Source organism: Flavitalea plasmicola (assembly GCF_030546645.1).
GTDB lineage: Bacteria > Bacteroidota > Bacteroidia > Chitinophagales > Chitinophagaceae > Puia.
The window spans coordinates 807,249-1,037,934 of record NZ_JAUOTO010000002.1; the positions used below are offsets into that span (position 1 = coordinate 807,249).

Here is a 230,686-nt window from a genome sequence, read left to right on the forward strand (position 1 = left end):
ACGTTAAAATGGAGACAGCTGAATACAATGTGCATTTTTTCAGTATAAGTTTCAGTCACCATATCGTTGTGTTGAATAAATGTAAAAGCCTTGAAGAAAAAATGTTCTATATCTCCCAGGCTGCCTCGCAATGCTGGTCTGTAAGCATACTGGAACATTACATTGACTCAAATCTTTTCTTCCAGCAAGGAAAGCTACCGAACAATTTCGACAAAACGCTTCCTGAGAAATTAAAGTCCTCTGCATTAATGGTCTTCCAGGATGAATACCTGATAGATTTTATGACGCCGGGAGAGATAGAAGATGAACGTGTATTGGAAGAGAAAGTAGTTAGTGATATTAAACATTTTATCATGAAAATGGGCCAGGGCTTCTCCTTCATCGGCAACCAATACCGCCTGGAACTGGCCGGGGAAGAATTTTTCATAGACTTGCTGTTCTTCAACCGCCATCTGCACTGCCTGGTGGCCTTCGAGTTGAAAAGAGGAAAGTTCAAGCCCGAGTATGCCGGTCAACTGAACTTTTACCTGAATGTTCTGGATGAAAAGGTAAAGCTCACGGAAGAAAATCCTTCCATCGGGATCATCCTCTGTAAAGAGAAAAATAATACAGTGGTCGAGTTTGCGGTAAAGACCATTGACAAAGCGATGGGCGTCGCCACCTACAGGACATCGAAAGAAGTACCCAAAGAAATGAAAGGTATTATGCCTGATCCGGGAGAATTGGTAAAGCTGCTATAGAGCAAAATATGACTAAGGAGCCGGCGCCACTTTCACTGCCTGCCTCGCCAGCAACCGCCACTCTCCTTTCTGCTTCAGCCACACCAGCAGGATGGACAATTTCATCTGACCGGGTTTCCCTCCATCATTGGTAGTGCCCGACATGATATACCGTACCATGGCTGTCTTATCGATGACCCTGATGCTTTGCTCCGTGATATCGATGGTGACAAAATCGGATTTACCGCTGGTCAACGCTTCTTCAAACTCCGCCTGGTTTTGGACGACCCCGCTGGAATGGCCATAGCTCAGCTGCGGCATCGTCAATTTGTCCAGGGTGGCTTTGTCCGGGTCGATCATTGCTTTACGCAATGCTTCCACTGCGACCGATACTTCTTTCTCCTCCTTACCCAGCTCGACGGGCGTATTATTCTGGGCCGTCAGGCTGGCCTGCAATGTGCAAAACAACAGGATGGTCAATAATGATCTCATAGAATTATAATTTAAAAGATGATAAATCTTATGCAATACCCAGCTGTTTCTGAATTTCCTCCAATGTCTTTCCTTTAGTCTCCGGCAATACGCGCCAGACAAAGATCAGCTGTATGAACATCATAATGCTGTAAAATACAAACGAATGATACCCTCCATCCTTGCTGCCTTCCACGATCACAGGAAAGGTCCAGGAAATAATAGCTGCCATGATCCAGTGGGTGGAGCTGCCCAGCGAACCGCCCTGGCTGCGCACGGAGTTGGGGAATATCTCCGAGATGAATACCCAGATCACCGCACCCTGTGAGAAAGCGAAAAATGCGATAAACCCGATGAGGTAGAGCAGCACCATGCTTCCACCTGCCCCCTGGTTAAATGCATAAGCAGTCAACCCCAGGAATATGGTCATCCCGATCGAGCCGATCAACAACAATTTTTTTCTTCCGAATTTATCTATCACCGTCATGGCCAGTAAAGTAAAAAACAAGTTAGCCGCACCCACATAGACGGATTGCCTGAAGGAATCGTTCTTATCAAAGCCCGCCATTTCAAAGATGCGGGGAGCATAATAAAGAATGGCATTGATGCCGGACAGCTGGTTGAACATCGCCAGCAGGACTGCATAAAGAATAGGCTTGCTGTATCGCTGCTGAAACAACGGCTCCTTATGCTGCCCGGTGGTTCCGTCAACCTGTTCATGCAAGGACTTTTGGATCGCAACGATCGCACCCTGCGGGTCAGGCTCACCTAATCTCTTCATGACCGGCATAGCGCTATCGGCAAATCCATTGATCACCAGCCAGCGCGGGCTCTCGGGGATCGAGCGCAGCAATATCCAGAAAAGAACGGCCGGCACGAGCATAACACCAAACATCCAACGCCATGCGCTATCTCCCAGGTCTTTCAAAAGGAAATTGGTAAGAAAAGCTATCATGATCCCCAATACAATATTCACCTGGAAAGAACCGGCCAGGCGTCCCCGAAGCTTTGCCGGGGAGATCTCGGAGATATACATGGGCGCTACCACCGACGAAGCCCCTACTGCTATGCCACCGATGATGCGAAAAAAAATGAACAAAGCCCATGCCGAGACAGAGGCGCAGCCTATCGCCGCGATGACGAAAAAGACAGCGATGACCTGCAGGACCTTTTTCCGTCCATATTTTTTTGCCGGGGCAGCCGCCACCAGGGAACCAAAGATGGTGCCGAGCAGACTGGACGCCACGGTAAATCCCTGTGCAAAAGAGCTCAATGACCAGATATGTTCAAGTGTTTTCTCCGCGCCCGAGATAACCACCGTCTCGAATCCAAATAAAAAGCCACCCAGAGCGGCGATCAGCGCAATACGAACGGGATATGGCAGCATGCTAGACAATTTGTTGATTCACCGAAAATAACCTTTATTTTAATTCATCCATGAAGTTTGAAGCTATCACGATAAAAGACATTGCCATACGGGCCTCTTCGCAGCCTCCCCGGATCAGATGAACTTCCCGGAGTAACATACATCGGATCAATCCAGCTGCACCCTTGTCATCTTTGGCGCGAAGAAATGCATCACCACCCAGGCGACCAGGTAAGCCAATCCGCAGATGAGAAAAATGATATTATACCCCAGTGTTTTATTGCCGGCATGAGAGAAGTAATCCAGTATCTTGCCCACCAGCGGCTGGAAGATGATGCCTCCTACGGAGCCGGCCATCCCGCCAATACCTGTCACTGAGCTGACGGCTCTTTTGGGAAACATGTCGGAAGCCGTAGTAAAGATGTTGGCGCTCCAGGCCTGGTGCGCTGCCGCCGCCAGGCTGATCAGTGCGACGATGACCCACATGTCATTGAAATAACGGGCCGTGATGACGGGTAGTACACAGATGGCAAAGAACAGCATGGCCCTTTTCCGGGCTTTATAGACAGGATATCCTTTTTTGATCAGGTAGCCGGAAAGGTAACCGCCGCCGATGCTTCCCACTGTCGTACATGAGTATACGATCACCAACGGCCATCCCGGCTTCGAAAGATTCAGGTTGAAAGTGTCGCTGAAATAGCCCGGCAGCCAGAAAAGGAAGAACCACCAGATAGGGTCGGTGAGGAATTTCCCGAATACAAAGGCCCATGTTTGCCGTACTTTGAGCAGCTTGCCCCAGGAGACGGGTTTTGCACCGGCCACTGCCTGGTCTTCCACATCGCTGTGGATATGTTCGTATTCCTCCCTGGAAAGACCTTTTTTGCGGGATGGTATCTCGTATTTCCATAGCCAGAAGATCAGCCATATAAAGCCCAGCGAGCCCGTGATAAGAAAAGCCACGCGCCAGCCGTATGCCGCCAGTATCGGCACCAGGATGGGTGCGACAACGGCCCCGATGTTAGCGCCTGAATTAAAGATCCCCGTGGCAAAGGCCCTTTCTTTCTTAGGGAACCATTCCGCCACCGACTTAATAGCGGAGGGGAAGTTGCCGGCCTCTCCTACTCCCAGGCCCGACCGGGCGACGGTAAAACCGAAGGTGGACTTTGCCAGGGCATGGGCCATCGCGAAAAGGCTCCATATAATGATCGAGATCGTATAGCCCACTTTGGTCCCTACCCTGTCGACGATGCGGCCAAAAGCCAGCAGACCGAAAGCATAGAAGAACTGAAAGATCCCATTGATCGTTCCGAAAGTGGTCTCGTCCCATCCAAACTCTTTCGTGAGCGCGGGTTTTACAAGACCAATGACCTGCCTGTCGATGTAGTTGATACTGGTAGCGAAAAAAAGCAAGGCAACAACCGTCCAGCGAAACCTGCCGATAGAAGATGTAGGCATGTGAAACTGTTAATTAGCATTCAAGTTTGGTCCAAGATAATCATTTATCGCAGGTCTGCAATGTCCACCAGGTCCATATCGGTATAAGTATAGTTTTCGCCCGCCATTCCCCAGATGAATGAGTAGTTGGCGGTTCCGCAGCCGGAATGAATGGACCAGGGAGGAGAGACAGCGCCCTGGTGATTGGCGATCACCAAATGACGTGTCTCAGCGGGCATTCCCATAAAATGGAAAACACGTTGATTGGCCGGCACATCGAAGTAGAAATATGCTTCCATGCGACGGGTATGCGTATGGGCAGGCATGGTGTTCCATACGCTGCCGGTCTTCAGGATGGTAAGTCCCATGACGAGCTGGCAACTTTGGATGCCTTCCGCATGAATGTATTTGTAGATGGTCCGGGCATTGGATGACTCCGGCGAACCCATGTCGGTGGGCAATGCTTTTTCCTTCGGCAGGTACTGTATGGGGTGAGATGCATGCGCGGGCGCAGATAAGAGATAGAACAAGGCCGGGTCCTGCGTATCGGCGCTTTCAAAGCTTACTTCCTTCACGCCTTTGCCCAGGTAATAGGCATCCAGCTTGTTCAGCTCCCGGGACTGTCCGTCAGCCCATACTTTGCCTTTGCCTCCCACATTGATGATCCCCAGCTCACGCCGCTGAAGAAAATATTCCGCCTTCAGCTCCGGATGAGCGCCCAGGGCAAGTTTTTTTCCAACGGGCTTCGCGCCTCCCATGATCACCCGGTCGTAATGCGTATACAACAGCTGTATCGTGTCATCTTTCATAAGATTGTCCGTGAGGAATGCGCCGCGCAATTCTTCCGTATTCATGGCGCTGACTTCCTTTGGGCTGTGCTCAAACCTGATTTGCATATATAATAATTTTATCGGCCCATCCACCCACCATCCACCGTGAGTATGGTGCCATGTACATAGTCTGCCGCTGACGAAGCTAAAAAAACTGCGGGTCCTTTAAAATCCTCCGGGTTACCCCAACGACCTGCAGGTATCCTGTCCAGTATGGATTTGCTGCGCACAGGATCATTGCGCAGCGCTTCTGTATTGTCGGTGCTGATATAGCCCGGTGCGATGCCATTGACATTGACGCCCTGTGAAGCCCATTCATTGGCCAGTGCCTTTACCAGGCTGCCCAATGCGCCTTTGCTGGCTGCATAGCCGGGGACATTGATGCCACCCTGGAATGTCAGGAGGCTGCAGGTGAAGATGACCTTTCCGCTGCGACGTGCAAGCATATCGCGGCCAAACTCACGCGCAAGGATAAAGGCGGCATCGAGATTTATAGACAGGACTTTGTCCCAATATTCGTCCGAATGGCTGGCTGCCGGCTGACGAAGGATCATACCGGCGTTGTTCACCAGTATGTCTATCTGCTGGTGTTCCTGTTTCACCTTCCCGATAAATGCATATAAAGATGTACGGTCAGTGAGGTCGGCCTGGTAAGCCCGGAATGTCCGTCCCAGGGCCTGAATTTCTTTTTCGATGGCGCTGCCCCGGAGCTCCAGGGAGCCGGAGACGCCGATGATGTCCGCTCCTGCTTCAGCCAGCCCCAGAGCCATGGCGCGTCCGATACCTTTATTACATCCGGTGACCAGGGCTATTTTTCCTTTTAAATCAAAGAGATCGCTCATAAATGCTAACTTTATCCCCGCCAGGGGGATGAATCGGGGGCAAGTCTACATTGTTATTGAATAAGATAGGGATAAAGAGAAGTTTTTTTTTACGAAAACGATTGCGGGCAAAGAAGAATGAAATTCGAAGCTTTAACTATTAAGGATATCGCAAAAGCACTTGGTTTGTCTATCTCCACTGTTTCCAAGGCGCTCAGAGGCAGCCATGAGATCAGCGAGGAGACGAAGCAGGCGGTGCTCAGGTATGCCCGTGAGCATAATTACAAGCCCAACCCCATCGCACAAAGTCTTAAAAGAGGGCAAAGCAGGTCCATTGGGGTGATCGTATGTAATATCGACAATAATTTCTTCTCCCAGGTGATCAATGGCATCGAATCCATCGCGCAGAACAGGGGTTACAATGTCATCATCACCCAGAGCCAGGAAAGCTATGAAAAAGAGGTTTCCAACAGCGACCACCTTTCCTCGCGAAGCGTGGACGGGCTGATCATTTCGCTGTCAGCTGAAACACAGCATATGGACCATCTGGTAAAACTGCATGAGAAAGGGTTGCCGATCGTGTTCTTTGACAGGATTACCGATGAGATACGCACGCACCGGATCGTCGCCAACAACTATAAAGGAGCATATGAAGCGACAAAGCATCTGTTGCAGCAGGGCTGCAGGCGTATTGCGCATGTCACCAGCTCGGGCAGCCTTTCCATCACCCGCGAGCGCCTGGAAGGATATAAGCAGGCTTTAGCAGACGCCGGTGTGACGGCTGATGACCGGCTGATAAAATTTTGCCCGCATGGGGGTATGATCCGCGAAGAGACGCAACAGGCACTGACGGAGCTGCTGCAGCTGCCGGAAAGGCCCGATGCCATCTTTACGGCATCCGACAGATTGAGCACCACCACGCTGAGCCTGCTCCAGGCCATGCGAATACCGATTCCCTGCGAAATAGCGCTGGTGGGTTATACCAATTCCATCTCGGCGGAGATCTTCAATCCGTCCCTTACCTCGGTGGTACAACCTGCCCTGGAGATGGGAAAGCTGGCCACCGAAATGCTGTTATCGCTGATCGAAAGCCGGCGGCCTGTCACACACTTTGAAAAGCGCATCCTCGATACAGAGCTGCAGATCCGTGAATCCAGCCAGAAAAGCAGATGCTAATACGCTGCGGTAAATCGTTGCCGGATATGCCGGGGATTTTCCAGTTCATCGACGATGGCCACGGCCTGATCTTCCACGGAGATGATGCTTTTGCCATCCTTGTCAAACACAGGCTGATCGAGACCTGTACGATAGACGCCCCTGCGTTTGCCTGAAGTGCCGGCATTCATGAGGATGGCGGGACTAAAGAAAGTCCATTCCAGCTCCTGCTCTTTTTTCAATATGTTGAGGTAATCCCTTACTGCGGATGCGGCATCTTTGAATGCTGCGGGAAAATCCGGCTGGTCCACCAGCTGCCGGCCGGGCGCGATCTCCAGGCTGCCGCCGCCGCCGGAGACGATGAACCTTTTTACCCCGGACTTTTTCACGCCTGCCTGGATAGCCTGTGCGCCTGCAAGATAATCTTGGTAGATGTTGGGATCGGACCATCCCGGGTTATAGGCGCTGATCACGGCATCCTGCCCTTTTACCAGGGCTGCTATAAAGTTCTCGTCCATTACATCCCCTGCCTTCATCGAAAGACCCGGGTGCCGGAAACCCAGTTTTTCCGGATGACGTGCGATACCAATCACCATATGATCCCGATCCAATAATTCATGGAGGATGGCCTTGCCTACAAAGCCTGTGGCCCCGATTACAGCTACTTTCATAGAAATGTAATATAATGTAATGGTAGTGAAAAGTTATTATCGGCTTTACCAATCCCACCTCAATAAAGACACGGCATGGGCAGGCAGTGAAAAAGAAACGGAGGCCTCTCCCTTCTCCGGCACCCGCACCCGCTGCGGATCTCCCAATGCCGCAAGCGCTCCTGCCTTTTCCAGCCGCCTGCGGGCAGTCCCGTCAATGGATGAAGGGGACCCCATTTGCCGCCATACCTCATACGCATTGCTATGCGTTCCATCGATGCGAAAATGCCGGAAACGCGCCATTCCGGACGGCAGGTGAGTGACCAGCACATGCATGCCGACGCTATCGCCGGGTAGATCATCATCCGTATAGTTCCATACCATCACCGTCAATTGCCGCGCGCCCGCCACCGCAAGGGCATGAATGTCCGTCCGGCCTCCCTGTACGTTGCTTTTCATCATACTGTCCAGGGGGATGACTGAAGGATTGTCTACGGGGATCCGCCGGCCGGGCATCATCCCATACATGCGGAAAACATTCAACACCGGCTTATCGACCCCATTGGTAGCCAGGTCCCGGAAACCATCAAACCATCTCTGTCCTTCGAATTCGAACGACCAGCTCATGGCCCCCCTGAGGTTCACATGGTAACGTTCCGCCAGATCATAGATCCGTGCGAAGCTGGCGGCCGTATAGCTGGAGTACATCGTACCGTTGCGATAGGCATTCTCCGGGTTGGTGCTCATCCCGCAGGCTGCGCAACCTTCGGGGTCACATTCTGTAATATAGATAGGCAGTTCCTTAAAAATGCTGCTGCTGACGATGGAAAATCCCCTGGCGACGTCTCCCAGCTGAGGACTCATGTTCATACGCACGTGTCCGTCCACCAGCCGGGGACTGCCTTTGGCATGAAAGCTGATGAAATCCAGGGGCGCGCCTTTTTTGCCTGTGGCGTAGTTCGTTCCCCCCGTGCAGTGGGCCAGGAAATCCTGCAGCCAGCCGGCAGCTTTATCCCAGCCCGGGCCCGTGGTTGCCGGACCGCCGATGCGGGCAGAGGGCAAAGCCCTTTTGACGGCGTCGGCCGCAAAATCGTACAATGAAAAATAGTCTTCCCGGCTGCCTTTCCAATAGCCGATGTTGGGCTCGTTCCAAACTTCCCACAGCCAGGAGCCCACTTCCTTTTCTCCGTAACGTCGTACTGAATGAAGCACCCACTGATATACCAGCTCACCCCATTTCTTGTAGTCATTGGGCGGATAGGCCCAGCCGGTATACACGCTGTCATAAGGTACGCCCGGCTTCCAGTGATGACGATAGGGCTGCGGATGCGTGGACAAGGCTTCGGGCATAAAGCCTATTTCAGCCAGGGGCCGCATGCCTCGCCGGACATAGGTATCGAAGATGCTGTCCACGATATGCCAGTCATAGACCGGATGTCCCTGCCCATCTTCGGTGTATGCATTGGTAGAACCCCATTTCAGGGCGGGCGTGCCATCTCCCGTGGTCAGCAGGTTGTGACACCGTACATAGACAGGAACAGTGCTGAGGGCCGCCAGCTCGGACAGCAGTTTTTTTCCGTCGGGCTGGTACGTGTAGTTCGGCTCATCATAACCAAAATACGCCCAGACAGGAAGCAGGGAATCGCCCTGCCTGCGATAGTCGAGGGTAATCTGCCGCGGGGACTGGCCCCGGGCTGGCGACAGTGAAAGGAGCATCAGGCTCAACCAGTATAATGAGGTCCTCATGATCACAAGGTAGTAAGGAGTATTGGGATTTTTTGTTAACTTTGGCGGAGTATTATGCTGAAAAAGTGGATCTACATATTCACTGCCATTTGCCTCCTCAACATCATCTTCTGTTTTCACGCAGGCGATCTATTGTCAGGCGGGAATGGAAATCCCTGTCTGGAAGACGGTTATTCCTACGGAGGATCAGGCACCCTGCTGGGTTTTCTCGTCTCGCAAATCCAGGATGACGACGATCCCGACTCCGGCAACAAGACGCCGCTGAAGCTGAAATGCCGGCATGGTCATTTCTTTTCCAGGTTTTTCTCTGTCAGCATACAGGCGCCCATGCAGGCAGCCTATAGCGCTTTATTCACTCCCGGGAAGACAGCGGTCCAGTATGGCAATTACCAGCCCAGGAAAGCATTCCTTCCCTCTTATTATAATTTTCTCTTCCGGCTCAACCCATTCTGATACGTTGTAAGTTTCTCCCACTCATTAACGATTACACCAGGATTGCTTTGCTATTTTCTTAGTACGCCTCGCTATTTTTCAAATTTCTCATTCAACGTATTGGTTATTATGGCAAAACTTTTATTGTTGGGCTGGCTATTGGTCATTGTGACAAGCCTGACCCAGACAGGATGCAGCTCTTATGGAGCACAGGAAGTAAAGCAGGACACGCTACAGCTGCCTGTCGTGACCCTTTCCGGCAAAGACACTGTCCTGCAGACAGCTTACGTCGCCGATATACAGGCTGTAAAAAATATAGAAATAAGGGCCAGGGTGAAAGGGTTCCTGGAAGCTATCTACATGGACGAAGGCAAGGCAGTGAAGAAAGGCCAGCTGCTGTTCAAGATCAACGATGACGAGTACAAGACGGGGCTTTCGAAGGCCCGCGCCGCACTCCAGAATGCCGAAGCGGCGGCCCGCGCTACCCAGCTGGAGGTGGAACGGGTGCAATTACTGGTAGACCGTCACGTGGTGGTCCCTTCCGAGCTGGAAGTGGCAAAGGCCCGACTGGCGGCCGATAAAGCGAATATTGAAGAAGCACGCTCCGCCGTCACCAGCGCCGAAAATCATCTTTCCTATACTTCCGTCCGGGCTCCTTTCGACGGCATCATCGACCGGATCCCGCTGAAACCGGGCAGCCTCATCGATGAAGGAACGTTGCTCACCAGCCTCAGCGATATCAGCGCTATGTATGCCTATTTCAGTTTTCCCGAGAACGAATACCTGCAATACCAGCGCACCCGCGGACTGTCGGAACAAAAGAGCAGCGACGAGGTGAAGCTGGTGCTCTCCGATGGCAGCAACTATCCTTACAGCGGCAGGATCGAAACGGTGGAGGGAGAGATCGAACAGACCACTGGTTCCATCGACTTCAGGGCCCGATTCCCTAACCCCCAGCAGCTGCTGCGACATGGCGCCACGGCCAAATTGTATATCTCCACCCGGGCCGACAGCGTACTCCTTGTGCCACAGCGTTCGGTGTTCGACATCCAGGACAAAAGCTATGTCTACCTGGTGGGACCCGACAACAGGCTGCGCATGCAAAGCTTCGTGCCACTTACCCGGTTCTCTCATTATTACATTGTCAAACAAGGACTCCAGCCTTCGGACAAAATACTCTACGAAGGCGCCCAGAATGTGCGGGAAGGCATGATCATCAAGCCCAGGCCCGCTAATATCAACCTATAACGAAAACTCACATGTTCAATATATTTATTAAGCGGCCGGTGCTGTCGCTGGTGATCTCTTTGATCATAGTATTGCTGGGGATATTGGCGCTGGTGACCTTACCGGTGACACAATTCCCGGATATCGTACCTCCCTCCGTCACTGTGACAGCCAACTATACGGGCGCCAATGCCCAGGTATGCGCCAAAGCCGTCGCCATACCACTGGAAAGGGCCATCAACGGGGTGCCGGGCATGACCTATATGTCAACCGTGTGCAGCAATGACGGGCTCACCGTCATCAATATCTATTTCAATGTGGACGTGGACCCCGACCGGGCGGCTGTCAGCGTGCAGAACCGTGTCGCCACCGTCATCGACGAGCTGCCGGAAGAAGTGATCCGGGCCGGCGTAACGACGGAGAAGGAGGTCAACAGCATGCTGATGTACCTGAATATCATGAGCACCGACAGTACACTGGATGAAAAGTTCATTTATAATTTCACCGACATCAATATTCTCCAGGAGCTGAAAAGGATAGAAGGCGTGGGCCTCGTCGAGATCATGGGAGCCAAGGAATATTCCATGCGCGTGTGGCTGAAGCCCGACAGGATGGCATCTTATAAAATTTCCACGGATGAGGTGATCGAGGCCATCCGAAATCAGAACGTGGAAGCCGCGCCTGGCAAGACGGGACTGAGCTCCGACCGGAGTCCCCAGGCCCTCCAATATGTACTGCGCTATACCGGGAAGTTCTACGAGCCGGAGCAATATGAGAATATCGTAGTCAGGGCCGACCACAACGGATCGGTGCTCCGGCTGAAGGAGATCGCCGACGTGGAGTTCGGTTCGCTCACCTACAGCATGGTGTCCAATACGGACGGGAGACCTTCCGCATCCATCATGATCAAACAAAGGCCGGGATCCAATGCAAGGGAGGTCATCAGCAGCATCAAGGAAAAGATGGCTGAGCTGAAGAAGATCTCCTTTCCGGCCGGGATGAGCTATAACATCAACTACGACGTATCCCGGTTCCTGGACGCCTCCATCCATGAAGTGCTGCGCACCCTGGTGGAAGCATTCATCCTGGTCTTTATCGTCGTTTATATATTTCTGCAGGATTTCCGCAGCACACTGATCCCGGCGCTGGCGGTGCCGGTGGCCCTCATTGGGACCTTGTTCTTTATGCAGATGCTGGGGTTCTCCATCAACCTGCTGACCTTATTCGCGCTGGTGCTGGCCATCGGGATCGTGGTGGACAATGCCATCGTGGTGGTGGAAGCGGTGCATGTGAAGATGCAGGAAGAGCATATGAATGCAATGGACGCCACCGTCAGTGCTATGAAGGAGATCAGCGGCGCCATCGTAGCCATTACGCTCGTGATGTCGGCCGTTTTCGTACCCGTGGCATTCATGTCTGGCCCGGTGGGAGTTTTCTACCGGCAATTTTCCCTGACACTGGCTTTCGCCATCGTCATCTCTGGCATCAACGCCGTCACATTGACACCCGCGCTTTGCGCCATCCTGTTGAAGCATACGTCCAGCACGGGTAAAAAGAGCCTGCAACAAAGGCTCTTTATGGGATTCAACCGGCGCTATGAAGCTTTGTCCCGCCGTTATACCGGCCTCATCGGCAGGATTGCCGCCCGGCGCCTGGTAACCATCAGCCTCCTGCTGGCCTTCTTCGTCGCAGCCTGGGGTTTCAACGCCATTCTGCCTTCCGGATTCATTCCCACCGAGGATCAGGGACAAATACTTGTCAACGTCACGACCCCTCCGGGATCGACGGTGGAGAGGACAGAAGCCGTCCTCGCCGAAGTGCAGCGTCGCACGAAAAACATTTCCTCCATTGAATCCGTCTCCACTTTGTCAGGTTATTCACTGGTGACGGAGGTCGCAGGCGCCTCCTATGGCATGGCCATGATCAACCTGAAGGATTGGAGCGAGCGGAAAGAATCCCTGAAGGAGGTGATACACCAGCTTGAACGGAAGACCCATGATATCGCCGACGCCTCGATACAGTTCTTTCCACCTCCGACAGTGCCCGGATTCGGGAATGCCAGCGGCTTCGAGATCCAGCTGCTGGATCGCACAGGCGGAGAGAACCTGGACAGGACCGCCGGGATCGGCAATAAATTCATCAAAGACCTCAACCAATCTCCCGAGATCGAAGGCGCATTCTCCAGCTTCGACCCAACGTTTCCCCAATACATGATCTCAGTCGACCAGGCTGTCGCGGCACAAAAAGGAATCTCTATCTTCCGTGCGATGGAGACCCTTCAGTCCCTGGTGGGCAGCTACTATACTTCCAACTTCATCCGCTTTGGCCAGTTATATAAAGTGATGATCCAGGCATCGCCGGAATACCGGTCCAGGCCGGAAGATGTGCTGCGCATGCAGATAAAGAATGACAAGGGCGAGATGGTTCCTTTCGCCACGTTCATCAAAATGGACAGGATACAGGGCCCCGAACAGATCACCCGCTATAATATGTACACCGCGGCTATGATCACCGGGGATGCAGCCACCGGGTACAGCAGCGGTGACGCCATCAATTCCATCCGCCGCGCAGGTGAACAGCTGCCGAAAGGATATAGTTTCGCATGGTCGGGCATGACACGCGAACAGATCCTGTCCGGCAACCAGGCGATCTTCATCTTCCTCATCTGCCTGTTGTTCGTCTACCTGCTCCTGGCCGCCCAGTACGAGAGCTTTTTGCTGCCCATGCCCGTCATCCTTTCTCTCCCCACCGGCATCTTTGGCGCTTTTTTCTTTTTGAAGGTCACGGGTCTGGAGAATAATATCTATGCCCAGGTAGCGCTGGTAATGCTGATCGGGCTATTGGGCAAAAATGCCATTCTGATCGTGGAATTCGCCGTCCAACGCCAGAAACAAGGTATAGCCATCCTCATGGCCGCGGTGGAAGGGGCCCGGTCCAGGTTGCGCCCCATCCTGATGACCTCTTTCGCCTTCATTGCCGGCCTGATCCCCTTATGTATCGCCAGCGGAGCGGGCGCCATGGGCAACCGCAGCATCGGCACGGCAGCGGCAGGCGGCATGTTGTTCGGAACGATCTTTGGCCTCATCCTCATTCCCGGGCTGTATGTGATCTTCGCGACCATCGGCGCGCGGAAGAAGAAGCCGAAAGTTACCCCCGCGGTAGCATTGGTGTTACTGGCCGTGATGCTGGCGCCGGGATGTACGTCCTACAAAGCTGTCACGATCACGCCGAAACAGGACCTGCCGGCAACCTATGCGGGCGGCACGGATTCTACGGATATTGCGGCATTGACGCCGGCGAAGTTCTTTTCAGATCCCTACCTGCTCGATCTGATCGATACAGCCCTGGCGGCCAATCCAGACCTGCAATCGGCCCTGCAAAAGATAGAGGTGGCGGGGGCCAACCTGCAGAACAGCCGTTCCAGCCTGCTCCCCGCCCTCAATGCCGAGATCGGCGCCGCCCTGAGAAAATACAGTGACTACACTATGGACGGCGTGGGCAACTTCGATACGAATCTCTCCCCTGATATTAATAAGGACCAGCGTATTCCCAACCCTACCCCGGATTATTTCCTGGGATTCAGGAGCGCATGGGAAGTGGATCTCTGGGGCAGGCTGCGTAGCCGCAAAGCAGCGGCCCTGTCAAGGTTCCTGGCCAGCAGGGAAGGTTACAGGATGGTAGTCACCGAACTGGTGTCACAGGTGGCTACTTTATACTACAAGCTTCTGGCGCTGGACAGACAGCAGCGTATAGTCCGTAAGAATATCCAGCTGCAGGAAAATGCGTTGGAGATCGTCAAGGCCCAAAAGCTGGGAGGAAGGGCTACCGAGCTGGCCGTACAGCAATTCCAGGCGCAGCTGCTGCATACCCGCGGGCTGCTGTACACCACGTCACAGGAGATCACGGAGTCGGAGACCGGCCTCAATTTCCTGCTGGGAGGCTATACGCGGAAAATAGACAGGGACACCTCCATCGCCAGTCTACCGTTGCCTGCGACGCTCCCGGCGGGTATCCCTTCCCAGCTGCTGCTTCATCGCCCTGATGTCCGGGAAGCAGAGGCGCAGCTCCTGGCGGTGAATGCGGATATCCGCGCGGCCAGGGCAGCTTTCTTCCCTTCATTGAACCTCTCCGCGTATACGGGTTATAACGCTTTTAAAACAGCCCTGCTGTTCAATCCCGGGTCGATAGCCTACGGATTGACCGGAGGCCTCACGGCCCCTATATTCAACCGGAGGGCCATCAAGGCTGATTACACCCACAGCATCGCGGAAGGGCGTCAGGCGCTCTATGCTTATCAGAGAACGATCCTCACCAGTTTCAGGGAGGTGACCAATAGTTTAAAAGGTATAGAGAATTACAGCAGGTTCTATGAACTAAAACAGGGCGAAGTGGCATCCCTGAACAATGCGGTGTCGGTGGCCAATGACCTTTACCTGGTAGGCAGGGCATCCTACCTTGAAGTGATCACTGCCCAGCGAAATGTGCTGGACGCCGAGCTGGACATGACCAACGCCAAAGCCAGCGTTTTCCTGCATGCCGTCAATCTGTATCGTAGTGTTGGCGGGGGCTGGCGGTAGTACGCTGACCACGAAGGAAATAATACAATGGTATGCCCAGCAGCACAATGCCCAGGCCCGGCCAGGTATATTTCGGTTTGTAGATCAGCAACAGCAGGCAAACACAGCTGGCCAGCAGGATATAGATCATGGGCAGTACGGGATAACCGAATGCCTTGTAAGGTCTGGCCAGGTAGGGCTTGTTCTTCCGCAGCCGGAAAATACCGATGATGGTAAGGATGTAGAAGATCAGGACGACGAAGATGACATAGTCCAGCAACTCCCCGTATTTTCCGCTGAGACACAGCAGGGATGCCCAGAGACATTGCATCCACAGCGCTTTGGCGGGGACGGCATTCTTATTCAGCACCCCTGCCTGGCGGAAGAAAAGGCCGTCCTTTGCCATCGTGTAATACACGCGGGCGCCCGACAGGATCAGCCCGTTGTTGCATCCGAATGTGGAGATCATCAGGAGCACGGCGATCACCTTGGTGCCGCTGTCGCCGAAGATAAGCTGGGAGGCGGCAACGCCGACGCGGTCATTCTCCGCGGTAGCTATGGCCTGCATGGGCATGACGTAGACATACATCAGGTTCGTCGCCACATAAATAGTGGTGACGATGAGGGTGCCCAGGAACAGGCTGAGCCCGATGTTGCGTTCGGGCTTTTTGATCTCTCCCGCGATGAAAGTAACGTTGTTCCAGGAGTCGCTGCTGAACAGACTGCCGACCATGCTGCCGGCGATCGCCCCCAGGGCGGCCAGGCCGGTGTAAGGCAATATTTGACCCGCATCCAGCCGCCCCAGCTGAAAGCCAGTGCTCCAGTTGGCGGCAGCGATGTCACGATGGGCAGCCAGTAAAAAACCGAAGATCACCAATCCTGCCAGGGCGATGATCTTGGCAAGGGTGAACGTCGTCTGGATCCATTTCCCTTCTTTAACACCCCGGCTGTTGATCCACGTTAGCACGACGATCAGCAGGATAGCGGTCACCTGGGCAGCTGTGATCCTTAACGTCCCGAGCTCCAGCAGGACATGCTTTTCGCCCAGGGCGGGAAAAATATAAGCGGTGAACTTGGCAAAAGCCACTCCCACTGCCGCGATACTGCCCGCCTGGATGACGGCGAAAAAGCTCCAGCCGTAAAGGAAGCCGACCAGCGGATTGAAAGCTTCTTTGAGATAGACATACTGTCCGCCGGCCTTTGGATACATGCCGCTGAGCTCTCCATAGCTGAGGGCCGCCGTCAGGGTGAGCACTCCCGTCAGGATCCAGACGAGAATGAGCCAGCCAGCGGACCCAACGCTACGGGAGATGTCGGCGCTGACGATAAAAATGCCGGAGCCGATCATGGAACCCACGACGATCATCGTGGCATCCAGTAATCCCAGTGACCGTTTGAACTCATGTGCAGGAGCAGAAGACATTATGCAAAATTTTTCTCTGGTGAAATGGAAAGGTAATCCGGCAAAGCTGGCCGTGTGGCGACGCATTCGCCGATGATGCTGAGCACCCTCTCCCTTTCCTTACCCACCAGCGTCAAACGGGGCGCCCGTACGTATTCACTGCCGATGCCAGTCTGCACTTCAGCCAGCTTGATATATTGCACCAGTTTGGGGACGATGTCCAGCTCCAGCACGGGCATAAACCAGCGGTAGATGGCCAATGCCTCTTCGATCCTGCCTGCTTTCACCAGCCTGTAGATGGCTACCGTCTCGGCGGGGAACGCGCATACGAGCCCGGCTACCCACCCATCGGCGCCCAGCAGCATTTCTTCCATAGCCAGCGTGTCCACCCCGCACAGTATTTTCAGGCGGCCTCCGAAGCGATTGATCATCCTCGTGACATTGGTTACATCCCGGGTGGATTCTTTCACGGCCTGTATATTGCTGCATTCGAGTAGTTCCTCCCACATATCCAGGGTTACCAGCGTCTTATAATCCACGGGGTTATTATAGATCATGATGGGAAGGTCTGTGGAATCCGCCACCGTCTTAAAGTAAGTGACGGTCTCGCGGTCATCGGCGGCATACCGCATGGGGGGCAGCATCATCAGCCCTTCGGCGCCCCAGTTCTTCGCATCGGCCGCCAGCTGCAAGGCGTCCCGGGTAGCGCTTTCCGCAATATTCAGCACGATGGGCACAGCGCCCTCCACTTTCTCAATAGCGAATTTTACCAGTCTTTCTTTTTCAGCGTACGTAAGCACGCTGGCCTCACCCAGGCTGCCGCCTAATATAACCCCGTCGACACCGGACGCTATCTGCAGACGAAGGTTCTTTTCAAACAATGGGAGGTCCAGTTCATCTTTTGCTGTGAATTTCGTTGTGAGTGCGGGAAATACACCTTTCCAAACAATTGACATAATTTAAATTTTATAGACTTATAATTCATTGCTATTACGTAGGGGCGGATCGACACCCAGCAGGTGCTTCACAAAAAAGTCCCTCCTTTTCACCCGGCCATAAGGTCCCCCGTCCGTGTGATCGCTGCCGGGCAAAGGCAGGAAATCGAAGGTCTTGCCCGCTTTTATCAAGGCATCCGCCACCCTGTAGGTGGATTCCGGCGGCACATTGGTATCGGCCTCTCCCACCATGAGGAGCAGATCTCCTCTCAGTTTGGCAGCATTCGTCACATTCGACTGTTCATCGTAGTGTTTGCCTGCAGGATAGCCCATCCATTGCTCATTCCACCACTGCTTATCCACACGATTGTCGTGGCATCCGCAGGAGGAGACGGCGGCCTTGTAAAACTCACCATGGAATAACAGACCTCCCAGGGAGTTCTGCCCGCCTGCGGACGTTCCGTACAGTCCCACGCGGCCAGTGTCGACATACGGATATTTTGCCGCCAGGGCCTTGATCCATAGGATCCTGTCGGGGAAACCCGCATCGGCGAGGTTCTTCCAGCATACATCGTGAAATGCCTTGCTCCTGTTGGCAGTACCCATACCGTCGATCTGGACCACGATAAAACCCAGCTGTGCGATGCTCTGCATCTCTCCATAGCGGCTGGTGAAATCCTTTGGAACAAAGGAAGCCTGGGGACCTGCATAAATATTTTCCACCACCGGGTATTTTTTCGCCGGATCGAAGTCGGCAGGCCTGCATACGACACCCCAGATATCCGTGACACCATCCCGGCCTTTCGCATGAAAGGGCTCGGGGAACCGCATACCCGTTGCCAGGTAGGCCGATGCATCCGCCGACTCCAGGTCCATGACCTTTTTAGCATCCGCCGTACGGTGCAAGGTTATTTCCGTAGGTACGTTGATCTCGGAAGCAGCGTCGATGTAATATTTCTTATCGGGCGAGAAGCTGACGATATGATTGGCTTTGGATGGCGTCAGGCTTACCAGCCGCCGTCCGTCAAAACCGATGCGGTAATAGTGGATATAGTAAGGGTCTTCCTCCGGGTTCATGCCACTGGCGGAAAACCAGATCTCTCTTTTTTTGACATCGATGCTATCGATGTCCCGTACGATCCATGCGCCGCGGGTCACCTGTTGCTTTGTCAGCCCCGTCATGGCATCCAGCAGATAAAGATGCCGCCAGCCGTCCTTTTCGGAGGTCATCAGCATCTCGCCCGTTTCCGGAAGATAATGGGTGTAGAGCCGGGACTCATAAATAAAGGTAGGGGTCTGCTCGTCATACAGCGTCCGGGTAGCCGCCGTCTGCGCATCCACTTCGATGACCCGGAAACGCTGGTGCCCCCTGTCCACCTTTTCATACGTAAAATAGCGGCTGTCCTTTTGCCGCCAGTGCAGCTGGGGTGATCCGAAAAAATCTATCAGGGGCGTATTGACCTTTAGGGCTTTGCCGCCGGCAACGGGAAAAAGATACATTTCGTAGGTGGTAAAAGGATCGCCGGGTTGTTTGTAGGGATGCTGACGCAGCTGCCCCCTTGTTCCCCCCGCGGAAGACAGGACGTAGTATACGGCTGAATCCTTTACCGGGTGGATATGATACCCTACTACATATTTGCTGTCGGGAGACCATGCCAGCTCCCCGTAAGGTTTTTTCTCATCGCCGTCCGTGGTATAGGGGACAGGGTCGCCGCCTGCCGTGGGCCGGATGAATACATTACCGTCCTTTATATAAGCCACGAATTGTTTGTCCGGGGAAGTGCTGTCAGTGTGAAAATCCGCCCACCGGGACCAGTCCCGGTCGTAAAAGGGGCGCCGCCGGGCGCTATCCCTGCCCAGGCTGTCAGTAAATGCGCGGGTAACCTTGGTTTTCGTGCCTTTTTCGGCGTCTACGAAGAAATATTCCTGGACGGAATCCTTTAAGATATTACGGTACCAGAAACTTTTCCCTCCTGCCTGCCAATGGGCCTGGACGGATGCCTTGAAGATCGTGCGGGTAGCCAGGCTATCCAGCACTTTGGCCTTGCGGTATCGATCCATGATCTCAGCCCTGGACGGCTGGTAAGGCTGTTGCGCATCCGATGCAATAAATAAGGTCAGTACCTGAAAATATAACAGGCAGAATTTTCTCATGTTGGCTGTTTTATTATTTGGGTCGCTCCATTCTTTACCCGGATCTTTTACCCGAACCGTTCGACTGCAAAAGGCCGCAGGTCGATGCTTGTCGCCTGTTCACCGATCAGCTCGCTCACCAGCTTCCCCGTGCCGGCGCCCAGACTCAATCCCAGCATGGAATGGCCGGTGGCAATGACCACATTATCATAACTTTTTATCCGCCCGATATACGGCAGGCCGTCCGCCGAACAGGGACGATACCCATACCATATTTTCTCCTTCGGCGGCATCGGAACATCGAACTCCGGAAAGAACTGCCTCACTGCATTGAGGATGCCCTGCACGCGGCTATACCGTGGAGGGGTATCCGTAGACGTCACCTCCATCGTTCCTCCAAACCTTATCTTATTACCATCCATCGGCGTAATAGCAGCCCTTCCTTCCACCAGGATCGCCGGATAGTTGACATGGTAGGGCGAATCCTCCAGTGTGACGGAATAACCACGTCCCGGCATCAGCGGAAGACGCGTATCCAGCTGCGCCGCCAATTCCCTGCTCCAGGAACCAGTTGCCAGCACGACGGCGGAAGCCGTATATGCCTGCCGGGTGGTGATGACCCTCTTTACGGCCCCATTGGCCGTCTCGAAGCGAATGACTTCTTCGTCAGGCACCAGGGTCACGCCCCGCTCCCGCAGCACGGCGATCAGCGAATGCATCAGCCGGTCGGGATAAAGGTGCGCATCGCACTTAAAGAAAATAGCTCCCAATCCATTTATCCTGGTATGCGGCTCTTTTGCCTGCAGCGCTTCATAGGACAGCATCGTGGCATCCAATCCTATTTGCTGTGCCTTCTCCACCGTGTGGTGCGCATGCTCCGCGGCGGCCCGGGTCTGGAAAATTTCCAGCAGTCCCTTATGCTCGTACGCCACGTCAAATGCAGGAGTGGAAAACCAGTTCTTCTCATACTCCTGCTGGCTCAGCAGCGCTATGTCCCTAAGAGGAATAGCAGATCTTTCCACATGCTGTTTTGTGGCGCTTTTCATGAATTTCAGTCCCCATTCTATCAGTGATCTGCTGAGGCGGGGCTGCACATAAAAAGGGCTTTGAGCGTTCAGCATCCATTTCAGACCCTGTCGCACTATCCCGGGAGTAGCCAATGGGATAAAATGACTGGGACATACATACCCACAATTGCCGTATGAGCAGTTGTCAAGGAAATCGGATCTTTCCAATACAGTGACACTATATCCTGCCTGTTGTAAATAATACGCGGAGCTTAGTCCAATGATCCCGCCTCCGACGACGATGACATTTTCCATTCTCAAAATTACCACTCCCCGTCAAGGTTGGCTGCATAGGATTTGACCTCATGTAGCAGTATTTTAACCACTTTTTTCCTCATTTTGACCCATGGGTGATAATATCCGCAAAATTCGTATATTCGGAACATGAAAGTATTGCAATTCACCATTCCTGTTCCCCACGATAAGACTGTCATCGTGCAGAAGGATGTTTTGCCGCATTTCTATCCGCATCTTCACCGTCACCAGGAGATCCAGCTTACCTGGATCCAGCAGGGCGAGGGCACGCTGGTTGCAGAAAACAACATGCATGCTTTCCGGCCGAACGAGATCTATTGGCTGGGGGCCAACCTTCCCCATATCTTCAAAAGCGACCCCTCTTATTTTGCACCCAAGAGCCGCAAAAAAGTGCAGACCCTGAACATTTTCTTCAACACCAAGGGGCATCTCGATTCCTTTTTCGATCTTCCCGAAGTGAAGAATGTAAAAAATTTCCTGCAGAACCAACAGTCCGGATTTAAAGTACCCGCGGAGCATGTCGCGGAAATATCCAATAAGATGCTGGTGATCCAGAACAGCACCGGCGTCGACCAGCTGATCCATTTTATCGAACTACTGAAGGTTCTCAGCAATTTCCATGAGCTGCCGCCCCTCTCTTCCTGCTCCCAGCCGGCTGCATACAGTGAACATGAAGGAATCCGCATCGGCGCTATCTATAATTTTATTATGCAGCAATATGACAAGCCCATTACGCTGGAAGATGCTGCCAAGCAGGCCCATATGACGCCCCAGGCCTTCTGCCGTTATTTCAAAAAGCATACGATGCATACTTTTGTCTCTTTTCTCAATGAAGTACGCATCAATGAGGCCTGCAAGAAGCTCACGGACGGGAATTATGACAGCATCGCCACCGTGGCTTACAATTGCGGGTTCAACAGTATCACTAACTTCAACCGGGTATTTAAGAGCGTTACACGCAAATCGCCGAGTAATTATGTGGAGAGCTTCTTTCAGAATGTGGAGTGAGTTTTTGGATTCTCCGCCTGGTCGCCAGCCCTGACCGTTCCGTCGCTGTACTTTCCATCTCCGATCATTATTATTACTACTGTAAGCGACAACTATGGCCGGGCATCAACATATATCCCCTACCGTATGAAAGTAAGGCTCCTTCACGGTAGGGCATGGCTTAGTCCCCGTCTCCGCGCATTTGCCTATCATCTAAATGATCATACATAATTTTGTCCCGCGGCTCGCCCCCTCCGCGGGCCAGTCGGTCAGCCATAGCCTGGAGAAGCCTTACTTTCGGCTAGTGCATTCAGGCACTATCGCTAAATTGAAGAACCGCCCAGCCACGATCAAATGCCCAGTGGTGCCGAAAGTACAGCGCCGGAAGGGAACTTCGTCGGAGCTGCTTCGACACGCTCCTCCTCGCTCGTAACCTTCGCTTCGTTCGGTTATAGCTGCCGACAACGCAAAAAAGTGCAGCTCACTCCCTCACCATCCTGATCGTCCCGAACACCGGGCCCACAGCATTGCGCGGCGAAGAAGCCGCAAACTTCACTGTCACGGCCGTCTTGCCTTTCAGCAGCTCCTGTGGCACAGGATATTTTATCTCATAGAACTTACTCTCTTTAAAACCGTTGAGGTCCTGCGTAGCAATGGTCTGACCGTCCACCTGGATATTGAATATGCGGCCGCGGTGGTCGGAGCCCCAGTACGAGCAGATCAGGGTATTGCCTGCGGACGGGTCGACTTTCATGGTAAAGGAAAAGCTGCCCCCGTTCTCCGAGGAGCGCCATTTTTGTCCATGCTCTTCTCCAGTCTGCAATTCTTCCCCTGTAAAATTGTGGTCCCGCTCCGGCTGCATCTCTCCCAGGCGCAGCCTGTCGATGGTCCGGTCTTCCAGTTCCTGCCGCTTCCTTCTTTCCTCCTGGTATTGGTCCTGCCGCGCCGTCCAGCCATCAGGAGTAAAGCGGTCCCAGTAGACACTATAATATTCGTTCTTCGTCCTGTTGAATGGAATGAGCTCCACGTCACCGGGCTGCCCCACGTTGGCGGTCCGGAATACCAGGCCTTCCCTTTTTATCCATTTGTTGGGGTCCTTTTCGCCAGTGACGAGGACAGGAACGCCTTTCAGCGGATCGGGTTCTGTATTTCCAAACAGGCCGGCCAGCAGTACGGGACCATAGAACAAGGCAATACGGTCGGCATTGTCTGGCATCGACTCCGTGTAAAATGATTCCGGCAAGTGGATCGTGACCTTGTCATTATTGCTCCACTTACGATCGATGGCTATGTATCCGTCCGGTCCGGGTCGTATATTTTTGAAAGGGCTGCCATTAATGGTAACGCTGATGCCTTGTGTCGCCCATGCGGGCTTGCGGATGCGCAGGGTGAAAGGAGCAGCCTTCTTCGAGGTCGTAAAGATCAGCTGCACGCTGTCTCCGGCGGGCAGCTGGGTCCGCTGTTCGATGGTGAAGCCCTTTTCTTTCCAGCTGAGACGGGACGGAATGAAAAGATTGACATACAAGCTGCCATCCTTACCCCGGAAATAAATGCTTTCCCCATATTTGACATGGTTTTCCATTCCGGAGCCCACACAGCAGGTGAAAGTGTTGAAAGAGTCGCTGTACTCCTTGCGGGTGCCCATGCGCAGCGGAACAAAATAGCACATCATGCCCGTCTCATGGTTCTGGGAAGAAAGGATATGATTGTACAGCCCTTTTTCATAATAGTCCATCAGGGACGCATCCGGATGCCAGGAGAACAAATGCCGCGTCAGCTTCAGCATATTGTACGTATTGCAGGTCTCGGTCGTATTGTCCGTCAAATAATCGTTGAGCTTGCGGGCAGCGCCGAGGTATTCGTAGTTGCTGTTGCCGCCCGTGGCATAGGAATGGTCGTTCACCACCGTCCGCCAGAAAAATGCGGCAATGGTGCTGTCCTTATCATCTCCTGTCAGCTCATAACGCCGGGCGCAGCCGATGGCTTTGGGGATCTGTGTGTTGGAGTGCTTGCCGGGAAGATCGTCCAGCCCTTTGGAAAGGGAGTCCAATATGCGGCGGTCGTGGAATTTATAGGAAAGGTCAAGATATTTCTTTTCCCCGGTGATAGCGTAGGTATTGACGAGCACCTCATTCATGCCGCCATACTCGCAGGCCAGCATCTTCTGCACCAGCGAGTCGTTTAAATGACCGACAACGGACGCCGTCCAGTCGGCCATGCTTTTTTCCACCTGGAGAGCTTTGGCATTATCGCAATAGAGGAAGGCGTCCAGCAGGCCTGCCATAACTTTATGCACCGTGTACCAGGGAGACCAGGCGCCGTTGAGGTCGAAGCCCCTGCTGCGGATCTTACCCGCGGCCACTTCCATCCAGAGACTGTCTTCCCTGGGAATGGCGCCCACATAGCCCGACTTACGCGCCGTCTGGCAGATGGCCAGCTCGTCTACGATATAGTTCACCCGCTGCAGGTATTTTTCATCGCCGGTGGAAGCATATTCCATGGCACAGGCCGAGATATAATGACCGAGCGTATGGCCGGCCAGCCCGGAGGACTCCCATCCCCCATATTTCGTTCCCTTTGGCGCCAGCCCGGAATGTACCCTGAAATCCGACAGCAGCCTGTCAGGTTCCACCTGCAGCAGATAACGGGCGTCGGCCTCCATCGCTTCTTTAAAGGGGCCATCCAGCAATCGTACATCTCTGATATCAAACGGATAAGCTGCCATGGGCGTCACCGGCGTGACCTTCATGGCCTTTCCGCCATACTCCGGCACGTAGGATTGTGCGTAAGTACCCGAGGCAGAAAGGATCGCGAGGAAAAAGAGCGGTAAATAGTATTTGTTCATTTTACTTTATAGCTATGTAGTACATTTTGAGAATCGCTGTCTTGTCGAATAATGCGGCCTGTCCTTCCCTGAGCGCGCTGGTCTTCCATGTTTCGGAAGGGAAGATCTTTATATGGGCGTCGCCGTTGCGGAGGGCCAGGGGAAGGTCAAAGCCGGGCACACAGCCGACCCATCTGTAAGTTACTTGTTTTGCATCATCGCTGATGCGATATTCCAGCTCGGGCACCTGTGTGGTACGAAGGTATTGATCAAAGACCTTTCCATAATCGAACCCAGCCTGCTGTGAAAAGTAATGTTCTATCTGCCGGGTGGTGACCGTCTGATGATAAAAGGTACGGTTCATGCCCCGCAGGATCTGTCTGAACAGGGAGTCATTGTCCATGCTATGCCGGATGGCGTGCAGCATATTGCCGCCTTTGGGATACATATCTCCGCTGCCCTGGTCGTTGACATTGTATTGGGCGATGATGGGACGGTCATTACGTATACCTTTACGGATGCCTGCATTATACTCATTGGCGGCATCTTTCCCCCACATATAGTCGATGAACAGTGTTTCGCTGTAATTCGTATAGCCCTCGTGCACGTACATGTCGGCCAGGTCTTTCGTGGTGATGTTGTTACCGAACCATTCATGACCGCTCTCGTGGATGATGATGAAGTCCCATTTCAGTCCCCAGCCCGTGCCGGAGCCATCCCTGCCCCTGTACCCGAAGGCATAATGGTTCCCGTATGCCACGGCGCTCTGGTGTTCCATGCCCGTATGCTGAACGTCTATCAGCTTATATCCATCTTCGTAAAAAGGATAGGGGCCAAACCAGTGTTCCATGCTGTGCAGCATATTATGCACTTGTTCCGGCATATAAGCTTTTGCCTTCCCCAGGTTGTAATCCAACACCCAATAGTCAAGGTCAAGGTGCCCTTTCTCGCCCTGGAAGTCTTCGTGGAAGCTGACATATTTCCCGATGTAAGGTATGATGCAGTAGTTGCTGATGGGATTAATGACAGCCCATTTCCAGGAAGTGGTGCCGTCGCCGTTGCTCTTTGAAAACTGAAGCCTGCCATTGGCGACAGCCACCAGGCTATCCGGCGCTATCATGGTCAGGGAGGCGCCTTTATCCGGCTCGTCGCTCTGGTGATCCTTGCAGGGATACCACAATGAAGCGCCCAATCCCTGACATGTCACTGTCATCCAGGGACGCCCCAGAGAATCTTTGGCGAAGGTCCATCCCCCACTCCATGGCGGGCGGGTGCTTTCATGCGGCGTGCCTGAAAAAAACACTTCGACAACAGCAGTAGTTCCTTTTTTTTGATGCAGGGCCTGCACATGCCAGACATTCCCTTCCCTGGTAAAGCTCAGTCGCCGCCGGCCATTATAGATGACACTGTCGACATGCAACGGCTCCTGCAGGTCCAGCTGCATGGCCGGCTGTCGATCGCCCACCACTTTATAAGTGATGCAGTTGGTCCCCTGCGTGGATTTTGTAATAAAGTCCGGCCGGACGGTGATATCATATCGCAGCACATCCCACCAGGTCCGTTCGGCGTTGAGAGAGCCTCTCAGCGTATCTGCATGCGTAAAGACCTTTGTCTGCGGCAGACCTGCGAGAGGTACCCAGATGAAAAGTAACCATATACCGATCCTGTGCGTCAAAATGTAATTTCTTTCAAATGTAGAAGAACAGGCATTCCTGTCCTTCCTGATTATTGATCTGTTCTCACCGAAAATTATCAAAAAATAAGTAGAACCCTTAGTCCATGTCAGCGCATTCATTCAAAACGCGGAAAGTGATTTGGAACGGCTTCTACAACATGGTACCTTGCGTTTACAATCCGATCCCGATGAAAATTAAAGTACCCCTGGCCGTGTTGGTCCTGCTTGTTTGTGGCGGGGCAGCGACAGCGCAGTCCCCTGTCACCCAATTCTCGGGCAGCTACAGTTCAGTTGCCAGCAGCCTGGGCAGCTATACGGCCTTCCCTTCCGGCATTGGCACCTTCAGTGGCTGCTCCTCCACCCTCTATACCTACACATTCAGCAATGGCAGCTCCAATCAATATAAGCTATATAGTTTTAATGCCAATGGCAGCACCTATTTTGTAGCGCCCGGAGCGGCGGCGGCTGTAAAATTGCGGAGAGTGAATAATGCCAGGGTAACAGGTACGCGCAATATTGTATACATGGAATCCACTGCGTCGTCGGCAACAGCCTGCCCTTCTCCCGGTGTGCTGAATTTCAAACCACCTTATGTCGACGTAATGGAAAATGTGCTGACGGCCGGGATCCTGAATGAGGGAACGGATAATCTCTTTACCAATGCCTCCAATGGAGATGACAACAACAACAACATCGAAAGAGTGGACGTGATCTTCTCTTCGGGATTGAATACCGCATACCCGGAAAAAGCCGGCTTCACCATCCTGGACAGGGGCGCTAATTATAATCATGATCCTTTCCGGATCGCAGCCATCACCAGCCTGGATGCTTCCGGAAACCCGGCGAGTTTCGGCGCCGTCAGGATCTGCACCGGGGGAAATGGATCCACCAATGGCAGCTGGGGGCATCCGACCACGGCGAATGGCAACAAACAATTTGCCGCATATGTTTTGCGTAAGGATGCCAGCGATGCGCATTTGCGCGTTTCTTCCGTTGTCAACCAGGAGATAGGAGGCGTCTTCTTTTCCTTTGCCGACCTGGGTATTACGGCAGGGCAGACCCTGTATGGATATGCACTGCTGGGACCAGATGGGATCACTTCTCCCACTTCGGCGCAGCTCTTAAACCTCACCGATGCGACCGTCTATCCCACCAATACCACTGAGTCTGCAGGCGGCGGCCTGGATCTGGTGGCCGTCAACACTGTGTTCGCTACAGGATCGTTTGTAGTGCTGGCGCTCTCTGTCGACGACTTCACCGGCGCCATTCAGGACAATAAAGGATTGCTGCAATGGCGCCTGGGCAATGCTGACGAATTTTTTCAGCTGGTGGTACAACGGGGGGCAGATGGTACGAATTTTTACGACCTGCCTGCCGTCAGTCCCGGGATAAGGAGCGCCGATAATACTTTAGAAGGTAGTTACACAGATGTCACGCTGACTGGCGCCGGCGTCTATTATTACCGGCTGAAGATGGTCCTGTCCGGACAGCAGGTGCGATATAGCCGTGTGCTGGCGCTCCGCGGGGAAGATCCGGCGTCCACAGCCGGCTGGCGTATCTTTCCTACCCAGCCCGGGCAGGGACAGTCTTTGAAGCTGCAGGGATTGCGTGACGGCAACTACACGTTGTACTTTTACAGTGCGGGCGGCGCCTGCCGGAATATGCCAGTACAAGTGAACGGGGGCCAGGCGTCCGTACAGCCGCCCTCTGTTCCCGGTGTATACTGGGTACGTCTCAGCGCCGGGGATAAATATGTTGCCGGGAATGCGAAGATCCTGGTGGAATGATCTTACGGCAAGATCTCAAACTCTTTTTTCAGGCGTATGTCCGTTGAGCTGGCTCCTATCCGTACCTCAAATTTCCCCGGCTCTACCGTCCAGTTCATATTCTTATCCAGGATGGAAAGGTCTTCCGGGTGCAGGATGAAATGCAGTGTCTTTTTCTCACCCGGCGCCAGGGTTACGCGTTGGAACCCCCGCAGCTGCGACTCGTAGGTAGTCACGCTGCTTACCTCATCCTTCAGGTAAAGCTGTACCACTTCGTCGCCTTTTCGGTTACCTGTGTTCGTGATATCCACCGATACTTCGATATCGCCCTGCGGCGGCTGCTGTTCCGGCGTGACCAGGAGGTTGCTGTAGCTGAAAGTAGTGTAGCTCAAGCCATATCCAAAAGGATAAAGGGGGCCAAAGACACTCGTCTTTCCTACGCCGTCCTTTCCCTCCATCGGTTGTGAGCCGGGCTTATAAGGGAAGTTCAATTCAATCTGACCGGTGGTCTTCGGGAAAGTGACGGACAGCTTGCCTCCCGGATCATAATCGCCGAAAAGCGTTTCAGCGATAGCTTGTCCTCCCTGGGAGTTCGGGAACCAGGCTTCCAGGATGGAAGGGATATAGCGATTGGCCCAGTTGATCGTCAGGGGCTGGCCATTGATCAGCACCAGCACCACCGGCTTACCGGTAGCCCGGAGCGCTTCCAGCAGCTGTTCCTGTCGTCCGGGCAGGCCGAGACCCGTACGCGAAAGGCTTTCCCCTACCCTTTTCTCATCCTCCCCCAGCACGGCAATAATCAGATCTGAGGCGCCGGCTTTTGCCGTGGCCTCTTCCATCCCGCTTTTTTCTTCTGCGCTCAGCGGAGTGGGGATGATCTCGCTTTCAGGCCAGGCGCTGTCCGCCATCCCGCATCCTTTGGCATAGTCGATCCTGACCTTGTCACCCAAATAGGAACGCAGACCTTGCAATACGGAGATAGGGGAAATATGGGAGGGGCCATAGCGGCTGATGGCATAGGAGGTCTCCGCGGCCAGGGGGCCCGTCACCAGGATGTGCCGGAGCTTATTTTTATCCAGGGGCAGCAGGTTCCCGTCGTTCTTCAGGAGCACCAGCGATTCACGGGCCATTCGCAACATGAGGTCATGAGATTCGCTGCTTTTCATCAACGCATCCGATTGTTTGGGGTCTTTCACATAAGGCTGGTCGAACAGTCCCAAGCGGAATTTAACCCGCAGCACATCAGCCACCCGCTGATCCAATGTGTGCATGGATACACGGCCTTCCTTCACCAGCTCACGCAGCGGCTGGATAAAGATATGGGGAGGGGTAAAATTCGTCCTGACATTCAGGCCTGCCTCGATCGCCTGCCGAACGGCTTCCTTATAGGTATCGGCAACATGGTGTTTGGAGAAGAGGTATTCCACCGCCTCGCTGTCGGAGACCACATAGCCGTCGAAACCGAATTGCTGCCGCAGCAGCTGGGTAAGAAAATAGTAACTACCGGTGATAGGTACGCCGTCCCAATCGTTGTAGCTGCTCATTACGCCCATGACATGGGCCTCCCGGATCACGCGCCGGAAAGCGTACAGGTACATCTGGAAAAGCTCGCGGGGCGCCACATGCGGGTCCGTCCGGGCTGCTCCGTCACGCCCACCTTTCGGCATGCTGTAAACGGCATAATGTTTCAGGGTGGCGGCGACTCCCGCTCCCTGTATGCCCAGCGCCATTTCTTTACCCATTTCCGCCACCAAAAAGGGGTCTTCGCCATAACATTCCACCGTGCGTCCCCAGCGCGGGTCCCGTGCAAGGTCCAGGATGGGGGCATAGACGTTCGTGTATCCCAGGGCTTTGGCCTCCTTTCCCACGATGGCTCCGGCCTGGCGGACCAGCTCCTTATCCCAGGTGCTGCCGATGCCGATGGGGGCGGGCAGCGACGTCGCCCTGTCATGGTTGAGGCCATGGATACCTTCATTGGTAAAATCGACGGGGATGCCCAGGCGGGTCTGCTCTATGAACCAACGCTGCACTGTATTGATCGCTTCGGCATGCCGGCTGAAGGGATAGGACAGAGATGAAGCGGCTTTAGGGTTATATGCCAGGCTGTTCAGGTGCTCATCGATATTGGCAATGCCGTCCTTCCATATCTCATTTTGCCATCCGGGTGTGGGGAGGGAATCTTTTAACACACGGCCGTAACCGTATAAGGTAGCCGTTTGGCAGGTCTTTTCTTCCAACGTCATCCGGGACAGCAGATCGGTCACACGAAGATCCACCGGCTGAGCGGGGTCTTCGAAGATATCTTTGATACCATTCTTGTTGAAGTCTATCCACCCCTCATGATAGATGGATGTCCGCTGGGCGAAAGCGGTGGCGGTGATAAGGGCCAGTCCGGCAAGTAGAGCAGCATTTTTGAACATACCGGCAATATACGGCCTATCATCTTTCGCTCCTCTGAAAGGCCAGGATTAAAATTATACCGCTCAATATGCCTGAAAGAAAAATGAACTCCTGGCCGCCCATTTCCAGCACGCTGTTCATAAAGAGCAGCTGTGTCAGGATGAGAAAAATAGAGAAAGCCAGTAATACGATCTTACGGAGGGCCGTTTTCGTTTTGCATTTAAAGAGGCCGAAGATCGAGATGGAGGAAAAGAAAATTCCTACTAAGGTAGCCATAGGTTTAGTTTTTCATAGAATTGGATCAATCCCAAGATACAACGCGTCCTTTGTCCCTCCAATAGGAAAACTACTAGCCCGGATCCAGTGGTTGCATCAGCAGATCGGGGGATATTTTCAGTCCTCTCGACAAAGATACGACGGTGGTGAACAGGATATTTACCTCTCCTGCCTCTATACGTCGCAGTTGGGCAGGGGTCAGGCCCGAGGCGGCTGCCAGTTCCGGGATCGTCAGCATTCTTTCTTCCCGCAGGGCAGTCAGGTGGCTGCCGAATTTTTTTAATACTTCGTCCTTACGGTCCATGCAGATCATAGCTTTTGGGTAATTAAAAAGCATTGCAGACCGATGGCAGGTGGTCAGCAACATTTACTCCGATGGATAGTCCAGCAAGGATGAAGGATGTACTTCAAGGGCTACGGCAAGTTGTAAAAGCGTGGTCAGCGTAATATTGATCTGACCCTTTTCGATCTTTGCGATCTTACTGTTATCTATACTGCAAGCATACGACATTTCGCGGAGACTGAAGTCTTTCTCGTTCCGGAGCTTTCTCAGGTTTTCACCGAATTTCTTTAACGCTTTTTTGTCGCTGGGGGTAATCATTACATTTTTTTCTAAAGAACCCGTAAGGTGAAAGATTTTTTCAAAATTTTTGAGGCCTAAAAAGACCGCAAAATTAAATACCCTTTTGCTTGGAGGTTTTCCCCTAATTTTATCAAAAAGCTCCATGCCCGCGCCTCCTACTATCAAAGAAATTGCCAGGCGGCTGAATATCTCAGCCTCGACTGTATCGAGGGCGCTTCACGATCATCCCAGCATTGGTCTGCGAACGAAGATGCGGGTGCAGCAGCTGGCCGCGGAGCTGAATTATGAGCCCAACCAGACTGCCATCTTTTTCCAGCAGCGTAAGACCTTCACCATCGGGGTCATCCTGCCGGAGCTTTCCGAAGCTTTCTTTTCCGCCGCCATCAGCGGCATCGAGGACATGGCCGGCCGCCACCAATATTCCGTGCTGATGGGACAGTCGCATGACGAAGAGGAAAGGGAAAAACAGATCGTGAACACGATGAAAAAACATCGGGTGGATGGGTTGATCATATCTATTGCCAAGAATACGAAGGATTATACTCATTTCGTGTCGCTGCAGCAAGCCGGCATACCTGTGGTGTTCTTCGACAGGATACCCAATTTGGCTGATATTCACTATGTGGCCTGCGACATGGTGGCGGGTACCGTCCAAGCCGTGAAATACCTGTTAGGCAAGGGCCATCGCGTCATCGGCATGATCAATGGCCCGGACAAGCTGCTGGCCAGCCGGCAGCGGGAGGAAGGCTATATCAAGGCTATGCAGAAACACCGGTTGAAATACGATCCCACGCTGGTGGTGTCGTCCGACCTCACCCGGGAGGGGACGGACAAAGCTATGAGCAAGCTGTTATCCCTTAAAAGACACCCTACTGCCATCGTCGCCTTCAATGATTATGTCGCGATGGATGCCGTCCAGTATGCCGTAAAAAAGAAATACAAGATCAATGAGGACCTGACCTTTGTCAGCTATGCCAATCTGCCCATCAGCCATTATACCGCCTTTCCGCCCGTGGCGTCCGTTGAGCAATTTCCCTATGTACAGGGGCAGCGTGCTACGGAAGCGCTCCTGGAAATTCTTGCCGATCCCACCTCGCCATGGAAAAAGGTCACGTTGGAATCGAAGCTGGTGATCCATACTCCGTAAAATACGCAATCGTTTGACCTCCAAAATCAAAGAATATCTGATTATGTTTGGCCTATGTTCCCCAGCATCCTGGAGGCCTATGGCCTTCCCGAAGATCAATGTTCTGTCCGGCCCTTTGGCACCGGCCTTATCAACCATACGTGGAAAGTCAGCTGCGGCCCCGATGAGTATATCCTTCAGCGTATCAATGACGCCGTCTTCCATCGTCCACACCTGATCGCGGAAAATATGGATGCCCTGGCAGGCTATCTCCGGACCCATCATCCGGAATATCTTTTTGTCCAGCCTATCCGCACCCGCGATGGCAGGAGCCTCGTTCAGACGTCCGAAGGTTATTTCCGGCTGGCCCCCTTCATTGCAGGCTCCTATACTTATGACGTGGTGGCCGCCGCCGATCAGGCTTACCAGGCCGCGCGTCAGTTCGGGAAGTTCACCCGGCTGCTGTCAGGCTTTCCCATTGCGCGTCTGCATCTCACCCTGCCTGATTTCCATAATTTGTCGCTGCGCTACCGGCAGTTTGAAGAAGCCCTGCAGCAAGGCAATCCCACCCGCATTGCCGCGACGGGCGACTATATTGCAGCCATCCGGTCTTTCGGGGACATTCTCCACACCTTCGAGGACATCAGGCAACATTCGGGATTCCGGCTGCGCGTGACACACCATGATACGAAGATCAGCAATGTCCTGTTCGACGAGGCAGGCAAGGGCCTCTGCGTCATCGACCTGGACACCGTCATGCCGGGCTATTTCATCAGCGACCTCGGAGACATGATGCGCACCTATCTGTCTCCTGTCAGCGAAGAGGAAAAGGATACGGACCTCATCATCATCAGGGAAGAGTACTTTCGCGCCATTGTCCGGGGATATCTCTCCGAGATGAAGGAGGAGCTCAGCACGGCCGAGATGGAACATATCGTATATGCCGGCAAGTTCATGATCTATATGCAGGCCATCCGCTTCCTAACGGACCATCTTAACGACGACCGGTATTACGGGGCCAAATACGAAGGGCACAACCTTGTCAGGGCTGTCAACCAGCTGACCCTGCTACAACGTTTGACGGAGAAAGAGAAGACATTGAACGGGATGGTAGCCGAATTTTCGGAGCTGATCTGATCGTCATATACTATTTTTTCTCCACCGGGATAAGGCGGACATATTTAAGATTCATTACTCCCATGCCGGGCTTGGGTGCGCCGGCGACCAGCAGCCTGTTCACACCTTTAGACAAGTTGAGGATACCCGGGCTCCATTCCCTGAACGCATCCCACCCTCCCGTAGTGAGCACAGCGCCTGCTATGGCAGATGTCCGGCCATTGATGGGACCGGCAATGATACGTATAGTGGATCCGGCGGATTGATCGGTGCAGGCATAATTCAACACCAGCTTATACTTTCCATCAGCAGGAACATTGATCGTCCATTCTGCCGAGTCAGCGCCCATCCAGGTATTGATATAAGGTTCTTCCGTCAGTGACAGGACAAGCCGGTCGCCTTTCAAGGCGGCATCTCCTGCTACTAACCGGAAGGCACCATCCTTTTCCGGGAATGTGCCGAGGGCGGCGAGCGACCTGCCTTCAGCCTCCAGGACGATGACGGTGTTGTCATTGTCTTTGAATGCCTTATTGCTGATGTCGATATCGATGCCTTTTTCGCTGATCTCCAGCGGCAATTCCCTGCGGGAGCTGTCTGCCAGGAACCAGGCACGGGGGGAGCTGCCGCCGGCCGGCGCCAGGGGCACATGCAGGCGTCCGTCCGCCGGCCAGTTGAAAACATGCAGGTAGTACCGACCGGGCCGGGTGGTGATCCGTCCCCAGGCTACCCTTCCGATGGTATTGGAGCGGGTGCCATAAATAGACTCCCCGTTGATCCTCATCCACTGCCCGATGCTGTGCATCAGTTCCACGCTCCTGGCGGGTACCGTGCCGTCTCCTATTGGTCCTACATTCAGCAGGTAATTACCTCCTTTCGACACGATATCGGCCATATTGCGGATCAATTCCCTGGGCGTGCGCCAATTCTGGTTATTCCTGCTATATCCCCAGGTGCCATTCATCGTCATGCAGGATTCCCAGTCCATGCCTTTAAAGCCCGTCTCGGGGATATGCTGCTCGGGTGTGACAAGGTCGCCATTAGCGCGCGTAAACTGGCTGTTCTTTTCGAAAGCATACAGACGGTTGTTCATGATAATATTGGGTTGATGTGTCTTTACCATGGCCACGAGCTTGCGGGCGCCCCATTTCTCACCCTGGATCTCCTCCGAGCTGTAATCCCACCAGACCACATCGACAGGTCCGTAATTGGAGAACAGCTCTTCCGCCTGTTTATACATATATTCCACATACTTGCTATTGTCCCGGCCTTCATTCTTTACATTACCCGGAGCAGGCAGTCCATGTTCCACATAGGCATCGGGATGATGCCAGTCCAGCAGGGAAAAATAGATGCCCACGCGCAGCCCCTGTTCATGCAGGGCGTTGATGATCTCCCTGGCCAGGTCTCTACCGGTGACATCCATACCGTCGAAAGTAGTCGTCTTGCTGTCATGCAACGCAAAGCCTTCATGGTGACGGCTGGTAAAAATAACATACCGGCATCCGGCGTCTTTTGCCATGCGGGCCCATTCCCGTGCAAAATCTTTTTTCGGCCTGAACAGCGGGGTGAGGGTTTTGGCATACACATCCGCGGGTATATTGGCGGCATTTTGCAGCCATTCAGCGGCGCCGCCGTTGGTGGCGTAATCTTTCCCATTCCAGATGCCTTCGGCTACGCTGTAAAGCCCCCAATGGACGAACATGCCGAAATGAGCGTCCCGGAACCATTCCATCCGCGCATTCCGCAGATATTCCGGCTCCTGCGCATTAAACGTCAGGCCCGTGGTGTCCTGGGCGCAAACAGGGGAAAGACTCACCAAAGCTAATCCTATAAATATTCCTAATTTTTTCATCCTTGATTATTTAATGTTGCTGATGATCTCAGGTAAAATTTTAATGCAATCTTCTCCAGGCTTGCGGGAGCCGTTCATCGCCGCAGGCATGCCATGCCGTCGTGCCCAGGCCTTTTCCAGGCTGAAGAAATCCGGCCAGGCAACGGTCTCGCCTTTCAGGCGCTTTTCCGCATAGTCAAAAAACAGCAGCCACCGGGGCAGGTAAAAGTCATTTAAAAGGCCGCTCCATTCCTTGTTGGCATAGTCATGCACCAGGGAAGCGGGATTGCTGTCGGGTCCCCAGTAAGTGATCTGCGCTTTCGCGTTCCACTCCGCCAGGTCTTTATCCTTATCATCCGGCAGCATGCCGCGCGCCTGCTCCAGCCAGGTATCCAGCCGGAAAGCGCTATTCGTTGCCGTCCACCTGTCCTGCAACTTTAGCAGGCTTATGAACTGTTGTCCGGCGATCTTGAATGAAGGCAAGTCATGTGCGATCCACGCTTTCATTATCCCGGCATACAGCAGCCTTGCTTTCAGGGCTATCACCTGCCGGACGATGTCGACCAGGTCGTAACGATAGGTTTCGGAGGAGGTAAATCGCCCGGCAGCCCGGACAAAACGATCCGCAGCCCTTGAAAAGATCGCGGGGTCATAAGGCAGCTTTTTGGATCCCCAGGTTGAAACGCTGGTAATGAAATTGGTGTCGGGCCTCGCACAGAAGATAGACTCGTAGGCATCCGTCAACTCATTCGTATGCGATATATAAGCCGATTGCAGCAACAGCTGCCAGGCTTCATAAATATCCGCATCGTATTTCCCATAGCGTGAAATGATATATTTCTTCAGGAAGCTGTCTATGGCAGGCGGTTCTTTGGCCCAGGCTGATCTTAACAGGGAAGCATACATGATATCATTATTCGCGATGCCTTCAGGTACTATACCGACCCCTTTCATGGAGGAGCCGGCTGTTGTAGCCTTTGCCCGTCCCGGCTCCAGGAGTATGCGCAGCAGGCGACCTTCCATACCCACGGTACCACCTCCGTTCACCATCGAGCACCAGAGCCAGGGGTAGCCTGAATAGCCGCCTGTGCGTTCCCAGTTATTGTCTGCATCGCCCCGCAGATCGAGGATCAGCGTATGCTGCTTGTCAAGCCCCTTTAAAAAATCTTTTTTCGGGTTGTCCTGCCATGCCTGCAGTACCCAGGTGCTTCCCGGATGGTATTGCTGCATATTCGTCTGTATCAAAGCCGCCGTAGACGGGAGGTCTATACCGCCGGTGGCGCCACCTTCATGAAACAGGTCCCCTCCGAGGAATTTTACATCCCCGTACAATGTACGGTCGCCATAGGATTGATCCATGTAGTGGTAGTAGAGCGCCGCGATCCTCGGGAACAGCGTATCTCCCGGCAATAAGAAAACGGGACGGATGAGGCCTTCCCCCCAATTGCCCTGGTCCACCACGGCCGCATGGGGAAAATACTTTTTAATGGTAGAAGGGACCATGCCGCAAAAACCCTGTATCACCGGCTGAATGCCCAGCTCATGCATGCGTTCCAGCAGCTGTTGCTGGAGGAGGGTCCAACGGTGGATCATCGCATCGCTTACCGGGCCTCCCCATCCCTGTATATTCCCCATCAGCCACCACGCGTTGAAAGCGGGTCCGGGAATATATTTCCGGATGTCCTCGTCCGAATAACCTATATCCTGCAATACATGCTGCCATATTTCTTCCGTCCCCATCGGAGCCAGCATGAGGTTGACCCCATTGAAAGCCATCCAGTCCAGCTCATGCTCCCATTCTTTCCAGCCCCAGAAGCTCATGGTATAATTATAAGTGCAATAGTTCAGCGCATACCTGTACGTATGTTGGGCCGACACCGGTATCACGCCATTCGTTGCGGGCAGGGAGGAAGGAGGCGCCGATTGGTCTCCCGTGTGCGATAAGCTGATGCCGCAGTAAGTTCTCAAATAGTCGCCCAGCGCGTAAGTGGCGGAAATTGTCGACGATGCGTTGATGTATAGCCGTTGGTTGCGGGTAAAATAGGAGGCTGTATCCCCTGGTGTTGGCCCGATTGCATGAATAATGACCTTTTTGTGGAGGAATGGGACCCTTCTATCGACGAGCGCTTGTATTGCCTGGACATTTTGCCCATATGAAACAACGGCTGTGGACAACCATCCCAATAGCAGCATTGATAGTCTTTTTGTCATATTTCTCCTGTTATTATTGTATAGTAACCTTCCTTATATACCCGTTGCCCCGATCCAGCACATACATATTCCCGTCCTTGTCGAATACCACGCTGCTCGGCGTAGAGAATTGTGCCTCAGAAGCATCCCCATCCTTATAGCCGGCCGATCCAGTGCCGATGAAGGTAGTGGTGGTTCCGGCGGCATCGATCATCCGGATGTTATTGTTAAAATAATCTGAGATGTAGATGTTGTTCTGCTTATCGATGGTGATGCCTACCGGATTGTTGAAAGTCGCAGTGCCCGGGCCTCCATTGGCAGATCCGGTGGTGCCGGGGATACCGGCAATGGTCGTTGCCGTCCAGGCGCCTCCTGTAGGATCGAGCTTAACGATCGTGGACAGTCCCTGGTCGACGACCCACACATAGCCGGCTGTGTCTACTGCCACGTCGGAGGGATAGTTGAAACTCACGGGCAATGTATTGACGGTGCCATCGGGCAGTACCTGGTATACTTCGCCGTTGGAAGGACTGGCGACATAAATATTACCGGTGGCTTTATCCACGCCGATGCCGGCAGGATCTGCGATGGCGGCAAAGCTGGAGGCCGTGCCATCCGGGGCGATCTTTCTTACAAACCAGTTCCACCTGTCGGCTACATAGAGATTACCGTCCTTACCCATCTCCACATCAGTAGGAAGATTGAGCATCGCCGTGGAAGGCGGTCCGTCCGCATAACCTTCACCGTTGATATGACCGGCAAAGGTCGTTACAAAGCGGGACGTATTTATTTTTCGGACGATATGGTTGCCACAATCGGCTATATATAGATTTCCAGTGCCGTCGATGGTCAGGCCTGTCCGGTCGTAAAAGTAAAAAGAAGCTGCAGTTCCGGCGACCTGGTCGATGAAGCCCTGTGAGCCATTACCTGCCACTGTAGTCACTTTCTTCGCATAGATATAGCTGAATGCCGCGTCGCTGGACTTCGTTTCGCCGTCTATCGTGACAGCAAATTTGCCCGTACCCGCTTTCAACGGCACTTTTACCAGGACTTGCCCCTGGTTGACCCCTACGACCTCACAGGCCATTCCATTCAATGTAATGGAGATCTTGTCCCTGGCCGTCGTAAAATTATTCCCGTAGATCAGTACCTCCGTACCATAGCCGCCTTTGGAAGGGAGGAAGCTGTCCACTAAAATGGGCGCTGAAGGATTGTGCACAAACCCGTCATTCTTTTTACAGGCGGAGAGCGCCATCAGCAGGAGGATGGATACTCCTATGTTTTTATATATCAGGTTCATCATGCTGTTGTTTTTGTTAATGACATATTTTTTTCCGGGAGTACCTGGTGGCTATCACCATCCCGGGTTTTGTTCCATGGCCCGGTTGGAAGTCATTTCTGTCAGCGGGATCGGCCAGCGATTGTCCCTGGCGGGGTTAAACACCCTTTGTTCCACCACTATGTTCTTGCCTGTAGCCGGGTCTACGGCGCCCAGCGTGGGGCCACTTAAAACCTGGCTGCCTATGTTCCACCGGCGGATGTCGTAGAGGCGGGGCCCTTCAAAGGACAGCTCCACCATCCGTTCGCGGCGGACCAGCTCACGCAGCTTTTCCGGGGTGTTGTAGACGGTCTCATCCACGGAAGGCATGCCGGCCCGGTTACGGATGGCATTGAGGTATTTGACTACATCCGGGTCCTGGTATTGGCCCGTCTCGATCAGGGCCTCCACGTAGTCGAGAAGTATCTCCGCATAGCGGATGATCATAAAGTTCATAGAGCCCCCGTAAGTATTGCTCCGGTCCAGCGGGTCTACATATTTTTTTATCCAGTAGCCGGTGAAAGTGGACTGGGCCACCCCTATCTGGTCGGGGCTATTGACGGTGAAGGGGTCCAGGCGCGTGCCCATCCATACCTCACCGGGGATGGCGATGGAAGCCTTCAGGCGGGGGTCCCGGTTATTATTATACTCCGGGTTGGCATTGTAAATGGCAAAACTATCCGGCCCCAGCTCCTGGATGGTCTTTCCCTGGAGTGTCTCGTAAGTGTTGACCAGCGACTGGGTGGGGCTGTTGCATGCCTGACAGCCGAAACTCTTGGGCGCATTGCGAAAAAAGGCTTCCCGCTGTCCCCCCGGCTTATACAGGATCTCTTCCCCATTGCCGCCCCCTGCATATTGGAACAATTGGGTGTAATAGGGATGAAGGCTGTTGGCTCCCAGGCCGATGACCTTTCTGGCAGCCGCCACGGCGCTGGTATAATCACCGATGAACATATAGAGCTGGGTCTGCATCGAATAACAGGCGCCCTTGCTGATACGAAAAGTATTGGAGAGATCGTATATAGCGGGGAGGCCTGCGGCAGCGGAATCACATTCTGAGGAAATGAACTGCACTACTTCCTCCTGCGTACTCCGTTTTACGAATTGCTCATTGGCATTCAAAGAATGGGATACGATGGGTATGGGACCGTACAGCATGAAGAGCTGGAGATGATACCAGGCCCTTAACGCACGGGCCTCGGCGCCATAACGGCTTTTCTTGTCCGCATCCGCCACATAAGCCTTCTGGTAATGCTCTATAAAGCGGCAGGCGTTGCGTATATATCCGTAATATTTCATGTACGTCTGGTAGGCGGAGTATTCCTGCGTGGTGACGGCTCCTACGGGATAGTCCTGCCAATCGTCGAAATTGCCCCTGAAAACGCTCTCGTCAGTAGCTCCGCTGCGGTGCATCCAGACATTGTTGAGGAAATTATAATCATACACAGTTCCTGAAGGCAGTCCTTCATATACCGTGGCCAGCGCTGCCGTAAGATCCGTCTCTGTATTCCACCATTTCTCATCCGTGGTGGCGGTGGGATTATTGCGGCTTAAAAAATCTTTTTTGCAAGCTGCCAGGCAGAGCAGGACTCCTATCACTGGTAAACATATTTGTCGCTTCATATTCATTTGTATTGCAGAGATTAAAGGGAAAGGTTGACGCCGAATGTATACACACGCATGATAGGATAAGTGCCTTCGGCGCCCCGGCTTTCCGGGTCGATGGCTTTTACCCCAGAAAAGGTGAAGGGGTTTTGGGCGTTTACATACACGCGCAGCTTTTTGAGGGAAGAAGTGGGTCTCAGCTTAAAGGTGTAGCCCAGGGCCAGGTAGCGGATCCTGGCAAAAGCGCCATTCTTGATCCAAAAGCTGGAAGTGAGCCCGTTGTTGCCGGGGGTAGGCGTAAGCCGCGGCCGGCTGGCGCCCGTATGTTCCGGCGTCCAGTAGTCCAGCTGAAATTGCTGGGGCGTACCGCCATTGCCTGCCGTATTCAGCGGATTGGCTAAGCGGCTGGTATATTGCAACCCTACTCTGCCGACGCCGTTCACCAGTGTGGAGAGATCGAAATTGCCCAGGAAGATCGTCAGGTTCGTATAATAGTTCAGACGGGGGATACTGTTGCCCAGCGAGACCCTGTCCGAATCGGAGATCCTGGTATCTCCATTCCTGTCTGCATACCCGATGTCGCCCGCTACCTGACCTGCCAGCATGGGCACGCCCGCCGCAATATCTTTTTGCTGCAGCAATCCCGTGCTCCGGTAGCCGTAGAACTCTGCCATTTCCCCTCCTTCCCGGTAGATATAATCGCCGGAGACGAGCGGGTTGGCGGCGAGTTTCAGGATACGGGTCTTGTTATAGGAGACGCCACCACTTATATTGAACATGAAATGCTTTGTGATCGTGCCGCCATAGGAGGCGGCCATTTCCGCACCGCGGTTCTGCATGCTGCCCACGTTGGCTGGTCCGGAGATCAGGGCGGATTCCAGGCTGGGCTGGGGATAGAGGATCATCCGGGTGGTCTTCTTGTCATAATAGTCCAGTGTGATATCCAGCTTGCGGAAAAGGGTGATATTGGCGCCGATGTCCAGGATACCGACCCGTTCCCAGGTGATATCCGGGTTGGCGTTGGTAGCTTCCCTTCCATCGGCCGTGTTGATCGTGGATTGATAGAGATAAGGGCTGATGTTATTATTCCCCAGCATTCCGTAGGAGGCTCTCAGCTTCAGCTGGTTCAGAAAGGAAATATCCCTCATAAAGTCCTCTCCGGCGAGGTTCCATCCAATGGCGGCCGAGGGAAAGGTCCCCCATCTTTTCCCGGGTGCGAAGAGGGAAGAGCCGTCCCCGCGTATGCCCAATTCCATGAGGTATTTATTGCGGTAGCTGTAATATACTTTCCCAAAGACCGAACGCAGGGCTATCTCGGTCCAGGCGTCGGAGTTGGTCAGCTCCTGGGAATAGCCGGCCAGGGCATTGATGCGGTGCATGCCAAAGCTCCGGGTATAGTCCATGTTGGCCCCCAGGTAGTAATATCCTGCCCGGTTGGTGGGGCCCGCCGACTTGACATCCGAATAGGCCCGCCCGGTAGGCTGATCAGTGAAATAATCGTAAAAAATATAGGCATCCCTGTTCTGCTTGCTGACACCTGAAGTTACCTGGTAGCTGAACTGTCCTTTCAGATCCAGCCCCGGGATGATCGTCCATTTCGGGCGCAGGTTCAGCGCGGACTGGTCGTTGATAGACTGTGCAGTTCCGCCTCTTTCCAGCTGGGCGACGGGATTCCAGCTTTCCCCGTAGGTGCCGTAATAGGTATATCCGGGGCGGGCAGCTTTGTTGGGGTATTTTTTGATGACGGTGGGAGGGGCTGTATAGATCCAGCCCAACACCTGGCTTACTCCCGAGACGGCGCCGGAAGAGCCGGTGAGACCGGCCGAATAAGGAACTGTCTGCTGGGTACGGGTCACCAGCATGTCCATGAACACCACAATATTCTTACGCAGGTCTATACTCGTATTGGCCCTGATAGAAGCCCTGTTGAATTTGGTGTTCGTAAGCATGCCGTCCTGGGACGTGTAGTTGGCGGTCAATGCAAAGCGGGCCGCGCTGTTGCCTCCGGACACCGACAGGGACTGCTGGTGAATGGGCACTGTAGAGCGAAGGACATCGCTCCAGCGGGTATCGGGATAATTGATGGGGTCCAGGTGCGAGGCGGTGATGGCAATAGCGCTGGGGCTGTAAAGGGGATCTCCGCCTACATTCTGCTGCGCCTCGTTCAGCAAACGCATATAGGTCGGGGCATTTACGAAATGGGGCCGGTAGGTAGGCACCTGCTCGCCAACCCAGGAGTTGTACTGCACCACCGGCTTGCCGGCCACCCCTCTCTTGGTCGTAATAAGGATCACCCCATTACCTGCACGGGCGCCGTATATAGAGGCGGCTGCCGCATCTTTCAGGACAGTGATATTTTCCACGGTGGAATAGTCTATGAGGTTCATGTCCATGGGCATCCCATCCACGAGGACCAGCGGGTTGGTGCCCTGGAAGGACCCTATGCCGCGAATGGTTATGGAGGCCACATCGCTGCCCGGCAGGCCCGAGCTTTGATTGACATATACGCCCGTAGCGCCCCCCTGCAGCGCCTGGGAGAGTTGGGTCACGGGCTTGTTATTGGCATTATCGGTGCTGATCGTGCTGACCGAACTGGCAAGGTATTTGGCCTTTTGCTGGGAATAACCGGTGACAACGACCGTGTTCATGGCATTCGCGCTTTCTTCCAGCGAAATGATCATGCTGGCCTGGTTGGCCGTCACCACATATTCTTTCGTCTTATAGCCCACGGAGGAGAAAACCAGCTGATCACCTTCGCCCACGTTCATTTCAAAGTAGCCTTCCGCATCCGTGGTAGCACCCGAAGCAATGCCTTTTGTCGCCACGGATACACCGGCGATCGGCCCTGAAGGTTCTTTTGTGTCCAGTACCCTGCCTCTTAACAGGCGCTTGTCCCGGCCGCTGCTTTTTTGGGGCGCTTTAACCGGCGCGGCTGGAATGGTTTTGAGGTAATAGACGCTTTCTCCTGTCTTCTGCAGCTGCAGGTTGTATTTTTTCAGGAAGGCGGACAGCTTTGCAATATCCCAGTCACGGGTGGGGCCCGCCGAAGAAAGATCCACATATTTATTGTCAACATCGTCGGGATTATACAGCAGTTTCCAGCTCTTTTCCTTTGACAATTTGTCGATGAACTTTGACAATTCGATACTGTTCTTCCCGTTGTTGCCTGCCTGGGCTCCTGCGTAATGAGCGAGCCCTGTCAGGATCAGCAGCAATAGAATGCCCTTGCCCCATCGGGGGATGGAATGCATTGTACACATAAGCAATTGATTTGGTCTATTTATGAATGATCAGCGAATCCCCTGTCTGCCTTACATGCAGTCCCATGACCACCTGTAAAGACCTGATCAGCTCGCCGGAATCTGCGACATCGATGTTACCGGAAATCTTTTTGGATTGCAGCAGGGCATCGGCCCCTACCCTCACTTTCAGGTGATAATACCGTTGGATAAGGTCTACTATATCGATAAGGCTGGTGTGATCAAAATGGAACTTCCCTTCTTTCCAGGCACTGTACAGCTGCACATTCATTTCCTTCTTCGAGATCCCCTCATGGCTCACCCGGAGCACCTGGCCCGGGGCCAGGGCCACTCTTTCTTCCTTGCCGATGTGGGCAAGGATCTTACCACTGTTCAAGCTGGCGGTAAATCCGGAGCTGTCTGTCATTACATCGAAAGCGGTTGCCAGTACTTCGATATCGCCCCGGGGCGTATGCACGATGAAATTCGAAAAACCATTCCCGGCCGAATGATGCTTCCTGATCTCGAAAAAGGCTTCTCCCTTCAACCAGACCTCTCTTTTCGAGTCGGACCAGTTCCGGATATCGGTCTTTATTTCCGAGAACCTGTTCAGGAAGATCTCGGAGCTATCCGGCAACAGGAACTTTTTTTGCCCATTGCCCGTTGTAATGGTCTCCCACTCAACAGGCTTTGTTCCGAAAAATCCTCCTTTCGAAAAAAGGACGACCAGCAGAACAAGACCGCCCCCACCCAGCAGCACCGGCCAAAACCTCACCCGCAGCCCCCTTTTTACAGGTGGGTCCGGAGGCCTGTTCTGCAACAGGTCATTCCAGCTTTTTTCCTTCAGGCGTTCATCCCTTTCGGGTTTAATGAATTCAAAAGGAACGTCTTCCGGGAAGTGCTCGTTATCTTCGCTCATGGTTTAAAGGTTATCCTGTATATACAGTAGACACGCGAAAACTTAGTTTCAACTCATTTTTGGGGAAATATTTTTTCCTTGCTATGCAAGATGCGGCAGGAACAGGAAGAGGAGCAGGAATTCGGGATGATTTTTTAAGGCGGCCTTGACCCTGTTGAGGATCCTGTGGATAGTATTGATCAGAGATTGATAATTCATATCTACGACCTCGCTAATTTCCCTGTAGGAGAGACCTTCATAAAACCGGAGATATATAATATGCTTATGGACAGGAGGCAGCTGGTTGATCATTTTGGTCAAATTCCGGGCATTCAGCAATTCGGATTCTTCTTTTATCTTTATTTCTTCGGGAGAGAACTCGATATCCGGGACGGAAGATTGCAAGGAGATGTTCAGCTCATATAATTTCAGTGAGCGGAGCTTGTTCAGAATGGTTGTCCGGAGACTTCGGAGCAAATAAGCTTTTACAAATTGCACTTCCGGAAGCGAACTCCGCCGGATCCATAATTTCATGAAAAGATCCTGGATGGCATCATAAGCCAGGTCATGGTCCTGCAGGAGGCGCAATGCATAGTCATGCAGGAGATGGAAAAATCCATCATGCAGCAGGCGGAACTTCTCCTCATCCCCTTTTCTAAAGGCATTCCAGCAGTCAGACCAATATCGGTTGTCTTCCATTCAGATTGAAAATAATCAATATCCCGACATAAAATTACGCAAACGTTTGTTGTACTTATATTTACAAAAGAGTATGAAATTCATTCCCAGAACAATATTCACGGATTAATATATTAAACACCATGACTGCTTCAAGGAGAGAATTCGTTAAGAACATGACACTTGCCACTGCGGGCCTGGCTATGCTCCGCCCCGATCAACTGTTTGCCGCCGTCCCCGCCGACCGCAAGGTCCGCCTGGGCTTCATCGGAACGGGATTCAGAGGGACAGGCCACGTAGCCCTGGCATTGAGGCGGCCCGATACGGAGATAGTGGCCATCTGTGACGTGGATGAACGCATGTTGCAACGGACGGCAAACGTCTTCAAACAGGCTGGCAAGCCCATGCCGAAGGTTTTCACGGGCGACAACTATGCTTACCGCAAGCTGCTGGAGCTAAAAGACCTCGACGGGGTCATCATCGCCACCCCCTGGGAATGGCATGCTCCCATGATCCTGGATGCGCTGGCGGCCGGCATTAAATATATAGGTACTGAAGTGATCCTGGGCATTACCCTCCAGGACCACTGGCAGGTGGTAAAGGCAGCAGAGCAGGCAAAGGCGCATGTTATGATGCTGGAGAATGTGTGTTACCGGCGGGATGTGATGGCAGTACTGAACATGGTCCGGCAAAATGTCTTCGGAGAGATCATCCATGTGCAGGGAGGTTATCAGCATGACCTTCGCGGCATCAAATTCAATGATGGCAAGAACCCTCCTGGCGTAGGCGCGGAATTCGGGGAAAAAGGTTTTTCCGAAGCCCACTGGCGGACGGAACATTCCGTACATCGCAATGGCGACCTTTACCCCACACATGGCATTGGCCCCGTCGCCATGATGATCGATATCAATAGAGGCAACCGCTTCGTATCGCTGTGCTCATTTGCCAGCAAGAGCCGCGGACTGCATGAATATGCGCTTGCGAAAGGCGGTCCGGCCCATTCCAGCACAAAGGTCAATTTTGCCCTGGGCGATGTGGTGACCACCAATATCAAATGTGCCAACGGCGTGACCATCCTGCTGCAGCACGACACCAACCTTCCCCGTCCTTACTCCCTGGGCTTCCGGGTGCAGGGTACGAAAGGACTCTGGATGGATGTCAGCAGCACGATCTATGTGGAAGGCGTCAGCAAGGACGACGAATGGGATCAGGCGCAGACATGGTATGACAAATACGATCATCCGCTGTGGAAACGCTGGAGCAAGGATACACAGGGTGCGGGGCATGGAGGCATGGACTTTTTTGTATTGCATGGGTTCATCGAGGCGATCAAGCGGAATACGGCTACGCCGATGGATGTATATGATGCGGCGGCCTGGAGCGCTATTACTCCTTTGAGTGAAAGTTCTATCGAAATGGGGAATGAAAGAGTGGATTTTCCGGATTTCACCAGCGGGCAATGGATGTACAGGAAGAGTGATTTTGCCCGGGGGGATGAGTTTTAATATAACCGGGGTCGGGAGGAGAAGTGCGGGGAATTCAAAGTCTGATGGATAAATGCAATTTTCCTCCCAGCCCTGTTTCTACGATCTTTTGTAAAGTTGATATGCGAACGTCTTTCACGTCGTTTTCCACCCTGGATATATAGGCTTTGTTTGTCCCGCATTTTTCGGCGAGCTCTTCCTGGGTCATACCTTTTTCCAGACGGGCTTCCTGGATCAGGGCGCCAAGTTTGAATTCCTTGTAGTCCTTCTCCAATTTATCTCTTTTGGGTGTGCCCTTTCTTCCGTACTGCTCGTCGACGAATTGATCAAGACTTTTTAGGTTGTTTTTTTTCTTCATAATATTCTTTTTTTTTGGATCGCCCGGACTATTTCATTCCCGGGTGTCTTCTGCGTTTTTTTCTGAAATCCATTGATGAGAATGATCAACTTATCCTGGTCAAAAAAACAGAACACCCTGAAAATATCACTGCCGGACTGAATCCTTATCTCATAGAGGCCGTCTGTCCCTGACAAATGTTTAAGATAGGATTCAGGTATTTGGGGTAACTCTTCGATCAAGCGAAAGGTCCAGATTATTTTATCCTTTACTTTCTGCTTTTGTTGTACAAAGAAGTCCTCAAAGTATTTCTTATAGAAAGTAATAACCCCGATATTTATTAGTTTCCATCGGATGTACAAATTTATGAAAAGTTGTCCTATCGGACAACTTTTTCTTTTATAGAAATAGGTTATCAGGCGTAAAATTACTAATTTATTTAGCAAATAATTTTTACAATTGTTTTCATGTTCTACCTTTAGGCCCCATGTTGCCTTTCCAGACACTCATCATTATCAATCGGGCAGCGGCGATCCCCGTCTACCAGCAGATTGCCAACGGACTAATCCGGCTCATCAGGGACGGGATCATCCAGCCGGGGGCTGGCCTGCCCGGCAGCCGGCAAATGGCATCCCTGCTGGGTGTCCATCGCAAGACGGTGGAGTCGGCGTATCAGGAGCTGTTCATTCAGGATTGGATAGAAGTGATCCCCCGCAGAGGTCCGCAGGTGTCGCAACGTTTGCCGGAGATCAAACCCCAGGATTTTAAGGAGTTCGGGACGGCCGGAGCCTATAGCAATAATGCCTCCTTCCCTTTTTATGATTTTGGGCCGATGGTTCCGCTGCCGGCCAAAGGGGAAAAATTACGGCCCGTGATCAATGACGGCTTTCCCGATCCCAGGATCGCTCCTATCGATCAGTTGTTGCGGGAGTACAGGCGCCTGTTCAACCAGTCGTCTTATAAGCGATTTATCATGATGGGCGACCAGGCCGGATCTGTCAACCTGCGTACCGCCATTACACAATTCCTGTCGGAAACGAGAGGGCTAACCCTCACCACGGACAATATCCTGATCACCCGGGGGGCACAGATGGCCATTTTTATGGCAGCCAGGATGATCATCCGGCCCGGGTCGATGGTCCTGGTGGGACAACCCAATTATTTTATGGCGGACGCCATATTCCGGCAGTTCGGCGCCAGGCTGGTGCGGGTGCCGATGGATGAAAATGGCATGGACGTCGACTTCATCGAAACATTTTGCAGCCGGCAAAAGCCTGACCTGCTATATATCATCCCCCATCACCATCATCCCACCACGGTGACCCTCAGCGGAGAGAGAAGGATGCGGCTGCTGCGGCTGATCGAACAACATCGTTTTCCCGTCATAGAGGATGATTACGATTATGATTTCCATTATGCCGGCGGTCCTATCCTTCCGTTGGCCAGTGCTGCGCACAGGGGCAATGTCATCTACATCGGCTCGCTGACAAAATCGATAGCTCCACCCATCCGCATCGGCTATATGATCGCTCCCGCCAACTTCATCGAACAGGCGGCGCAATTGAGGAGAATGATCGATGTCCGTGGCGACAGCCTCCTGGAGGAAGCGCTGGCGTCCCTTTTCAAAGGCGGAGAGATGCAAAAGCACCTGAAGCGCTCCGTTAAATTATATCATCAGCGCAGGGACATCCTGTGCAGCCTGCTGGAACACGAGCTGGGCGACGTCGTCTCTTTTCAGAAACCACAGGGCGGGCTGGCACTATGGGCAAGGTTCCGGGAAGACTATCCCCTGCCGGCGATTGCTGCGGCCGCCGCCCGCAACGGCCTCATGATAAGCGATGGCCGCATGTATGATGCCGATGACCAACGTTACAACGCGCTGCGAATCGGGTTTGCCTCCATGAATGAAAAAGAATTAGAAGAAGCCGTAATTCTTCTTCGACAATCAATTCGTATATTGCCTCATAGGAACCTAAAACCATAAAGACCTTAAACCACTACAAACCTTAGCTATGAAGCAGACCTTCCTGGCGGCCCTTTGCGTCGCCTTGTCCTGGCTCACTGTGCGAGCACAGTCCGATGTCGTACATTTCGATGACAGCATTCCCGTCAACTGGACCGCCACCACCACTTCTGTTCTTTCGCTCAGCACGGATCACCTGAAAGGGGGTACGCATTCCCTGAAATGGACCGCAGCTGCCGGAGACACGTTGCGGGCTTCCAGCCTGGGCATCGGCACAGATATTGGCTCATCCTCGCATTTTTATATCTACAGCCCGTCGGCAGGACAGGATACGCTGATCGTCCAGTTCCTGGACAATACCAATACGGTGCAAAGGGAAGGGCATGTGCTCCTCAACTTCAGCGGATGGAGGGAATATCATCGCAATCTGCTGACCGATTATAACTATGGCGGAACCTTGTCGAGATTCAACCTGCAGGGAGCCAGGATCATCTACCGGCCGGGAACGCCCAATGCCTCCGGGAGCATTTGGCTGGATGAAGTGATGTTCGCCGGCTACGGTGAAGCAAGGACCCCTGGTCCGCATATGCTGCTGGACCACCAGCATTTCGCTATCAACCCGGAAGACGGTCCTGCCGGCAATCCGTTGGAAAGCTGGCTCATCCATCCGGATATCGTTGCGACATCGGCTACACCGACCGAACTGTCCGGACTGGATACGGTGCGGTCCGCCTGGCACCGTAACCCCAGTACAAACCTCAGCCTGCTCAGTGCTGCAAAGAGCTACGTCACAGGCTGCAATATCACCCGTAATGCCGACGGCAGCATCAACGGCAGGCCACAGACCAATATTACCATCTACCATCTCGATACGCTGACGCTCCTCGCCCGTTACTGCGGGGTCCTTGCCAATGCCTGGCTGATCAATAGCGACGCCGTGGCTAAATCGCAGCTGCTGTTGTTCACAGAATACCTGCTGGATCAGGGGCTGGCGGAAGGAGGAAGAAATGTGATCATGATGAGCGACTACCCGGAAATCGACAGTTTCGCCACCGGTTTCCTGCAAGCGCTGCCTGTATATGCAACCGCTATGCGCAGGGATGTCATCCGTATGCTGCGGTGGTCGCATGAATACAATAAGATCTATCAACCCACCGTGACGCCCGGCCTCAACGAGGATTATCTTTATAAGAAAACGCCTTACCTCTATGAGCTGGCCGCCGCGGATGACGCCGCCGACAGCGCCGTCCGGGACCTGAAATGCCTCAGCCGGTGGCTGGAGGAAAATACGCTTGCCGGACAAGGCGGCAGGGACGGTGTGAAGCCCGATGGTACGGCCTTCCATCACAACGCCCACCAGGTGACTTATCTGCATGCGTTCGCAAGCTGGATCAACTGCGCCTACAATGTGAGGAATACACCCTTCCACATCAGCCAGACGGCCTATGCGAATATCAGCAAGGTGGTCAAAAGCCTCTATCTCGAGACCTCAAAAGGTACCATCTTCGGCAACTCGGACTGCGGGCGCAATCCCTTCCCCACTTCTATCCCTCTCGCTGACAGCAATCTTCGCAAGCTGGTTGCTGCCGGAGGAGCGCTTTCGGGTGTTCCGGCGGATACTGCCATGGCAGCCTTCTACAACTATATCTACAATACCAGCTATTATACCGCGCCCGCCACCGACTTTGACGGCTATTACGCTTTCAACTATGCGCAGCTGGGGGTCTTCCGGAAGAATGGATGGACCGTTGCCATGCGGGGATTTACCGACAGGCTGTTCGGGGCGGAGATCTTCCCCACCGAGAACCGTTATGGCCGCTATCAAAGCTATGGCGCAGTAGAGCCGCTGTATCTTGGGCAGCTGACGAATACGGGCTACACCAATGACGGAGCGGGCTGGGATTGGAATGCGCCTCCGGGGGCCACCACCGTACGCCTGCCCTATCCCAGTCTTCAGGCGGTGCCTTCGAAGATGGAAGAGCATCAGCTGGGAAGCTTTGCCGGTGCATTATCGCTGGGGAAGAATGGCATCTTCGGCATGGACTTCAGACAGGATACTGTATCAGGGAATTACTCAACCAACAACCTTCGCTTCTACAAGTCGGTGTTTGCTTTCGATACGATCCTCGTTTGCCTGGGCACGGGTATCAATGCCTCATCGGGCGGCAACGAGGTCGTCACCAACCTTTATCAGAGCCTCATCAATGATTCGATCAACCTTGACAATATCACCACAAAAACCGCCGGCAGCAGCAGGCTAAAAGTCGACAGTCCTGGCCATTGGATCGTCAACACACCCGGAACGGGCTATTATATACCGAAAGGCAATGACAGCCTTGTCATCGTCCAGGGCTCGCAGACAACGCCCAGACAGTCAGATCTCACGGGCGACAGCACGTCTACCGCCAAAGCCAGCAAGGCCTGGCTTACGCATGGCAGCAGTCCCGTGAATGCCAAATATCAATTTGTCGTCGTGCCCGGCATAACGGCTACAAAAATGAAGGACCTTTCAGCCATCCTGGCACAGAACAACGTATACAAGGTGCTCAGTCAGACGGACACGGTGCATGCGGTACGTTATTTTTCCGCTAACCTGAATGCGTATGTATTTTTCAAGGCCAAAAGCAATGTCAATATCGGCTTTGTCAAAAGCATCTCGGGTAAGGCCTTGCTGGGCGCGAAGGAGAATGGCGACACGCTGACCCTGACCATCGCCAACCCCGACCTGACCGCAGTCAGCGACAGTATCAGCTACTGGCGGTCCACAGCCAACACCATTTCACTGACGGTGAAAGGTAGCTGGAATGTGCTGGAGAATGCCTCGAATGCGACGGTGGTTTCTGCCGGGGACAGCCTGACAGCAACTTTTACCTTGCAGGATGGATTTCCGGCAGCGTTGAAGCTGGTCAACCCCGCAGCCAACCCGTCGGCCCCGGGCGTATGGACCAACCAGTATCCTGTGGATTCGAGCTGGGTGTATAACATCGATACAGGGAGGCTGGGAAGCTATTCACAAATAGGGACCAATAAGATCAGCGCCTCTCCGGGCGCAGGAAGTAACGATGGGTTCTTAGCCGTACCGCCCACCGGCACCGTCCGGACAAGCTCCGGCGCCGGCAGTCCCCGCTTTGACCTCACCGGCACGCCCAAGAAACTGCAGATCACCGCCTCCAACGGTACCACCGCACAAAAATTCGCCGCATTTGGCATCGCACACGCCACTTCCGTAGCCAGCGCTTTCTTCACTTTTACCTTGAACGATGATCCATCCACCGATACGGTGGAATGGTCCTTTGCGATGGGCAAGAACAGCGCCTCCTCACCGTTCTTCAGCGGCAACACGGGTCTGCAAACGAACAATACCGCCTTCCCTGATATTTTCGGAGCTTTCAAATGGGCCGTCTCCTCATCGGTCGTAAATTTCTTCTGCAGGGAAAGGTTATCCAATAATACGATTACCAGCTTTACGCCGATCACTTCCTCCTTTTTCCATCGGGACAGCACGTATGCGATGGAAGTATATGCCAATGCCAGCACCAGGCAACAGACCTATGTCCGGGGTATCACTACCTATATGGTGCTGCCTCGCACCTATCATCTCTGGGCCAACAATACACAGCTGAACTATAAAGGCAGTGCTGGCTTCCCGGCTGACGAGATGCTGGGTGATACTACCATCTATGCCTTTATGATGGAAGGTAAGAATTGTGGTTCCATATCAGGAGGCGTAGTTTCTCCCAACAACACGGCCACGCTGACCATCGGCCACACGCTGCAGCTGAACTATGCCCAGGCGAATGGTCCCGCCGGATTGAAAGCCATGACTAATACCCTGACGGCAACCTCCCTGGCATTGGCGCCGGCCGCGGTGACGCCAGGTCTCCGGCTGATGCCCAACCCGGCGCACGACTATATCCAGCTGCTGTTTACCGCGCCCAGGGCAGGTAAGACCATGATCACTATTGTTTCAGTAAGTGGGAAGGTAGTTATGCGAAAAGAAGTGGCACTGGCCGCCGGAGAGAATTATATACCCGTGAATATATCGTCGCTGGCATCGGGCCTGTATTCGGTGAATGGCATATTACTCTTAAAAAAATAGGTCCCGTACGGGACCTATTTTTTCATTTTATTGCGACTGCGATCTTCGAGTCCGCCGTCCCATAATATAAGAACCATTTGCCTTTGAAGCGAGCCAGCCCTTCCAGGAAACAGACCTCATTCACCTGACCTGTGACCTCATAAGGCTTGTCCGGCTTCATGAAATAATTTTCCAGCCGTCGAACGATGCGGGTCGGCTCGTCCTTGTCCAGCAGCACCTGCGAAGCCGCGTACGTACCTTCAGGCAGCGCCGTATCTCCGATGGAGGGAATATTCCGGCTATTGAATATGAGCAGTATCCCCCGATCGGTCAGCATGGCGGGCGGGCCTGATTCCACCAGGTCGCAATCGAACTTCTTCTGCCGTGTGGGAACCACTATCTTCAGGTCGGGCATGGCCAGGGCCTGTCCCCGCAGCGCAATGGGGTCGGCTTCGCCGGAGGCTTTTTCCACGGGTGTCCAGTTGATCAGGTCGTCAGAAGTGGCGGCCCAGATGTTCTGGTCGCCCCAATACATCCAGTACCTGCCTTTTATGCGGGTGGCGATGATCCTGCCATTATCATCATACTTTGACACGATGGAACCTGACTTGGACCATTTGTCCAGGTATTTTCCATTGCAAGCCCTTGCAAATGCCGGCCCTTGTTTGGTCCAGTGATGCAGATCGTGTGAGACCGCCACCAGCAGCCGGGCTTTGTCGCCGTCATAGGAAGTATAAGTCATATAGTATTGTCCCTGATCGTCCTCCACGATGCGGGGATCTTCACAGCCGCCTTCCCATTCATATTTTTTGTATGCGTCATTATCCGGGTACAGCACGGGCGCGGGGCTGCGGGTGAAATGAAATCCATCTACGCTTTCGGCCAGACCTATACGGGAGGTACCGCCCGGCTTACCGATCTTATCCTGCGCGCGGTACAGCATATATATTTTGCCGTCCTTCACCACGATGGCGGGATTGAAGACATCTTTTTCCTCCCAGGCTATTTTCTTCTTTGAGATGGGGTCCGTAAATGTATTGGCGCCGGGCGTCAGCACCGGGTTTACGCTGTCCACTTTTACGAATGGCAGGAGCGCCCAGCTGGTGGAGTCGGGTGCAACAGTCCCTTTGGGTGCGGCGGCTGCCGGCTGATCAGGCGTGGAATTACAACCCCACGCGGCGCACATCGCCACAATATAGAACAATAGATATCTTTTCATCTACAGTGTTTTTTCATTGATATAGATAGAATGTACTTCCGCGTCTGTCAAGGTAGTCTTATAAAACCGTATATCGTCCATCGACCCTATGAAATAACTGGCGCCCCAGAAATAGTTGGGATTGGAATTGTCCGTGAGATTATAATACTGCTTCGGCATTTCATTGCCTATGGCCAGGTCTACCGGAGAAGCGAGGGTCAGCGCAGCTCCCGGCGTATTGGTCCAGGTCTTCAGCAGATCGCCGTTGACATAGAATTTCATAGTGCCGTCGGTATAGGAGACTGCCAGATGGGTCCAGGTATTAGCCGACACATTTCCCCCGCCGGCATCCCGGTCGTATATGGTATTGGAAACCGAGACAGTGAGAAAAGGCACCGCTGTCCCATTGAGGTTGAACTTAAACCCATTCCAGCGATCCAAAGAGAACATATAGCTATTGGCCGTATTGGCAGTCATATTCACCCACAAGCTGATGCTGAAGGACGGTGGGTTCAGCTCAGTTGCATAGGGCACCTGGATCATGGCGCCATTGTTGAAGCTATAGGCCATATCAGCCCTTCCAAACCTGTCGGTGGTCAATTGCGGCAATACGCCGCCATCCGCAGCCGTTGCGGCGCTGCTGCCTACATAACCGGTCTTCAGCATCCCGTCATGACCATGGCCGCTGGAATCCGCCGCATTCCCATTGAATTTCCAGTACGCTACCAGGTACTCCGCCGAGACCTCCTGGATCAGCTTAGTATTGAACTGCTGCGCAGCCAGGAGCAAATTATTATAGGCATTGTTCACTGACTCCTGGGTAAAGGGCTTGCTCTCCACCTGCGCAGCAAGGTCCAATGCAGCTTTAAGGGCTTCCCTGGCACCTTCGCTATAATTACCCGGCTTGTTTCCTTCCACGGCGTTGTCGTATACTTGTGTAAGCGAATCGGTGAGGTGTGTCAGCCTGCTTTTATCTGAATTATAATCGGGGGCCTGCTCATTCTTTTTGCAGGAAAAGAGCACCAGTAAAAAGAAGATATATCTTATAGTACGCATTGCAGTAAGATTTTTATTTACCTAATTTCTTGTTTGCATCCCTTTCACTTTGCGGAATGGGGAACCATTTATTTTTCTCGTAGTTGAAGTTGGCGGAATTCTTAGACAGCGCGCTGGTGGCGTAGGCGCTGCCATACCGGATGACGTCGAAGAACCGGTGGAACTCCAATGCCAGCTCCGCCCTTCTTTCATTCCGGATCGCAGTCCTCAGCTGTCCCTGGTCGGTGGTGGTGATCTCCGGCAGCAGGCCGGCCGGAATTGTTCCATAACCAGGCAGGGATGGATCATTGAGGTAGGATTCACGGGCTCTTTTCCTTACTTTCTCAAGAGGAGCCAATGCGGCCAGGCTGTTACCACTCTCGTTCAGCGCCTCTGCTTCCACCAGCAGGATATCCGCCAGGCGGATGGCTTCATAATTTACACTGCCATCATTTTTCCGGGAGGTGGGCACTTCCGATAATGGCTGCACCATTTTTTTGGTGATATAGCCGGTGGTGGTCCAGGAAGGATCGAAAGGTTTGTCAAAATAGGGATGTCCCTGCCTGGCCATCGTATAGTCCAGCCTGGGATCACCTGGCTCGTAATTATCCACCAGGTCCTGCGTGGGATAGAAAAACCCATAGCCACCCAGCGACCGGGGGGCAAACCATGCATTCAGCTCGTTCCCTAAGACGGGGCTGGACCCTGTGAGGTGATTGACGGAGAAAATAGCTTCTGAATTGATCTTTGTGCCGGCGCTGAAATTGTCCGTATAATTTTTGGTCAGTTCATAACCGGGTGTATTCTCCACCTGCTGGGCATATTGGGCTGCCAGCTGATAGTGATTGGCCAGCGTGGAATGAAAAAGATAGGTCTTGGCCAATAAGGCCAGGGCTGCACCTTTCGTTACCCTTCCCAGGTCATCGCCGGATACACTGGCAGGAAGGTCCGGCGCCGCCGCCAGGCAATCCTGCTCCACCTGTCTGTAGATGCTGTCCTGGGCAATCGCGGGACTTTGCAGCTCTTCCGGCGTCTCTACTTTCAGGTGCAGGGGTATGTCACCGTAGCAGTTGGCAAGATTGAAATAATAGTAGGCGCGAAGGAACCGCGCCTGGGCAATGACGGACTTTTTAACGGCATCCGAGACAGCTGTATTGGACGCCGGCAGTCCATCCAACACTACGTTACATTTGAACACCCCGTCATAGTATCTTTGCCACACGGCCTCTACGGCCGAGTTCGTGGGCAGGATATTAAATTGGTGAATGGCATCGAAATCGGCCTGATCTCCCGCCTGTCCGCCTTTCTCCGCATCGTCCGACGCCACATCTCCCAATACCCATATGGCATTGGAAGCCCCCGAAGTGAAGGACAGGGGAGCATAGGCAGCATTAACGGCCAATACGGCATTCGCGTCGGAGGTGAAATAATTGGTCGTAGTATAGTCGCCCAGCAGCTTCTTATCCAGGAATTTCCTGCAACCGCCACCAGCCAAAGCCGTGAGGATGAATAAGCAGATAAAAATATTTTTAGATCGCATATGATTAGTTTGAATATTAGAAGTTAAGGTTGACGCCCGCAGTGAAAGTGCGCGCTGAAGGATAGGTGCCCCAGTCGATGCCCACCGCCTTATCCCCATCGCCTGACGTCGCCGCATTGGCGCTGGTAGCCATTTCCGGATCAAGCCCTGTGTATTTGGTAATGGTGAATACATTCTGGACACTGACAAAAAACCGGACGGAGGATATCTTCCATCGTGATAATGTCTCCGACCCGAGGCGGTAACCCAGCTGCAGGTTCTTCAGCCGGAGATAGGACCCGTCTTCCAGGAACCTGGTAGATGCCTGCTTATTGTTCTGCGCCCCTGTCCAGCTCAGGCGTGGGAAAGTATTGGTAGAACCTTCTCCCGTCCAGCTTTTCGTAGCGACCCTTTCCGTGATGTTGAAGCTCCGGTAAAAGCCTTCTATGTCCGTGAGCACCTGGTTGTAGATCTTATTACCATTGACACCCTGAAAGAAGAGGGTCAGGTCGAAATTCCTATATCCAACATTTCCCGTGAACCCATAGGAGAATTTTGGAATAGGGCTGCCTGCATACACCCGGTCCTTCTGATCGACAACCCCATCGTGGTTGATATCCCTGAATTTCACATCGCCCGGCTTGATACCTGCCCCCTGGTAGGCATGCGTGAACACCTCCAGCGCATTTTGGAAGATGCCATCCATTTTTAATAAATAGAACTCACCGATGGGCTGACCCACGGTAGTAATAGTTCCATTGAGGTTATTGTCGATGCGTCCTGCCGTCAGCGGTTTGCCACCCGCCAGAGAAGTCACTTCATTATGGACGGTAGCCAGATTGGTGCTGAGCTCAAACCGCCAGTCCTTATTGATGGTCTTCCGGTAGTTGGCTTCGAACTCAAAGCCACTGTTGGTGATATTTGCCGCATTTTCGGTGGCGCTGGCAGCGCTGCCTGCGCTGCTGGGCTGCGGGGGAGACAGCAGCACATTCGATGTTTTTTTATTGTAATAGTCCACTGTAAAAAGCAGGGCATTATTGAAAAAACCCATGTCCAGCCCTATGTCCGTCTGGTTGCTCGTTTCCCACCGGACATTTGGGTTGCCTTTGGCGACGATCGTATAGGCGGGCGTTGCAGTCGTTCCGAAAGGATAATAGATGCTGCCGCCCCTGATGATGGTGGTATAAGGATGATTGCCGATCTCCTGGTTGCCGAGTTGTCCCCAACCGGCCCTCAGCTTCATCAGCGAGACGGCGCGGACATTCTCCATGAATTTTTCCTTATCCATGCGCCAGCCCACTGACCCCGAGAAAAAGTTTCCATACCGGTCGCTGGGATCCAGCCGGCTGCTGCCATCTCTTCTCACGCTGAAGGTGGCCAGGTATTTATCGTTGTAGGCGTAGCTCAGCCTGCTGAAAACCGAGAACAAGGCCCATTGGTCTTCGAGGCCGCCATTCAGCGGATTCTTAGTCCCGTTGTTCAGATATTGAAAAGAAGCGCCCTGGTCAATGAAGTCCTGTCTTGATGCAGAGAGCTGACGAATGTCGTTTGAGACGGCTTCCGCACCTGCAAGGACTTCCAGGGAATGATCGCCCATTTTCAAATTATAGGTGGCAGTATTCGTCCAGTTGTAGGTAAAATCATTCATGTAGGATTGCGCCAGCGAGTTGGGCGAATTCTGCAGACGCGCCGGGCTGCCCCAGGTGGGAAAGAATTGCTTGTATTCCGTCAGGATCAGGTTGGTGCCGATGTCGCTCCGGATACGCAGGTTCTTCACCGGCGTGACCTCCAGGTAGACGTCCCCCAAAATGGAGTAGTTATAGAAATTCCTGTCTGTATTGGCAGCAAGGCCGACGGGATTCAGTCCATCCCCGAAAAACTCCCTGGGGTCCGGAATATCCACAAAATTGCCGGCCTTATCATAAACGGGCGTAGCCGGCGTCCGGAATAAGGCATACCGGACCACACTGGGGCCAGGGTTCCCACTGCCATATCCATCACCAGAGCTGCCTACTTCCCGGTTCTTATTATATCCCAGGTTGAGATTCATTCCAAACTTAAATACCCTGGACAAGGTGGTCGTCAATGCGCTCCGGAGGCTCAGGCGGTCGAATGCCGAATTCTTTATCAGGCCCTGCTGGCCGAAATAATTGGCAGAGACAAAATATTGCGTATTGTCGCTGCCGCCACTGACCGACATCTGTACATTGGTCATATTAGCGGGCCGCAGCACTTCTTTCTGCCAGTTGACATCAGGCAGGGTATCCAGCATCGTGGCAGGGATCAATCCTCTTCCGTCATTGGTTGCGGCAACGTTGAAAGCATTTACATACTGGCGGGTATTGGCCATTTTGATATAGTGTCCGGGGGTTTGCACGCCCGTGTAGCCTGAAAAGCCGAACCGCGGCCGCCCCTGTCGTCCTTTTTTGGTCGTCACCAGCACAACGCCGCTGGCCGCCCTGGCGCCATAAATGGAGGCGGAAGCAGCATCTTTCAGGATGCTGATATCCTCGATATCATTGGGAGAAATGGCGGCGATACCGTCCTTGGTAGGGACGCCATCAATGATGTACAGCGGGTTATTGTCGTTGATCGTGCCGATGCCGCGGATGCGGACATTGATAGGGCTTCCCGGCGCGCCTGTGCCTTGTGTCACCGTGACGCCGGCCGCCTTGCCCTGCATGATCTGGTCGATGCCGCCTACGGGAAGATTGCTGATATCGGCCGATTTGATGGTGGATACTGCGCCGGTGTTGCTTTTCTTCCGGGTAGTGCCGTAGCCTATTACCACCACTTCATTGATATTGCCAGGCACGGTTTGCAGCACGATGGAGAATTGTGTCCGGCCCGACACCGGTACTTCCTGCTGCTGGTAACCTATGTACGAAACCACCAGCGTGGCTTCCTCGGGGACCGTCAGTGTGAAATTCCCGTTTGCGTCCGTGGATGTTCCGGCGGAGGTCCCTTTTACCTTCACGCTGGCCCCTGCCAGCGCGTCTCCGGCGGAGGAAGATACTTTACCCGTGATGCGGACATCACCGGCCTCCGCGATGCGGGCTGTGACAACCACGAGGTTGCCCGTCAGCACCTGGTAAGTCAGCGGCGAATTACGGAGGACATTCTCCAGGATCTGGGGGACGGTGCGATCGACAGCCGAAACATCGATCTTGTCCTGGCGAGGTAATACGTCGTCCTTGTAAACAAAAGTATAGCTGCTTTTCTTCTGCAACAGGTCGAAGAACTGGGCCCAGCTAATGCCCTTTTCAGTAAGCGTAATCTTGTCCTGGGAATGAACTTTTGCCGAAACATGGAGGAATGTCAGCAGCAGAAAAGCAATCGAGAGTTTCATACGCAGAAGGATTTCACTAACATTTTTTTTCATACATTTGAAATGTTGAGGTTAAATAATCAGAGACCTGAAATCCGGGCGGAGATTAGGTATCAGTACATGATTATACCCAACGCAGGGAGTGTGACAGCACTTCCTGTTTTTTTGGGCAAGCTTTTTATCGTTAGGAATATCTTACATATCCTTCGTTTTCAGTTTTGATATCTTTCACCAGATCCTTATGGTGTCTTTGTCGATGCGATAGTGAAAGCCCAGCGAGATCTGCAACGCATCCATCACATTCTTTATGGGCTGATCTTTAAAATAGCCGGTGAGCTTGTCCTGCATAAAGCGTTGATCCTCGAAGCTGAAATGGATATTATACCACCGTTCCAGCCGCATGGTGACGTCGGAAAAAGATTCATTCCGGAACACCAGCTTATCCTCTACCCAGGAGGTCTCGATCAGGGTGCGGTAGGTGGGATCGGGTGTTACCGTATGGCGAAGCACTTCGCTCTCCATGGTATGAACAGCCAGGGGTCTTTTCACCGGGATAACCACTTTTTCATTGGGTTGCAGCACGATGTTCGATTGCCGATCGTCCTTAAGATCGATCTCCACCTTGCCATTGATCAGGGTGGTCTCAATGGTGGAGTCGTTGGGATAGGCTTTTACATTGAAAGAGGTGCCCAGCACCTTTACATCGAGCTTGCCCGTGTGAATGATAAAAGGATGTTCCGGATCATGTTTTACATCGAAGAAGGCTTCGCCCGTGAGCGTCAGCTCCCGCCGGCCATTGGTAAAACCATCGGCGTATCTTACTTTGGAGCCTGCATTCAGCCATAGCTTTGAACCGTCGGGCAATTCCAGGAAGCTGCGGGTGCCGTATCGCGTTGTTATTTCTTTATCCTGTATGGGTGCGGGGGTGGTGGCCACACCGTGTTTATTGCGGGGATACAGCATGGCTCCGGCAACCCCCAGGACCAACACGGCTGCCGCAGCCATCCACCGGCGGGAAGACAGGCGTTTAACCTTTGTTTGTTCCTGGTACAGTGCATCGGGCATCAGGTCATTTTCACCGACGGGCTCTTTTGTGATACGCTGCAGGCCTCTTTCCATCGCTTCCTGCTCTTCTTTTGCGCTTCCGGCCGGAAGCTGCCGCATCCGCTGCAGCACCTGTAAAGTGACGCGCAGCGCGGGATTGGCGAGCATTGCCCACTCCAACTCCTCATTCTCCTCGGGCGACAATTCCCCTGCCAGGTATTTGGCCAATAAGACATCTGTTCTGTCCTGATCCATGGTATAAACGACTAGGTTATAGGAGAAGGACACGGCATCCTGAAAAAACCCTTAAGGGAGGATTAAAAAAAATTCTACCTTTATCCATAATGTCCGAAAAACGGGCGTCCGTCAGGTGTTGCCATGGATATTACCATAAACATACTGCATGATAAGGTGACTGAATTAAACGATGAGCAAGCCTTCGAAGAATGCTATAGACAGTATTTTGTGCGCTTGTATCGTTTTAGTTTATCCATCGTTCATCAAAAACAGCCGGCTGAAGAGATCGTCCATGATGTCTTTATGAACCTCTGGAAAAAGAGATCGGCATCCCCCACTATTCGCAACCTGGAAGTCTATCTGTATGTGTCGGTGAAAAATCTTTCCCTGAATTACCTGCGCGATAATTTTTCGTCCCGGACGGTGGACATTGCTGAGCGCAGCCATGAATATATCGAGTTCAACGCTGACCCCGAGACGCTGCTGGTACATTCCGAGACAGCGAAAAAGCTGGCTATCGCGATCGGGGAGCTGCCCCCGCGCTGCAAGCTGATATTTAAGCTCATCAAGGAAGACGGCTTAAAATATAAAGATGTTGCAACCCTGCTGGACCTGTCCATTAAGACAGTGGAAGCACAGCTGGCGATCGCTATGAAAAAAATACTTCGGGTAATGGAGGATTAACTTTTTGTTACTCGTACCAATCCTCTATCTGGCGCCTGAGCGGCTTGACGAGGATCGCACATTTTGGGGAATCAGTTTCCCATTCCTCACCTCTTTTTTTAATCAATCCACAATAAACATGGTCCAGGAAGACCTGAAAGGCAGTCGGCTTACGTTGTTGGGCCCCTGACAGGAGCGGCTTGATCTCGCCACTGTATTGCTTCCCGTCGAAGCTGAAGTGAATAGGGAATTTATTGAACATAGATGCGTTTTAGGATAGTGGATTAATTTTCATGCCAGACAGGGATCTTTTCTGAACAGGGGGCCTGCCAAAAAAGAAGTCGCCCCGTTAGAGACGACTCCTTTTCACCCCTAAGGACTTAGAGGCTATCTCTTCTGTATTGTTTTGTTTTTTCCTTTTCCTTGTGGTGCTTGCCACCCTTTGCAGCGATCTGTGCCTGGAGATCGGAATCATAAGGCGCTGAAGCCCCATGCTTGTTATCGGGTATGCCTGTAGTTGTCGCGGGTCCACCCTTGGCGCCCATATCCCTTTCCTGGTCTGCGTTGCTGGTGGAAAAACCAGCGCTATCTGTTTTTGGATTTGGCATAAAATAAAATTTAGCGTGATGTAATATATTAACCCACTAAAAAATTATGCCAGGACGGCGCCCTAATTATCAACGAGTTACCTGATCTGAGGGAAAGCCATGCCCGTTATTTTCCGGTAAAGGTCCACCGCATAGAGGTCTGTCATGCCGGCAATAAAGTCGACGACAGATTGCGTATCCTCGTACAGGCGGTCCGGCTGGCCCGTAATAACAAATTGCCGGGAGATCAGCTGCAGCAATTTCTCCGACTTGGCGCTGTGAGGGTTCAGCACGGCGCTGAAGAATTCCTTCAGCATCCCCCCGATGACATTATATCCCGCGATCTCGATCTCCACTACGGACCGATGGTTATAGATATGCTGGACGGAATAAGCGTCAATTTTTTTCACCAGGGACACCTGCCTGGCCGGCAGATAGTCGATCAGGGATCTTTCCAATTTCCCCTCCAGCAGCAGATCCTCGTTCTCTATGAATACGTCGCGTACCCGGTGGATCAGCAGGTTGATCAGCTTGGCCCGCAGGAATTGCACTTTCTGGTTGTCGTCATTGATCTGATGGAATACTTTTTCCACTCTATCGCGTGCGTCATAGCCTTCCTCTTCATCAAAAAAAGAAAGGAACAGGTCCTTGATGGTATCGATGGAGATAATATTCAGCCGATGGGCATCCTCGAAATCGATGATCCTGTAGCATATGTCGTCGGCGGCCTCTACCAGGTATACAAAGGGATGACGGGCATAGATATGTTTTTCCGGGTGCAGCCGGGGTATGCCCAGCTCGGCGGCTATGGCCTGGTAGGTATCGATCTCCGAATCGAAAAAACCTGATTTCTTGGTAGCCAGCTGTTGCTTGTTAAATCCATTCAGGCTATCGGCAGGATATTTTACGATGGAGGCCAATGTGACATATGTCAGCTTGAAACCGCCCGGGCTGTTCTCATTAAAATGATGGGTCAGTGTTCGGAATGCATTGGCATTGCCCTCAAAATACAGGAAGTCACGCTGCTGATTGGGGGTCAGCTCCTCCTTAAACCGGCGGCCCCCCTCGCCTTCCAGTCCCCGGAAAAAATTCCGGATGGCGTCTTCGCCGGAATGCCCGAAAGGCGGGTTGCCAATATCATGGGCCAGGCATCCGGCCGCAATGACGGAAGGCAGCTCGTATTTGTAAAACTCCCGGAATTCTTCGCCCAGTCCTGGATACCTGTCCGCCAGGGCATCTCCCACCACCTTCCCCAGGCTTCTTCCAACGGAGGCTACTTCCAGGCTGTGTGTCAACCGGTTGTGCACAAATACAGGTCCGGGTAAAGGGAATACCTGGGTCTTATTCTGCAGGCGTCGAAAGGCAGAGGAAAAGATGATGCGGTCATAGTCACGAAGAAAGGAGGTCCTTCTGTCTGCACCCGAACTGCTGCCAGGCGCACGGCTGGTCCGGGATGATCCGGTGCGAACGGGGCTGTACAGCTGTTGCCAATTCATTTTTTGCATGGACGCGAAGATAGCAACACTATTTCACGGGCTTATAAAGAATATAGTTTGTCAGCACCCCTACTCCGTCGATGGTGATGTCCACCCTATCTTTTTCCTGCAGGGTAAATTCGTTGGGAGGCACGAGGCAGGTGCCCGTCATCAGAAAGCAACCATTCACAAAATCGGTTTCACGGTATAGCCAATCGGCCAACTCCGTCAGGCTTCTTTTCATCTGGCTTACGGGTACTTCTCCTTCATACACCTGTTTTCCATCCCGGGTGATCGTCATATGTATGACCGCGCTCAGCGGGATGGGCTCTTTCGGCACATACAGGCAGGGGCCAAGCGCAGCGCTCCTTTCATAGACCTTCGCCTGCGGCAGGTACAGCGGGTTCTCCCCTTCAATATCCCTGGAGCTCATGTCATTGCCCACCGTATAACCCTGGATATCGCCTTTCGAGTTGATGAAGAGGGTAAGCTCCGGCTCCGGCACATTCCATTTAGAGTCCTTTCTTATATAAACATATTCGCCATGCGCCGCCACACGATGAGGGAGGGACTTGAAGAACAGCTCGGGTCGCTCCGCTTCATAGACCTTGTCGTAAAAAGTAGCGCCTCCCGAGTCCTGGGATTCTTCCATCCTGGCATTGCGGCTCCGCAGGTAGGTCACGCCCGCTGCCCACACTTCCTGTGATCCGATGGGAGGAAGGATCCCTTTGTCCAGCCAATCCTTATCCTTGCTGGCAGGCATTTCTTTTTTTGATCCTGCGGCTTTTTCCAGGTAATCATACAATCCATCCCTGTTCACCAGCTCGTCCCAGGGTTGGTCCATGTGGTAATACTTCCCTGCGGCTTCCAATACGTTGCCCTGTTTTGTCCGGAATAATTTCATCAGTTAATATTTTATTTTTCAATGGCCTGATGGAACCTCGCATTCGTAGTGCTCGGTTTCATATATAAAATCGTTTAGGAAAAGCCAAGATAGCGCATTTTTCTATTCCATCACCAGCAGCCACCCTTTTCCTTTAGGGACAGGAATGGGCTCGTCTTTGCCGAAGCTGCGAGCGGTCTGGAAGTTCTTTATCTCCGGGGCTTTTATCGTGACGTGCGCCGGATCGATGCCCAGCCGCATCCAGTCGATCTTAAGGTTGACGACGGTATCCTGCCGCGCCCAGCTGGCCAGCGCTACCATGGCTTTTCCTTTTTTGAGCCAGACGGTTGCCGGTATGTCAGCCGACCCCGTCGTCACAGGGCACCCTGGGCTCCAATAGCCGATCATGTCAGTGCCCTGCATTCCGAAATCGTCCCATGCCTTCCAGATAGGCCGGGGATCTGCATTCTCCGTCCAGGGCATTCTGTTGGTCATGCCATAGACCAGTCCCCGCCAAGGATTGCCGCCGCCTTCCAGCATCTCCCCCATCAGGCCGAAAGGAATGCCGCTGACCTCCGTGAGGAAAAAATCGGGGGCATTCTTTTCGTAGTCGAAATATTCTCCGAACCACAGCCTGTTGAGGTAAGGAAAATGCTCCATATACAGGTTGCCGCTGTTGTTAAATCCATCCCTGGGGTTGTATTGGTTCGCCGAATGCAGATCGATAATGCCCGGATGCCCGTCCTGTGTCAATACTCTCTTGATCCGCTTCATCGTCACACGATCGAAAGCCACATCGTCCAGGTAGATACCGTCTATGCCCACCTGTTTCGTCAGCCAGTTCATGCCCTCTACATAATAATTATGCCACCGGCTCATCCCGCTGTTGACAACAGCGGCATCTTTTATCTCCGGCACAAACCATGCGGGAATGTAGTCTTCTCCCATGTGCTCCTGCAGCCAGCTGAAGCCGCCGCCGGCTCCTTTGGAATAGATCTCATCGCCCAGGCTCCACAACGCGGGAAGCTCCCAGGCCCTGTCAGACAGCTCGCGTACGGTGTTGTAGATCTTGACCTTCAGTCCGCGGTTGTGCGCTGAATCGATGTAAGCTTTCATCTTCTTCCACTCAATGAAAGGATAGTTTATCCAGGGATTGATGGGGGTGGCATGGTGGATATTCACCACCGTAGCGCCGGTGGCCCTGATGGTGTCGAGGTTGTCGTATTTGTGATAGAACCGGGTAGCCCATTGGAAATCCGTATTCAGCTGGTGAAAAGGCGTGATAAGAAGATTAAAATTGTAATACAGGACCTCCCCTTTCTTCATATGACGGGGACCGCTGTAATTATTCGCCAGCATGGTTTTCCCCTTGATGCCCACGTTGATGCCACCCTTGCCTTCATTGCCCCAGGAAGTGGGCAGCAGCAGGGGCTTCTGCAGGTAGAAATTAGTATTCAGCGGACGAACGTAGTGCTCGTCCCGCAGGGAGTATTGCAAGCCGGCATTTACGGAACCGATCCAGGCTCCATCCTGGTTCTTATGGGCCACATCCCATTTCCATTGATACATGGTGTCGGGTCTGTAACCCCCTTTCAACCCCAGGCCCATCATGTACCGGGCTTTGTCAGGTGCGAAAGGAATATGCATGGTGATCTCTTTAAGGTCCAGGTCCTGCAGAGCTGTAACTTTGACACGGTAAGCAAGATAGCCGTCGAATTCCAGGGAAGCGCCCACCTCCATCTGCAGCTCGTCCGCGGTGCTCGTTGCAATCCATTCTATAGTACCGGGCTCTATCCGCATAAAATGCGGTCCCGTGCCCGCCAGCCGGATGTCTTTTCCGTCTGATTGACGCGTAAAATGGAAGTGGATGTTTTCGCCCAGTAAATTATTAGGTTTAGTGGAAGTTTGGGTCATTTCAGGCGTAAAGAAAGTGCTGATCTGTTCCGGGAAACCCTGTTTGTTGACCTGGACCTGTCTTCCCAGCAGATGGATCACCGAGTCCCCCTGCATAGACAGCGGGGTATAGGGAGCGATCACTTCATTGTTTTGCGCCAGGGTGGAATTCAGCCATTTGAGACGGGTCATTTTTTCCGGATGATCTTCATTCGATGGTGCGCCGGATATCCTGATAAGAACATTTATGGATTGGCGTTGGTCACCGGTCAGCAGGATCACCGTGCCCTTGTAGGTACCGGGGGACGCGTCCCGTGGTATATCCACGCCGCACCACAAAGCCTGCACCTGGCTCTTTGGTACATTGACCTTCTTAATGAAGGGAACACCGTCATAGCCTATCCCGTTGGCGTTGATGCAAGTGATGCGTTCACTGCCTATCATTTTTCCGTCCGCGCTTTTGAGATCGCCGAATTTTATCTGCAGGTTTGTTACATCCCTGAGCGCATATATGCCCAGTTGGAAAGTAAAATATTCTCCTTTGTCTGCCTGGCCTGAGACGGCTGTATTGTGTCCGGGCCTGATCCATCTATAGGGCAGGTGGCTACGCATACGGATACTGTATTGTCTGTCTTCCGGAAAGACGAGGAAGGCCTTGCCCGGGTTTTTCGCCGTCAGCGCAGCCGTCTCACGGGCCGTGGCGATCACCTCCATCGGGTAAAAACTGTTAAAGGCGTCGATGGACTGCATTTCCATGATAGTGCAGTTGGGTGTTGCGCCTTTGACGGCGGCCGACACCCGGCTCAACCATTCCTTTGACGCGGTGGTGTCGGGTTTGAGATAAATGCCTTGGGGGTAATTGCTCCGCCCCTCATTGTGATAGGGCATGTAGTAAATATAATAAGTACCTGGCCCTGACATCGGCTGGAAAAAGATCTCTCCGTATTCGCGGTTGATGGGGCCTACGGTCTTATTGAGGACCGGCATGCCTGTTACGGCGTCCTGGATAATGATCCTTTTGGATTCCGGCCGGGCGTCTCTTCTTCTCCAGGGGATATGCGCTTTTGCGATGGCGCCCGCGGCCCCTTCGTATTTGACTACTACGCGGTGATTGCCCAGGGAATCGGCGTTCCAGCACCCGGGGCAGTTGGAGTAATGCAGTTCCTGCGCCCGTAGCAATTGAAACGCGATCAACAGGATCGAAGAGAGTAACAGTTTTTGCATGGTTGAAGATAAGGCATCATCCCCAATTTTGGAGAGCTCCGCCTTCTACTTCACCGTATTATCCGACGACTTATACTGGTACACCGCCTGTTTTTTGCCGCCACCCGGCTCCGTGGTGCTGGCCCCGCCGAATTTTGACCCATGCACATCGTCCAGCACGATGGCGGGCCGGTAATCCTTCTTTTCACAGACGAGCTTTACATTCCGGAACTCGATCTTTTCAGCATGACGGATATACGCCCCCCAGGCCGGCAGCTCGCGGAACATGGAGAAATCCGGGTAGGCAGCAACCTTCTCCGGCACTTTGTCCAGCTCATTCAGGCCGATCTTTGCAAAGAGGGGGTTACCGCCGCCGGCAAATCTGACCTCGATATTTTCCAGGAGGACGTCCGAGATCTTCACGTCGGGCATGCCGGCGATAACGATTGCAGGTGTTACGTTCCGGGGCATGTCTTCGATGGGGCCTTCATATTCATACCCCGCATCGGGCTTGCCCGCAGGGACTTCCGCGTAAACGTTCCGGATCCGGATATTCTGCAGCCGGCCTTTAAAGCCTGTCCGGCGCTCGCCGATACGGAGATAGAGGAAATTACCCGTATTATAGGATTGCAGGCTATCCACCAGCACATTCTCCAAAAATCCGCCGTCCACCGCCTCCAGCGCGATGGCCGACCGGTAAGTATCGAATATACGGTTGTTGATCATCGTTACATTCCTGAACCCTCCCAACGAGGCCGTCCCGAATTTGATGGCGTTGGCGCTGCTGCGTATGGTATTGTTACGAATAAGGATGTTATTGCAGAATTTCGAAGGGTCGTGCGATTTCAGGCAGATGCCGTCATCGTCCGCATCGATATAGGAGTTAGTAACCGCGACGGTGTCGCAGTCGACGATATCGATGCCATCGTTGTTCCAGAAAGCCTTGCTGTCCACATAAATGCTGTCGAGGGTCAGGTGGGCGCACTGGTCATAGGTCTCTACCCAGCTGGCGGCGTTCCTGATAGTGACGCCCCTCAGCAGCACATTACGGCAGCCGTGGAAATAAATGATCATGGCCCTGCTATCCGCCTCGGGGCGGTCATTACGGAAAAGGTCATTCAGCAGCCCCTTGTGGATATTCGCCGTCACATTCGCAGCCAGCTGTCTGCCTTGTCCATCGATGACGCCCTTGCCCGTGATGGCAAAGTCATGAATGTCCTGTGCGAACAGCAGCGCCGTATTCTGATGCTTGTCATAATCGAAAGGGTTGAGCGATCCCACCAGCACAGCGCCCTCTTCCAGCTGTAAAGTAATGTTAGACTTCAGATGGATGGAGCCGGTGAGGTATCTTCCCACATGGAACACCAGTCGCCCCCCTCCCTGTTTGCTGATATAGTCGATGGCAAACTGGATGGATCGCGTGTTCAGCGTGATCCCGTCATTGCGTATGCCAAATAGGGATGCGGGATAATCTTTTGCCGCCAGCAGCATCGACTGCAGGGAAAATATCGCCCATACAATGTATTTCTTCATAATTAATAGATTGTCACCGGTCCGATCAACCCCATGGATTGGATCGGCTGGTCTTTTCTTTTTTCGTTGGTCCAATATTGGGCGATGGGATTGTCTTTCAGGGTCTTCATGTAATTGCCCATCGACGTGGTGATCTTTATTTCCAGGGTATTTTTGCCCGGCTGCCATGCATCTCCCACTGCAAAAATACGGCGGCCATACCACTGTGTGCCCAGGGTTTTACCATTGAGGGCCACTTCGCTTACACCCACTACTTTACCCAGGTTCAGCCAGGAGGGCTTGCCATTCCCGGGAGAAATTTCAGTACGATAGGTCACTGTGCCGGAGAAATTCACCCATTCGGGCATGTCCTTCAGGTCCTGCAACGCAGGCAGGCTGGCAGTCGCGACAGTGCCATTGATATGATGGAATTCGGCTGTCCACGCCCCTACTGCACCGGCAGGCGTTCCGGCAACGGGCGTGGGCTTCCAGGGCAGTCCTCTCTTCTCATGATCGAACACCAGCAGCCGTGCGTCGGCGGGCCCAAGGTCAAGGGAGATCTGCGACGCTCCCGACGCAATATGCCACCGTTCGCCTGTCACCGCATCCCATATCCAGGCCTGACGGCCGGCGGCGATATCTTTGTGCAGGGTGAGGTTGAGATGAAAATCCTTGTCAATGCTGGAGTTGATAAACAGCAGCATCTCCGACTTGCCGGCCTGGTAACGGACCTGGGTGACAAAAGTATCCGGCTTGTCTATATTGACATAGGGAGTTATTCCATATTTCTGTTGAATGTCGTGGTACCACAGCAGCCAGTTTTTTTCCGGCTTATTCAGCAGGATAAATCTTTCCGGGAAAGCCTTCATCTTACCTACCCAGGACTGCACTTCCGCATCCCTGCGAACATGATCATTCCAGCCCAGGCTCCTGTCGGGCGTCGTGTCGACGCAGAAGATCCGGCCTCCGGCAACGATGAAATCGTGCAGTTTCTTCACTGTGACAGGCTCCATCCTTTCTACGCGTACCAGGAAGATCGTATGGTATTTGCGGGGGCCGTAATGCATCCAGCCATCCTTCATCTCTGCATCCCGGATGACTTCTTCGGAGACATAATCACATGCATTCCCATTTTGGTGTATGGATTCCCAGATAAAGGTCACCCATGTGGGATACATCAGGCTGGGGAAAGGCTCGTTCTGGGCGCCGAAAAGGCTCCACATGTCGGCCACGGGAGGAAGGACCGCAATGTCGGCAAACATGTCACCCTGCTGCAACAGGGCGGACATCCGGGCCTTATAGTCGGTGAACCGGCGGAAATAGGGCCACCAGGTATTCTTTTCATTGAAATACGTGCCATAGCGGATCCATCCCGGGAAGGGCGCACTTGGGGGCGAATAGTTGAAGCCGTGGAATACAGGATGCGTCACCCCGGAGATAGTGCTCTGATCCCCGGCTAGCTTCAGGATCTCCAGCGTATCGTTGAAGACCACGTCGGTATTGGTAAGCTCTTCACAGCTGACGAGCCGTTTGCCTTTCAGGTGAGCGGCGGAAGATACGTATTTGTTGATCATCGTATAGGCCCTGCCCGTACGATAGTCGGAATCGCTCAGCTCTTTGCCCAGGCCGTATTTGATCCACGTCTCGCATTCGGGCAGGTCTACGTCAAAGCTGCCTTCCAGGGGAAAATAACCCCGGCCATAGGCCTGCACGCGGGACAGGACCTTATTTTCCTTGCACCAGCCGGTGAAGCTGCGGATGAATCTTTCACGGATCAGCTCCGATTTGGTGAGGTCGAAGTCATAGCGAACTCTCTCGACCCTGTCTTTCAGCTCGGGGCCGAACTCGGCGCCATAGTTGAAATCGAAGATATTGCCCATACCGCCTGTCTTGAACATGGTCAGCGGAAGGTAGGGCATGGGGTCATATCCTCTCCTTTTTTTAAATTCATCCATCATGTCGGCGCACCAGTTGGCGCCTTCCAGCTCCATGCTGTCCGTGAAAAAACTGCGGATCTGACCCGCCAGCGGTCCCATCCGTTGCTGGATGGAGTCAGACATGTGGTGAAGGTATTTCTTTACAGCAGCCTCATTATAGTGGTTGAGCACAGGCCCGTTGGCGCCGGGCGCGCCGTTGATGACTTCCATCGATCCGGTGACTTTCACCAGTCCATACAGTACGTATTTGCCTGCCGGTATGTCCACCTTGATCGTGCCCTTGGAAATCTGTGAGGAAAGGTCGACGATCTGGTCCATCCGTTCCAGGTGGGCAGGCATCAGCTGCGCTGACAGCAGCTCCATGGTCCTGCCGGGGAAAACGGAGGTTACGGCGGGATCGGCTTCTGCAAAAAGAGCAAAAGGAGAGACTTCGAAAAATTGGGGTCCTTCTATCTTCACGGCAGCGATCACCACTACTTGTGAGCGTTCTTCCCCCTCCAGGTATTCGGCGCCGAAAGGCCAGCCGGAGCCAACGATGAGGTCGCAGGTGAGACCGATGGCTGCCGCTTCCTTCAACGTGAACTGGAGGAGGTCAACCCATTCGGGACTGAGCCACTGGATGGCCGGCTTGCCCAAATCGTCCGTCCTTAAAGGGAATTTAATGGGATTGATCTCCACGCCGCCGATGCCGGCGTCCTTCATCAGCCGCAGCTCACGGGCCAATTCTGTCTTCTCTACCTTGTCGCCATTCCACCACCATCTTACAAAAGGACGGTGGATGGTGGCGGGATCTTTAAAAAGCCGGTACAGGTCAGGGTCCGGAGGGCTTAGGGGAAGCTTGTTTGCCTGCACCGGCAACATTTTCATCAGGGTGAGGCCGGTGGTCACCAGTGACCCCTGCCAGAGGAATGCTCTTCTCTTCATTGGATTGTTAATAGATCATTTGTGATAAATCAGCGGATTTTGCGCATTGTTGTTCAAAGGGTCCCCCATTTTCAGTAGTTGCACATAGGCGTCCGGAAGTACATTGGGCTGTCCATTGTACACATTGCCGTCAGGCATATAGGCACAGGTCATAGCCCGCCGGTGACCGTTGGACATATTCGCCCCTGCCCCATGGATGGTCAGGCCGTTGTGGAAGCTGCAGCTGCCTGCTTTCATGGGCGCCGCCACCGAAGATACTTTAGCCAGCTGAGGATACACGGAAAAAATTCCGTCCATGTTCTTTCCGATACCGCTGTTGTCAAAACGGGTGGTATGAAAGGAGCCCGGGATAAAATAAAGACAGCCGTTCTCCAGGGTGGCGTCATCCAGGGCGACCCAGATAGAAAGGGCCCGCCTGTCCGTAAAGGACCAGAACGGCGTATCCAGGTGCCAGGCAGTCGGATTGGCCCAGGGGCGTTTGAACAGCGCCTGGTCATGCCAGATACGGATGCCCTGGACGCCAGCCAACTGCGCCGCCATCTGCCCGATCCTGGGGTCCAGCATCAGCTTTTTAACGCCGTCATTCGTCTGCCAGAGATTGATCAACTGATCGAAGACCTTTCCAAAGTATTCCGTGTCGTCATTGATCCCGTCATCTTCTCCTGTCTTTAGTCCTTTGCCCGGCATTTTCAGACCGCCGCGTTCATTCACTGCCGCCATGACGACAGACCGCCAGTTCTCCAGCTCGTCGGGTGAAAGAAAATCTTCGATAACGATAAAGCCGTTCTGTTGGTAGCTGCTTACCTGTTCGGCGGTGAGTTCGTATTTCATATTTTGTCGATTGTAGAGGGTATGCCTTACTTACAGACTAATAACCGAGATTTTGGATAAGCCTGGTGTTGTAGGTCATTTCGTAATTGGGGATGGCATATACCAGCCTGTTGGCAGTCACGTTGTAGGCATTGGCGGAAATATATCCATATTTCTGTTTCTGCAATACCCCAAACGCAGTCATTACAGGAATAGCCTTATCTGTACGGACCAGGTCAAACCAGCGCTTGTTCTCAAAAGCCAGCTCTACCCTTCTCTCATGGGCTATGACATCACGGAGCGCATCTCTATTCGTTTCAGAAGACGCGGCCAGGCCGGCGCGTGCTCTCACCTTGTTGAGATAGGGCAGCGCGTCACCGGGTTTATTGTCCTCGTTCAAGGCCTCCGCCAGCAACAGCAGGACATCGGCATACCGGTAAACAGGCCAGTTCTGATCCGTATTGCGCAACGCATTGTAATAGGGAGGGTCCAGGTATTTCCTGATGAATATCCTGGAGACTGTCCCGGGCGTGCTGGGGCTGAGAATGCTGGATACACTGTCCGGAATATAGGTCCCCGTTGCATCCAAATGCCCTTTCACATATCCGATGCTAGCGTCCAGGCGTTGGTCGCCGGCCTCATACTGGCTTACCATATCATCGGTCGGCGTGTTGAAGCCCCCGGCCGAGTTGGCGAAATTGATGCCCAGATAGGCGCTCGTGCTTTTGGCCACCGGAGTGAAGTAGTAAATGAACATGCTGGACTGGCCATCCGTGCCAGACTTATATTGGATCTCGAAAATAGATTCCTTGCTGTTCTCCGTAGCCTGCTTGCACAAAGTTTTATAATCGGGCAGCAGGTCATAACCCATGGTAGTGACAGTGGAAAGGATGTCACTGGCCTTCGTCCATTCTTTCCGGGTCATGTACACCATACCCAGCTCCGTTGCTACCATGCCTTTGGTGATCCTTCCCACCTGTGGGAAAGAGGGAGGCTTCAGCTTGCTCAGCGCATCCGTCAGATCGGATATGATCTGTCCGTACACACTGTCCACATTACTGCGGCTCATCTGGCTGCCAGCCTGGTCCTTGACCTCATGCAGGTACAGGGGCAGCGCGCCAAATAACCTTACCAGCTCAAAATAGTAGTGTGCGCGCAATGCTTTTGCTTCTCCGATCACCTGGGACTTCACCGAATCAGTGATCCCCTTCGCGATCTCCAGCCTGTCCAGAATGACGTTGACACGCTGGATCCCCTGATAGTCCGCCCTCCATACCGTGCTGATCACGCCGTTGCCTTTATCATCCATGAAGTCTGCAAGCTGTTCGTATCCTGCACCACCCCTGTCCTGGGCATTGTAGAAATATTCTGTATTATCCGAGCGCATCTCTTCCATATAGAATGCCGCGTTGGCTGCATCGCGCAGGGGCACATACGCGCCTACCACGGCCTGCTGAAAATCCCGGTCCGTCTTATAAAATGTGCTCAGGTTGATCGCTCCGTCAGGGTACAGCACCAGGTAATCCTTCTTACAGGATGACACTGCCAGGGCAGCGATTGCAATCATCGTTAAATATATTCTCGGTTGCATATTATACTATTATACTGTAATGAATAGGTTTGGGTGACAGATCAAAAATTAACGTTTGCGCCGATCATGATCGTCCTTGGCAGCGGATAGGAACCATTGTCCAACCCTGCCGTCGTCTGACTGTCCTTGTTATCGTTGACTTCCGGGTTCTGATTGGGATACTTTGTGAAGACGAAAGCGTTCTGAACGCTGCCGTATACGCGTACGCTCTTAATGTACTTCAATGTATTTTGTTTGAAAGTATAACCCAATGCTATATTACGTATAGTCAGATAATCGCCGCTCTTTACCCAATTGGTATTCGTAAATCTATACAGCTCGGTGCCACTACCCTTCGTCCGGGGTACCAGGCCATTGCCCGGATTGGTGGGCGAACGCCACCTGTCAGCCATATTCCGGTTGATATTGAAGATACCGTCCAGGTTCTGCAGGTTCTGGTTGTTGATGTACATCAGCTTGTTGCCAGTCTGACCGGAAGCGATGATATTCAGGTCCCAGTCACCATAGGTGAGGTTATTGGAGATCCCGAAGATCATCCGGGGGCTCGTATTGCCGATGAAGGTCCTGTCACTGATGTTGATGACGCCATCAGGAGTAACGTCCTTGTATTTCACCGTCCCGATGTCGCTGCCGTTCTGTTTTGCGCTCTTGTCGAGATCCGCCTGGTCCTTGTACAATCCCTGGAATACATAGCCATACAGCTCCCCGATGCGATGGCCTTCCGCCGTACGGTTGTAATCGTTGTAAGTGCCGGTGCCTCCAATGGGCTTATGGTCCACCATATAGATCACCCTGTTGTCATTCAGGCTGATGTTGAAGTCGGTCGTCCAGGTGAGCTTGCCCGTCATATTCTTAGTGCTGACGGTAAACTCATGTCCCCACATCCGGAAAATGCCGATGTTCGCAGACAAAGAAGAATAGCCCGATCCGAAAGCCAGTGGCAGGGCAGCCAGCATGCCTTCCGTACGTTTGTTGTAATAGTCGTAGGAGAAAGTGATCCGGTTGTTCAGGAAGTTGGCTTCCAACCCAATGTCCGTTTGTTTTGAGGTCTCCCAGGTCAGTTGGGGATTGCCCAGCGTGGTGATGGACTCTCCTATGGTGGTGGTATTCCCGAAAACATAGGGAGTGGACGTTATATTGGAGATCGTCGTATAATTACCTACGTTGAAGTTGCCTGTCAATCCATATCCTCCCTTGATCTTCAGGTAGGAAAATGTGTTGGATTTTGGAAAGAACCCTTCATCGCTGAGGATCCAGCCGGCAGATACAGCAGGGAAAGTCCCGTATTTAGTGTATTGACCAAACCGGGAGCTGCCATCCCGGCGAATGCTACCGGAGATGAAATACTTTTTCTGGAAATCATAGTTCAAGCGGGCCAGCGCGGAAGCAACGGTCCAGGCGGCGCTATTGGTAGAACCGGAGGTGGTGGTGGCCCCGCTGACAACCGTCACGGCGTCATTGGCAAAACCCGTACCCTGGACATAGCGGCTGTGCTGATTAAACTTCTGAGAGGTATAGCCCACCAACGCTTCAAAGCTGTGATCACCGATCTGCTTGCTGTAGGTCACCGTATTCTCATTCAGCCAGGACATGGAATTGCTGCTGGTGCTGACGGCGGTGGAAGCGGCGGGATCCCTGTAAGGTACGGAGCCAAAGGCGCCATACCAGGTACCATAGTAAGTATTGAAGTCAAACATGACAAAGTCTCCGTTGATGGAGCTCCTGGCATGCAGCCCCTTGACGGGCTCGATGTCGATGTAAGCATTGCCCAGCACCTGCAGATTGTTTTGGTTATTATTCATCTTCTCCATCTGCATGAGATAGTTCGGCAGCGTGTACATATGGGGAGAGCTCGCAGAAAGATTGTAAGAGCCGTCGGCCTTATGCGGGGAGATCAGGGGTGAGCTGATCATGGCGCCGCTGAGGATCTGCCGGTTGCCGTTGATCGCCAGGGCCCCCTGGCGCGTATTGTGGTCCAGCTGATAGGTGGGGGCGATATTCAAACCGATCTTCACCATGTCAAAAGGTTTGTATTCGTTATTGCTCCGGAGAGAGTACCGCTTCATCCCCGTGTTTATCAATACGCCCTGCTGGTTGAAATAATTGAAGGTAGTACTGGAAACAAATTTTTCAGAGCCGCCGGAGACATTGATAGCGTAATTCTCGATGGGCGCCGTCCTTAACAGGGCGCCATACCAATCCGTCCCTTTGCCATATTGCTCGGGATTTTGGTATTCCACCGGGATGGTAGGCGGAGTAGCACTGGTATAATCGTGATACGTGATCATGTCCTCATAGTATCCTTTCATGAAAGTGGCGAACTCACGTGCATTCATCACGTCAGGCCTCCCTCTTTGGGGAACACTTTGCAGGCCATAATAGATATTGGCCGAGACGGAGGTCTTACCCACTTTGCCCGTCTTTGTAGTGATGAGGATAACGCCATTGGCGGCACGGCTGCCGTACAGCGCAGAGGCGGCGGCATCCTTCAATACCGTGAAGCTTTCGATCTGGTCGGGACTGAGCAGGTTGATGTCGCCGGCCCCGTTGGCGTCACTATTGATCGGCTGCCCGTCGACTACCACCAGCGGTTGATTGCCCGAATTCAGCGAAGCTGCCCCGCGAACACGGAAGGTCATGCCCTGGCCCGGCAAACCACTGGTCTGGTTGAGTTGCAGGCCAGCAACCTTACCCTGGAGCTTCTGTCCGAACTCGGCGGCAGGAACGTCCTGCACTGCCGCGGCATCTACCTTGGTCACCGAACCCGTAATATCCCGTTTGCGCTGGCGGCCATAGCTCACCGTCACCTGTTCCAGGGTATTGTCCGCCGTCTCCAGCGTGAGGGACAGATCGGACTGTCCGCTGGCCTTCACTTCCAGGGATCTGTAGCCGACATGGCTAAAGGTCAGGGTAGCGCCAGCCTTTACTGAAAGGGAAAAATGCCCTGTGGCATCCGTTGTAACGCCGCCCTTGGCGCCTTTCACCTGTACAGTAGTACCTGACAGGTCCGCGGATCCGGCGCCCAGGTTCACTTTTCCTGACACCGTCACAGTAGTCTGTGAAAAACCCGCCATCGTTAAGAAAAATAAGAAACAGCTAAGCAGAAATATGCTGCGAAGACCCGGCAGCAACGGGTTTGCGTGCTTGTTGACATTCATATAACAGCCGTTTTGGTTTGTTGAGAGTGAAAAATAGAGCCTTAACCGGCTCAAATATATCCCCAGAATACCCTGAGGCCTATGTAGATTTTTTTTTACTTTTTGTACTTTTTGATATTTTTCCGGAGAATCAACCCCTCACTGACCTATCAATGCACAACTATCATAAATACCTTGCCATCACCCCCCTGGAAGAATCCTGGGGCTTTTATGTAACGACCGTAGGCTATTCGCGCACCGATCCCAACCAGGTCTATCCGCACAACCAGGAGCATCCGCTGACCCATTCCTTCACCTGGAATAAGGGGCGTATCCTCAATGACTATTATATAATATTTATCTCCAAAGGCCAGGGCGTCTTCGAGTCGGCGCTCAGCCAGCCTACCCCGGTTACGGCCGGCACCTGTTTTTTTCTCTTTCCCGACATCTGGCACCGTTATAAGCCGGACGAAGGAACAGGATGGGAAGAATACTGGATAGGTTTCAGGGGCGGCTATCCGGACCAGTTGATGAATAAGGGTTTTTTCAGCGCTCAATTCCCCCTGGTCAGTCCGGGACTCAATGATGCGCTGTTGAGCCTCATGCAGAAAGTCCTGGAGAATGTCCGCTCCGGCACTCCTGGCTATCACCAGGTGATATCTGGCATTACCCTGCAGATCCTGGGGTTGATCCATGCGCTATCGACGCATAAGGAACTCGGCAGCGATGTGGACGAACAAGCAGTGGAGAAAGCAAAATTTTTCCTGCGGGAGAACCTGGAAGGTTCGCTGGATATGAAACAGCTGATCCGGGAATTGCCGATGAGCTATTCAAAGTTCAGGAAGATGTTCAAGCAGGCGACGGGAGAATCGCCCAATCAATATCATCTGAATATGCGGCTGGACAAGGCACGGGAGTTGCTGAACACCACGAACCTGAATGTAACGGAAGTGGCATATAGCCTGGGCTTCGATTCGGTGTTCTATTTTTCCAAGCTTTTTAAGAAGAAGAATGGCATCAGCCCAAAATCCTACCGGACCAAATAGCCATACCTTTGCCTGAGCAGATCCTTCATAAATACATTGATCTCGAACTGATCCGCCACCGGCTCGTTCTTAAAAGGTATCTTAGGCAGATAAGGAGGGGGGCCAAACTCCGTGGTAAAGGTCAGGAGCTTCGCCCCTGCCCGCCGGCGTTGCTCCACCATCCTGTCCCACCAGCCCAAAAAATGATCCAGCGCATATTTCCATTCCGGGGCCCGGGGATCGGGTATCTGCGGACCCTCTTCAAAACCCACGCGCGCATGGATATGGCGGGTACGGGCAATAGCCTGCTCCAGCGGTGACTGGAAATTCTCCAGGAAACTCTCGGAGACGCACACCCAGTGGGAGAGATCGGCAGTGATCATGAGGTCCTCCCGGGCGTCGAAATAATCCTGCATGACACCCGGATGGAAGCCTACCCGGCCACGATGCGTCTCATGCGCCACTACCAGTCCATTCTTACTGCTGAACTCGGCGGCGATGTCTATCAGCTCCAGATTTTGGCGGAGAGAAAAGTAATCCTTGCCCGTATGGCTATTGATAAGAATAGGTTCGCCCTGCGCGCTGAACTCTAAATAATGACGGAAAGACTCCTTGAAAGCGTCGAAGTCGACGCCATGTGCCTGGTGTTGATGGGACACCAGCACCAGCTCTTCCTTCTGTAAGGCGTCGAACAGCTGTCGCTGGACGGCGGGATTTTCAGGTATCCATGTATCAATACCGTCATAGCCGGCCTTCTTAATCTCGTGGCAAAAGACGGTAATATCTACGTGTTCGTGTCCCCACAGCGGAGCCAGTATTTTTATTTCCATGCGTAAATATACTCTCGCAGACCGGTTTGGGCGTAAAAAACACAAAAAAGAAACTGAAAAAAAATATGCCCTTATTGACATCCAGGATATTTTCCGCGAACGATACACAGGTGATGATGAGTAGAAAAGCCAGGAGGTAAAGGTCTCTTCGTCGCCAGGCTTCTTTAAATCCCAGGATCAATGTCCCCATGTACCACAGCATGCCGAACAGACCCGTCCTTAGCCAGAAGCTAAGGAATTGGTTATGCGCATTCAGGCTGTATGTATAGGATATCACCAGGTTATGGACTGCATATCTTTCCTTTAGCTTGTCTGTTTCCGCTCCTGTGCCATACCCTATCCAGGGGGATGCGCGTATCAGCTCCCAGGCACACTGCCAACGCGCCATCCGCGGCTCCGGATCCTCTACGGCGCCCGTGTCGGATCTGAGGTCCTGTTTCAGCTGCAGCATATAGCGGGAGTGGAGATGGTTGTTCCGTGATACGGCAAATACGGCCATCACGGTCAGCGTAAAGGTCGCAATAAAGAGACGCAGGCGGGCCCTGCCATTCGTCAGCAGAAAAGGAATAAGGATGTTGACAATGATGACAACTGCAATGCATACGGCCCTGGACGCGAGCTGCAGGATCGTAGCCAGGCAAACCAGGATGGCCACGCTATAAATGAGCTGTACGGGCTTCCTGTTATTTTCGCGCAGGGCCAGATCCGCCAGTACCACCAACGACAGCGCCAGGTAAGCGGAAAAATAAGTGGCATGCAGGTCGATCGGTTCCGTAAAGTGATGGTTCATATACGGCTTGGTATAAAACACCGTCAACGGCAGGTGAAGAGCATAAATGGTGTGAAAGGCCACACCATATAAATACACCGCGGTCAATACACAGGAGAAAGCAAAAGCTTTCATCAACTGCAGGCGGTAACGCTGCCAGTCCAGTCCCGAAAGCCAGGTGATCAGCGGAAAGAGGACCAGGGCCAATTGCTTTTCCCACTGCGGGAACGCCTGTGAAGGTTTGGGTGCATAGAGGGTCCCAGCCATGGTCAGTAAGAAGATGACCACTGTTAGCCAGCCTATCCACCTGAAAGACCATCTAATCGGCCGTTGCACATGGAACAGCGTATGGGCTCCCAGCCCGATGAGCGCCAGCTCGCTGTACAGCCTGTCGAAAGGCAGCATTACCAGAAACGCCAGCAAAAAATAGTAGCTGATCTTATTAGCTGGCGTATCATCTATATAGAATATTTCTCTCATGATTCCGAATGGATAAGCTGTAAAGGATAAAACGTTCGTATCGGGCAATGATCTCAGGCCAGGTAAAGTGTACCTGTATCTTCTCTCTGTTGCGTCGCTTTATGGTCCCGATCGCTCCGGAGGCAGGTCCGCGCTCAATGAGGTCAGTGATATCCTCTTTATTGGAGAAGTATAATGCATCTTCTCCCAACACCTGCCTGTTAAAGGCGTTGTCATGAGCGGCGATCAACGCTTCGCTGGCCATGGCCTCCAGGAGTGACGGGTTGGTGCCGCCTGTGCTATGGCCATGAAAATACAAATGGCAAAACGCCTTCAGGCAATGCGTCTTCCATTGGTCGTAAATCCCCCCGGTGAAACGGATGCGCTCGTCCTTTCCGAACTTTTTCCTCAGGTATTTGCCGAATCCGTTGACAGTATCCCCCACTACCAGGACCGGCATTACCGTTCTGCTCTTCATATATCCGTCAAGAATAGTTTCCAGGTTATTTTCCGGCTCCATGCGCGCCATCAGCAAAAAGTAATTTCCCGGCTCTATGTCGTATTCGTGCAGGACCGAGGGATCCGCCGGACCGAATAGCTCCGCGCCATAGGCGATATATTCTGTAAGGATGCTATACTTCTCCTGAAAATAATGTTGGATCACGGGAGAGTCGGCGATGTGAAGGTCACTATACTTCACAGCCAGCTTTTCCGCATATAGCAGGAACCGGCGGGTCATGGGGGAATACTTCGTACGCTGCCATTCCAGCCCATCGAGATTACAGATGACCATACTGTCTTTGGGATACAACATTCCCCAAATGGAGCTGCTGGTATATCCCAGCTGCAGGATGACATCGTATTTTCTCCTTCTTGCATCGATGAGGCAATTGAGATCATAGACAAACTGTCCCGCACTGCCAAGAAAATATTCCGCGTCATAGCAATGGCGGATGTGCACGCCTTTCCATGTCTTTTCCCGGTAGGGATGATGGTGTGAATTGTAGACGGTGACGTCATATCCAGCCTTCACAAGGCCGGGCGCGAGGTATTCGGACAGCTGCTCGAATCCGCCGTAATGGTTGGGAATACCTCTCGTCCCCAGGATCGCGATGCGCAAGCTCATATAGCCTCCATGATTTGATCGTAAGCACGGGCTATACAGGCTGCCGCACGGTCCCAGGTGTAATCCGTCAGGATCTTCTCCCGCAGGTCTGGTCGCAGGCGGGCGTGTGCCGCACGATCCACTGCATGATAAATGGATGCCGGACTGGAAGGATCACAATAAAAAGCATGGTCGCCATAGTATTCCCGGGTATAGCCCTTGTCCGTGATCACGATATTGCAGCCCATTGCGCCGGCTTCCAGCGACGATAGCCCGCAGGTCTCAAACCAACTGGGCAGGATATGTACTTTTGCTTTCTGGTAATATTGCACCAGCTCTTCCTGTGGGGTATAGTCTATGAACTGGATGTTGGTGGCGGCGATCTTCCGGCATTCCCGGTAATAGGCGGACTGTCCGGGCGCGTGGTCCCCGATGATCAGCAGCTTATATCGCGTATTATTAAGCGCCTTTATAAGATTAAGCTGGTTTTTGATACCTTCTATCCTTGCAACACAGATCACCAGGTTGTCTTCCTTTTCCTGGCTGTCATCGAAATTGAAGAGGGAAGCATCCGCGCCATTCGGTACAGGTATACATCCGATGGAACAGTGATACTGCTGCACCAGTCTTTTATACTCCATGACCGACCCGGAAAACACCAATGCCGCTCTATCCAGGATCTCCCGGACCGAACGCTGCTGCCCCTTCCATAGATATGCCTTGGACATGAGCTTGTCCCTCCCCTGCAGATAGCGACCCATGGTCTTCAGGTATTCGATGGCGTCGGCGGACAGCAGCCTGCATATGAACCCCGGAATTCCCTTCCTGTATTGCTTATCATACCCGCTGTAATCTATCAGTAAGGTGGAGACGACAAAGGGCTTGCCCGACCGCCGGATATGGTACAACATGTCGGCAGGCCGGATGATGTTGAAAAAATGCAGCAGATCATACCGGTCGTAATCGATCTTTTCATGCGTCAGCCGGATATCCACCCGTATACCGAGCTCCTCCAGGTGGCGCGCCGTTTGCAGTACCTGGAAAGTATCTCCACCCTTCACAGAATACAGGGTCGACCGAGCGATAAAAACTACCTCCATATCCCTATTTTTTGAGTGAAGAAAATGTGCGTCGTCCTCCGGAGAATACGGAGATCCATGAACAAACTTGCGTTTCGCACATAGAACGCATCCCATTGGTAGCGGGAAAAGATCGTCTGGAAATCTATCCCCATGTCGTGAAATCCTTTTACCTGTGACAACCCGGTGATGCCCGGCTTTACAAACTTCCGGAAGTCGTGCCCGGGCACTAAGGCGGAAAAACGGTGATCATCTTTCAACATATATGGTCTTGGCCCTACGAGGCTCATCGAGCCCAGCAGGACATTCAGGAATTGAGGCAGCTCATCCAGATGGGATACACGGAGAAATCTTCCGACGAATGTAATTCGTGTATCGTTCTCCGCGGCGGGATTTTCGTCGGCCTGACCGTTGACAACCATGGTGCGAAGTTTATAACAGGTAAAGACCTTTCCTCTCCTGCCGATCCTTTTCTGCAGGAAAAAGACCGGGCCGCGCGAATCCAGTTTGATCAGTACGGCCAAGACCGGCAGCAACCAGCTAAGTACCAGTCCAATTACCAGGATGGAACAAGTCAGGTCCAGTACTCTCTTCATCACCAGATACTTTTTTTCCAGGGTTTTCACCATCTTTTTAGAGTTCAGTAGCAATTAATAGTTCAAACGCAGCAGGAAAAGCGGCGGTTGCCCCCCCATCTCTTTTATTTACTAAGCAACCCATACCTGTTCAGGCCCGTTTTATCCACTATGCCGCTGCGTCCAAGCATATTGAAAGTAATCGCCTATTTCGACCTGTTCAGCTTTCCCATATCCCAGGAAGAGATCCGCCGCTTCCTGGACCGGGAAGTCCAGGAATCTCAGCTGGCGGCAACTTTAGAGGCCCTGGTAGCCGAAAGATGCCTGTTCAGGCTGGAGGGGTTCTACGCTCTCCGGGATGACATGAGCCGCCTGGTTGGACGGAGGATCAAAGGCGGGCGGCATGCGGACCAATTGCTCCTTATCGCGGACAAGATCTCCCGCCGCCTCTATCAATTCCCCTATGTCCGGGGCATCGGCATCTCCGGCTCTTTGTCAAAACATTATGCGGATGAGGACGCAGATATCGACTATTTCATTATCACCCGGAGGAATCGCCTCTGGATCGCCCGCACCCTGATGCACCTGTTCAAGAAATGGACCTATATAAGAGGGCGGCAGCACTGGTATTGTATGAATTATTTCGTAGACGAAGAAGCGCTGGAGATCGAGGAAAAAAATATCTTCACCGCCACTGAGATGATCACCCTATTGCCTGTCTGCGGAAATGGGGGCCTGGTGAGGTTCTTCGACGCCAACAATTGGGTGAGCTCCTTTATGCCTCATTATAAGCACCGGATAGCTATCGCTCCACCCAATCCCCCGGCCGGATTCTGGAAACGCACGCTGGAACATTTACTGGACAACCGGGCAGGAGACAAACTGGATGATATTTTCCGGCGTCTGACCACCAAACGTTGGGAAAAGAAAGAAAGACGTGGGGCGCTGGACGGGAAAGGGTATCGTATGTCGTTGAAGACGGGGAAACATTGTTCGAGACCGAATCCGGAGATGTTGCAGAAAAGGATTTTGGAGCAGTATGAACGGAAGCTTAGCGAGTTGGAGTTGGATTAGGTGTGTGTGGTTGGGATTAGGTGTGTGGAGCTGGGGTTAGGTGTTTTGTTGGGTTTGATTAGGTGCTTGTCGGTTTTTTTCTCCGCTGCTTTCGGCGGCCCTGACCCTTCCGCCGCTGTACTTTCCATCTCCGGTGTACCTGGGTACTTTTTTCAACGATAACTATTATTTGGCATTTGTAAAAATCCCTTACCGTAGGAAAGGTAAGGCGGACTTCAGGGCAGGGCCGGCCTTCAGGTTGCTGAATGGCAAGCCCTATTTCGAGCCTTACCAATGGGATAGCACATTCAGCTGTAATGGCCCAATAGAACCAGTCCAATAATGAACAAATGCACAGTGGTACCTAATGTACAGCGACGGAAGGCCCATAGCTGTCGGGAATGAAATAAAAGCAAATTCTCAAAACACCTAATCAAACCTTCTTCCTAAACGAAATAATATAGTAATCCCCCATCGACCTCCACGGCCACCTTCCCTTCCAACGCTCTTCCAAAGCACACAGTCTTCGATATGCGCCCGGGTATCTTTCAGCGAAATGCTCGATATAACTGGGCGGTACAAGCGTGCAAAGTCCTTCGAAACCCAGCAGGTCGAACGCCGGAGCCATCGCGTTGATCACAAAACCCGGCGGGTAATACCAGCATTTGAAATAATGCCCTTCCACATGACTCTTTGCCCCCCGGCTGCTGAACCATCGGCGGGTGGCTGTCCTGAATTTCCCTTTGAAAACAAGCAAACTCTCCCAAAGAGAGAACTTCGGTAATATCACCAATGACACCTGCCCCCCCGGCTTAACCAATGGAGCAAGGCTTTTGAGCACTTTGTCCAGCTGATCCGTGCAATTGAGTCCCGCGAAGTTGGAAAATATGAGATCGTAGGGTCCTTTCTCGCGGAGGGAGGAAAGTGTTGTGAAAGAACATAGCTCGTGCGTTACCTTATCCGAAAGATCTGCGCGGACGACCTTGCCGGCCAGGGTTTCCTGCATGCCGGCGGCAATGTCCGTAGCATGTACGTGGTGGCCTTGCCGGGCGAACCAGATGGCATCTTCTCCTGTGCCCGCATTCAATTCCAGGATCCGGCTGTCTGGCGGCAGGTACCGCAGGACATGGTCGCGCACCCTTTTCCTCTTGTATGCAATAATGGTATTGCCCGCATCATATGCATCGAAGACCAGCGCCTGCTGGCTGAACGCCTTGGCTGCAACCCTTTCATTTTCAATCATAGTATCTTTTTGATCAGCCTATGCGCAGCTTCTCAAGCTTATTTAGCTTAAGCTTTCCCAGCAACGACATTGGCGCATACCAGGCAATAGAAGCCGCTTGTTTGATGCTTTGGCCTGTGACGGCAGCCGGCCGGCTGATGAGTTTTTTGATCTGCTGCAATGCCAGGTGCCAGCGATAGGATTGGTGTACATAGCGGTGCAGCTGTTTATAGAAAGCTGGATGATAGGTGTTGCGGAACATGATCCTGAGCTCGTCGGAGTCCGTCCAGTTGGACTTGTCCTTCAGGTCTGCCTTTACCCTGTCATAAAAAGGCGTACCGGGCAATGGATAAGAGACGGAGATGCCGAGGCTGTCAGGCAATAGCCGGTTGATCATCCGAATGGTCTTGCGGATATCCTCCTTTGTCTCACCGGGATAGCCGAACTGGATGAAAAAAGACGGGCGGATGCCATATTGCCTGAGCAGGTAGGTGGCGTCATGGATCTGGTTGACGGTGGTGCCTTTGTCCATGGCGTCAAGGATCTTCTGCGAGCCGCTTTCAGCCCCCATCCAGCTGTTGTCACATCCCGCCCGTGCCAGCGCGGCCACATAGTTTTCCTGTAGTAGCAAGTCGGCCCGGGACTGGATCTTGAAGCGGAAATGCAGCCCTGTTCTTTCCACCAGATCGGCAAACTCATTGACCCAGCCGGGTTTCAGCCCGAAGATGTCATCGCAGAACCAGATATGGTCGAAATCATATTGGTGTTTAAGCCATTTCAGCTCCTTTACCACGTGATGGGGGGAACGTGCGTTGTAGCGATTGCCATAAATCGGCTTGGCGCACCAGTTGCACTTAAAGGGGCAACCGCGGGTAGTGCTGACATTGAGGGAAAAATAGCCATGGTGCTCCATATGGATGGCCCGGTAAGCCGGGATGTCCACCAGGTCCCATGCCGGCAGGGGCAGTGTATCGAGATCCCTCATTACGGGTCTTGCCGCTGTCTTTAAAGGAACCCCATCTTTTGTATAGGCCAGGCCCCGGATGGCGGAAAGATCCTGCTGCCCGTCCCGGATGGCATTTACCAGTTCCAGCAGGCTCTGCTCTCCTTCGCCCAGCAAGACGAAGTCTGCGCCTTTCTGCAGGTATTCGCCGTAATGATCCGTAGAATCAGAGCTGGAAAGAATAATGGTGCACCCATATTGTCTCGCCATCCGTATCATCCTGTGTGCGGCATCCCGCATATTGGTCAGGCACATCTTTGTGAGGTAATTGAACCCATCGTCATAAACAACGAAAAAGTCCGGTCGCTCCGCAGCCAATCTTTTTATCACCTCGTCCGGGTCATCCACGAACATGGTATCGAATAGGGATACCTGGTAGCCGTGCTCCCGCATAAGGGCGGCTGCTCCAATAGTAGCCAGCGGAGGATACGGCTGTCCTGTCGCCCACTGCTTGGGATCAAAGCGCATGAAATAAGAGTGAGAAAAAAGGATCTTTTCCATACCTATCAGTTTGTTATCCTTATCCAGGGAAGGTCTGATCTGCTTCCAAGTAGTCTGGCGGTGAGGGAGTTTGGATTATGCAACAGAATATGATGGAAAGAACGCAGGTCGCGGATGCTGTGATGAAAATAGAAGTCGGCCATCTCCGGATAGCCCAATGAAGTATAATAAGCCAGCGTTCTCATCCGGGCCGCCTGGATCTCACCTTGCCGGTGAAACCGGGTGTCCAGTATATGCACTTCCCCACCCGGCTTCAGATAGGTAAGGCTTCTGTGAATGATCTTTTTTAATGAAGGGAAATATTCCAAAGAGGCAGCGAAAAGAATGACATCGAACAGGTGTTCCTCCAACTCCAGGCTACGCAGGTCGCCATGCACAAAGCTGAGATTAGGATCGTCATTGAAGACCCTGGCCGCTTGCTGCAGCTCCGTAAAATTAATATCCAGTCCCGTCACCCGGGTATCGGGGATCTCCGCTACCAGGTGCGACAACCAGCCATTGCCGCATCCTATCTCCAAAACCTCCAGGGGACGATTTTTGGCCGCGAGATAACGCACCAGGCGGCGGGCCGAACGGCTCCTGGATCTCCATTCCTTGTAATGTGTATGGTTGAGAGTGATCTCCGGCAGCTTCATCACTTCTTCATCGGAATACAACCTATTCTCAAGACTGCGGGTAATAATATATTTTTTTTCAAAAAGGACATCCAGGGGTCTGGAAGGGCCAGGGACCTGTATGTTTGTCAATATCGAGGAATCGGGTAGGCTCATTCTTAACTATTTAACATAAACCTGCCTGTATCAGGCATCCGATTAGAGTAAACGTGCGTTTTTTAGGAAAGGATGCCCCAAAGGGGAAAATAAATGCGTCGCTCATGACACCACCCAATCCGCCTGAGATCCAGATCAGCGCTGTTATTCCCACCTGCGACAGAAAGGCGGCCCTGATGGTCCTGCTGGCCAGCTTCGACCGCAGCAGCCACCCTCCGTCCGAGATCATCATTGTGGATTCCGGTGACGACCCGCTTTCTCCGGAAGAATATGCGACCTTCAGCCGTCTGTCCATCCGTTGTATCCATTCGGAAAGATCGGTATGCGTACAGCGTAACCTGGGTATACGGGCATCCCGGGGTTCCCACGTCTTTCTCTGCGATGACGATATGGAGGTGACCAGCAATTATCTGGAAAAGCTGGAGGATCATATGAAAGCACACCCCGAAGCCGGCGCCGTATCCGGCCTGGTACTGCAAAAAGAAAAGGGGGTATGGCAGGCCAGCTACCCTGTAAGATCGGCGACGGAGCTGATCCGGAAATTCATCTTCCAGCTCAGTATCTGGGGAGAGATCGAATGCGGTGATTCCTTGTTTTTGAAGAACATAAAAAATTATTACCGGCGTAAGGGGAACCATATTTCAAAAGCCGGCTGGCCTGTGATCACGGCCTTCTCCGGCGACTATTTCATCAGCCCCGTATATGGCCTGGGCGCCTCCCTGGTAAAAAAAGAGTGGCTGCTCCATTCGCCCTACGAAGAGGTACTGGACAGGAATGGCATCGGAGACAACTACGGCGTTGCCATGGGCTTTCCTGTGCCCGGAATTCACGTGCTGACAGAAGCTTTTGTGTATCATCACCAGGAGATCATCAACCGGCCCAACCAACCCTTGCTGTATTTGCGGCGTGTGCTGGCATTGGATTATTTCATCCATTCAAAAAAAGCCTTGCGGCATGTTAAAAAGAGATGGCTATTGTGGTCCCTGACAGGAAACTTTCTCATGGCGCTGCTGGCGCGCAATGGCAGCATGATCCGCAGCACCTTCACGGGGCTGCGGACAGTAGCCCTCGGACGGAACCCCTATGCACAGGCAGCCAAAGATCGCCGGCGGATCACCGAACCCACATTATAAAATGGCATTAAAGAACAAAACACTCGGGATAATCTATCTTATATATCTGCTGCTCACTGGCGTTACCATGGCGCGCCACGAACCGTGGGGCGACGAAGTGCATAGCTGGAATATCTCAAAAGGCAGCAGCAGCTACTCCCAGCTGATAGAGAACAGGAGATTTGAGGGACACCCCCCGGGCTGGTATACTATTCTATGGTCCATTTCCAGGTTCACGCATAAGATCGGCTATATGCAGCTGGTGCAATGGGTCATCGCCTGTCTTATTGCGGGGTTGATCATTTTTTATTCGCCTTTCCCTGTTGTCGTCAAGGTACTTTTCTGTTTTGGGTATTACTTCTTATTCGAGTATGCCATCCTCAGCCGTAACTATGGCATTGGCGTGCTGCTCGTCTGCTGCATCTGCTGGCTGTCGGAAAGGGAGTTCCGGGGTAAGACCTTTATTTATTACGCACTGCTCTTCTGCCTATCCAATACGCACCTGCTGGCCATGCTGCTGGCAGCCAGCCTGCACCTGTATTTCCTCCTGTCGCACATCGAACAGAAGAAAAGCTCACGCCAGCTGGCGGCGCATATCGTGGCGGGCGCCCTCGTTTTTTTACCGGCCGTTCATTTTATCTTTCCCCCTTCCGACAGCACCATCAACATGGGATATTGGATCCACCGCTGGAATATTCACCAGCTTACGGCCACCGTTGAAGGACCGTTGAGAGCGTTCCTGCCCCTGCCTGCCTGGTGGAACTATCATTTCTGGAACACGCAGTTCCTGATAGAGGCCAAAGCCGATCACAGCATCCTGAAGGTCGTCAATCTCATCACCATGATCGGCCTGGTAGCGCTTGCCTGTTTCATCCTCCGCAAAAGCTGGAAAAGCCTGACGCTTTTCGGGGTGAACTTCCTGTTGAATTATATTCTTTCCGCGAGCTTTTTTTCCCTGACCTCCGCACGCTATGCAGGGTTTATGTTCATCGGCTTTTTCGCGGCCTGCTGGCTCCACTATTATGAAAGACCCATCACGGGAGTGTCCAGGAAGCTTTTTTATTCCTTACTGGCCGTTCAGGTGGCGGCGGGTGTATTTGCCGTCACCAGGGACATCGCCCTTCCCTTCTCCAATCTTTACAGGATAGGTGAACTGGCCCGGGAAGTACCCACAGGTCAGCGCCTGGTGACAGACTACTGGACCATGAACGGGTATGTGGCCTACCTGGATTCACCGGCTTATTGCGTCGACCTGGGAATGAAAGTGTCCTTTGTAACATGGGGCCCTGACATGGCGGCCATGCAAGGCAACCCGCATCGCTATACCGCGGGGTTGGAGCGTTTTTTCAAAAAAGAAGGATTAAAGGAGGTTTATCTTCTCACCCTGGGCTCCCCGAAAGTGCTGGACAAGGTGGACGTAGGCTTTTCCAGGACCTTTCATCTTCAGCTGATCGACAGCCGGGAAGGAGCCATCGAAAAAGGCAGCGATGTCTATCTTTACAAGATCACTCAACAATAGCAAGGCATCATGAATATTCCTGCAAAACCATGGACCCGGCAGCAGTTGCCACGACGTATCCTCGCCATCCGGCTGCAGGCCATGGGAGATGTTGTCATTACGCTGCCTTATCTGCGGGGATTGCGTGAGAGCCTGCCGCCTTCAACACAGCTGGACCTCCTGACAAGAGAGGAGACGGAGGGAATTCCCGGGGCCATTGATCTCTTCGACCATGTTTATGCCCTGGGAGGAGGCAGAGATCATAAGAAGATCTTACTGCATACGCTGCTGAAGCTGCCCCGTCTTTTATTGCGCCGCTATGATGTCATCCTCGATCTGCAAAACAACATCTACAGTGACATTGTCAGAAAGACCCTGCGACCAAAGGCATGGGCTTTGTACGACAAATATTCTCCGGTGTCCGCCGCCGAGCGCTACCGCCTGACCATCGGGGCCGTGGGTCTGGGGCCAAACCAGGCCAGTCATCACCTGCAATTGAAAAATGCCACACAGGGGCTGGATCTCCTGTACAACAAAGGATGGAATGGGAAGGATGACCTGGTGGCGCTGAACCCTGCGGGCGCTTTTATCACCCGCAACTGGGATATTAACAACTATGCAGCCTTTGCCCGGCTGTGGCTCCTGCGGCGGCCACGGACACAATTCATTGTGCTGGGAACGGCTTTTATCGCCGCAAAGGCAGCGGAGCTACGGCAGCAGCTGGGAGTCCGCCTGCTGGATCTGACGGGTCAGACGACGACAGCAGAAGCTTTTTCTATTTTACAGCATGTAAAGCTCATACTTTCCGAGGATTCGGGTCTGATGCATATGGCCTGGGTCTCGGGCGTTCCCACATTGGCATTATTTGGCAGCACGCGCAGCGACTGGAGCAGACCGATGGGTAACCATACGCTACTGCTGTCCTCATCCGACCTGCCCTGCGGGGGCTGCATGAAAGCAACCTGTCCCTTTGGCGACGTACATTGCCTGACCAGGTATACGCCCGAGCTGGTGCTCAGCCATGCGCTTGCCCTCTCAGGTGCAGATACTGAAGGAAATGGATAAGATAAGAGTGGGCATCCCCCTCATTGACCTTTTCTTCCCCTTCTATTTCTCCCCACAGCAACATATGGCTTCCCATGTTGAAGCTCTGCCGTATGCGGATCTCTTTATAGCCAAGGGCCCAGGAAGGATAGTAAAATTTAAAGCCTTTTGTACATTTTACCCGGAATGGCAGCGCTTCCAATTGGGGAGGGCTGGTGCTATGATGTTTCCCCAGTTTATAGACGATGTCCTCACAGGCCGCCGGCACTTCGGATACAACTATCCTGCCCGCAGCCACGATCCTTTCCAGGGTCCTGTTTGAATGTCTCAGTCCAAACACATATTTATTTTGTAAAGGGATCTCTCCGAGCAAATCCATAGGGAAAATATTGTATTGGTCTGTCTCTCTGAAAGAAACGAGCCGCACCCGCCGGGGATGGCTATAGGCGGCCACAAATCCTTTGAACTTATCGTACGACATCTTGTCCCTGCTGTAATACCTGTAATACAGCAGCCACCTGCGAATGGGGTCCAGCTGCAGCAGCTGACAATGTTTTACCTCCAGTAAAAGCAATACCCCTCCGTTGTCCTCTATCCGATGTAGCAGCTGCAACCTCACGATGGCAGCGTCGCTGAAACGTAGCTGGTATTTCCCATCCGGTGACAGCCCCTGCCCGATCCATACCCCGAAGACCAGGGGCTCGATGCACAGCAGCCAATGGCTCAGGGATACGTCGACGACCTTTCCATCGAACTCCAGCCAGGCCTTATCCTGAACGTCGCCGGAGATCGTGATCCTGGAATACTCGCTGAATGTTGTATTCCCCATCAGCATTTTTCTAACCAGCCTCTTCATTTCTTATAAGGTGTATTAAGGTAAAATCATGCATTGCCAGTAGTTCGGACCCGCCACACCTGAACCAGGGCGCCGCCGCCCGGGCGATCTCCTTTTCCGTGTGTACAAAAACCATTTGCTGATGGTCCCTGTAAGGGATATACATCCGGAAAGTATTTCCGGACAGCAGGCTGGCGAGTGCGTTCCTGCGATGCCATTTCCATCTTTTTTTAAAAGGGAGGTGTAATACCAGCAGCACACAGTGCCCGCCGGGCCTGATCACTTTTGAAAGACTACTGAACAGATGTCCGATGTCGGGGATATAGTTTAAAGGACCAAAATCTGAAAGGATGGCATCTACCTTTTCAGCAAATGGGCTTGTCTTCTCCCAGGTGGAAAAGTCCGTCTGCCCGTCCTCCAAAAAACTCACCTTATCGGTGGCGCCAATGCACTCCACCGCTTTTTTACGCATGGCCACGGATGGCTCGCAAAAAACCACTTCATAACCCGATGCTGTCAGCCATCCAAGGTCCAGTCCTGTCCCTCCGCCAAAATCAAGCACCCTCCCCTGTGGCACCAGGCTGCAGAACTTTTCCCTTACCCTTTGTCTGATCAGCTGGTTGGGTTGATGACGCTCCATTATGGCGTTGTATTCTTCCGCCACCTCATCATGATAGGAAATGTTTTTTTGTATGATCCGTTCCGGTTCGTTACTGGACATGGTGGTATTATTTTGTAAAAAGGTCCATGACGGACCTTACCGTATTATTCATCGTGAAAGGCAATACAGGCCTATATTCCGTCGTGGGGTCACCCAGCAGATCCAGGGCTTTTTGGATCATTTCTTCCTCGTCGCGGACGATATGCCAGTGACTGATGTCCTGATCCATTGGTTTGCAAAAGCTGATGACATGAGCCCCGGCATACAATGCTTCCAGGCATACGACGCCAAAGCCTTCGTAATTGGAAGTGTGCAGCAGGATCCTTGTCCGCTGCATCAGCCCCAACACTTCCCTATGCGGCGTGAGACCCGGCAGCGCCACATTCGCTTGCAATCCCCGCTGTTCAATCAGCAGCTCGATCTCCGCCCGCGCCTCCCCTTCCCCGCAGATGAGGCTGCGGATACCAGGAAAGTAAGCATGCAAAGCATCGATGACATCCACAAAGACATCATATTGCTTCAGCCGTGATAAGGATCCAACGCCCAGTACGTCGATATCCCTTTCCGGAGAAGGCAGCACCGGGAAGAAGCCCGGGTCGATGGCATTCGGTATCATATGCTGAGGCCGGATGCCATGGTTACGCTGGAACTCACGTACAAGGAAGTCGGACATGGCTATCAGCTCCTGGGGACGGGGATGGATCAGCCTCACCAGCTTGTTCGTCTCCCTTGCATCCTGGCCGCAAAGCCAGCAGAAATGGGCAAGTCTATAGCGTCTTCCGAAGTAATGACCCAAAAGCGCGCATTCCCCGCACCAGAAGCTGAACAGGCCGATGAGGTCGTTGTCCCTGTGAAGGCTCCTCAGCTTTTTCCATACATCCTTCCAGAAAAAGATCCGCCGCAGTTTCCGTTGCCCCCCTCTGGCCCCGTCGAAGCTGAATACCTCCAGCCCCCGCCAGTCGTAAGCCCCCACCCATTCCGGATAATAAAAGGATAATATGATGATCCGCAGGGATGGGAATTGCTCCCTGCATGTTCTCACAAACAGCTGCTGGGTGGTGACCCAGCTGGTTTCCTGCTCGCTGGCAGGAAAGGCCGGCGTCAACATCACCAATGTTTTAGGACGGCTGCTCATGTAAGGAGATGATTTTATTACAAAATGAAAGGCTTTTCCTGTTATGCGTGATCAGGATGATCATTTTTCCCGTCCGTGCCAGCTGCAGGAAATGCCTCAGCAGCGCACATTCGGAATCTTCGTCCAGCTCATTGAAAGGTTCATCCAGTATGATGAGGTCCGCCTCCTTGTATAATGCCCGGGCCAGCACGATGCGCTGTCGTTGACCGCCGCTGATGTTCCGGCCATTCTCGCTGATGACGGTGTCGACGCCCTGCAGCGCTTCGATCAGGTCGTTAAGGCCCGCCCCGTCGATGGCTTTTCGTAGTCTTGCTTCGTCGCAAGCCGCGTCGTTCAGGGTAATATTATTCCGGATGGAATCATGAATGAGAAAGGACTGTTGCTTTACGTACGAGATCCGCCGCCACCAGGCCTCCCGCATGCCGTCGGTGCCGTTGACGATCACCTTTCCTTTTTCGGGTGACAAAAAGCCCAGCAGTACATTCACAATGGTCGTCTTTCCTTTTCCCGAGGGCCCTTCTATTCCCAGAAAATCGCCGCCCCTAAGATCCAGGTCCAGTCCTTTCAAGACACTACGGCCATCGTATGAGAAATGGATATCTTCCAACCGGACTGAGCTGATCTTTTCAAACGGCGTCTCTTTATTTTTTTTGATCGTCAGTACGTCCGGAGGCGTCAACGACTGCAGCGTAAAGGCATAGGTATTGATCTGTCCGCTGAGGTTCAGCAACTTTACGATCCCCGGTATGATCTTGTAGGCCGCCGCCATGAATACCCCGATGGTGATGACAGCCGAATTACCCGCCAATCCCGACCATTGATGGATAAGTATCAGGACCACTACGCCCAATATCGCAAATACTTCAATCAGACGGGAGGGCGCACCCTGGAGAATCATTTGTCCGGAGAGATAGCTGTTATATTGCCGCTGGTAATGAAGGAACCTGTCCAGGAATATTTCGTTCTTATCATAAATATTGCTTTCCACATATCCCGCCAACGCCTCCTGCAAATGCTGCAAGGACTTTTCGCTGCTGCGCTGCGCATTTTTCCGGATGACATGCAGCCGCCCTTTCAACAGGTAAGACAAGGCAAAGACAGGAGGAAGGAGAATAGCCAATAAGAGGAAAAATAGCCGGGCGTTGAAAAGAACGATCCCTGCAACCGCCAGGAGAATAAGGACAGCCTGCGTGATCATCTGCTGGAATCCTCCGAGCACATGCTGGCAGAACTCCATCGGTGCATAGCTGACCTCGCGGATATGGACGGATGAATCCGTGTCGATATATCCGGCATACCCCCCCTCCAGGTACTGCGTCAGCTTATCCCTGGAAATACGGGAAGCCACGCGAAAGAGGAACCTGCATTGTGCACGATAGACGAGGAAACCAGCCAGGTTCTTGAGACTGAACAGGAGGAAGAATATGACGATCACCGCAAGGGTATGCTGGCTGAAAAGCGTTGACGGCAAAAAGGATAATTTTCCAGTGGCGCCTGCACCTGTGTAATACTGGATGATCACCAGCAAAAGGGCCAGGAAAACGATGTCCGCGATGCTGACGACAACATCGGACAGCAGCAGCCAGCCCGACGTTCTTTTCTCGTCGCGGGACAGGATCCTTAGTATTTGTGCAGGCAGACGCTTCATATGATCTATATTTTCCCGGGGCTTATCCTATGCAACCACTTTATCCATCCACGGGGAAGAAAGCTCACCGACAGCAGAACGTAATTATCGAATCGAAAAGGATTGGCATGGATGGCTTTCGTCACATGCCAGCGGGCCCTCGCAGGCCGGTAGTTATCCGCCAGCAGCTTTTTCCCGCAAAGGGCATGATAAGCGCCTTCCTTAATCTTTCTGTTATCCTGCCGTTGTATAATGCTCCACAGCTCGTCGCCCTCTTCCCTGGTGATAATGCCTCTTTGCAGGATGGTCTGTTTGAGCTGACGGAACCGGCGGCCCCGCCACTTTTCATCGATGGTGACGGAAGAAGGGTTGATGCGCACTTTCATCAACGGCTCTGGCAAGTTGCAACATTTTCCCGTCTTTAACAATTGTACCCAGAGAAGATAATCCTCAAAATTATGGGCGTACCGGGAATATCCTCCCATCCTCACGATCGGATCTTTCCGGTACATGACGGCGGAATGAATAAAAGGGCAATTCCGGTAGAGGTTACCGATGATCTCCCGGTGGGTATGACCCGCACAACGAAAATGGAAAAGGTGCTCCCCGTTCTCGGAAATATACTCGGCATCGCTGCCAATTACCAGGTAGGCCGGATGACCATCCAGGAAGAGCACCTGTCTTTCCAAGCGTTGTGGCAGACAGATATCGTCGGCGTCAAAGCGGGCTATATACTTACCTCTTGCAATCTGCAGGCCTGCGTTCAAAGCGGCGGATATACCCTCTTTCTCTTTGCTCAGCAGCCGGATCCTCCGGTCGCCGAACTGCCGAACGACCTTCACCGTATCATCGACGCTGCCGTCATCGACGATCAGGAGCTCGAAGTCGGCGTAAGTCTGTTCCAGGACGGACCAGATCGCATCGGCGATGTATTTGCCCGCATTGCAGGCAGGCATCAGTATGGTGACTTTTGGATCCATGGTTCTTTATCCAGCAGCATTAGCAATTCGAATAGGATGATGATCGACAATTGTTCAAACCAATATTCCGTGAAAAAAGCTCCTCCCATCAGCAGCAACAGCGGCAGGCCGTAGGTTCTGGAAGCGCCCGGGGCCGGCCACAGCCGCAAATGCCTCCCAAAGAAGGACAGGTAAAAAATAACAAAACAAGCCAGTCCTACCAGCCCATATTCGGCCAGCAGCTGACCGTATACCGAGTCAGGCTTGTTGATGACGCTGTGCTGCCCTTCGTCCCGGGTGTGGTAATACAGGTAGATAAAAAGGTAGTTATCCCTGAAGTAAGGATGGATGTAGGTCTTATCGGCGGGATAGGCGCCTGCAACACCCAGGCCTGTGGTCCGAAAAGCCAGCTGCGACGAGAAATTCCCCATGCCCGTACCCAGCAGCAACAGGCCGGGATGATCTTTGTAAAAACGGCCCAACTGCTGCCAGGCGATACGTCTGCCGGAGAGGTTCCACCCTGTATATTGCTGCTTCAGGCTATCTTTTTTCCCGGGTGAGTACAGCTTGTTCATGAATGCATGAAGCTTGTCTTCTTTCACTTCAACTGTTTTGCTTTCGACGAACTGGTTCCATTTGGCATTGGGGATGGGTACCGGTTCCTCATATGCATTCTTTCCTACTACCCGGCCCAGCAGGTTACTGGCGTATTGATGATTAGACGGAGAGACCTTTGCGGAAAATACGACCATCAGTAAAAAAAACACAACGATCATACTTTTCTGAAGGCGGTGCGAGTAGAACAGGAGACTCAACACCAGGACGATCATAAGCAGATAGTTCACTGTATTGCTGGTGGCCAGCAGGACGGTGATGAAGCACAGCAGGGCCTGCCCTATTTTATTCCTGTATAAAAAATACAGCACCCCAAAGGCGCTGATGAGGGCAGCCGTCACGCTGCTGTCCAGGCCGATGCCAGTGATCCTGTCCCCCGTGCCGATGAAATATTTCCGGTGCTCACCCTCATAGTTATAAGGATTCAGCACGCCCGCCTCGATACACACGTGAAAAAAAGCTATCAGCATGATGGCGGCATTCAGCAGGAAGAAAAGGCCTACCGTTGCATGGATCTTCTCCCTGTCGCCCTGCTGGACAAAAAGGAATACCTGCCAGGCTGCCAGCATGGCCAGCAGCCAGTAGCAGCATCCCAGGCCAAATGCAAGCCATGCGGGAGAGGGCAGTGCAGGGCCTGCCAGCAGCATATGGGTAAAGGCCAGCACGATCATCATTGCATAGAAACCCCACCATCTTATTCCATCGCGCACAAAGAATGGCCTGCCCCTTAAAAGCACGGCTATGACGATGGCCGCGACCTTTATATATAGTTTCACATTGAGAAACAGCACAAGAAAGATCAGCAGGGGCCAGTCGAGCTGCCGTAAATATTTTTTCATATCAGTACGGTTTATAGGCTAAACTTATCATTTCTTTTGCTCTCAGCAGTCCTGTCAGCCTTCCCAACAGGCAGTAGAGGACGCTGGCTACCATCAGTCGCAGTATCAGTGAATCGGTGAGGTTGATAGCGGCCAAACCGCTGCATACAGTGATGGAGATGGAAACAAGCAGGCAACCCGCCCAGTCCTTTTTACGCGCGAACGAGGAAGCCCGTGTATAGAGCACGTACTGTACGACCATTGCCGCAAGGAAGGCCAAGGCGGCCCCCATTCCCGCATAAGGAGGTATCAACAGAACATCTCCCGCCAGCATCACGGCAGTGGTCACCGCAGTAATGGAAAATATCCGGGACAGTCTGTTGCGGGCAAATTCATAGCTCCAGTAAAGGTTAATGATGTATTGAAAAGGGATGCAACAGGAAAGGATGAGGAAAGTAAAGGTATTGACCTGCCCGTATTTATTGCCCGTGAATGCATCGACCATCGGCGCCCACATGATCACCAGCCACAGGGTCGGCAGCGTCGCCAGGACCAATTCTCCGCGTACCAGCGCATTCAGGAACCCCTCGTCCGGATCGCCGTCCCTGGAGAATCTGTTTAGCAGGAAAGGAGCCAGGACTAATAATGGCAGAGGCGCGAATTCAAAGGCGCGGTAAGCAAAACCATATTCGGCCGTATGGGCAGGGGTTGATAGCAAACCCAGCAATATCCAGTCTATCCGGGCGATGCCTGCATTAAGGAATACGAGGCCGACTTGCGGAAGGGACGACTTCAGCAGCCTGACATAAGCGGGAAACGGATTCGGCATCCCAAAGGGTATATGAAGGCGGATGCAGACGATCCATGTCCCCAGGATCAGCTCCAGGGCAGACGACAACGTAAATAGAATGACCACGGCCTGCAGGCTCAACGTAGCATACACCATCCATAGGTAAAGTCCAACGGCCCGGACCAGGTTCGACACGGACGCCAGCAGGGCCAGCCATCCAAATGCCGATCGGCCTGCCAGCAGTTGCCGGAACGGAAGGCCCCAAAAAGTTAAGATCTGGCTGATGGACAGGATCCACAGCAGGTGATGCTGGCTGTTCAGGCTGGGAAAAAAGTAACAGGCAAGCGACAAAGCTCCGAAAAAAAGCAGTCCCATCACGAAATTATGGCTTGCAAATAACGTGAGCATGCCGGACGGATCATCTCCGGCTGCCACGTTGCGTACCACGATCTGCTCCAGCCGCAGGCTGAGAAGCGTCGTGGTGAAGGTTAGCACGGCCAGCGACCAGCTGAGTTCCCCGAAGGAAGGTTTATCCAGGTAACGGGAGATCAATAAAAAGATGAACACCCCCAGGCATTGGTTGCCCAGCACCTGTAGGGTATTCGCCGAAATATGCCATACTAGTTTGTTTCTGTTCATGCCGCTCGCATAGCCTCAAGCTGCAAGCCGCAAGCTACAAGTGTTTGATTAGGTCCTGGCTTGCAGATTGTCGCTTGTAGCTTGCAGCTTATTTTGTGTGTTTTTTCAGGTTGAAATTGCGTGATATATTAAACCCGAAATAAATGTCCCCTTTTCCCCATGTGCCATCCGTCTGTGTGAGGTACTGGGTCTCCAGCATGCTTTGAGAATTGCTGAATACCAGCTGGAATACGTGCCCGCCCGTCTCGATGTCCCACCCCAGGGAGAACGAGTTGTGAACGGAGGTCGACACCACCTGGCTGGAAGGCAAATAATCGTATTCCGCGTTAATGCTCATCCTTTTGGTGATCTTGACGCGGCCACCCATGCCGAGTGCGAATACGTCGTTCTTATCAGCGACCGTAGGGACGAGATTGTAGTGCAGGTAGGTCGGTATGACTTCGAGGGAAAGTATCCTGCTGAATTTCCGGGCTATCAGCAGCTGACCTGAATAGGCAGTCCTTAAGTTGGCCGTCAGGTATTCTTTCCCCGTTATGCGCTGTGTATAATTGGTGACAGTTCCCAGTACGCTCACCGAAACAGGCATCTGTCGTCCATCCGTCTGCTGCAGGAGCTTGTATTTGACAAAGCCGTCGAAGGTCTTCAGATAGGAGCTGCGACCGATGCCGACATTCAGCCTGTCCGTAATGCCGTAGTCGAGCCCCAGCCGGAGTGTAGCATTGTCCAATCCAAAAAAGTTATAGCTGCCGCTATTCAGCTTGCCAAAGCGGTGTTGAATGACAAAGGACAGTGCCCCTGCGACCGTGGACTCCACTGTCTGCATATTGATGATATGGGTGGCTTTGAAGGTGCCGCTGACATAGCTTTTGCCCGAATGCGCCTCCATGGAATCGTTGAGCATATGCAGGAGCGTGCTATCCTGGGCCCGGAGACGCTGGAAAGAAACGGCGGCCAGCAGGAAAAATATAAGTTTGTTCATTTGTAGTTTTATTTATTTAGTACCGCAATCTATTCGGACATTGACACGCATCTCCTGTGCGATCTTATCACGCACTAAAGAGGGGATGCTGATATTATAGTCCTCCGGCTTCATTTTGAACTCTGCCAGTCCAATGATCCGTCCCGCTTTTACCTCTATGGTAGCAGGCGTTTCGACAGGCCGGGTGACATTGTGCAGGGACATATTGCCTTTTACCATCACCTTGTAAGTACCGTCCTTGTCCAGGGGCACATCGCCTGTAAACGTCCCGGAGAAAGAGGCTTTTGGATATTTATCGCTTTCTACATAGTTCTCGTTGAAGTGTTCCTGCATCAGCTGTTTGGTGAAAACAAACCCTTTCAGGAGCAGGCTGAAGGCGATGGTCTTCTTACCGGGATCGACGGCGGCAAAAACCTGGTTATTTTCTGCCCTGATGTCTTCCAATGGCATTTTGGAATAAAATCCTACAAACCCTGCCCGGGTGAGATACACCTGGCTATGGACGCCTGAATGAACCAGGATCAGGAGGGAGGCTGCCGCGAGATATTTTTTCATCTGTATCATAGTCGGGATCTGATTTATTTTGATTAATTATTAATTGCACCCTGGTGTACCCAGGCAACAATGGTATTGACCTCGCAGGCCGGTAAAGGCGGCTTGCCATAGGGCATGCCCGGAAACCCTGCAGCATGCGTCACATTTCCCACCAGGTAGCCGTTGTCGGCATACACTTTCAGATTGACATACGTGTTCAGGTTGATACCGCCGCTGCCCGCTGTGCTGCCGTTGCCATGGCAGGGGTAACAATTTTCCTGGAGGATGCTGACGATCTGTGTCTGGTAGCTTACTTTCGTCGTATCACATGGAACGGCGGGAGCCAGCTTGTCCTCGCTCTGTTTGGAGCATCCTGCGAAAGATGCTATCAATACGCCTGCCGAAAGGATCATACATAAAGGCAAGAGTTTTTGCATATCTGTCTTTTTTTATTTTACTTCTTTATGACTGTACAGTCGGATAGATTTACATCCATCAGGAAGCCCGTGCACCGTCCTTTGACGGTGACCTGGTCGCCGGGTTTTGGATGTGGCTCCGGTACTTTTTCCCCGGGGAAAAGCTGGCAGTTGACGCCGCCTGTGCCAGCCGCGCCGGTGGATAAGATCCAGACCTCTGACTGACCGCTTTGCTGGACCTCCGACAACCGGCCGCTGACCTCCACCACTTTTCCAAGATATTTTGCGTCACAGCTTTTCTCATCACGGGCATACTGCCCATAGAGTGAGTCTGCTCCGATGGTAACGTTGGCTGTTTCGCCTGCGGCGCTTTGATGGGGCCGTTGATATTGGTAGTATCCCCAGCCTGCCGCGAGGAGAAGGAGCAATAGGATGCCCCACCAAAAAAATTTTCTTTTTTTCAGCATACATACTGTTGAATCGTTAAATGATCGTTACCAGATCCTGCGCGTAATGCCTATGTTGAGGCCTGCGCTCATAATGGATAGGCTGCCGGTGCCGATGCCAGCCAACGGAACTCTTACGAACGGCTCCAGTCTAAGGTTACCTATTTTTCCCAGCCGTTGTTCATAGCCAACGCTGAGGTTGAGTATCGAGAACCAATATTGGTAGGGCGTTTTGTAGGTATACGTTCCATTCCAGTTGGGATTACCCCAATAATAACCGGTGAACGAGTATTTTTCCTTTGACATCAGGTAAGTCGACAGGCCGCCCGTGGCAAACCATTTCATTTTGTTGTTCCCCGAAGAAAAATTATACCGTACGTTCAGGGGGATCTCCCACATGTTGCAGACGCCGTCGACCGTCTTGAGATCCACGTCCTGGAGCCTCGGCGCTTTCGATTTGGAAAAATATTCACCGTTCGTATAATATTTTTTCCGGTCGTAATAGACACCTGTTTCCACCGCCCAGCGGCTGTTGAAGCTATAACCCAGCAACAGTCCGAAGTTACTGCCCATCGCTTTGATGGATTGGAATCTGACGACACTCAGGTCAGGTGATCCCATGATACCCACGTAAAAAGAAGGTTTGGGTTTTTGCAGTTTGATCTTATCTTTTGCATCCGCGCTTTTTTTCACGGGTTCTTCCGTCTTTGCCTTCACGGGTATGTTGACGGCCACCGAATTTTTGGTCGACGCCAGGGATACCTGGTGATCGGAGGGTGTCCTTGCGGGCGCCATTGTGGTGGTGCTGTTTCGGGAGGCTCCGCTTATGTCACCGGCGGCAAATTCATTTTCGTTCTTCTTCTCGTCGAGGCCGGCAATCTTCCTGTTGCCAGAGCGGCCTGTATGCTTCGTTTGCGCTGTTCCAATGTTCCCCTGTGCTGTTCCAATGTTCCCGGCGGTGGCAGCATCTCCTTTTCCGGCTTCTTCATTTGGCTTCTTCCGTGGCGTTCTATTATTATTGGTGGTGTTGTCTTTCGTTATAATGTCTTTTGCCGTATGGCCGGTTGCGCTGTGATCATTCGACGTGTAGGGTGTTGCTGAATTGGTCCTGGCGATATTATCCTTCGAAGCATTGTTCTTTTCGGTATTGTCCTTTTCGGCATTGTTCTTTGTCGTATTGTCTTTAATTGTATTGTTTGGGGTTGTGTTGTTTTTGGTTGTATTGTTCTCGGTTGTATTGTCGGTCAGCCTGTTGTCCTTGTCCTGTTGTCTGCTTTCTATTTCCGTTGTCGCCGGCGTAGTCGTTGCAACGGTCTCTTTGACGGGGGATACCGGCTGCTCCCGGACCACCCCGGCCTCATGTGTGCGGCCTGCGGCTGTATGCCAGGCATAGTAAGCCCCTCCTGCCAACGGCAGTAAAAAGAAGAGCCAGAAAAACCTGCGCTTCCGCCTGTCCTCCTTCACGGGGGGAAGGATCAGGGAAGGGTCCTTCTCCAGGTCGGACATCAACTTATCAAAGTTGGCGCTATCCGTCCTGAGCGGGTACTTTTCAGCAGCCCGCCGCAAAAGGTCGTCCAGGTTATTGTCATTTACGTTTGACATAATATTGTTTCCGTATTCTCCGCGGTCAGGACCTTTTGCAAATGGGCCCGGGCCTTGGAAAGATTAGATTTAGAGGTTCCTGTAGTGATACCCAACATTTTAGCGATCTCCGGATGCGAATATCCTTCGATGACGTGCAGGTTGAATACCATCCGGTAAGCCGGCGGCAAATCCTTTACCATTATCATTAATTCCTTGTATAACAAGGAATTATCCGAAGATTGCCCTTCGTCTTTATGCTCCCAGACGTGTTCCGGGATGGGATACGAATGGTGATTGTTCATTTCCCTGCGCATGTAGTCGATGGCAGCATTGATCACCACCCGCCTGATCCATCCTATCAGCAGCATTTCCAGCTTGTCCACGTCTCTCACCTCAAAACGGCTGAAGTTCCGGAACATCTTCAAAAACGCGTCATGGGTCACTTCTACCGCCTGTTCATACGTATTCACATAGCGAAAGGACACCTTTAGACAAAGCCCGTAGTACTGGTCGTACAGCATTTGCTGGCTTTGGCGATCCTGGTTAGCGCATCCGCTGATAATATGAAGCAATTTTTCCAAATCTCTCTGACTTGCCTGGATTAGAATGAATAATTGAACACGATAATGTAAACGCCTCCTTTCACCGGGGGGTTGCCTGAATATCATTTTTCTCCTTCAATACCCGTACAGTCACAAACAATTGACCGTTATGTCGCTGTGTATGTTCTGCCGCATGAAACAGCAATCCCAGGACAGTGGAAGGCAGCTGCGCCCTTCCCACAGCCCGGGTCTCTGTCAGTTGCTCCTCAGGTGTAGCTTCCAATTGCCGGATAGCCAGGTCCACCTGGCGGCTGAAGCGGTCCAGCAGCCCCTTCAGGTCTGTGTCCGCACCCGGCGAGCCTTCATTGGCAAGTGCCGTCAATTGATGATGATCGAGGGATTGTCCTTTTGCGTAGGTAAAGAGCCTGTCCAGCACGCCTGCCAGATGCTGCAGGTGAAAACCGGGGGAAGCCACGGCGGCGGGGCGTTCCCAAAGAAGATGCTCCGGAAGTCCTTCCATTAGAACCATCACTTCTTCGCGGGCCTGCAACAGGGCATGCGCAACAGGTTGCAACAGAGAGGGAATGCCGGGGAGGGGCCCTCGCAGCCAAACTTCAGGCAGGGATGGTGCATTCATAAAAGCGTCTAAAACACCTCCCAAGGTACCATTTTTTTGCCTATTGATCCTGCAAAGGACTTCTTAACAGATCTCAAGGTCGGAAAGGATATCTTTCCTGGGCGCTTCGCTGGCAACGATGGTCACCGTCGATGGCAACGCATTCTTGTATTGTTCTCCAATGGCAATGTTCATGCCTGGTAGATAAACGAATTTGTTGTCGAAGGACAGGATGCGTTCGATGCTTACAATGTATCCTCTATGCACCCGACAGAAAAGATCCGGGGGAAGGATGCTTTCCCATTGTTTGAGGGTGATCAGCACCATGGCTGACCGGTCAGTCATTACAAGGCGGGTATAGTTCTTACGGGCCTCGATGTAGAGAATATTATGCAGATCTACTTTTACGTTCCTGCCGTCCTGGCGTATAAAGAAAAATGATTGCACGGGCTGTCTTTTTTCTAGTGATGATAAATTTTAACATGCGGAAGGTTTGCCTTAAGGCAAAGGGTCATGATGTGCGCGAGAAGGTTTGTTAAAGAGGTTCAGCAGCTACTGATTCCAGGAGTAGAACGTAGCTGTTCCGTTTGTCTGAGAAGAGTTTAAATGGATAGTCGGGCCTCAATGATGCAATTTGGATACCAAAATAAATAATATTACTTAGTTAAAAAAAAATATCCTCCTAGTTTACTCATTTCTTCCCTGATATAGGTTTGGTACATTTTATACGCGCCGATCATGGTCACCAGGTAATCGCCGGGCGTAGCCGTTCTTGGATCGACGTCATGGATCCGGCCATGCATTACCTGTACACCGTTGTTGCTGGACCGCAAGAAAAACTCCTCGTCCTTTTCAGATGCATCTTCCTGCATATACCGGCAGAAGTCTTCATTGCTCTCAAAGAACTTTTCCGTTTTGCGCATTTCCCATTTCCAGAAACGGGCCAGTTCCAGCTTATCATCAGCCGGCATGAATAACAGGGCATGATAACGGCAGGTGTAATATTCTATGTAAGCGGCAAACCGGGGCTTGATGTTTTTGAAGAAATGGATCTCGTCGGCGACGGAGGCAAATTCCTGTTTTCTGATGTGCTTTTGGATCTTTCCCCAATAATCGAGGCTGCATTTAAAGCAGGCTTCGACACTTTCAATTTCAGTGGCGGCTGCTTCCTGGCAGGCGGAAAGGGTGATCAAAAGCTGTTGGTAATATTTATCATAATCCAGCGACATAGTTTTGGAAAGGGGTTTAAATGGTTTTAGGCAGGGTGCTGTTGTCTGAAAACAATCAAGGGCTTTGTAGAAACAAACCCCTTGTGGACCTAAGTCACATGAGAAAACACTACACTTATATAACTAAAAACAAAACTATTGTGGTTACGGCAGTCAGCATGTAAGCCGCCAAATTATACGTTTCCTTTTCAGGGTTGAAAAAAACTACATAAACAGTGTGCATCTATACACGAATTGTCAATCTGACATTACAAAATGCGGTTAGTTTCGACCATCTTTCAGAAAATTTTTAGCAATTTTAGCAGTTTTGAGGAAGCATCATCTGTTTTATTCTATTTAAGACGACAATATGATGTATATAACAAGGGGCGGTGTAAAAAAAACTAGTGTATTTTGGTGCTTTCGGGGAAAATTTATGGATTCGGCGGCTGGAAGGGAATCTTAAATGCTTGCAGGTTAATCATTTAGATAAGCCGCAGGAATTGCGGGGGCTTTTTTACAGCCATTGAAAAATAAATAGGAGTGGAATGTTATTAATATGTAAAATCTTGCCTAGATTGCAAAAAAAAAGCCCCATGTAGAAACATCGGGCGCTAACGATTGCTTGCCATATGAAAAAAGGTAGTAATATCTTTTGTATTGATCTACTCAGCTTTCTATGAACCGACTCGGTCGGTTCGTCCGAAAGGACTGATTTTGTTCGAATGAGCCTCTTACGAATGCCTGCTAAACGATTGCTGCCATATTTTATCTCATTCTCTGAGACAAAAGTAAGATTCGCCAGTTTGCCTTTCTAATCATATTTTTGGTGAGTTAATTATGTCAAAATGATATTTTTAGCGTGTAAATCCTTGACAGGATTGAATTTCAGGATAATTACTTCATTATGGCCAACCGGTTTTCAGATACCTTATTCCAGCTTATTCATTCACTCGAAAAAGCTGAAAAAAGGCATTTCAAATTATATATTAAGCGTAGCTCCACTAAAGAAGACCTTAAGATCGTCCAATTATTCGACGCCCTTGATAAACTGAACGATTATGACGAAAAAGCCTTGCTGAAGAAGCTCCCCGGCATCGAAAAGCCGCAGCTCTCCAATCTTAAGACCCATCTTTACAAGCAGATCCTGGCCAGCCTCAGGCTGCTGAAAAGCGCCGACAGCATCGACCTTCAGCTGAACGAAATGTTCGACTATGCGCATATTCTTTATAAGAAGGGGTTGTTCCAGCAAAGTCTCCGCCTGATAGACCGGGCGAAGGACACGGCAAAGGCCAACCAGAAATTCAATTTCCTGGCGCTTGCCCTTGGGCTGGAGAAGAGGATCGAGACGCTTCATATCACCCATAGCATGCAGATGCGGGCGGAACAGCTGTCGGCGGAGTCCCTGGAAGTATCCGGCAGGATAGATATGGTGGCACGGCTGTCCAACCTGGCCTTGCTGGTCTATAGCTGGTATATCAAGAACGGACATGCGCGGAATGAGAAAGATGAACTACGGATCAAGCAGTTCCTGAAAGAGCAATTGCCTCCCAACGCATGGGAGCAGACAGGCTTCTATGAGCGGCTGTACCTCTACCAGATCTATAACTGGTATGCTTTTATCCGCCAGGACTTTCTTATGTACTACCGTTATTCCCAAAAGTGGCTGGACCTCTTCGAAGAAGACCGCCTGATGATCAGGGTAGAAACAGGTCACTACATCAAAGCTCTCCATAATCTGCTCAATGCGCATTTCGATCTGCGGAATCACCAGCGGTTTGAGACGACCCTGCGGCAATTCGAGGAATTCGCGCTGACGGACAGGGTACGCGAAAATGACAACTTCCGTATCCAGTCATTTGTATACATCACCACAGCGAAGATCAACCAGGTCTTTATGCGGGGAAATTTTAAGGAAGGCCTGTCAATGGTCCCCGAGATCGAGCAGAAGTTGGCCGAGTACGACCTATTCATCGACAGACACAGGATCCTTGTTCTCAACTATAAGATAGCGTCCCTGTACTTCGGCAGTGGCGATTATGCCACCTGCATCGACTATCTGCAGCGGATCATCAATGACCAGGTAGACATGCGCAACGATCTGCAGAGCTATGCGCGGGTATTGCATCTCATGGCTCACTATGAATTGGGCAATTTCGAGCTGATGGAATCGCTTACCAAGTCAGTATATCGATTTATGGCTAAGAAGGAGAACCTTACCCGTGTGGAGGAGGAAATGTTCAAGTTCCTACGGACTTCTTTCCACATGTCAAGGCATTCCGTAAAGGCCGAGTTTGAAAAGTTCCTGGAGAAGATCAAGCATTTCGAGAAAAATCGTTTTGAGACCAGGGCTTTTGCCTACCTTGATCTTGTTTCCTGGGTGGAAAGCAAGGTGTTTATGAAGCCGATGAGTGAGATCATCAGGGAGAAATATCTGACGAGTAAGAAGCGGGTGTATGTGGCAGAGACTGCCAAACGGTCTGTTGCAGCCAAGTAGCTACTGCGTCTGCTGTGAGCATGAATTTTATTTTTTATACTCCGATAAAACAGAGGCTTTGGTTTTGGCGTCCTGTTCACAGCGGATATTTTCGTCCTCAGCTTTAACCTATTTTAACAGCGGGTAAAAAATCCTGCGTTTTTGTCAAATACCTTCTTAAATTAGTCCTGTTATATTAAACCTCTCCTCTTAGGGCTAAGAACGACCCGTCTTTGCATCCTGTCCTTATTTCATTTTATTTATTGTTAGGGCATTACCGTCCATGGCATGCCGTTTATCTGAAGGCAATTTTTTGATGGAGCAACCCGAAAACGATCTTATTGTCCAGTTTAGCCAAGGTGATAGCGTAGCATTTACAGCTATTTACAACAGATATTACTCCAGGCTGTATTACTTCGTCAAGAGGTTTGTGACGGAGCGTGAGGATGCCGAAGACATCACGGCCGACATCTTCGCCAAATTGTGGAAGATGCGTCACAATTTACACACCATCAAAAATATAGAAGCATTCCTTTATATCACCGGCCGCAACGCCTGCCTGGATTTTCTCCGTCATATACAACGGCGTAACCAGCGGCAGAAGGAGCTTATCTATGTATTGCTGCAGTCACCCGCGGAAGGCGAACTGGATGAGGACGTGAAGACGAAGGTCTTGCGGTCTATTTACGCGGAAATAGAGAAATTGCCCCGCAGTACCCGTACCGTCTTTAAAATGGCGTACCTCGAAGGAATGTCGAATGGAGATATTGCTTCAGCGCTTTCGATCAATAATCAGTCGGTGCGCAATTACAAGCTACGGGCCGTGAAACTTTTACGTGTTTCTTTGTTGAATAAAAACATGTTGGTTGGCGCACTGATCGGTCTTTATTGTAATATATTGCGGGCTTTTGAATAGAATCTTTATTGGAGGTTCGCGATCATGTCTTTGTCTCTCCCCTGATATATTTTCTTCATACGATTATTAAGAAATCTTTAAATTTTTGTGATTTTTTTGAGTACAATGGTTGCTCCCTGCCGTCATACTACAGTGCGCGTTTTCAATTAAGTGTAAAACACTGCCATGGGCCCTACCAACGAAAGGATAAAGGATCTGATTATTAAGCACCTGAAAGATGAGCTGACGGTCGAAGAGCAGCTGGAGCTGCAGGAATGGATACGAGCTTCCGATGAGCATCGTCTGGTCTTCGATCGGCTGAGCGATCCGGATGGTCTGAATGAGGAGCTCAGGGAATTTCATGAGATCCAGGCTGCTATCTGGAATAAGGTGGATGCCAGGATCAAGGTTCCAGGGTATTCGTCTACCGTGGTTCGTCCTCTCTGGCCCCGCGTTCGTGTATATGTCGTCGCCGCTTCTCTCCTCATCATATTTGCTACCAGCTTTTTTTGGCTGGCTTCTCTGTTTCATGCTCCTTCAAAAGCCCGTTCTGTGCCAACTCCTGTTGTCGCACAGGACGTGGCGCCTGGAGGGAACAGGGCGACATTGACGCTGGGGGATGGATCCCGGCTGGTGCTGGATAGCGCGGCAAACGGACGTCTCGCCGTTCAGGGCGCCGCACATGTTTCAAAGGAAAAGAACTTACTCTCCTATACTGCCGGCACTGAAAAGGTTGCTTCGCCTGCCATCGTCTACAACACGCTGACCACGCCCCGGGCGGGACAGTTTCAAGTCGTGCTGCCTGACGGAACGAAAGTTTGGTTGAATAACGCCTCGTCGCTGCGCTACCCTACTTCCTTTTCCGGGTACTCCCGGATAGTGGAGCTTACCGGCGAAGGCTATTTCGAAGTCGCGAAAAATACGCGTCCTTTTTCCCTGAAGGTTCGCGGCCTGTCGGTGAATGTACTGGGGACGTCCTTCAACGTGATGGCCTACGACGATGAGCTGCGTAGTAAGACTACCCTGATCACGGGGAAAGTATCCATAGCCGCTGCCTCCGGGAATTCCGTACTATCCCCGGGAGAACAAGGCATTGTCGATCATTCCGGAGCCATCACCATCTTAAAAGACGCCGACATCGCCGCAGCGACTGCCTGGCAAAGAGGATTTTTCCAATATGCCAACGCCAACATCGCAGACGTCCTCCGTCAACTGGCAAGGTGGTACGATGTCGAAGTAGTATTTACCATGCCGATCCCCGATAACTATACGTTCGATGGTGAGATTGACCGCAGTCTGAATCTGTCGAGGATCTTAAAGCACCTGGAGAAACCGGATTTGCACTTTCATATTGAAGGGAAGAAGTTGATCGTATCGAAATAACTGTTATACACCTCTGAGAAGTTTTTCTCAATAAACCTTCTCCGCGAGATGCACAAAAAAACCGGAAGTGTAGCGAGCACATTCCGGCTAAGTTCAGGTATCTCAAGATTAGATTCCGCAAAGATTCCATTTGTTACACCTAAACTTGACAAAGGTATGCATTTTACTTTTCAGGTTGGCTGTCCCCCTCGTGCGGGTAGGCCATCCTCTCCAAAACAGCTGATAATGAGGCCCGTCCGCGGGGTTGCCTCATTACCGAAACAACTACTATTGGCCATGCAAGCATCTGCTGTACTATTATTCGCATTCTGCCTCCAGGTAAGCGCTGCTACCTACTCACAGACCGTCAGCTTTACGGGGAAGGATGTTCCGTTGAAGACTGTCTTTGCTTCGGTGAAGAAGCAAACAGGGTTTGGGTTCTTTTATGAGAATGGGGAGGAAGCGACGCTCAAGGGGGCGGGTAATGTGACGGTGGATCTGAAGAACGTGGCGTTGGATTTGTTCCTGCAAGTGTGTCTGCGCGATAAGCCGCTGGAGTACACGCTGGAGGGGACGACGGTTTTTATTAAGAAAAAGGAGGTGCGGAGTTCTGTGACTGTTGAATCGTCCGATAGTTCGCGTATTCCGGAGATCAAAGGAAGGGTGACAAATGATAAGGGTGAACCGTTGGTGAATGCGAATGTGGTGGTGAAAAGGACGGGAAGGGGGACGGTGACGGATGCGAATGGAAGGTTTACGTTGCACAATGTAGGGGCGGATGATGTCATTACTGTGAGTTTTATAGGGTATAAGGCGCAGGCTGTACCGGTACGGGATCGGAGTTCGTTTACGTTGGTAATGGAGCCGGCGACGAATGAGTTGGATAAGATGGTGGTGCAGGCTTATGGGACGACGAGTCAAAGATTGGCTACGGGGAATATTGGGGTCGTCAGAGCTGAAGAAATTGCCAAACAGCCTGTAATGAACGTAATGAATGCACTGCAAGGACAAGTTGCAGGTACTGTAGTAACAAATACTAGTGGTTATGCCAGCGGCGCCGTCAAAATTGAAATAAGAGGAAGAAATACAATCAATCCCAATTTCCCTTCTGATCCGCTGTATATAATTGATGGTGTTCCCTTAACGATACTGGACCTTGCCGGAGGTTCAAGCTATGCCGGAGGTTCACAGGGTCTGATTCAGTCAGGTCTCTCAAGCCCAGCAAACGGACAAAGCCCTTTTTTTAGCTTAAATCCATCGGATATCGAGTCGATTAGCGTCCTAAAGGACGCTGATGCAACTGCAATATATGGTTCAAGAGGCGCCAATGGTGTGATCTTGATTACGACAAAAAAAGGCAAAGCGGGAAAATCACATATTGATATAAATTTATATAGCGGATACAGCCAGATAACAAAATACTATCACCTGTTAAATACTCCGCAGTACCTGAAAATGAGGGAGGAGGCGCTAAAAAATGATGCTATTCCCATCGATGTAAACTCCGCCCCGGACCTAACTGTATGGGACACGACCAGATATACAGATTGGCAAAAATATGCCTTTGGACACACCGGAAAGGCAACCGCAATTGATGTGAGCCTGTCAGGCGGAGACAATCGAACAACCTTTAGAATAGGAGCAGGGTACAATAGACTAACGGAAATACTGACCGCCGCCGGTGATAATAAGAGAGCGTCCTTATCGGTAGGCATAGATCATAAGTCTACAAATCAGAAGCTAGTGATCTCTTTATCTGGAACATATTCGGTCTCTTCCAGCGACATGGTTTATACACCGCAGGTACTTACACTTCCTCCCAATACTCCCCCTGTTTTCACATCACAACATAAGATAAACTATTCGGCTTGGACACCACTCAATGATAAAGCAGCCCTATTCCAGGCTCTGATTCAACCCTATAATTTTAATACCAATTTTCTTAATAGCAGTATATTAATAAGTTATGAGATTATACCGGGTCTTGTAATCAAATCCAACCTTGGCTATGACTATGCTCAAACCAACCAATCTTATCTCGTACCGATACAGGGTCAGGATCCTTCTCTAAATCCTACCGGAACATCCAGTTTTGGCTCGACAAATACACATAACACCATCATTGAGCCACAAATAGAATATACATCTTTTATCGGTAAAGGAAGACTTAATTTGATGGTAGGGGCTTCCGAACAAGACAACAAAACGTCTACCATCTTCTTATCGGGCTCCGGTTATGTTGATGATGCATTGCTGAGTTCTGTGCAAAATGCTCCTGTCAAATATGCAACCAACGGAGTTGGAGAATACAAATACGAAGCACTTTTCTCCCGCCTGAATTATAACTGGGAAAATAAATATATTATGACCCTGAATGCAAGAAGGGATGGTTCCACAAAATTCGGGCCAGGAAGACAATTTGGGAACTTTGGTTCGATAGGTATGGCATGGATTTTCACCGAAGAAGGCTGGTTTAAAAAAAACGTCCCTATATTAAGTTTTGGCAAACTAAGGGCCAGTTATGGAAGCACTGGTGGAGACCAGATACGAGACTACTCGTTCCTTAGCCTATGGGAATTCTACCGTTATACCTACAATTCCATATTGCCATTGACACCGACATCCCATACAGACTCCACACTACACTGGCAGGTAAATAAAAAACTGGAAAGCGCCATCGAGCTCGGTTTTTTGAAAGATAGGTTCAATTTACAAGTTACATGGTATCGAAACCGTTGCAACGATCAGCTAGTTCAATTCCCAACTCCTGCATTCACGGGATTCTTCTCTGTCACCTCCAATAGTCCGGCAAATGTAGAGAACTACGGATGGGAAGTTAATTTAACCGGGAAAATAATAGGCGCCCCCCATCTCTCATGGAATACAAAATTCAATATAGGTATCAATAGGAACAAACTATTATCATATCCCAATCTGTCTCAGTCTCCTTATCAAGACTTATATAAAATCGGGCAACCTTTAAGCATCTCAAAATATCTCCATGTCACAGGGGTTGACCCCCAAACAGGCCAGTACACATTTCAGGATAAAAACAAAGATGGCCAGATAACAATTGATCAGTCAAATCTTACATCAGACGACAGATACACCTATAATATGGCTCCTATTTATGAAGGAGGTTTCACAAATGAAATAAGTTATAAAAACTGGAATATCTCTGTTTTTTTTTACTTTAAAAAACAAAGAGCAGGAAGTTTCCTATTGGGCACAAATCCTGCCGGCGATAATACCAATCAACCGACCTATGTAATGAACAGATGGAAATATCCCGGGGATGTCACCAACGTATCAAGATTCACTACGATGCCCCTTACAAGCGATGGATTTTTCACCCAGTCCGACGCAATGATCTCTGACGCTTCATTTGTGCGCCTTCAAAACCTCTCTTTGTCGTATACAATTTCACAGGATAAACTAAGAAAGATTGGCATCCAGAACTGTAGATTATATGTCCAGGGGAACAATTTATTCTTCATTAGTAGTTATAAAGGATTGGATCCGGAAGTAAATGCATTTGGATCGCTTCCAAAAGCGAGAATACTTACCGCGGGTCTTTCATTAAATCTTTAATGCCATTCTATGTTACAATCTAGAATATTTTTAGCAGTTTTTCTTTGTTTAATGCTAGCCAGTTGCAAAAAAAATATCAGTATATCACCTCCAATAGGGTTAATATCGGCACCAGTAGTATTTTCTTCCGATGCAGAGGCGATTGATGCGGTAATGGGTATTTATTACAAAATGATAAACAACGGCCAGACCTTAACCAGCTCTGGAATGACTATTTTTTCGGGAATGAGTGCTGATGAGTTAATCCCCTTTGACCAGGCAGCAAGTGGCTCTTATGCGCCGTTTCAACAAAACAATCTTACAACAACGAACAGCCTCGTAAGCAACGTATTTTGGGTTCCCTCCTTCTCCATCATCTATCAGGCCAATTCTATTTTGGAAGGTTTGAAAAATTATTCTGGTGTTTCTGACTCAGTGCGTGAGGAATTGATTGGAGAAGTCGAATTCACTCGGGCATTTGCAAACTTCTATCTCATAAATCTGTTTGGCGACATTCCGCTGGTAACATCTACAAATTGGCAAAAGACGGGTTTGATCGGCAGAACACCAGCATCCGAAGTGTACGGCTTGATCTTATCTGATTTATTAGACGCCCAGGCAAAATTGCTACCCGACTATTCGGCAGGAAATGGACAACGCATTGTTCCAAACAAATGGGCAGCAACGGCACTACTGGCCAGGGTGTATTTATACTTGGGAAGATGGTCCGATGCCGATAGGGAAGCTTCATCAATTATTGAAAACACAAGTTTATACTCCTTTACGGACAGTTTAAACCATATCTTTTTAGTTAATAGCTCCGAAGCGATATGGCAATTACAACAAACCAACCAAGCCGCTTCTTATAACGCCACTCCCGAGGCGGCACTTATTATTCCTTTAAAATTAAACTCCAATTCAAACCCACCACGTTTTTTCTTAAGTCAACAACTGCTTGACTCTTTTGAACAGGGTGACCTGCGAAAAAAATTCTGGATTGATAGCACCACTACCTTTGGAAAAAAATACTATTTCCCATACAAATACAAGGTGGGGCCAGGGCAAGCTAAACCCGTCGGAGGTTATAGTGAGTACTATATGGTCCTCCGGCTGGCGGAACAATACTTGATTAGAGCAGAAGCAAGAGTCTATGAAGATAAGTTAAGTGACGCCATTGCAGATATTAATGCTATAAGAAGTCGGGCCGGCTTAGCCGGCACCAATGCATCATCCTCCATTGATCTATTAACTGCAATAGTACATGAGCGAAAAATAGAATTCTTTTCCGAATGGGGTCACCGATGGCTTGATCTTAAAAGAATAGGACAAGCCGTCAACATATTAAAGCCAATCAAACCATTCTGGTCGGAAAACTCTTTGTTATATCCTATTCCAAGAAATGAAATTGTAAAAGACCCCAACCTAACCCAAAATCCAGGCTATACTTACTAATCACACATGAACATAAAATGCAGCACAATGAAAAATCACTTAAAATTACTTCTATTATCATGTATCATGCTTTATAGTTGTAAAAAAAATAATATCCCCACCGGAGGGGTATCGCTCAATATAGTTCTCGCAACGGAAGACATACCATCTTTGTACACATATTTTACCCCCACTCCTGCTGATTTCTACAACCAGCAAACTCCATTATATTCATTAACCGGCATGGAATACTCCGTTGAACCAGGAATCAGTACCATCTCTCTGGTCTCGTCTGCTGACACTACCAATACCTTGTTGCAAACATCCCTCAACTTATCCTCCGGTGGCATTTATTCATTCTATATATACGGTAATGCTCCGAAATTTGATACAATATTATTAAAAGACACTGTACCTGCAATTATCGACAGCTCCTCTGGAATACGTTTTATTAATCTTGCATCCGGAAATAGTTCATTTAAAATCGTACAGCAAGTAAATGATGCTTCCACTCCAGACACCATAATCTTAGAAAATAGAGAAATAAATAAATTTAAAAATTACCCAGCCACTCCAGATCTGCCAGGATTCTATAATTTCGACATCTATGATCGTTCATCCGGTTTGTTCGTCACGACGATAACTTGGTATTATACCCTACATAAAAATAATACCATAGTGATATTTGGCTCACAGGACCCATCAAATCCCACCCCCATCTCCTTTTTTCAGATCAATAATTATTAAAAAAAGTCAATGAGATGTCTCTAGGCACACCTCATTGACTTTAACGAAATTACACTTGCTTTCTTATTACTAGAAAGTAGTTTTAACTGGAGTATAAACGCCACTTACGATCTGATACAGATAGTAAGTAGAACCGCTAACAGAAGCAGTCAATGGCGCAGGAATATTACCTACCGCTGCATTGAAATTTCCACTTACAGGAGCACCAGTAGTGATCTGTTTGGCGACGCCGCTAGTAGGTTCATAAAGCCACAAATTGGTTGGATTTGCGAATCTTGCTTTACCGGCAAATACACCAGCGGTAGTTAGCACTAAAGCAGCAGCGATGAAGAACATTTTTACCTTGTTCATAAAAAAGTGTTAATAGTTAATAATTTTGCCTACTCTCTCAAAGGTTTTCGGCTCTCCCTTACCTGTTTTGATACGGAACAGATATTCCGTCACCTGCCCTAGCTAGCATCGGCAGGCATATTGCGCAAAAATTTCGAGTCGGATTGGCGAGAACCCAAAGGCCGCTGAAGAATCAAAGCGACAAAAGACAACCAGCAAAAAGCCAACGCGAACAACATTTTTTCTACCCAGTTCGGCTTCGCCCATAGCGCATGAAAAGGCCAAAAAAGACGATGTGTGAATAGAGATACTGTCATAATCCAAAAAACAAATATTAGCAGTGTTCCTATTGATACATATAAGGCCCATTTCCTAAATCGAGGCAAAAAGAACGATATGGCGAGAATTATCTCACCAATGGGAATGCTGTACTTAAGCACTCCCGAGACAGGATCTAACAAGGGAGCATAATACATCCAGACCCCAAAATTTTGCCAATATGCCACCTTATAAATCCCATCATAAAAAAAATTCATCATCAGGATAAAGCAAACAATCTCCACAATAATCTTTCTCGTTTTCATATCGCAATATTTTTCTTTTTTAACTCCTCTTCCTTCCCCCATTTAATAATCCCCTCTGCCGCCAATACCCCCATGCACAAACTCACGACGATGGGGAACACCTGGTAGCGCAGCACGATCGGCGAAGCGAATATGCTAAATCCCATATTTAACAGCCATAAGAACAGCATTATATAGAGTAGCCGATACAATCCCTTATCTCCTTGCTTGAATCCTGTAAAAGCCGCCAACCCAGCCATGCATATTAGCAAAAAAACATTCACCAGCGTCCCAACGAAAGGATACACTTGCGCGACCGCAATCCTCGTATTCTTATTATTGTGATCTCTCACCTTCTGTGTCTTATAATTGAACCAATTCTTCGCCAATTGTCCCACACTATCCCCACCCATATTGTATACCCCCAAGAACTCCGGTGGCGGAACTGCATATTTTACAGAGTTAGGTAGGAGAAACTCAGCAGCAAATTGTAACGGATATTTCTTAATTAAAAACATCGCGTATTCAGCATACAAAGGCCCTTCGGCAGCCCACCGCTTAAAAGCGGGCGTCACCGTATCTTTCTTCCAATCTCGGACCATATACTGCACCAACGGCCCTTTATCGCTCCACAAATAGAAAAAGCTGGCAGCAGAGTCTTCGTGAGTCAACTTCACCCTACTCAACGTATCCATATGCTCCCTCACCATCTTCTCCAATCCTGCAAACCTCTTCGGCACCTCTCCCCTTTGCGCTGCAGGTATATGCTCATACATATACAACGCATTATTCGCCAGCTGCCACCCACCAAAAGCCGAGAACTGCCTTTTCCCCGTCACTTCCAGCATCTTATTACTCGTATAAGCAAACGACCCCAATACCAGCAAAACTCCCAACCCGATGCCTGCCAGCTTCCGCGGCCAGCTCTGCCGGGACAGCAGGAAAGCCAGGATCGAGATCAAAGGATAATAGATCGCATTGTACCGCACCGTAAAACAAGCCAGCAGCAGCAGGGCATGGACCCAGATCTGCCAGCGTCGCGGTTGATAGATCACCCAGAGCAGGCTTGACAGCCACAGCAGGCTCAGCCCGATGAACAGCGCATCCGCAGATATATAGTTGCTCACATACAGCGCCACGGGATTAAAAAGAAAGAAGGCGTACAATATATTCTTGACAACCTTGCCTGGCTTTAGAAAATACAGCAGGGTAAAAAGAAACACCATCCCGCTGCACTGCATGAAAAAGTACTGCACCCCCACCACCACCTTGTCCGAATGCGTGAACACACTGATCTGCCGCAGGAATTTCGAATAAGCCACCGGCCACATGTTCACGTCCGCATTCGTATACGCTGCTTCCAGGTAGCTATACGAGTCAGGCATATAGTTCGCGAAAGGGTATCTTATCTTAAAGAGTACAAACTGGATTAAAAAAGCGGCCAGCGCAAATACCACATATCCCCGGTTCCATTTATTTCGCCAGAGATAATCCATAAAGCCTGGAACGCCCTGCGGACGGGTCTGCCCTGATGGCCGTACTTCCTGTTGCGGCTGGGTGGTAGCAGCCTCCTTCTCCTCATGATACTCCTGCTCCGTATTGATCGCCCAGAGGTTGGCCTTGGCCGTCTCCCCGGCGATGATATTGTCCACCGCCACCATTGCTGTCAGCATGGAATGGTCGGCATTATTGTATTTGTGCATCCCGTTGCGGCCTACAAGGAAAAGGTTGGCGAATTGATCCGTAAAGGCTCGCACCTTATCAAATCGATCATAAGTCCCGAAATAAGCCGGGTAGGTCTTCTCCATCCGTTTCACCGTGATATCCAGGACATCATCCACCCTTGCCAATTCCATCTTCTCCAGTTCCCGGATAGCCAGTTGCTTGATGGCCTCATCGTCCAACGCCCAGAAGTCATCGGTTTTGTTGCAGAAATACTCCATCCCAATCCAGGTGGTGTTGGGGTCCTTTATCATCCCATCCCCCCAATTGTTATAGATCATTAGCCGGCCCACCTTCACATCCCTTTCCTGGATATAGATCCAGTTGTCCTTCAGCTCCAATTTCTCATATACCCCCTGTTTATTCCGCGCGGACAGTCGTTTGAGCAGGATACCGACATTAATGAAATCCCGGTATTGCAATCCTGCCGCGATCTCCCTTACTTCCTCCGGAACCCGCCCATCCAGGTCGGCAATGAGTTCCTGCACTGGCATGGTGGAAAAGAAATAATCGCCTTCCCATGTCCGCACCTCTCCTGTGGCGCTGTCTGTGGTCGTCACGGCTTCAATGGCTCCTTCGACCTGGCAGATCTGGGTTACATCCTGGTTGAGATATACCTTGCCCCCCATCTCCTGCACCTGGCGGGCCACTTCTTCCCACAGGGATCCCGGGCCCTTTTTGGGATATAAAAACTGTTCGATCAGGCTGGTCTCGGTACCTTTTTGGCCCAGATCGCTCCCCTTTTTCTTAGCAAGGTTTTTCACTGCCTGGGCGATGGCCTTGCTGAGTGAAACCCCTTTGATCCGTTGAGCCCCCCACTCCGCAGATATTTGGTGACAGGGAACACCCCAGACCTTTTCCGTATAATCCTTAAAAAACAACAGGTACAGCTGCCGCCCGAACTTATTGATGATAAAATCTTCCAGGCTTTTCTCCGGCTTACGGGGAAATAGCCGCACCCATAAAAAAGAGAACATTATCTTAATGGTACGTACCAATCCCAATGTCCGTAATGTATCGATGCTCAATTGTATGGGATAGGCGAAGAACTTACGAAGGAAATAAATACGTGTGAGCCGCTGGATCACTAACATCACTTTATCAGGGTCTTGCGTAGTCGGGCTTGTCTCTACGGTGCGGCTTTTATTCTGGTAATGAATGGTCAGATCATCCTTACCTTCCGCTTGTAACGGATATAACTTCAACCACCAGTCCATCACTCTATCCGACTTGGAAAAAAAACGATGCGGGCCCATATCCATCCTGTTGCCCTTATAATCCATCGTCCGGGATATCCCTCCTATATATTCGCTTTTTTCCAGAACGATCGGCACAACGTCTGTACGTTTCAGCAACTCATACGCAGCTGTCAATCCTGCCGGTCCCGCTCCTATTATAATTGCTTTCTTTTGCATATACACCTTTTTCGGATAAAGAATTACTTGTCTCTCCTGGATTCTCCAAAAGGGAGCTTCTCTTTCGCGCATGCGAAGGACTTTTACGCCGGACAAAAAACCGGCATACTACTATATCTCACGCAGTAAGACCTTAGAAAATCTGCCCTGAAGAACGGGCGCTACTAACCGTTAAATGTGGTGGTTGAATTTCTCTGAACTATTAGTGGATGACCGTACCTTCTGAACAACTGCAAGTACGATGCTGAAGATTAGACCTGTTGATACATCGGATAATGATTGTGTATTTCATATGACTTGTCTGGATAGGTTTGAATTAAATAACTTCAGCAAATCTACAACCTCTAACCACTCTCTTCCAAATTTTACTGTTTCCCAATCGACAGCTTTAGTTAACCGATCAGCTAACTTTCTCTGAGAGTTTTTCATTACGGATCGATAGTACTCTATACCGTGTCGGCGACACCTTATGCAGTCTGGTAAACACTCTTGTAAAGCTGCTAAGCGTCTTGTACCCGCACTCCATTCCAATGACTTTCACCGGCTCTTCCGTCTCCCGCAACATGCTTCTCGCCTTTTCCATACGCATATTCGAGATCAATGCATGCACGGACGTGCTATACATTTGATGAAATCCTTCCTGCAGCTTGGTGCGATTGAGTCCGAATTCCCGGCAAATAGCGGATATGGGAATATCCTTCGAAAAGTTTTCCTGGATGAATTGTCGAACTTCCAGGAGCGTGGCAATGTCCCTCCTCTTTGTGATCATATATAGACAGGTTTAAATGGCTGGTAAAGTAATTATAGCCAATGATCAGAGCACAAGGGTTTGGTGCTAGCAGAGAGATCCCTGAAGTGGGGTCGTTTTTATATTACAAATGTCAGTCTGAGTCCTGCAATTACATTGCAGTGATGAAAATTAACTTATACGTAAAGAAAAACTAACTTCAAAAGAGCCTAAAAATATCCTTTAGGGCTCTTCTCGCCGCATGATATCCGCACATCCCATGTACTCCTCCGCCGGGAGGACTGGCAGCACTACATATATATATACCTTTCTCCGAAGTCCGGTAAGGTGACCACCGCAAAGCCGGTCGCGTAAACAACTGCCGTATATCAATCGCTCCGCCGCTGATATCGCCTCCTATATAATTCGCATTATAGGACTCCAGTTGCGCCGTATCCATCACATGGCGGGCGAGAATGCGCTCACGAAAGCCGGGAGCAAAGCGTTCCACCTGCCCTTCTATGAGCGCCGTCATATCATTTCGGGAGCCATTAGGCACATGACAATAAGCCCATGCGGTATGTTTCCCTTCGGGCGCCCGCGATGGATCGAAGATACTTTGCTGCGCTAATAATACAAATGGCTTTTCAGGGTGACGTCCTTCCCAGGTCTGTTGTTCAACCGCAGCTATCTCTTCCAGGGTATTGCCGATGTGGACCGTACCTGCTGTCCTGCAACCTTCAGCCGTAAAGGGTATCGGGCCATCCAGCGCCCAGTCTACTTTGAAGACACCCATACCATAGCGGTATCTCTCCAACTGTGATTTATAGAGTGTACTCCAGGAATGTCCTCCCATCTGTAGCAATTGCCTGGGTGTAACATCGAGCAATACGGCCCGTGAAGATGGCAGCTGCCGGAAAGACCTTACTTCAAAGTTAGTTTGTATGACACCCCCCAGTGAAGTAAAATAAGCAGCCAGCGCATTCGCTATCGACATCGTTCCGCCCCGGGGCAATGGCCACCCTTTAAGATGCCCTGCTATCATCAGCACCAGCCCGACGGCAGAAGTAGCAATGTTTGTCAACGGTGATATCGAATGCGCCGCCATCCCGCCCCACAAGCCCTTTGCGGCTTTGGTCTGCCAACGTCTTGCCAGCCAGATGGCGGAAGGGAGCGCCTTCAGCCCAAAGGCAGCCATCAATAAAGGATGCTTTGGAAAATGCAGCGGCCCCAGCACATCGGAAGCAATCGACGGCCAGTTGCTCACCAATGGCTCCATCAGTTGGCGGTAGGCCTCTTCATCCTTGCCTAACAAGGCCGCCGTCTCACTGACTGAGCCACGAAGCACCGCTGCCGTCCCGTCATCAAAAGGATGGGCCGCAGATACAGGAGGATAGATATATTCCAGTCCGTGCGCCGCCAAAGGCAGCTGACTAAAAAAAGGAGAGCTGGCGGCCATGGGATGTATGGCCGAGCAAATATCATGGACAAATCCCGGCAAAGTCAGCTCCGCACTGCGCATACCACCGCCGATCTCCGCCTTCGCTTCTACCAGCAGCACGGAAAGCCCTTTCTGTTGCAAGGTGATCGCTGCCGCAAGTCCGTTAGGACCCGAGCCCACCACTATTGCATCGTAATCCGTATTGTCCGCTTTGCTCATTTGGTTGATAAATATAACCCAAATGTATCAGACGCCCTTCTTACTTAGTACAAGATAGAGCCCGCCGATCACCAGCACCATACCCGATATGGTATAAACCCCGATGGGCTCCTTCATCACCACATTGGCGATGAGAAAGCCCGACACCGGGCAGAGGAACAGCCAGAAAGAGGCCCTGGCGGCATTGTCCCTCAGCAGGTAGAGCCACAGCTGCACGGCGAAAATGGAAACGGGGATGGCCAGCCAAAGCACAGCTCCGATGGTATGCCAGTCCCAGCTATTGCGCGAAGCATCATAGGCAAAGGCGGCAAAAGGGAGAAGAAATGCCCCTCCGATCAATGTCTGCCAGCCATTGATGGCCAGGATGGACAGACCATTCCAAGGCACCCGGGAAAAATAAAGAACGCCTGCGGAATAAGCCAGCATGCTCACCAGCAGCAACAGCAGCCCCCCGGGCGTCGCAGCGCTGTTCTGCAGCAAAGGCCAGGCTGCCAGCACTACGCCGGCACTGCACAGCAGCAAACTTAGCAGCGTATATATCCTCAACCGCTGGCGGAAGAACAACGCCGATATTAAATTAATGAACACGGGATTAGTAGCGATGGCAAGCGACCCCAGACCGGGAGACACATGCTGCATGGCCACGACATAAAGTCCCAGGTAAAGACTGATGTTCAACAGGCCATAGACAGCCAGCTGCCCCCATTCGCGGCCAACCGGCAGCCGGCTGCGCAGTACCAGGTGGGCGATCACCAGCATCAGCACCCCTGCCAGGAAAAACCGGGTGACACAAATCACCAATGGCTGGGCCGCCTGCAATCCCAGCTTCGTGGCAGTAGAGGCGGAAGACCATAATATGGCAAAGACCAATCCTGTAAAAAATAACAAAATCCTTTTTCTCATGTCCAATGCAATTACTTAAATTTATCATATGAACATTAAACCTATCTACAGCATTTGTATCCTTGCGCTGCTGGCGCTCACCAGCCTTCCCGGTCATATGAACGCGCAAGATACCAAACAAGACAAAAAGGCGGCAAAAGCAGCTGCTATAAAAAGCCTGGTGGACTCTCAAACTTTTGTCTTTGCCGCTCAAACGGCATTGCCCATGAGCGGACGCACCCGGCAGCTTACATCGGACTACGACCTCCGGGTTACCAAAAGTTCGGTGATCAGCTATCTTCCCTATTTCGGGAGAGCTTATCAGGCGCCCCTTGATCCAAGCAAGGGAGGCATTCAATTCACCTCGAAAGATTTTGAGTACACTGCAACGCCTGGCAAAAAGGGAGGATGGACGATCCTGGTAAAGCCAAGGGACTACCGCGATGTCCAGCAAATGACGCTTAGCATTTCGGACGACGGCTATGGGACCCTCCAGGTAATAAGCACCAACCGCCAGCCCATCTCGTTCAACGGATACATCAGGGCGCCGTCAAAAGGGAAAAAGAGCTAGCGTTTCTGATAGCTGCCGAAAAGCTTTACCAGCCTGTCCGGATAGTCGGAGATGATCCCATCCACGCCCAGTGTAGCCATGGCCCTGATATCGACCTCCTTATTCACCGTCCAGGGGAGCACTGCCACGTTATGAGCATGCGCTTCTTTTACGAGGTCCGCATTCACCAGGAGATAACTGGGGCTATAAATGGAGGGCGTAAACCCCAGCCTGTCGATGTTCTTCGCAAATCCATCCGCATTTTCCACCAGCAATGCCGTCGTCTGACCGGGGTCGGTCCTATGCAGCACCTGTAAGGTCCTGGGATCGAAGGATTGGATGGTCACCCGGCTGCCGATACCCCGGGACTTCACTACAGCCATCACCAGCGCCACAAACTGACCGGGCTCCGGGTGAAGGATATTATCCCCATCCGGAGAAGACTTCGTCTCCATATTATAATACACGGGTTTCAGGTGGTGTGCCTTCACATATGCCTCCACGCTGTCGATGAGGTCTGCCAGCAAGGGCTTATAGGTCCTGATACTTGCCTGTTCAGGGAATTTCGGATGAGGTTTTACTCCTTCCGGGAATCGCCGGATGCTGTCATAGGTCATTGTATACAGCGTGTATTGTTTCTCTTCACTCTTTTGAAGAGCCGATCCGTCCGGCTTCAGCATGATATCGGAGGACATAAAAACGTCATGCGACACCACTACTTTCCCGTCTGCGGAAATGACGCAATCCAGCTCCAGGGTGCGGGCGCCCAACTCCACGCCATGCAGCATGGCCGGGATGGAATTCTCAGGCATGAGCCCCCTGCCCCCTCTATGCGCCTGGAGGTCCAGGGCCGGTTGGGCTGCGATGGTAAGAGATGAAAAAACGATAGCGATAAATGCAAAAAAAGGTTTCATAACTACTCTTTTGTAAAACGCGGTTTGTCGTAATTTAGTTATTTACAGTTATATACCCACGGCGCCCCTTGGAAAAAAGGAGACGTCATCACGCTGAACTTTCTCATGCCCGCAGTATTGAAGGAGTGAACCCAATGTTAGGGCCGGTCCTGTTACCCGCCGGGAGTTTTCCCCAAAACGATGTAAGCTTTAACTATAATGACGGAACATTTTACTATTTTCCGTACCTTAAGGTCCACCAAAACGATTTTTATGAACAAGCTAACCTTTGCTTTGCTGACAATCTCCGCGCTGTCCATCGCTACTTATTCCCACGCACAGAGTGACGCCGACATGAAAGCCATGATGGCATATTCCACTCCCGGAGACATTCATAAAATGATGGCGAAATCGGTAGGCACCTGGACCTGCGCTATCACCATGTGGATGGCGCCCAACACACAACCAATGAACAGCACGGGGGAAATGAAAAATGAGATGATCCTGGGCGGCAGGTACCTGAAAGGGACCAACACCGGTAATTTCATGGGCCAACCCTTCGAAGGCATCAGTACAACCGCCTATGACAATGCCAAGAAGATCTTTTTGAATAATTGGATCGATAATATGGGAACAGGCATGATGAACCTCACGGGTACCTGGGATGCAGCCACCAATAGCATCACTTTCACAGGGACCATGCTTGACCCGGCTTCCGGAAAAGACATTCCCGTCCGGGAGGTTTTGAAATTTGTCGACGACAATCACCAGACCATGGAAATGTATGCCAATGCCGCGACAGGAGGACAGGAGTTCAAGACGATGGAGATAAAGTTTACGAGGAAATAAGATATTACTATTTCGATACACTTCCTTCATCTTTTCCGATGATACCGCATTGCCTTCCTTATCCTGAAATTATAATTCCCTGAGCCCAGGTGAAGGACCAGTCTGTCTTTCTCATTCCGAAGGACCTGGACATCTTTTCTGTTATGCAAAAGCCTGCCCCCTTCCGTGATGACGGCCCCCGAAGACACAGGCAAATAGACCGTGGCAGACGTATTTGCGGGAACGCCGATGCTCCAGTCAAAGGTCTTGCCTTCTTTCTTCCAGTGGGAAGAGATCATTCCATAAGGTGAATGATAGTCCCCCTGCGCCCAGGTAATGTTGCCAACGATCTGCGGGCGAAGTACGATGGAGCGGAAGGCAATGGATGAATCCGCGGCACGTATCCCCGCCAGATCGGAGTAAAACCATTCCATGATATGCCCCAGCATAAAGTGGTTGTTACTGACGGAAGGCAGGGCCTGCCAGGATTCAGTGAGCGCGGTGGCGCCATGCGCCAGTTGGTATCCATAACCCGGAACGTCATTCCTGCTGTTCATGTCGAAGATGACGTCCGCCCTGCCCTCATCGGCCAGCACTTTCAGCAGATAGCGGAACCCGATGTCGCCGGAGGTCAGCGCGTTGTTACGGCTGCGGAGATCCTTTACGATATTGGCTACCACGGCGTCTTTATCCGCCGGCGCTACCAGCCCGGCAAATACGGCCATGGCATTGGCCGTCTGGCTGCCTGTGCCGTATTGTTTCGTGACCTTGTTAAAAAATTGATTGTTAAAAGCGGACTTCACTGCCGCCGCCAACTGTTCATATTGCTGCACATCCGTCGTCTTCCCCAGCAGCCGGGCAGTTTTTGCCAGGATCGAGAGATCATAGTACCAGATAGCCGTCGCCGTTAGCCCTTTCGGTGTCAGCTGGGAGACGCCTGGATCGGCCGGCCCCAGGTCATACCAGTCACCCAAGCCCTGGTACAGGATATGGTCCTGCGCTTTACCCTTGAGATAATCATTATAGCGCTGCATCATGGGATAGCTCTCCGCCAATGTCTCTTTGTCGCCATACCATTGGTAGCAGTACCACGGAACGATGATGCTGCTGCTTCCCCACTCGGGAGAGTCGCGAAAAGGTTCGTAGAATTCCACGAGCTCAGGCGCTATCTCGGGAATGAGTCCGTCGGCCGTCTGGGCGCCCATCATATCATGGATGATCTTTTTATAGAGGCTGGCAAGGTCGTAGTTGTAGCGGAGGGAGCTGCCCATCAGGTGGGCTTCCTCCAGCCATCCCAGCTTCTCGCGGTGAGGACAGTCCGTTAGTACACTGGCCATATTACTTTGTACCGCCCAGTCGATGAGGGTGTCTGTCCGGCGGAATAATTCGCTGCTGCAGGAAAACTTGCCTGCCCGCTGCGCCGCATTGCGGGTGTGCCAACCTTCCAGACCCATAATGACAGGCAATCCACCGGGGTTTGGCTCTCCATCCGGAATCCCTCCTTCCACCTGCAAATAGCGGAAACCGTAGTACATGAACCGGGGGTGCCAGCTCTCTACCCCCTCTCCTTTTAACGTATAATCAAAATAACAAGGTTTACCGGTGGCATCCTGGTTGGCGGCAGTGTCCCCGTGTAAGAGCTCTGCGGGAATGATGCGTATAACCTTCCCTGTTTCTCCTTTTGTCTGTATCATGGGAATTCCGGACGCGTTCTGCCCCAGATCGAAAACCCATATTCCCGGCTTCAGCTGCCATCTGCGGCGTGGCGCGAAATGTTCGAATACTTTCAAAGGTTCTTCCTGTTGCGCATGCAGGACGGCAGGTCCATCCACAACAAGAGCAGGCCTCCATCCTTTCTCCTGGAAGCCCGGAGCATCCCATCCTCGTTGCTCGCGCCGGGCGTCATAATCTTCTCCGCCATAGGTACTGGAAAATGTCAGCGGCCCAGTGCTCACCTTCCAGGAAGGATCACTGACGACGTCCTCCGTCGTCCCATCGGCATACTCCAAAAATATGCGGGCTATCATTTTTGGGTAACCAAAGGCCACTGTCAGCTTGTAGTAGCGTTCCTTTGGCACATAGTAAAAACCGTTACCCAGCATGATGCCGATGCCATTGACACCTTGCCTCAGCTGGCTGGTGATATCAAATGGGACGTACAATGCTTCCCTGTCATAGCGGACCCATCCCGGGTCTAAAAAATGATCCCCGATCTTCTGCCCGTTGAGGTTCATCTCGAAATGCCCCAGTCCGCAGATGAACGCGGTGGCCTTCTTCAAAGGCCTGCTCACCCTAAATTCTTTTCTTAATAAAGGCAGGCTATCCCGGAAAGGTCCTTCCCCTTTCATTCCAGGCAGCAGCCTTGCGCTATCCTCCATCTCCTCATATCCTATCCACCGGGCGCCTTTCCAGTCCGCCGCGGTAAATAGTCCCGTCTGCCAAAAAGAGGTCCTGCTCCAACGACTGCTGTCTCCGCGATCATCCCAGACCATCACCTTCCAATAATATGTCCTGGCGGGAAATAAGACGCTGCCAGCATAGGACAAGTTTATGGACACATCGGAAGCCGTCTTCCTCGAGTCCCAAATGGTTCCTATATTCTGCTCCAGGCTCACCGTGTCCTCCGAGACCAGCACCCGGTAAGCCGTTTGCAGCACGCCTCGCCTGCCGGACTGGATCTCCCAGCTCAGCCTGGGAGAAGCGCTTTCGACACCCAGGGGCTCAGTCCGGTGATCACAACGAAGATTCGTCAGCTTCAGACCCTGCGCAAAAGCCTGTCCACCCAAAAAGATCAATCCCTGTATTAAAAGCCACTTCATATCTTATATTATTTATTGCAGGAATATTTTACTATTTGACGACGTCTTCCCACCAGGCCTGCTGCGGTGGTGAACCGCCCAATATCACTGGCTCGCCGATCATCGGCGTCGTCACAGGCATGCGCGCCGCCTTCGCCGCTTGTACGCACCTGCGCACCGGCTCATCCCATGGATGCAGCGCCAGCGAGAACTTGCCCCAGTGCACCGGCAGCAGCAGCCTCGCTCCCAGGTCACCCGCCGCAGACACCGTCTCTTCCGGCGTCATATGGATATCGGGCCAGTACTGTCCATATTGCCCGCATTCCAGCACCGCCAGATCGAAAGGCCCGAATTCCTGGCCGATGGCTTTGAAATGCGTCCCATATCCTGAGTCGCCGCCCAGGAAAAAAGAATAGCCGTCCATCTTCAATACAAAGGACGACCATAAGGTCCGGGCCTGTCCCGCGCCGCGCCCTGAAAAATGACGGGCAGGCGTCGCCGTTAGTGTCCCTCCGTCTACCCGGGTTTCTTCGCCCCAGTCCAGCTCCGTGATCCGATCCGGCCTGAAGCCCCAATATTCCAGGTGGGAGCCGACGCCTAAGGAGGTATAAATATGCCCCGGGTTCAGCTGTAAGATGGTTTTGTAGTCGAGATGGTCATAATGGTCATGCGTGATCAACAGCATGTCAATTTCCGGCAGATCATGAACACCATATGTATTCGCCCCTGGAAAGGCCCTGGCAAAAATAGATACGGGAGAAGCATGTCCGCTGAAGACCGGGTCCACTAGAATGGTCTTTCCTCCTGCTTTCATCAGATAGGAGGAATGTCCAAACCACACCAATACAGGCGGCCCTTCCGGCAAATGCCGCAGGTCCGTCCTGACGGAAGGCAATGGCGCCGGCGGCGCCGTATACTTTGGCTTGGTGAGGAATTGCCCCAGCACCTTGAAAAAAGAGGCGCCTTTCAACAGCGTGGTGGTCGGCACAGGATTTTGAAACTTACCATCTATATAATGAGGACTTTGCCTTATCCTCTCCAATCTTTCTCCCGAAGGGGCTTTTCCGAGCGCTGGTAATAATTCCATGACCTTAAGTTATCATTAAGTTAATACAGCTGGTACATTTAATTCCTTTCTTTGTTCACCACCTCTGTAAGTATTTCCATCTAAAATAAATAAACAGGTATGAATGTAGTTTTACCCCAGCCATCTTCTGTCCGGAGGATCTTTTCAATGCTGGCAGCCCTGGTCCTTACAGGGGCTGCGGCAAAGGCCCAGATACGCATCACCGAATATATGTATTCAGGCGCTAATGGAGAATTTGTGGAATTCACCAATGTTGGCGCCGCCGCCATCGACATGACGGGATGGAGCTTCGATGACGCCAACCGCCACGTTGGCGTCCACAGCCTCAGCGGTTTTGGCGTCGTTCAGCCGGGGGAATCCGCCATTGTTACGGAGACCACCCCCGTCAGTGCTTTCCGCTCCGCCTGGAATCTCTGTGCCGGCGTCAAGATCGTTGGCGGATATACGAATGACAACCTGGGCCGAGCGGATGAGATCAACCTCTATGATGCCGCAGGCAACCAGGTCGACCGTCTCACCTATGACGACCAGACCCTGGGTAGCCCCAGGACCCAAAATAAGAGCGCCTGGGTAAGCGCAGCCGGCCTGGGCGCCAATCAACCCACCCAATGGACCCTCTCTGCTACGGGCGACGCAGAAGGCTCCTTCACGTCCGCCGGCGGCGACATCGGCAGCCCCGGCAAAAGCACACGCGCTACGGTGGCTTTCAACCCCTGCGTGGTGGTAGACGGCGCCCCCACTATCGTCATCAATACAGCCGCCACTACGAACTTCCTCGACGGAGGCGTCACCACGGCGCCACTCAGCCCCTTTGCGCTCAGCGGTGTCCCCGGCGATTCAACGGACCCTGCCAGAAACCTGGGCATCGACTTTACGGTGGGTGACGACAGGCTTGAAGCAAGCAGGTTGATCGTCACGGTCACCAGTAACAACACTGCCGTGGTGCCCAATGAAAATATTACCCTCACCAACAATGGCGCCTCCAGGAATATAAAGATCACGCCCATCGCAGTGGGCTATGCCACCCTGACCGTAACGGTCAGCGACAGCTTGAACCATACGGATTTCCTGCTCGCTTACGCCGCCTCGGCCAATTCCACAACGCCACCATTTACCCGCTGGCCCACCGGCATTTCCGATGCTTCCGACGCCATCGCCCTGGATGATCATTATTATGTGACAGGCGACGACGAGCAGGATGTATTGAATGTCTACTCCCGTTGGGCTTCCGGGCTCCCGCTGATCTCCTTCAATTACGCTGCTTTCCTCAATTTGCCTGAGCCCAACAAGCCGGAAGTGGATGTGGAAGCCGCCACTCCCAGCCCGTTGACTGCAGGTAAGGCCTATTGGCTGGGTTCTATGAGCAATGGCAAGTCCCCTTTCGATAACAAACCAAACCGGGACCGGATCTTTGCCACCACTATCACCGGCACCGGCGCTTCCACTGCTTTTAATGTCACCGGTTTTGGCAGTCTTAGAGCAGCGCTCCTCACCTGGGGAGACGACCATGGCTATGGCTTTACCGCCAGCGCTGCCGCCGGCGTGGACTCCAAAACGCCCTCAGGGTTTGCGGCAGAAGGCATGGTATTCGGTCCTGACAGCACGACGCTCTATATCGGTCTGCGAGCGCCGCTGGTTCCAACCGCCAACCGTACGAAAGCAGTCATCGCACCGATCCTCAGCTTTGAAGCCTGGTTTAGCGCCGGCGCCGCAGGGTCGCCTGCCTTTGGGACCCCCATCGAGCTGGACCTGGGCGGAAGAGGCATCAGGGACCTGATCAGGCTGAGCAACGGCACCTATATCATCTTAGCCGGCAGCCCTGGCGAAAGCATCAACGGCGCCCTCTATAAATGGACAGGCAAGGCCTCCGACGCGCCCATCCGGGTCGTCAGCCCCAACTCGGACTTGCTGAACGCGGAAGGAGCAATGGCGGTAAATACGAATGGACAACTGTCCCTTTCCGATCTCCAGGTCATCACGGACAAGGGAGGCGACGTTCTGTATAATGACGGCGTTTCGGCAAAAGATCTGGGAGCTGGCAGCTATAAAAAGTTCAGGCTGGATGACCTGCATTCCCTGGACCTCACCCTGCCTGTGATCAACCGCGCCCCGGCGGTGATCATCACCAGCCCCGTCAATGGAGCGTCCTATCCTGCCGGCACGAAGGTGACAGTACAGGCCCAGGCCACAGACAGCGATGGTCAGGTGATGAAAGTGGAGTTCTTCAATGCGGGTGTCAGGTTTGCGGTGGATTCTATGGCGCCTTACGAGGTCGCAGCAGCTGACGTAGAACCCGGCAACTACCTCGTCACGGCCAGAGCGACGGATGACAAGGGCGATACCGCCGTATCCGATACGGTGCACGTTACCATCACGGGCTGCACAGGCTCCGGCTTTATCTCCGGTGAAGGATATACCAATATCCCCGGCGCACAGGTGGCCGACCTCACGGGCAATCCCGCTTACCCTGACCATCCTTCCGTGCACGCCCAGCTCCACAGCTTTGAATATGGTCCCAACCTGGGCGACAACTATGGCGCAAGGGTAAGAGGCTACGTCTGCGCCCCGCAGACAGGCGACTATACCTTCTATATTTCCGGCGATGATCAGGCAGGGCTTTGGCTCAGCACAGATGACAGCCCGGCTCATAAGGCGCTCATCGCCTATGCGGGCGCCTGGACTGGCTTCCGCGAGTACAATAAGTATGCGACGCAGCACTCCGCCGCCATCCACCTGGTGAAAGGCGCCAGGTATTATGTGGAAACGCTGCATAAGGAAAATACAGGACAGGACCATCTCTCCGTAGCCTGGAGACTGCCCAATGGTACATACGCAGTCCCGATACCCGGCAGCGTGCTGTCGCCTTATACAGATTCCGTGATCGTCACCAGCAGTCAGTCCTTTACTGATGCCATGAGGATGAGCGCCGGCGGCTGGCAGAGCGATGTTGATACCACTGGCGGCCTGTCCGTGAAAGTGGGACCCAATCCCACGCATGGGGCTTTCACACTGATGACCCGTAGCTCCAATAGCGCTGCGCTCATCATCCGCGTCACGGATATATCAGGAAGAGTGGTCGAGACCAGGACAGGCGTAGCTCCGAATGGTACCATCCAGTTGGGTGCGGATTTCCATCCGGGAGTATACTTCGCAGAGATCGTTCAGGGGAATAGTAAAATACGGATCAGGCTATTGAAATTATAGGCTTTATCCCAACAGAAAAAGACCGGCCATTTTGGCCGGTCTTTTTTATAATACCAGTTCTATCACCGGCACCTCGATATTCGGTTTCTGCGCCGGCAGTTTCAACAGCAGGTCATTAGACCCTTCCGCCGCCGGACTGAACTTCAGCTCGGAAGCATCGTGCAGGAATTGTGCATATTTAATTTTTCCCTTGTAACCAGACAGCGTCAATCCCCCGGACGGATAAGTCATTAGATGCACATACAGCCGCCTGTCCGCCGGATGATACGTTAGCAATGTGCCGGCAGGAGCCGAAAACTCCGCGGGCGCTTCCTTACATCCATAGATAGCCTTGCTGTTCCATTTCATCCATATCCCGATGCTGTCCAGGGCCCGCTGCGCACGGTAGTCGAATACGCCCCTGGCGGTGGGGCCCACGTTGAGGATCAGGTTTCCACTTTTGCTTACCGAAGTGATCAACAGCGTCAACAGCTCATGGTTCGTCTTCCAGCTATTCTCATCGCGGTAATATCCCCACGACCCGGAAAAGGTCTGGCAGGTCTCGAAAGGCAATCCGCCATAATTATTTTGCAGCTCCGAAGGCTTCACCTGCTCCGGTGTGGCGAAGTCCGCTCCATCGGAATAATCTTCCAGGTCCAGCCGGTTGTCCACCAGGATGCCCGGCTGTAATTTCCGTATCATCTTCAGCAGTTCCACAGACCCCCAATCATCGTGGCTCTTGCCATGCCCGTTCTTATTGGGATAGGAGAAATCCAGCCAGAGGATGTCTATTTTTCCGTAGCCAGTCAACAGCTCAGTTATCTGGTCACGCAGGTATTGCCGGTACTTCTTCCAGTCCCTTCCTTTATTCAGCTTTGCATAGTCGGAATCCGCCTCGCTTGCCGGCTGCAGCGGATGCAAGCCATCCACGGTATAGTCCGGGTGATGCCAGTCCAGCAGGGAATAATAGAACCCGACCTTCAACCCTTCCGCCCGGAAAGCGGCCACCCATTCCCTGACCAGGTCACGCTTTGCCCGGGTATTCGTAGCCTTATAATCCGTGTATTTGGAATCGAAGAGGCAAAATCCCTCGTGATGCTTCGTGGTGAGCACGGCATATTTCATGCCTGCGGCTTTCGCCATTTTGGCCCAGGCCTTAGGATCGTACATATCCGGATCGAACATGTCGAAATAGGGCTTGTATTGCGTATCGTTCATTCTTTCCCACCGCTTGACCCATTCATGCCGCGCCGCCTGGGAATATAACCCCCAGTGGATGAACATGCCAAACCGATCGTTCGACCACCAGGCCATGCGCTGCTGCTTTTGCTCCGGCGTTTCATTGCCGATCTTTTTCTGCTGTGCATACGCACCGCTATGACTTGACAGGATCAACCATCCGCCTGCAAATAAGATCCGTAAAAATCTCATAGTTCTCATTATTAAGTTAATTTTTCAGAAAGGGCGCAAGTTCCGCGGCCAGTCGCCGGTAGCCGGAAGCATTGGGATGAAGACCATCGCCGAACAACGACTCGTCGATCTTTCCTTCGGGTGTAAGCAGTATCTTACCTGGATCAATATACGTCAGGCCCTGTTTTCCGGCCAGTCGCGCTATTGCTTTGTTCAATACAACGACCCGTTGCTCCATCGCTCTCCTGGGCAGCAGCCCGGATAAGAGCAATGCGGCCCCAGGCTGCCGCTGGCGGATGGCCTTTACCAGCATGTCCAATCCCGCTATGATCGCCTCATCTCCATCCGAGGAGAGATTATTGGTGCCGATCATTACCAGGATATGCCTTGCCTTGTACCCGTCCAGTTCATCATGATATACCCTCCATAATACATTCTCGATCTTGTCCCATCCGAACCCAAGGTTCCGCACTCCCAACGGCTGTAAGTAAGCATTCCAGGAGTCCTCTCCCCTTGCAATAGGCGCCTTCGGCTCTCCGCCCCAGTAATGGATGATGGAATTGGCCAGGATGATGTTTGCAGGTGGCGCGTTACGGTTCAGCGACAGTATTTCCGCGTGACGGCCCCTCCAGTCATAATAACCATCCCTGCTTTGTGTCGCCGGTCGGGTAGTGGCATACATCCCCTCCGGCTCATACAGGATCGCACGGATGGATCGCTCATAGGCGGCCGCATATTGTTCCATGCCTATATCATTCGGGTGGACGCCATCCACGGTCGAATTAATATCCAGGCCAATGTCCTTGCCGGACAGCAGGTAAATATTCCGGACACCTTCCGCCCTCATGCGGGCGAAAGTCGCTTCCAGCACGCCGTTCACGCGTTGGAACTCATGCCTGCGGGCAGTGTCGATGAAATGGCCGGTGTTACCGCCGCTGTGCGCCACCAGTAGAATCGGCACTGAAGGATGTTTTTCCTGCAACAACCGGACAGCTTCCCTGATCCTGCCTTCCACTTCCGCGCCGGAGAATCCGGAACTAAGGTTGGGCAGGCAGTCCAACACGTACAGCTTTGCATCGATCTCGTTCATAAGGTCGATCACGGACTTTTCCAGCTTTCCGCTGCCCGAAAAACCCAGGTTGATCAGCGGTCTGTCCAACTGCCTTTCCAGGATGGCCGTCCAGGCCAGTCCCGGCCTGGAAGCACAGGCGCCCTGCGCAATGGAGGTGCCGTACACGACAATGGGTTTTTCCGGCTGCAAAGGCAGGGCGGCAAAATGTCTGCCGGCGGGAACGCCTATCTGCATCCAGGTCACGGTGTTGTATAAAGGTAAAAATAGCCGGAGTTCGCAATCTCTGCCCGCAAAAACAGTGTCAGTCCCCAGACCTGAAAAATGATATTCAATCGTATCGCCGAAGGAGAAGGTTCCCGGCGCCCAGCCCCATTTGCCATCATGATCCAGGCTATACAGGTCTACCCCGCTGACGCCGGTGGCCGGCATATGCGACATGGCGAAGCTTCCCTTACCCTGTACCGTATACCTTACGACAATTTCCGAAGCATCCGTTCTGAACTTGCAGTAGAGTCCTGCGCTGCTGTGCGAGAGATTCCATACATTGGGGTTCAGTGTCTGACTGGCGCGTGCCGGGAAGCGGTCATAAGGACTTCCCACTTCTTTTGGCCAGGCCTGTCCCTCCAGCACAGGAAAAGCATTGGCAGCGGGATCCCACCAGGTCCATCCTTTCCCATCTGTTTGCGCGCCGGTATCTTTAGCGAGGATTAAAAATATCACAGAAACGATGGTCGCAAACTTCATAAAGTGTCTAAAATATTATTCACCATTGATATTAGTGTTCCACTGGCAGCCGGGCTTTTGATCTTACCGCCTGTCGCTGTCTGCTCCTCCCGGCTGACCCAGGATCGCTCCCAGCCAAAGAAATCAAGCGACTGAGGCGTCCCCCCCTTCATTTGATCCTTTAAATACGCAAAATACATCTCCCAACGCTTTTCATAAAAGGAACGCATCATTCCCGCCCATTCCTTGTAAGCATATTCATGAAGATAGTCTTCTTTACGATTATTTTCACCCCAGTAGGTCACCAGCATCAGCGCATTGTGCAGGTTGTTCTTTTTCTCCTCCGGCGTATTGCCAGCGGCCAGCGCCTGTTGCCGGTAAGTCGTCAGACGATAATAAGGATCCATATCCAACAGCCGCTCGGCACTCTCGGCCATCTCCAGGAAACGGCCGGTGGTCTTGCTGAAGGCTGTATCATTTTTCATTTTATAAGCTTCCACGATGCGGCTGTGCACCGTATCCGCCGCGTTGGCCAATGCCTGACGGGTGAAGTTGATCAGGTCGATCCGGTAAGTCTCGCTGCCTTTGAACAGGGGCGCCGCCTTGGCAAAAAGCCTTACCGCCTGCAGGTAGGTGGCCACGTCGTATCGCTTCCTGATGGTGCCCCACGAAGAAACAGATTTTATTTCCAGCGCCGGACGCGCACAAAGGATATTCTCCGGCGGTCCTTCCTGGTAGCCCTCCGGGCTGCTGTAGATCGTTTGCAGGAAAAGGTTCCAGGCGTCGAGGATATCTTTGTTATATTGTCCATACCGGTATAGCGTGTATCCCTTTATCCATTCCGCCGCATTGACGGCTTCCTGATGCCAGCCGACCTCCAGCATGAAATCATACGACACGGGATTATTGTCGATGCCTTCCGGCATGATGCCCACGCCCTTCAGATAGGTACCGAGCTCGCCATGTGCAGCCCGGTAAGGCTCATTGGCGAAACGCTGTAGCTTACCGAACAGGCCGGGCCGCTCGCCATAGTTCGTGATCATGCACCAGATGAAGGGCGAACCTTCATAAGCCTTTCTTTTTTCCCAGTTATTCGTCGTCTCTCCGAACAGCTCCTGCACCAGCACTTTGGATTTATCCAGCCCGGCCAGCATTTCTGTCCGCGGATTTTGCTGCCAGCCCTGTAATACCCAGACGGCGCCGGGAAACCAGCGCTGCATGGCCCCTTGTATGTTAGCACCCGCTTTACCCAAGTCCACTCCATCTGTTATTCCTCCTTCATGAAAAGGATCGCCGGAAAAATAGTGGAGATCCTTGCCATACCGTCGTTGTGTTTCTGCATAAAAGAGATCAGCGATCCGCTGGAAGGCCGTGTCCGTCGGGTCCAGTATATCCGGCCGGGTAAAGGCGCCCCAATTACCCTGGGTAATGATACGGGCTTTTGTCTTGTTCTTCAATGTGGATGGCACCATCCCGAAAAATGCAGGCATGACGGGCTCGATACCCAACAGGCGCATACGGGCCAGCATTTGCTGCACGATTGCCTCCCTGGCTGCGATCTGCGTGACAGGCATGGGACCGCCCCACCCCTGTATATTGCCCATCAGCCACCAGGCATTATAGGCCGGCCCGGTGATAAAATCATCTATCTCTTTCGGCGTATACCCTATCTTCTCCAGCACGCCCTTCCAGACGGATTCGGCGCCGTTGGCCACCAGCATGGTGTTTACGCCGTTGAGGGCCATCCAATCCAGCTCCCGCTCCCAATCTTTCCAGGTGTAGAAGCTCATCGAATAATTGTAGGTGCAGTAATTCAGCGCATATCTTATTTCTGCCCCAGCCTGAACATTTACTATGCCCGGCACAACAGGCAATGGCGACACAGGCGACAGATTATCGCCCATATGGCTCATGCTGCGATGGCAGTAATATTTCAGGTACCAGCCCAGTCCCTCCGCTGCGGCGTTGGCGCCGGTGGCGGCCACGTGCACTTCACCGTCCCGGGTGGAAAGCTCGAATCTTTCTTTCCCGGCGCCTTTGTCCAGGGCCGTCAGCACGAGATGGTCCGCCAGCCAGGGGGCACGGCGCAGGGCCAGCTGCCGCACGCCGTCAAATGATTTTTCTTCTCCTGTCCCGCCAGCTTTTGTCCTGACTGCCGGGCCCACCCCCTCGTCCTGCCTGATGGCCGCGAACAATGCTTTGAAGGTGGCTACATTATTATCGACCCCTGGCCTATCCGACTTCTTATAATAAGCCCGGATAAAATCTCCGGTGTTGAACCACATGGTCTCGAACACGCCCTGCATGCGCTCCGCGAGGGTCAGGGAAAAAGACTCCCGCATGCCGTTCTTCCGCGCCAGCCTTATCTGGTCCAGCTGCGCCAGCGCTACATCTGGCTTGGAACAGGCACTGGCCAATACGTTAAATCCCTTGATGGCGAAATAAGCAGGTGTGGGTGGCGCATCTTCGTATTTCCAGTCGCAGATCATGATATCCTTCGGGATCATATCGATAGCCCTGTAAGTATCGTTCATACTTGCCTGCCATGCCAGCAGGTTCGTAGTCTTACCGTCGATGAGGCGGTCGCTCCACATCCACATCTGGCAATGCTTCTGTTGCAAATGGTCGTGTAGCCGGGTGACATACTGCGCGAACAGCTCCGCTTTGTCCATCCCTCCGCAGCGGGGACATTTGTCATAGCCCAGTATCCATACCTCGTCGAGCCCGACGTGCAGGGCATCCGCCCCGCATACGTCGATCAGCTCGTCCATCATAGGTAAGATCACATTAAACAGGTCAGGGTGTTGGGGACAAAGGCTTTTGGTATAAAAGTCGAACATACCGCCATCCTTCCAGGGCACAGGCGGATTGTAATCCGGCGATTCATCGAATTGAGGATATTGTTTTAACAACGGGCCTATGTTCGTTCTGTCTGACTGGTGCGCCAGCAGGTTCACCGTGGGTATGAAGCGGATATGCGCCTCCCTGCAGGCTGCCACGATGCGCTGCAACTGCTCTTTGGACAATGCATTTACATCCGTCAGCTCCGGATGCGTCTCAAATTTGTATTGGTACTCGATCCGGAGGCATAATGTATTTACGCCTTCCCGCGGCAGCGCCTCCCTGATGAAATCACACAGGAGGGGCACATCCTGGGGGTCCGGACAGCTCAGCAGCAATGCCTTCACCGGCAGCTTATTCCAGGGAAAGGACGGATTGGATTGGGCATTGACCGGTGTAAACCAAATGGCGAATAGGACGATAAACTGGCAAATCTTTGATTTCATCTCTTATTGTTGTGCTCCGATATTTATTTTTCCATTTACTATACGGGGGTTGCCATCGATGTCCATGTCGCCGTTGACGGCGGCGGAGATTACGAGGCCCGTCGCTTTTGCCGGAGATCCGGATTGTATGTGCAGGTCCGGGGCGGCAATGCTCGTCAACAACGGATCCGTCCCAACTATTCCACTCCCATCCCCTCCGCAGGCCGACTTCCAATCGCTGAATGCAGTAAGTGCCGTACCATTGGTGCTGCCCCAGATCCATTGGGGTGTCCCGGTGGTATAGTACAGGTTGTTGGCAAAAACATTCCCGGCGCCTGTGGAAGTGTACTTATGCACGAACAGATCATTTGCTCCGCCATAGACTAAATTGTTCGCGATGGTGTTGTTATCGCAATGCTCCGTCAGTCTGATCTCGCCTTCGATCTCACCGAAAGCGCCAGCGGCCCGGTCGTTCCCATACAGCGTATTGTTGACCACATAACAATTTTTGGTGCCGCTGCCGACGTAATTCAGGTAGTCGCCCATATAGATGCCTGTCCGCCAGCAGCCATACACGAAATTATTGCGCACCGTGCAGGTGGCCGTAGGATAGATCTTGCTTTCACTGACGAGACCGATGGCGCGGTCGCAATTATAAACCTTGTTCCGCTCGACGATCGTACCTGTCCCACCGCAGACATAAATAGCGATGGCGCCATAATTATTGGCACCCCAGATGTCGACGCTGTTGGCCATCGAGACATTGTACAGTTCGTTATCGCTGACCACTCCGTCCCTTGCATAGTTGACGGCCACATTGCCCGAAGCATTCAGGTTGTCGCCACCGGCAATGATAATGCCTATGTTCTCGGTGTTATATATTTTGTTATGGCGAATGGAAAAGCCCGTGACATTCCCGGCCAGTGTAACATTCTCGCTGGTGCCTGTTTTCGTGTCGTGCACGGTACAGTACTCGATGACGAGATTGCTGATGGCGTTGGTGGAATTGTTACCGATGACCAGGATCGCATGGCCACTGCGCCACTCCGCCAGCGTAGTGGTATTCCTGATATTATAGATATTGCAATTCCGGATCGTAATGTCATGCGATTCCCCGTCGATGAATACACCCTCGGGGTCCGTATTGGCACGGTTGCTGGTGAGGTTGCAGATGTCCAGCCCGTCCAGCACGAGATACCGGATGCTCCGGATCGATAGCAGCGGCGTCCAGCCGGACACGGTCACTTTGCTCCCGTCGATCACGGGTCGCTCGCCCGGATAGGCTTTCACAGTGACATTCCTGCCAAGCAATCCGCTCCTGGTGAAACTGATCTGCTCATAATAAGTGCCTCCCCGAACAATGACGGTGTCGCCGGGGATCACCAGGCCCAGGGCTTTGCTGAAGGACTGCAGCGGCTGATCTTTCGATCCGGGATTGCTGTCATTACCCGTAGCCGACACGTAATAAATATGGACGGAGGCACTACCACCTCCGCCCGGAGAACCACCAGCACTTTTAGAACAGCTCAAAGAGATCATAGCGTACAGGAAAAGAAAGAATACAGGTTTCATTGATGAGCGCCTTTACTGATTTTATTGTTGACAATTCTTGGATTACCGTCTATGTCGACGCTTCCGTTGACCCGGGTGGAGATCACCCATCCCGAATTCTTCGCGGGCGAGGAGGCCTGTATATGAAGGTCCGGTGCGGCAGTGCTGGCCAGGAGCGGGTCCACCCCGAAGCTGGAATTCCCATCCCCGGCAGAAGCCGTCTTAAAAGCGCCCGCGTCGGAGATCACGGTACCATTGGTGCTGCCCCAGATCCATTGATAAGGGCCCGCCGAAAAATACAGGTTATGATCGATGGTATTATTGGCGCCTGTGGACGTGTATTTGTGCACCAGGAGGTCATTCGACCCACCGTAGATGATGTTGTTCGCGATCGTGTTGCCCGTACATTGCTCCCGGATGCTGATCTCACCCTCGATCTCGCCGAAAGCCCCGACCACCCTGTCATTCTTATACAATGTATTGTTGACGATGTACGCGTTGGTGGTTCCTCCCGTAGTATAGTTGAGATAGCCTCCCATGTAGATCCCCGAACACCAGCAGTTGTAGACGAAATTATTCCTTACGGTTGCGCTGTCGGTGGGAAATCCGGTGGTTTCGCTTACCACGCCGATGCCCCTGTCAGTCGAATAAACCCTGTTCCGTTCTACCGTGATATTGCGGGAGCCGTCCAGGTAGATGCCGATGGCGCCATGTCCGCCCAACTGGCCGCGGCTGCTTTCGATGTTGTATAAAGTATTCCCGCTGATGGTACCGTTACGTACGTAATTGAGGGCAGGCACGCTATTGGCCGCATATCCCCCTGCCGCGTCGATGCCGATGTTCTGTCCGTTGTAGACGGTGTTGTTGCTGACCGTAAAACCGTCCACATACCCGTTGATCGTGAGATTCTCACCATACCCCGTCCTGCAATCGTGGATGGTATTGCCGTCCACCAGGATATTCGTGACAGGATCGGAAGAATTTCCCTTAACCAGGAGGGCATTGCACCCTCCGTCCAGCGGCGTGTGATCATAGCTGATATTATATATCGTGTTGTTCCTGATCTCCACATAGTCACTGCCATCCTGCACCAATATGCCTTTGGGATCACCGGACTGGCCGGTCGACACGAAATTACAGGTAGTGAACCCTTTCACTACGACGAACTTCACTGCTTTCACCGAGATCAGCCCTTCCACGCCGTTGGGAGTAAGACCGGTGCCGTCGATCACCGGGGTCTCTCCTGCAAAAGCCTTCAGGGTAATATATTTACCGGCAGCCCCTGTCCTGGTGACGAGTACTTTCTCGCTGTAGGTGCCTCCTCTTACAATTACCGAATCCCCGGGAACGGTGAGGCTCAGGGCATGGTTGATCGACTTCATCGGCGCGCTGGCGGAGCCTGCGTTTGCGTCGTTGCCGCTCACCGCCACATAGTATGTATGGGTGCTCGCGTTGGTGGAGGTAGATACTGCCGTGCCTTTGCTGCAGGAAAAAAATAGCATTGCCGATAGAACAGCTGCGCAATAGTTATAAGGGTTCATTGAGTTATGGTTTTAAAAATAGGTCTTTACTGCACCAAAGAATAGCACAAACGTTTGCTCTATTTTTTCGTACGCCTTACAGCGATATTATTTTGCGGACCCTGTTATTGTTCTTGTCCAGTACATAGACGGTGCCGTTCTTGTCCACCGCCACGCCTATAGGAGCACTGAAGGAAGCCGCTTCTCCGATGCCGTCGGCATATCCCGCCGAATTGCTGCCGGCGAAGGTGCTAACGTCCCGCGTGTCTGCTGCGATATAGCGTATGGACTGATCGGGGTTGCCGGTGTCACCGTTCCATGTACCATTTTCCCCCAGCAAGAGGTTGCCGTCGTTGTCAATGGCCAGCCCCCAGGGGTAGGCAAACTTGGCCGCCGTACCGGCGCCGTTGGCATAACCTGCAGATCCCATCGTTCCGGCAATGACGGTCTTATTCCAGGAGCCCTGGTCGAACTTGTAGACCACCTGGTCCCCATTGCACGAGACATAGAGATTGCCTGCCTTGTCGAATTTGATTCCCGCCGGGTAGTTAAGACCGTGAATGACCTCGCTGGCGGTGGACTGAGCGGTGATCTGGTATATATTGCCGGGATTGTCGCAGCTGGAATAATACACATAGCCAGTTGTCTTATCGACAGCCACGCTCCAGGGCGCCTGGCTTCCCCAGGCCCAGGTGACAGCCGTACCGTCCGGTGAGATCTTCCGGACGTCCCAGTTGCCGGCGTCGCCGGAATAAAGATTGCCGTCGGCATCCAGGGCCAGGTCATAGGGAAGGCTGAATTTAGCAGCCGAGCCCTGTCCGTCCGCATATCCGGAGGCGGTGGGGTCGCCCACCAACGTCGATACATTGCCCAGGCTGTCTATCTTCCGGATGCAATGATTGCCCGGATCGGCCACATACACATTCAGGTTGTCGTCGACCACGATGCCCTGGCTGCGATACCATATCTCCCCGCTGAAATTGAATTTAGCATCTGTTCCCTGGCCGTTGGCAAAGCCAGCCGTACCGTTGCCCGCCAGCGTGCTGACGACCCTGGAGAACGTATAGTTGAAAACGCCTGTACTCACAGCGCTGTCCCCACCAATCTTAACGATCACATGGCCCGATCCGCATTTGGCAGGTATCACCGCCATGATCTGGCGGGCATTGGCGCCGACCAGCGCCAGTTGATGACCGTTGACAAACACCTTTATCTGCGAGGTGTCCGACGAGAAATTGCTGCCGGAGATCAGGACTTCCGTCCCTACGCCGCCCGAAGTAGCGGTGAAGCTGTCTACTTTGATAGGTGAGCCAGGATGGTGGCCCGTGCCGGCATCCTTTTTACAGCTGAGCATGCCGGTGGACAATCCAGCAAGGATTGCTACCAGGAATATCTTTATAGTACGTTGCATATGCATTGATTTATATTTAAATTCTTCCATCCGGGTTGCGCACATCTCACCATCCGGGGTTTTGGACGATGGCGTTATCGTTGTCTATGTCTGTCTGATAAATAGGGAAGAGATACATTTTGTCATTCCAGAACCTGTTCTGGAACAGCGTGCGCGTGTAGAAAGCGGTAAAGGAGAATCCCTGCCCATTATCGTTGGCATTGACATTCATGCCGTAAATGGCCTGGTTTTCGGCATTCCCCAACAATTTTCTCCTTACCAGCGTATAGTACCTGTCTCCATTTTCAAAACAAAGCTCCACCTGTCTTTCCCGCAGGATATATTTCCGCATCTGGTCCTGGTTGCCCACTGCACCGGGGTATACGGTCTCGATGCCCGGCAGGCCGGCCCTTGCCCTTACCATATCCAGGTAAGTGACGATATCGGGATGAGAAGGGTCCGATTCATTCAGCGCTTCCACATAGTCCAGCAGGATCTCCGCATAACGAATGAGTATCTGCGGCCGATAGCCCACAACGTCGTTGCGGATATTATCGGCGGGGCTGACCCCCTTCCGGATGCCATAGCCCGTGATATTGCTGCTATTGGCCGCCACCTGGCCCGATTTGCCGGAATAGTAGTATTCCACTCTTCCCGTCCCGTCCTGGTTGGCGCTGGAAGAATAAAAGTTCTTATCGTCTACCGTGATGGCAGGCAGGACAGGGTGCATATTATACTGTACATAGGCATAGAACCTTGCCTCCCGGTGGGCATACATATTCCACTCGCCTCTCAGGTGGCCGCCCCATGCGCTGGTGTCGCCGGCTCCCGCAAAGCCTGTTTCTACATAGCCGGAAGCGGGGTCATCGATGGTCCGTCCGTTGGACATGCAAAAGGCATCCACCGCGTTCTGGGTGGCATTGTAGATATTATAAGCGCCAGGTGACGGCGATACGTCCTTGACCCATCCCCAGGCACCATATTTATTATTGGCCATGATGATCTCATTGTTCCAGCTGGTAATAAACAGGTCACTGACAGACAGATAAGGATCAAATGCGCCCTTTCCCTCATCCACATTGGTGAATAATCTAAATGCGCCCAGGTCGATGACAGCCTTTGCGGCAGCGGCGGCTGTCGCCCATTTGGAAGCATCGTAGCTGGCAGGGGCCAGGGCCGTACCGTCATTATTTTTGAAATTATTGAAATAAGGGTTGCCGTTCCATAGGGGACTGGCGGCCCATAAGGCAAGCTGCGCCTTTACAGCCAATGCCGCGCCCTTCGTTACGCGGCCATAATTGCCGCTGACGGTCCAGGCTGCCGGCAAATGAGCTGCCGCCTTATCCATGATCTCGTTGATATAGGCCACACAGGTGTCGAAAGGAGCCCGGGGATATTTCGTGGCATCCGCCGTCTGGCTTACGGTCTCTGTCAGCTTGACAAAAGGGCCATATTGCTCCAATAGCTTCCAGAAGAACCAGCCTCTCAGGAAGACAGCTTCCGCCTTGTACTGTTGCTTCAGGCTATCGCTCATTTGGGTAGGAGGCACTTTATCTATGTTATCTTCGAAGATGAAGGATTGACGGATGCCCGCATAATAGCTGCTCCAGTTATACCCGATGTAGCTTTGCGGATTCCAGTTACCCGCCACCATTTGCCGTGTGCCCGACCCCCCGATGGAGACGGAGCTCTCGTCGCTGGCGCCAATAGTGGCATAGTCACCTCCATCGTTGTTATGCAGCCGGGCGTAAATATTATTCAGGTAAGACTCCGCATTGGCGCGGGTCTGCCAGAGCTGTTCTTCCGTCAGCAGGTTGTCCGGCTTCTGATCAAGATACTTCTTGCAGGAGCCCAGGGAAAAAAGGAGAATTACAGCAACACATATATGATTAGAACGCTTCATTTTCATCACGTTTTTAAGTTAGAATTGGGCACGCAGGCCAATGACAACGGTTCTCGCGAGCGGGTAGGTGGCCCCGTTGGACCCAAGCTCCACATCCCATAATTTGAATTTCGAAAAAGTCAGCAGGTTGGTGCCTGCGCCGTACACATAAAGGCTGGCAAGACCTGTTTTCTTCGACCCGGCATTGTAGATCGTATAACCAATGGAGGCCTGCTTCAGGCGGATATAGCTGCCATCCTTCAGCCACCAGGTGCTGTTGACGTAGTTATTGGAAGTGGTCGTGGCAATTCCCATGCGGGGATAGTATGCATCCTGCCGCGGATTGTCCACCGTCCAGCGATCAAGCGCTTTGCTCATTACATTGGCAGGGTATTGCCCAATGCCCGCAAAAGGCACGATCCCAACGCCCGACGCGGTGCCGTCCTTCATATCGATGGGCGTACCATTGGCCATGATGGATACATCCGCCACGCCCTGGAAGAATAGGGACAGGTCGATCTTCTTATAGCCCAGGGTAAAGCCCGCACCGTATGACCAGGAAGGAAAAGAGGACTTACCCAGGTAGGTGTAGTCGTAGGAGTTGACGGCCCCATCCTTGTCCAGGTCCGTATATTTGACATCACCGGGATGCACTACGCTGAAAGACTGGCCGGGACTGCTGTTGATATCGTCCTTGCTTTTGAACAGGCCCTGAGACACATAACCCTGGAACTCATTATACCGGTGTCCCGCCTGCAGCAGCCAGGGATACTTCCTTTTCGGATCGTCGGCAAACAGGATCTTGTTCCGGGCATAGGTAAAATTGCCGAACAGGCGAAGCGTAATAGCTTTCCCGAACTTGTCGTTATATTCCACGCTGCCGTCGATGCCTTTGTTATTCATTTCGCCCATGTTGGCATAGACCTTAGTATTCTGCGTAATCCCTGCGGTCCAGTCATAACCGTTGTATCCTACGATGGATGAGATAGCCTGCCGGGGGATGAGGATATCCTTGCGTCTGTCCTGGAAAACATCGACTACGACGTTGATCTTGTTCAGCAAACCTACTTCCAGTCCGATGTCCGTCTTGGTCGCCAACTCCCAGGTGAGATTTTCGGTCCCGATGATATACTCTGTCTGGCCCGTATACCCATTGCCATTCAGGCCGAAAGACGTACTCCCGCCACTGCCGAACTGCGTCAGGTAGCCAAAGCGGTCGGTCCCACCGATATTATCATTCCCCACCTTCCCGCGGGAGGCCCGGATCTTCAGCAGGCTGAAAGTCTTCGCCAGAGGGTCGAAGAAATCCTCTTTGGAGATCACCCAGCCGGCGGATACGGAGGGAAAAAAGCCCCAGCGATGACCTTCTGAAAAGTTCTCCGATCCTGTATATCCTGCGTTGAATTCCGCGAGATATTTATCCTTGTAAGCGTAGGTGGCCCGCCCGGCGGAGGCCATATTGCGATAGGGCAGCACATGGACGACATTGTCCGCGGAACCCACCACCCTGTTCCGCTGGTTGAAGACCAGCAGTCCGCCGACGCTGTGATCGCCGAAACTGCGGCTATAGCTGAGATTGGCTTCCAGGTACATCGTTCTTTCTGCCTGCGTAGTAGACTTATAACCCAGGTAGGTATCTCCCACGCGAGCCTGGTTGAGGATGAGATTGCCCTCACCATCCCTGGTGCTGGCATACCAGAGATCATTGTTTCCCTTTCGCTCGATATCCGTTTGGCCATAGCTGTCGAAGGAGAACCGGCCCATGGCCGAGAGACCCTTTGTAATAACGTCGAGCTTTTGCGCCAGCGTGATCACCGATTGAACGGTAGGCCTGAACTCGGTGGTATACCCTGCATTCTGCAAAGCATTAAATGGATTGGTACCCCCGTTGTTCACCGGACCCGCCCATTTATTGCCCGGGTATTTAATGGGAAATGCAATGGGGTTGGTGGCATAGGCGGAATACCAGATGCTGGCGGCCGAAACCCCGGGGTACCGGCTGTTCACCAGCATGGCGTCCAGGTTCAGCGACAACACTGTGTTCTTGCTCAGGTTCACATCCACGTTGCTCCGGAAATCATATCGTTTGAAATTGAGGTTGGGATTATATCCGTTCAACTTTTCCACCTTATAGCTGCCGTCCTGGTCATAAAAGCTGGCGGAAAGGAAATAACGCATGGATTCACCGCCGCCTGTAACATTCACATTGGCATTGTAATACGGCGCCCAGGTCTTATACATAGACTTCAGCCAGTTGACATTGGGGTATATATAAGGGTCCAGGCCACTGGCCGTCTTCTGGATCGTTTCGTCACTGTACTTGGGCAGCCCGCCATCATTTACTACGGCCTCGTTGTATAATTTCATGTAATTCACCCCATCCATCATTTTCGGTACTTTGGTAAGCCCGGAAACACCCGATTCCAGCTTGGATGAGATCTTCGGTTTGCCTGCTACGCCCCGTTTGGTGGTAATGATCAGTACGCCGTTGGCAGCCTTGGCGCCATACACCGCCGTCGCCGATGCATCCTTTAATAAAGAAATGCTGGCAATATCTTCCGGATCGATGTTATTATAGGCGCCGCCATACGTGCTGTTGACATCCTCGCGTTGCACGCCGTCCACGATGATCAGGGGCGATACGTTGCCTTGAAAGGTGCCGATGCCGCGAATGGTGAAAGTGGAATTGTCATAGCCCGGCTCACCGCTGGTCTGCACGGAAATGACACCCGCCACCTTACCCGCCAGCGCATTGGTCAGGTTGCGCACGGGCATCCGCATGTCCTCCATGTCTACGCTGGCCACCGAGCCCGTCACCGAGATCTTCCGCTGCTTGCCATAGCCCACCACCACGGCCTCGTTCATCTTATCGGTCTTTGTTTTCAGGGTGACTTTCAGATTACCTTTGGCCGGCACAGCAATCTCTTCCTGCTGCATGCCCACCATCGATACGCTGAGCACTTCTCCGGCATTGGCCCGGAGTGAAAAGATGCCGAACTCGTCCGTCATGACGCCTCCCGTGGCCCGCCCTCTCACCATCACCGTAGCGCCCTGCAATGGCTTGCCGTCTGGGTCCATTACCTGGCCTCTCACCGTAATGGTGTCCAGCACTTTTTTCTCCGGCGCCGGTGGTGGCGGATCTTTCACCACCTTCGGGGGCGCCGGCTTTTCGTTCAGCAGCACCCGGTGGCCCCTCACTTCATACGTGATGTTCCGGTCCCTGAACAGGTAGGTCAACACTTCCTCGAGACGTGCATTGCGGAAGCTGATACTCACCTTTTCCTTGTCATTCAGCAATTGATTGCTGTAAAAAAAACTTAGGCCCGTCTGTTTCCGAATAGCCCGCAGCACCTGCGCCACGGGTATATGCTGCCCGGAAATGCTGACCACTGATTGAAGTCCTGGAACCTCGGGCTGTGGCATCGCATATGCGCCCGGCAGGGCAATAAAGAAAAAAAGAATGGGAAGCAGCCTGCGCTGGAACAGCGCGGCATTTTTGAGGATTTCTCTCATATCAGCAGTTTTATAATATAGCTACAGACAAACTACTAGTTCGGGTGAAAACTTAACAGAAATTTTTTTTAGGGGAGAAGGTTACTCAAGATAAAGGTCCTTATTGGAGTAATAGTATTTTATATGCGCCGTAGTCGCAAGGTCATTGAGGAATTCAGCCAGCTTACCTTTTTCCAGCACGCCTGTCAGCGACTGTCCTGCAAGATGCTCCTTATTGATGATGATGTTGAGGCCGTAACAACGGGATGCCATCCTGGCCAGGTTTTCCATCGGCATGTCATGGAAATAATACACACCGTTGATCCACGACAGCTCATCGTCCTGCTCGAAGGTCGTCGAAGAGAACCCATTCGACACATTGTATTCCGCAACATATCCGGGATTCAGCGGCATGCGCTTCCCGTCCCGTGACCCTGCAATCACTTTCCCTTCCACCAACGCCGTCCGGACATTGCCCTTTTCATAGGTGTTGATATTAAAAGACGTGCCCAATACCTGTACATCCGTCAGCGGTGTATGGACGATAAATGGCGCACGGGTGTTGGCGGCTACCTTAAAATAAGCCTCTCCGGCTATTTCGACCTCCCTGGACTTACCAGTAAATTTTAAAGGAAAACGCAGACGGGTGTCGGCATTGAGCCACACCTCCGTCCCATCCGACAGAACGATCCTGTAAGTGGCGCCGGGAGGCACCGATAATGTGCTGGTGGCCGTATCCGCCGAAGTATACTGCAGCCCATCCTGATGCGTATTCAATGTCGTATTTCCCAATGCAATGGACCTGCCCGCATTGGCTTGTCCCAGCTCTACGGAATCACCGTTGGCGAGCTTCAGACTTACGGCCTGCTGGCGCTGTTTGACCAGCGTCGCGATCCTGCCCCCATCCGCAATCTTTTCTTTTCCAGGGTAGAAGACCCATATCCCTGCCGCGACCAGCAGGACTACAGCCGCCAGGGACAGCGCCCGCCTGAAACGTCGCCTCCTTCTTATATGTATCGCCGGCGCCATTCCCCGCGTGGCTTTCAACTCCCGCAGGCCCGCCCCGGCATCCAGCTCAGAAAGGAATGTGGGCAATCCCAGCTGTGCCGCCCGCTCCTCCAACAGCCGCCATTCGGCGGTAAAAGCCGCATCGGACGACAACCTTTGCTCCAATACCATCTCCTCTTCCGGGGTAATAGCCCCTGAAAGCTTCTCCACGAACAATTGAAATACCTGTTCTTTCGTATAGTTCATCTGAATATGCTACACCAGCCCGGCCTTAACGGGTTAATTGATCTTACTATTAATTTCCCCCCTCAGGACCTTCAGTCCCGTTTTCAAATGCGTTTTCAGGGAGTTGATACTGATGCGCATGGCGTCGGCAGCGTCCTGGTACCGCTTCCCATGGATGTATACCATTTGAATGGCAGTCTTTTTCTGGTCGGGCATCTGTTCCAGCAGGGAATGCAACCGCTGGTAATGGTCCGTTGTCCCTTCCCCGAAACCCTGGGCCTCAAAGACGCCATCCTCCTGCAGCGCTGCGTATCCTTTCCGGTGCCTGTCCTGCACTTTTTCCCGCTTTAAGTAATTGAGACACCTGTTCTTGATGGCCAGAAACAGGTAGCCTTTGATATCGTCATGGAAATGCAGGTACAATTGCCTGTCCCAAATGTCAAGGAAAAGGCTCTGGACGAGGTCTTTGGCCTCGGCGCCATTTTTCAGGAAGAAGAAGGCGCTGGTACACAACAACGTGTAATATTTAAGATACAGCTCGTCGAAGGCAGACAAATCTCCCGCCTTCAGGCGACTGACCAGAGCTATATCTTGCTGCGACGGCATTTTTAAAAGTAAAAGTTTTCTCCCTGGTTCGGTTACACAAACGTTTGTGTTAAATTATTTCGCATGGATTGAGGCGGGCCTCAAAAGTATTGAAAATGTAACCCAATCGACACCAAAGACCAGCGGCATTTGGTAAATTACCTTATAAACTTCAGCTTCATGCCATCCAAAATACTTCTTTTGCTGGGCCTGCTGCCCACCCTTTTCCTATCCGGGCCCGGCCGACCGGCGGATGCAGACGGATTTGCCCTGGTGGAGCTTTTTACCTCGGAAGGCTGCTCCAGCTGCCCGGCTGCCGACGAGCTTGTAGCATCCCTGCCGAAAAGCTATCCCAGGGGCGTTTATGTCCTGAGCTTCCATGTCGACTACTGGGACCGCCTGGGCTGGAAAGACCCCTTCAGCAAGGCGGATTATACCCTCCGGCAAAAGCAATATACCGAAGTGCTCGAACTCCGGAGCCTGTATACACCCCAGGTCATCATCAACGGGAAAACGGAAATGGTAGGCTCCGACGAAGTCCGCCTCCGCCAGGCCGTGGACGAAGAGCTCGCCCATACCACCAATGCCGCTGTAGAAGCCAATGCACATAGCGCCGACGGTAAGACCATCACGGTCGACTATACCCTCACGGGCAAAAGCCAGGGTGCTCTTCAAGCCGCCCTGATACAGCTGGAGGCATCCACAGCCGTCAAAAATGGCGAGAATGCCGGCCGGCAACTCCATCACACCAATATCGTCAGGGACCTGAAAACCTCCAATAAAAGCAAAGGCGCCCTAACCCTCACTTTCCCCGCCAGTCTGACAGCGGCAAACTGTAAGGTCCTCGTCTTTCTGCAAAATAAGGACGACCTGCACGTCAGCGGCGCCCGGCTGCTCGACATCCATTGAAGTCCCGGACCTATCCGTTTAAAATACCCTTCAAAACAAATATTCTTTTTACATTCGTCTGAATGGAAGGACGGCGGCGTACATATCACCCACTGACAAAATTGCAATGGCTGATATGGATAGTGATCTTCTGGATAATGTTCTTTTCGGTCCTGGAAGATTATCCTATGCTGGACGCCCTTAACTATGCTTGCCTCGGTACCCTCTCCTATATTATCATTCTCTACGGCAACGCCCTGTGGCTGATACCCCATCTCTACCGGAAAAAGAAATATTTCTGGTACGCTGTCATCATCGTCCTGGGCCTGGTAGCCATCACCTGGATGCGCGCCCAGGTCCAGTTTTTCATTTATTATCATCTTATCCTCAAAACAGAGGGTCACCTGGTCTTTGCGAATTATGCCTATCCCTTCGTTACCCATTGCCTCTTTTTTATCTTCAGCATCGCCTTTCGCTTTACCCTGGACTATTTTGCTATCAAGCAACAACAGGAGCAGCTGCTGAAGCAACATGCAGAGGCGCAGCTAAACTTACTGAAAGCCCAGGTACAGCCCCATTTCCTGTTCAATACGCTCAACAATATCTACTTCGTCGCCCAACGCGAGTCCCCGCTGACGGCCGACCTCATCGAAAAGCTCAGCTCCATCATGCGCTATTTCCTGGAACAGGGCCCTCACCAGGAGATCCCGCTGTCCGCAGAGATGGGTTTTATCCGGAATTATATCGAGCTGGAAAAAATGCGGATACGCCATCCTGTAAAGACTACTATTGAAGTCCCGGAAGATATCTCTCATGTGAAAATACCCCCCATGCTGCTGATCCCGCTGGTGGAGAACGTTTTCAAGCACGGTATTGACAAAAGGGGAAAAAATAACTATATTTCAATAAGGCTGCAGATCTCGGATCGCATCCATTTCAGGGTCTGCAACCATTTTCGCTCTGATGTCAGTCACAATGGAACAGGCTGGGGCATCGGGCTTAATAATCTCTCGAAGAGATTGCAGATCCTTTACGGAGACAATTACCAGCTTGTCAGCGATCACTCGGAAGACGTCTATATCAGTAATTTAACGATACCGCTATGACCAAGATAGGTTGCCTGATCATCGAAGACGAGCCCAATGCACAACAGCTGCTGCAGGATTATATCAGCAAAGTCCCCTACCTGACATTAAAGGGTACATGCTTCGACGCGTTGGAAGCCCTGGAACTCCTGGGCCACTCCCAGGCAGACCTCATTTTTTTGGATATCAACATGCCCGACCTGACAGGGATCGAGCTGATCCATATGCTGCCCAAAGAGCAAAAGGTGATCTTCACCACGGCCTCTTCAGACCATGCCATCGAGAGCTATGAATACAATGCGGTGGATTACCTTCTGAAACCCATTACTTTCAAACGCTTTCTGATGGCAGTGCAAAAAGCTTTCAACCCCGCATCACCGCCGCCCTCCCAGGCGGAAGAATACCTCTTCGCCAAGTCTGACAAGAAAATGATCCGCGTCAACCTGCGCGATATCGTTTATTTCGAAGCATTGAAGGAATATGTATGCATCCATACGAGGACACAAAAGATCGTCACTTATAAAAGGATGAAAGAATTGCTGGAAAAATTGCCGGGACATTTTACGCGCATCCATAATTCTTACATCGTCAATGGAGATCATATTACGCGTGTGGAAGGCAACTATGTGCTCGTTGGCGACAAGAATCTTCCCATCGGAATTTCTTACAGGGATGCTTTTGCCGGGTTTATACAGCTCCGTGCGCTGTAAGAGGGCGTCAATTCTCCAACAACCATCGCTTGAACATTCCCGCCTTCAACTGGCTGATGATGATGGTCTCTTTCGGGTCCGGGTCCAACTGTACCTCCAGCTTTCCTTTCCTGGCCGGCCGGAACTTTACCACCGCATTGATATTCACCAGGTATTTCTTTGTTGCGCGGAAAAAGCATTTCGGGTTTACGGCCAGCTCGATATTCCTCAGCGGCCGGGCCATGATGTATTTGTAATGGCTCTTTGCCTCGATCACATAAGACACGCCGTTCTCGATAAAAAAGTAGGCGACATCCTCCAGCCGTATGGCCATGAACTCTCTTCCCTTCTTCACAAGGATCCTTTTACCGGCATTTTCTCCGACGATCATTTCATCGTGCAGCAGCATAGGTAGTGTTTTCATTAAATTACAGCATCCCCCCCTGCCGTGGAAATAATTTCAATAGTTTAATCGCCCTCTTCAATAGGTTTCACTTCCTGCCTCCCGCTGCATCGGCCATTACCATTTGCCCGAACTAACATCCAACTTCAACGGGAAAAGGTCCAAGTTGCCCTCCGGCACCCCCGTCCCAGCCTGGAACACCTTGTCTATACCCTAGTCACAAAAAACTACACAAATGAGAAAACTTCTATTATTCATTCTTTTCCCGGCGATCTATGCCTTGCCGGTCCTGGCCCAATCCAGGATCGTCACCGGTAAGGTCACTGACCAGGACGGCCAGGCTGTTCCCTTCGCTTCGATTCGTATTAAAGAAACCAGGGCAGGGACCAGCGCCGATGCGGACGGCAACTTCTCCGTCAGGGTAAAAAATTCCGAAACGCTCATCATCAGCGGGGCAGGCATCACCACCCGCGAAATGCCGGTGGGCGACGTCACGACTTTGAATATAAAGGTCTCCCGTAAGAATTCCTCGCTGGCGGAGGTGGTGGTCACGGCCTTGGGTATCCAGAGTCAAAAAGACAAGCTGGCTACCAGCCAATCCTCCGTCAAGGGACAGGCTGTGGCCGGGTCGGGGGAAACCAGCGTCCTCAATGGCCTGGCAGGCAAGGCTTCCGGCGTACAGGTCGTCCGCTCGGGAGGCGATCCGGGAGAAGGCACCTATATACAGATCCGGGGGCAAAGCACCATCACCGGCGACCTTCAACCCCTGTTCGTCATTGACGGCGTTCCCGTCTTCAACTCCTCCTTCGGCATGGCGGTGAGCGGCACCTCGCAGCAATCCCGTCTAAGCGACATCAATCCCGACGACATCGCCACGGTGGACGTGCTGAAAGGCGCTGCCGCGGCGGCCCTCTATGGCACCCGCGCGGCCAACGGCGTGGTGCTCATCACCACCAAAAAAGGAAGGGCGGCGGGAAAGATCAGCATTTCCCTGAATACCACTTACTCTTTGGATGTCCTGAACAAGAGCGCTCCTTTGCAGACCACTTATGGTCAGGGCGACAAAGGCCTCTTTGCAAACGGCAACCGGCTTTCCTGGGGAGATAAGATCGCAGACCGGGCTGGGGGCGCCGATGTCAACAGCGGGACGGCTTACGTAATCCTGCCGGACGGCTCCAAACGCTACGCAGTGGCCAATGGAACGGCGGCTTCTCCACACGGAGGAAAGAATGCCAAAACGATCTACGACCATACCAAAGACCTTTTCCACAACGGATATTTTATAGACAATACGCTTTCCTTCAGCGGTGGCGACGACAAGACCGTGTATTATGCCAGCCTGTCCAACCTTTCCCAAAAAGGTATCATCAGGGCAGGCTCCGACTATCACCGGAAATCTTTTACTTTCAACGCAGACAGAAGGTTCAATAAGACCATTCGCCTGGGCACCAATCTTACTTATTCCAATGTAAAGTCCAGCAGGGCGCAGCAAGGGTCCAATACTTCCGGACTCTTCCTCGGCGGCCTCCGTACACCGGCCGATTTTAACAATACGATCTACGAAGGCACTTATGTAGATGCCGCCGGCGCCCTCTATCCGGGCCGCCAGATCGCTTACCGCAACCCCATCGGCGCCAACACCAATTCCATTTACGATAACCCTTTCTGGATCATCCACAGAGTCACCAGCACCGTGGAAGTCAACAGGGCATTGGGCTCTTTCGAGGCTAATATACAAGCCACTCCCTGGCTGTCCTTCCTGGCGCGCACAGGTGTCGACTTTTACTCCGACAACCGGACAGATAATTACCCTGTTCTGTCGGCAGCCTTCCCGGGAGGCAGCCTCACCATCCAGGAGCTTTCAGAGCTGCAGTTCAACACAGATCTGCTGGCAAAGGTCACCACCCCCATCGCTCCTTCCATTAATTTAAATGCAATGGTGGGCATTAATTACAACAACCGGAATTTTGAGAATGCGGGCACCAATGTGAAGAGCTTTATATTGCCTGATGCACCGCCGGATCTAAGCAATTCCGCCGGCTCTTCGCGATTCCCTTTCAACTCCCGTTCCACCGCACGGACGACGGCGACTTACGGACAGGTGTCCCTGGATGCATTCGATCAGTTGTACCTCCATCTCACCGGAAGGGCTGAACAAGCCTCCACATTCGCCAATACGTTCTTTTACCCTTCCGCAGCCCTGGGCTGGCAGTTTACAAAATTGAAGGGACTCGACAACAGCAACGTACTTTCCTTCGGCAAGCTGCGGGTGACCTATGGTGAAGTGGGCGTACAGCCCAGCCCCTATCTCACCAACACCTATTATGTCACCGGCTCCTCGGCAGTCATCGGCGAATCCTTCGGGTCGACACTGGATGCCTCCTCTCCTGTCTACGGCGGAGGCTATATTCGCAGCACACTGAAAGGCAACCCGGATATAAAGCCGGAAAGGAAGAAAGAATATGAGCTGGGACTCGATCTCCGGCTTTTCTCCAATAAAGTCAGCCTCAGCGGTACTTACTATTCCAATAAGACAACAGGCGCGATCTTCGGTGTAGCGGTACCTGGTTCTTCCGGCTTCCTTACCATCAATGACAATGCCGCGGAGATACAAAATAAGGGCGTGGAAGCGGACCTGGGGATCAACTGGTATAAGAGCAGCAATGGCAATCTCAGCATCAGCTCCAACATCAACTGGTCCAGGAATAAGAACAAGGTGCTTAGCCTGAAAGGCACCAAACAATTCGGGCTGGCGGGCTTCACCTCCGTGGTCTCCAGCGCTGTTCCCGGCTATGGTCTCGGCGCATTCTGGGGCGTAGGTTACGACAGGGATGCAAAAGGCAAGCTGGTCCTGGACGCCAATGGCTTTCCTACTGTGGCGCCCAGCGAGTCCGTACTGGGCGATCCCAACCCGGACTGGATCGGAGGCATCACCAGCACTGTTAAATACAGGAATCTCACCTTCTCCTTCCTCTTTGACCACGTACAAGGGGGCGATGTGTGGAATGGCACAAGATCCGCGCTCACCACCATCGGCACAGCCGCCGAGACCGGCACCCAGGCGACTGCCACAAAAGCCCTGAAAACATATGACGGCAAGACGATCGCCGCCGGCGCCAGCTTTCGGGGATCAATAGCCGATTTTGGCGGGGGGCCGGTCGCACTGACCCAGGCCTGGTACAGCGACATCGGGGGCGGGTTCGGCTCCGCGACAGGTCCTCAATTCTTTGAAAAAGGCACCCGGACACGCTTGCGGGAAGTTACGCTGGGCTATTCACTGACAAGCTTCGGCTTCCGTCAGAAGACGAAGCTGCAATCCATCGACTTCTCCTTCACAGGCAGGAACATCGTGCTGTGGTCCCATTATAAAGGCATCGATCCCGAGACGAACCTGACAGGGCCTACCAATGGGCGCGGCATCGATTACTTCAACAATCCCAGCACCCGCAGCTATTTATTTTCCATCAAGATCAACTATTAAACTGATAAACATGCGACCCATCTTCCTATATATATTTCTTCCGGCGACCCTGCTGATGGCCGGCTCCTGCAAAAAATTCACGGAGGGACTCAACACGAGCCCCAACAGCCCCACCTCAGCCCCTTATAAGCTGGTGCTCAATGGTGCACAGGTATCCGCCATACTGGTGTATGAAGGCAACCTCGCCCGCGTAGCGGGCATCTTCTCCAGGAGCTTTACAGGAGCAGACAGGCAGTACGTCAGTCTCAATAACTATAACTCATCCTCCAGCGACTACAACGACACCTGGGACAATCTTTACTCCATCGTTATCGGTCAATTGAAGATCGTGGAGCTCCAGTCGCAGGCGGTGAATGACAAAGCCACCACGGGCATTGCACAGGTCATGCTGGCACAGGCTTTTGGATTAGCTGCCGACCTTTGGGGCGACGTGCCTTTCAGGGAAGCGGGCGATGCGGCCAAATATCCTACGCCAAAATTTGACAAACAGGCAGATGTATATGCAGGTGTCCAGTCGCTGCTGGACAGCGCCATCGACAATCTGCAGGCGCATGTCGGCAATGGTCCTGCGGAGAAAGACATCTATTTCCAGAGCGACCCGGACAAATGGGTGGCCGTCGCCTATACGCTGAAGGCAAGATATTACCTCCACACAAAAGAGTATGCCAATGCCATTGCCAATGCACAGCAGGGCATCGCCAGTCCCACAGGCAATATGATGGATCCCCATGGCACCAGCTATACCGCCGATTTCAATATCTATTATGCCTTCCTCTCCTATGACCGGGTGGGATACATGAATGCGGAAGGCGCCACTGCGGCAGCCTGGCTCGATCCATCCAGCGCCACCTATCGCGGCGATGCCAAGACGGATGAGACGGCAAGGTTTGAATATCTTTACCAATCGGGGCTGAATACAAACTTCCTGGACCCCAACGTGCTCTCCAATTTCGATGGCTGGGGCAATCCTTCCAACCAGGACGGATTTTTTGCAGGCAGCGCACCGTTCCCATTGGTTACCTTTGAAGAGAACCAGCTGATCCTGGCCGAGGCCCTTATGAAGAATACCGCTCCTGACCCTGTCGCCGCCCTGCAGGCAATGAACAAACATCGCCAATACATGGCCACGGGTGGGTATATCAACAGCGGCTACCTGCCGGATGGGTATCAATATGATGATTACGATCTCAGCGACTTTAGCCCGGGAGGAATGGCCAATCCCGTTGCGTCCGGTCTCAACCAGGAGCAAGCCTTGCTTCGAAAGATCCTGGAAGAAAAATATGTTTCAACAGTAGGCCAGATAGAGCAGTTCAACGACGTGCGCAGGACGAAGAACCTGCTGGGAATACCCCCCACGACAGGATCTACATTACCACAACGGTTCCTTTATCCGCAGGATGAGATCAATACCAATCCCAACACGCCCAAGTTGGCGGCGGGCGACCTGCTTAAAGAGACCACGGCCAATTCCAGTGCTTATTAGTTCAATTATGACCAATACCATTTCAGTCCCGACAACTAGAAACCGTCTTCTGAAGCCGGCCATCAAGACCATCCTCCCTGCATGGCTGGTGGCCGGCACTTTAGACATTACCTATGCCATTATCATGTGGGGGCCCGTCCTTGGAAAGATCACGGCTGCCCAGCTCCTGCAAGGCATCGCCAGCGTCCTCATCGGCAAAGACGCATTGACAGGGGGGGCGGGCGCCGCCCTGCTGGGACTGGCCATGCACTACGGCATCAGCCTGGCCTGGACATTGATCTACTATTTTATCTTCCCGTGGTTACCATTCCTGGCCAGGAATAAATGGATCAGTGGAATGCTGTACGGGATCTTCGTTTGGGCAATGATGACCTTGGCAATAGTGCCATTGGTAACAGGACGCGCCTGGCATTTCAGCACCGTGCCCTTCATAAAAAGTATCGCCCCAATGCTGTTCCTGTTCGGGCCGGCCATCGCGTTGATCATTAATAAGAAATAACCTGCATCGTTAATCAACGTTAATTTCTCCCGAAGTTTACAGGACTTTGATTAAATTAAGGTCTTAATAGACATTTATTCCTATTGGGTCACTTTGTAAACTTCCTTAATGCCAAAGGCAAACCAAATCTTCTGCGCGTTGCTGCTTATATGTAATCTATTGATGCTGAGAATACAAGCCCAGATTATAGAAAAAGACAGCACGGTCACCCGCCTTGCCTTCGAAAAAGCAGTTCAGCATTATCATGCCAGCATGGCCCCGGAGCCCGGACTGTACCGGGGCAGCGAATATGTCGTCTACGCCCAAAACCTTAAAGAGGGGCATCCTTACTTCGACAAAGATCATATGCGAAACGGATCTCTCCTGTACAACGGGATCCTTTACAGGGACGTACCCCTGGCATACGACCTCGTGAAGGGCCTCGTGGTGACGTATGCACCCATGAACGCATTTAAGATCATCCTGATCAACGAGCTGATCGACAGCTTTACCATCGAAAACCATATTTTCATCCGGCTTAAGGACAGCCTTGATCCTTCGGTCCCGCGTCCGGGTTATTATGAGCAGATCTATAAAGGCCGGGTCTGCATCATGAAAAAAGAAAAAAAGTCCATCCTTGAGCAGGCGGGCAATACCTCCGTTGAAAAAATCATAGACCATTCCGTGTCCTATTACCTCGTAAAAGGCAATACATGGTATCCTGTCAATAATAAAAGGTCGTTGTTACATACCCTGGGCGACAGAAATAAAGAGGCGAGAAAGTTCATGCGGCGGAACGATCTTGACATGACCGGGGATAAAGAAAATACACTTCTAAAAATTGCCGCCTGGTATGATGGTTCCAATCAATAGCAAATCGCACATGATGCCTGCTCCTGTTCTCCTGAAATGGTTGTCCATTATCCTTCTATTGCTGCCGGCCAGCCGGGTCTTAGCGCAAAAAGGGGACCTCGTTACGGTGACTTTTAAGCAAACGCCCCTTGCTGATGTCCTGAAAGAATTGGAAAAACAGACAGGATACCGGTTTTATTACGACACGACGTATCTCGACACCGCGAAGGTCGATATCGATGTCCGGCAGCAGCCATTCTATAAAGTGTTGGAAACTGCATTTTCAGGTACGGAGCTGACCTGGTCCATCGACCGGCATAAACACGTTTTCATCAGTAAAGGAGAAGCTATTCAGACTGAATTGCCTTCCGATTTTTTCAGCAGGAAGGACACAGGAAAGATTACCGTCGCCGGGGAAGATCTCCCGCATGACAGGCAGGAACAGGCAAATACCCTCCAGGTCGCCGTGCTGGAAAATAAATTGTATACCATTGGAGAAAAGGTCAACGGCCCGCTGCAGGACATCGTCAACCTGGCAGGCTATACCCGTGACGCCAAAACAGGCGAGCCCATTGTCGGGGCCTCCATTTACATAGAAAATCCCAGGATAGGCGTCTTCTCGGATCAATTCGGCTATTACTCCATTTCTCTTCCAAGAGGCCGCCATATCCTCAATATACAGAGCATCGGCATGAAAGATACACGCAGATTGATAATGATGTATGGCGATGGGAAGATGAACATAGACCTCCTGACGCAGATCATGACCCTTAAAAAAGTCATCGTCTCCGCGGAAAAAGCCAGCAATGTCCGAAGGACCCAAATGGGCGTACAGAAAATAGATATCAAGACCATCAAGCAGGTGCCCGTGGTGTTCGGGGAGGCAGACGTCCTGCGCGTGGTGATGACCTTACCTGGTGTCAAGACGGTGGGAGAAGCCAGCACCGGCCTGAATGTGCGGGGTGGCTCTGCGGATCAGAACCTGGTATTGTTCAATGACGGCACTATCTATAATTCAGCACATTTCTTCGGGATGTTCTCAGCGTTCAATCCCGAGGTAGTGAAAGACGTGGAGCTCTATAAAAGCAGTATTCCCGCGAAGTATGGCGGCCGTCTTTCCTCGGTGCTGGACATCAACAGCAGGGAGGGCAACAAAAAAGAGTTCACCGGTTCGGCAGGCATCGGCCTGCTGACCAGCCGCGTCAACATCGAAGGCCCCCTGGTAAAGGAGAAGACCTCTTTTATCCTCGGTGGCAGGACAACATATGCCAATTGGCTGCTGGCCCGCCTGCCGGATCAGTATAAGCACAGCCGGGCATCCTTTTATGACGTCAACCTCAACATCAGCCATGAGATCAATAAGAACAACAACCTCTATTTCACGGGCTATCTGAGCCAGGATCATTTCAATCTGAATAATGACACCACCTACGGCTATGGCAATCGCAACCTTGCCGTGAAATGGAAACATGTTTTCAACAACAAATTATACAGCCTCATCACCGGGGGCTATGACCGTTATCAATACAACATCACCAGCACGGAGAATAAGGTCAACGCATACAAGCTGGCTTTCGACATCAACCAGCTGTATTTCAAAGCGCATTTTAACTATTTCCTCAATGCCGGCCACACCCTGGAATGGGGGGTCAGCACACTGCGTTACCAGCTGCACCCGGGTTCGTATCTGCCGGCGGGCAAGCCCTCCCTCGTTGTCCCGGATGTCCTGCAGGCCGAACAAGCGCTGGAAAGCGCCGCGTACCTCAGCGACCGCTATACCATCAGCAGCGCGCTGTCCCTGGAAGGCGGCCTGCGCTATTCAATGTATAATTATATGGGCCCTGGAGACGTAAATAACTATGCGGCTGGGCTTCCCATCATTCCAGACAACCTGATCAGCACTACCCACTATCGATCCGGCGACATTATAAAGACCTATGGAAGTCCGGAGTACCGGCTGTCCGCCCGATATAGCCTGACAGACAATCTTTCCATCAAGGCGGGTTATAACACACAGCGCCAGTACATCCACGCCTTGTCCAATACCACGGCCATGGCGCCCACGGATATCTGGAAACTAAGCGATCCCAATATCCGGCCCCAGTCGGGCGACCAGGTTTCCCTGGGGCTGTATAGAAATTTCAAATCGAACACGATCGAAACATCCCTGGAAGTCTATTACAAACGGATCAGGAATTACCTGGATTACAGGAGTGGCGCACAGCTGATCCTAAACCACCATATAGAGACAGATGTGCTGCAGACAAAGGGAAAAGCTTATGGCGTCGAGCTGCTGATAAAAAAACTCACGGGCAAGGTGAATGGCTGGCTGAGCTACACCTATTCCCGCATACTGCTTCGTCAGAATGATCCCAATGCGGGAGAGCTGATCAACAACGGCGAATTCTATCCGGCTAATTATGACAAGCCGCATGACGTCACCATGGTAGGCAATTACAGATTCTCGCATCGCGTCAGCATGTCCCTGAATGCCACTTACAGCACCGGCCGCCCTATTACGCTGCCCATCGGCAAATTTTATTATGCCGGCTCCTGGAGGACCTTATATGCAGACAGAAATGCTTACCGCATCCCCGATTATTTCCGTACCGATTATTCCATCAACATCGATGGCAATCACAAGGTCCACCAGAAAACGCATAATTCATGGACCATCGGCGTATACAATCTGACGGGCAGAAAGAATCCCTATTCAGTATATTATATATCCGAGAACGGCGCCGTCACAGGTTACAAGCTTTCGATCTTTGGAAGCGCCATTCCCTATGTCAACTTTAACATCCGGTTTTAAAGCCAGTCGTATGACAAAGTCATTGAGAATAACAGCACCCTTACTCGTCCTTGTAACGCTGCTGTCATATTGTAAGGACAAATATAATGGCCCCTACATCGCGCCCACCACTGGCTACCTGGTCGTGGAAGGATATATCTCCGGCAATGGGCCGACCCGGTTTACATTGAGCCGTACCATCCCATTGTCCAGCAATGGAGGGCTGACATTGGAGGGGAAAGCGCAGCTGCAGGTGGAGGGCGATGACAATTCCACCTACCCGCTGATGGAGCAAGGCAGTGGCGTCTATACGGCAGCCGCCTTACCGGTGAATCCCGCGGCGAAATACCGGCTTCGGATCCATACCGCCGGCAACAAGGATTATCTTTCCGACTACGTCGCATACAAGCCAACTCCCCCTATAGACAGCATCACCTGGGCCCTCCACAGGGACGGCGTGGATATCTATGTCAATGCCCATGACCCATCCAATGCCACCAGGTACTATCAATGGCAGTTTGACGAGACCTGGCAATACACTTCCGCGGAGTATTCCGCGGGCGTCTACCGGGAGCCGCCGCCTCAGGTGGTGAACCGGCCCGATTCAGAGCAGATCTACAATTGCTGGAGGAATGGAGCCTCGACGGCCCTCCTCCTCGGCAGCTCGGCCAAACTGGAGCAGGACGTCATTTCTCTCCACCTGATCAATCATATTCCAACAGATGCCGACCAGCTGAGTGTAAAATACAGCATACTGGTCCGCCAATATGCATTGACGGAAGATGGCTATAATTACCTGACCCGCATGCAGCGTAACAGCGAATCGCTGGGATCCATCTTCGATGCCCAGCCCTCGGAGCTCAAAGGCAATATTCACGCATTGAGCGACCCCACCGAACAGGTGATCGGCTTTGTCTCGGCAGGCACTGTGCAACAGCAAAGGATCTTTATCGACAGGACCCAGGTGCCCTCCTGGCACCATTACTTTAGCTGCCAGGAGAAGGATACCGTCGTGCCGCTGGATCCGGCTATACTAAAGGCATTCTTTTCATCGGGCGCTGGCTATGTCCCGGTGAGCATGCATACGGGACCTGCGGGTCCCGACGGATGGAACGGTAACTTCGCCAGCTGCGTGGATTGCCGTGCCCAGGGAGGAACGACGACCAGGCCTTCATTCTGGCCATATTGAAGCAACAAACACCAATAACACTTTCAAGGATGAAGAGACATACCGCCTTATTTCTGTTGCTGGCCTCCTGGACGATGTCAGTGCCCGCCCAGGAAACAGCACCGGCGTCCTTTAAAAAGGACCTGGATCAGTATACGGCCCAGCGCCTGGAGGAAAAGCTATACATCCACACCGACAAGGAGTTCTATATGGCGGGGGAAATATGCTGGTTCAAACTGTATGTCGTGGATGCCTCAGGTCACCACCCCCTCGACCTGAGCAAAGTAGCCTACCTGGAATGGCTGGACAGGAACAACAAACCTGTCCTGCAGACAAAGATCGGATTACACAAAGGCCATGGGAACGGCTCGCTCTTCCTGCCTTTCACGCTCCGTTCAGGAAATTATAAGCTTCGCGGCTACACCAGCTGGATGAAAAATTTTGGAGAGGATTGGTTCTTCGAAAAGACGATCACCGTTGTCAATGCCCGGAAGTCCGCCGAAATACCCGCCGCCCCAATACCCCTGAAATACGAGGTCGTCTTTTTCCCGGAAGGGGGCCACCTGGTAGAGAACATCAGCAGTAAAGTCGCCTTCAGGATCTCGGACCAATACGGGAGAGGCATCGAATGCCCGGGAGTAGTAACGGAGGATGACCAGGACACCGTTGCCCGTTTTCTTCCCCTGAAATTCGGCATAGGCAGTTTCATGCTTACACCCCGCCCGGGGCATCGTTATCGCTCCACGATCCGGCTGCCCGACGGCACTGCTGTCAGCAACCTACTACCATCCGCCGCTAAAGAAGGCATGGTGATGACCGTATCGGACGAAGGCAATGACCACATCCGTGTCAATGTCCAGTCTACTGCCGCCAGTTCTGACATTTATCTCATCGCGCATACCCGGCAGTCCGTTAAAGCGGCTGAAGCTGCCACCTTAAAAGAAGGAAAGGCTGGTTTTCTCCTCGACAGAAGCATCCTGGGCGATGGCATCTCTCATCTGACTCTATTCAACACTGCCAGAGAGCCCATGTGTGAAAGGCTGATATTCAAGGCTCCTTCCCATCTTCTCCACATCGACGTCAGCACAGATAAGGATACCTATGCCACACGCCAAAAGATAAGCGTGCAGGTAAGCACGACAGGGGAAGACAAAAAGCTCCTCCCGGCCGATGGCTCCCTATCCGTGTTTCGCCTGGACTCCCTGCAGGCAGCCCCGCAAGCCGATATCGCAGCCTACCTTTACCTGACCTCCGACCTGAAGGGCAGGATAGAATCCCCGGATTATTATTTCCGCCACCCCGAAGACAAGCAGGCAGCAGACAATCTCATGCTATCACATGGCTGGAGGAGGTTCCGCTGGGACGAAGTGGTGCATCATGCCGTGCCGGACTTTAAGTTCCCTCCGGAATACAATGGCGCCATCATCTCGGGCGCTGTAGTAGACACACGGACTGGCGCGAAGGTAGAAGCCGTGCAGGCATATCTATCCGTGCCAGGAACAAGAACGCAGTTTACCTCCGCTTATTCCACCAAAGAAGGGCAGGTGAAATTCGAGATGAAAGACTTCTATGGCGGTGAGGAAATCATCGTACAGACCAACTCCGCCGAGGACAGCATGAGCAGGATCGACATCGACAACCCTTTCATGGAAAAATATACCGATGCCCCACTACTTCCATTTACACTATCCCCCGGCAATGCTATGGCGCTCACCGACAACAGCGTTGCCTCACAGGTGGTGAATAAATACTACGGTGGGAGGCTTAAGCAATTACACTTTCCTACCGTTGACACCACTACTTTCTTTTTCAATCCCGATCATACCTACCTGCTCGATGACTACACCCGGTTTACCACCATGGAAGAGGTGATGCGCGAGTATGTCACACTGATGTTGGTAAGAAGGAGAAATGATCATTTCCATCTGCCATTGTTCGACCTGCCTAATAACCGTTTTTTCGATGGCGATCCGCTCATCCTGGTGGATGGTGTCCCCGTCTTTGACATCGACAAGCTGCTGGCTTTGGATCCGCTCAGGATGAGAAAACTGGAAACGGTGCAGAGAAGATATTTTATGGGAGGGACGTTCTTTGATGGGGTGATGAACTGGATCACTTACAAGGGAGACCTGGGGGGATATACGCTTGACCCGCATGCCACCGTAGTGGACTATGAAGGATTGCAGCTGGAAAGGGAATTTTACTCGCCCTCCTATGCAGAAGGACAGGCGCCGGAGAGCCATCTGCCAGATGCCAGAAATGTCCTGTACTGGTCTCCGGCTCTTCCAATGGATGCCTCCGGCAAGGGGAAGCTGGATTTTTATGCTTCGGATCTTCCGGGGAAGTACGTGGTAGTAGTGGAGGGCCTGGCGGCGGATGGGTCGGCAGGCAGCAGGGTATTGAGCTTCGAAGTAAAATGACACATTGCTGTAAGAGGGTTAAAAAATTTGCAGGATAAGAATATATTACATATTTTCATTATTCCAATAGCTCGCCAATCTGCCCTGCCTTAGGCCTATTTCCGACCTTTCTCTTTTATTTATTCATCATTTAAATGCCGCCATCATGAAAAAGCTCCTATTTTTCGCTGTGGGGTATTGTCTGCTGACGTCCTGCAACAGCAAACCCTCCGAACCTGCTACCACTGACAGAAAAGACACCACGCCGACCTCCAAAACAATGGCTCCCCAGCAATCCGAGTTTGCCGATGCCCGTTATGCAGAGATGGGCAGGAAAGGATTGGCCATGTTGTCGTCCGGGGATATGAAAGGATGGCTGGACGCTTTTGCCGACAATGCCGTCTTCAACTGGTCGTCCGGAGATAGCCTGGTCGGCAAAGAAGCGATAGGAAAATATTGGACGGAACGTCGTACAAAGGTCATTGACACCATATCCTTCTCCAAAGACATCTGGCTGCCGATCAAAGTCAACAAACCCCAACAAGGTCCCGATATTCCCGGCATCTGGCTATTGGGATGGTATATGGTAGACGTAAAATACAAGAATGGGAAAAAGCTGACATTCTGGGTTCATACGGATCAGCATTACAACAGCAATGATAAAATCGATGTGTCAGTGCAATATATCGACAGGGCCCCCATCAACAAGGCTTTAGGCAAATAAGAGGCAGGCAGGGGACCGGTGGGTGTCAGGAAATTATTTATCTTTCCTCCATGAGGCCGGTCTTAATCATACTCTTTCTCATCAGTCTGTTGGTCACCGGACTGACCCGGCCCCCCTCACCTACCCCTTCCCCTGGCGTAACCACCGCCGTCGAATACTTCAGGGCGGAGGCTCCTGTATTTGCCCGTCGTTGCACCGATCTGCGATCGGCCATCCAGTCTATGGATATCCGCGACAGCCGTTCGGTAGCGGCAGTCCGGCGCAAGCTCATCGACTGCCGGGCTTCCTGGAAAAGGATCGAATCCTTCCTGGAATACTTCTTCCCCACCTCTTCCCGCATTTATAACAGGGCGCCCAAATTCGAGGCGGAGGAACCTGGCATGGAATACCAATCGCCCCTGGGTTTGCAGGTGATCGAAACCCTGCTGTACGAAACAAATACCCCGGACAGGCGTCGGCAGCTGCTGGAACAATCTTCCGCCGTCGCCAGCTCTGCATCCGACCTCCCGGCTCTGTTGTATGATTTCCGGGCCGGCGACCCGCAAATCCTGGAAAGTTTGCGGATAGAGCTGATCCGCATCATCACCCTGGATATCACAGGATACGACGCGCCTTATTTAAAAACAGGCATCGCTGAGGCCGCCGGGTCGTTGCAATCCCTACGTCATCAGCTGGAACCATACGGTCCGTCGGACTCCCTCCAATCCTGCCTCGACAGCTCCATCGCTTACTGCAAGGCGCATGAGAACTTTGATACTTTCGACAGGTTGAAGTTCCTAAAATACTATGCGCTTCCCCTGCAACGTCAGCTTCACCGGCTCATACAACAAAAAGACCTGCAGGTCCATACGGGTGAAGCGACGAATTACACGGACCTCTTTAGTCCCGATGCGCTGCTGCCGGGTAATTCCGACACGGCGCTGGCTGCTGAAGGCAGCCGGCTCTTTTACGACAAGTCCCTTTCCGGCAATGGCCAGCGCAGCTGTGCCACCTGCCATGCCCCCGAAAAGAAATTCACGGACGGGCTGACCACGCCGCTTGCTTTCGACGGCCATAGCCGGTTGGACAGGAATGCTCCGTCCCTGTTATACAGCGGCTATCAACACAGACAATTCTGGGATGGCCGGGCCGCCACCCTGGAAGAGCAGATCGCCACTGTGCTGCAGGATCCCAAAGAGATGCATTCCACACGATCCGACATCTCTACCGTCGCCAAGGCTATTGGCGCCTACATCCGGACCCTCCATCCACAGCATTCCCCTTTCGATATATTTATAGAAGGAGGTCCCGACAGCCTGCTCACCGCAAGCCAGGTGAAGGGCGCCAATCTCTTCATGGGGAAGGCGCAATGCGCCACCTGCCATTTTATGCCCCTTTTCAACGGGCTGATCCCACCCGATTACGCCGTGACGGAATTCGAGGTGCTGGGAACGACCCGTACCGACCGGCTGGACAAACCGCAGCTCAGTAAGGATCCGGGACGGTATAACGTCTACCCCTTACCGTTCTTCAAAGGCGCCTTTAAAACGCCTACTGTAAGGAATACGGCCGTCACGGCGCCCTACATGCACAATGGCGCGTTCCGCAGCCTGGAAAAAGTGCTGGAATTCTATAACAAGGGCGGCGGCCAGGGACTGGGATTGCGCATGCCCTCGCAAACCCTGTCATCCCATGCCCTGGGACTTACCAAAAAAGAGATGCAGGATATCATTCAATTTTTGCATGCGCTGACGGACAATCCTTAACTTTTGATTAATATGATGTACCTATTTTCGCAGACCATGCAAAAATTCTTCTCTTCCATTCGTTCACGGCTCGCAGCTCACCGCTCACAGCTTGTAGCTTGCTGCCTGTTGCTTGTCGCCTGCACCTCCCTCACGGCCCAACGTCCTGTCAAGCCCCGCGCCAACCTCCTGCGAGGCCCTTACCTGCAGGTGGCAACCCCCAACAGCATCGTCATCCGATGGAGGACCGACGCCCTGGTAAGAGGCATCGTCCGTTATGGCACCAGCCAGGGGCAACTGGACCGGACAGCCCAGGACACCGTCCTCGTATCGGAACATAAAATAAAGCTGGACGGCCTGCAGCCGGGCACCAGATACTTTTATTCCATTGGCTCGTACAGGGATACCCTGCAGGCAGGGCAGGACAACTATTTCTCAACCCTGCCCCTTCCGGGCACAGAAGGGTTCTACCGCATCGGCGTCGTAGGCGACTGCGGCAACAACTCCATCAATCAGCGTAATGTGAGAGACCAGCTCGTCCATTACCTGGGCGATCATTATATGGACTCCTGGATCCTGCTGGGCGACAACTCCTACAGCAGCGGCAGGGACGCCGAATTTCAATCCAATTTTTTCAATATCTATAAAGATAACCTGCTTCCCAAATATCCCCTGTTCCCCTCTCCCGGCAACCATGATTACTATGATGGCGATTCCGCGGAGGAAAAGGTGCAGAAGACGCACCAGGTGGCTTACTTCCAGAATTTTTCCATGCCGGTGGATGGAGAGGCCGGCGGCATTGCTTCGCATAATCCCGCCTTCTATTCATTCGACCTGGGAAATATCCATTTTCTCTCCCTGGACGCCTATGGCATCGAAGAAGATCAATATCGTATATACGACACGGCAGGTCCCCAGGTGCAATGGATAAAAAAAGACCTGGACGCCAATCATAACAAAGGATGGATCATCGCTTACTGGCACCATCCTCCCTATACGATGGGATCGCATAATTCCGACAAGGAACAGGAATTGGTGCATATCCGTGAAAATTTCATTCGCATACTGGAACGGTATGGCGTCGACCTGGTCCTCTGCGGGCACAGTCACGATTATGAAAGATCCAGGCTGATGAAAGGGCATTACGGGATGGAAGCCACCTTCGACGCCACCACACACCTCGTCAGCGCTTCCTCTGGCCGCTATGACAACAGCCCCAATTCCTGCCCTTACATCAAAGAAGAAGAAGGTGCGGGAACGGTATATCTCGTCAGCGGGTCTGCCGGACAGCTGGGCGGAAAACAAGCTTCGTTCCCCCATGACGCGCTGCCTTATTCCGACGCTACCCACGGGGGCGCCGGCATGCTGGAGATACAAGGCGCCCGTCTTGACTGGAAATGGATCTGTGCCGACGGAGAGATCCGTGATCATTTTACCATGATGAAGCACACAGACCGCCGGCAGACCCTCACTGTCAGGAAAGGCGACAGCATCACACTCACCGCCTCATTCATCGGAGACTACCGCTGGAGCACGGGTAAAGCCACCACCAGGAGCATCACCGTCAGCCCCAGATCGGCGACGACCTATACGGTGAAAGATAATTTCAATTGTATCAAGGATGTTTTCGATGTAAAAGTTACCAAATAAAATAATGTATCTTCAGGGCATAACCTCGACCTATGCCCTTTAAAATTAACAGTAGTTATTACTACTTTATACACCGTCATTTTTCAGTCCTCTTCTGGCCTGTTTTGGCGGCGACCTTCATCGTTGCCTTCCTGCAGCTGAAAGACCAGACCTACCTGGAGAATGACCTGGCGCCAAAAGGCATCGTATCGCTGGAACTGGGGCGCAGCCGCACTGTCGACAGCGCTATCGTTCAGTCCTGGAAACAGGATACGCTGGACCGAACGGCGGCAGACCCCTGCCAAAAAACGCCTCCCTCTATCAACAGACTCCACAGGGCCCGTACCAATGTACGTATGGACTTCCTGTTCATATTGCTCTACACGGCGCTTGGCGTCATCATCATCGCAGGACTCCAGACACGTATAAATAAAGCGGGCCGTCCCGAGAGCAATATCCTGGTGGCCCTGGTCATCATCGCGGGTCTTTGTGACGTGATAGAGAATGCCGGCATGCTGCGTTTCATAGGCGATGGCATCGACAAGACCTCGGAAGCCGGCGCATTTACAGCAACCCTTACCCACGCCATGGCCCGGGCAAAATTCAGCATCCTGGGTTTCCTGCTACTGGCGTACCTGCCCTATACCCTTATCATGAAGGATGGAGGTCTGCAATGGCTGTCAGCCTACATCCGTACCAAGACGCTGCAGCTCTTCCGGTATAGGGTGATCATCATCAGCGTCCTGGCATTCTCTCTGCCCATCTGGGCCATGGACCAGGGGCAGGACCTGCTGGTGAACAGCAACTCCACCGACACGGGGATATTCCTATTCACAGGCATTGTACTGGCGGCCGCTTTTCTCAACTGGTGGCTGGCCAAACTGTTCTTTGAAAAAGAATATACGGGACCGGTATGTCCGATGACCGAACCCGTTATTGCCGATCCGCAACGGGAAGCGTCAGAAAAAAAAGTATCCCGTTACCTGGGCGTGATCACGATCCTCATTCCTTCCGTAGCCATATTGAATGCGCTGCGGGTGCTGAATATCCATTTCCCCCTGGATATCTTCCCACCCATGATCTGGCTGGTCGCGTTATTGAGCTTTTTTTTCGTACTGATCAGGTTCGATGTCGCCGCCAGGGCTTTTAACTGGATATCGATCCGCCGGAGCAGGTCCGTGGCTAAGGTCGTCACGATCTTTACATGGATCTTCCTTGGACTGATAGCTCCCGTCCTCATCAGGTACCTGGTGCTTGATGAACAGAGCTATGCGCCCAGCTCCCTCTTCTGGCTTTTCGTGCACCTGCTGCTGATGGGCCTGGCCTTCTGGATCTTCGTGAGCACAAGAAGCTATGTCTTTAAGGAGCAAAGCTGGTGGTGTAAGAAGATAGGCTGGCCGATCCTATTGGTCAGTGGCGGCCTGGCCATTCTTTTCGTGCTCTTCAATGTATTCCCGATGACGATCCTGGGATTGGATTGCAATTACCTCACGCTGCCCGTCCTCCTGTCCGGCATCATTTTTTATATCATGCTCTTCACGCTGATGATACGGGTCAGCCTCTGGCTCCGGATCAACCTGGTGCTTTTCATCCTCACCGCCGGGGTGATCGTCGCTGCCAGCGTTCCGAACGACTATCATGCGGTGCGGCTTCTTCCATCCTCCCCTGGCTCACAGCTCACAGCTCGCAGCTCACAGCTTTCCCTCAACGATTATTTCCATGGCTGGCTGCTGCATCGCAAGGACGAGATCCTGGGCGCTCCGGACGAATATCCTATATTCCTCGTCAATACTTATGGCGGTGGTATCAAGGCAGCCGCCTTTACAAATATGATGTTCTCCTACCTGGACAGCACGATGATACGGAACAGCAAAAACCGTAAGGGTTTCGAGCATTATGTCTTCTCCGTCAGCGGCGCTTCCGGCGGTACTGTCGGCGCATCCGTGCAATGCGCCTACCGGGCCCGGCACCTTGATTCAGCTGCCGAGGCCTACAGCCTGGACCATTTCGAAAAATTCTATCAACATGATTTTCTCACTCCTGTGCTGGGTAATATGATCGGCAGGGACGTATGGGCTTCTGTAGCGGGCTATCCGGTGTGGAGGGACAGGTCAGCCATACAGGAGGGTATCTGGGAAGGGTTTGGGCACAGCTCACTTGACATTCGCCTGGACAGGGATTTCAACGCGATATGGGATACGGCCGCCGCCAATCCGGCCAACTTCGAAGTACCCCTGTTGTTCTCCAATACTTTGAATGTAGACGATGGGCTAAAGGGTATCATGGCTCCCGTGGAGCTTTCGCACAGGGATTTTCCCGGCACCATCTTCATCAGGGAAAGACTGGCCGCGCTGAATGCCCAACGAAAAAAAGAGAAAGACCAGCCCATGTATATTCCGCTGATGACAGGCGCCTTCCTCAGCGCCCGCTTCCCTTTCATCAGTCCCAGCGGTAAAATAGGTCCCGGCTATCATTTTATGGACGGCGGTGCAAAAGATAATTCCGGCGCTTCCACTTCAGAAGACGTATTCATCAGCCTGGCCCGGCAGGCATGCCGCAGGGCCGCCGGCGAAAAGGACAGCGTGTTTGCACAGCTGATGAAAAAGGTGCGTTTTTATTTTGTCTCTATCACCAATAGCCCTTATTACAACCCGGACAGCCGTCAGCTGGTGTCGAATCGCTTTGAACCCATCAGTCCCCTGGTAGGCATGGTCAACAGCGGCATCAATGGCAATGCGCTGGCTGCCGACAATACGCTTCAATTTCGATATGTATCGGATTCCACACAATTTCCCGGTGTCCGCAGCGACTATTCTTCCGTCTGGATAACGGCCACCTGCGTCAGCGATCCAAAAGGGAAATTCTATTCACCCGTGCTGCCCCTGGGCTGGCAGATCTCCGCGCCCTCGCTGGACAGGATGCGGCGTACGTTTGATAAGGATATGATACAGAGTTATAATAAGGAAGGGTTGAGGAAGATCCTGAAAATCGCTGAAGGCTTATGACCGGATAATTCAAGCAACCGCTGCTTTCCTCTTTGTATTCATTACACGTGCATTCTTTAAATGTGCATTAATGGGGGCAATTAGCTTGTACGGTCTATTAAAGGCTTCTTGTGTTACTTTAAAATGCCCCGCTAATTTCCTTATTACATCTTTTGACAAGCCTTTTTTATAATGAAGGATCTCAGAGATATATCCTTTGCTTATTCCTAATATTTCAATAAGATCTTTTGGCTTTAGCTTTTGGTCCTCCATAAATGAAAGCAGCAATTGAATGGGATCAAGCTCGTCAAAAGTGTTATGCTCGGCATCCCATTTCTCGATCAGGACGGTAAGCAAATCGATCTCGTCTTTTTTCCGGCTATCTTTCGAGCCTGAGAAGACCAGATTCTCCAGCTTTTTACAATAGTCATTGTACTGGATTTTATTCTTGATCACTTTATATTTCAGCTCTGCCATAAAATATTTTTAGTAGTTACTGATTGAATATTGTAGTTGTTCATCACAAATCGCTGTATATTCCGCATGGGTGCCAATCCAACAAATGAAAAGATGAACTTGCTTGTCTCCAAAGGCATATTTGCAAATCATTCTATAGTTGTTACCGCCAATACTGAAAACAACCCGGTTTGAGCTTTTCCCCAGCAGATCAACCGCAGTAAACGTGTCCTTCATGTCGGTTGGCTTCTCCCAATTGGTATATTTAAGCTTCTCTAAAAATTCAGTTAAGGACGGCCGGCTTCTGGCATTGTCGACGATATACCTTTCAATCGTTTCTTTCTTTATCAGATGCAGCTTCATAGCAAAGTTAATGATTTTCGTTAAAGTTCTCAAAAAGAGAACAAAAATATTTAATCGGCATCCATAAGTGGTTCTCCAGGAGAGAAATATATTGGGTTCATAGTGCCGGACAAGGCAATTTGGAATCTGTCAAATTACGAATAAGTGTGCCTCGGGAAGGGCAAAATATTTTCCTGGTTAAATTAGTTTAACGTTCAAATAAAAAAGCCTGTAAACACTCAGTTTTACAGGCTTTCAGTATCATTGATTTGATTTAGCGGAGAAAGGGATGCCGCTACTCTTCCCTTAGTATCCGCACCGGCCCCAACAACCCCGATGGCAGCAACGGCGAGTCCTTTGTATAATGTTTGTAGGTGGTAAAGGTGAATCTGCCGCTGGTCCGTGGCTGCCCCTTCAATAGCCACTCCGGCCACTTGTCATCTTTGATGCCGTCATCAGGCAACCGCTCATCCCCGATGAGCCTGTTGGGCCAGCGGTTAGCGATGGTAATATCCAGCTGATTCCCGCGCGTGCGGGCGACATCCGTAATATCCACTCTCCACGGAGCCGTCCACACCACGCCCAGGTCTTTTCCATTGAGCTTAATTCGTGCCATATCTTTTACCTTTCCGAGATCCAGGTAGATTCGTCCATTTTGATGGAGGGGCAGGTTGAATGTTTTCCTGTAATGCGCTTCTCCGGAATAATAGCGGATGCCATCCACTTTGCTGGCTGTCCAGTCATACAACGAGTCGAATTTCACCTGGGCCGGCCCTCCCCAGGCCGTATCGAAGGCTACCGACCACGGGCCCCGCAGCGTCATCAACGCATGGTTCACCGGAAAATTCTTCCCCTTCCCCGAGGCAGCCCCTTTCCTGAATATCACAAAAAAGCTCTCGTACGACTGAAAACGCATGGGTATCACCGCATGTCCATTCTTCACCGTATATTCCCCCAGCGGCCTTGTCGTCCCTGTCACCGCATCCCATAGTTCCGGCGTGCCGGCATCCACCCGGAAAGAGACATCCGTGCTAAAAGCGCTGTCCGCCTTATTGGAAACAAAATACATGTCCCAGTCCTTTCCCGTCCTGTGGGTATAACGCAACGGACCCACAGACGCAAAATCCTCTGCAACCCCCATATCATGCAAGATCTTCGCGGTGGTTTCATACGCCGGGTACAAGCTGCCGTCCGTCGCGCCTGGTACAATTTTTCCTTTCCAATCCGCTGCCAGCTCCGCCACCCGCTGATCACAGCGGGGAAAGTCCGACAAGCCGGGACTATGCACCGGCGGCGCGCCGATGACCGTTGCTCCGGCCTTGATCAGGGCAACGATCTTTTCCAGCAATGCGGGCGTCATCGTAGCCGACGCAGGTAATACCAGCACCCGATAAACAGCACCGCCGGGAAACACAATATTCCCATCCCTCACCGAAGCGCTGTACAGCTGGCCGGGTGCGCATCCGTCGAAATTGAATCCTTTCCTGTCCGGCAGAACGGCATCGCCGTCCATGGCAGAAGCAGGCGCCCGGAAAACATGCGGGGCCCCTTCAGGGGTTAAGTATAATATATCCGCCACTGTCCGCCCCTGCTGTAAGAGATACTGGCATCTCGTAATATACCGGTGATATCCATCCGCCATCGACCACCAGCTCTGCGCCCTGTTCCAATGTACGCCATATGGCCCCATCGTCACGCCGGGGCGGAACTTATCATCCAAAGATTGATGTTGAAATGTATGGAACACCAGCCGGTTGATCCCCGTGGCAAAGGCCCAGTCCCCCTGGTTCTTCATCGAACCCGGGAATTGCTTCCAGCCTTCACGGTCATCGGCGGTAAATGCCTCTGCCGGCACAAGGGATATACCGTTGACATGGGCGATGGAGGTCGCCTCGATGCAGCTGAAAGACGAGTTGAAACCATAGCCTTTACTCCAGAACTCACACATAGGTATATCCGCTATGGCGCCCAGCTCCAGGTCCGCAGCCGGGTTCATATCATATGGCTCTATCGACAGCAACAGTCCATGGCGATGGCTGTATTGCTTCACCTGCCCGGCATGGTAAGCCAGCACCAGCTCCTGGCAGGTCTGCCGGAGGTCCCAAAGGAATCGCTCGCTGATGGCAAGGCTTCCGACTATATTGCCCGCATACACGGGATAAAAAGGCAAGGGATCATAGCCTCTTCGTTTCCTGAACTCTTCCCGGAAATGTTGTGTCCAGTTCTGGGCGCCCATCTCCCAGCTGTCGATATGCAGTCGCTTAAAACCTCCGGCGAGACTGGTATCCGGCTCACCCGTCCTTTCCAGCAATGCTCCCACATATTTATCCAGGTGGGCTTTCAGCGACACGGTATCCATCTTATCCACCTCAAAACCCAGTCCTGGCACGGGCGCAGGGCGGGTTACGGCGCCATTGTTGCGGCTTCCACACCGGAGGATGGTCCAATTCCCCGGAGGCGCATCCCAGTTCAGGGCGCCGTCGGCGGACATTTTACCCGTAAGGTCGATCACCTGGTCCTTGGGAATGACGGCGCCGTCGGGCAGCTGCGGATAGTCTGCCGCCGGCGTAAAAAAAGCTCTTACACCCGCCGCAGAGGTATAAGGCGGCCGGTAATACAGCGCCTTCTCATCGATGTCTTTTATTTTATTGCCGGTGTCTTTTGTGGGAAATGCCAGCACCGCCACATCCTCATAAAAACCTTCCCATTCCTTCCTAAGTGCAGGCGTGAGGGTACCATATCCGAAATAAGGTTTCTTCGGCGCAGGCACAGGCAGTATTATTTTATCCCTGGCTCGAGGCTCGTCGCCCGCAGCCCGCAGCCTGGTAACGCTGAAAACAAGATGCTGCATGGATTGCGCGGGCTTTACCCAGGGACCTCCGCTGCCGGCCCATCCGGGCCCTGTACCCAAAGTGATCTCTATGCCCAGCCGCTCGCCCTCCCGGACAGCATGCCTGAACATCTCCTTCCATTCATCACTAAGAAGATCCACCGGTCCGCGGGGGACGCCCACATTGACTTCCAGGAACACCACATTGCCGATGCCGGCCCTTTTCATGGACTCCAGGTCCGCCGTCATCGCCGCCCTGGTCCGGTTGCCATCCATAAAGTACCAGTAGACACCCGGTCGTGCCGCGGCGGGAGGTTGCAAGAAATTCGATCGGATGGCTTCGATCCCCACAGGGGTGAACTTAACGGAGGATTGTGCATACAGGCTGCAGGAGCCGGCAATCATGGCAAGCAGGAAGAGAAGAAATTTCATGAAGGGGAAATTACCCCTAAACATTCACTTGCGCATCCTGTAGCATCCTGCGGCGCATTATTTCACATCCAGCAGCTGGACCTCGAAGATCAGCGTGCTGTTGGGGCCAATCTGTGCGCTGACCTGCCTGTCACCATAACCGAGGTGCGGGGGGATGAAAAAGCGCCATTTGCTGCCCGTAGGCATCAGCTGCAGGCCCTCAGTCCAGCCTTTGATCACGGCATTCAAGGGGAAAGTAGCCGGCTGTCCACGCTTGACAGAGCTGTCAAACACTGTTCCGTCGATCAGGGTGCCGTGGTAATGGCAGGTGACCTTATTCGTGGCCAGCGGCTTGCCGCCCGTGCCTTCCGTAATGACCTCGTATTGCAATCCGCTGGGCAACGCTACGACCCCTGGCTTGTTCTTATTGGCCGCCAGGAATTCCTCTCCTGCTTTCAGGTTGGCGGCAGCTTTCTCATTCTTCATATTAAATAACTTATCTGCAATACCCATAGTCTGATTTTTTTATAAATTTACGACAATATGGAGAAATTGATCACCGGCGTCCATCATGTCACGGCACTGACCAGCGATGCACAGAAAAATATCGATTTCTATGCTGGCATATTGGGCATGCGGCTGGTTAAAAAAACGGTAAATTTCGACGCAAAGGAAGTCTATCACTTTTATTATGGAGATGAGGAAGGACATCCCGGCAGCATCCTGACTTTTTTTCCTTACCAGGGACTTGTAAGAGGCCGGCATGGCAAGGGCATGCTCAACACTACTACCTTCTCCCTGCCAACCACCTCCCTGGAATACTGGACGGATCGTCTGCAAAAGTTTGGGGTTAATTACAAAGAACCCCAGGAACGCTTTGGCAGCGAAGTAGTCGTCTATTTCGAGGATTTCGATGGGCTTGGACTGGAGCTCGTTTTCACTGATAAGGATGAAAGACAAGGGTTCGTTCACGGACCTATCCCCCCACAGCATGCCATCAAAGGATTCTACAATGTCGAGATAGGAGAGGAAGGTTACGAACGTACCGCCGGACTGCTGACGCAACAGCTGGATCACGCGCTGATCACCGAGCGAGGCAACCGCTTCCGCTTTGCCGCCACGGACACCCCGGGAAACTACGTGGATATCGTTTGCATACCTGACAGACTCAGGGGATTGTCGGGCAGCGGCACCGTCCATCACCTGGCCTTTGCCACCCCCACCCGCGAGGCCCAGGACCAGGCCCGCCAACGACTGGTGGAGCGACAGTTGAACCCTACGCCCGTCCTCGATAGAAATTATTTCACCTCCATCTATTTCAGGGAGCCGGGAGGCGTCCTCTTTGAGATCGCCACCAGCGGACCCGGATTCCGGGTAGACGAACCGCAGGATCTGCTGGGACAGGCCCTGAAGCTACCCTCGCAATTCGAAAAAGATCGTGTGTCCATCGAAAAGGCCCTCCCCCCTATCACGCTCGAAATCAGCAACTATCTGTAAATTTGCATTATGGAAGACCTGATCATCGCCGTCAATAATATCGAAGAGTGGCAGACCCTCAACGACACTGCCAGTCTCGGGCAGGTGTTTCGCAGGGCCCGCAGCGTGCTGGTCGGCGGAGGGAAAGTAGTGCTGGAAAGAGTACAGCCTTCAGGCGAACATTACAAATTCGAAGAATTCACCAACCTGGATGACCTGGAAGCGTACAAAAAGAATGTTTTTAAATACCTGAAGGACGAATAACAGCGTCCCTAGGGAAGCCTGGCCACCAACTGCTCCGGTGACAGCCGGAGGATCCAATAGATCATCTTCCACTTGAGGCCAGGTACGATCGTAAAGCGCCCTCCTGCCTCAACCACCGCCCGGGCAATATAGGAAGGCTCCAGCATCAGCGACTCCGGCAGACCCAGCCCCGCCGTCATTTTGCTCCGGATATAACCCGCCACGATCACGTTCACCTTCACGCCCCGCTGAAAAAGGAACTGACGCAGACCCGCCAGGTACTGTGTAAAAGCGGACTTTGTGCTACCGTATATGAAATTACTTTTTCTCCCCCGTACCCCCGATAGCGAGGAGAGACCGATGATCCTTTCCAACCGCGGGTTGTTCTCATCCGTCACGATGATATTCAGGATAGAGACGGCCCCCGCATAATGTACGTTCATCATCTGGTAGGCGCCCGCCCAGTCACGCATCGCCTTCACATTCTCCCTGAGAAATCCTGCGGCGTAGACGACGATGTGCGGCTTCTCCGGCAGGCTGTCATAAAACCGGCGATGATCGTCAAAAGCCACCGCATCGAAATAAAGGATGGTTACTTTTTCAGGTTCGGATACGCTACGGCTGACAAAACTTCGCAGCTCCTCCGTATTCCTGGATGCGGCGACGACACGCATGCCCTTATCAACATATTGCTGGATGGCCGCCTTCGCGACATCCGAATTGGCCCCCAGCATCAATACTACCTTTTCTGAGCGCATATCAACGTACAATTTTAATTCCTCCCGCGCCTGCAACGATACCCAGGCGGGCAATATTGAAAAATAGGGAATGTTCCAGCACACCGGGTATCCTGATCACTTTGTCATTCACCATTGCCGGGTCCGGAAAGACTGACCACCTGCAATCCAGGAGATAGTTGCCATTCTCCGTGATGACGGCGCCATCCTTCCTGTCACTGAGCCTGATCCGGCACTCCGAGGGATGCAGCGTCTGTTGCAGGCGGTGCATGACAAAGGCCAGCGCGTCAGGGATCACTTCCACTACCAATGGGTATTTCCCATCCAGCTGTTCTGCGTACTTCGACTCATCTCCTATGAGGATGAACTCACGGGCCATGGATGCAAGTATCTTTTCCCTCGTGTGGATCCCCCCACCGCTTTTGAGCGCATTCAGCCGGCTGTCGAATTGGTCGCATCCGTCGAAATACAGATCTATCTCCTCCAGGTCCTCCATCTCTTTTACGACAAACCCCGACTGCAGCAAAAGCAACTTTGTATTAAAAGAAGACGTCACCGCAGTGATCGATCCGGCCAGGGCCGGCTGCTCTTTGATGGCTTGCACCAGGTAGGCAATGGTGCTTCCCGCCCCGAAACCGACTGTGCTTTTCTCCCTGATGAGTTTTACGGCCGCCAGGGCGGCCTGTTGCTTAAGGTCGTTCATATCCCGCGAAGATAAGACGGTTCGTTCTGCAGTAAAAAATTTGTAAATTTCCATATGAACAACACTATCCATAACCTTACCCGGCAGCTATCCGAGGCCATCGACGGCGAACCCTGGATAGACGAGACCTTTTCTAAAAAATTGTCCGGCCTCAGCGAAGAGCAGGCTTTCACGCGGCCCCTCCCCTCCGTTCACAGCGTGGCTGAGCTGTTGTCCCATCTGCTGGAATGGCGTATTTCCATCCTTTCCGTCCTGAAAGGCGGACCGAGGACCATCACCATGGACAGTCCGGCCAACTGGAAGGACAATGACACGCTCCGGCAGGAAGGATGGGATACATTAAAGGAAAAATTTTATAAAAGCCAACAGGACATCATAAGATTCCTGGACCAGCAAGAGGATGACTTCCTGGAACAGGTGGACGAGAAAGAGCGGCACAGCTACCTGTATTATTCGGAAGGCCTGATCCACCATGACATGTATCATCTCGGCCAGATCGGGCTGGTGATAAAAATGCACTCCACTGCATGACACGATGCCTGCTTTTCTGTAAGGCGTATGCTTATGGACGCCCCAACCACAGCAGCGCATCTATGATCAGCTTTTCCTCCATCTCGTTCTTCAACGTAAAAGACAGCTCTTTATCCGTCTTGTTGTCGTAATCGATGTCGTTATGCCCCATATTGAAATAGATCATCCGATATTTCTTATTGGTCCAGGCCACCGGATAATAGCCGCTGTGCCAGATCTCATGTGGCTTCGGACCGGTGCCCAGGGGAAAGCTGGAAGAGTCGATAGATAAAAGGATGCGGATGTCCGGATTGATGCGTAAATCGTTCGACCACCGGTACCATTCGTTAGGCGCCGAAGAGAATGTCAAAGGCAAATGCCTCACCGCGGGGTGGCCCGGATCCTCCACCCTAAGCACAGCCGAAGTAGGATGCCAGGTATTGCTGACATAGCTGCCGGAGCCGAGAAATTCATTGTGATACCAGTCCCAATTCTGCGGGAAGTCTGAAGGCGTGAGTGCAAAAGCGGCAAAATGGAATCCCATCCATCCACCGCCCTGCTTCATGTACCGCTCGAACGCGGCCCTTTGCTGCGGATCGTCCGGCCGGGTATCCAGGAACACTACCACCTGGTAACGGGCCAGGAAGCCGTCGTTCATGTTACTCCAGTCATTCGTGGAATCATAAACAAACCCATATTTCTTTGCCATCTCCGGGAACCACCGGTTCGCCTCATGTACAAAGCTGATATGCGCCTTATCCTCCCGGGCGGTATAGAATGCGATGACCTTAAAAGGCGCTTGTGCCCTAGCGATCGTAATACCAACTAAAAAAACCGATAATATGATGGCGCGCCTATGCATGTACGCTTCTTTCCGGCAGTCTGAACCATTCTTTGGCATAGGGCTTCAACAGGGCGTCGGCTGCCGCCGGGCCCCAGGTGCCCGATTTGTATAAATGCAGCTGCTTGGATGGATATTTCTTCCAGGCGTCCAATATCGGCATCACCACCTTCCAGGCAGCCTCTACCTGGTCGGCCCGCATGAAGAGCGTAGCATCCCCTTCCAGCACATCCAGCAACAATGCTTCATAGGCCTCCGGCAGGTTGGCCGTATAAGCATCCTGGTACATAAAATCCATCTCCACCGGGAACAGCTTCATTTCCAGGCCGGGTACCTTGCTCTCGAAAAGCAGGCTGATCTCCAGTTCCGGCTGTATGCTGATGATAAGCCGGTTAGGCACAACGTCGTCTCTGAAGATCTTATGAGGAGAATCCTTGAATTGGATGACGATGACGGAAGATTGTTTTGGCATTGATTTACCGGTACGCAGAAAGAAAGGCACCCCCTTCCACCTTTCGTTGTCGATGAAGAGCCTGGCCGCTGTGAACGTCTCTGTATTGCTGCCGGACGCCACCTGCTCCTCCTCCCTGTAACCCGCACGGTGAATACCATCGATATCGCCGGCTGTGTATTGTCCGCGAATGACATTCTTAAAGATCTGGTCGGAGGAATACATCTTCACGCTCTTCATAACTTTCGTTTTGGCATCCCGGATATGCTCCGCCTCATATGCCTTGGGGCATTCCATGGCAATGATGCACACCAATTGCAGCAGGTGATTCTGGATCATATCCCGCAAAGCGCCGCTGCTGTCATAATAACCCCCTCGTTTACCCACACCTACCTGCTCCGCGAGGCTGATCTGTATATGATCGATGTACTGACGATTCCACAACGGCTCGAACACATAGTTGGCAAAGCGGAAAGCCATGATATTCTGCACCGTCTCCTTACCTAAATAATGATCTATCCGGTAAATCTGCTTTTCTGCGAATCGCTTGACCAGGAACTTATTGAGCTTTCGGGCTGTTTCCAGGTCCGTACCAAATGGCTTTTCAACGATGATCCGGTCCAGCAGCGGCTTGGCTGCCAGCTTATGTTTGCTCAGCCCATCCGCGATGATCTCTATAAAACGGGGAGCCGTGGCAAAATAAAACATCCGCGTTGCCCTGATCGAATGCAGCTTATCAAAGCTCTCCATCATCGCCTTCAGTCCCGTATAGGTCTCCTCTTTTAAAAAATCGCCCTGGATATAATATATATGCGCGGCAAAACTATCCCACCTGCTTTTATCTGCCACGCCATTACGGCTAAAGGAATTGACACCCGTCAGCAGATCGTTCTTGAATACCGCCTCATCAATGCCAATGGCATCTACGCAATAGATAGCGAATTGCGCCGGCAGGTGGCTCTCGATATACAAATTATACAATGCGGGAATAAGCTTGCGATGCGTCAGGTCACCTTTCGCGCCGAAGATCGTGATATTGGCGCAGTTAACTTTTTTAAGGGAAGTTGCTTTCATTCGTCAAATATGTCTTTTCAATAATTAATAAATATACCACTAAATGGTATTGATTGGCAAAAAAAATAATGCTACCTTAGCCCTCATTTCCCTTATATCTACGCCTGTCACTGCGCTATTTTACGTGACGATTCACTCATTTTATTATTCAGACCTTAGTACCGGCAAAGACAGCCTGCGCAATAATAGTGAACCACAGGTTCACTGGCTGTAACCGCAAGGTTACGAGCGAGAGGGAGCGTGTCGAAGCAGCTCCGCCGAAGCTCCCATCATTAGCGCTATTGCGCAGGATGGCTAATTTCCGATAAAGACAGCCTGCGCAATACCAACAAATGTTCACATTGTGTTAACTCAAAACTTGTGTTTTTTATGAAAAAGAACCATTGTCTTATGCTCGCGTTGTGCCTTACCGTGGTTTCAACAGGACTTTTCGCCCAAAGAAGGACATTTGACGTCAAGGACGCCAAATTCACCAAAGAAGACTTTGCCAAACTGAAAGGCGTGCTGAAAGGCGCCGACCCTTCCACCTACTCCGTCCAGTACATCGTGAATGGCAGGGTGGTTGACAAAATGGGTTCCGCGAGCTTCAGCAGGCTCTCCACCGTGGCCATTTACCACAGTCCTGGCAGCCTTAACTCCATCAATGAGGTCGTGACCACGATCAGCAATTATGTGAAGACCGTCCTCACCTCCAAATTCAACGAGGCGTATCCGGAGAAAGTAACGGCCATCAACAGTCTGCTGGAACAAACAGCCATTATGGGACGGGCCAATGCCATGAAAGTGGATGTCAGGGAAGCCAACATCAGCAAGGACGATTTTGAAAAGCTCAAGGCGACCCTGAGTGGCGCCGATCCTTCCACCTATTCGCTGATCTACACCGTCGATGGCAAACAGGTAGACAAGGCAGGGTCCGCCAGCTTCAGAAGCCTCACCACGGTCGGAGCATACCATAAGCCCGGCTCGAACAATTCAATTAACGAGGTGGTCACCACCATCAGCAACTACGTAAAGACAGTACTCACATCGAAATTTGACCAGGCTTATCCCGAAAAGCTTGCAGCGTTCAACCGGCAGCTGGAAAGCTTTGCCGCTCAGCGTTAAAACACCAGCCCCAACAGACCCCGGTCTGTTGGGGCTAAACCTATCAACATGACCACGACCACAAAGATCATATGCCTTTGCGTGATGGTGCTGCATTTCTCGCTGATCGGGGTGAAGGCATTCAGGGAATCTCCCGCGCTCAGCCCCTTGCTGAAACAGCAGCGGAAAATATTACTGGTATCGGAAGCCTACACACAATTCTCCGTCATGCAGGCCGATTACAGCTTCTTTTCTCCCAACATATCTCCGGACTACTTCGTCAAAATGAAGTACCAGGACACCACCGGTCGCTGGGCGGACGCATCCTTCGTTTTGCCCAATAAAGAAGTGGAGAAGAGGTTCCATTCCTGTCTCCTGGGCATTCAGCAAATGCCCAATGAGCTCACCGACATCGTGATCAAAAGCTGGGCCGCACGTATACTGGACCAGCACCCGGATGCCTTAAATATCAATATCAGGATCTTCGCGTCCAAACTTCCGAAAATGCAGGAGTTCCGTGCCAGGGGAAGGAATCCGCAGGAGTTGGTCGCCGACCTGACTTTTCATGCAAACTAATCAGCCATGATCCGGAAAATCAAGCATGCCATAGGAACATTTTTTTTCACGCCTGCCGGCTCCTTTAACTTTTCCTTCCTGCGGATCGGCACTGCCCTGTTCATATTATTGCAGTTCGTCTTTCTTTACCGCAGCTGGTTCGACATTTATGGGGAGGAAGGATATATCGAATGGTTCATCTCCAAAGATCTATTCAGCATCGGCTTCCTTCCTTCGGTGATCACCGTCGCCGGCTGGTTAAAGCCCCTGCATATCACCCCCGACCAAACCCTGACGCTGATATCCATCCTGTATTTCCTGTCAGCCGTTGCAATGCTTGTTGGCTGGCGCCGGAGGCTGGCCGTCGTAACGGCTTTTATCCTCCACCTCACGCTATGCAATACATCCATGATCTTCGGGTATGGCGTAGAGACTTTCACCCATATTGCTTTGTTCTATCTGATATTCGTACCCGGCAGGGCTTCCGGTAAAGCCACTGCCTTCAATAACTTTATATGGCGGACCCTTCAAATCCATCTCTGCCTCGTCTATCTCAATTCGGGTGTCGCCAAGCTCCAGGGAGTGGATTGGCGAATGGGAGAAGCCGTATGGTATACCCTGGGCAATTCGAACTACGGGAATTTCAACTTACTTTGGCTTTCGAAATTCCCGCTGGTATTAAGATCGGTCAATTGGTGGGTGCTGCTGATCGAGACCTTATATCCCATCTTCATCTGGCCAAAGAGGACCAGGAAATTCTGGCTATTCAATGTGCTGGCCCTTCATTTCTTCATCGGGCTGTTCATGGGCCTGTATATGTTCGGTGTGATCATGATGATCCTGAATACTGCCGCATTCCTCCATTTTTCCAGGATCCGGGCCGCGGTCACGCTCCCCGATCCAGAACAGGCAGATACCATACTCCATCCCACGGTGGAAGTATGAATACGGCATCGCCGGCCGCCAGGTCGTTTTCCACCACCCTTGCGATGAGAACGGATCCGGCCTCCTGTAGGATCTCTATCTCATAAAAGCTACCCCAGAAGGTAATGGACCTTATCACTCCCCTCAATGCGCCTGGAAATGCTTTCTTTCCAACCTTGAAATGTTCCGGCCGGACGAACAATTGCTTGCCGTTGCCCGCCACCAGGAGGTTGTATTTACCTAATAAGGCCGCCACATATTCAGTCTCAGGCCGTAGGTATACTTCCTGCGGCGCTCCCTGTTGGACAATGCGCCCTTCCCTCATGATCAAGATCTCATCCGCCCAGGACAATGTATCGAGGGGATCATGCGACACCAGGATACAGGTGATATCCAGCCTTTGCCCGATGTCCCGTATCACGAATTTCAGGATCTCCTTATGGATCATATCCAGGTTGCTGAAAGGCTCATCCAGCAGCAGCAGGCGGGGCGATCCGATGAGCAATTTGGCCAGCGCGATCCGCTGTCTTTCCCCGCCGGACAGCTGATGGGTCTTACGCTTCATCAAATGATCGATCCTGCATAGCCTGAACAACACTTTTGCATCTTCCACCGGTAATTCGTTGGCATATTCCAATACCTGTTCTACCCTCAGGTGCTGCGGTAATTCAAATTGCTGGGAAAGATAGGCGATACCCGGATGGCCCGGTATCAGCTGCTCAGCAGGACCCAGTACCCGCCGCCCCTCAAACAGCACCTCTCCCTTGTCCGGCTGCGCCAGGCCAGCGATGGTCTTCAGCAAAGTGGTCTTTCCCGATCCCGTCTCCCCTGCCACGGCCAACTTGCGTCCTTTGGCCTGGACAAACTTCACTCCTCCCAATAATACATGTAAAAAATCCATAGGGCGGCAAAGTTACCGCTAAATTTGCTGCATTTACACCCGTTCCGAATATCTTTGCCCGGTCATGGAAACGCTTTTCACACTGCTCCGCACCGTCAATGTGACCCGTTATGTCACCCCCCTTCGGGAAGGAGGCTCTCTTCCAGCCATCGCCGAGGCGGACGATGGCTTTCTCTACGTGCTCAAGTTCCGGGGTGCGGGGCAAGGCATCAAGTCGTTGATCGCCGAGCTCATCGGGGGCGAAGTGGCGCGCGCCCTGGGCTTAAAAGTGCCGGAGATCGTTTTTGCGCAGCTGGACACCGCCTTTGGCCGGAGCGAGCCCGACGAGGAGATCCAGGACCTTCTCAAAGCCAGCGTAGGTCTCAACCTGGGTTTGCATTACCTCTCCGGCTCCATCACCTTCGACCCCGTGGCCAATACGGTCGATCCCCTGCTGGCTTCCCGCATCGTCTGGCTGGATTCCCTGCTGACCAATGTGGACCGCACGGCCCGCAATACCAATATGCTGATGTTCCAAAAAGAGCTTTGGCTCATCGATCACGGCGCTGCACTGTATTTTCATCATTCCTGGGATAACTGGAAAGAGCAGGCCGTCCGTCCATTCGTGCAGGTGAAGGACCATGTATTGCTGCCTTTCGCCAGCCGGCTGGAGGAGGTCGACGCCGAATTCCGCGCCCGCCTCACCCCGGAAAAGATCAGCGAAGTTGTCGGACTGATCCCCGATGAATGGCTGGCCAAATGGTCCCTGGACATTTCGGCCCACGACATCCGGCAGGTGTATATCCAATTCCTGGAGACGCGCCTTACCCATTCTCACATCTTTTTAAAAGAAGCGCACCATGCCCGGAAATGACCTGTTTGAATATGCCGTCCTTCGTGTAGTACCCCGGGTCGAGCGCGAAGAGTTCCTGAATATCGGGATCATCCTTTATTGCCCGAAACAAAAGTTCCTGCAAACCCTCTTCACCCTGGATGAAGCGAAGCTCACATCGCTTTTTCCCGGCATAGATATCCCGGAATTGCAACAGCACCTGGAAGCCTTTCGCCAAATCGCCCTGGGCACCCACGAGGGAGGTCCTATCGGGACCCTGGACACGGCCTCCCGCTTCCGCTGGCTCACGGCCACCCGCAGTACGGTGCTGCAGACCTCCAAAGTGCACCCCGGATTCTGCGGCGATCCGGCTGCCGCTTTGCAGCGGCTTTATAACCAATTAGTATTATAAATTTTAAAACATCCATATGACAGATATCACAGAAGTCATCCAGGAACCACTGGAAGAAGCAGGTAAAAGCAAGATCAATGCCCTCGTCGCCCTTTTCGTGGCCATTACCGCCACCTTCATGGCCATCTGCAACGTGAAGGACGGCAATATCGTTCAGGCCATGGACCAGGCACAAGCCCATTCCATCGACGCATGGTCGTATTTCCAGGCAAAAAGCACCAAACAGGCCCTTGCTGAAAACACCCTCGAGATCCTAAAATCCCAAAAGGCGCCCGGCAACGATACCCTCATCAAAAAATATGAGTCGCAGATCGCCAAATACGAAAAAGAAAAGACCGAGATCAAGGCGCAGGCCGAAGGCTACCAGAAAGATTACGACGACATCAACCTCTTCGACGACCAGTTTGATATGACGGAAGCCCTGCTGACCATCTCCATCGCCATGTTCGGCATCAGCGCCCTCACGCAGCGGAAATGGCTGCTGTATTTTGCCGCTGGCATGAGCCTGCTCGGCATCGTCTTCGGCATGGCCGCTTTCTTGAAGATCAGCCTGCATTCGGACTTTATCTCGAAGATATTAGGGTAACGGCCTGTATAGTACTTTTCCCTGCAGCATCTCCGGTATAATAAAATACCTGCGGTCCTTACTGATGGTAAAATCCGCCGGTCCGGAGATCGCTCCGGGCAGCGCCTTCACCCCTTTCGTGGAAAGGTTCATTGCCAACAGCAATCCCTTCTGGTCCTTCCCCCAGTCGGAGAAGTATAATGTATTGTCCACAACGGCTACCCCATCCAGCATGCCCTTGTAGTCCCCCTGTTTTTCCATCGTGCGGTTACGGACATCGATGATATACACCGTCCCATCCGGATGGCTCCAGTTGCCGATGGACACGCAATAAAGCTTATGACCGGCATAATACAGCCCATTGGCGCCCGCAATACTGTCTACGGGGAGCGCTTCATACCGGAAAGTTTTCAGGTCGATGGCATACACCTTCCCATTGTCAGTTGCCGAAGCATACAACATGCCGTCCCCTGCGACAAGGTCATTTAAGAATCCGGTCCCTTCGATAGCAATCTCTGCTACCTGTCGCCTGGACACGACGTCAAAGCCCACGATCCTGTCGACGTCAGCCACATACAGCGTATTTCCGTCCATGGCCATTCCTTTCGGCGCATTTAACTTTCCGGACATCGGCAGGAAATGCGCATCCGCCAGCTGGCCGGTGGACAAATCTACCCTGCCGATGAAACCATCCCCGTCTTTTGCGACAGGGGTCATCGCCGTGCCGATGTCTGCTACATATAAATTATTACCTGACTGATAAACACTCTCCGGATGATGGAACCCGGTGGTCTCTTTCACGGGCGGCTGTGCCTGCGCCATAGAAATGATCATAGCCGGGGTAATGATCCATGCTTTCTTCATATATTTTTTTTACAAAGCTATATGCAGTATGGTAGAGTCAATTTGGTGGGCGGTCCAAAAACTATCGCCGGCAGATCAAATGGCCGCCGGCTCCGTCACCTGCCGTTGTTTGGGAGTGATATGATATTTTTCTTTGAAGGCATGGACAAAATGAGCCAGGTTCTCGAAGCCAACGGAAAAACAGACTTCCGTGACATTCATACGCCGGTTACCCAGCAAGTAATAGGCTTCTTCCAGCCTGCGCTGCTGGATCCAGCGACGGGGGGGCATATGGTAAGTGGCTTCGAACTTTCTTTTGAAGGAAGACAGGCTCAATCCCGCCAGGAAAGCCCATTGCTCCAGGGCCAGCGTTTCCCTGAAATGCGCTTCCATCAATGCGACAATCGAAGGCGCTCTGTGCGAGGGCAGGCCCTTGATCACTGCATCGAACCCTTTATTGGCGCCGGCTGATAGCAGCAACAGGAACAGTTCGCGCATCTTCAAAAGCAGCAGTGACTCCACCCGCTTTTTCTCTTCCGGCGCCTGGAAATATTGCACCAGCTGATGTACCAGTCCCTTCACAAGGACATCTTCCCGCAGGTGGAACACCTGGCTCACTGCCTGTTGGCTGCTGCTAAAGGCGTCTTCCAGGGACAATAAGAAAGCGTCCGACAGCCGCACCACCAGGGACTGATAGCCCAGTTGGGGGTCCATCTTTCTCTCCGCCCGGAGATAATTGCCCTTGGCAAGAAAGAACCCTTCGCCCGGCTGTATTTGCAGTTTACCGTGGGGATGCCACACGGTTTTACGTCCCTGCAGGATAAAACAAAGAAGATGTTCCTCCAGCAGCATCTGTGCCTTTTCCGTATCCTCGTCCTGGCGATAACAGATCATTTTGATCCCGTCGTCACTGGAAAGCACCAGCCGGCCGTCATTGAATACATCGATCATAGGTATAAAAATACGCAATCCCGTTTAATCCTGCGATTGGGGCAGTACGATGTCATACCGGTGGAAGCCGGGACCCACATGGATTGGCGCCCGGTCCGGCAGCAGGATGACAGCTGAAGTATTTTCAGGTACGATCGCCTTATAATGCACTGTATTTTTGTCCTTCACCCATCCGGACATGACAGTTCCCTGTGGCGAAGCGTATTGGGCGACAGCCCCGGGGATCTGTCCAAAACCTCCCGGCTGCAGCACGATCTTATCGTATCCTGCCGCATCTTCCGCCGGCCTGATACCCGCCAGGTATTTGTAGAACCATCCGCTGATGCTGCCGAACATGGGATGATTGTGGGAATAGATATTGTCACTGTATTCCCAATGCTCCCACAAGGTCGTAGCGCCCTTTTCCAGCATGTTGCCCCAGCCGGGAAAGTCCTTCTGAAGGGCTATCTTACACGCCAGATCGCCGAGGCCATGCCCGGAAAGCACTTCCAGCATGTATTTGGTACCGAAGATCCCCGTACTGACATGATCATTTTTTGCATGGATCTGTTCCACCAGCATCTTCAACGCTTTCTCTTCCCCGCCGGGCGGCAGCAGATGAAAATAGAGCGCAAACGACTGTGTCGCCTGGGTATGGATCCCCACTGCTCCTGTCGCCGGGTCATAGAATTTCTTTATAAAGGCGTCTTTCACCTGCTGTGCGAGCCGTCCGTAATGATCCGCCTCTTCCCCAAGGCCCAGGATCAGGGCCAGTTGCTGCAATAACTGTGTGTTGTAATAAAGAAAGGCCGTACCCGTCACCTCCAGTTGCTTTGGGTCCAGCGATTCATGGTCCCCGATGCCTTTATTTATAATAAAACCGTCCGCATGCGCATGGAGGAAATCCACCCAGCCTTTTGCCTTTGGATAATATTTTGCGATCAGCGCGGAGTCGCCATAATATTGATAGAGCTGTTTCAGCAACATGGGTAGCGCCGTCCCCCATCCGATGGGGCCTGCGGTGCGGGTGACACCCTCGTCGGAAATACCTATATAAGGGGCCGTCTCGGGCAGCGCGCCGTCGGGCTGGGCGTCATCCGCAAAATCCCTCACCGTCTTGGCATAAAAGTCGTGCATGTCGAAGTTGGCCATGAATGCCTCGCTGGTCGCTACGATATCGCCTCCATATCCCAGTTTCTCCCGATGCGGACAATCCGATTGGACGCTGAAAAGATTGCTGAGAAAAGTATGGATGGATATTTTTTGTATCCGGGAGAACAAACTGTCGGATAAAGCGATTCCTCCGACCGGCCGTACATCCGATGACAGCGGAATGCCCCGGATCATATCGCCTGTGAGCTCCCCGGGATATCCATCGATCTCCACATACCGGAATCCATGAAAAGTAAAAGCCGGCTCGAACACAACGCCTCTGTCTCCCAGGATAAGGTCATCCTGCTGCCAGGCGACATCTGGCGCACCGGGACCGCCAGCGCCCTTGCGCTTAATTTGTCCTGCAACGCTCGTCATTACATTCAACGATCCATCAGGATTCAACAGCTCTGCATACCGCAGCCGGATCCTCGTCCCCTTCTTACCCGATGCCGTCAGACGCACGATCCCGGCAAAATTACGCCCCATGTCGACCAGGTATTTACCGGTCCCTATCCGGCGTATGTCTGTAGCAGGTATCATTTCCCCAGCACGAACAGGCGGATGTTGCTGTGCAACCAACGCTCCACCGGGTCCCGTCGTCACTGTCACCTTTCTCCACTGGCCATCATTAAAACCGGGCAGGTCCCATCCGGGAATCGCATAACGATCATCATAGGTCGACCCGATATAATTGTTGTTCCTTCTCAAAGGACCATCCGTCACCTTCCACGAGCGATCTGACACCACCGCCTGGCGGCTGCCGTCCACGTATACGATCTCCAGCCTGGCAACCAACCCTGGCGCCCCGACGGCCAGGAACTTCCGTATATCCAATGAACCCCACATCCGCAGCGGCAAGGGATTGTACCAGCCATTGCCCAATTCCACGCCAAGACAGTTGCGCCCCTTCTTTACCGTTTCCGTCACATCGAATGTATTATAGGGTATCGTTTTTCTATAATCCGTCCAGCCGGGATCCAAAAAATGGTCGCCTATCTTTTTGCCATTCACCGTGGCCTGATAATAACCCACGCCTGTGATATATAACATCGCTCTCCTGACTTCCCTCACTGCGGTAAAGTCCTTACGGAACAAAGGCGCCGGGTTATCCTGGAATAAGAGGCTGTCCTGGGTTACAGCAGTCTTGCTGTCCGTCACCCACTCAGCCTTCCAATCGCCGGAAGCCAGGAGGCCCATCGCCCAATAAGAGCGCTTACTCCAATTACTTACACTATTCCTGCCATCCCAGATCCTTACCTTCCAATAATAGCGGGCGCCTGACGTCAGCGCCTTCCCTTTGTAATAAATATTGGTATGGACATTCCCCTGGACGCGACCGCTGTTCCACACGTCGGCCTTCCCTTCTTCCAGCAATGCCGGAGAGGAAGCTACCAGCACCTGGTAGGCAGACTGGATTTTTGGGCTATCCGGCATTGGCTCCCATTCATATTTCCAACCCAGCCGTGGCTGCGGACAGTCGATCCCCAATGGCGCCATTTTATATTCACAGGTGAGGTCCACCACCTTCAAAGGGGCTTTACCTGCAAAAGAAAATTCCGGCAGGCAAAAAAGAAAAATGATCCAGCAGGTTCTTGTCATTTTATGTATTGTGAGGTCCAAATGTACGATGGCCAGGAGCATGCACCATCCTGTAGCCACCTGCTCGCATGATAAGAAAGTTTTATTTGAATTCGTATTTGTATGGGACTTCCAGGCTGCCAAAGATCTCTTCAAGTATAGCCACATTGTCCGGATGGCAGGCCACCATTCCGTGTAAACGCAGTCCATAGCCGTCTTCTTCCAGCCACCAATCCGTCCAGGAATTGATGAGCTCGGTGCACGTCTCGCTTTCCTTCCGGCTCTTCCAGCCACGCTCTTCCAATATTCCCTGCAGTGTTACCAGGTCTATGTTTTCAAACGCAGCATAGAAATTTGGCGCTGCGGGCATTTTCCTGTCCGCCCGTTCATACAGCACAGTATAGGTCACCGCAAAGGGGGTTCGCAGGATCTTCCCCTCCCAGTCCGCAGGCACTTCAGGAAAAATTTCCATTACTTTTTTTTGCAACTCTTTCCAGCCGGGCATCTCTTCACCAAAAGTCGCCTTCCACCCATTCCAGGTGACGTCCATGCAGATATCATCCACCGTCATCCTCTCCCGCTTGTATCCTTCCAGTCTTTCGATCTCCGCCCATTTTATCTTTGCGCGACTCAACTGAAAAGGATACACAAACCCATCCTCTTCAAATGTAAAAAGCGACGGTTTGTCTTCCATCACCGCCGGATAGGCATCTTCCGCCGGGCGTGAAAAAATGGCTTTAAGTATTTTCAGGAAGTTGTTGATCGGTGTTTTTTGGGTAAAAATAGTCATTCTTTCTCCACACTCATCTATCGTTTCAGCGTCCTAAACAACCTATCCCAAACCGTCGTATAAAACCCGAAATTATGCTCCACATCCTGGTGATGGTCGTGATGAAAGGTGGAAGATCCCAGGCAACGGACAAGCTCCGTTTCCCTCCACCCGGCAGGCAATGGCTCCATCCCCAGGTGTCCTATCAATCCAAACACCAGGTTGACAGTAAGATAAATAATGATCGCATACATATTGAATGGATGCAACATCAGCAACACCAGCCACATGCCGCCAAAAGAAACAGTCTCGACAGGATGCAGGATGAAAAGGTCCATCGGTTGAGGGTCCGTTGCCGCATGGTGCAGCCGGTGGATCATCCCATAAAGAAAAGTCTTGTGGATGATGAGGTGAAATAAATACATCAGCAGGTCCATAGATAGAAAAAGGATCAGGAAGTCCGCCAGGACCATCCAGCTAAAGCCAAACCTTATCCCGATGAGCCCACGCTGCCAGAGCCAAAATCCCATATAGGTCACCACCGTATTCAACACATTCGTCACTCCACAGATCAGCCATTCCCTCTTCGTGTATAGGTAACTTTCCCCGTTTGACCTCCGCAGGATGAGACCACCCGCATAAAGCACCATACAGGTCAACAAAATATTCTCCAGCAAAAAGATCATCCATATGAGAACATCGGGAAAGCCTGACAGCGCCTCTAAAAGTCTATCCATAGATGAAAAACGATAAATAAATATACTTTATTGGATGTCACAATCCGGCCTGGTAAATTGTCTTATATTAAGACATGGACAACAAAACAGATACTTTCCTGGAATACAAGGCTTTACTATTTTCTATAGCCTATAATATGCTTGGCAATATCGACCAGGCAGAGGATATGGTGCAGGACACTTACCTGAAATGGATGGAGATCCAGGCAGAGGCAGTGAAACATACCAAGGCATTCCTGGTAAAGGTGATCACCAATAAATGCATCAATCACCTCAGCAGCGCCAAGGTACAAAGGGAAAAATATGTCGGGATATGGTTGCCTGAACCCTTGCAGGATTACAGCCGGGACAGAGCCCATAACAAGATAGAGACCTATCACGCCTTGTCCATTGGCATGCTGGTCCTCATGGAGCGGCTGACGCCGCAGGAGAGAGCCATATTTCTCCTGAAAGAGATCTTTTCCTATGATTATTACGAGCTGGCGGAAATCTTCGAAAAGGCGCCCGACAATTGCAGGCAGATCCTGAAAAGGGCAAAGGACAATCTTGGAAAAGACACCCGGCGTTTCGAAGTAGACATGAAGGTGCACGAAAAAATCCTCAAAAACTTCATGGCGGCCATCTCCGAAGGGAGCATGGAAGAGCTCATCCAACTGTTGAAAGAAGACATCCACCTCTTTGCAGATGGCGGGGGGAGGTCCTTCCAGGTCCAGGGCCAGCGACTCACGGCATTTGCCAGGCCTATCCAGGGAAGAGAGAACATCGGCAGGCTCCTTCTCAGCATTGTTCCCAAGTTCCGACAGTCCGTGCCTGATTTCAGCCAGGAATTTATTTTTACGAATGGCATGCCATCAATTATCTCCTATTCGGGGGATGCCCCCCAAAGCCTGGTCTCGCTTGAAATAGACGATCAAACAATCAGGAATATATACGTACAGACGAACCCGGACAAATTGAAGCACCTAAAAAAGACAGATCTATGACCTCGCAGACATTATTACAGCTTTTACTCGTATTACACCTCGTGGGATTCAGCACCATGGCAGGTACCGTATTGGCGGATTTTTCCATCAACCGGAGACTGAACAAATACCTTCTATCCGATAAGTCGAAGGCGCTCTCCATACTGGAAGGCACCGCCTTGTTTCCGGCCCTGATAGGCATCGGCGTAGCACTGCTGATCTCCACGGGCATAGGAATGGTCATCGTCCTTAAAGGAGCCGTTACCGGTATGTTGTGGTTCAGGGTTAAAATGATCCTGGTAGTGCTGGTGATGATCAACGGCGCCGGCATCATGAGAAAAAATGGCGCGAACCTTAAATTGTTGCTGTCTGAGAACACTGGCAATAACAATGGCCGTATCCTTGCGCTTAAAAGCAGGATGACCGTCGCCCACAGTATACAAATGATACTTTTCCTCTCCATCTTTATTCTAAGCATTTTTCGTCCTTAACAACCATGTCTGAAAAATATAAGATCCTCATCATCGGCGCCAACGGCGGCATTGGCAGGCAGTCAGTGGAAATAGCCCTGGCGGCCGGACACCTCGTGACAGCGGTATTACGCCAGCCAGCCAACCTGGCCCTTACGCATCCTAACCTGGAAATAATACAGGGCGATGTCATGCACCCGGAAACATTTGAAAAAAAGATAGGACCCCAGGACGCAGTCATTTCTGCGCTGGGGGTCAAGGGCGGCGTGATGGGAGATAAACCTACCACGCTCTATTCGCAGGGGAATGCCAATCTCCTGCGATTAATGAAAGAGAAAGGAATACGACGCGCCTATTTTATTTCCGCTTCTGCAATTGAGATAAGCCCTGTAATGCCCTTCTTTGCCCGGTTTGCCGCAAAATACATTCTGCAAAAGCTATTGCGCCACATGTATGCCGATCAGAGGGAGATGGAAAGACTGGTAAAAATCAGCGGACTTGACTGGACAATCATCCGCCCTCCAAGGCTAACGGACAAGCCCGTTACAGGCAAATATCGTTTCTCGATCAACAGCTTCCTTAAGAACTGCCTGAGCGTATCCAGGGCTGATGTTGCACACTTCATGATATACAACATATCTAATAAAGACATAATACAAGCAACTATAGAGATCGGTTATTGACCATACGTTAGTGATGCAGGTGTCTTATCAGGCCAGGTTTGTCTCCAGCTCATGTCCCGCCATTGAGAACAGGAAGTTCTGCAATTGATGAAGATAGCGGAGACGTACATGAGAAGGGATAGGCTGTTTAAGACGTAATCCTTCGTGATTGAATTCGAAATCAATGTAGCTTCCGCCGACTTTAAGGATCCATTCCTCACGGACGTAATTGCGGAAGCCACATTTTTCCAGCACTTTGGGCGTTAGCTCAATGGGTTCTATTTCCTGGAATTCGCGTTCTTTTACCACTTCAATGACCTGCGTGGTATAGGCCGTCTTATAGGATTTGCCCACCGTGGCCATTTCCTGTGTCACCTTTATCTGGGTGTCATATACAAGTGTGTTGCTGAGAATTTGCTGAACTGTGATGATCTCACCGTGTTGTGTCTGTACCTTGTTGCCGTAGCGGAGTTCTTTTGCGTGTATCATAGAGTCTATTTTATACAATGAAATACAATGGATTAACTCATGGTATTTCAAGGGCATAGACTCTGGAAGAGGATCAACTGAGAGCACAAGATACTCGGCGTTATCCAAATATGCAATACCCTGCCGGTGCAACTTATTCACATTACTTCTTCCGTTGATAGGATAAGGTACGCCACTCCTGCATCCGGAGCCACCGACCGGTGACTTGTCAAAGACAGCTGTTTTTTTTGTCCGTACTTGCAGGAGTAAAAGAATTAGTATGAAATTGATGCTGACGGCTGTATTCTTCCTTTTCAGGAGAAAAAAGATAATAAGATCATCGGATATTTCCGATGCTGTTAATGAAGCTTTCAGAGATATGAGCAGGGAAATGGGTTACCGGTCTTTGGCCCGTCATCCACGGTTGCTCCATATCAAAAAAGAGCAGAAAAATTAAGTCGTAACTTTGGTGATGAGCTTGTTTGACGACACGTCCCTCTTTACTACTCCGAAGCCTCGCACAGTCCAGTACGATCTCCCCGATGCTGCGTTGACATTGTACGAAGGGTTCTTTCTGAAAAACGATGCAGACAGGCTATATACTTCGCTCCTCCAAATCACCGAATGGCGGCAGGAACCCATTACATTGTACGGTAAGACCTATCCTACCCCGCGCCTTACGGCATGGTATGGTGATCCGGCGACATCGTATACTTTTTCCGGCTCCAAATGGCAGCCCCATCCCTGGAATGCGGATCTGCTGTTCATAAAGGAAAGAGTGGAAAAGGCTACGGATACCAGCTTCAACAGCGTGCTGCTTAATCTTTATCGCAATGGGAACGACAGCGTCAGCTGGCATAGCGATGACGAAAAGGAATTTGGCCGCAACCCCACCATCGCTTCTGTCAGCTTTGGCGAGACCAGGCCATTTCACATCCGTCATAAATTCCGCAAGGATGTTGAAAAAATACAAATCCCGTTGACGCATGGATCCCTCCTGATGATGGCTGGCCCCATGCAACATTTTTGGGAGCATCAGGTACCGAAGACGGCAAAACCTATCCATCCCCGTATTAATCTGACCTTTCGTTTTGTATATTCGCCTACTAATACCTAAACGATGTCAACCATGCGCCCTTTTCCTAAGCTCCTGGCCGCCTTGCTGTTACTCATGACCCTTACCCGACCGGCACAAGCCCAGGTTAACCCAACTAAAGACTCCATCGATTATTACAGGAAGGTCATTCACGCCATGTATCAAAAAGCCTTCGACTCCATACGGCAGTCCGATGATTACAAAGTCGCAATTGAAAGATTCCACCTCCACCTCCATCTTACTAACGGCTATGGCTCATTCACTACCTTCGGCAACGTCGCACAAGCCTCCTATGACATCCTCAACAAAGATATTGCGCAAAGCAATTTCCCTCCGCTGAAAGGCCCCCAGGGAGGAATAGGGATTGGTTTTACCCGTGAATATCGCAACAGATGGATCCTGGATTTTGTTGTCATGGTCGGCGTTTACAACAAGTCGGAAAAAGGAGACTCTTCCTTGCAGATCTCGTTTAGAAATGTGCCGCAGATCAACATTGGTTATGACTTTGTCAAATCCCCGAAGGTCAATATTTATCCCTACGCAGGACTCGCCGGACGGGTGACCGATCTCAAATACCAACAGCCTAACCAGGTGAGCGGAAATCCAACCAGCATTGTCGACATTCTTCAAAAGGAAGGACTGACCGAAATCACGAAATTCAATTTATCGTACCAGGCCGGTCTTGGAGTTGATATTGTCGTGTCTGAAAAAGAACAAGGTAATGGGATTATGCTATTCCTGAAAGGTGGAACAGATGGTATCATCGGTTCTCGCACTTTGAATATCCATGGCGTGAAATATGACGCGGACATAAAACAGGGTGCATGGAGCCTGGCATTGGGCGTAAAGTTCTTCAGAAGAAATTAGGTTCCTTTTACTTGGACCTCATACAATAAAAACATATATATTTATAATAATCAATGCATTACGCAACATCCTAGCCTGTTTAAGATGATAGGATCCACCATAAGTTGTCTATGCAACGACCCCATCTCATAGTAACTTTGTATCAGTAAAAAACATCGAGCTATGAAATCACTAATTAAACAGTTATTTTTCGACAGGGAAATGGTAGAAGCTATGAAGATCGCAAAAACAGATCGTGAAGTGCTCTATACCCAGCTGATCAACGGAAAGATCACGATGAAGGAATACATTGCAATGACTTCCAAATAACCGACGTTCACTCCACTATCACTTTTTGTGTCCATACGTGGGAATGCCCTGGACGCACAGCCTGAATGAGATATACGCCGGTAGCCAATTCACCTGGCATCTCCCAGGTATCCACCTGCGCCGAGCCACCTACTTCCGCGACTCGTGTCTCGATCAATACACCGGCAGCGCTGATCAGGCTAACTTTATAGGTCCCGGGGCCCGATGGCCAGGTGATATGAAACGGCGTTCCTCTGCGTATGGGGTTCGGATAGATCCCCATCTCTTTCCGGGGAAGAATATGCAAGGCCGTCAATGTGTCGGTGAGAAATTGCCTGATCTTCACTGAAGGCGAATCGGGCAAACTACTTGCTTCAAGTTGGATGCCTCCTGTCCTGACAAAATCATCTAAGGTGTCGCGAGACACTGAGGCACTGGTATCCACGGAGGAAATTTCCGGCGGAGGAAGAGCGTCTATAGCTACGGCAGGCATCGTCCCAATCACCGGAGCAATCGACGTCTCCACCGGGTCATACATAGGCTCCAGCTCATGTTCAACGGCAGGCGATACCAATAACCCCACCATAAACTCATTTTCTGAAATAATCGCCGTAGTATCTGCCATGGGTGTTGTTTCGCGCCCTGATTGTAGGACTACCTTCCCTTTCAAACCCGTCCGCTCCGGAGGCGTCCCATCGGCCGTCATCAACGCTCCCGCTATCAGCCAGGGCCAGCCTTTTCCACCATTCTTTTGAACGGGAGAAGGCGCCAGATCCCTCTTCATCTGACCCGGTGTCAATCGGCCACACACCTGGGAAGCTGCCCCGCGCATATATTGCAGGATCTCCGCATCGCTCATCGCAGTGAAGTCTACCACCGTCTTCCGGCAGGCCATGCAATGGCGACCATTTCCCGAAGGATGCATGCTGGCCCAATCCTCATGACAAGGACTGGGAATGTGAAGTTGTAAAGGTTTAGGCATACAGTAGGGTTTTTCATGAGATGCAATAAAAAGAAAATTGCATAACACCCTACGATGCACAGATCAGACGATCTCGACCACAGGTTCCTTCTTGCTTTCAAGATAAGGCTGATGGTACTTCAGCAGGAACAGCTTTTTGGAATCCTGGTAAGTGCTGACGGCCCCGATGATATTCATGAACTTGATATAGCACCAGGCAAGGTCCAGCTGGTGTTTCAAAAAGCCGCTACGGGCGCTGGAAGGAAAAAGATGGTGGTTATTATGCCATTCGCCGGCCACGAAACCGGGCCAGATCTGGTTGATGGAGAGGTCCTTCCTGTTGAAGTCGCTCCCGTCCTTATGCTTATCGGTCTTTCCCTTGGCATGGCCTTCATAATTAAAGGTACGGACGCCTATAGCCCAAAAGCCTGCAGCCCCGAACAAGGTAAACGCCAGGGCCGGACCGCCTATCAGGCAAAATACCGTAGCCCAGAAAGCCCAGTTAAGCAAACAGCCCACAATAGCCCGAACTGGGTTGCAAATAGAGCCCCATCTTTGATATTGCTTATAGGTATTCGGCCTGATCCCTGTATGGTCCATCAGCTTAACCACCTTGGCATATTCAGCCTCCGTCAGATCGCGGGCAATCGGCTGGTGATTGACATCCGCCAGGAAACAGTACAGGAAGCCGGCTGTCGCATTATAAGGATCTCCGGGCTCATCCGACTTTGCATGATGCACATGGTGGGAAATGACATAGATCTCTTCCGGTATAATATTGATGGTAAGGTTCTTCGTGATAAATCGCCAAAACCTGTTCCTGAAAGTATATGCGTTGTGCGTGCAGTACCGGTGATGCCAGACGGTGCCATGTGTACCCATCACGATCATACTGTAAAGAAAGGCCACTCCCAGGAGGTAAAAATTAAAATATTGGAACGCGAAGATAAAGAGGCACGGGATCAGCAAAACCACCCTCGACCAGCTGGAAAAAGCAAGCCAGTTCTTCCTGGTCCTGAAAATATTCAGGCGGAAAAAGAACTCTTTCAACAACTGCCGGGGAGAGGGAATGATCAGGCGGCTTTCCGGGTCCTGCCACCCGTAGGAAGGCTGTTCCAGTACATGATCCATCAAATTATTTCTCTTCTGTATTTCTGTGGGTGCGGATGCTTTAATAGTCGACATGCAATGCTTTAAGGAGTTTGGATGTAATGTAACGTTAAAATCGTCAAAAACGTGTACCAGACTGTGAATGAATTGCTAATCATTTGGCTAAAACAGCTATATTCAGACATATGATCTGAGGACAACCACATTTTACTGAACATCATGCATCCCGCTTTAAAAAAACTATTTGCCGGAAAGATCATTCTGACCCAGGAACAGGAAGAACTGGTCAACGGCTGCTTCAAACCTCTGTCAGCCAGACGTAACGAGATCCTGGTACAAAAAGGCAGTATCGCCAGGCACCTATACCTCGTAGTAAAAGGTTGTTTGAGAATATTCCTCACCAACGAAGATGGCAGCGAAGCAACACGATTTCTCATATTCGACGGATCCATGGGTACTGCCTTCCCCAGCTTCATATTAAAAAAACCATCTGTGGCATCCGTCCAAAGCCTTGGGCCTTCCGAACTGCTGACGTTGAGCTACGCCGACAGACAGACCCTGTTCAACAAGATACCGGGCTGGGAGACCATGTATCGGCAGGCGATGGAACTGGCTTACATCGAATCCATACAAAGGATAGAAAGTCTCATCACCATGGATGCCAGGGCCCGTTATAAGATCCTGTTACGCGATCATCCTGAGATCATCCAAAGACTCCCCTCCAGGATCGTGGCCGACTACCTGGGCATTTCACAGGAAACACTGAGCCGGTTGAAATCAAAAAAATGATTTTTTGACTATTGTCAACGTTTTTCAGAGCCGAAAGGTCTTGCTTTGTACTGTCAAAATGTACAACCATGCACAGGCAAATATGGCTCGTTCTATTATTGTTAACCTATCACTACGCCTTCACGCAGGCCAATATTGGTCAGCGCACTTATGCATTCAGGGATTCATTGCGCCATCGTCCCGTGATCACCGAGGTCTGGTATCCGACAGAAGATACTTTACAGCCGGCTGACAACGGCTTTTCTGCATTTACCCGCAAGCCCACCGTTCGTAATGGCAGGGTGCCAGCCGGCAAATGGCCGCTGGTCATGCTCTCGCATGGCACCGGCGCCGGCAGGCTCACCCTCGAATGGCTGGCGCAGGCATTGGCAGAGAATGGATTTATCGTCGCAGCGGTCGACCATTATGGTAATACCTATGATAATAAGATACCCCTGGAATTCCTAAAACCGTGGGAGCGCCCATTGGATATCAGCGTTGCTTTGACGGAATTACTAAAGGACAATGATTTCCAACCCTACATCGATCAACGGAAGATAGGCGCCATCGGCTTCTCTTTTGGAGGATTCACCGTAATAGCCCTGGCAGGAGGCGAGGTGAACTATACTACGCTGATCAATTACTTCAAGACCACGGGCCGTAAAGAGCTGGAACTACCCGAGTTTCCCGGCCTTGCAAAATACCTGGATGACACTGCTCTTACAGCTGGCGTCAAACGTGCGCCTGCGCTAAAGGACAGCCGGATCAAAGCCTTCTTCGCCATCTCTCCGGCCCTGGGACCCGGTTTTACCACAAAGCAACAGTTTAAGAATATCGCCGACCCTGTTTATATCACCGGATCGCAAAGCGACAGCATTGCACCCGCAAAAACCAATGCCCGGCACTTTCATCAGTTGATCAGCAATTCAGGTTATTACGAATTCTCCGGCAAGACAGGACATTATGTGATGCTGGGCGAGGCCATAGATGAAGTGAAAAAAGAAGGTCCTACTCTTTTCGTGGATGATCCCACCGTCAACAGGCATGCCGTCCATCTTAAAGTCGATAGCCTGGCCGTTGAATTCTTTAAGAAGAACTTATAGAAGCTCAGCTCATACACTTTTTTCCGCATTTCATTCATTCTTACCCCTTAGTTGCTGTTCCATGCAGATAATTTTACATAAAAAACATCCATGGAAAAGATGCTCCTCCTTGCACTCTACACATCCTGCATCCTGCCCCATCTCTCCGCCCAATCTTCCAGGATAGAGTATCGTACGATCGTAAAGCTCACCCCTGCCGAACAAATAAACAATCTCCTCACCTGCTGGAAGCCCAATGAAAAGGCCGCACCATCGCTCATTGTCATCCAGCAATCAAATGGGACATTCTCCATCATTTCTGACAACACCAGGAAAGACAATCTAACCCGTGAACAGGTGAGCGCATCCTTCATCTGCCCTAACACCGATCCGAATAAAGTTCCCAAAGAATCCTATACAGGGTATAGCAAGCTGCTGGCCAATGGCGCCTATAGCAAAGTTCTCTTCATGCGGGAATCGGGCAATCGCTTCGTGGCAGTGGTAGCAGATGACAAGAAACAGTTTTTCTTCATTAATTCAGAAGGCCAGAAAACATTGCTGGATGGCAAGCCGGATAACCTCATCACCAACCAGGACGTGTCCAGGGCGGCCGTTGTGCTGGCCGACAAGCAGGCAACGCCCATGGAAGAGGTGAATAAAATGTCTCATGATCAGCAGATAGCCTTTTTTGAGAAAATGCGCACCACCGACCTCACGCGCAAAGTCTGGCTTTCCGACAATAAAACGTTCACCGTACTAAAAAAAAGCCGGCTAAGCTTCGACGTGTCCGGCCGCCACTTCATAGAGATACAGCCCAAAACCTTCTACATCGACGGAGTACCCTGTCAGAAAGATATTTCCGGCGGCGGCACGCAATTATTTGTAAGCCCCGATGGGAAAGACTGGGCCTATTGCTACATGATCTATCTCTCATTTAAGAACAACACCAACCTGCAGAATGTCTTCAATCCCTTCATCACTATAGAGGACGGAAAAGAATATTTGAATTGGTTCATCGTCCAAAAGGAGAATAACAGCACCTTGCTAAAGCACGGTAAAAGGCAATGGTAGAGGCATTCCCAGTCCACTACAGATAGGAATAGTCAACCATATAATAACGACCTTTATAATCAACGATTTACGGCAGCCATTTCATCGTACATTTCCTACGTAATATACCCTATGACATCCCATTTGTGATGAGTATCTTTGACCTTATCGTTACAGTCTTCTGCAAAATGAAAAACCCTTACTACCGTACCCGACAGAAGACTGCAAATCCTCCCAATATTCTATGCTAAACACTTCGTTGAAGTAATCCAAAACCTGGGGCCGGCATTGTTTTACCTTAATTTAAAACGATGTTGAAGTCACAAGTACCCTTTTTCGTTTGTAGTTTAGCATTTATCGTAGCAACGCCACAAGCCGCCAACTCGGGCCGTGCAAAAGTGCTCCCTGTAAAAAATGTATTGGTTGCACCTGCCAATACATCCAGCGTAAAAAGCCCGGCAGCTCCCTCCAAAAAGAGTAAGTTCTCATTGCCTGCTCCCGACCAGCAGCAGATGAAATTTGTACATGCATACATTAAGAACAACGACGATTGCCTGCTTACTGTAAAGCACAGAAGTGAAGGCCCTTTCGCCATCATCGATTCCGTTCTCGGCCGCTATGGTCTCCCGCTGGAGCTGAAATACCTGGCCGTGATCGAGTCCGACCTGAAGCCTACGGCCCTATCCCGGGTAGGCGCGAAAGGCCCCTGGCAATTGATGCCCGGCACAGCGCATGAGCTTGGATTGAAGGTCAACCGTCGCGCAGACGAACGGGTGAACTATTACAAGAGCACGCGTGCAGCCGCGAAATACCTGAAGGACCTGCACAGGGAATTCAAAGATTGGCTCCTCGTGCTGGCTGCTTATAATGGCGGTCCCAGGCCCGTCTATAGAGCGATCCGCAAATCACATAGCCGCAATTTTTGGGTTCTCCAGCGCTATCTGCCCGCCGAATCCAGGCTGCATGTGAAAAGATTCATCGCTACCGCTTATTATTTCGAGCGTGCCGATAGTCTGGCGGCCAGGCCGGCCGCTGCCCCAGCGCCCATGGCCAACTACGCCGTATCGAAGAGCAAGCCGCAGGAAACCCAGGAGTCGGCAGATGAAAAGTTCAGCCGGCTGATGAAGGAATCGGCGGGTTCATTAAAGACCTCCAGCGAACTGTTGGATCAAAATTATTAAGTCTGTGTAATTCACCTTTCATGACCATCACTGGGGCTTCATTTTTGGAGCCTCAGTTTTTCCGACTTTTCCTATCTTCACTTCAAAACACCCAAGTGAAGCCCCTTCGCTCCCCCCTATCCATTCTCATCGTTACGCAAGCCCTTCTATGCCTCCTGGAGACCTATCTCGTCTCCAAAATATCCTTCATCGGTAAAGTAGGCATCGCCATCGTACACCGGGAATATAGCCTGCTGCGCTCCGGCTGGAAAACCTTCCTCCTGCTGTTCAGCATCCAGGTCGTCATCATCATAATCCAAAGTATCATTGAAAAAAAATCCCCCAAAAGGTTAGCTACCATTGTCAGCGCTGCTATCCTTCTTCTCGGCGTCATCGGGCTCTACGTCACCTTCCAGGATTTCCTCCACACCTACACTCACCGCCTGCTGAAAGAAAGATTCCACGCCGCATTCTATCTTTTCTGGCTCAGCTGGACCGGCACCTGCCTGTATTTCATCGTACTGCTGAACAAAAGAAAGCCGGAGACATTCCCGCTGGATCCTAATATGCCCATTTAATCCCGCTTTAATCCCTCTTTAACAGCACCTTAGTAATCCCACCAGGCTTAATCCGCTCCAATAAGCGAATTGCATTTCATCTCCTAACAAAAAAATCTATGTATGAAAAAGTTACTCATCGCCACCCTGATCATAGCTGGAAGCCTGGTTGCTAATTCCGCCCATTCCCAGGTGCATGTCGAAGCGCAGTTTGGCACATACGAAAGGGATTTCCCCGGCTACACCTATTACACCTATCCCGCCTGGCGGGGCCATTACCAGGATCGCTGGTATTATGAGCACTACCGTCGCAGGTTCCACAGAGAGCACAGGCATTATTTCCGCGGTAGGGAATTCGACCATCATGCATGGGAAGGCCGGAATGATGGGGATAGAGGAAGAGGCTGGGACCGTGATCGGGACAGAGGTTGGGATCGTGATCGGGACAGAGGCCGTGACAGAGACGGCGACCGCGACCGTCATGACCGCCGTTACTAAGATAGCAGGAGCGTAATGATCTAAACCGTTTTCTTCAGCGTGATCACCGTAATTTCCGGCCAGATACCGAGGCGTCCAGAAAATGCCAGAAAGCCGAAACCGCGGTTCACATAGAGAAAACGGTTTTTTTCATTTGCCAGACCCGCCCAGTCGAGATAGCGGTACGCGACAGGGCTCCAGCGCAGCTTATCCGTTTCCACGCCGAACTGCGCTCCATGCGTATGCCCGGCCAGGGTTAAATGAATGGTCGTATCGTGATACCGTATCTTCTCTTCCCAATGCGTTGGGTCATGCGACAGGCAGATCTTGAACGCATCCTTATCCACGCCTTCCAACGCCTTGTCAAGATCGCCGATCTGAATAAACCCCTTTCCCCAATTTTGCACGCCGACAAGCGCTATCTTTTGCCCATTCTTTTCCAGCAGCACATGTTCGTCCAGCAGTAGCCTGTAGCCTAATGCAGCATGATGCGCTTTCAGCTTTTCCAGATTGGCGGCTTTCTCTTCGGGGCTGGCCCACTCGATATAATCGCCATAATCATGGTTTCCCAGCACGGAGAACTGTCCATAGGGCGCTTTCAAAGATCCAAAATGAGCGATATAGGGTTCGATCTCCCAGGCCGCATTGTTCACCAGGTCGCCGGTGAATACGAACAGATCGCTTTTCTGTTCTTTGGCAAGGTCGATCCCTCTTTGCACGGCTGTCGTATTGTCGAAGGAGCCCGAGTGGATATCGGACAGCTGTGTGATGGTAAACCCGTCAAAAGCCTCAGGCAGATCGTCGAAATAGACCGTCTGGCGGTGCACCCTGTAATCGTACTTGCCTTTCAGCATGGCGTATAGGAATCCTGTAAAAGGAATGGCTGCAAACAATACCGCCGCGTCGCTGATAAACCGCCTGCGGCCGGGGATCAATGATCCCGCACCGGCACCGGTCCCAAAAAGCCTTCGCCCAATGCCATAGAACAGCCTTCCTATATCCCCCAGGGATAAGACCACCACAAAAAAAACCTTCGTAATAAAAAAGACAACGAACAAACTGAGCATCCATTCATGATAAGGCGTCATCCCCCGGGCGGACCTGTAGCTGGGCACTCCTGCGACGAACAGTACGGTGACACCCAACGATATGATGAGATACCCCCATTTGACCAGGGGCCACCTTCGGCCCGTCTTCAGGCTTTTTAAACCGCTCAGCACATACCAATCCAACAGAAAATTTATACCCAGGATAATTAATAAGATCCTTATGGCGGCGGAACCACTTCTATGCATGGAGCAAATATCTCATTAATTTTCTCCGGGGCCAAAACCGGTTAATATCAAAAAAATCCATAAATTGACACGCAATAGGCTCTAACCAATACATCCGTAAATCATGCGGCCCCAGCTACATAAGCTTCCTTTATCTCCGGACTCTTCCTTTATTTATATCAATTGGGAGTGCAATTACTTTGATAAGGCCTGGCACTTTCACAAAGAATATGAATTAGTGCTGATCGACAAAACAGAAGGCACCCGCTTCATCGGGGATAAGGTCAGTTTTATTAAAGAGAGCGACCTGATGCTTATCGGACCAAATATCCCCCATTTATACAGAAATACAGAAGACTACTACCAGAACAAAGGCATCGTTGCCAGGTCAAGCTTCATTCACTTCACGGATGATTTCCTGGGCGACGCTTTCTTCCGTCTGCCCGAAATGAAGCTTGTCCGGCGGCTGCTGGACAAGTCCTCGCTTGGCCTGGAGATCGTAGGCAAAGCCAATAAATATGTCAAAGGCAAACTAAGGGAAATGGAGTCGATCCCCCCTGCCAACCGGCTGATCAAATTAATGGAGATCCTCGTATACCTGTCCACCAGTAAGGAGCTGGAACCCATCTTATCCCGCGCATTCACCGCCAATAACTCCAATGACACGGACAAGATCGACACCGTGTTCCAGTTCATTCTAAAAAATTATAAGAACGAGATCTACATCGAAGAGATAGCCGAGAAATTAAATATGAGCATTGCGTCTTTCTCCCGCTATTTCAAGCACCATACCCGGAAGACGTTTTCCAACTATGTCACGGAGATCCGGATAAGCCATGCCTGCAGGTTGCTAATGGAAGGCAATTATAGCATCTCGGAGATCTGCTATCAAAGTGGATTCGAGAACCTTTCTAATTTCTACCGTCATTTCAAGAAGCATACGGGGCTCATCCCCAAGGAATATAAGGGGCGCTTCCTATTGGGCTCCCACGTGTGATGAAATTTCACGCAATCGAAGAGATCTCATCCATTTGAAGAGATCTCATCCATTTGAAGAAACCTTATCCATTTGAAGAAACCTCATCCAACAGGTAGAAGATGCTCCTGTAGTTGGCGCCCGCTGCCTCCGATAAAGCCATTTCGCAAGTCTTTCCTGTCGAGTAGTAGCCGGTGGCAGCCTGTGCAGCAGCCTCTGCGCCCTCCTGACGACAAGCTGCCGCCGTAAGTCCCGGATAATAGAATCCCCTATCGCCGGCCATTCCGCAGCAACCCGAAGTAAAAGGGATCACAGGGTTTTCCACGGTGCGCGCCGCCAGCTCTTCCAGCTTTTTATAGGTTCCCATTTTGTGAAGACTGCAAACAGGGTGAAAGACCGCCTTGCCCTTCATCTTCTTAACGGACAGTCGCGGCAGCAGGATGTCCATGGCGAATTCCAGGCTGTCGAATATCTTCAGGCCGTCGAACTTGGCCTGGTTGTCCGGCGTCAGATAAGGCCTGCATGTATGCAACGAATGACTGCAGGAGCTGATATCGATCACCACGGGGATCTTACCTTCGCCGGTCCATTCCCATAATTTTTCGATCGTCGCATTCACCGTATGCCGGTAGGCCGGTGCAAACCCTTTCGAGGAGAAAGCCTGCCCGCAACAGCTCCCGGACAGACCGGGCGGGATCAGCAGCGCTGTTTTTGCCCGTCCTGCCAGCCGGAGCAGCACATCGGCGATGGAATCCTGCTTCTCTTTATCACGCCCCATCATCCGGGTGATGCAGGTGGGAAAATAGACAGCCTCCGGTGCGGCAGTCCGATTAGCCCGCACCCGCACAGGTCCCGTCAGCTGTGAAGTCCACAAGGGGAACGATGGCAGGATCCGGCGTACGCCACTGGTAAGCCGTGTCATAGTACGTGCGCCCAGAACCGTATTGATCAACCTTCCGGAACGAAGTCCCAGCTTGACGAGTAACTCTATTAGCCTGAAATTCCGGGCCACACGCAAGGCCATCGCATTGGCCGACGGAGAATGGTTCTCCCTGCGCAGCCGTTTGATCAGCTCGCCTGTATTGATATCGACGGGGCAGTTGGTAGCGCACATGCCATCCACCGCACAGGTGGCCATACCATCATAGGCATAATCCTTCAGGATAGCGTCATATGTCGCGGTATCGCCTGCTGATTGCAGCCGGGACAAAGACCTTCTCAATACGATCCGTTGCCGCGGCGTCAACGTAAAATCCCTGCTGGGACAGCTCTGCTCGCAATAGCCGCACTCCACACATTTGTCCACTTCCTCTTCCACGACAGGCAAGGACTTGAGATGCTGCAGATGACAATTTTTATCCTCGTTCAATATAACACCCGGATTGACGATGCCCTCCGGGTCCAGGAGACGCTTCAACTCCTTCATCACCTCATAGGCGGCACTACCCCATTCCGCGGCGACGTAAGGTGCGATCTGCCGGCCCGTGCCATGCTCCGCCTTCAAAGCTCCCTGGTATTTATTGATCACCATATCCGCGAGCGCATCATTAAAATCGCTGAATGCAGCGATCTCCTCCGGGGTGGCGACCGATTGCGAAACGACAAAATGCAGGTTGCCATCCTTGGCATGGCCAAATACGATCGCATGCTCGTAATTGAATTTTACAAACAGCTCCTGCAAGGACCCGATCGCCTCTCCCAGCCGCTCTACCGGCACAGCTATATCTTCCAGCATGACGGAAGTGCCTTTCGCCCTTACGGCAGCCACCGAGGGATACATCCCTTTACGCAGCTTCCAGAAGATCGCCCGCTCTTTTTCATCGGAGGTGAATTCCGCGGGATAGATAAGCGGCAACGAAGAGAGGAGGGCGCTGGCCGCCGACAGCTTATCCTTCAGGCTGTCCATATTATCCGACTGATATTCGCAAAGTATGCAGGAGGCCTGTGCAGGCAGCTCTTTTAGAAAAGCGGGCGCCACAGCCAGGTGCTCAATGCTACGAAGGGCCGCCCTGTCCATGAACTCCAGCGCTTCGGCCCCACTGTCTTTCAACGCCGGTATCGCATCGCAGGCGCTCCGGGGAGAATCGAAGAACAGGAGCGCAGCACTTTTAAAAGGTTTGTCCGGCAAAGTATGCAGGACCGCCTCGGCAATAAAGCCCAGGGTCCCTTCCGCACCGATGAGGAGGTGCGCCAGGATATCCAGCGGATGCTCGAAATCCACAAAGGCATTCAGGCTGTACCCTACAGTGTTCTTCTGCTTATACTTGCGCCTGATCCTGGACAGCAGCTCTACATCTTCCATCACCCTCCGCCGCAGATGGCCGATGCCCTTAAACAGGTGCGTAGCCTCAAACCTCGCATAGTCCGCAAAAGTCCCCGTGTCATACACAGACCCGTCTGCCAGCACAAATTTTATATGAGATAAAGTATGATAAGAGTTGTCAGCCACCCCGCAGCACATGCCGCTGGAATTATTGCTCAGGATGCCGCCCATCATGGCGGCCTGGATGCTGGCGGGATCGGGACCGATCTTACGGCCAAATGACCTGAGACGATGATTGACGGCAGCGCCCGTGACACCCGGCTGGACCCTGACAAAATCCCCATTCCGTTCCACGCTTACCAACGGCCAGTGTTTCGAGATATCCGCCAGGATGCCGTCCGTGACGGCCTGCCCCGAAAGACTGGTGCCGCCTGTTCGGAAAGTAACGGAAGTCCCGCATTGCCGCGCGATCTGAAAAAGTGTTTGAATATCCGCTACCGAAGCCGGGAAAACCACCGCCTTGGGAACCAATGTATAGAAGCTGGCATCCGAGGAATAAGCATGCAGGTCGATAAGCCTTGTCTTCAGCCTTTCCTGCGGAAAGTGCCGGCTTAGCTCATCTATCACATCATTTTTTTTCATATCATTGTCCACCTGGCCCAAAGATACGGCTTCGCGTACTTGTTTTAGTAAGTGGCCCTTCCACCGGAGAGATCGAAGGTAAAGCCCGTGGAAAAACTGTTGTAAGGAGATACGATGTAGGCGGCAATATTGGCAGCTTCTTCCAGCGTCCCGCAACGTTTCATGGGTATCTTGTCCGTCATGTACTTCACCTGCGTTTCTGGCATATTGTCCACCAGGGGCGTCCTGATGACCGCGGGAGCCAGCGCGTTGACTGTAATGCCCTGCTCGGCATACTCTTTTCCCTGGACCTTGGCCATACAGATCACTGCCGCCTTCGATGCGGAATAAGCCAGCATCCCCACATTGCCCTCCTTTCCTGAAATGGAGGCGATGTGCAAGATACGTCCATACCCTTTCGAGATCATATGGGGCAACACGGCCCTGGAGGTATAAAAACTGCTCATAAAGTTGATCTCAAACACCTTATGAAGGTCGGCACTATCCACTTCATGGCTATGGATATTGGTAAGTCCCGTAATACCGGCACAGTTGACGAGAATATCGATCTTTACAAACCGGTCCGCGATATCCCGCACGGTCTTTTCCACCAGGCCCTGGTCCGTAACGTCGATGGAAAGCGGCAGCGCCTTCTCTTCCCCATATTTGCCAAACTCATCTCGCAGCCCCTTGATATTGAGATCGAGCAACACCACCTGCGCGCCCTTTGCCAGCAACTTATGCGCAATGGCCAACCCGATGCCCGAGGCAGCACCCGTGACAATAGCCACCTGCCCGTTGAAATCCTCCATGTTGAAAAAGTTTACTATTAAAAATTTTTGTCGTTCACCAACGCCACCACCCGTTGATTCAGCTCCCTGATATATTTGACGCTGGAGGGATCTGGTATATATGCCGCCTTACGGGCCACGCTGTTATGCAATACCCCCCTTGCGATGAGGAGCTCCTTTTCGGCATAATGGAAAAGTTCCATATTCTGCAGGGAGAAGAAGATCTGCGGCATCACCTTTTCGAAAAGGTCAAATGCCTTATCATGCTTTCCTTCCTTTCGCAGGACAAAAACTTTCTGCAGGATGTCCGCCACTGCCAGGCCGGGCATGACGCCGGCAATGCCCAACGGTACTAATTCCAGCATATACAAACCACCCCATCCTTCGAACAAACCCACCTTTCCCCCCGTCGTACGGATGATGTCCTCGAACTTCGGCGCACACAGGGGTTCTTCCAGCTTCAGATATTTAAAGTTAGGATGCGTGTCCATCAGGTCTTTGATAAAAGGAACGCTGATGGAGGAACCACCCGGATTAAAATCCTGTATCAGGACAGGGGTATTGGGTACGGCCTTTAGAAAACCAGACAAATACTCTTTCAGGGAACTATCCGGCAAACCAAAGATCCGCGGCACAGCCAGCGAGATGACATCGGCCCCGGCCGCCACATTGGCCTTGGCCAGGCGGGCGGCTATTTTCAAAGAAGGGTGATTGGACTGCGCGACGATCTTCAGACGACCCGCCGCATGTTCCACGGCTACCTTCACCACGCGCAGCTTCTCCTCATCCGACAGCTTGTAAAATTCGCTGGCATAGGCCGGCAGACAGACAGCCTTGATACCGCCTGCAATAGCAAAATCGATCAGCCTGCGCAACGCGGCTTCATCAATTTCCTCATCCTCCGTGAAAGGCGTCGGCACGATTGGCACGACGCCAAACAATTCATTTTCATTTTTATCCATGATCATACAGTTTACGTATTCAGTTTTAGCATATTGTTCTTATACTGGCGGTGGTCCACAATGGTGAGGATAAGGGTGGCTATCAACACCAGCACGCCGCCCACGACGGACTGGAAGCTCAGCGTCTCTCCCAGGAATATCGCCGCGATGGGCAGGCCTAAAAAAGTGATCATATAATTTGATAGCGCCACCTGGGTCGCGTCCAGGAACTTCAATACTTTAAAGAACAGCAGCATGGAAAGGAAATTGTGGAAAAGGGTCAGGGATACCATGCCCAGCCAGGTCTTCGTGGTAAAATGAGGTACCTGGGCGAACATCCCGGGTTCATAATACAGCACCATAGGGGTCAGCATGATCACCAGCACCAGGTAGGTATAGAACACCATCTCCATTTCCGTAAACCTGTCCGCCACCTTCTTGCATCCCACATTATAATATGCATTGCCGACGATGGCCAGGAAGATGAGGAGATTGCCCAGGGCATATTTCGAGCTGAGGTCCACCTGCCGGATATCATTGGTGCTGCAGAGTACGACGCCGATGATGGCGATGGCAAAGCTGGCCCAGCGGATCTTATTCATCTTTTCCTTCAGGATCAGGAAAGCAAAGACAGCAGTGATCACGGGCAGCGCAAGGACCAGGATGGCGGCATTACTGGCAAGGGAATACTGGGTGCCATAGGTCATGAACACCTGCGAAGGGAAGGCTCCCAGCGCACCCAGCTGCACAAATACAAGGGCATCTTTCAGCTTCTTTTTGCCCTTCCTGAAATCCTTGACAACAAAAGGAAATAAAAATATCGTCGCCAGGAGCATAGGCGCCCAAACGGTGAAATAAGGTCCTACCTGGTCCTGGGTAAGCTTGATGCTCGTGAAATGGAACGACCATATCAGGTTGCAGAACAGTAAGGTGACCCAGGCGATGATTCCTTTCTTCATAGATCTATTTAAGCGGTGATGTACAAATGCTGTCCAGTCTTATATTTTTTTAATTTTTCGCGATCCAGCTCCACGCCCAGTCCATATCCCTGCGGTACAATGGCGGCGCCATGCTCAAACCGGATGGGTGAGGTGATCAGGTCGTCTTCCCTCACCAGCTCACCGAAAATGTCGGAAGGTATAGTACAGCTGGCGCTGGCTGCGGCGATGTGAAGCCCCATGGTTTCCGAGATGCCCAGGTCCACTTCCGACCCACGCCAGCAGGATTTCCCTTCCAAACCGGCGACGCCGGCCAGCAACAGGCAGTTGTAAGCGCCTCCGTTGAAATTATATCCATCTGCCGCATCCGCCCGTACAAAACGTATCATATCGGTGATGTCCTGCGTATAGGGCAGCGAAATATGCCGGTATAAAGCAATACCCAACTTTTCCTTCAGATAGCGATACCCTTCCACATTCGCATGCGGGATAGGATCTTCCAATCCCAGCATGATGCCGCTGTCCACCCCTTCCATCAGCCGCAGTGTTGTGTCCACATCGTTCCATCGCTGATTAGGATCGAGAATGATCTTAATGCCATCGCCGCATCGCTGCCGGATGGCTTCCGTCCACAGGCGTACCGGGTCTTCATCCGAACATTTGAACTTAAATACCTTATGCCCTTTTTCCATCGCTTCAAAAGCTTTTTGAGCAGCATCTTCCGGTGTCCTGCGGCCCGTCCAGCCATTACAGTCCACGGCGGTACGAAACCCGCCTCCCAGCAGCTGGTAAATGGGCGCTTTCAACAGCCTTCCTCCCAGGTCCAGCACGGCCGTCTCGAATGCCTCATAGATCCGCTGGTCGCCGACAGGCAATGCCCGCCAGTTCATCTTCAGCACATCCATCCCAGCAAATTCCACCATCGCCTGGTAAACAAGATCCTTCGAAGCGCTGCGGTAGGTCTCGCCTATGCCTGTAAGTCCGTTCTGCAGGGTGATCTCCAGGATCCACTTGGGTTGATTGGCAAATTCCGTCCAGCTGGCACCCGTGAGATGCCTTTGTGCAAAGGCTGCGTCCTTATCCAGCACATTCTCCGAGTTGAGACTGCCTGGTTTCGCAGGTACGATGACCTCCGTCGCCCTGATAGATCGTATGATTGTCGCGCTCATATCTTCTTCGAATATTTTTCAGCCAGCTTTCTTATGTCATAGCTGAATTCTATGAATGTCTTTTCCCAATGCTCCGCGCTCTCTTCCGTATAAGGATAAAATCCCTTTGCATTGCTCACACCCAACGCGCCTTCATTTACCACCTGCTCCATCAGCTTCGGCATCGCAGTGGAATTATCCAGGTCGGGAAATAAATCCTTCATGACCGTCATATAAGCCGGGATACCCGTCAGGTCCATAAACCGAAAAGGCCCTGCAAAAGTGATCCAGTAGCCCAGGTCATTGCGAAGGCTCCGGTCCACATCTTCGACGGAAGCATACCCTTTCTCCACCAGGTGAAAGGCCTCCCGCAACATGGCATACATGATCCGGTTGGTAATGAATCCGCGGATGTCCTTCTTCAGCAGGGAAGGCTCCTTACCCCAGGACTCCGCCAGGTCGATGATGATATGGGCGTAGGTGATGTCCGTTTGTCCGCCGCAGATGACTTCCATAAACCGGGTGATATGCGCTGGTTCAGCCCAGTGGATCCCCAACAGGCGCTCGGGATGCGCCAGCCCTTCCTGCAGGATCGTGACAGGTATGGCGGATGTATTGCTGCCGATGATGGCCGTAACAGGCAGCACAGTCTCCAGTTTCCGGTAGAGAGATTTTTTTTCTTCCACACTCTCGACGATCGACTCGATCACGATCTCGTATCCTTCCAGCTGGGCTACATCATCCGTGATGGTAAGTCTCGCCAGCGCCAGCGCGGGATTTTCATCCAGCATCCCTTCTTCCTTCAGTTCTTCCAGGTATCCTAATATCCGCTGACGCGCTTCCTTCGCCTGGTCCATGGTTTTCACCAGGGATGTGACGGTATGACCGGCTGCAAGTATACAGGTAGCGATGCTGCTGCCCATTAATCCCAACCCCACAGTACCGATAGGTATCTTTTTTCTCATGAATTAGTTTTGGTATTATCCTATGACAGCTATAGCATCGATCTCTACTTTGATCCCATCAGCCAGGACGGATTGCACCGTCGTCCTTGCCGGCAGAACACCGGTGAAAAAAGAAGCATACGCCGCATTGTATCTGTCAAAATCATTGATATCGCTTAAATGCACGGTACATTTCACGATGTCATCCACTGTTCCTCCCGCCGCCTCCACGATCTTTCGCACATGCGCGAGGGTCAGCAAGGTCTCTTCTTCAATGGTGCCATATTTTACTTCCCCTGTGGCCAGGTCCAGGGGCCCCTGTCCGCTGACAAACAACATTCCGCCCGCCAGGACACCCGAAGAGTAGGCGCCCGTCGAAACAAACTTACCAGGATGCTTAATTTCTTTCTTTCCCATCTTTATTCTTTAAATTTTGCAGGAATGGCCACGTGGAAAATGACTCCAGGAAGGTCACCAGCGATTGCACGGCGTGCTGGTACAAGTGCCGTCCCTTTTCGGCAGTCGCCAGCTGCGGCTGGCCGCTGCTGCCATTCCCTGAGATAAAGGCGGTCTGTTTGAATATGGAGACGCCCCGGTAAGGCTCGTCGTCCTCCCAGCCAATGTAGCCATTGCTTTCGGGTCGCTCGGCCCGTACAGCCTTCTCCATCTGCACCTTCTCCGGGAACAAATGCAGCATCAGGCTCGTCTCGTACTCGCAGGCATGGCTGAGCGCAGGGCTTTCCATGGGAGCCGCCCCTGCAAAAATGCTTCCCGCCAGCTCCCAATAGGTCGCCAGGACAATATTGGGCCGGAGATACGTATCATAGCTGCCGCTCAGCAAAGCCAGCGCCTGCTTCACCGGCGTAATATTGCCGCCATGGCCATTCAGCAGTACGACCCTTCGGAAGCCATTTTGTAACAGGGAGCTCACCAGTTCGACGACCACCTGGGTATACAGGGCCGGCGAAAGGCTCATCGTCCCGCCAAAAGACAAATGGTGATGACTGGACCCGAAGGTCAGCGTGGGGCACAACACCACCTGGTCGCTCATTTTTTCCTCTGCCGCAATGGCCACTAACGACACAATATCCGTATCGGTGGAGACTGCCAGGTGAGGACCATGCTGCTCGATGGCGCCCAACGGCAATATGACGATCTTTTCCTCCGCCGCACTGCCTATCGTTAGATAATCCTGTGAAGAGTATAGCATATCTCCCGCATTTGTCATTTTATAAAATTAGCCGTAAACACCAGACGATAAATGTATTTATCTGTCAGTTATGTATACTTTTTCAACACCCCTATTTCATGTTTTTACGGGCCATTTCCAAAGCTTTCACGGTCGTGTAATATTTAGCCAGCATGTTGGGAACCTCCCAGCCGGGCAATGCTCCCTCTTTCACGTAACCCAGGTACTTTTTCGTCACGGCTGCAAATGTGGCCTCATGGTCCAGGTTAAATTTGTCCGGAACGGACACACTCCACCCCTTAGGGGTCTTTACCAGCGACAAGCCGGGCCAGTGGTCCGTCAGATGATCTATGGCTTTGTGAAGGGCACTGTCAAATGCGGGAGAATACTTTACCGGTTCGATGTACAACACCGGTTTGTATCCTTCCTCCTTCCCCTGCCGGATAACAAGATTGGCCAGCGTACCCCGTAATACGGAATAATGCGTGTCGCCCGCCCCTTCCGGCGCCTGGAAGTTCCACTTTACGGAGACCCGTGCATGTACGCCTTTCAGGGTATAATCCATTTCCCCATTGGCATATACCTGCAGCAGCGAGTCCTTCACATCAGCCGCCAGAAAATCCGGGTATTTATCCAGCTGCGTGGACTTCTTAAACTCCGAAGGCGTCAGGATCGTCGGCCACCTGCGTGCGGACAACATTTCTATGTCTTTTCTATAGTCAAGCACCGTATCCGGGAAACACTCCCACTGGATCAGGTCCACCAGGTGGGTAGTGACATCCACGATCCCCTCCCCTTCCTGTGTCACATCAAAATACCAGGATGGCCTGATCAGCGGCTTGCCGGAAACCAGCTTGAAATAATGATGGACGCTTTCTTTCGTGACGGCAGGGTTTTCCTTCGTTCCCTTTTCCAAATGCCCGAACACTTCCGGTGTCAAAGACAGCTGCCGCTGCAGGACCGTGGTGATCTGGTACCGCTCTGTCATGATGTCGTACAGGAGCACCTTATTCTTTTTTGCGATCGCAAAAGCCTCTTCCAGCCTGGGCAGATCACCCGGCTGGATGATCATCGGCTTGTCCGAAAAAACATTGAACCCCGAATCCACGGAAGCCCGGATATAATCTATCTTTTTCTTATTGTTGCCGGCGATCACCACCACGTTGCCGGCTTTGTCCCTGAACATGCGGGACAGGTAATCAGGCCCCTCGTACACTTCTTCCTTCCATTTTGTGGGGTCATCGTTCCGGGTGTTGTACTTTTCGATCAATGCCAGATGCGCTTTCAGCTCCTGGCCGCCGGGTGCATATACATGCACCACCGTATCGATGTCAGGATAACCCGACTTTTGTACCAGGGCCGCATGAAAATGACCCGGGTCCAACGTCACCAGTCTTATAGGAAAATTGCTTTTCGAAGGGGCTGATGCCGGTGTTTGTCCACAAGCGGATAGTAATATCATAGCTCCTAATAAATATTTCATGCTTATCTTTTTAAATATCCATCATTTCGGCGCTTAATGCATCCAGGAATAAAATGGCGTGTTCATGATTACGAAGTATGGACGCAGGATAATCCTCCACCACCTCCCGGTGTAAAGTATTGAACACTGCCTGGGCTTTCGACCGGCCCGGTACGATGCAATAAATGAACCGGCCCGACATCAAGGCAGGAATGGTCAAAGTAATAGCGTGGGTGGGCACGGACTCCAGCCCGGGAAAGCAACCGTCGTTCACCTGCTGCTGCCGGCAGGACTGGTCCAGGGCTACCACCTTCACCGCATACGGATCGTCAAAATCCGCCGTGGGGGGATCGTTGAAAGCAATATGACCATTCTCCCCAATGCCCATGCAGACGATGTCCGGAGGGAAGCTTTCTAACAATGCGCCATACCGTTGACATTCCTTCCTGAGGTCCACCGCATCCCCATTGATGTAATACACGGCAAGAAAAGGCACTTTATCGAACAATCTTTCCCGGAGAAAATTTCCAAATCCCTGCACCGCATCGGGACGCAATCCAATATACTCATCCATATGAAAGGCGCGGATCCTTCCCCATTCGATGGGGGCCTGCCGCAAGGCCTGCAGGAATTCCTGCTGGGAAGGCGCCGCAGCAAATATGATATTCACCGTGGCCTGCTGCCGCAACAGTTCATTGATCCGCCTTGTCACTTGTTGCGCGGCAGCTGACCCCATCTCGGTCCGGGACTGGTGCACCTGCAATTCCAGCTTATTTATTCTCATACACCCATTCTCCTTTTATGATTGTAGCATGTACATTTATATCTTGATCGAAAATGACGATGTCGGCATCCATTCCCGGCGCCAGGGCCCCCTTGCGGTCCCCCAGGCCAAGTATGGAGGCTGGCGTAGCCGTCATCATCCGAACGGCTTCCGGCAGCGTGACACCCGCCTTCCGGATCATGGTACGCACCAAACGATCGGCCGTAGCCACACTGCCCGCAAAAGCACTGCGATCCGGCAGTTTAGCCACGCCATCCTCCACCAGCACCTTCAGCCCGTGATGGATATTGCCCAGTACGCTGTCACCTTCCGGCATTCCGGCAGCCCGCATGGCATCCGTAATGAGGGCCGTTCGCGCAGCGCCCTTTATTTTATACACCAGCTGGAGCAAAGGTGCGGGAAGGTGTACGCCGTCGGCGATGATCTCCACGTCCATACCATCGATGAGAAAAGCCGCCTCCACCACTCCGGCATAACGGTAGGCATTCCGGCGCGTTACGCCCGACATCCCGGAATAGAGATGCGTCGCCAGCGTATAGCCATTATTAAAACCTTCCAGCGCTTCCTCGTAGATGGCGTCCGTATGCGCCATCGATACCAGCACCCCCTTCTCACGAGCTTCGTGGGCAAAAGCGATGGCGCCTTTCAATTCAGGCGCGGCGCTCCACCGCCTGATAAGATGCGCCTTTTCCAGGATCTTCCGGTACTCCGCTGGATCCGGATCGCGGATATAGCGCGGATCCTGGGCGCCACGCTGGTTCATGGCAAAATAAGGCCCTTCCAGGTGCATACCCAGGAACTGGGCGCCCTGGGTGTTCTTCGGCAGCGCCCGCTCGTAGGTGGCTATCGTATGCAGGATCTCTTCCCCGGACCCGGTGAGCGTCGTAGGCAGCATGGCCGTGGTGCCAAAGCGGGCATGTGTCTCCGCGATGGCCAGGAAGGCGGATTCATGACCATCCATAAAATCGAAGCCCCCGCCACCGTGTACATGCAGGTCGATAAAACCCGGCGACACATACATTCCCCGTGCATTGAAGGTCCTGGCTCCCGGCGCAGGCAGATCGCCGGCGCCCATGGATTGAATGATGCCGTCTGACAGCACAACTGATCCACTTTCCACCATCCCGCCGGGGGTGATGACCTTTCCGTTGATAATTTTCGTCAATGCCTGGCTCATGCTGCTCCCTTTAATTTAAATGTAGCCCAGTTCCTGATGCGATGGCCGTATACTGCGTAGAAAAACAGATAACAATAACATGGCAGCAGGATCCAGTAAGCCTGCTGCACCCCCGATCTGTCGGCCAGCCATCCATACAGCAGCGGCAGGATCGCATTTCCGCACAGGCCCATCACCAGCACGGAAGCACCCGTTTTGGTAAACCGTCCCAGATCGCGCAGGGCCAGCGGCCAGATGCCCGCCCATATAAGCGAATTGGCAAACCCCAGAAGCACGAGGAACCACAGCGATATGTCCGCCGTATGTCCCCCGAACACCACCCTGCCGCCGGACAGCACGATCAGCAACGACAGCAGGATGCCCAGCACCGTACATACCAGGAAAGCCTTCGCCTGGCTGATCCAGCGCGGAATACTGATAATACCGGCAATATACCCGGCGATCGTCGCCAGTAAAGTATAGGAAGGAAAGACCTTTGATTCGGGCAGATGTATATCCATGGAAGCCGCATACCCGATGATCGTATCTATTGCCAGCACCTGCGTCCCCACATGGAGGAAAATGGCCAGCGCGCCCAGGATCAAATGAGGGAACTGAAATATGCTGGTCTTGCCCAAATTGGCCGACGCCACCGTCTCATCCTCATGTTCCGTATCGATCTCCGGCAATGAAGAATACCGCACCAGCCATCCCAGGAAGAGGAGAATAACGCCCACGCAGGCATACGGTATGATCACCCTCCTGATCAACTCATCCAGCGCCGCATTTCGCTGAACGGCCCCCATCCGGGGCAGGCTTCTGAACAGCGCGCTGTCCGTCGGCCGCAGGACCACTGCTGCAAATAACAACGGCGCGAGAATGCCCGCCCCCTTGTTGCACACACCCATAATGCTGATGCGCTGTGCCGCCCGCTCTCTGGGCCCGATGATCGTAATATAGGGGTTGGCTGCCGTCTGAAGGATCGCCAGCCCCGCGCCAATGGCGAACAGTCCTATTAAGAACCCCGCATATGTCCTGCCCAACGCCGCCAGGATAAACGCAAAGGCGCCCCCTGCCATTATCCAGAACCCGGCCATCATGCCTTTCCTGAACCCGATCCTCCTTAACAACCAGGCAGCAGGCAACGAGATCACGAGATAGGAGATATAAAAAGCAAATGTCACCAGGTATGACTGGAAATTATTCAGCTCACAGGCTATCTTGAAATAAGGGATCAAAATGGCGTTGACCCAGGTGACAAACCCAAATACAAAGAATAGAATGCCGATTATAGTAATGTTCTTTGTCAAGCTTATTTGTCTTTTGCAAACCCTTCTTTGATAACCTTATATTTTGCAGGGAACCGCTCAGGGTCCTGGTGGCAATAGATCAGTACGCCATCCGCGGACCTCCTTCCTCTCTCCAATACCTCTTTTACATATTCCGCCGTAGGATCTCCCAGGCTGCTATGCGCCGTCGCATAAATATCCAAAAAAACAGGGAAACCCGGGGAGAATCTCGTACGCAATGCAGCGATCTCGCTTTCCACATGGGTGGCGTCCTGCAGATTGGCCGACACCGATTCATTCCGGTAAGGGAATAGGATGCCATCCAGCAAGCTGCCATAGGCCGCCGCAAAAGCGGGGGTCACCTGTTCAAAGTAGCTGCAGGGAATAAATGCCAGCCTGGGATTGATCGCACGGGCGGCCGATTGAAAATCCTTCACGTACTCCGGGGTAAGGAATTTCAGGTTGTGTACAAAATCATCGATGCTCCAGGCCACCAGGTTCGGCTCCTTCAGGCTGAGCTTAGCCAGCCCGACAGCCCATTTTTTAAAATCAAGGCGATAAGGTTCCGAATAATCTTTTTGAAAAGGCGGCGATTCTGATGGCGGCACGAGGGTTACCCAAACTTTGATGCCCGCCTCCCGCGCGACAGGAAGGAAACCGGCCAGGGCATTCATATCATTTGCCTTTCCCCAAGCCAGCCAGTGATAGGTGTTGGCGTGCAGTTCTTTCAGCTGACGGATCAGCAAAGCCTGATCCACTTTTCCCTTTTTATCCCGGGGAGGGAACGCATATGTGCCCAATGTACCGCGCAGCCCACCCTGGCTGCCCGCGGCCGCCATCACGTGTCCTATCGCCTTGAAGACACTGTCTTCCACTCCTTTCGCAAAAGGTCCCGGCAATCCATAATAGATCATGTTCTCTTCACCCTCATATCCACCCTCTTTCAGCACCCGCTCTGAAGGGATATAACACATCACCTCACTGGAATATCCCGCTACAAAAATATTCTCTCCGATGAATGCATGTTTGGCCCTTAAAGAATAATCCACCACCACCTCGTCACTGAGCGCCAGGATGGTGAGATCATCCCCAAAACGCACGGCCTGCACAGGATAGGTCAGATGATCCTGTTGCCATCCCCTGTTATAAGCCTCCAGCATCAGCTTTGCCCTGCGCTGCAGGAATTTATTATTCCCAACGATATCCTTTTGGTAGATGCTGACGTCAAACGGACTGAAAGGCAGGTCCACCTTTGTATAAGCGGTATAGACAGGCGCCCGCACAACCTGCATCACTCCTCCCAGCGCTTTTTGCACGGCATCCGCCAGCTCCTGGCCATGCGTACGGGCGAGCTCCACGGTCCCGCGGGGAGCAGGGTTTTGGTCGCCCGCGCATCCCATGAGGAACATGGCCTGGACACCCGGATGGGCTTTCTCCAGCGCCAGCTGGGCGAATCCCGCATAGTCGCCATTGATGAGAAAATTATTGTCCACCAGTGTAGTGTTATGGCACGCATAGCCAAAAAGGATCGCCAGCTCCTTACCATCCATCCCCACTACTTTCAACACAGGCACATCATGATCGACGGGTCCTGGTCCAAAAAGCTTCTCACGCCGGTTGACAGCAAACCCGGCTGTTCCCCTTGCGGTATACAACTTTGCGGGCGCCAGATTGCCCAATGCCGTCCCTATCAGCTTTACCAGCTTCGTGGTCAGCTGCTGGTCATACAAGGACACCAAACGCTGGTCTTCTTCACCGAAGTCATAGATCATGTCTACACAGGGCCAGATCATCGGCGCAGAATGCGTGTGCGAGGAATTCAGCAGCAGCTGTTCCCGTTTGACGCCATAGAGGCTATCCACCTGCCGTATGACATCTTCCGAAATTTCATGTGAAAGGCCCAGGAGGTCCGTCGTCACAATCACGATACGGCCACCCGGGCTACTTTCAACCACCAGCGCCTTTGCCCAGATGTCATGCAGCACGCCTTTAGAAGGTTCGTCCCGTCCGGCATACCCATTCAGCCACATCGGCCCCTCTGGCGTGATCTTCACCCTGGCCATACCTGCACGGATAGATCCATCCGCCGCCCATACCAGCCGGCTGCACAATATCAGGCATAAGAATATTTTCCACTTCATGGTTGTATTGTTATTTAGCGACCGGTATGCTTACCAGGTCCGTACGGGTCTTCCCCTTTTCCGTCACCCTCGCCAGTGTATACACCGTCCCATCCTGTCCCACAGCAATGGAATTGACATACAGCGGCCGCTGCCCGTCCGCATAGAAGATAGCGCCATGGTCCCGGTATCTGCCCGTAGGAATATCATACGTCACAAGGTGCAGGTCCTCCAGTCCCTTCGCCTCCCCCATCGCCGTGCTGCTCTTGCCCTTCACACGATGTCCTTCCACATAGACAGGCCCCCCGGTGAGATAATACAAGGTATGCTGGTCCGGGCCCAATATGAATCCGAGGTAACCATAGCTGAACTGGTCAAACATCCCGCTGCGTTTGGAAGGTGCGGAAGTGATGCGATCGATGACGTTCACTCTTTCAGCGTGAGGATCGAATTGAAAAAGATAGCCGGAGTTGCCATGCACGCCATAAACCGACTTGTTCCCCGGATACCAGACCGTCTGCCGCCAGTTATATCCCATATGACCGGCCGAAGTGGGATCATAGCTACCGAAATAATCTTTTTTCATATCCTCCTCCAGGGGTTCCAGCGCAGACCCACCCAGCTTCAGCCGGAAGATGGTGCCCTCCGACGTCGTGGCATACACAGCCCCATCCGCAGGATCGATGGCAAGGCTACGGCACAAGGTCCGGAAGTTTTTACCGGAACCATTCTCGCCCTCGCCGGACAAAGGGCCGATGTCCTTCAGTTCCTTTTTTTCCAGGTCATACCGGAAAACATAACCGGTGGGCCAGGTGATGCAATAAATCAACCCCCGCTTTGTATCCATGTTCATCGTGAGGATACCTTCCTGGTGCGGCGCGATGGCCAGGTCATCGAACTTCCCGGTCTTCATGTCATACGCCAGTATATGCCCTCCGGGATAGGCCTTGTATCCTGCCGGAGGTATGCCCATCTTCTCCATACCGTCCACCATACTGTAGTAACCCACATGCGTGGCGAAATACAGCTTGCCGTTGGATTCCACAAAACGTACATGACTTTTACCCTGCACAATGGTTTTAAGCCCCTTCTCGCCGCAAGCCTCCGTAATGTCACCGCAGTGATGGATCTTCCCCGTCCGGGGATCGAAGGAATACATCTGTCCACCCGTATCGATGGATTGAGAGCTAAGCACATAGTAGATCCTGCCGTCACTGGCGGCAGAAATCGCATTATACGTATCGTGCGCAATGTCAAACCCGGAGTTGTACGTTGTAGCCCGCAACTGTTTTGAAGGTCCTTGCGCAAATCCTGCTGTCATCATTAGCATTAATAGTGTTCCTGTCAATGTTTTCATTTCTTCATATTTAGTGTACCCGCATTTGCATGTATCTTTTCAATCGCGTTGACGATGTCGTCCATATCCGGCTTATCGGCCAGCAGCAGGGACTGATAGAACCATACAGCCTCTTCATTACAAAGCTTGTCATTCAGGGGACAATTGTTCCGATCGTTAAAAGCATGCATGTCCAGTTCCGCCGCGGTATACATCTTCCTGTAGTTCTTCGACCCGAACGCGTTCTCCAGGTAGGGCATCTTGTTCAGCGGTGCATATCCTTCGCTGCAGGGAATGCCTTCCGCATTCAACGCTTTCAGGAAGTCAGCCCTGGGCAGCCCCTTAAAGCCTTCCTTGTCGTACCGGAACGGGAACAGGTGGAAAGCGGCCTTGGTAACATTGTCGTATAGCTTGTAGGGAATGACGCCGGGTATCTTGCTAAGCTTCCCCCTGAGATAAGCAGCATTCGCGTTTCTTTTCTCTGTCTCCCCTTGCAATCGTTTCAGCTGCCCCAGTCCGATGGCCGCCTGGTATTCCGTCAACCGCAGCTTGTTGCCGGCGATCAACGTACCCGCGTTCACCTGCCCGACGACAGAGCCATACGGGTTGCCATAATTGTGGTAGGAATAACATTTATCCATGAATTGCCCGTCGTTGCTGGTGATCGCCCCACCTTCCCCGATGGCCAGGTTCTTCGAATTCTGAAAGCTCCAGCAGCCTGCGTGGCCAAAGCTACCGACACGCCGGTGATCGATCTCTGCACCATGCGCCTGGCAGGCATCTTCGATGACGACCAGGTCATGCTTTTTTGCGATCTCCATGATACGCACCATATCGGCGGGGAGCCCCAGGATATGCACGGGGATGATGGCCCTGGTCCGGGGGGTGATCTTTGCCTCTATTTTACCGGCATCTATCTGCCAGCTGGCCACATCGGTGTCGACAAAGACGGGCATGGCTCCCGTCGCAAGCACCGCTGCCACCGTAGCAATAAAAGTATAGGGGGGCACGATCACCTCATCACCGCCGCCGATGCCCATCTGCAGCAGGGAAGCGATAAGGGCATTGGTCCCATTCACCACCGTAAGGCTTCTCTTCGTCCCGATGTAGGCCGCCCACTCCTGCTCGAACTGAGTGACCAGGGACGCCCTGGACCAGATCCCGCTGCGCAGATCGTCGACGACTATCTTCTCGTCCGTGTCCTTGTTCCAGATGGGCCAGGCCGGCCAGGGTTTTGTCCGCACGGGACTCCCCCCCAATATGGCAGGAGTCCGCCGGTCCGTGGCCGACAATATCGAAGGCGTAAGCAATGTCCCGGCAGCTACGATCCCGGTTGATTTGAGAAATGCTCTCCGGCTTTTATTTTTCATGTTCATGATTTTAGATCTTAATATTCTTCTTCATCGCCGACCGCGCCTTCTCCAAGGTCGCTGCCAGGCTCACTGCCGCCCCGCCTTTCCGGCGGCTTTCATCGGCAGCCTCCATAAATGCATAGATCTCCAGCGTCTCGTCTTCGCTCACCGGCGATACGCCGGTCCCGAAAAAACGGATGATCTGCCGCAGCAACGCCTCATATCCCGAATACGGACCCACCCGCGCCACCCCTTTCTCGCCAAAGACGGTGCCGCCATACTCGTGCTGGCCGGTGCGGGTTCCCCGGAAAGTACCGATGCGCCCGTCATTCCAGACGCCCGTCACCACATCCGTGCTTTCGGTATAGATGCGGATCACATCCTTACATCCCTTTCCCATTACTGTGATCAACGTCTCGATACCATGGATACCATACCAGAAAAAGTCCGGGTGATGCGGCTCCAGCGGCGCCGGGCTGAAAGCATCCGCCCCCAGCACCTTACCCACCGTCTTCCCTTCTGCGATGTCCTGCATGCCCTTCATATAGCGCAACGACGAGGCCGAAAAGACAGGCACCTTGTATTTCTTTGCCGCTTCGAAGATGGCCACCGTCTCCGCCAGCGTGCCGGCAACAGGTTTGTCGATGAACAATGTCTTACCCGCCCGCATGACGGTCAACGCCTGTTCCAGATGGGGGCGACCGTCATTGGTCTCCAGCAATATCACGTCCACTTTATCCAATAAGATCGCGATGGAATCCACGATCTCCACTCCCCTCTTCTTCACCTCTTCCGTATAAGAAGGGATCCTTTCCGTGCTGCTCTGGATGTCCCTGCTGCCCCACGGATAGGCAGCCACTATCCTGTATCCATTGTACTCCGGATCAGGCGCGTCCCCGTTCAACGCCTCTACGAACGCAGTGCTATGGGATGTGTCCAGGCCGATGATGCCCACCCGCTTGCCGGGCATGGGATTGTTTTGGATCTTTCGTACGATCATAGCAGCGGCAGAACCTGTCAGTCCAAGACCGATGCCTGCCATTGACGCTGACGTTATGAACTTTCTCCGACTAAAATGATGTCCCATGGTCCTGTCGATTTTTAATATTGTGCTACTGCATATGTTTCGATCCCCGTAAGGTCTATCCGGATAACATTCTCTGCAAAAACAGGTCGCCGCGTATCCCCTATCTCAGGGCTTCTTACAGACAAGGCTCCGAAATGGATCCTGCTGTCGTCAAAAGCGTATTCCAGCATGTTATCCGTCATATCCGAATGAAAATCCTGCAGGATGGGCGTTCCTGAGCCCTCCTTCAAAGTAGGATGCGCCACGGCCACCAAACCCCTGTTCAAAAAATGAATGGCGGCGCCATCCTTATATTTTCTTATCCTCGCCGCCCATAGCCTGTTGCCGGATAGCTGTCTCAGCAAGGGTTTGAATCTACCATGCAGGATAAGGTCATTAAGCGGATCGGCGGTCGTGGCGGAGCGAATGATGGTTAGGTGTTTGTAGTGTTTTTCTTCCAGTTCCTCCGACAAAGCACGTCGTCTACGGAACCCCTTTTCATCGTGCGTACCGAAGGGCAAAGCCAGCCACACCGTTCCTCCCTTCGCAAGAAAGGACTGCAAGGCCCTGAACTGGCTGTCAGACACGCAAGCCACGCCATCTAGGATCAGGGGCGTATGCTCTTCGCTCAGGGCCTTGCTGTCGGAAAGCTCGTGGGACCTGACAAGGCGATAGCCGACATTATATGCAAGCAAGCGGAGC

184 protein-coding genes (2 of these 184 only partly in view) are annotated in these 230,686 nt (G+C 52.1%); 64 read left to right on the plus strand and 120 right to left on the minus strand.

Translation table 11 applies throughout. The features are described 5' to 3' along the window. A protein-coding gene (locus Q4E93_RS08510) for a PDDEXK nuclease domain-containing protein (protein WP_303584259.1) crosses the window boundary here: on the plus strand, nucleotides 1–740 show its 3' portion. 322 nt of this gene lie to the left of the window's left edge; the window shows 740 of its 1,062 coding nt (coding positions 323–1,062); its start codon lies off the left edge, out of view; it ends in the stop codon at nucleotides 738–740. 12 nt (nucleotides 741–752) lie between these two features. Here the strand turns inward: Q4E93_RS08510 and Q4E93_RS08515 are convergent, their stop codons facing one another. The 5 genes from Q4E93_RS08515 to Q4E93_RS08535 form a co-directional block, all read right to left on the minus strand. Then, nucleotides 753–1,211 carry a nuclear transport factor 2 family protein gene (locus Q4E93_RS08515; RefSeq protein ID WP_303584261.1) on the minus strand — a complete coding sequence of 153 codons (459 nt, stop codon included), beginning with the start codon at nucleotides 1,209–1,211 and terminating at the stop codon, nucleotides 753–755. Nucleotides 1,212–1,239: 28 nt separating this feature from the next. Continuing rightward, complete coding sequence (locus Q4E93_RS08520; protein WP_303584263.1) at nucleotides 1,240–2,577, minus strand: sugar porter family MFS transporter; 1,338 nt, start codon at nucleotides 2,575–2,577, stop codon at nucleotides 1,240–1,242. Nucleotides 2,578–2,724: 147 nt separating this feature from the next. Further along, nucleotides 2,725–4,011: an MFS transporter gene (locus tag Q4E93_RS08525; protein ID WP_303584264.1), complete on the minus strand. Its 1,287-nt coding sequence runs from the start codon at nucleotides 4,009–4,011 to the stop codon at nucleotides 2,725–2,727. A 44-nt stretch (nucleotides 4,012–4,055) separates the two neighbouring features. Next, complete coding sequence (gene kduI / locus Q4E93_RS08530) at nucleotides 4,056–4,886, minus strand: 5-dehydro-4-deoxy-D-glucuronate isomerase (RefSeq protein ID WP_303584266.1); 831 nt, start codon at nucleotides 4,884–4,886, stop codon at nucleotides 4,056–4,058. Nucleotides 4,887–4,897: 11 nt separating this feature from the next. Continuing rightward, a complete protein-coding gene (locus Q4E93_RS08535; RefSeq protein WP_303584268.1) occupies nucleotides 4,898–5,662 on the minus strand; it encodes an SDR family NAD(P)-dependent oxidoreductase in 765 nt (254 codons plus the stop codon). 117 nt (nucleotides 5,663–5,779) lie between these two features. Between Q4E93_RS08535 and Q4E93_RS08540 the strand changes: the two genes are divergently transcribed. Then, complete coding sequence (locus tag Q4E93_RS08540; protein WP_303584270.1) at nucleotides 5,780–6,817, plus strand: LacI family DNA-binding transcriptional regulator; 1,038 nt, start codon at nucleotides 5,780–5,782, stop codon at nucleotides 6,815–6,817. On the opposite strand, the gene Q4E93_RS08545 is transcribed toward Q4E93_RS08540, so the two are convergent. Next, nucleotides 6,814–7,467: an NAD(P)-dependent oxidoreductase gene (locus Q4E93_RS08545; protein WP_303584272.1), complete on the minus strand. Its 654-nt coding sequence runs from the start codon at nucleotides 7,465–7,467 to the stop codon at nucleotides 6,814–6,816. The genes Q4E93_RS08540 and Q4E93_RS08545 overlap by 4 nt on opposite strands. A gap of 45 nt (nucleotides 7,468–7,512) precedes the next feature. After that, on the minus strand, nucleotides 7,513–9,192 hold the full coding sequence (locus Q4E93_RS08550; protein ID WP_303584274.1) for a GH39 family glycosyl hydrolase: 1,680 nt from the start codon (nucleotides 9,190–9,192) through the stop codon (nucleotides 7,513–7,515). 54 nt (nucleotides 9,193–9,246) lie between these two features. Here Q4E93_RS08550 and Q4E93_RS08555 point away from each other — a divergent pair, with 54 nt between their 5' ends. The 3 genes from Q4E93_RS08555 to Q4E93_RS08565 all read left to right on the plus strand — a co-directional run bounded on the left by Q4E93_RS08555 (nucleotide 9,247) and on the right by Q4E93_RS08565 (nucleotide 15,428). Beyond that, nucleotides 9,247–9,645 carry a hypothetical protein gene (locus tag Q4E93_RS08555; RefSeq protein ID WP_303584276.1) on the plus strand — a complete coding sequence of 133 codons (399 nt, stop codon included), beginning with the start codon at nucleotides 9,247–9,249 and terminating at the stop codon, nucleotides 9,643–9,645. 108 nt (nucleotides 9,646–9,753) lie between these two features. Continuing rightward, the gene (locus Q4E93_RS08560) at nucleotides 9,754–10,872 is read left to right on the plus strand and encodes an efflux RND transporter periplasmic adaptor subunit (RefSeq protein ID WP_303584278.1); all 1,119 of its coding nucleotides are present in this window, start codon (nucleotides 9,754–9,756) and stop codon (nucleotides 10,870–10,872) included. An 11-nt stretch (nucleotides 10,873–10,883) separates the two neighbouring features. Continuing rightward, entirely contained in the window at nucleotides 10,884–15,428 is a 4,545-nt protein-coding gene (locus Q4E93_RS08565) for an efflux RND transporter permease subunit (protein WP_303584280.1), read from the plus strand. Here the strand turns inward: Q4E93_RS08565 and Q4E93_RS08570 are convergent. The 4 genes from Q4E93_RS08570 to Q4E93_RS08585 are packed head-to-tail and all read right to left on the minus strand — an operon-like array spanning nucleotide 15,391 to nucleotide 21,199. Then, on the minus strand, nucleotides 15,391–16,830 hold the full coding sequence (locus Q4E93_RS08570) for an APC family permease (protein WP_303584282.1): 1,440 nt from the start codon (nucleotides 16,828–16,830) through the stop codon (nucleotides 15,391–15,393). The two genes, Q4E93_RS08565 and Q4E93_RS08570, sit on opposite strands and share 38 nt — an antisense overlap. Beyond that, nucleotides 16,830–17,765, minus strand: a complete 936-nt coding sequence (locus Q4E93_RS08575) for a dihydrodipicolinate synthase family protein (protein WP_303584284.1) — start codon at nucleotides 17,763–17,765, stop codon at nucleotides 16,830–16,832. Before Q4E93_RS08575 ends, Q4E93_RS08570 begins: the two co-directional genes overlap by 1 nt. Nucleotides 17,766–17,783: 18 nt before the next feature. Continuing rightward, nucleotides 17,784–19,898, minus strand: a complete 2,115-nt coding sequence (locus tag Q4E93_RS08580) for a S9 family peptidase (protein ID WP_303584286.1) — start codon at nucleotides 19,896–19,898, stop codon at nucleotides 17,784–17,786. A gap of 47 nt (nucleotides 19,899–19,945) precedes the next feature. Then, nucleotides 19,946–21,199 carry an NAD(P)/FAD-dependent oxidoreductase gene (locus Q4E93_RS08585; RefSeq protein WP_303584288.1) on the minus strand — a complete coding sequence of 418 codons (1,254 nt, stop codon included), beginning with the start codon at nucleotides 21,197–21,199 and terminating at the stop codon, nucleotides 19,946–19,948. A 129-nt stretch (nucleotides 21,200–21,328) separates the two neighbouring features. Here Q4E93_RS08585 and Q4E93_RS08590 point away from each other — a divergent pair, with 129 nt between their 5' ends. Then, nucleotides 21,329–22,207 (plus strand): AraC family transcriptional regulator, encoded by an 879-nt coding sequence (locus Q4E93_RS08590; RefSeq protein WP_303584290.1) that lies wholly within the window; start codon nucleotides 21,329–21,331, stop codon nucleotides 22,205–22,207. A 460-nt stretch (nucleotides 22,208–22,667) separates the two neighbouring features. Here the strand turns inward: Q4E93_RS08590 and Q4E93_RS08595 are convergent, their stop codons facing one another. Together Q4E93_RS08595 and Q4E93_RS08600 are read right to left on the minus strand one after the other, a co-directional pair. Continuing rightward, nucleotides 22,668–25,031 carry a glycoside hydrolase family 127 protein gene (locus Q4E93_RS08595; protein ID WP_303584291.1) on the minus strand — a complete coding sequence of 788 codons (2,364 nt, stop codon included), beginning with the start codon at nucleotides 25,029–25,031 and terminating at the stop codon, nucleotides 22,668–22,670. Nucleotide 25,032: 1 nt separating this feature from the next. After that, the gene (locus Q4E93_RS08600) at nucleotides 25,033–26,685 is read right to left on the minus strand and encodes a M1 family metallopeptidase (RefSeq protein ID WP_303584293.1); all 1,653 of its coding nucleotides are present in this window, start codon (nucleotides 26,683–26,685) and stop codon (nucleotides 25,033–25,035) included. A 188-nt stretch (nucleotides 26,686–26,873) separates the two neighbouring features. Between Q4E93_RS08600 and Q4E93_RS08605 the strand changes: the two genes are divergently transcribed. Beyond that, a complete protein-coding gene (locus Q4E93_RS08605) occupies nucleotides 26,874–28,472 on the plus strand; it encodes a hypothetical protein (protein ID WP_303584295.1) in 1,599 nt (532 codons plus the stop codon). Nucleotides 28,473–28,474: 2 nt separating this feature from the next. Here Q4E93_RS08605 and Q4E93_RS08610 read toward each other — a convergent pair whose 3' ends face one another. The 4 genes from Q4E93_RS08610 to Q4E93_RS08625 form a co-directional block, all read right to left on the minus strand. Beyond that, the gene (locus tag Q4E93_RS08610; RefSeq protein ID WP_303584297.1) at nucleotides 28,475–30,871 is read right to left on the minus strand and encodes a glycoside hydrolase family 3 N-terminal domain-containing protein; all 2,397 of its coding nucleotides are present in this window, start codon (nucleotides 30,869–30,871) and stop codon (nucleotides 28,475–28,477) included. A gap of 19 nt (nucleotides 30,872–30,890) precedes the next feature. Continuing rightward, nucleotides 30,891–31,127, minus strand: coding sequence for a hypothetical protein (locus Q4E93_RS08615; protein ID WP_303584299.1), 237 nt, complete (start codon nucleotides 31,125–31,127; stop codon nucleotides 30,891–30,893). A gap of 73 nt (nucleotides 31,128–31,200) precedes the next feature. Then, on the minus strand, nucleotides 31,201–31,431 hold the full coding sequence (locus Q4E93_RS08620; RefSeq protein ID WP_303584301.1) for a helix-turn-helix domain-containing protein: 231 nt from the start codon (nucleotides 31,429–31,431) through the stop codon (nucleotides 31,201–31,203). A gap of 63 nt (nucleotides 31,432–31,494) precedes the next feature. Continuing rightward, nucleotides 31,495–31,728, minus strand: coding sequence for a helix-turn-helix domain-containing protein (locus Q4E93_RS08625; RefSeq protein ID WP_303584303.1), 234 nt, complete (start codon nucleotides 31,726–31,728; stop codon nucleotides 31,495–31,497). A 124-nt stretch (nucleotides 31,729–31,852) separates the two neighbouring features. On the opposite strand from Q4E93_RS08625, the gene Q4E93_RS08630 reads away from it, so the two are divergent. Continuing rightward, nucleotides 31,853–32,857 (plus strand): LacI family DNA-binding transcriptional regulator, encoded by a 1,005-nt coding sequence (locus Q4E93_RS08630; protein ID WP_303584305.1) that lies wholly within the window; start codon nucleotides 31,853–31,855, stop codon nucleotides 32,855–32,857. 54 nt (nucleotides 32,858–32,911) lie between these two features. After that, on the plus strand, nucleotides 32,912–33,973 hold the full coding sequence (locus Q4E93_RS08635) for a phosphotransferase enzyme family protein (RefSeq protein ID WP_303584307.1): 1,062 nt from the start codon (nucleotides 32,912–32,914) through the stop codon (nucleotides 33,971–33,973). Between the two features lie 10 nt (nucleotides 33,974–33,983). Here Q4E93_RS08635 and Q4E93_RS08640 read toward each other — a convergent pair whose 3' ends face one another. The 7 genes from Q4E93_RS08640 to Q4E93_RS08670 all read right to left on the minus strand — a co-directional run bounded on the left by Q4E93_RS08640 (nucleotide 33,984) and on the right by Q4E93_RS08670 (nucleotide 45,732). After that, nucleotides 33,984–35,804, minus strand: coding sequence for an alpha-L-fucosidase (locus Q4E93_RS08640; protein WP_303584309.1), 1,821 nt, complete (start codon nucleotides 35,802–35,804; stop codon nucleotides 33,984–33,986). Between the two features lie 6 nt (nucleotides 35,805–35,810). After that, entirely contained in the window at nucleotides 35,811–37,994 is a 2,184-nt protein-coding gene (locus Q4E93_RS08645; RefSeq protein WP_303584311.1) for an alpha-N-acetylglucosaminidase, read from the minus strand. 13 nt (nucleotides 37,995–38,007) lie between these two features. Next, entirely contained in the window at nucleotides 38,008–39,276 is a 1,269-nt protein-coding gene (locus Q4E93_RS08650; protein ID WP_303584313.1) for an IPT/TIG domain-containing protein, read from the minus strand. Between the two features lie 51 nt (nucleotides 39,277–39,327). Continuing rightward, nucleotides 39,328–40,914: a RagB/SusD family nutrient uptake outer membrane protein gene (locus Q4E93_RS08655; protein ID WP_303584315.1), complete on the minus strand. Its 1,587-nt coding sequence runs from the start codon at nucleotides 40,912–40,914 to the stop codon at nucleotides 39,328–39,330. Between the two features lie 20 nt (nucleotides 40,915–40,934). Then, complete coding sequence (locus tag Q4E93_RS08660; RefSeq protein WP_303584317.1) at nucleotides 40,935–44,156, minus strand: SusC/RagA family TonB-linked outer membrane protein; 3,222 nt, start codon at nucleotides 44,154–44,156, stop codon at nucleotides 40,935–40,937. A 16-nt stretch (nucleotides 44,157–44,172) separates the two neighbouring features. Then, the gene (locus Q4E93_RS08665) at nucleotides 44,173–45,054 is read right to left on the minus strand and encodes a FecR family protein (protein ID WP_303584319.1); all 882 of its coding nucleotides are present in this window, start codon (nucleotides 45,052–45,054) and stop codon (nucleotides 44,173–44,175) included. An 81-nt stretch (nucleotides 45,055–45,135) separates the two neighbouring features. Beyond that, the gene (locus Q4E93_RS08670) at nucleotides 45,136–45,732 is read right to left on the minus strand and encodes an RNA polymerase sigma factor (protein WP_303584321.1); all 597 of its coding nucleotides are present in this window, start codon (nucleotides 45,730–45,732) and stop codon (nucleotides 45,136–45,138) included. 122 nt (nucleotides 45,733–45,854) lie between these two features. Here Q4E93_RS08670 and Q4E93_RS08675 point away from each other — a divergent pair, with 122 nt between their 5' ends. Continuing rightward, entirely contained in the window at nucleotides 45,855–47,216 is a 1,362-nt protein-coding gene (locus Q4E93_RS08675; protein WP_303584323.1) for a Gfo/Idh/MocA family protein, read from the plus strand. A 34-nt stretch (nucleotides 47,217–47,250) separates the two neighbouring features. On the opposite strand, the gene Q4E93_RS08680 is transcribed toward Q4E93_RS08675, so the two are convergent. Together Q4E93_RS08680 and Q4E93_RS08685 are read right to left on the minus strand one after the other, a co-directional pair. Then, nucleotides 47,251–47,553, minus strand: coding sequence for a helix-turn-helix domain-containing protein (locus Q4E93_RS08680; RefSeq protein ID WP_303584325.1), 303 nt, complete (start codon nucleotides 47,551–47,553; stop codon nucleotides 47,251–47,253). Next, on the minus strand, nucleotides 47,550–48,038 hold the full coding sequence (locus Q4E93_RS08685; RefSeq protein WP_303584327.1) for a type II toxin-antitoxin system RelE/ParE family toxin: 489 nt from the start codon (nucleotides 48,036–48,038) through the stop codon (nucleotides 47,550–47,552). The genes Q4E93_RS08680 and Q4E93_RS08685 overlap by 4 nt, the downstream gene beginning before the upstream one ends. On the opposite strand from Q4E93_RS08685, the gene pdxR reads away from it, so the two are divergent. Beyond that, nucleotides 48,020–49,516: a MocR-like pyridoxine biosynthesis transcription factor PdxR gene (gene pdxR / locus Q4E93_RS08690; RefSeq protein ID WP_303584329.1), complete on the plus strand. Its 1,497-nt coding sequence runs from the start codon at nucleotides 48,020–48,022 to the stop codon at nucleotides 49,514–49,516. The two genes, Q4E93_RS08685 and pdxR, sit on opposite strands and share 19 nt — an antisense overlap. Nucleotides 49,517–49,544: 28 nt before the next feature. Further along, the gene (locus tag Q4E93_RS08695) at nucleotides 49,545–53,594 is read left to right on the plus strand and encodes a polysaccharide lyase family 8 super-sandwich domain-containing protein (protein ID WP_303584331.1); all 4,050 of its coding nucleotides are present in this window, start codon (nucleotides 49,545–49,547) and stop codon (nucleotides 53,592–53,594) included. Between the two features lie 22 nt (nucleotides 53,595–53,616). On the opposite strand, the gene Q4E93_RS08700 is transcribed toward Q4E93_RS08695, so the two are convergent. The 5 genes from Q4E93_RS08700 to Q4E93_RS08720 all read right to left on the minus strand — a co-directional run bounded on the left by Q4E93_RS08700 (nucleotide 53,617) and on the right by Q4E93_RS08720 (nucleotide 61,952). Then, nucleotides 53,617–54,792 carry a glycoside hydrolase family 130 protein gene (locus tag Q4E93_RS08700; protein ID WP_303584333.1) on the minus strand — a complete coding sequence of 392 codons (1,176 nt, stop codon included), beginning with the start codon at nucleotides 54,790–54,792 and terminating at the stop codon, nucleotides 53,617–53,619. After that, nucleotides 54,793–55,827 carry a LamG domain-containing protein gene (locus Q4E93_RS08705; protein ID WP_303584335.1) on the minus strand — a complete coding sequence of 345 codons (1,035 nt, stop codon included), beginning with the start codon at nucleotides 55,825–55,827 and terminating at the stop codon, nucleotides 54,793–54,795. It abuts the gene before it with no gap. A gap of 13 nt (nucleotides 55,828–55,840) precedes the next feature. Continuing rightward, nucleotides 55,841–57,346, minus strand: a complete 1,506-nt coding sequence (locus Q4E93_RS08710; protein ID WP_303584336.1) for a RagB/SusD family nutrient uptake outer membrane protein — start codon at nucleotides 57,344–57,346, stop codon at nucleotides 55,841–55,843. Between the two features lie 16 nt (nucleotides 57,347–57,362). Then, nucleotides 57,363–60,674: a SusC/RagA family TonB-linked outer membrane protein gene (locus tag Q4E93_RS08715; RefSeq protein ID WP_303584338.1), complete on the minus strand. Its 3,312-nt coding sequence runs from the start codon at nucleotides 60,672–60,674 to the stop codon at nucleotides 57,363–57,365. A 207-nt stretch (nucleotides 60,675–60,881) separates the two neighbouring features. Then, the gene (locus Q4E93_RS08720) at nucleotides 60,882–61,952 is read right to left on the minus strand and encodes a FecR domain-containing protein (RefSeq protein WP_303584340.1); all 1,071 of its coding nucleotides are present in this window, start codon (nucleotides 61,950–61,952) and stop codon (nucleotides 60,882–60,884) included. A gap of 123 nt (nucleotides 61,953–62,075) precedes the next feature. Between Q4E93_RS08720 and Q4E93_RS08725 the strand changes: the two genes are divergently transcribed. Beyond that, nucleotides 62,076–62,618 (plus strand): RNA polymerase sigma-70 factor, encoded by a 543-nt coding sequence (locus Q4E93_RS08725; RefSeq protein ID WP_303584342.1) that lies wholly within the window; start codon nucleotides 62,076–62,078, stop codon nucleotides 62,616–62,618. A 7-nt stretch (nucleotides 62,619–62,625) separates the two neighbouring features. On the opposite strand, the gene Q4E93_RS08730 is transcribed toward Q4E93_RS08725, so the two are convergent. The 10 genes from Q4E93_RS08730 to Q4E93_RS08775 form a co-directional block, all read right to left on the minus strand. After that, a complete protein-coding gene (locus Q4E93_RS08730) occupies nucleotides 62,626–62,859 on the minus strand; it encodes a hypothetical protein (RefSeq protein WP_303584344.1) in 234 nt (77 codons plus the stop codon). 118 nt (nucleotides 62,860–62,977) lie between these two features. Further along, nucleotides 62,978–63,205 (minus strand): hypothetical protein, encoded by a 228-nt coding sequence (locus tag Q4E93_RS08735; protein WP_303584347.1) that lies wholly within the window; start codon nucleotides 63,203–63,205, stop codon nucleotides 62,978–62,980. A 77-nt stretch (nucleotides 63,206–63,282) separates the two neighbouring features. Beyond that, nucleotides 63,283–64,689 (minus strand): deoxyguanosinetriphosphate triphosphohydrolase, encoded by a 1,407-nt coding sequence (locus Q4E93_RS08740; protein WP_303584350.1) that lies wholly within the window; start codon nucleotides 64,687–64,689, stop codon nucleotides 63,283–63,285. A 19-nt stretch (nucleotides 64,690–64,708) separates the two neighbouring features. Beyond that, a complete protein-coding gene (locus Q4E93_RS08745) occupies nucleotides 64,709–65,563 on the minus strand; it encodes a fumarylacetoacetate hydrolase family protein (RefSeq protein ID WP_303584352.1) in 855 nt (284 codons plus the stop codon). 102 nt (nucleotides 65,564–65,665) lie between these two features. Beyond that, complete coding sequence (locus Q4E93_RS08750; protein ID WP_303584354.1) at nucleotides 65,666–68,659, minus strand: glycoside hydrolase domain-containing protein; 2,994 nt, start codon at nucleotides 68,657–68,659, stop codon at nucleotides 65,666–65,668. Between the two features lie 45 nt (nucleotides 68,660–68,704). After that, a complete protein-coding gene (locus Q4E93_RS08755; protein WP_303584355.1) occupies nucleotides 68,705–70,171 on the minus strand; it encodes a glycoside hydrolase family 28 protein in 1,467 nt (488 codons plus the stop codon). A 2-nt stretch (nucleotides 70,172–70,173) separates the two neighbouring features. After that, complete coding sequence (locus Q4E93_RS08760) at nucleotides 70,174–73,011, minus strand: glycosyl hydrolase (protein WP_303584356.1); 2,838 nt, start codon at nucleotides 73,009–73,011, stop codon at nucleotides 70,174–70,176. A gap of 15 nt (nucleotides 73,012–73,026) precedes the next feature. Next, nucleotides 73,027–73,842, minus strand: a complete 816-nt coding sequence (locus tag Q4E93_RS08765; protein ID WP_303584358.1) for a phytanoyl-CoA dioxygenase family protein — start codon at nucleotides 73,840–73,842, stop codon at nucleotides 73,027–73,029. A gap of 37 nt (nucleotides 73,843–73,879) precedes the next feature. Next, entirely contained in the window at nucleotides 73,880–75,388 is a 1,509-nt protein-coding gene (locus Q4E93_RS08770; protein WP_303584360.1) for a RagB/SusD family nutrient uptake outer membrane protein, read from the minus strand. A 65-nt stretch (nucleotides 75,389–75,453) separates the two neighbouring features. Continuing rightward, nucleotides 75,454–78,570, minus strand: coding sequence for a SusC/RagA family TonB-linked outer membrane protein (locus Q4E93_RS08775; RefSeq protein ID WP_303584362.1), 3,117 nt, complete (start codon nucleotides 78,568–78,570; stop codon nucleotides 75,454–75,456). Between the two features lie 152 nt (nucleotides 78,571–78,722). On the opposite strand from Q4E93_RS08775, the gene Q4E93_RS08780 reads away from it, so the two are divergent. Continuing rightward, on the plus strand, nucleotides 78,723–79,595 hold the full coding sequence (locus tag Q4E93_RS08780; RefSeq protein ID WP_303584364.1) for a helix-turn-helix transcriptional regulator: 873 nt from the start codon (nucleotides 78,723–78,725) through the stop codon (nucleotides 79,593–79,595). On the opposite strand, the gene Q4E93_RS08785 is transcribed toward Q4E93_RS08780, so the two are convergent. From Q4E93_RS08785 to Q4E93_RS08805, 5 genes are read right to left on the minus strand one after another with little or no spacing between them, the layout of a single operon-like run. Beyond that, the gene (locus Q4E93_RS08785) at nucleotides 79,580–80,404 is read right to left on the minus strand and encodes a sugar phosphate isomerase/epimerase (protein WP_303584366.1); all 825 of its coding nucleotides are present in this window, start codon (nucleotides 80,402–80,404) and stop codon (nucleotides 79,580–79,582) included. The genes Q4E93_RS08780 and Q4E93_RS08785 overlap by 16 nt on opposite strands. Next, the gene (locus Q4E93_RS08790) at nucleotides 80,331–81,653 is read right to left on the minus strand and encodes an O-antigen ligase family protein (RefSeq protein WP_303584368.1); all 1,323 of its coding nucleotides are present in this window, start codon (nucleotides 81,651–81,653) and stop codon (nucleotides 80,331–80,333) included. Before Q4E93_RS08790 ends, Q4E93_RS08785 begins: the two co-directional genes overlap by 74 nt. After that, nucleotides 81,628–82,758 (minus strand): DUF1972 domain-containing protein, encoded by a 1,131-nt coding sequence (locus tag Q4E93_RS08795; RefSeq protein WP_303584369.1) that lies wholly within the window; start codon nucleotides 82,756–82,758, stop codon nucleotides 81,628–81,630. The genes Q4E93_RS08790 and Q4E93_RS08795 overlap by 26 nt, the downstream gene beginning before the upstream one ends. Continuing rightward, nucleotides 82,755–83,837 (minus strand): glycosyltransferase family 4 protein, encoded by a 1,083-nt coding sequence (locus Q4E93_RS08800; RefSeq protein ID WP_303584371.1) that lies wholly within the window; start codon nucleotides 83,835–83,837, stop codon nucleotides 82,755–82,757. The genes Q4E93_RS08795 and Q4E93_RS08800 overlap by 4 nt, the downstream gene beginning before the upstream one ends. Next, nucleotides 83,828–84,412 (minus strand): sugar transferase, encoded by a 585-nt coding sequence (locus tag Q4E93_RS08805; protein WP_303584373.1) that lies wholly within the window; start codon nucleotides 84,410–84,412, stop codon nucleotides 83,828–83,830. Before Q4E93_RS08805 ends, Q4E93_RS08800 begins: the two co-directional genes overlap by 10 nt. A 150-nt stretch (nucleotides 84,413–84,562) precedes the next feature. Between Q4E93_RS08805 and Q4E93_RS08810 the strand changes: the two genes are divergently transcribed. Next, nucleotides 84,563–85,465 carry a hypothetical protein gene (locus tag Q4E93_RS08810; protein WP_303584375.1) on the plus strand — a complete coding sequence of 301 codons (903 nt, stop codon included), beginning with the start codon at nucleotides 84,563–84,565 and terminating at the stop codon, nucleotides 85,463–85,465. Nucleotides 85,466–85,877: 412 nt separating this feature from the next. Here the strand turns inward: Q4E93_RS08810 and Q4E93_RS08815 are convergent, their stop codons facing one another. Genes Q4E93_RS08815 through Q4E93_RS08825 form a run of 3 tightly spaced genes read right to left on the minus strand, consistent with a single transcriptional unit; the run spans nucleotide 85,878 to nucleotide 88,940 of the window. Then, a complete protein-coding gene (locus Q4E93_RS08815) occupies nucleotides 85,878–86,687 on the minus strand; it encodes a class I SAM-dependent methyltransferase (protein WP_303584379.1) in 810 nt (269 codons plus the stop codon). A 13-nt stretch (nucleotides 86,688–86,700) separates the two neighbouring features. After that, complete coding sequence (locus Q4E93_RS08820; protein WP_303584381.1) at nucleotides 86,701–88,170, minus strand: B12-binding domain-containing radical SAM protein; 1,470 nt, start codon at nucleotides 88,168–88,170, stop codon at nucleotides 86,701–86,703. 5 nt (nucleotides 88,171–88,175) lie between these two features. Further along, a complete protein-coding gene (locus tag Q4E93_RS08825) occupies nucleotides 88,176–88,940 on the minus strand; it encodes a class I SAM-dependent methyltransferase (protein WP_303584382.1) in 765 nt (254 codons plus the stop codon). A gap of 104 nt (nucleotides 88,941–89,044) precedes the next feature. On the opposite strand from Q4E93_RS08825, the gene Q4E93_RS08830 reads away from it, so the two are divergent. From Q4E93_RS08830 to Q4E93_RS08840, 3 genes are read left to right on the plus strand one after another with little or no spacing between them, the layout of a single operon-like run. Beyond that, nucleotides 89,045–90,073, plus strand: a complete 1,029-nt coding sequence (locus Q4E93_RS08830) for a glycosyltransferase family 2 protein (protein WP_303584384.1) — start codon at nucleotides 89,045–89,047, stop codon at nucleotides 90,071–90,073. Between the two features lies 1 nt (nucleotide 90,074). After that, entirely contained in the window at nucleotides 90,075–91,571 is a 1,497-nt protein-coding gene (locus Q4E93_RS08835; protein ID WP_303584385.1) for a hypothetical protein, read from the plus strand. A gap of 9 nt (nucleotides 91,572–91,580) precedes the next feature. After that, nucleotides 91,581–92,615, plus strand: a complete 1,035-nt coding sequence (locus tag Q4E93_RS08840; RefSeq protein WP_303584387.1) for a glycosyltransferase family 9 protein — start codon at nucleotides 91,581–91,583, stop codon at nucleotides 92,613–92,615. Here the strand turns inward: Q4E93_RS08840 and Q4E93_RS08845 are convergent. From Q4E93_RS08845 to Q4E93_RS08920, 16 genes are all read right to left on the minus strand, one after another. After that, nucleotides 92,566–93,450, minus strand: coding sequence for a hypothetical protein (locus tag Q4E93_RS08845; RefSeq protein WP_303584389.1), 885 nt, complete (start codon nucleotides 93,448–93,450; stop codon nucleotides 92,566–92,568). The two genes, Q4E93_RS08840 and Q4E93_RS08845, sit on opposite strands and share 50 nt — an antisense overlap. Further along, nucleotides 93,434–94,150 (minus strand): class I SAM-dependent methyltransferase, encoded by a 717-nt coding sequence (locus Q4E93_RS08850; protein ID WP_303584390.1) that lies wholly within the window; start codon nucleotides 94,148–94,150, stop codon nucleotides 93,434–93,436. Before Q4E93_RS08850 ends, Q4E93_RS08845 begins: the two co-directional genes overlap by 17 nt. A gap of 7 nt (nucleotides 94,151–94,157) precedes the next feature. Continuing rightward, nucleotides 94,158–95,225, minus strand: a complete 1,068-nt coding sequence (locus Q4E93_RS08855; protein ID WP_303584391.1) for a glycosyltransferase — start codon at nucleotides 95,223–95,225, stop codon at nucleotides 94,158–94,160. Beyond that, on the minus strand, nucleotides 95,209–96,873 hold the full coding sequence (locus Q4E93_RS08860) for an ATP-binding cassette domain-containing protein (RefSeq protein ID WP_303584392.1): 1,665 nt from the start codon (nucleotides 96,871–96,873) through the stop codon (nucleotides 95,209–95,211). Before Q4E93_RS08860 ends, Q4E93_RS08855 begins: the two co-directional genes overlap by 17 nt. Before the next feature lie 5 nt (nucleotides 96,874–96,878). Then, entirely contained in the window at nucleotides 96,879–97,832 is a 954-nt protein-coding gene (locus tag Q4E93_RS08865) for a glycosyltransferase family 2 protein (protein WP_303584393.1), read from the minus strand. Then, nucleotides 97,808–99,265 carry an O-antigen ligase family protein gene (locus Q4E93_RS08870; RefSeq protein ID WP_303584395.1) on the minus strand — a complete coding sequence of 486 codons (1,458 nt, stop codon included), beginning with the start codon at nucleotides 99,263–99,265 and terminating at the stop codon, nucleotides 97,808–97,810. The genes Q4E93_RS08865 and Q4E93_RS08870 overlap by 25 nt, the downstream gene beginning before the upstream one ends. A gap of 1 nt (nucleotide 99,266) precedes the next feature. Beyond that, nucleotides 99,267–100,673, minus strand: a complete 1,407-nt coding sequence (locus Q4E93_RS08875) for a lipopolysaccharide biosynthesis protein (RefSeq protein WP_303584396.1) — start codon at nucleotides 100,671–100,673, stop codon at nucleotides 99,267–99,269. Nucleotides 100,674–100,761: 88 nt separating this feature from the next. Further along, nucleotides 100,762–101,652: a DUF5777 family beta-barrel protein gene (locus Q4E93_RS08880; RefSeq protein ID WP_303584398.1), complete on the minus strand. Its 891-nt coding sequence runs from the start codon at nucleotides 101,650–101,652 to the stop codon at nucleotides 100,762–100,764. 12 nt (nucleotides 101,653–101,664) lie between these two features. Then, a complete protein-coding gene (locus Q4E93_RS08885) occupies nucleotides 101,665–102,216 on the minus strand; it encodes a YceI family protein (protein WP_303584400.1) in 552 nt (183 codons plus the stop codon). Between the two features lie 23 nt (nucleotides 102,217–102,239). Then, nucleotides 102,240–102,623, minus strand: coding sequence for a hypothetical protein (locus Q4E93_RS08890; RefSeq protein WP_303584401.1), 384 nt, complete (start codon nucleotides 102,621–102,623; stop codon nucleotides 102,240–102,242). Nucleotides 102,624–102,640: 17 nt separating this feature from the next. Further along, complete coding sequence (locus Q4E93_RS08895) at nucleotides 102,641–103,069, minus strand: OB-fold protein (RefSeq protein WP_303584403.1); 429 nt, start codon at nucleotides 103,067–103,069, stop codon at nucleotides 102,641–102,643. A gap of 27 nt (nucleotides 103,070–103,096) precedes the next feature. After that, nucleotides 103,097–104,650 carry an outer membrane beta-barrel protein gene (locus tag Q4E93_RS08900; RefSeq protein ID WP_303584405.1) on the minus strand — a complete coding sequence of 518 codons (1,554 nt, stop codon included), beginning with the start codon at nucleotides 104,648–104,650 and terminating at the stop codon, nucleotides 103,097–103,099. Then, nucleotides 104,638–105,213: an RNA polymerase sigma factor gene (locus tag Q4E93_RS08905; RefSeq protein WP_303584406.1), complete on the minus strand. Its 576-nt coding sequence runs from the start codon at nucleotides 105,211–105,213 to the stop codon at nucleotides 104,638–104,640. The genes Q4E93_RS08900 and Q4E93_RS08905 overlap by 13 nt, the downstream gene beginning before the upstream one ends. Before the next feature lie 61 nt (nucleotides 105,214–105,274). Continuing rightward, complete coding sequence (locus Q4E93_RS08910; RefSeq protein WP_303584407.1) at nucleotides 105,275–105,811, minus strand: DinB family protein; 537 nt, start codon at nucleotides 105,809–105,811, stop codon at nucleotides 105,275–105,277. Between the two features lie 63 nt (nucleotides 105,812–105,874). Continuing rightward, nucleotides 105,875–106,237, minus strand: a complete 363-nt coding sequence (locus Q4E93_RS08915) for a LytR/AlgR family response regulator transcription factor (protein ID WP_303584409.1) — start codon at nucleotides 106,235–106,237, stop codon at nucleotides 105,875–105,877. A gap of 209 nt (nucleotides 106,238–106,446) precedes the next feature. Then, nucleotides 106,447–107,019: an RteC domain-containing protein gene (locus tag Q4E93_RS08920; RefSeq protein WP_303584411.1), complete on the minus strand. Its 573-nt coding sequence runs from the start codon at nucleotides 107,017–107,019 to the stop codon at nucleotides 106,447–106,449. Between the two features lie 886 nt (nucleotides 107,020–107,905). Between Q4E93_RS08920 and Q4E93_RS08925 the strand changes: the two genes are divergently transcribed. The 6 genes from Q4E93_RS08925 to Q4E93_RS08950 all read left to right on the plus strand — a co-directional run bounded on the left by Q4E93_RS08925 (nucleotide 107,906) and on the right by Q4E93_RS08950 (nucleotide 117,479). Continuing rightward, the gene (locus Q4E93_RS08925; protein ID WP_303584413.1) at nucleotides 107,906–109,495 is read left to right on the plus strand and encodes a hypothetical protein; all 1,590 of its coding nucleotides are present in this window, start codon (nucleotides 107,906–107,908) and stop codon (nucleotides 109,493–109,495) included. Nucleotides 109,496–109,790: 295 nt separating this feature from the next. Next, nucleotides 109,791–110,390 carry an RNA polymerase sigma-70 factor gene (locus tag Q4E93_RS08930; RefSeq protein ID WP_303584415.1) on the plus strand — a complete coding sequence of 200 codons (600 nt, stop codon included), beginning with the start codon at nucleotides 109,791–109,793 and terminating at the stop codon, nucleotides 110,388–110,390. 165 nt (nucleotides 110,391–110,555) lie between these two features. Beyond that, nucleotides 110,556–111,752 (plus strand): FecR family protein, encoded by a 1,197-nt coding sequence (locus Q4E93_RS08935; RefSeq protein ID WP_303584416.1) that lies wholly within the window; start codon nucleotides 110,556–110,558, stop codon nucleotides 111,750–111,752. Nucleotides 111,753–112,028: 276 nt separating this feature from the next. Then, nucleotides 112,029–115,322 carry a SusC/RagA family TonB-linked outer membrane protein gene (locus Q4E93_RS08940; protein ID WP_303584417.1) on the plus strand — a complete coding sequence of 1,098 codons (3,294 nt, stop codon included), beginning with the start codon at nucleotides 112,029–112,031 and terminating at the stop codon, nucleotides 115,320–115,322. A 9-nt stretch (nucleotides 115,323–115,331) separates the two neighbouring features. Next, nucleotides 115,332–116,753 (plus strand): RagB/SusD family nutrient uptake outer membrane protein, encoded by a 1,422-nt coding sequence (locus tag Q4E93_RS08945; RefSeq protein WP_303584418.1) that lies wholly within the window; start codon nucleotides 115,332–115,334, stop codon nucleotides 116,751–116,753. A 27-nt stretch (nucleotides 116,754–116,780) separates the two neighbouring features. Beyond that, nucleotides 116,781–117,479 (plus strand): DUF4397 domain-containing protein, encoded by a 699-nt coding sequence (locus tag Q4E93_RS08950; protein WP_303584420.1) that lies wholly within the window; start codon nucleotides 116,781–116,783, stop codon nucleotides 117,477–117,479. A gap of 69 nt (nucleotides 117,480–117,548) precedes the next feature. Here the strand turns inward: Q4E93_RS08950 and Q4E93_RS08955 are convergent, their stop codons facing one another. The 6 genes from Q4E93_RS08955 to Q4E93_RS08980 form a co-directional block, all read right to left on the minus strand. Further along, nucleotides 117,549–117,830: a hypothetical protein gene (locus tag Q4E93_RS08955; RefSeq protein WP_303584422.1), complete on the minus strand. Its 282-nt coding sequence runs from the start codon at nucleotides 117,828–117,830 to the stop codon at nucleotides 117,549–117,551. A 98-nt stretch (nucleotides 117,831–117,928) separates the two neighbouring features. Continuing rightward, on the minus strand, nucleotides 117,929–118,393 hold the full coding sequence (locus Q4E93_RS08960; protein ID WP_303584424.1) for a MauE/DoxX family redox-associated membrane protein: 465 nt from the start codon (nucleotides 118,391–118,393) through the stop codon (nucleotides 117,929–117,931). Next, nucleotides 118,390–121,509, minus strand: a complete 3,120-nt coding sequence (locus tag Q4E93_RS08965; protein WP_303584426.1) for an NAD(P)/FAD-dependent oxidoreductase — start codon at nucleotides 121,507–121,509, stop codon at nucleotides 118,390–118,392. The genes Q4E93_RS08960 and Q4E93_RS08965 overlap by 4 nt, the downstream gene beginning before the upstream one ends. Before the next feature lie 400 nt (nucleotides 121,510–121,909). Beyond that, nucleotides 121,910–122,278 (minus strand): helix-turn-helix transcriptional regulator, encoded by a 369-nt coding sequence (locus tag Q4E93_RS08970; RefSeq protein ID WP_303584428.1) that lies wholly within the window; start codon nucleotides 122,276–122,278, stop codon nucleotides 121,910–121,912. A gap of 178 nt (nucleotides 122,279–122,456) precedes the next feature. Next, the gene (locus tag Q4E93_RS08975) at nucleotides 122,457–123,896 is read right to left on the minus strand and encodes a phytoene desaturase family protein (RefSeq protein WP_303584430.1); all 1,440 of its coding nucleotides are present in this window, start codon (nucleotides 123,894–123,896) and stop codon (nucleotides 122,457–122,459) included. A 27-nt stretch (nucleotides 123,897–123,923) separates the two neighbouring features. Continuing rightward, on the minus strand, nucleotides 123,924–124,799 hold the full coding sequence (locus Q4E93_RS08980; protein ID WP_303584432.1) for a DMT family transporter: 876 nt from the start codon (nucleotides 124,797–124,799) through the stop codon (nucleotides 123,924–123,926). A gap of 28 nt (nucleotides 124,800–124,827) precedes the next feature. Here Q4E93_RS08980 and Q4E93_RS08985 point away from each other — a divergent pair, with 28 nt between their 5' ends. Then, entirely contained in the window at nucleotides 124,828–125,349 is a 522-nt protein-coding gene (locus Q4E93_RS08985; protein ID WP_303584434.1) for a DUF4251 domain-containing protein, read from the plus strand. On the opposite strand, the gene Q4E93_RS08990 is transcribed toward Q4E93_RS08985, so the two are convergent. Then, complete coding sequence (locus tag Q4E93_RS08990; RefSeq protein ID WP_303584436.1) at nucleotides 125,346–126,242, minus strand: glycerophosphodiester phosphodiesterase family protein; 897 nt, start codon at nucleotides 126,240–126,242, stop codon at nucleotides 125,346–125,348. The two genes, Q4E93_RS08985 and Q4E93_RS08990, sit on opposite strands and share 4 nt — an antisense overlap. Nucleotides 126,243–126,494: 252 nt before the next feature. Here Q4E93_RS08990 and Q4E93_RS08995 point away from each other — a divergent pair, with 252 nt between their 5' ends. After that, nucleotides 126,495–127,070, plus strand: coding sequence for a DUF1579 domain-containing protein (locus Q4E93_RS08995; RefSeq protein WP_303584438.1), 576 nt, complete (start codon nucleotides 126,495–126,497; stop codon nucleotides 127,068–127,070). Nucleotides 127,071–127,096: 26 nt separating this feature from the next. Here Q4E93_RS08995 and Q4E93_RS09000 read toward each other — a convergent pair whose 3' ends face one another. Together Q4E93_RS09000 and Q4E93_RS09005 are read right to left on the minus strand one after the other, a co-directional pair. Further along, complete coding sequence (locus Q4E93_RS09000; RefSeq protein WP_303584439.1) at nucleotides 127,097–129,868, minus strand: family 78 glycoside hydrolase catalytic domain; 2,772 nt, start codon at nucleotides 129,866–129,868, stop codon at nucleotides 127,097–127,099. A 31-nt stretch (nucleotides 129,869–129,899) separates the two neighbouring features. After that, a complete protein-coding gene (locus Q4E93_RS09005; protein ID WP_303584441.1) occupies nucleotides 129,900–130,934 on the minus strand; it encodes an MBL fold metallo-hydrolase in 1,035 nt (344 codons plus the stop codon). A 99-nt stretch (nucleotides 130,935–131,033) separates the two neighbouring features. Between Q4E93_RS09005 and Q4E93_RS09010 the strand changes: the two genes are divergently transcribed. Continuing rightward, on the plus strand, nucleotides 131,034–134,138 hold the full coding sequence (locus tag Q4E93_RS09010) for a lamin tail domain-containing protein (RefSeq protein WP_303584443.1): 3,105 nt from the start codon (nucleotides 131,034–131,036) through the stop codon (nucleotides 134,136–134,138). A gap of 45 nt (nucleotides 134,139–134,183) precedes the next feature. Here Q4E93_RS09010 and Q4E93_RS09015 read toward each other — a convergent pair whose 3' ends face one another. From Q4E93_RS09015 to Q4E93_RS09060, 10 genes are all read right to left on the minus strand, one after another. Next, complete coding sequence (locus Q4E93_RS09015; RefSeq protein ID WP_303584445.1) at nucleotides 134,184–135,557, minus strand: alpha-L-fucosidase; 1,374 nt, start codon at nucleotides 135,555–135,557, stop codon at nucleotides 134,184–134,186. A 7-nt stretch (nucleotides 135,558–135,564) separates the two neighbouring features. Continuing rightward, complete coding sequence (locus Q4E93_RS09020) at nucleotides 135,565–137,343, minus strand: SGNH/GDSL hydrolase family protein (protein WP_303584447.1); 1,779 nt, start codon at nucleotides 137,341–137,343, stop codon at nucleotides 135,565–135,567. Further along, nucleotides 137,340–140,609 (minus strand): alpha-N-acetylglucosaminidase TIM-barrel domain-containing protein, encoded by a 3,270-nt coding sequence (locus Q4E93_RS09025; protein WP_303584457.1) that lies wholly within the window; start codon nucleotides 140,607–140,609, stop codon nucleotides 137,340–137,342. Before Q4E93_RS09025 ends, Q4E93_RS09020 begins: the two co-directional genes overlap by 4 nt. 3 nt (nucleotides 140,610–140,612) lie before the next feature. Further along, complete coding sequence (locus Q4E93_RS09030) at nucleotides 140,613–142,160, minus strand: right-handed parallel beta-helix repeat-containing protein (protein WP_303584459.1); 1,548 nt, start codon at nucleotides 142,158–142,160, stop codon at nucleotides 140,613–140,615. Then, the gene (locus Q4E93_RS09035) at nucleotides 142,157–143,680 is read right to left on the minus strand and encodes a right-handed parallel beta-helix repeat-containing protein (RefSeq protein WP_303584461.1); all 1,524 of its coding nucleotides are present in this window, start codon (nucleotides 143,678–143,680) and stop codon (nucleotides 142,157–142,159) included. Before Q4E93_RS09035 ends, Q4E93_RS09030 begins: the two co-directional genes overlap by 4 nt. Nucleotides 143,681–143,756: 76 nt before the next feature. Then, nucleotides 143,757–145,070, minus strand: a complete 1,314-nt coding sequence (locus tag Q4E93_RS09040) for an IPT/TIG domain-containing protein (protein ID WP_303584462.1) — start codon at nucleotides 145,068–145,070, stop codon at nucleotides 143,757–143,759. A 46-nt stretch (nucleotides 145,071–145,116) separates the two neighbouring features. Next, nucleotides 145,117–146,952 (minus strand): RagB/SusD family nutrient uptake outer membrane protein, encoded by a 1,836-nt coding sequence (locus tag Q4E93_RS09045; RefSeq protein WP_303584464.1) that lies wholly within the window; start codon nucleotides 146,950–146,952, stop codon nucleotides 145,117–145,119. Between the two features lie 18 nt (nucleotides 146,953–146,970). Then, nucleotides 146,971–150,444 (minus strand): TonB-dependent receptor, encoded by a 3,474-nt coding sequence (locus Q4E93_RS09050; protein WP_303584465.1) that lies wholly within the window; start codon nucleotides 150,442–150,444, stop codon nucleotides 146,971–146,973. An 81-nt stretch (nucleotides 150,445–150,525) separates the two neighbouring features. Continuing rightward, nucleotides 150,526–151,677: a FecR domain-containing protein gene (locus Q4E93_RS09055; protein ID WP_303584466.1), complete on the minus strand. Its 1,152-nt coding sequence runs from the start codon at nucleotides 151,675–151,677 to the stop codon at nucleotides 150,526–150,528. A gap of 33 nt (nucleotides 151,678–151,710) precedes the next feature. Then, nucleotides 151,711–152,262: a sigma-70 family RNA polymerase sigma factor gene (locus tag Q4E93_RS09060; protein ID WP_303584467.1), complete on the minus strand. Its 552-nt coding sequence runs from the start codon at nucleotides 152,260–152,262 to the stop codon at nucleotides 151,711–151,713. A 159-nt stretch (nucleotides 152,263–152,421) separates the two neighbouring features. On the opposite strand from Q4E93_RS09060, the gene Q4E93_RS09065 reads away from it, so the two are divergent. The 3 genes from Q4E93_RS09065 (at nucleotide 152,422) to Q4E93_RS09075 (ending at nucleotide 154,924) form a co-directional block, all read left to right on the plus strand. Continuing rightward, the gene (locus tag Q4E93_RS09065) at nucleotides 152,422–153,150 is read left to right on the plus strand and encodes a DUF1223 domain-containing protein (protein WP_303584468.1); all 729 of its coding nucleotides are present in this window, start codon (nucleotides 152,422–152,424) and stop codon (nucleotides 153,148–153,150) included. Between the two features lie 62 nt (nucleotides 153,151–153,212). Continuing rightward, nucleotides 153,213–154,235 (plus strand): sensor histidine kinase, encoded by a 1,023-nt coding sequence (locus Q4E93_RS09070; RefSeq protein WP_303584469.1) that lies wholly within the window; start codon nucleotides 153,213–153,215, stop codon nucleotides 154,233–154,235. After that, the gene (locus Q4E93_RS09075; protein WP_303584470.1) at nucleotides 154,232–154,924 is read left to right on the plus strand and encodes a LytR/AlgR family response regulator transcription factor; all 693 of its coding nucleotides are present in this window, start codon (nucleotides 154,232–154,234) and stop codon (nucleotides 154,922–154,924) included. The genes Q4E93_RS09070 and Q4E93_RS09075 overlap by 4 nt, the downstream gene beginning before the upstream one ends. 7 nt (nucleotides 154,925–154,931) lie before the next feature. On the opposite strand, the gene Q4E93_RS09080 is transcribed toward Q4E93_RS09075, so the two are convergent. Further along, a complete protein-coding gene (locus Q4E93_RS09080; protein WP_303584471.1) occupies nucleotides 154,932–155,312 on the minus strand; it encodes a LytTR family DNA-binding domain-containing protein in 381 nt (126 codons plus the stop codon). Nucleotides 155,313–155,541: 229 nt separating this feature from the next. Here Q4E93_RS09080 and Q4E93_RS09085 point away from each other — a divergent pair, with 229 nt between their 5' ends. The 11 genes from Q4E93_RS09085 to Q4E93_RS09135 all read left to right on the plus strand — a co-directional run bounded on the left by Q4E93_RS09085 (nucleotide 155,542) and on the right by Q4E93_RS09135 (nucleotide 175,040). Beyond that, nucleotides 155,542–158,787, plus strand: a complete 3,246-nt coding sequence (locus Q4E93_RS09085; RefSeq protein ID WP_303584473.1) for a SusC/RagA family TonB-linked outer membrane protein — start codon at nucleotides 155,542–155,544, stop codon at nucleotides 158,785–158,787. A gap of 10 nt (nucleotides 158,788–158,797) precedes the next feature. Next, nucleotides 158,798–160,270 (plus strand): SusD/RagB family nutrient-binding outer membrane lipoprotein, encoded by a 1,473-nt coding sequence (locus Q4E93_RS09090; RefSeq protein WP_303584475.1) that lies wholly within the window; start codon nucleotides 158,798–158,800, stop codon nucleotides 160,268–160,270. 7 nt (nucleotides 160,271–160,277) lie between these two features. Beyond that, nucleotides 160,278–160,769 (plus strand): hypothetical protein, encoded by a 492-nt coding sequence (locus Q4E93_RS09095; RefSeq protein WP_303584476.1) that lies wholly within the window; start codon nucleotides 160,278–160,280, stop codon nucleotides 160,767–160,769. A 162-nt stretch (nucleotides 160,770–160,931) separates the two neighbouring features. Beyond that, the gene (locus Q4E93_RS09100; RefSeq protein ID WP_303584477.1) at nucleotides 160,932–161,621 is read left to right on the plus strand and encodes a hypothetical protein; all 690 of its coding nucleotides are present in this window, start codon (nucleotides 160,932–160,934) and stop codon (nucleotides 161,619–161,621) included. Next, nucleotides 161,602–164,412 carry a TonB-dependent receptor gene (locus tag Q4E93_RS09105; RefSeq protein ID WP_303584479.1) on the plus strand — a complete coding sequence of 937 codons (2,811 nt, stop codon included), beginning with the start codon at nucleotides 161,602–161,604 and terminating at the stop codon, nucleotides 164,410–164,412. Before Q4E93_RS09100 ends, Q4E93_RS09105 begins: the two co-directional genes overlap by 20 nt. A gap of 10 nt (nucleotides 164,413–164,422) precedes the next feature. Next, a complete protein-coding gene (locus Q4E93_RS09110; RefSeq protein WP_303584480.1) occupies nucleotides 164,423–165,580 on the plus strand; it encodes a DUF4249 domain-containing protein in 1,158 nt (385 codons plus the stop codon). A gap of 29 nt (nucleotides 165,581–165,609) precedes the next feature. Continuing rightward, the gene (locus tag Q4E93_RS09115; RefSeq protein ID WP_303584482.1) at nucleotides 165,610–167,979 is read left to right on the plus strand and encodes a hypothetical protein; all 2,370 of its coding nucleotides are present in this window, start codon (nucleotides 165,610–165,612) and stop codon (nucleotides 167,977–167,979) included. Between the two features lie 145 nt (nucleotides 167,980–168,124). Further along, nucleotides 168,125–168,682, plus strand: coding sequence for a nuclear transport factor 2-like protein (locus Q4E93_RS09120; protein ID WP_303584484.1), 558 nt, complete (start codon nucleotides 168,125–168,127; stop codon nucleotides 168,680–168,682). Between the two features lie 50 nt (nucleotides 168,683–168,732). Continuing rightward, complete coding sequence (locus Q4E93_RS09125; protein ID WP_303584486.1) at nucleotides 168,733–170,427, plus strand: cytochrome-c peroxidase; 1,695 nt, start codon at nucleotides 168,733–168,735, stop codon at nucleotides 170,425–170,427. A gap of 12 nt (nucleotides 170,428–170,439) precedes the next feature. Beyond that, the gene (locus Q4E93_RS09130) at nucleotides 170,440–172,056 is read left to right on the plus strand and encodes a purple acid phosphatase family protein (protein ID WP_303584487.1); all 1,617 of its coding nucleotides are present in this window, start codon (nucleotides 170,440–170,442) and stop codon (nucleotides 172,054–172,056) included. 32 nt (nucleotides 172,057–172,088) lie between these two features. Further along, a complete protein-coding gene (locus Q4E93_RS09135; RefSeq protein WP_303584489.1) occupies nucleotides 172,089–175,040 on the plus strand; it encodes a hypothetical protein in 2,952 nt (983 codons plus the stop codon). Between the two features lie 9 nt (nucleotides 175,041–175,049). On the opposite strand, the gene Q4E93_RS09140 is transcribed toward Q4E93_RS09135, so the two are convergent. The 4 genes from Q4E93_RS09140 to bamJ all read right to left on the minus strand — a co-directional run bounded on the left by Q4E93_RS09140 (nucleotide 175,050) and on the right by bamJ (nucleotide 179,571). Further along, the gene (locus tag Q4E93_RS09140; protein ID WP_303584491.1) at nucleotides 175,050–175,496 is read right to left on the minus strand and encodes a helix-turn-helix domain-containing protein; all 447 of its coding nucleotides are present in this window, start codon (nucleotides 175,494–175,496) and stop codon (nucleotides 175,050–175,052) included. Between the two features lie 9 nt (nucleotides 175,497–175,505). Continuing rightward, entirely contained in the window at nucleotides 175,506–175,838 is a 333-nt protein-coding gene (locus tag Q4E93_RS09145) for a type II toxin-antitoxin system HigB family toxin (RefSeq protein ID WP_303584492.1), read from the minus strand. Nucleotides 175,839–176,112: 274 nt separating this feature from the next. Beyond that, nucleotides 176,113–179,079 carry a glycosyl hydrolase gene (locus Q4E93_RS09150; protein ID WP_303584494.1) on the minus strand — a complete coding sequence of 989 codons (2,967 nt, stop codon included), beginning with the start codon at nucleotides 179,077–179,079 and terminating at the stop codon, nucleotides 176,113–176,115. Between the two features lie 57 nt (nucleotides 179,080–179,136). Continuing rightward, a complete protein-coding gene (bamJ, locus tag Q4E93_RS09155) occupies nucleotides 179,137–179,571 on the minus strand; it encodes a BamJ family beta-barrel-assembly machinery protein (RefSeq protein WP_368501862.1) in 435 nt (144 codons plus the stop codon). Between the two features lie 30 nt (nucleotides 179,572–179,601). On the opposite strand from bamJ, the gene Q4E93_RS09160 reads away from it, so the two are divergent. Together Q4E93_RS09160 and Q4E93_RS09165 are read left to right on the plus strand one after the other, a co-directional pair. After that, nucleotides 179,602–180,555: a VOC family protein gene (locus tag Q4E93_RS09160; protein WP_303584496.1), complete on the plus strand. Its 954-nt coding sequence runs from the start codon at nucleotides 179,602–179,604 to the stop codon at nucleotides 180,553–180,555. A 9-nt stretch (nucleotides 180,556–180,564) separates the two neighbouring features. Continuing rightward, a complete protein-coding gene (locus Q4E93_RS09165) occupies nucleotides 180,565–180,798 on the plus strand; it encodes a hypothetical protein (protein WP_303584498.1) in 234 nt (77 codons plus the stop codon). Nucleotides 180,799–180,806: 8 nt separating this feature from the next. Here Q4E93_RS09165 and Q4E93_RS09170 read toward each other — a convergent pair whose 3' ends face one another. Further along, nucleotides 180,807–181,535, minus strand: a complete 729-nt coding sequence (locus Q4E93_RS09170) for an SDR family NAD(P)-dependent oxidoreductase (RefSeq protein ID WP_303584500.1) — start codon at nucleotides 181,533–181,535, stop codon at nucleotides 180,807–180,809. A 1-nt stretch (nucleotide 181,536) separates the two neighbouring features. Further along, nucleotides 181,537–182,217 (minus strand): ribose 5-phosphate isomerase A, encoded by a 681-nt coding sequence (rpiA, locus tag Q4E93_RS09175; RefSeq protein WP_303584502.1) that lies wholly within the window; start codon nucleotides 182,215–182,217, stop codon nucleotides 181,537–181,539. Nucleotides 182,218–182,271: 54 nt separating this feature from the next. On the opposite strand from rpiA, the gene Q4E93_RS09180 reads away from it, so the two are divergent. After that, nucleotides 182,272–182,748 carry a DinB family protein gene (locus tag Q4E93_RS09180; RefSeq protein ID WP_303584503.1) on the plus strand — a complete coding sequence of 159 codons (477 nt, stop codon included), beginning with the start codon at nucleotides 182,272–182,274 and terminating at the stop codon, nucleotides 182,746–182,748. Between the two features lie 31 nt (nucleotides 182,749–182,779). On the opposite strand, the gene Q4E93_RS09185 is transcribed toward Q4E93_RS09180, so the two are convergent. Then, complete coding sequence (locus tag Q4E93_RS09185) at nucleotides 182,780–183,589, minus strand: ThuA domain-containing protein (RefSeq protein ID WP_303584505.1); 810 nt, start codon at nucleotides 183,587–183,589, stop codon at nucleotides 182,780–182,782. After that, nucleotides 183,582–185,093: a glucose-6-phosphate dehydrogenase gene (zwf, locus tag Q4E93_RS09190; protein WP_303584506.1), complete on the minus strand. Its 1,512-nt coding sequence runs from the start codon at nucleotides 185,091–185,093 to the stop codon at nucleotides 183,582–183,584. The genes Q4E93_RS09185 and zwf overlap by 8 nt, the downstream gene beginning before the upstream one ends. A gap of 369 nt (nucleotides 185,094–185,462) precedes the next feature. On the opposite strand from zwf, the gene Q4E93_RS09195 reads away from it, so the two are divergent. Genes Q4E93_RS09195 through Q4E93_RS09205 form a run of 3 tightly spaced genes read left to right on the plus strand, consistent with a single transcriptional unit; the run spans nucleotide 185,463 to nucleotide 187,676 of the window. Further along, nucleotides 185,463–186,197: a hypothetical protein gene (locus Q4E93_RS09195; RefSeq protein WP_303584508.1), complete on the plus strand. Its 735-nt coding sequence runs from the start codon at nucleotides 185,463–185,465 to the stop codon at nucleotides 186,195–186,197. Nucleotides 186,198–186,245: 48 nt separating this feature from the next. Then, the gene (locus Q4E93_RS09200; RefSeq protein WP_303584510.1) at nucleotides 186,246–186,752 is read left to right on the plus strand and encodes a hypothetical protein; all 507 of its coding nucleotides are present in this window, start codon (nucleotides 186,246–186,248) and stop codon (nucleotides 186,750–186,752) included. 6 nt (nucleotides 186,753–186,758) lie between these two features. Beyond that, the gene (locus tag Q4E93_RS09205; protein ID WP_303584512.1) at nucleotides 186,759–187,676 is read left to right on the plus strand and encodes an HTTM domain-containing protein; all 918 of its coding nucleotides are present in this window, start codon (nucleotides 186,759–186,761) and stop codon (nucleotides 187,674–187,676) included. Here the strand turns inward: Q4E93_RS09205 and Q4E93_RS09210 are convergent. Next, a complete protein-coding gene (locus Q4E93_RS09210; RefSeq protein ID WP_303584513.1) occupies nucleotides 187,618–188,556 on the minus strand; it encodes an ABC transporter ATP-binding protein in 939 nt (312 codons plus the stop codon). The genes Q4E93_RS09205 and Q4E93_RS09210 overlap by 59 nt on opposite strands. A gap of 64 nt (nucleotides 188,557–188,620) precedes the next feature. Between Q4E93_RS09210 and Q4E93_RS09215 the strand changes: the two genes are divergently transcribed. Genes Q4E93_RS09215 through Q4E93_RS09225 form a run of 3 tightly spaced genes read left to right on the plus strand, consistent with a single transcriptional unit; the run spans nucleotide 188,621 to nucleotide 190,365 of the window. After that, nucleotides 188,621–189,409, plus strand: a complete 789-nt coding sequence (locus tag Q4E93_RS09215) for a HipA family kinase (RefSeq protein ID WP_303584515.1) — start codon at nucleotides 188,621–188,623, stop codon at nucleotides 189,407–189,409. After that, nucleotides 189,396–189,779 carry a DUF3037 domain-containing protein gene (locus tag Q4E93_RS09220; RefSeq protein ID WP_303584517.1) on the plus strand — a complete coding sequence of 128 codons (384 nt, stop codon included), beginning with the start codon at nucleotides 189,396–189,398 and terminating at the stop codon, nucleotides 189,777–189,779. Before Q4E93_RS09215 ends, Q4E93_RS09220 begins: the two co-directional genes overlap by 14 nt. A 16-nt stretch (nucleotides 189,780–189,795) precedes the next feature. Then, entirely contained in the window at nucleotides 189,796–190,365 is a 570-nt protein-coding gene (locus tag Q4E93_RS09225) for a DUF4337 domain-containing protein (protein ID WP_303584519.1), read from the plus strand. On the opposite strand, the gene Q4E93_RS09230 is transcribed toward Q4E93_RS09225, so the two are convergent. From Q4E93_RS09230 to Q4E93_RS09250, 5 genes are all read right to left on the minus strand, one after another. After that, entirely contained in the window at nucleotides 190,357–191,208 is an 852-nt protein-coding gene (locus Q4E93_RS09230; protein ID WP_303584521.1) for a YncE family protein, read from the minus strand. The two genes, Q4E93_RS09225 and Q4E93_RS09230, sit on opposite strands and share 9 nt — an antisense overlap. A gap of 75 nt (nucleotides 191,209–191,283) precedes the next feature. Beyond that, nucleotides 191,284–192,138: a helix-turn-helix transcriptional regulator gene (locus Q4E93_RS09235; protein WP_303584523.1), complete on the minus strand. Its 855-nt coding sequence runs from the start codon at nucleotides 192,136–192,138 to the stop codon at nucleotides 191,284–191,286. A 24-nt stretch (nucleotides 192,139–192,162) separates the two neighbouring features. Beyond that, the gene (locus Q4E93_RS09240; protein ID WP_303584525.1) at nucleotides 192,163–194,871 is read right to left on the minus strand and encodes a family 78 glycoside hydrolase catalytic domain; all 2,709 of its coding nucleotides are present in this window, start codon (nucleotides 194,869–194,871) and stop codon (nucleotides 192,163–192,165) included. Nucleotides 194,872–194,953: 82 nt separating this feature from the next. Beyond that, nucleotides 194,954–195,640 (minus strand): hypothetical protein, encoded by a 687-nt coding sequence (locus Q4E93_RS09245; protein ID WP_303584526.1) that lies wholly within the window; start codon nucleotides 195,638–195,640, stop codon nucleotides 194,954–194,956. A 17-nt stretch (nucleotides 195,641–195,657) separates the two neighbouring features. Then, entirely contained in the window at nucleotides 195,658–196,356 is a 699-nt protein-coding gene (locus tag Q4E93_RS09250) for a sterol desaturase family protein (RefSeq protein WP_303584528.1), read from the minus strand. Between the two features lie 74 nt (nucleotides 196,357–196,430). Between Q4E93_RS09250 and sigJ the strand changes: the two genes are divergently transcribed. From sigJ to Q4E93_RS09265, 3 genes are read left to right on the plus strand one after another with little or no spacing between them, the layout of a single operon-like run. Continuing rightward, nucleotides 196,431–197,339 (plus strand): RNA polymerase sigma factor SigJ, encoded by a 909-nt coding sequence (gene sigJ, locus Q4E93_RS09255; protein WP_303584530.1) that lies wholly within the window; start codon nucleotides 196,431–196,433, stop codon nucleotides 197,337–197,339. Next, entirely contained in the window at nucleotides 197,336–197,809 is a 474-nt protein-coding gene (locus Q4E93_RS09260) for a hypothetical protein (RefSeq protein WP_303584532.1), read from the plus strand. Before sigJ ends, Q4E93_RS09260 begins: the two co-directional genes overlap by 4 nt. Nucleotides 197,810–197,814: 5 nt before the next feature. Then, nucleotides 197,815–198,471 carry an NAD(P)-dependent oxidoreductase gene (locus tag Q4E93_RS09265; RefSeq protein WP_303584534.1) on the plus strand — a complete coding sequence of 219 codons (657 nt, stop codon included), beginning with the start codon at nucleotides 197,815–197,817 and terminating at the stop codon, nucleotides 198,469–198,471. A 27-nt stretch (nucleotides 198,472–198,498) separates the two neighbouring features. Here the strand turns inward: Q4E93_RS09265 and Q4E93_RS09270 are convergent, their stop codons facing one another. After that, a complete protein-coding gene (locus Q4E93_RS09270; protein WP_303584536.1) occupies nucleotides 198,499–198,939 on the minus strand; it encodes a hypothetical protein in 441 nt (146 codons plus the stop codon). A gap of 259 nt (nucleotides 198,940–199,198) precedes the next feature. Between Q4E93_RS09270 and Q4E93_RS09275 the strand changes: the two genes are divergently transcribed. The 4 genes from Q4E93_RS09275 to Q4E93_RS09290 all read left to right on the plus strand — a co-directional run bounded on the left by Q4E93_RS09275 (nucleotide 199,199) and on the right by Q4E93_RS09290 (nucleotide 201,190). Then, nucleotides 199,199–199,375 (plus strand): hypothetical protein, encoded by a 177-nt coding sequence (locus Q4E93_RS09275; RefSeq protein ID WP_303584538.1) that lies wholly within the window; start codon nucleotides 199,199–199,201, stop codon nucleotides 199,373–199,375. Nucleotides 199,376–199,390: 15 nt separating this feature from the next. Continuing rightward, nucleotides 199,391–200,035 (plus strand): alpha-ketoglutarate-dependent dioxygenase AlkB family protein, encoded by a 645-nt coding sequence (locus tag Q4E93_RS09280; protein ID WP_303584540.1) that lies wholly within the window; start codon nucleotides 199,391–199,393, stop codon nucleotides 200,033–200,035. 12 nt (nucleotides 200,036–200,047) lie between these two features. Then, complete coding sequence (locus tag Q4E93_RS09285; RefSeq protein ID WP_303584542.1) at nucleotides 200,048–200,881, plus strand: hypothetical protein; 834 nt, start codon at nucleotides 200,048–200,050, stop codon at nucleotides 200,879–200,881. 162 nt (nucleotides 200,882–201,043) lie between these two features. Next, a complete protein-coding gene (locus tag Q4E93_RS09290; protein ID WP_303584544.1) occupies nucleotides 201,044–201,190 on the plus strand; it encodes a hypothetical protein in 147 nt (48 codons plus the stop codon). Nucleotides 201,191–201,197: 7 nt separating this feature from the next. Here Q4E93_RS09290 and Q4E93_RS09295 read toward each other — a convergent pair whose 3' ends face one another. Then, a complete protein-coding gene (locus Q4E93_RS09295) occupies nucleotides 201,198–202,151 on the minus strand; it encodes a T9SS type A sorting domain-containing protein (protein WP_303584546.1) in 954 nt (317 codons plus the stop codon). Between the two features lie 63 nt (nucleotides 202,152–202,214). Further along, a complete protein-coding gene (locus Q4E93_RS09300; RefSeq protein WP_303584548.1) occupies nucleotides 202,215–203,315 on the minus strand; it encodes a fatty acid desaturase in 1,101 nt (366 codons plus the stop codon). A gap of 144 nt (nucleotides 203,316–203,459) precedes the next feature. Between Q4E93_RS09300 and Q4E93_RS09305 the strand changes: the two genes are divergently transcribed. The 6 genes from Q4E93_RS09305 (at nucleotide 203,460) to Q4E93_RS09330 (ending at nucleotide 208,355) form a co-directional block, all read left to right on the plus strand. Further along, on the plus strand, nucleotides 203,460–204,029 hold the full coding sequence (locus tag Q4E93_RS09305; protein ID WP_303584549.1) for a Crp/Fnr family transcriptional regulator: 570 nt from the start codon (nucleotides 203,460–203,462) through the stop codon (nucleotides 204,027–204,029). 68 nt (nucleotides 204,030–204,097) lie between these two features. After that, a complete protein-coding gene (locus tag Q4E93_RS09310; RefSeq protein WP_303584551.1) occupies nucleotides 204,098–205,111 on the plus strand; it encodes an alpha/beta hydrolase family protein in 1,014 nt (337 codons plus the stop codon). Nucleotides 205,112–205,201: 90 nt separating this feature from the next. Continuing rightward, entirely contained in the window at nucleotides 205,202–206,161 is a 960-nt protein-coding gene (locus Q4E93_RS09315) for a hypothetical protein (RefSeq protein ID WP_303584552.1), read from the plus strand. A gap of 290 nt (nucleotides 206,162–206,451) precedes the next feature. Next, nucleotides 206,452–207,321 (plus strand): lytic transglycosylase domain-containing protein, encoded by an 870-nt coding sequence (locus Q4E93_RS09320; RefSeq protein ID WP_303584553.1) that lies wholly within the window; start codon nucleotides 206,452–206,454, stop codon nucleotides 207,319–207,321. Between the two features lie 95 nt (nucleotides 207,322–207,416). Beyond that, nucleotides 207,417–207,878 carry a hypothetical protein gene (locus Q4E93_RS09325; RefSeq protein ID WP_303584556.1) on the plus strand — a complete coding sequence of 154 codons (462 nt, stop codon included), beginning with the start codon at nucleotides 207,417–207,419 and terminating at the stop codon, nucleotides 207,876–207,878. A 102-nt stretch (nucleotides 207,879–207,980) separates the two neighbouring features. Next, nucleotides 207,981–208,355 (plus strand): hypothetical protein, encoded by a 375-nt coding sequence (locus tag Q4E93_RS09330; RefSeq protein WP_303584557.1) that lies wholly within the window; start codon nucleotides 207,981–207,983, stop codon nucleotides 208,353–208,355. A gap of 20 nt (nucleotides 208,356–208,375) precedes the next feature. Here Q4E93_RS09330 and Q4E93_RS09335 read toward each other — a convergent pair whose 3' ends face one another. Further along, nucleotides 208,376–209,629, minus strand: coding sequence for a metallophosphoesterase (locus Q4E93_RS09335; RefSeq protein ID WP_303584559.1), 1,254 nt, complete (start codon nucleotides 209,627–209,629; stop codon nucleotides 208,376–208,378). Nucleotides 209,630–209,732: 103 nt separating this feature from the next. On the opposite strand from Q4E93_RS09335, the gene Q4E93_RS09340 reads away from it, so the two are divergent. After that, nucleotides 209,733–210,605: an AraC family transcriptional regulator gene (locus Q4E93_RS09340; RefSeq protein WP_303584561.1), complete on the plus strand. Its 873-nt coding sequence runs from the start codon at nucleotides 209,733–209,735 to the stop codon at nucleotides 210,603–210,605. A gap of 64 nt (nucleotides 210,606–210,669) precedes the next feature. On the opposite strand, the gene Q4E93_RS09345 is transcribed toward Q4E93_RS09340, so the two are convergent. From Q4E93_RS09345 to Q4E93_RS09425, 17 genes are all read right to left on the minus strand, one after another. Continuing rightward, complete coding sequence (locus Q4E93_RS09345) at nucleotides 210,670–213,489, minus strand: FAD-binding and (Fe-S)-binding domain-containing protein (RefSeq protein ID WP_303584563.1); 2,820 nt, start codon at nucleotides 213,487–213,489, stop codon at nucleotides 210,670–210,672. Between the two features lie 44 nt (nucleotides 213,490–213,533). Further along, nucleotides 213,534–214,280: an SDR family NAD(P)-dependent oxidoreductase gene (locus Q4E93_RS09350; protein ID WP_303584565.1), complete on the minus strand. Its 747-nt coding sequence runs from the start codon at nucleotides 214,278–214,280 to the stop codon at nucleotides 213,534–213,536. A gap of 17 nt (nucleotides 214,281–214,297) precedes the next feature. Continuing rightward, entirely contained in the window at nucleotides 214,298–215,221 is a 924-nt protein-coding gene (locus Q4E93_RS09355) for a dihydrodipicolinate synthase family protein (RefSeq protein WP_303584567.1), read from the minus strand. An 11-nt stretch (nucleotides 215,222–215,232) separates the two neighbouring features. Next, nucleotides 215,233–216,159, minus strand: a complete 927-nt coding sequence (locus tag Q4E93_RS09360) for a DMT family transporter (protein WP_303584569.1) — start codon at nucleotides 216,157–216,159, stop codon at nucleotides 215,233–215,235. Between the two features lie 8 nt (nucleotides 216,160–216,167). Next, nucleotides 216,168–217,307, minus strand: a complete 1,140-nt coding sequence (locus Q4E93_RS09365; protein ID WP_303584571.1) for a mandelate racemase/muconate lactonizing enzyme family protein — start codon at nucleotides 217,305–217,307, stop codon at nucleotides 216,168–216,170. After that, nucleotides 217,304–218,251, minus strand: a complete 948-nt coding sequence (locus tag Q4E93_RS09370) for a 3-hydroxyacyl-CoA dehydrogenase family protein (protein ID WP_303584573.1) — start codon at nucleotides 218,249–218,251, stop codon at nucleotides 217,304–217,306. The genes Q4E93_RS09365 and Q4E93_RS09370 overlap by 4 nt, the downstream gene beginning before the upstream one ends. A gap of 15 nt (nucleotides 218,252–218,266) precedes the next feature. After that, nucleotides 218,267–218,647, minus strand: a complete 381-nt coding sequence (locus Q4E93_RS09375; protein WP_303584575.1) for a RidA family protein — start codon at nucleotides 218,645–218,647, stop codon at nucleotides 218,267–218,269. Then, nucleotides 218,628–219,440: a creatininase family protein gene (locus Q4E93_RS09380; protein WP_303584577.1), complete on the minus strand. Its 813-nt coding sequence runs from the start codon at nucleotides 219,438–219,440 to the stop codon at nucleotides 218,628–218,630. The genes Q4E93_RS09375 and Q4E93_RS09380 overlap by 20 nt, the downstream gene beginning before the upstream one ends. Before the next feature lie 91 nt (nucleotides 219,441–219,531). Beyond that, on the minus strand, nucleotides 219,532–220,902 hold the full coding sequence (locus Q4E93_RS09385) for a putative oxidoreductase C-terminal domain-containing protein (RefSeq protein WP_303584579.1): 1,371 nt from the start codon (nucleotides 220,900–220,902) through the stop codon (nucleotides 219,532–219,534). A 10-nt stretch (nucleotides 220,903–220,912) separates the two neighbouring features. Then, nucleotides 220,913–221,665, minus strand: coding sequence for a glucosamine-6-phosphate deaminase (locus Q4E93_RS09390; protein WP_303584581.1), 753 nt, complete (start codon nucleotides 221,663–221,665; stop codon nucleotides 220,913–220,915). After that, on the minus strand, nucleotides 221,652–222,842 hold the full coding sequence (gene nagA, locus Q4E93_RS09395; protein WP_303584583.1) for an N-acetylglucosamine-6-phosphate deacetylase: 1,191 nt from the start codon (nucleotides 222,840–222,842) through the stop codon (nucleotides 221,652–221,654). Before nagA ends, Q4E93_RS09390 begins: the two co-directional genes overlap by 14 nt. Further along, nucleotides 222,839–224,131, minus strand: coding sequence for a sugar MFS transporter (locus Q4E93_RS09400; protein WP_303584585.1), 1,293 nt, complete (start codon nucleotides 224,129–224,131; stop codon nucleotides 222,839–222,841). The genes nagA and Q4E93_RS09400 overlap by 4 nt, the downstream gene beginning before the upstream one ends. A gap of 2 nt (nucleotides 224,132–224,133) precedes the next feature. Next, nucleotides 224,134–226,251: a neutral/alkaline non-lysosomal ceramidase N-terminal domain-containing protein gene (locus Q4E93_RS09405; protein ID WP_303584587.1), complete on the minus strand. Its 2,118-nt coding sequence runs from the start codon at nucleotides 226,249–226,251 to the stop codon at nucleotides 224,134–224,136. 10 nt (nucleotides 226,252–226,261) lie between these two features. Next, a complete protein-coding gene (locus Q4E93_RS09410) occupies nucleotides 226,262–227,587 on the minus strand; it encodes an NHL repeat-containing protein (RefSeq protein ID WP_303584589.1) in 1,326 nt (441 codons plus the stop codon). Beyond that, the gene (locus Q4E93_RS09415; protein WP_303584591.1) at nucleotides 227,584–228,936 is read right to left on the minus strand and encodes a DegT/DnrJ/EryC1/StrS family aminotransferase; all 1,353 of its coding nucleotides are present in this window, start codon (nucleotides 228,934–228,936) and stop codon (nucleotides 227,584–227,586) included. The genes Q4E93_RS09410 and Q4E93_RS09415 overlap by 4 nt, the downstream gene beginning before the upstream one ends. Nucleotides 228,937–228,946: 10 nt before the next feature. Continuing rightward, complete coding sequence (locus Q4E93_RS09420) at nucleotides 228,947–229,960, minus strand: Gfo/Idh/MocA family protein (RefSeq protein ID WP_303584593.1); 1,014 nt, start codon at nucleotides 229,958–229,960, stop codon at nucleotides 228,947–228,949. Between the two features lie 59 nt (nucleotides 229,961–230,019). Next, a protein-coding gene (locus Q4E93_RS09425) for a hypothetical protein (protein WP_303584594.1) crosses the window boundary here: on the minus strand, nucleotides 230,020–230,686 show its 3' portion. It continues 1,316 nt past the right edge of the window; 667 of the gene's 1,983 nt are visible here — the last part of the coding sequence; its start codon lies beyond the right edge, outside the window — the gene reads right to left on this strand; the stop codon is at nucleotides 230,020–230,022.

Coding starts and splice junctions, on each gene's coding strand:
- Q4E93_RS08515 (WP_303584261.1), bottom strand. CDS start 1,211: ATGAGATCATTATTGACCATCCTGTTGTTTTGCACATTGCAGGCCAGC.
- Q4E93_RS08520 (WP_303584263.1), bottom strand. CDS start 2,577: ATGCTGCCATATCCCGTTCGTATTGCGCTGATCGCCGCTCTGGGTGGC.
- Q4E93_RS08525 (WP_303584264.1), bottom strand. CDS start 4,011: ATGCCTACATCTTCTATCGGCAGGTTTCGCTGGACGGTTGTTGCCTTG.
- kduI (WP_303584266.1), bottom strand. CDS start 4,886: ATGCAAATCAGGTTTGAGCACAGCCCAAAGGAAGTCAGCGCCATGAAT.
- Q4E93_RS08535 (WP_303584268.1), bottom strand. CDS start 5,662: ATGAGCGATCTCTTTGATTTAAAAGGAAAAATAGCCCTGGTCACCGGA.
- Q4E93_RS08540 (WP_303584270.1), top strand. CDS start 5,780: ATGAAATTCGAAGCTTTAACTATTAAGGATATCGCAAAAGCACTTGGT.
- Q4E93_RS08545 (WP_303584272.1), bottom strand. CDS start 7,467: ATGAAAGTAGCTGTAATCGGGGCCACAGGCTTTGTAGGCAAGGCCATC.
- Q4E93_RS08550 (WP_303584274.1), bottom strand. CDS start 9,192: ATGAGGACCTCATTATACTGGTTGAGCCTGATGCTCCTTTCACTGTCG.
- Q4E93_RS08555 (WP_303584276.1), top strand. CDS start 9,247: ATGCTGAAAAAGTGGATCTACATATTCACTGCCATTTGCCTCCTCAAC.
- Q4E93_RS08560 (WP_303584278.1), top strand. CDS start 9,754: ATGGCAAAACTTTTATTGTTGGGCTGGCTATTGGTCATTGTGACAAGC.
- Q4E93_RS08565 (WP_303584280.1), top strand. CDS start 10,884: ATGTTCAATATATTTATTAAGCGGCCGGTGCTGTCGCTGGTGATCTCT.
- Q4E93_RS08570 (WP_303584282.1), bottom strand. CDS start 16,830: ATGTCTTCTGCTCCTGCACATGAGTTCAAACGGTCACTGGGATTACTG.
- Q4E93_RS08575 (WP_303584284.1), bottom strand. CDS start 17,765: ATGTCAATTGTTTGGAAAGGTGTATTTCCCGCACTCACAACGAAATTC.
- Q4E93_RS08580 (WP_303584286.1), bottom strand. CDS start 19,898: ATGAGAAAATTCTGCCTGTTATATTTTCAGGTACTGACCTTATTTATT.
- Q4E93_RS08585 (WP_303584288.1), bottom strand. CDS start 21,199: ATGGAAAATGTCATCGTCGTCGGAGGCGGGATCATTGGACTAAGCTCC.
- Q4E93_RS08590 (WP_303584290.1), top strand. CDS start 21,329: ATGAAAGTATTGCAATTCACCATTCCTGTTCCCCACGATAAGACTGTC.
- Q4E93_RS08595 (WP_303584291.1), bottom strand. CDS start 25,031: ATGAACAAATACTATTTACCGCTCTTTTTCCTCGCGATCCTTTCTGCC.
- Q4E93_RS08605 (WP_303584295.1), top strand. CDS start 26,874: ATGAAAATTAAAGTACCCCTGGCCGTGTTGGTCCTGCTTGTTTGTGGC.
- Q4E93_RS08610 (WP_303584297.1), bottom strand. CDS start 30,871: ATGTTCAAAAATGCTGCTCTACTTGCCGGACTGGCCCTTATCACCGCC.
- Q4E93_RS08615 (WP_303584299.1), bottom strand. CDS start 31,127: ATGGCTACCTTAGTAGGAATTTTCTTTTCCTCCATCTCGATCTTCGGC.
- Q4E93_RS08620 (WP_303584301.1), bottom strand. CDS start 31,431: ATGGACCGTAAGGACGAAGTATTAAAAAAATTCGGCAGCCACCTGACT.
- Q4E93_RS08625 (WP_303584303.1), bottom strand. CDS start 31,728: ATGATTACCCCCAGCGACAAAAAAGCGTTAAAGAAATTCGGTGAAAAC.
- Q4E93_RS08630 (WP_303584305.1), top strand. CDS start 31,853: ATGCCCGCGCCTCCTACTATCAAAGAAATTGCCAGGCGGCTGAATATC.
- Q4E93_RS08635 (WP_303584307.1), top strand. CDS start 32,912: ATGTTCCCCAGCATCCTGGAGGCCTATGGCCTTCCCGAAGATCAATGT.
- Q4E93_RS08640 (WP_303584309.1), bottom strand. CDS start 35,804: ATGAAAAAATTAGGAATATTTATAGGATTAGCTTTGGTGAGTCTTTCC.
- Q4E93_RS08645 (WP_303584311.1), bottom strand. CDS start 37,994: ATGACAAAAAGACTATCAATGCTGCTATTGGGATGGTTGTCCACAGCC.
- Q4E93_RS08650 (WP_303584313.1), bottom strand. CDS start 39,276: ATGATGAACCTGATATATAAAAACATAGGAGTATCCATCCTCCTGCTG.
- Q4E93_RS08655 (WP_303584315.1), bottom strand. CDS start 40,914: ATGAAGCGACAAATATGTTTACCAGTGATAGGAGTCCTGCTCTGCCTG.
- Q4E93_RS08660 (WP_303584317.1), bottom strand. CDS start 44,156: ATGTGTACAATGCATTCCATCCCCCGATGGGGCAAGGGCATTCTATTG.
- Q4E93_RS08665 (WP_303584319.1), bottom strand. CDS start 45,054: ATGAGCGAAGATAACGAGCACTTCCCGGAAGACGTTCCTTTTGAATTC.
- Q4E93_RS08670 (WP_303584321.1), bottom strand. CDS start 45,732: ATGGAAGACAACCGATATTGGTCTGACTGCTGGAATGCCTTTAGAAAA.
- Q4E93_RS08675 (WP_303584323.1), top strand. CDS start 45,855: ATGACTGCTTCAAGGAGAGAATTCGTTAAGAACATGACACTTGCCACT.
- Q4E93_RS08680 (WP_303584325.1), bottom strand. CDS start 47,553: ATGAAGAAAAAAAACAACCTAAAAAGTCTTGATCAATTCGTCGACGAG.
- pdxR (WP_303584329.1), top strand. CDS start 48,020: ATGTTGCCTTTCCAGACACTCATCATTATCAATCGGGCAGCGGCGATC.
- Q4E93_RS08695 (WP_303584331.1), top strand. CDS start 49,545: ATGAAGCAGACCTTCCTGGCGGCCCTTTGCGTCGCCTTGTCCTGGCTC.
- Q4E93_RS08700 (WP_303584333.1), bottom strand. CDS start 54,792: ATGAAAAGATATCTATTGTTCTATATTGTGGCGATGTGCGCCGCGTGG.
- Q4E93_RS08705 (WP_303584335.1), bottom strand. CDS start 55,827: ATGCGTACTATAAGATATATCTTCTTTTTACTGGTGCTCTTTTCCTGC.
- Q4E93_RS08710 (WP_303584336.1), bottom strand. CDS start 57,346: ATGCGATCTAAAAATATTTTTATCTGCTTATTCATCCTCACGGCTTTG.
- Q4E93_RS08715 (WP_303584338.1), bottom strand. CDS start 60,674: ATGAAACTCTCGATTGCTTTTCTGCTGCTGACATTCCTCCATGTTTCG.
- Q4E93_RS08720 (WP_303584340.1), bottom strand. CDS start 61,952: ATGGATCAGGACAGAACAGATGTCTTATTGGCCAAATACCTGGCAGGG.
- Q4E93_RS08725 (WP_303584342.1), top strand. CDS start 62,076: ATGGATATTACCATAAACATACTGCATGATAAGGTGACTGAATTAAAC.
- Q4E93_RS08730 (WP_303584344.1), bottom strand. CDS start 62,859: ATGTTCAATAAATTCCCTATTCACTTCAGCTTCGACGGGAAGCAATAC.
- Q4E93_RS08735 (WP_303584347.1), bottom strand. CDS start 63,205: ATGCCAAATCCAAAAACAGATAGCGCTGGTTTTTCCACCAGCAACGCA.
- Q4E93_RS08740 (WP_303584350.1), bottom strand. CDS start 64,689: ATGCAAAAAATGAATTGGCAACAGCTGTACAGCCCCGTTCGCACCGGA.
- Q4E93_RS08745 (WP_303584352.1), bottom strand. CDS start 65,563: ATGAAATTATTCCGGACAAAACAGGGCAACGTATTGGAAGCCGCAGGG.
- Q4E93_RS08750 (WP_303584354.1), bottom strand. CDS start 68,659: ATGCAAAAACTGTTACTCTCTTCGATCCTGTTGATCGCGTTTCAATTG.
- Q4E93_RS08755 (WP_303584355.1), bottom strand. CDS start 70,171: ATGAAGAAATACATTGTATGGGCGATATTTTCCCTGCAGTCGATGCTG.
- Q4E93_RS08760 (WP_303584356.1), bottom strand. CDS start 73,011: ATGAAGAGAAGAGCATTCCTCTGGCAGGGGTCACTGGTGACCACCGGC.
- Q4E93_RS08765 (WP_303584358.1), bottom strand. CDS start 73,842: ATGAAATACGAACTCACCGCCGAACAGGTAAGCAGCTACCAACAGAAC.
- Q4E93_RS08770 (WP_303584360.1), bottom strand. CDS start 75,388: ATGATTGCAATCGCTGCCCTGGCAGTGTCATCCTGTAAGAAGGATTAC.
- Q4E93_RS08775 (WP_303584362.1), bottom strand. CDS start 78,570: ATGAATGTCAACAAGCACGCAAACCCGTTGCTGCCGGGTCTTCGCAGC.
- Q4E93_RS08780 (WP_303584364.1), top strand. CDS start 78,723: ATGCACAACTATCATAAATACCTTGCCATCACCCCCCTGGAAGAATCC.
- Q4E93_RS08785 (WP_303584366.1), bottom strand. CDS start 80,404: ATGGAAATAAAAATACTGGCTCCGCTGTGGGGACACGAACACGTAGAT.
- Q4E93_RS08790 (WP_303584368.1), bottom strand. CDS start 81,653: ATGAGAGAAATATTCTATATAGATGATACGCCAGCTAATAAGATCAGC.
- Q4E93_RS08795 (WP_303584369.1), bottom strand. CDS start 82,758: ATGAGCTTGCGCATCGCGATCCTGGGGACGAGAGGTATTCCCAACCAT.
- Q4E93_RS08800 (WP_303584371.1), bottom strand. CDS start 83,837: ATGGAGGTAGTTTTTATCGCTCGGTCGACCCTGTATTCTGTGAAGGGT.
- Q4E93_RS08805 (WP_303584373.1), bottom strand. CDS start 84,412: ATGAAGAGAGTACTGGACCTGACTTGTTCCATCCTGGTAATTGGACTG.
- Q4E93_RS08810 (WP_303584375.1), top strand. CDS start 84,563: ATGCCGCTGCGTCCAAGCATATTGAAAGTAATCGCCTATTTCGACCTG.
- Q4E93_RS08815 (WP_303584379.1), bottom strand. CDS start 86,687: ATGATTGAAAATGAAAGGGTTGCAGCCAAGGCGTTCAGCCAGCAGGCG.
- Q4E93_RS08820 (WP_303584381.1), bottom strand. CDS start 88,170: ATGGAAAAGATCCTTTTTTCTCACTCTTATTTCATGCGCTTTGATCCC.
- Q4E93_RS08825 (WP_303584382.1), bottom strand. CDS start 88,940: ATGAGCCTACCCGATTCCTCGATATTGACAAACATACAGGTCCCTGGC.
- Q4E93_RS08830 (WP_303584384.1), top strand. CDS start 89,045: ATGACACCACCCAATCCGCCTGAGATCCAGATCAGCGCTGTTATTCCC.
- Q4E93_RS08835 (WP_303584385.1), top strand. CDS start 90,075: ATGGCATTAAAGAACAAAACACTCGGGATAATCTATCTTATATATCTG.
- Q4E93_RS08840 (WP_303584387.1), top strand. CDS start 91,581: ATGAATATTCCTGCAAAACCATGGACCCGGCAGCAGTTGCCACGACGT.
- Q4E93_RS08845 (WP_303584389.1), bottom strand. CDS start 93,450: ATGAAGAGGCTGGTTAGAAAAATGCTGATGGGGAATACAACATTCAGC.
- Q4E93_RS08850 (WP_303584390.1), bottom strand. CDS start 94,150: ATGTCCAGTAACGAACCGGAACGGATCATACAAAAAAACATTTCCTAT.
- Q4E93_RS08855 (WP_303584391.1), bottom strand. CDS start 95,225: ATGAGCAGCCGTCCTAAAACATTGGTGATGTTGACGCCGGCCTTTCCT.
- Q4E93_RS08860 (WP_303584392.1), bottom strand. CDS start 96,873: ATGAAGCGTCTGCCTGCACAAATACTAAGGATCCTGTCCCGCGACGAG.
- Q4E93_RS08865 (WP_303584393.1), bottom strand. CDS start 97,832: ATGGATCCAAAAGTCACCATACTGATGCCTGCCTGCAATGCGGGCAAA.
- Q4E93_RS08870 (WP_303584395.1), bottom strand. CDS start 99,265: ATGAAAAAATATTTACGGCAGCTCGACTGGCCCCTGCTGATCTTTCTT.
- Q4E93_RS08875 (WP_303584396.1), bottom strand. CDS start 100,673: ATGAACAGAAACAAACTAGTATGGCATATTTCGGCGAATACCCTACAG.
- Q4E93_RS08880 (WP_303584398.1), bottom strand. CDS start 101,652: ATGAACAAACTTATATTTTTCCTGCTGGCCGCCGTTTCTTTCCAGCGT.
- Q4E93_RS08885 (WP_303584400.1), bottom strand. CDS start 102,216: ATGATACAGATGAAAAAATATCTCGCGGCAGCCTCCCTCCTGATCCTG.
- Q4E93_RS08890 (WP_303584401.1), bottom strand. CDS start 102,623: ATGCAAAAACTCTTGCCTTTATGTATGATCCTTTCGGCAGGCGTATTG.
- Q4E93_RS08895 (WP_303584403.1), bottom strand. CDS start 103,069: ATGCTGAAAAAAAGAAAATTTTTTTGGTGGGGCATCCTATTGCTCCTT.
- Q4E93_RS08900 (WP_303584405.1), bottom strand. CDS start 104,650: ATGTCAAACGTAAATGACAATAACCTGGACGACCTTTTGCGGCGGGCT.
- Q4E93_RS08910 (WP_303584407.1), bottom strand. CDS start 105,811: ATGAATGCACCATCCCTGCCTGAAGTTTGGCTGCGAGGGCCCCTCCCC.
- Q4E93_RS08920 (WP_303584411.1), bottom strand. CDS start 107,019: ATGTCGCTGGATTATGATAAATATTACCAACAGCTTTTGATCACCCTT.
- Q4E93_RS08925 (WP_303584413.1), top strand. CDS start 107,906: ATGGCCAACCGGTTTTCAGATACCTTATTCCAGCTTATTCATTCACTC.
- Q4E93_RS08930 (WP_303584415.1), top strand. CDS start 109,791: ATGGAGCAACCCGAAAACGATCTTATTGTCCAGTTTAGCCAAGGTGAT.
- Q4E93_RS08935 (WP_303584416.1), top strand. CDS start 110,556: ATGGGCCCTACCAACGAAAGGATAAAGGATCTGATTATTAAGCACCTG.
- Q4E93_RS08940 (WP_303584417.1), top strand. CDS start 112,029: ATGCAAGCATCTGCTGTACTATTATTCGCATTCTGCCTCCAGGTAAGC.
- Q4E93_RS08945 (WP_303584418.1), top strand. CDS start 115,332: ATGTTACAATCTAGAATATTTTTAGCAGTTTTTCTTTGTTTAATGCTA.
- Q4E93_RS08950 (WP_303584420.1), top strand. CDS start 116,781: ATGAAAAATCACTTAAAATTACTTCTATTATCATGTATCATGCTTTAT.
- Q4E93_RS08955 (WP_303584422.1), bottom strand. CDS start 117,830: ATGAACAAGGTAAAAATGTTCTTCATCGCTGCTGCTTTAGTGCTAACT.
- Q4E93_RS08960 (WP_303584424.1), bottom strand. CDS start 118,393: ATGAAAACGAGAAAGATTATTGTGGAGATTGTTTGCTTTATCCTGATG.
- Q4E93_RS08965 (WP_303584426.1), bottom strand. CDS start 121,509: ATGCAAAAGAAAGCAATTATAATAGGAGCGGGACCGGCAGGATTGACA.
- Q4E93_RS08970 (WP_303584428.1), bottom strand. CDS start 122,278: ATGATCACAAAGAGGAGGGACATTGCCACGCTCCTGGAAGTTCGACAA.
- Q4E93_RS08975 (WP_303584430.1), bottom strand. CDS start 123,896: ATGAGCAAAGCGGACAATACGGATTACGATGCAATAGTGGTGGGCTCG.
- Q4E93_RS08980 (WP_303584432.1), bottom strand. CDS start 124,799: ATGAGAAAAAGGATTTTGTTATTTTTTACAGGATTGGTCTTTGCCATA.
- Q4E93_RS08985 (WP_303584434.1), top strand. CDS start 124,828: ATGAACATTAAACCTATCTACAGCATTTGTATCCTTGCGCTGCTGGCG.
- Q4E93_RS08990 (WP_303584436.1), bottom strand. CDS start 126,242: ATGAAACCTTTTTTTGCATTTATCGCTATCGTTTTTTCATCTCTTACC.
- Q4E93_RS08995 (WP_303584438.1), top strand. CDS start 126,495: ATGAACAAGCTAACCTTTGCTTTGCTGACAATCTCCGCGCTGTCCATC.
- Q4E93_RS09000 (WP_303584439.1), bottom strand. CDS start 129,868: ATGAAGTGGCTTTTAATACAGGGATTGATCTTTTTGGGTGGACAGGCT.
- Q4E93_RS09005 (WP_303584441.1), bottom strand. CDS start 130,934: ATGGAATTATTACCAGCGCTCGGAAAAGCCCCTTCGGGAGAAAGATTG.
- Q4E93_RS09010 (WP_303584443.1), top strand. CDS start 131,034: ATGAATGTAGTTTTACCCCAGCCATCTTCTGTCCGGAGGATCTTTTCA.
- Q4E93_RS09015 (WP_303584445.1), bottom strand. CDS start 135,557: ATGAGAACTATGAGATTTTTACGGATCTTATTTGCAGGCGGATGGTTG.
- Q4E93_RS09020 (WP_303584447.1), bottom strand. CDS start 137,343: ATGAAGTTTGCGACCATCGTTTCTGTGATATTTTTAATCCTCGCTAAA.
- Q4E93_RS09025 (WP_303584457.1), bottom strand. CDS start 140,609: ATGAAATCAAAGATTTGCCAGTTTATCGTCCTATTCGCCATTTGGTTT.
- Q4E93_RS09030 (WP_303584459.1), bottom strand. CDS start 142,160: ATGAAACCTGTATTCTTTCTTTTCCTGTACGCTATGATCTCTTTGAGC.
- Q4E93_RS09035 (WP_303584461.1), bottom strand. CDS start 143,680: ATGAACCCTTATAACTATTGCGCAGCTGTTCTATCGGCAATGCTATTT.
- Q4E93_RS09040 (WP_303584462.1), bottom strand. CDS start 145,070: ATGCAACGTACTATAAAGATATTCCTGGTAGCAATCCTTGCTGGATTG.
- Q4E93_RS09045 (WP_303584464.1), bottom strand. CDS start 146,952: ATGAAGCGTTCTAATCATATATGTGTTGCTGTAATTCTCCTTTTTTCC.
- Q4E93_RS09050 (WP_303584465.1), bottom strand. CDS start 150,444: ATGAGAGAAATCCTCAAAAATGCCGCGCTGTTCCAGCGCAGGCTGCTT.
- Q4E93_RS09055 (WP_303584466.1), bottom strand. CDS start 151,677: ATGAACTATACGAAAGAACAGGTATTTCAATTGTTCGTGGAGAAGCTT.
- Q4E93_RS09060 (WP_303584467.1), bottom strand. CDS start 152,262: ATGCCGTCGCAGCAAGATATAGCTCTGGTCAGTCGCCTGAAGGCGGGA.
- Q4E93_RS09065 (WP_303584468.1), top strand. CDS start 152,422: ATGCCATCCAAAATACTTCTTTTGCTGGGCCTGCTGCCCACCCTTTTC.
- Q4E93_RS09070 (WP_303584469.1), top strand. CDS start 153,213: ATGGAAGGACGGCGGCGTACATATCACCCACTGACAAAATTGCAATGG.
- Q4E93_RS09075 (WP_303584470.1), top strand. CDS start 154,232: ATGACCAAGATAGGTTGCCTGATCATCGAAGACGAGCCCAATGCACAA.
- Q4E93_RS09080 (WP_303584471.1), bottom strand. CDS start 155,312: ATGCTGCTGCACGATGAAATGATCGTCGGAGAAAATGCCGGTAAAAGG.
- Q4E93_RS09085 (WP_303584473.1), top strand. CDS start 155,542: ATGAGAAAACTTCTATTATTCATTCTTTTCCCGGCGATCTATGCCTTG.
- Q4E93_RS09090 (WP_303584475.1), top strand. CDS start 158,798: ATGCGACCCATCTTCCTATATATATTTCTTCCGGCGACCCTGCTGATG.
- Q4E93_RS09095 (WP_303584476.1), top strand. CDS start 160,278: ATGACCAATACCATTTCAGTCCCGACAACTAGAAACCGTCTTCTGAAG.
- Q4E93_RS09100 (WP_303584477.1), top strand. CDS start 160,932: ATGCTGAGAATACAAGCCCAGATTATAGAAAAAGACAGCACGGTCACC.
- Q4E93_RS09105 (WP_303584479.1), top strand. CDS start 161,602: ATGATGGTTCCAATCAATAGCAAATCGCACATGATGCCTGCTCCTGTT.
- Q4E93_RS09110 (WP_303584480.1), top strand. CDS start 164,423: ATGACAAAGTCATTGAGAATAACAGCACCCTTACTCGTCCTTGTAACG.
- Q4E93_RS09115 (WP_303584482.1), top strand. CDS start 165,610: ATGAAGAGACATACCGCCTTATTTCTGTTGCTGGCCTCCTGGACGATG.
- Q4E93_RS09120 (WP_303584484.1), top strand. CDS start 168,125: ATGAAAAAGCTCCTATTTTTCGCTGTGGGGTATTGTCTGCTGACGTCC.
- Q4E93_RS09125 (WP_303584486.1), top strand. CDS start 168,733: ATGAGGCCGGTCTTAATCATACTCTTTCTCATCAGTCTGTTGGTCACC.
- Q4E93_RS09130 (WP_303584487.1), top strand. CDS start 170,440: ATGATGTACCTATTTTCGCAGACCATGCAAAAATTCTTCTCTTCCATT.
- Q4E93_RS09135 (WP_303584489.1), top strand. CDS start 172,089: ATGCCCTTTAAAATTAACAGTAGTTATTACTACTTTATACACCGTCAT.
- Q4E93_RS09140 (WP_303584491.1), bottom strand. CDS start 175,496: ATGGCAGAGCTGAAATATAAAGTGATCAAGAATAAAATCCAGTACAAT.
- Q4E93_RS09145 (WP_303584492.1), bottom strand. CDS start 175,838: ATGAAGCTGCATCTGATAAAGAAAGAAACGATTGAAAGGTATATCGTC.
- Q4E93_RS09150 (WP_303584494.1), bottom strand. CDS start 179,079: ATGAAATTTCTTCTCTTCCTGCTTGCCATGATTGCCGGCTCCTGCAGC.
- bamJ (WP_368501862.1), bottom strand. CDS start 179,571: ATGGGTATTGCAGATAAGTTATTTAATATGAAGAATGAGAAAGCTGCC.
- Q4E93_RS09160 (WP_303584496.1), top strand. CDS start 179,602: ATGGAGAAATTGATCACCGGCGTCCATCATGTCACGGCACTGACCAGC.
- Q4E93_RS09165 (WP_303584498.1), top strand. CDS start 180,565: ATGGAAGACCTGATCATCGCCGTCAATAATATCGAAGAGTGGCAGACC.
- Q4E93_RS09170 (WP_303584500.1), bottom strand. CDS start 181,535: ATGCGCTCAGAAAAGGTAGTATTGATGCTGGGGGCCAATTCGGATGTC.
- rpiA (WP_303584502.1), bottom strand. CDS start 182,217: ATGAACGACCTTAAGCAACAGGCCGCCCTGGCGGCCGTAAAACTCATC.
- Q4E93_RS09180 (WP_303584503.1), top strand. CDS start 182,272: ATGAACAACACTATCCATAACCTTACCCGGCAGCTATCCGAGGCCATC.
- Q4E93_RS09185 (WP_303584505.1), bottom strand. CDS start 183,589: ATGCATAGGCGCGCCATCATATTATCGGTTTTTTTAGTTGGTATTACG.
- zwf (WP_303584506.1), bottom strand. CDS start 185,093: ATGAAAGCAACTTCCCTTAAAAAAGTTAACTGCGCCAATATCACGATC.
- Q4E93_RS09195 (WP_303584508.1), top strand. CDS start 185,463: ATGAAAAAGAACCATTGTCTTATGCTCGCGTTGTGCCTTACCGTGGTT.
- Q4E93_RS09200 (WP_303584510.1), top strand. CDS start 186,246: ATGACCACGACCACAAAGATCATATGCCTTTGCGTGATGGTGCTGCAT.
- Q4E93_RS09205 (WP_303584512.1), top strand. CDS start 186,759: ATGATCCGGAAAATCAAGCATGCCATAGGAACATTTTTTTTCACGCCT.
- Q4E93_RS09210 (WP_303584513.1), bottom strand. CDS start 188,556: ATGGATTTTTTACATGTATTATTGGGAGGAGTGAAGTTTGTCCAGGCC.
- Q4E93_RS09215 (WP_303584515.1), top strand. CDS start 188,621: ATGGAAACGCTTTTCACACTGCTCCGCACCGTCAATGTGACCCGTTAT.
- Q4E93_RS09220 (WP_303584517.1), top strand. CDS start 189,396: ATGCCCGGAAATGACCTGTTTGAATATGCCGTCCTTCGTGTAGTACCC.
- Q4E93_RS09225 (WP_303584519.1), top strand. CDS start 189,796: ATGACAGATATCACAGAAGTCATCCAGGAACCACTGGAAGAAGCAGGT.
- Q4E93_RS09230 (WP_303584521.1), bottom strand. CDS start 191,208: ATGAAGAAAGCATGGATCATTACCCCGGCTATGATCATTTCTATGGCG.
- Q4E93_RS09235 (WP_303584523.1), bottom strand. CDS start 192,138: ATGATCGATGTATTCAATGACGGCCGGCTGGTGCTTTCCAGTGACGAC.
- Q4E93_RS09240 (WP_303584525.1), bottom strand. CDS start 194,871: ATGACAAGAACCTGCTGGATCATTTTTCTTTTTTGCCTGCCGGAATTT.
- Q4E93_RS09245 (WP_303584526.1), bottom strand. CDS start 195,640: ATGACTATTTTTACCCAAAAAACACCGATCAACAACTTCCTGAAAATA.
- Q4E93_RS09250 (WP_303584528.1), bottom strand. CDS start 196,356: ATGGATAGACTTTTAGAGGCGCTGTCAGGCTTTCCCGATGTTCTCATA.
- sigJ (WP_303584530.1), top strand. CDS start 196,431: ATGGACAACAAAACAGATACTTTCCTGGAATACAAGGCTTTACTATTT.
- Q4E93_RS09260 (WP_303584532.1), top strand. CDS start 197,336: ATGACCTCGCAGACATTATTACAGCTTTTACTCGTATTACACCTCGTG.
- Q4E93_RS09265 (WP_303584534.1), top strand. CDS start 197,815: ATGTCTGAAAAATATAAGATCCTCATCATCGGCGCCAACGGCGGCATT.
- Q4E93_RS09270 (WP_303584536.1), bottom strand. CDS start 198,939: ATGATACACGCAAAAGAACTCCGCTACGGCAACAAGGTACAGACACAA.
- Q4E93_RS09275 (WP_303584538.1), top strand. CDS start 199,199: ATGAAATTGATGCTGACGGCTGTATTCTTCCTTTTCAGGAGAAAAAAG.
- Q4E93_RS09280 (WP_303584540.1), top strand. CDS start 199,391: ATGAGCTTGTTTGACGACACGTCCCTCTTTACTACTCCGAAGCCTCGC.
- Q4E93_RS09285 (WP_303584542.1), top strand. CDS start 200,048: ATGCGCCCTTTTCCTAAGCTCCTGGCCGCCTTGCTGTTACTCATGACC.
- Q4E93_RS09290 (WP_303584544.1), top strand. CDS start 201,044: ATGAAATCACTAATTAAACAGTTATTTTTCGACAGGGAAATGGTAGAA.
- Q4E93_RS09295 (WP_303584546.1), bottom strand. CDS start 202,151: ATGCCTAAACCTTTACAACTTCACATTCCCAGTCCTTGTCATGAGGAT.
- Q4E93_RS09300 (WP_303584548.1), bottom strand. CDS start 203,315: ATGTCGACTATTAAAGCATCCGCACCCACAGAAATACAGAAGAGAAAT.
- Q4E93_RS09305 (WP_303584549.1), top strand. CDS start 203,460: ATGCATCCCGCTTTAAAAAAACTATTTGCCGGAAAGATCATTCTGACC.
- Q4E93_RS09310 (WP_303584551.1), top strand. CDS start 204,098: ATGCACAGGCAAATATGGCTCGTTCTATTATTGTTAACCTATCACTAC.
- Q4E93_RS09315 (WP_303584552.1), top strand. CDS start 205,202: ATGGAAAAGATGCTCCTCCTTGCACTCTACACATCCTGCATCCTGCCC.
- Q4E93_RS09320 (WP_303584553.1), top strand. CDS start 206,452: ATGTTGAAGTCACAAGTACCCTTTTTCGTTTGTAGTTTAGCATTTATC.
- Q4E93_RS09330 (WP_303584557.1), top strand. CDS start 207,981: ATGAAAAAGTTACTCATCGCCACCCTGATCATAGCTGGAAGCCTGGTT.
- Q4E93_RS09335 (WP_303584559.1), bottom strand. CDS start 209,629: ATGCATAGAAGTGGTTCCGCCGCCATAAGGATCTTATTAATTATCCTG.
- Q4E93_RS09340 (WP_303584561.1), top strand. CDS start 209,733: ATGCGGCCCCAGCTACATAAGCTTCCTTTATCTCCGGACTCTTCCTTT.
- Q4E93_RS09345 (WP_303584563.1), bottom strand. CDS start 213,489: ATGAAAAAAAATGATGTGATAGATGAGCTAAGCCGGCACTTTCCGCAG.
- Q4E93_RS09350 (WP_303584565.1), bottom strand. CDS start 214,280: ATGGAGGATTTCAACGGGCAGGTGGCTATTGTCACGGGTGCTGCCTCG.
- Q4E93_RS09355 (WP_303584567.1), bottom strand. CDS start 215,221: ATGGATAAAAATGAAAATGAATTGTTTGGCGTCGTGCCAATCGTGCCG.
- Q4E93_RS09360 (WP_303584569.1), bottom strand. CDS start 216,159: ATGAAGAAAGGAATCATCGCCTGGGTCACCTTACTGTTCTGCAACCTG.
- Q4E93_RS09365 (WP_303584571.1), bottom strand. CDS start 217,307: ATGAGCGCGACAATCATACGATCTATCAGGGCGACGGAGGTCATCGTA.
- Q4E93_RS09370 (WP_303584573.1), bottom strand. CDS start 218,251: ATGAGAAAAAAGATACCTATCGGTACTGTGGGGTTGGGATTAATGGGC.
- Q4E93_RS09375 (WP_303584575.1), bottom strand. CDS start 218,647: ATGGGAAAGAAAGAAATTAAGCATCCTGGTAAGTTTGTTTCGACGGGC.
- Q4E93_RS09380 (WP_303584577.1), bottom strand. CDS start 219,440: ATGCTATACTCTTCACAGGATTATCTAACGATAGGCAGTGCGGCGGAG.
- Q4E93_RS09385 (WP_303584579.1), bottom strand. CDS start 220,902: ATGAAATATTTATTAGGAGCTATGATATTACTATCCGCTTGTGGACAA.
- Q4E93_RS09390 (WP_303584581.1), bottom strand. CDS start 221,665: ATGAGAATAAATAAGCTGGAATTGCAGGTGCACCAGTCCCGGACCGAG.
- nagA (WP_303584583.1), bottom strand. CDS start 222,842: ATGAGCCAGGCATTGACGAAAATTATCAACGGAAAGGTCATCACCCCC.
- Q4E93_RS09405 (WP_303584587.1), bottom strand. CDS start 226,251: ATGAAGTGGAAAATATTCTTATGCCTGATATTGTGCAGCCGGCTGGTA.
- Q4E93_RS09410 (WP_303584589.1), bottom strand. CDS start 227,587: ATGAAAACATTGACAGGAACACTATTAATGCTAATGATGACAGCAGGA.
- Q4E93_RS09415 (WP_303584591.1), bottom strand. CDS start 228,936: ATGAAAAATAAAAGCCGGAGAGCATTTCTCAAATCAACCGGGATCGTA.
- Q4E93_RS09420 (WP_303584593.1), bottom strand. CDS start 229,960: ATGGCAGGCATCGGTCTTGGACTGACAGGTTCTGCCGCTGCTATGATC.